The organism is Pseudomonas sp. RL_5y_Pfl2_73 (genome assembly GCF_963970515.1).
In the GTDB taxonomy this organism is placed as follows: domain Bacteria; phylum Pseudomonadota; class Gammaproteobacteria; order Pseudomonadales; family Pseudomonadaceae; genus Aquipseudomonas.
Genome location: NZ_CAXAPD010000009.1, coordinates 1 through 213,569, shown reverse-complemented (window position 1 = coordinate 213,569; position 213,569 = coordinate 1). Strand labels below are relative to the sequence as shown.

At 60.8% G+C, this 213,569-nt stretch carries 180 protein-coding genes and 8 pseudogenes; 85 read left to right on the top strand and 103 right to left on the bottom strand.

Annotation, left to right across the window (positions count from 1 at the left end):
• A partial coding sequence (locus tag AACY42_RS11715; RefSeq protein WP_339479443.1) for a transposase occupies positions 1-370 on the bottom strand: 370 nt, incomplete at its 3' end.
• A gap of 401 nt (positions 371-771) precedes the next feature.
• On the opposite strand from AACY42_RS11715, the gene AACY42_RS11710 reads away from it, so the two are divergent.
• The gene (locus AACY42_RS11710) at positions 772-1,608 is read left to right on the top strand and encodes an AraC family transcriptional regulator (RefSeq protein WP_339479442.1); all 837 of its coding nucleotides are present in this window, start codon (positions 772-774) and stop codon (positions 1,606-1,608) included.
• A gap of 54 nt (positions 1,609-1,662) precedes the next feature.
• On the top strand, positions 1,663-2,265 hold the full coding sequence (locus AACY42_RS11705; protein WP_339479440.1) for a LysE family translocator: 603 nt from the start codon (positions 1,663-1,665) through the stop codon (positions 2,263-2,265).
• 61 nt (positions 2,266-2,326) lie between these two features.
• Here the strand turns inward: AACY42_RS11705 and AACY42_RS11700 are convergent, their stop codons facing one another.
• A complete protein-coding gene (locus AACY42_RS11700) occupies positions 2,327-3,274 on the bottom strand; it encodes a class I SAM-dependent methyltransferase (RefSeq protein WP_339479438.1) in 948 nt (315 codons plus the stop codon).
• Between the two features lie 71 nt (positions 3,275-3,345).
• Positions 3,346-4,029 (bottom strand): murein L,D-transpeptidase catalytic domain family protein, encoded by a 684-nt coding sequence (locus AACY42_RS11695; RefSeq protein WP_339479456.1) that lies wholly within the window; start codon positions 4,027-4,029, stop codon positions 3,346-3,348.
• 162 nt (positions 4,030-4,191) lie between these two features.
• Here AACY42_RS11695 and AACY42_RS11690 point away from each other — a divergent pair, with 162 nt between their 5' ends.
• Positions 4,192-5,754 (top strand): L,D-transpeptidase family protein, encoded by a 1,563-nt coding sequence (locus tag AACY42_RS11690; protein WP_339479436.1) that lies wholly within the window; start codon positions 4,192-4,194, stop codon positions 5,752-5,754.
• Between the two features lie 2 nt (positions 5,755-5,756).
• On the opposite strand, the gene AACY42_RS11685 is transcribed toward AACY42_RS11690, so the two are convergent.
• Positions 5,757-6,389, bottom strand: a complete 633-nt coding sequence (locus AACY42_RS11685) for an NAD(P)H-dependent oxidoreductase (protein ID WP_339479434.1) — start codon at positions 6,387-6,389, stop codon at positions 5,757-5,759.
• Positions 6,390-6,475: 86 nt separating this feature from the next.
• On the opposite strand from AACY42_RS11685, the gene AACY42_RS11680 reads away from it, so the two are divergent.
• The 3 genes from AACY42_RS11680 to nirD all read left to right on the top strand — a co-directional run bounded on the left by AACY42_RS11680 (position 6,476) and on the right by nirD (position 10,628).
• Positions 6,476-7,099 (top strand): TetR/AcrR family transcriptional regulator, encoded by a 624-nt coding sequence (locus AACY42_RS11680; protein WP_339479432.1) that lies wholly within the window; start codon positions 6,476-6,478, stop codon positions 7,097-7,099.
• 584 nt (positions 7,100-7,683) lie between these two features.
• On the top strand, positions 7,684-10,245 hold the full coding sequence (gene nirB / locus AACY42_RS11675; RefSeq protein WP_339479431.1) for a nitrite reductase large subunit NirB: 2,562 nt from the start codon (positions 7,684-7,686) through the stop codon (positions 10,243-10,245).
• Positions 10,245-10,628: a nitrite reductase small subunit NirD gene (nirD, locus tag AACY42_RS11670; protein WP_339479430.1), complete on the top strand. Its 384-nt coding sequence runs from the start codon at positions 10,245-10,247 to the stop codon at positions 10,626-10,628. Before nirB ends, nirD begins: the two co-directional genes overlap by 1 nt.
• A gap of 244 nt (positions 10,629-10,872) precedes the next feature.
• Here the strand turns inward: nirD and AACY42_RS11665 are convergent, their stop codons facing one another.
• The 4 genes from AACY42_RS11665 to AACY42_RS11650 are packed head-to-tail and all read right to left on the bottom strand — an operon-like array spanning position 10,873 to position 15,495.
• Positions 10,873-11,340, bottom strand: a complete 468-nt coding sequence (locus AACY42_RS11665) for a response regulator (RefSeq protein WP_339479428.1) — start codon at positions 11,338-11,340, stop codon at positions 10,873-10,875.
• On the bottom strand, positions 11,337-13,649 hold the full coding sequence (locus AACY42_RS11660) for an ATP-binding protein (protein WP_339479427.1): 2,313 nt from the start codon (positions 13,647-13,649) through the stop codon (positions 11,337-11,339). The genes AACY42_RS11665 and AACY42_RS11660 overlap by 4 nt, the downstream gene beginning before the upstream one ends.
• On the bottom strand, positions 13,646-14,314 hold the full coding sequence (locus AACY42_RS11655; RefSeq protein ID WP_339479425.1) for a response regulator transcription factor: 669 nt from the start codon (positions 14,312-14,314) through the stop codon (positions 13,646-13,648). The genes AACY42_RS11660 and AACY42_RS11655 overlap by 4 nt, the downstream gene beginning before the upstream one ends.
• On the bottom strand, positions 14,311-15,495 hold the full coding sequence (locus AACY42_RS11650) for a sensor histidine kinase (protein ID WP_339479424.1): 1,185 nt from the start codon (positions 15,493-15,495) through the stop codon (positions 14,311-14,313). Before AACY42_RS11650 ends, AACY42_RS11655 begins: the two co-directional genes overlap by 4 nt.
• Before the next feature lie 173 nt (positions 15,496-15,668).
• Here AACY42_RS11650 and AACY42_RS11645 point away from each other — a divergent pair, with 173 nt between their 5' ends.
• From AACY42_RS11645 to AACY42_RS11630, 4 genes are all read left to right on the top strand, one after another.
• A complete protein-coding gene (locus AACY42_RS11645) occupies positions 15,669-16,190 on the top strand; it encodes an SgcJ/EcaC family oxidoreductase (RefSeq protein ID WP_339479423.1) in 522 nt (173 codons plus the stop codon).
• Positions 16,191-16,416: 226 nt separating this feature from the next.
• Entirely contained in the window at positions 16,417-16,926 is a 510-nt protein-coding gene (locus tag AACY42_RS11640; RefSeq protein WP_339479422.1) for a sigma-70 family RNA polymerase sigma factor, read from the top strand.
• Positions 16,926-17,870, top strand: coding sequence for a FecR domain-containing protein (locus tag AACY42_RS11635; protein ID WP_339479421.1), 945 nt, complete (start codon positions 16,926-16,928; stop codon positions 17,868-17,870). Before AACY42_RS11640 ends, AACY42_RS11635 begins: the two co-directional genes overlap by 1 nt.
• Positions 17,871-17,937: 67 nt before the next feature.
• On the top strand, positions 17,938-20,361 hold the full coding sequence (locus tag AACY42_RS11630; protein WP_339479420.1) for a TonB-dependent receptor: 2,424 nt from the start codon (positions 17,938-17,940) through the stop codon (positions 20,359-20,361).
• 36 nt (positions 20,362-20,397) lie between these two features.
• Here the strand turns inward: AACY42_RS11630 and AACY42_RS11625 are convergent, their stop codons facing one another.
• The 3 genes from AACY42_RS11625 to AACY42_RS11615 all read right to left on the bottom strand — a co-directional run bounded on the left by AACY42_RS11625 (position 20,398) and on the right by AACY42_RS11615 (position 22,101).
• Complete coding sequence (locus AACY42_RS11625; RefSeq protein ID WP_339479419.1) at positions 20,398-20,799, bottom strand: hypothetical protein; 402 nt, start codon at positions 20,797-20,799, stop codon at positions 20,398-20,400.
• Positions 20,800-21,012: 213 nt separating this feature from the next.
• Complete coding sequence (locus AACY42_RS11620; RefSeq protein WP_339479418.1) at positions 21,013-21,492, bottom strand: nuclear transport factor 2 family protein; 480 nt, start codon at positions 21,490-21,492, stop codon at positions 21,013-21,015.
• 45 nt (positions 21,493-21,537) lie between these two features.
• Positions 21,538-22,101, bottom strand: a complete 564-nt coding sequence (locus AACY42_RS11615) for a TetR/AcrR family transcriptional regulator (protein ID WP_339479417.1) — start codon at positions 22,099-22,101, stop codon at positions 21,538-21,540.
• A gap of 121 nt (positions 22,102-22,222) precedes the next feature.
• On the opposite strand from AACY42_RS11615, the gene pssA reads away from it, so the two are divergent.
• The 11 genes from pssA to AACY42_RS11560 all read left to right on the top strand — a co-directional run bounded on the left by pssA (position 22,223) and on the right by AACY42_RS11560 (position 34,235).
• A complete protein-coding gene (gene pssA, locus AACY42_RS11610) occupies positions 22,223-23,566 on the top strand; it encodes a CDP-diacylglycerol--serine O-phosphatidyltransferase (protein WP_339479416.1) in 1,344 nt (447 codons plus the stop codon).
• 11 nt (positions 23,567-23,577) lie between these two features.
• Complete coding sequence (locus tag AACY42_RS11605; protein WP_339479415.1) at positions 23,578-24,594, top strand: AraC family transcriptional regulator; 1,017 nt, start codon at positions 23,578-23,580, stop codon at positions 24,592-24,594.
• Positions 24,595-24,747: 153 nt separating this feature from the next.
• Positions 24,748-25,719, top strand: coding sequence for an NAD-dependent epimerase (locus tag AACY42_RS11600; protein WP_339479414.1), 972 nt, complete (start codon positions 24,748-24,750; stop codon positions 25,717-25,719).
• Between the two features lie 32 nt (positions 25,720-25,751).
• Positions 25,752-26,495, top strand: a complete 744-nt coding sequence (locus AACY42_RS11595) for a glycosyltransferase family 2 protein (RefSeq protein ID WP_339479413.1) — start codon at positions 25,752-25,754, stop codon at positions 26,493-26,495.
• 1 nt (position 26,496) lies between these two features.
• Positions 26,497-26,790, top strand: a complete 294-nt coding sequence (locus AACY42_RS11590) for a lipid-A-disaccharide synthase N-terminal domain-containing protein (RefSeq protein WP_339479412.1) — start codon at positions 26,497-26,499, stop codon at positions 26,788-26,790.
• Between the two features lie 67 nt (positions 26,791-26,857).
• A complete protein-coding gene (locus AACY42_RS11585; protein ID WP_339479454.1) occupies positions 26,858-28,315 on the top strand; it encodes an ArnT family glycosyltransferase in 1,458 nt (485 codons plus the stop codon).
• A 230-nt stretch (positions 28,316-28,545) separates the two neighbouring features.
• Positions 28,546-30,210, top strand: coding sequence for an AMP-binding protein (locus tag AACY42_RS11580; protein WP_339479411.1), 1,665 nt, complete (start codon positions 28,546-28,548; stop codon positions 30,208-30,210).
• A gap of 16 nt (positions 30,211-30,226) precedes the next feature.
• Complete coding sequence (locus AACY42_RS11575; protein WP_339479410.1) at positions 30,227-30,988, top strand: SDR family NAD(P)-dependent oxidoreductase; 762 nt, start codon at positions 30,227-30,229, stop codon at positions 30,986-30,988.
• Positions 30,989-31,003: 15 nt separating this feature from the next.
• Positions 31,004-32,191, top strand: coding sequence for an acetyl-CoA C-acyltransferase (locus AACY42_RS11570; RefSeq protein WP_339479409.1), 1,188 nt, complete (start codon positions 31,004-31,006; stop codon positions 32,189-32,191).
• 9 nt (positions 32,192-32,200) lie between these two features.
• Positions 32,201-33,328 carry an acyl-CoA dehydrogenase gene (locus AACY42_RS11565; RefSeq protein WP_339479408.1) on the top strand — a complete coding sequence of 376 codons (1,128 nt, stop codon included), beginning with the start codon at positions 32,201-32,203 and terminating at the stop codon, positions 33,326-33,328.
• Positions 33,329-33,461: 133 nt separating this feature from the next.
• Positions 33,462-34,235 carry an enoyl-CoA hydratase gene (locus AACY42_RS11560; RefSeq protein WP_339479407.1) on the top strand — a complete coding sequence of 258 codons (774 nt, stop codon included), beginning with the start codon at positions 33,462-33,464 and terminating at the stop codon, positions 34,233-34,235.
• 172 nt (positions 34,236-34,407) lie between these two features.
• Here the strand turns inward: AACY42_RS11560 and AACY42_RS11555 are convergent, their stop codons facing one another.
• The 8 genes and pseudogenes from AACY42_RS11555 to AACY42_RS11520 form a co-directional block, all read right to left on the bottom strand.
• The gene (locus AACY42_RS11555; RefSeq protein WP_339479406.1) at positions 34,408-35,559 is read right to left on the bottom strand and encodes an acyl-CoA dehydrogenase family protein; all 1,152 of its coding nucleotides are present in this window, start codon (positions 35,557-35,559) and stop codon (positions 34,408-34,410) included.
• A 3-nt stretch (positions 35,560-35,562) separates the two neighbouring features.
• A complete protein-coding gene (locus AACY42_RS11550; protein ID WP_339479405.1) occupies positions 35,563-36,669 on the bottom strand; it encodes an enoyl-CoA hydratase/isomerase family protein in 1,107 nt (368 codons plus the stop codon).
• 134 nt (positions 36,670-36,803) lie between these two features.
• Entirely contained in the window at positions 36,804-37,511 is a 708-nt protein-coding gene (locus AACY42_RS11545) for an HPP family protein (RefSeq protein ID WP_339479404.1), read from the bottom strand.
• Between the two features lie 176 nt (positions 37,512-37,687).
• Positions 37,688-39,067 carry a UDP-glucose dehydrogenase family protein gene (locus AACY42_RS11540; protein WP_339479403.1) on the bottom strand — a complete coding sequence of 460 codons (1,380 nt, stop codon included), beginning with the start codon at positions 39,065-39,067 and terminating at the stop codon, positions 37,688-37,690.
• 97 nt (positions 39,068-39,164) lie between these two features.
• Positions 39,165-40,100 (bottom strand): LysR family transcriptional regulator, encoded by a 936-nt coding sequence (locus AACY42_RS11535; RefSeq protein WP_339479402.1) that lies wholly within the window; start codon positions 40,098-40,100, stop codon positions 39,165-39,167.
• Positions 40,101-40,275: 175 nt separating this feature from the next.
• A complete protein-coding gene (locus AACY42_RS11530; protein ID WP_339479401.1) occupies positions 40,276-40,836 on the bottom strand; it encodes a hypothetical protein in 561 nt (186 codons plus the stop codon).
• A 64-nt stretch (positions 40,837-40,900) separates the two neighbouring features.
• Positions 40,901-41,041: pseudogene (locus AACY42_RS11525) on the bottom strand (D-glutamate cyclase family protein); the annotation flags it as partial.
• Positions 41,042-41,139: 98 nt separating this feature from the next.
• The gene (locus tag AACY42_RS11520) at positions 41,140-41,334 is read right to left on the bottom strand and encodes a hypothetical protein (protein ID WP_339479400.1); all 195 of its coding nucleotides are present in this window, start codon (positions 41,332-41,334) and stop codon (positions 41,140-41,142) included.
• 23 nt (positions 41,335-41,357) lie between these two features.
• On the opposite strand from AACY42_RS11520, the gene AACY42_RS11515 reads away from it, so the two are divergent.
• Positions 41,358-41,930, top strand: a complete 573-nt coding sequence (locus AACY42_RS11515; RefSeq protein WP_339479399.1) for a phosphoglycerate mutase family protein — start codon at positions 41,358-41,360, stop codon at positions 41,928-41,930.
• On the opposite strand, the gene AACY42_RS11510 is transcribed toward AACY42_RS11515, so the two are convergent.
• From AACY42_RS11510 to AACY42_RS28620, 3 genes and pseudogenes are all read right to left on the bottom strand, one after another.
• A complete protein-coding gene (locus AACY42_RS11510) occupies positions 41,919-42,599 on the bottom strand; it encodes a class I SAM-dependent methyltransferase (RefSeq protein ID WP_339479398.1) in 681 nt (226 codons plus the stop codon). The two genes, AACY42_RS11515 and AACY42_RS11510, sit on opposite strands and share 12 nt — an antisense overlap.
• A gap of 63 nt (positions 42,600-42,662) precedes the next feature.
• Positions 42,663-43,292, bottom strand: a complete 630-nt coding sequence (locus AACY42_RS11505; protein ID WP_339479396.1) for a LysE family translocator — start codon at positions 43,290-43,292, stop codon at positions 42,663-42,665.
• A gap of 104 nt (positions 43,293-43,396) precedes the next feature.
• Positions 43,397-43,555 (bottom strand): annotated as a pseudogene (locus AACY42_RS28620) (hypothetical protein); the annotation flags it as partial.
• Positions 43,556-43,788: 233 nt separating this feature from the next.
• Here AACY42_RS28620 and AACY42_RS11500 point away from each other — a divergent pair.
• Complete coding sequence (locus AACY42_RS11500; protein ID WP_339479395.1) at positions 43,789-44,214, top strand: MarR family winged helix-turn-helix transcriptional regulator; 426 nt, start codon at positions 43,789-43,791, stop codon at positions 44,212-44,214.
• A 156-nt stretch (positions 44,215-44,370) separates the two neighbouring features.
• On the opposite strand, the gene AACY42_RS11495 is transcribed toward AACY42_RS11500, so the two are convergent.
• Complete coding sequence (locus tag AACY42_RS11495) at positions 44,371-45,918, bottom strand: TerC family protein (RefSeq protein WP_339479393.1); 1,548 nt, start codon at positions 45,916-45,918, stop codon at positions 44,371-44,373.
• Between the two features lie 477 nt (positions 45,919-46,395).
• On the opposite strand from AACY42_RS11495, the pseudogene AACY42_RS28615 reads away from it, so the two are divergent.
• Both AACY42_RS28615 and AACY42_RS28610 read left to right on the top strand, forming a co-directional pair.
• Positions 46,396-46,535, top strand: a pseudogene (locus tag AACY42_RS28615) (transposase domain-containing protein); the annotation flags it as partial.
• A 28-nt stretch (positions 46,536-46,563) separates the two neighbouring features.
• Positions 46,564-46,770 (top strand): Rid family hydrolase, encoded by a 207-nt coding sequence (locus tag AACY42_RS28610; RefSeq protein WP_445261743.1) that lies wholly within the window; start codon positions 46,564-46,566, stop codon positions 46,768-46,770.
• A gap of 432 nt (positions 46,771-47,202) precedes the next feature.
• Here the strand turns inward: AACY42_RS28610 and AACY42_RS11485 are convergent.
• Positions 47,203-47,700: pseudogene (locus AACY42_RS11485) on the bottom strand (ATP-binding protein); the annotation flags it as partial.
• A 683-nt stretch (positions 47,701-48,383) separates the two neighbouring features.
• Between AACY42_RS11485 and AACY42_RS11480 the strand changes: the two are divergent.
• Positions 48,384-48,602 carry a hypothetical protein gene (locus AACY42_RS11480; protein ID WP_339479392.1) on the top strand — a complete coding sequence of 73 codons (219 nt, stop codon included), beginning with the start codon at positions 48,384-48,386 and terminating at the stop codon, positions 48,600-48,602.
• Between the two features lie 166 nt (positions 48,603-48,768).
• On the opposite strand, the gene AACY42_RS11475 is transcribed toward AACY42_RS11480, so the two are convergent.
• Positions 48,769-49,275, bottom strand: a complete 507-nt coding sequence (locus tag AACY42_RS11475; RefSeq protein WP_339479391.1) for an Lrp/AsnC family transcriptional regulator — start codon at positions 49,273-49,275, stop codon at positions 48,769-48,771.
• Between the two features lie 119 nt (positions 49,276-49,394).
• Between AACY42_RS11475 and AACY42_RS11470 the strand changes: the two genes are divergently transcribed.
• The 4 genes from AACY42_RS11470 (at position 49,395) to AACY42_RS11455 (ending at position 53,767) form a co-directional block, all read left to right on the top strand.
• Complete coding sequence (locus tag AACY42_RS11470) at positions 49,395-50,429, top strand: histone deacetylase family protein (protein ID WP_339479389.1); 1,035 nt, start codon at positions 49,395-49,397, stop codon at positions 50,427-50,429.
• Between the two features lie 50 nt (positions 50,430-50,479).
• The gene (locus AACY42_RS11465) at positions 50,480-51,535 is read left to right on the top strand and encodes an ornithine cyclodeaminase (RefSeq protein ID WP_339479388.1); all 1,056 of its coding nucleotides are present in this window, start codon (positions 50,480-50,482) and stop codon (positions 51,533-51,535) included.
• Between the two features lie 175 nt (positions 51,536-51,710).
• Positions 51,711-53,126, top strand: coding sequence for an amino acid permease (locus AACY42_RS11460; protein WP_339479386.1), 1,416 nt, complete (start codon positions 51,711-51,713; stop codon positions 53,124-53,126).
• Positions 53,127-53,221: 95 nt separating this feature from the next.
• Positions 53,222-53,767: a hypothetical protein gene (locus AACY42_RS11455; RefSeq protein WP_339479385.1), complete on the top strand. Its 546-nt coding sequence runs from the start codon at positions 53,222-53,224 to the stop codon at positions 53,765-53,767.
• 41 nt (positions 53,768-53,808) lie between these two features.
• On the opposite strand, the gene AACY42_RS11450 is transcribed toward AACY42_RS11455, so the two are convergent.
• Positions 53,809-54,444: a hypothetical protein gene (locus tag AACY42_RS11450; protein WP_092224511.1), complete on the bottom strand. Its 636-nt coding sequence runs from the start codon at positions 54,442-54,444 to the stop codon at positions 53,809-53,811.
• A 352-nt stretch (positions 54,445-54,796) separates the two neighbouring features.
• On the opposite strand from AACY42_RS11450, the pseudogene AACY42_RS11445 reads away from it, so the two are divergent.
• A pseudogene (locus tag AACY42_RS11445) lies at positions 54,797-55,391 on the top strand (sigma 54-interacting transcriptional regulator); the annotation flags it as partial.
• Positions 55,392-55,486: 95 nt separating this feature from the next.
• Here the strand turns inward: AACY42_RS11445 and AACY42_RS11440 are convergent.
• The gene (locus tag AACY42_RS11440) at positions 55,487-56,179 is read right to left on the bottom strand and encodes a type 1 glutamine amidotransferase domain-containing protein (RefSeq protein ID WP_339479381.1); all 693 of its coding nucleotides are present in this window, start codon (positions 56,177-56,179) and stop codon (positions 55,487-55,489) included.
• Between the two features lie 530 nt (positions 56,180-56,709).
• On the opposite strand from AACY42_RS11440, the gene AACY42_RS11435 reads away from it, so the two are divergent.
• The 8 genes from AACY42_RS11435 to AACY42_RS11400 all read left to right on the top strand — a co-directional run bounded on the left by AACY42_RS11435 (position 56,710) and on the right by AACY42_RS11400 (position 65,477).
• Positions 56,710-58,887 (top strand): type VI secretion system Vgr family protein, encoded by a 2,178-nt coding sequence (locus tag AACY42_RS11435; RefSeq protein WP_339479379.1) that lies wholly within the window; start codon positions 56,710-56,712, stop codon positions 58,885-58,887.
• Positions 58,888-58,903: 16 nt separating this feature from the next.
• The gene (locus AACY42_RS11430; protein WP_339479378.1) at positions 58,904-59,362 is read left to right on the top strand and encodes a DUF6484 domain-containing protein; all 459 of its coding nucleotides are present in this window, start codon (positions 58,904-58,906) and stop codon (positions 59,360-59,362) included.
• Between the two features lie 12 nt (positions 59,363-59,374).
• The gene (locus AACY42_RS11425; RefSeq protein ID WP_339479377.1) at positions 59,375-60,517 is read left to right on the top strand and encodes a DUF2169 family type VI secretion system accessory protein; all 1,143 of its coding nucleotides are present in this window, start codon (positions 59,375-59,377) and stop codon (positions 60,515-60,517) included.
• On the top strand, positions 60,514-61,578 hold the full coding sequence (locus AACY42_RS11420) for a 3-oxoacyl-ACP synthase (protein ID WP_339479375.1): 1,065 nt from the start codon (positions 60,514-60,516) through the stop codon (positions 61,576-61,578). Before AACY42_RS11425 ends, AACY42_RS11420 begins: the two co-directional genes overlap by 4 nt.
• Positions 61,575-62,492 carry a DUF4150 domain-containing protein gene (locus tag AACY42_RS11415; protein ID WP_003201902.1) on the top strand — a complete coding sequence of 306 codons (918 nt, stop codon included), beginning with the start codon at positions 61,575-61,577 and terminating at the stop codon, positions 62,490-62,492. The genes AACY42_RS11420 and AACY42_RS11415 overlap by 4 nt, the downstream gene beginning before the upstream one ends.
• Positions 62,492-63,361: a hypothetical protein gene (locus AACY42_RS11410; RefSeq protein ID WP_339479374.1), complete on the top strand. Its 870-nt coding sequence runs from the start codon at positions 62,492-62,494 to the stop codon at positions 63,359-63,361. Before AACY42_RS11415 ends, AACY42_RS11410 begins: the two co-directional genes overlap by 1 nt.
• Before the next feature lie 15 nt (positions 63,362-63,376).
• On the top strand, positions 63,377-64,636 hold the full coding sequence (locus tag AACY42_RS11405; protein ID WP_339479373.1) for a TIGR02270 family protein: 1,260 nt from the start codon (positions 63,377-63,379) through the stop codon (positions 64,634-64,636).
• A 61-nt stretch (positions 64,637-64,697) separates the two neighbouring features.
• Positions 64,698-65,477 (top strand): SDR family NAD(P)-dependent oxidoreductase, encoded by a 780-nt coding sequence (locus AACY42_RS11400; protein ID WP_339479372.1) that lies wholly within the window; start codon positions 64,698-64,700, stop codon positions 65,475-65,477.
• A gap of 43 nt (positions 65,478-65,520) precedes the next feature.
• Here AACY42_RS11400 and AACY42_RS11395 read toward each other — a convergent pair whose 3' ends face one another.
• A complete protein-coding gene (locus AACY42_RS11395; protein WP_339479371.1) occupies positions 65,521-65,718 on the bottom strand; it encodes a LysR substrate-binding domain-containing protein in 198 nt (65 codons plus the stop codon).
• A gap of 20 nt (positions 65,719-65,738) precedes the next feature.
• Here AACY42_RS11395 and AACY42_RS11390 point away from each other — a divergent pair.
• Positions 65,739-65,936, top strand: a pseudogene (locus AACY42_RS11390) (MFS transporter); the annotation flags it as partial.
• A 212-nt stretch (positions 65,937-66,148) separates the two neighbouring features.
• Here AACY42_RS11390 and AACY42_RS11385 read toward each other — a convergent pair.
• A complete protein-coding gene (locus AACY42_RS11385; RefSeq protein WP_339479370.1) occupies positions 66,149-66,781 on the bottom strand; it encodes a hypothetical protein in 633 nt (210 codons plus the stop codon).
• A gap of 188 nt (positions 66,782-66,969) precedes the next feature.
• Between AACY42_RS11385 and AACY42_RS11380 the strand changes: the two genes are divergently transcribed.
• Together AACY42_RS11380 and AACY42_RS11375 are read left to right on the top strand one after the other, a co-directional pair.
• Positions 66,970-67,443: a (2Fe-2S)-binding protein gene (locus AACY42_RS11380; protein WP_003201837.1), complete on the top strand. Its 474-nt coding sequence runs from the start codon at positions 66,970-66,972 to the stop codon at positions 67,441-67,443.
• A 12-nt stretch (positions 67,444-67,455) separates the two neighbouring features.
• Positions 67,456-69,696 carry a xanthine dehydrogenase family protein molybdopterin-binding subunit gene (locus AACY42_RS11375; RefSeq protein WP_339479369.1) on the top strand — a complete coding sequence of 747 codons (2,241 nt, stop codon included), beginning with the start codon at positions 67,456-67,458 and terminating at the stop codon, positions 69,694-69,696.
• Between the two features lie 33 nt (positions 69,697-69,729).
• Here AACY42_RS11375 and AACY42_RS11370 read toward each other — a convergent pair whose 3' ends face one another.
• The 3 genes from AACY42_RS11370 to AACY42_RS11360 all read right to left on the bottom strand — a co-directional run bounded on the left by AACY42_RS11370 (position 69,730) and on the right by AACY42_RS11360 (position 72,926).
• A complete protein-coding gene (locus AACY42_RS11370; protein WP_339479368.1) occupies positions 69,730-70,638 on the bottom strand; it encodes an AraC family transcriptional regulator in 909 nt (302 codons plus the stop codon).
• A gap of 246 nt (positions 70,639-70,884) precedes the next feature.
• Entirely contained in the window at positions 70,885-71,631 is a 747-nt protein-coding gene (locus tag AACY42_RS11365; protein ID WP_339479367.1) for a YkgJ family cysteine cluster protein, read from the bottom strand.
• A 227-nt stretch (positions 71,632-71,858) separates the two neighbouring features.
• Positions 71,859-72,926 (bottom strand): alpha/beta fold hydrolase, encoded by a 1,068-nt coding sequence (locus tag AACY42_RS11360; protein ID WP_339479365.1) that lies wholly within the window; start codon positions 72,924-72,926, stop codon positions 71,859-71,861.
• 509 nt (positions 72,927-73,435) lie between these two features.
• Here AACY42_RS11360 and AACY42_RS11355 point away from each other — a divergent pair.
• Complete coding sequence (locus tag AACY42_RS11355; RefSeq protein WP_339479363.1) at positions 73,436-74,584, top strand: MalY/PatB family protein; 1,149 nt, start codon at positions 73,436-73,438, stop codon at positions 74,582-74,584.
• Between the two features lie 173 nt (positions 74,585-74,757).
• Here AACY42_RS11355 and AACY42_RS11350 read toward each other — a convergent pair whose 3' ends face one another.
• On the bottom strand, positions 74,758-75,162 hold the full coding sequence (locus AACY42_RS11350; protein WP_339479361.1) for a VOC family protein: 405 nt from the start codon (positions 75,160-75,162) through the stop codon (positions 74,758-74,760).
• A 192-nt stretch (positions 75,163-75,354) separates the two neighbouring features.
• On the opposite strand from AACY42_RS11350, the gene AACY42_RS11345 reads away from it, so the two are divergent.
• On the top strand, positions 75,355-76,212 hold the full coding sequence (locus AACY42_RS11345; protein ID WP_339479359.1) for an SDR family oxidoreductase: 858 nt from the start codon (positions 75,355-75,357) through the stop codon (positions 76,210-76,212).
• Positions 76,213-76,361: 149 nt separating this feature from the next.
• Here AACY42_RS11345 and AACY42_RS11340 read toward each other — a convergent pair.
• The 5 genes and pseudogenes from AACY42_RS11340 to AACY42_RS11320 form a co-directional block, all read right to left on the bottom strand.
• Positions 76,362-76,535: pseudogene (locus tag AACY42_RS11340) on the bottom strand (YetF domain-containing protein); the annotation flags it as partial.
• Between the two features lie 500 nt (positions 76,536-77,035).
• The gene (ligD, locus tag AACY42_RS11335; RefSeq protein WP_339479357.1) at positions 77,036-79,630 is read right to left on the bottom strand and encodes a DNA ligase D; all 2,595 of its coding nucleotides are present in this window, start codon (positions 79,628-79,630) and stop codon (positions 77,036-77,038) included.
• Positions 79,627-80,790: a carboxylate-amine ligase gene (locus tag AACY42_RS11330; protein ID WP_339479355.1), complete on the bottom strand. Its 1,164-nt coding sequence runs from the start codon at positions 80,788-80,790 to the stop codon at positions 79,627-79,629. The genes ligD and AACY42_RS11330 overlap by 4 nt, the downstream gene beginning before the upstream one ends.
• Positions 80,762-81,775, bottom strand: coding sequence for a class I SAM-dependent methyltransferase (locus AACY42_RS11325; protein ID WP_339479354.1), 1,014 nt, complete (start codon positions 81,773-81,775; stop codon positions 80,762-80,764). The genes AACY42_RS11330 and AACY42_RS11325 overlap by 29 nt, the downstream gene beginning before the upstream one ends.
• A 10-nt stretch (positions 81,776-81,785) precedes the next feature.
• The gene (locus AACY42_RS11320; RefSeq protein WP_339479353.1) at positions 81,786-83,171 is read right to left on the bottom strand and encodes an iron-containing redox enzyme family protein; all 1,386 of its coding nucleotides are present in this window, start codon (positions 83,169-83,171) and stop codon (positions 81,786-81,788) included.
• A gap of 385 nt (positions 83,172-83,556) precedes the next feature.
• On the opposite strand from AACY42_RS11320, the gene AACY42_RS11315 reads away from it, so the two are divergent.
• Positions 83,557-83,820: a hypothetical protein gene (locus AACY42_RS11315; RefSeq protein WP_339479458.1), complete on the top strand. Its 264-nt coding sequence runs from the start codon at positions 83,557-83,559 to the stop codon at positions 83,818-83,820.
• A gap of 12 nt (positions 83,821-83,832) precedes the next feature.
• Here the strand turns inward: AACY42_RS11315 and AACY42_RS11310 are convergent, their stop codons facing one another.
• On the bottom strand, positions 83,833-84,369 hold the full coding sequence (locus AACY42_RS11310) for a hypothetical protein (protein ID WP_339479453.1): 537 nt from the start codon (positions 84,367-84,369) through the stop codon (positions 83,833-83,835).
• A 153-nt stretch (positions 84,370-84,522) separates the two neighbouring features.
• Here AACY42_RS11310 and AACY42_RS11305 point away from each other — a divergent pair, with 153 nt between their 5' ends.
• Complete coding sequence (locus tag AACY42_RS11305) at positions 84,523-84,753, top strand: hypothetical protein (protein ID WP_063321299.1); 231 nt, start codon at positions 84,523-84,525, stop codon at positions 84,751-84,753.
• Positions 84,754-84,926: 173 nt separating this feature from the next.
• On the opposite strand, the gene AACY42_RS11300 is transcribed toward AACY42_RS11305, so the two are convergent.
• The 3 genes from AACY42_RS11300 to AACY42_RS11290 form a co-directional block, all read right to left on the bottom strand.
• A complete protein-coding gene (locus AACY42_RS11300; RefSeq protein ID WP_339479351.1) occupies positions 84,927-86,855 on the bottom strand; it encodes a hybrid sensor histidine kinase/response regulator in 1,929 nt (642 codons plus the stop codon).
• Between the two features lie 142 nt (positions 86,856-86,997).
• Positions 86,998-89,337: an ATP-dependent DNA helicase gene (locus AACY42_RS11295; protein ID WP_339479350.1), complete on the bottom strand. Its 2,340-nt coding sequence runs from the start codon at positions 89,335-89,337 to the stop codon at positions 86,998-87,000.
• On the bottom strand, positions 89,334-90,986 hold the full coding sequence (locus tag AACY42_RS11290) for a VRR-NUC domain-containing protein (RefSeq protein WP_339479348.1): 1,653 nt from the start codon (positions 90,984-90,986) through the stop codon (positions 89,334-89,336). The genes AACY42_RS11295 and AACY42_RS11290 overlap by 4 nt, the downstream gene beginning before the upstream one ends.
• A 220-nt stretch (positions 90,987-91,206) precedes the next feature.
• On the opposite strand from AACY42_RS11290, the gene AACY42_RS11285 reads away from it, so the two are divergent.
• Positions 91,207-91,431, top strand: coding sequence for a YgdI/YgdR family lipoprotein (locus tag AACY42_RS11285; protein WP_339479347.1), 225 nt, complete (start codon positions 91,207-91,209; stop codon positions 91,429-91,431).
• Between the two features lie 112 nt (positions 91,432-91,543).
• On the opposite strand, the gene AACY42_RS11280 is transcribed toward AACY42_RS11285, so the two are convergent.
• The 8 genes from AACY42_RS11280 to AACY42_RS11245 all read right to left on the bottom strand — a co-directional run bounded on the left by AACY42_RS11280 (position 91,544) and on the right by AACY42_RS11245 (position 104,901).
• The gene (locus AACY42_RS11280) at positions 91,544-93,397 is read right to left on the bottom strand and encodes a polyurethane esterase (protein ID WP_339479346.1); all 1,854 of its coding nucleotides are present in this window, start codon (positions 93,395-93,397) and stop codon (positions 91,544-91,546) included.
• 260 nt (positions 93,398-93,657) lie between these two features.
• Positions 93,658-96,750 (bottom strand): autotransporter domain-containing protein, encoded by a 3,093-nt coding sequence (locus AACY42_RS11275; RefSeq protein ID WP_339479345.1) that lies wholly within the window; start codon positions 96,748-96,750, stop codon positions 93,658-93,660.
• A 252-nt stretch (positions 96,751-97,002) separates the two neighbouring features.
• The gene (locus AACY42_RS11270) at positions 97,003-98,352 is read right to left on the bottom strand and encodes a TolC family outer membrane protein (RefSeq protein ID WP_339479344.1); all 1,350 of its coding nucleotides are present in this window, start codon (positions 98,350-98,352) and stop codon (positions 97,003-97,005) included.
• Between the two features lie 14 nt (positions 98,353-98,366).
• A complete protein-coding gene (locus tag AACY42_RS11265) occupies positions 98,367-99,701 on the bottom strand; it encodes an HlyD family type I secretion periplasmic adaptor subunit (RefSeq protein ID WP_339479343.1) in 1,335 nt (444 codons plus the stop codon).
• Positions 99,698-101,497, bottom strand: a complete 1,800-nt coding sequence (locus AACY42_RS11260; RefSeq protein WP_339479342.1) for a type I secretion system permease/ATPase — start codon at positions 101,495-101,497, stop codon at positions 99,698-99,700. The genes AACY42_RS11265 and AACY42_RS11260 overlap by 4 nt, the downstream gene beginning before the upstream one ends.
• A gap of 139 nt (positions 101,498-101,636) precedes the next feature.
• Positions 101,637-102,059, bottom strand: a complete 423-nt coding sequence (locus tag AACY42_RS11255; RefSeq protein ID WP_339479341.1) for an AprI/Inh family metalloprotease inhibitor — start codon at positions 102,057-102,059, stop codon at positions 101,637-101,639.
• Positions 102,060-102,205: 146 nt separating this feature from the next.
• On the bottom strand, positions 102,206-103,663 hold the full coding sequence (locus AACY42_RS11250) for a serralysin family metalloprotease (RefSeq protein ID WP_339479339.1): 1,458 nt from the start codon (positions 103,661-103,663) through the stop codon (positions 102,206-102,208).
• A gap of 332 nt (positions 103,664-103,995) precedes the next feature.
• A complete protein-coding gene (locus AACY42_RS11245) occupies positions 103,996-104,901 on the bottom strand; it encodes a LysR family transcriptional regulator (RefSeq protein ID WP_339479337.1) in 906 nt (301 codons plus the stop codon).
• Positions 104,902-105,033: 132 nt separating this feature from the next.
• Between AACY42_RS11245 and AACY42_RS11240 the strand changes: the two genes are divergently transcribed.
• Together AACY42_RS11240 and AACY42_RS11235 are read left to right on the top strand one after the other, a co-directional pair.
• Positions 105,034-106,497 (top strand): MFS transporter, encoded by a 1,464-nt coding sequence (locus AACY42_RS11240; RefSeq protein ID WP_339479335.1) that lies wholly within the window; start codon positions 105,034-105,036, stop codon positions 106,495-106,497.
• Between the two features lie 191 nt (positions 106,498-106,688).
• On the top strand, positions 106,689-106,967 hold the full coding sequence (locus tag AACY42_RS11235; protein ID WP_003201764.1) for a DUF1652 domain-containing protein: 279 nt from the start codon (positions 106,689-106,691) through the stop codon (positions 106,965-106,967).
• A 431-nt stretch (positions 106,968-107,398) separates the two neighbouring features.
• On the opposite strand, the gene AACY42_RS11230 is transcribed toward AACY42_RS11235, so the two are convergent.
• Positions 107,399-108,007 (bottom strand): FMN-dependent NADH-azoreductase, encoded by a 609-nt coding sequence (locus AACY42_RS11230; protein ID WP_339479334.1) that lies wholly within the window; start codon positions 108,005-108,007, stop codon positions 107,399-107,401.
• Positions 108,008-108,136: 129 nt separating this feature from the next.
• Between AACY42_RS11230 and AACY42_RS11225 the strand changes: the two genes are divergently transcribed.
• Positions 108,137-109,045, top strand: a complete 909-nt coding sequence (locus AACY42_RS11225; protein ID WP_339479332.1) for a LysR substrate-binding domain-containing protein — start codon at positions 108,137-108,139, stop codon at positions 109,043-109,045.
• Positions 109,042-109,392, top strand: a complete 351-nt coding sequence (locus AACY42_RS11220) for an MmcQ/YjbR family DNA-binding protein (RefSeq protein WP_339479330.1) — start codon at positions 109,042-109,044, stop codon at positions 109,390-109,392. The genes AACY42_RS11225 and AACY42_RS11220 overlap by 4 nt, the downstream gene beginning before the upstream one ends.
• 4 nt (positions 109,393-109,396) lie before the next feature.
• Here the strand turns inward: AACY42_RS11220 and AACY42_RS11215 are convergent, their stop codons facing one another.
• Both AACY42_RS11215 and AACY42_RS11210 read right to left on the bottom strand, forming a co-directional pair.
• Positions 109,397-109,816 carry a DUF1294 domain-containing protein gene (locus tag AACY42_RS11215; RefSeq protein WP_339479327.1) on the bottom strand — a complete coding sequence of 140 codons (420 nt, stop codon included), beginning with the start codon at positions 109,814-109,816 and terminating at the stop codon, positions 109,397-109,399.
• Positions 109,813-110,643 (bottom strand): undecaprenyl-diphosphate phosphatase, encoded by an 831-nt coding sequence (locus AACY42_RS11210; RefSeq protein ID WP_339479325.1) that lies wholly within the window; start codon positions 110,641-110,643, stop codon positions 109,813-109,815. Before AACY42_RS11210 ends, AACY42_RS11215 begins: the two co-directional genes overlap by 4 nt.
• 273 nt (positions 110,644-110,916) lie before the next feature.
• Here AACY42_RS11210 and AACY42_RS11205 point away from each other — a divergent pair, with 273 nt between their 5' ends.
• The 9 genes from AACY42_RS11205 (at position 110,917) to AACY42_RS11165 (ending at position 119,150) form a co-directional block, all read left to right on the top strand.
• Positions 110,917-112,551 carry a methyl-accepting chemotaxis protein gene (locus tag AACY42_RS11205; protein WP_339479324.1) on the top strand — a complete coding sequence of 545 codons (1,635 nt, stop codon included), beginning with the start codon at positions 110,917-110,919 and terminating at the stop codon, positions 112,549-112,551.
• A gap of 203 nt (positions 112,552-112,754) precedes the next feature.
• Positions 112,755-113,318 carry a nicotinamide riboside transporter PnuC gene (pnuC, locus tag AACY42_RS11200; RefSeq protein WP_339479323.1) on the top strand — a complete coding sequence of 188 codons (564 nt, stop codon included), beginning with the start codon at positions 112,755-112,757 and terminating at the stop codon, positions 113,316-113,318.
• Positions 113,315-113,839, top strand: a complete 525-nt coding sequence (locus AACY42_RS11195) for an AAA family ATPase (protein WP_339479451.1) — start codon at positions 113,315-113,317, stop codon at positions 113,837-113,839. The genes pnuC and AACY42_RS11195 overlap by 4 nt, the downstream gene beginning before the upstream one ends.
• Positions 113,840-114,160: 321 nt before the next feature.
• On the top strand, positions 114,161-114,607 hold the full coding sequence (locus tag AACY42_RS11190) for a hypothetical protein (protein ID WP_339479320.1): 447 nt from the start codon (positions 114,161-114,163) through the stop codon (positions 114,605-114,607).
• A 1-nt stretch (position 114,608) separates the two neighbouring features.
• Entirely contained in the window at positions 114,609-115,187 is a 579-nt protein-coding gene (locus AACY42_RS11185; RefSeq protein WP_339479318.1) for an adhesin, read from the top strand.
• Between the two features lie 59 nt (positions 115,188-115,246).
• Positions 115,247-116,233: a heme utilization protein gene (locus AACY42_RS11180; protein WP_339479317.1), complete on the top strand. Its 987-nt coding sequence runs from the start codon at positions 115,247-115,249 to the stop codon at positions 116,231-116,233.
• A gap of 100 nt (positions 116,234-116,333) precedes the next feature.
• A complete protein-coding gene (locus tag AACY42_RS11175) occupies positions 116,334-117,014 on the top strand; it encodes a C39 family peptidase (protein ID WP_339479315.1) in 681 nt (226 codons plus the stop codon).
• A gap of 59 nt (positions 117,015-117,073) precedes the next feature.
• Positions 117,074-117,820, top strand: coding sequence for a hypothetical protein (locus tag AACY42_RS11170; RefSeq protein WP_339479313.1), 747 nt, complete (start codon positions 117,074-117,076; stop codon positions 117,818-117,820).
• 46 nt (positions 117,821-117,866) lie between these two features.
• Positions 117,867-119,150 (top strand): hypothetical protein, encoded by a 1,284-nt coding sequence (locus AACY42_RS11165; RefSeq protein ID WP_339479312.1) that lies wholly within the window; start codon positions 117,867-117,869, stop codon positions 119,148-119,150.
• Between the two features lie 159 nt (positions 119,151-119,309).
• On the opposite strand, the gene AACY42_RS11160 is transcribed toward AACY42_RS11165, so the two are convergent.
• Positions 119,310-120,635: a sigma-54 dependent transcriptional regulator gene (locus tag AACY42_RS11160; RefSeq protein ID WP_339479311.1), complete on the bottom strand. Its 1,326-nt coding sequence runs from the start codon at positions 120,633-120,635 to the stop codon at positions 119,310-119,312.
• 341 nt (positions 120,636-120,976) lie between these two features.
• On the opposite strand from AACY42_RS11160, the gene AACY42_RS11155 reads away from it, so the two are divergent.
• Both AACY42_RS11155 and nhaA read left to right on the top strand, forming a co-directional pair.
• Positions 120,977-121,243, top strand: a complete 267-nt coding sequence (locus AACY42_RS11155) for a hypothetical protein (RefSeq protein ID WP_339479310.1) — start codon at positions 120,977-120,979, stop codon at positions 121,241-121,243.
• A 367-nt stretch (positions 121,244-121,610) separates the two neighbouring features.
• Positions 121,611-122,819 carry a Na+/H+ antiporter NhaA gene (nhaA, locus tag AACY42_RS11150; protein ID WP_339479307.1) on the top strand — a complete coding sequence of 403 codons (1,209 nt, stop codon included), beginning with the start codon at positions 121,611-121,613 and terminating at the stop codon, positions 122,817-122,819.
• An 80-nt stretch (positions 122,820-122,899) separates the two neighbouring features.
• Here nhaA and AACY42_RS11145 read toward each other — a convergent pair whose 3' ends face one another.
• The 3 genes from AACY42_RS11145 to gnd are packed head-to-tail and all read right to left on the bottom strand — an operon-like array spanning position 122,900 to position 126,239.
• Positions 122,900-123,721 carry an HAD family hydrolase gene (locus tag AACY42_RS11145; RefSeq protein WP_339479306.1) on the bottom strand — a complete coding sequence of 274 codons (822 nt, stop codon included), beginning with the start codon at positions 123,719-123,721 and terminating at the stop codon, positions 122,900-122,902.
• Positions 123,718-125,238 carry a glucose-6-phosphate dehydrogenase gene (gene zwf / locus AACY42_RS11140; RefSeq protein WP_339479304.1) on the bottom strand — a complete coding sequence of 507 codons (1,521 nt, stop codon included), beginning with the start codon at positions 125,236-125,238 and terminating at the stop codon, positions 123,718-123,720. The genes AACY42_RS11145 and zwf overlap by 4 nt, the downstream gene beginning before the upstream one ends.
• Positions 125,235-126,239, bottom strand: a complete 1,005-nt coding sequence (gnd, locus tag AACY42_RS11135; protein ID WP_339479450.1) for a phosphogluconate dehydrogenase (NAD(+)-dependent, decarboxylating) — start codon at positions 126,237-126,239, stop codon at positions 125,235-125,237. The genes zwf and gnd overlap by 4 nt, the downstream gene beginning before the upstream one ends.
• 250 nt (positions 126,240-126,489) lie before the next feature.
• Here gnd and AACY42_RS11130 point away from each other — a divergent pair, with 250 nt between their 5' ends.
• Complete coding sequence (locus AACY42_RS11130; protein WP_339479303.1) at positions 126,490-126,663, top strand: DUF6026 family protein; 174 nt, start codon at positions 126,490-126,492, stop codon at positions 126,661-126,663.
• Positions 126,664-127,043: 380 nt separating this feature from the next.
• Positions 127,044-128,783, top strand: coding sequence for a phosphoethanolamine transferase CptA (locus AACY42_RS11125; protein WP_339479302.1), 1,740 nt, complete (start codon positions 127,044-127,046; stop codon positions 128,781-128,783).
• A 23-nt stretch (positions 128,784-128,806) separates the two neighbouring features.
• On the opposite strand, the gene AACY42_RS11120 is transcribed toward AACY42_RS11125, so the two are convergent.
• From AACY42_RS11120 to AACY42_RS11105, 4 genes are all read right to left on the bottom strand, one after another.
• On the bottom strand, positions 128,807-129,301 hold the full coding sequence (locus AACY42_RS11120; protein WP_339479301.1) for a GNAT family N-acetyltransferase: 495 nt from the start codon (positions 129,299-129,301) through the stop codon (positions 128,807-128,809).
• Between the two features lie 57 nt (positions 129,302-129,358).
• Positions 129,359-130,480, bottom strand: a complete 1,122-nt coding sequence (gene zapE, locus AACY42_RS11115) for a cell division protein ZapE (RefSeq protein WP_339479299.1) — start codon at positions 130,478-130,480, stop codon at positions 129,359-129,361.
• A gap of 161 nt (positions 130,481-130,641) precedes the next feature.
• Positions 130,642-130,983, bottom strand: coding sequence for a nuclear transport factor 2 family protein (locus AACY42_RS11110; protein WP_339479298.1), 342 nt, complete (start codon positions 130,981-130,983; stop codon positions 130,642-130,644).
• A 51-nt stretch (positions 130,984-131,034) separates the two neighbouring features.
• Positions 131,035-131,751, bottom strand: a complete 717-nt coding sequence (locus AACY42_RS11105) for a helix-turn-helix transcriptional regulator (protein WP_003202404.1) — start codon at positions 131,749-131,751, stop codon at positions 131,035-131,037.
• A 281-nt stretch (positions 131,752-132,032) separates the two neighbouring features.
• Between AACY42_RS11105 and AACY42_RS11100 the strand changes: the two genes are divergently transcribed.
• Complete coding sequence (locus AACY42_RS11100; RefSeq protein ID WP_339479296.1) at positions 132,033-132,503, top strand: LEA type 2 family protein; 471 nt, start codon at positions 132,033-132,035, stop codon at positions 132,501-132,503.
• On the opposite strand, the gene AACY42_RS11095 is transcribed toward AACY42_RS11100, so the two are convergent.
• Entirely contained in the window at positions 132,504-133,427 is a 924-nt protein-coding gene (locus AACY42_RS11095) for a carbon-nitrogen hydrolase family protein (protein ID WP_339479294.1), read from the bottom strand. It abuts the gene before it with no gap.
• Positions 133,428-133,513: 86 nt separating this feature from the next.
• On the opposite strand from AACY42_RS11095, the gene AACY42_RS11090 reads away from it, so the two are divergent.
• On the top strand, positions 133,514-134,422 hold the full coding sequence (locus AACY42_RS11090) for a LysR substrate-binding domain-containing protein (RefSeq protein WP_339479292.1): 909 nt from the start codon (positions 133,514-133,516) through the stop codon (positions 134,420-134,422).
• 3 nt (positions 134,423-134,425) lie between these two features.
• Here the strand turns inward: AACY42_RS11090 and AACY42_RS11085 are convergent, their stop codons facing one another.
• Positions 134,426-134,680, bottom strand: coding sequence for a hypothetical protein (locus AACY42_RS11085; RefSeq protein ID WP_339479291.1), 255 nt, complete (start codon positions 134,678-134,680; stop codon positions 134,426-134,428).
• Positions 134,681-134,840: 160 nt separating this feature from the next.
• Between AACY42_RS11085 and AACY42_RS11080 the strand changes: the two genes are divergently transcribed.
• On the top strand, positions 134,841-135,158 hold the full coding sequence (locus AACY42_RS11080) for a DUF883 family protein (protein WP_014338130.1): 318 nt from the start codon (positions 134,841-134,843) through the stop codon (positions 135,156-135,158).
• A 184-nt stretch (positions 135,159-135,342) separates the two neighbouring features.
• Here AACY42_RS11080 and AACY42_RS11075 read toward each other — a convergent pair whose 3' ends face one another.
• From AACY42_RS11075 to AACY42_RS11065, 3 genes are all read right to left on the bottom strand, one after another.
• Positions 135,343-137,220 (bottom strand): feruloyl-CoA synthase, encoded by a 1,878-nt coding sequence (locus tag AACY42_RS11075; protein WP_339479290.1) that lies wholly within the window; start codon positions 137,218-137,220, stop codon positions 135,343-135,345.
• Between the two features lie 141 nt (positions 137,221-137,361).
• Complete coding sequence (locus AACY42_RS11070; protein WP_339479289.1) at positions 137,362-138,810, bottom strand: aldehyde dehydrogenase; 1,449 nt, start codon at positions 138,808-138,810, stop codon at positions 137,362-137,364.
• A 107-nt stretch (positions 138,811-138,917) separates the two neighbouring features.
• Positions 138,918-139,748: a p-hydroxycinnamoyl CoA hydratase/lyase gene (locus AACY42_RS11065; protein WP_339479287.1), complete on the bottom strand. Its 831-nt coding sequence runs from the start codon at positions 139,746-139,748 to the stop codon at positions 138,918-138,920.
• 213 nt (positions 139,749-139,961) lie between these two features.
• On the opposite strand from AACY42_RS11065, the gene AACY42_RS11060 reads away from it, so the two are divergent.
• Positions 139,962-140,447: a MarR family winged helix-turn-helix transcriptional regulator gene (locus AACY42_RS11060; protein WP_339479286.1), complete on the top strand. Its 486-nt coding sequence runs from the start codon at positions 139,962-139,964 to the stop codon at positions 140,445-140,447.
• A gap of 175 nt (positions 140,448-140,622) precedes the next feature.
• Here AACY42_RS11060 and AACY42_RS11055 read toward each other — a convergent pair whose 3' ends face one another.
• Entirely contained in the window at positions 140,623-141,930 is a 1,308-nt protein-coding gene (locus AACY42_RS11055) for an OprD family porin (protein WP_339479285.1), read from the bottom strand.
• A gap of 310 nt (positions 141,931-142,240) precedes the next feature.
• Between AACY42_RS11055 and mhpT the strand changes: the two genes are divergently transcribed.
• Positions 142,241-143,464 (top strand): 3-(3-hydroxy-phenyl)propionate transporter MhpT, encoded by a 1,224-nt coding sequence (mhpT, locus tag AACY42_RS11050; RefSeq protein ID WP_339479283.1) that lies wholly within the window; start codon positions 142,241-142,243, stop codon positions 143,462-143,464.
• Positions 143,465-143,789: 325 nt separating this feature from the next.
• Here mhpT and AACY42_RS11045 read toward each other — a convergent pair.
• The 7 genes and pseudogenes from AACY42_RS11045 to AACY42_RS11015 form a co-directional block, all read right to left on the bottom strand.
• Positions 143,790-143,852 (bottom strand): annotated as a pseudogene (locus tag AACY42_RS11045) (nucleoid-structuring protein H-NS); the annotation flags it as partial.
• Between the two features lie 87 nt (positions 143,853-143,939).
• Positions 143,940-146,360, bottom strand: a complete 2,421-nt coding sequence (locus AACY42_RS11040; RefSeq protein ID WP_339479282.1) for an efflux RND transporter permease subunit — start codon at positions 146,358-146,360, stop codon at positions 143,940-143,942.
• Positions 146,361-146,412: 52 nt separating this feature from the next.
• The gene (locus tag AACY42_RS11035) at positions 146,413-147,516 is read right to left on the bottom strand and encodes a WD40/YVTN/BNR-like repeat-containing protein (protein WP_339479279.1); all 1,104 of its coding nucleotides are present in this window, start codon (positions 147,514-147,516) and stop codon (positions 146,413-146,415) included.
• A gap of 69 nt (positions 147,517-147,585) precedes the next feature.
• Positions 147,586-148,947 (bottom strand): DUF1329 domain-containing protein, encoded by a 1,362-nt coding sequence (locus AACY42_RS11030; RefSeq protein ID WP_339479278.1) that lies wholly within the window; start codon positions 148,945-148,947, stop codon positions 147,586-147,588.
• Between the two features lie 15 nt (positions 148,948-148,962).
• Positions 148,963-150,612, bottom strand: a complete 1,650-nt coding sequence (locus tag AACY42_RS11025; protein ID WP_339479277.1) for a DUF1302 domain-containing protein — start codon at positions 150,610-150,612, stop codon at positions 148,963-148,965.
• Positions 150,613-150,700: 88 nt separating this feature from the next.
• Positions 150,701-151,468, bottom strand: a complete 768-nt coding sequence (locus AACY42_RS11020; protein ID WP_339479274.1) for a coniferyl-alcohol dehydrogenase — start codon at positions 151,466-151,468, stop codon at positions 150,701-150,703.
• A gap of 70 nt (positions 151,469-151,538) precedes the next feature.
• Positions 151,539-153,011, bottom strand: a complete 1,473-nt coding sequence (locus AACY42_RS11015) for a benzaldehyde dehydrogenase (RefSeq protein ID WP_339479273.1) — start codon at positions 153,009-153,011, stop codon at positions 151,539-151,541.
• A gap of 284 nt (positions 153,012-153,295) precedes the next feature.
• Between AACY42_RS11015 and AACY42_RS11010 the strand changes: the two genes are divergently transcribed.
• Positions 153,296-155,071 carry a sigma 54-interacting transcriptional regulator gene (locus AACY42_RS11010; RefSeq protein ID WP_339479272.1) on the top strand — a complete coding sequence of 592 codons (1,776 nt, stop codon included), beginning with the start codon at positions 153,296-153,298 and terminating at the stop codon, positions 155,069-155,071.
• On the opposite strand, the gene AACY42_RS11005 is transcribed toward AACY42_RS11010, so the two are convergent.
• Complete coding sequence (locus AACY42_RS11005; protein WP_339479271.1) at positions 155,068-155,367, bottom strand: hypothetical protein; 300 nt, start codon at positions 155,365-155,367, stop codon at positions 155,068-155,070. The two genes, AACY42_RS11010 and AACY42_RS11005, sit on opposite strands and share 4 nt — an antisense overlap.
• Before the next feature lie 11 nt (positions 155,368-155,378).
• On the bottom strand, positions 155,379-156,281 hold the full coding sequence (locus AACY42_RS11000; RefSeq protein WP_339479269.1) for an AraC family transcriptional regulator: 903 nt from the start codon (positions 156,279-156,281) through the stop codon (positions 155,379-155,381).
• 235 nt (positions 156,282-156,516) lie between these two features.
• On the opposite strand from AACY42_RS11000, the gene AACY42_RS10995 reads away from it, so the two are divergent.
• Together AACY42_RS10995 and AACY42_RS10990 are read left to right on the top strand one after the other, a co-directional pair.
• Positions 156,517-157,290, top strand: coding sequence for an L-iditol 2-dehydrogenase (locus AACY42_RS10995; RefSeq protein WP_339479267.1), 774 nt, complete (start codon positions 156,517-156,519; stop codon positions 157,288-157,290).
• Positions 157,291-157,484: 194 nt separating this feature from the next.
• Entirely contained in the window at positions 157,485-158,336 is an 852-nt protein-coding gene (locus tag AACY42_RS10990) for a CAP domain-containing protein (protein ID WP_339479265.1), read from the top strand.
• Between the two features lie 459 nt (positions 158,337-158,795).
• On the opposite strand, the gene mqo is transcribed toward AACY42_RS10990, so the two are convergent.
• From mqo to pedF, 10 genes are all read right to left on the bottom strand, one after another.
• The gene (mqo, locus tag AACY42_RS10985) at positions 158,796-160,439 is read right to left on the bottom strand and encodes a malate dehydrogenase (quinone) (RefSeq protein ID WP_339479263.1); all 1,644 of its coding nucleotides are present in this window, start codon (positions 160,437-160,439) and stop codon (positions 158,796-158,798) included.
• Between the two features lie 401 nt (positions 160,440-160,840).
• Positions 160,841-162,211, bottom strand: a complete 1,371-nt coding sequence (locus AACY42_RS10980) for a hybrid sensor histidine kinase/response regulator (RefSeq protein ID WP_339479261.1) — start codon at positions 162,209-162,211, stop codon at positions 160,841-160,843.
• Positions 162,195-163,352 carry an alcohol dehydrogenase-like regulatory protein ErcA gene (gene ercA, locus AACY42_RS10975; protein WP_339479449.1) on the bottom strand — a complete coding sequence of 386 codons (1,158 nt, stop codon included), beginning with the start codon at positions 163,350-163,352 and terminating at the stop codon, positions 162,195-162,197. The genes AACY42_RS10980 and ercA overlap by 17 nt, the downstream gene beginning before the upstream one ends.
• Before the next feature lie 132 nt (positions 163,353-163,484).
• Positions 163,485-163,556, bottom strand: coding sequence for a pyrroloquinoline quinone precursor peptide PqqA (gene pqqA, locus AACY42_RS10970; protein WP_003243383.1), 72 nt, complete (start codon positions 163,554-163,556; stop codon positions 163,485-163,487).
• 318 nt (positions 163,557-163,874) lie between these two features.
• Positions 163,875-165,395: an acetaldehyde dehydrogenase ExaC gene (gene exaC / locus AACY42_RS10965; RefSeq protein WP_339479260.1), complete on the bottom strand. Its 1,521-nt coding sequence runs from the start codon at positions 165,393-165,395 to the stop codon at positions 163,875-163,877.
• A 283-nt stretch (positions 165,396-165,678) separates the two neighbouring features.
• Positions 165,679-167,454 (bottom strand): PQQ-dependent methanol/ethanol family dehydrogenase, encoded by a 1,776-nt coding sequence (locus AACY42_RS10960; RefSeq protein ID WP_339479259.1) that lies wholly within the window; start codon positions 167,452-167,454, stop codon positions 165,679-165,681.
• Positions 167,455-167,744: 290 nt separating this feature from the next.
• Positions 167,745-168,674, bottom strand: coding sequence for a quinoprotein relay system zinc metallohydrolase 1 (locus AACY42_RS10955; RefSeq protein WP_339479257.1), 930 nt, complete (start codon positions 168,672-168,674; stop codon positions 167,745-167,747).
• A 16-nt stretch (positions 168,675-168,690) separates the two neighbouring features.
• Positions 168,691-169,449: a quinoprotein dehydrogenase-associated SoxYZ-like carrier gene (locus AACY42_RS10950; protein ID WP_445261526.1), complete on the bottom strand. Its 759-nt coding sequence runs from the start codon at positions 169,447-169,449 to the stop codon at positions 168,691-168,693.
• 10 nt (positions 169,450-169,459) lie between these two features.
• Complete coding sequence (locus AACY42_RS10945; protein ID WP_339479256.1) at positions 169,460-170,335, bottom strand: substrate-binding periplasmic protein; 876 nt, start codon at positions 170,333-170,335, stop codon at positions 169,460-169,462.
• A 5-nt stretch (positions 170,336-170,340) separates the two neighbouring features.
• Positions 170,341-170,802 carry a cytochrome c-550 PedF gene (gene pedF / locus AACY42_RS10940; protein ID WP_339479255.1) on the bottom strand — a complete coding sequence of 154 codons (462 nt, stop codon included), beginning with the start codon at positions 170,800-170,802 and terminating at the stop codon, positions 170,341-170,343.
• Positions 170,803-171,056: 254 nt separating this feature from the next.
• On the opposite strand from pedF, the gene exaA reads away from it, so the two are divergent.
• Together exaA and AACY42_RS10930 are read left to right on the top strand one after the other, a co-directional pair.
• Positions 171,057-172,922 (top strand): quinoprotein ethanol dehydrogenase, encoded by a 1,866-nt coding sequence (exaA, locus tag AACY42_RS10935; RefSeq protein ID WP_339479253.1) that lies wholly within the window; start codon positions 171,057-171,059, stop codon positions 172,920-172,922.
• 161 nt (positions 172,923-173,083) lie between these two features.
• Positions 173,084-173,728 (top strand): pentapeptide repeat-containing protein, encoded by a 645-nt coding sequence (locus AACY42_RS10930; protein WP_339479251.1) that lies wholly within the window; start codon positions 173,084-173,086, stop codon positions 173,726-173,728.
• A 68-nt stretch (positions 173,729-173,796) separates the two neighbouring features.
• Here the strand turns inward: AACY42_RS10930 and AACY42_RS10925 are convergent, their stop codons facing one another.
• A complete protein-coding gene (locus AACY42_RS10925) occupies positions 173,797-174,435 on the bottom strand; it encodes a response regulator transcription factor (RefSeq protein WP_339479249.1) in 639 nt (212 codons plus the stop codon).
• Entirely contained in the window at positions 174,435-175,688 is a 1,254-nt protein-coding gene (locus AACY42_RS10920; RefSeq protein ID WP_339479247.1) for a HAMP domain-containing sensor histidine kinase, read from the bottom strand. The genes AACY42_RS10925 and AACY42_RS10920 overlap by 1 nt, the downstream gene beginning before the upstream one ends.
• A 314-nt stretch (positions 175,689-176,002) precedes the next feature.
• On the opposite strand from AACY42_RS10920, the gene AACY42_RS10915 reads away from it, so the two are divergent.
• From AACY42_RS10915 to AACY42_RS10890, 6 genes are all read left to right on the top strand, one after another.
• On the top strand, positions 176,003-177,169 hold the full coding sequence (locus AACY42_RS10915) for an ABC transporter substrate-binding protein (RefSeq protein ID WP_339479245.1): 1,167 nt from the start codon (positions 176,003-176,005) through the stop codon (positions 177,167-177,169).
• A gap of 27 nt (positions 177,170-177,196) precedes the next feature.
• Positions 177,197-178,189, top strand: a complete 993-nt coding sequence (locus AACY42_RS10910; RefSeq protein ID WP_339479243.1) for a YVTN family beta-propeller repeat protein — start codon at positions 177,197-177,199, stop codon at positions 178,187-178,189.
• Complete coding sequence (locus AACY42_RS10905) at positions 178,186-178,917, top strand: ABC transporter ATP-binding protein (protein WP_339479242.1); 732 nt, start codon at positions 178,186-178,188, stop codon at positions 178,915-178,917. Before AACY42_RS10910 ends, AACY42_RS10905 begins: the two co-directional genes overlap by 4 nt.
• Positions 178,914-179,705 (top strand): ABC transporter permease, encoded by a 792-nt coding sequence (locus AACY42_RS10900; protein ID WP_339479240.1) that lies wholly within the window; start codon positions 178,914-178,916, stop codon positions 179,703-179,705. Before AACY42_RS10905 ends, AACY42_RS10900 begins: the two co-directional genes overlap by 4 nt.
• Before the next feature lie 259 nt (positions 179,706-179,964).
• On the top strand, positions 179,965-180,498 hold the full coding sequence (locus AACY42_RS10895; RefSeq protein ID WP_339479238.1) for a PQQ-dependent catabolism-associated CXXCW motif protein: 534 nt from the start codon (positions 179,965-179,967) through the stop codon (positions 180,496-180,498).
• A 59-nt stretch (positions 180,499-180,557) separates the two neighbouring features.
• Complete coding sequence (locus AACY42_RS10890) at positions 180,558-181,223, top strand: response regulator transcription factor (RefSeq protein ID WP_053122521.1); 666 nt, start codon at positions 180,558-180,560, stop codon at positions 181,221-181,223.
• Positions 181,224-181,456: 233 nt separating this feature from the next.
• Here AACY42_RS10890 and nahK read toward each other — a convergent pair whose 3' ends face one another.
• The 8 genes from nahK to nosR form a co-directional block, all read right to left on the bottom strand.
• Complete coding sequence (nahK, locus tag AACY42_RS10885; RefSeq protein WP_339479232.1) at positions 181,457-184,099, bottom strand: hybrid sensor histidine kinase/response regulator NahK/ErcS'; 2,643 nt, start codon at positions 184,097-184,099, stop codon at positions 181,457-181,459.
• Positions 184,029-185,192 (bottom strand): nitric oxide-sensing protein NosP, encoded by a 1,164-nt coding sequence (gene nosP / locus AACY42_RS10880; protein ID WP_339479231.1) that lies wholly within the window; start codon positions 185,190-185,192, stop codon positions 184,029-184,031. The genes nahK and nosP overlap by 71 nt, the downstream gene beginning before the upstream one ends.
• 317 nt (positions 185,193-185,509) lie before the next feature.
• Complete coding sequence (locus AACY42_RS10875; protein ID WP_339479230.1) at positions 185,510-186,037, bottom strand: nitrous oxide reductase accessory protein NosL; 528 nt, start codon at positions 186,035-186,037, stop codon at positions 185,510-185,512.
• A 30-nt stretch (positions 186,038-186,067) separates the two neighbouring features.
• Complete coding sequence (locus AACY42_RS10870) at positions 186,068-186,895, bottom strand: ABC transporter permease (protein ID WP_339479229.1); 828 nt, start codon at positions 186,893-186,895, stop codon at positions 186,068-186,070.
• The gene (locus tag AACY42_RS10865; protein ID WP_339479228.1) at positions 186,892-187,809 is read right to left on the bottom strand and encodes an ABC transporter ATP-binding protein; all 918 of its coding nucleotides are present in this window, start codon (positions 187,807-187,809) and stop codon (positions 186,892-186,894) included. The genes AACY42_RS10870 and AACY42_RS10865 overlap by 4 nt, the downstream gene beginning before the upstream one ends.
• Positions 187,806-189,125 carry a nitrous oxide reductase family maturation protein NosD gene (locus AACY42_RS10860; protein ID WP_339479226.1) on the bottom strand — a complete coding sequence of 440 codons (1,320 nt, stop codon included), beginning with the start codon at positions 189,123-189,125 and terminating at the stop codon, positions 187,806-187,808. The genes AACY42_RS10865 and AACY42_RS10860 overlap by 4 nt, the downstream gene beginning before the upstream one ends.
• 26 nt (positions 189,126-189,151) lie before the next feature.
• Positions 189,152-191,071, bottom strand: coding sequence for a TAT-dependent nitrous-oxide reductase (gene nosZ / locus AACY42_RS10855; RefSeq protein WP_339479225.1), 1,920 nt, complete (start codon positions 191,069-191,071; stop codon positions 189,152-189,154).
• A 53-nt stretch (positions 191,072-191,124) separates the two neighbouring features.
• On the bottom strand, positions 191,125-193,293 hold the full coding sequence (nosR, locus tag AACY42_RS10850) for a transcriptional regulator NosR (protein ID WP_339479224.1): 2,169 nt from the start codon (positions 193,291-193,293) through the stop codon (positions 191,125-191,127).
• Between the two features lie 519 nt (positions 193,294-193,812).
• Here nosR and AACY42_RS10845 point away from each other — a divergent pair.
• The gene (locus AACY42_RS10845; protein ID WP_339479222.1) at positions 193,813-196,482 is read left to right on the top strand and encodes an excinuclease ABC subunit UvrA; all 2,670 of its coding nucleotides are present in this window, start codon (positions 193,813-193,815) and stop codon (positions 196,480-196,482) included.
• Positions 196,483-196,841: 359 nt separating this feature from the next.
• Positions 196,842-197,570 (top strand): helix-turn-helix transcriptional regulator, encoded by a 729-nt coding sequence (locus tag AACY42_RS10840; RefSeq protein WP_339479220.1) that lies wholly within the window; start codon positions 196,842-196,844, stop codon positions 197,568-197,570.
• Positions 197,571-197,663: 93 nt separating this feature from the next.
• Here AACY42_RS10840 and AACY42_RS10835 read toward each other — a convergent pair whose 3' ends face one another.
• A complete protein-coding gene (locus tag AACY42_RS10835) occupies positions 197,664-198,263 on the bottom strand; it encodes a LysE family translocator (protein ID WP_339479218.1) in 600 nt (199 codons plus the stop codon).
• A 645-nt stretch (positions 198,264-198,908) separates the two neighbouring features.
• On the opposite strand from AACY42_RS10835, the gene AACY42_RS10830 reads away from it, so the two are divergent.
• Both AACY42_RS10830 and AACY42_RS10825 read left to right on the top strand, forming a co-directional pair.
• Positions 198,909-199,682 (top strand): acyl-homoserine-lactone synthase, encoded by a 774-nt coding sequence (locus tag AACY42_RS10830; RefSeq protein WP_339479216.1) that lies wholly within the window; start codon positions 198,909-198,911, stop codon positions 199,680-199,682.
• A 29-nt stretch (positions 199,683-199,711) separates the two neighbouring features.
• Positions 199,712-200,578, top strand: a complete 867-nt coding sequence (locus AACY42_RS10825) for a helix-turn-helix domain-containing protein (RefSeq protein WP_339479215.1) — start codon at positions 199,712-199,714, stop codon at positions 200,576-200,578.
• Between the two features lie 22 nt (positions 200,579-200,600).
• On the opposite strand, the gene AACY42_RS10820 is transcribed toward AACY42_RS10825, so the two are convergent.
• From AACY42_RS10820 to AACY42_RS10810, 3 genes are read right to left on the bottom strand one after another with little or no spacing between them, the layout of a single operon-like run.
• Positions 200,601-203,720: an efflux RND transporter permease subunit gene (locus AACY42_RS10820; protein WP_339479214.1), complete on the bottom strand. Its 3,120-nt coding sequence runs from the start codon at positions 203,718-203,720 to the stop codon at positions 200,601-200,603.
• Entirely contained in the window at positions 203,717-204,766 is a 1,050-nt protein-coding gene (locus AACY42_RS10815) for an efflux RND transporter periplasmic adaptor subunit (RefSeq protein ID WP_445261744.1), read from the bottom strand. The genes AACY42_RS10820 and AACY42_RS10815 overlap by 4 nt, the downstream gene beginning before the upstream one ends.
• 50 nt (positions 204,767-204,816) lie before the next feature.
• Complete coding sequence (locus tag AACY42_RS10810) at positions 204,817-206,247, bottom strand: efflux transporter outer membrane subunit (protein WP_339479213.1); 1,431 nt, start codon at positions 206,245-206,247, stop codon at positions 204,817-204,819.
• A 299-nt stretch (positions 206,248-206,546) separates the two neighbouring features.
• Between AACY42_RS10810 and AACY42_RS10805 the strand changes: the two genes are divergently transcribed.
• Positions 206,547-207,887: a diaminobutyrate--2-oxoglutarate transaminase family protein gene (locus AACY42_RS10805; RefSeq protein WP_339479212.1), complete on the top strand. Its 1,341-nt coding sequence runs from the start codon at positions 206,547-206,549 to the stop codon at positions 207,885-207,887.
• A gap of 92 nt (positions 207,888-207,979) precedes the next feature.
• Here the strand turns inward: AACY42_RS10805 and AACY42_RS10800 are convergent, their stop codons facing one another.
• The 3 genes from AACY42_RS10800 to AACY42_RS10790 form a co-directional block, all read right to left on the bottom strand.
• Entirely contained in the window at positions 207,980-209,941 is a 1,962-nt protein-coding gene (locus tag AACY42_RS10800) for a MacB family efflux pump subunit (protein ID WP_339479211.1), read from the bottom strand.
• A 2-nt stretch (positions 209,942-209,943) separates the two neighbouring features.
• Positions 209,944-211,095, bottom strand: coding sequence for a macrolide transporter subunit MacA (macA, locus tag AACY42_RS10795; RefSeq protein WP_339479209.1), 1,152 nt, complete (start codon positions 211,093-211,095; stop codon positions 209,944-209,946).
• 78 nt (positions 211,096-211,173) lie between these two features.
• Positions 211,174-213,569: non-ribosomal peptide synthetase (locus tag AACY42_RS10790; protein ID WP_339479208.1), on the bottom strand; the 2,396-nt coding region annotated here is incomplete at its 5' end.

Genomic DNA, 213,569 nt, shown 5'->3' with positions numbered 1-213,569 from the left:
CCTTGCGGGCTTGCTCGCGGTCGTCTTTGGACTGAGCTTTTTCCGACTTCTGACCACTGATGAAGGCTTGTCGCCACGCCTTGATCTGCTCGGGGTAAAGGCCCTTTCGACGGCAGTACTCACCCAGTTCGATCTCGGATAAACCGCTGGCTTCAAGGACGACGGCAAACTTGGTTTCGGCGGTCCAGTTCTGGGCCGATGGGGTGTTTTCGGGCACTGCGTTTCCTTCAGAACTGACCTGTTTTCGCCAGTTGGACAAAGACATTTCGCTGACCCCTTCGCGCCGGGAAACCTCGGCCATCGATAGGTTGAGCGGGGGAAGCAGCATTTTGAGCAATGCGGCTTTGCGTTCCGGTGAATAGTACGGCACGAGCAGTCTCTTTCCGCCCCCGATTAGTGTTTTTAGGAAAATTCGGAGAGGCGACAACTATCCTGACACCGGGGGCTCTTACAGCGGCTCACTTTTGAAGAGCGCAAAAGTAAGCAAAACGCTTTATGCCCCACCACTCGGCACCTCGCTTAGGCTCGGTGTGCCTGAGATCAACGTCCACCGCGAGGCGGCCTAGTAGCCGACCTGGTTCTTGGTGGGACCGCGTTTCTTCTGTGGGAGCGAGCGTGCTCGCGATAGCGGTGGGTCAGTCACAGATGCATCTACAGACCGAACACCATCGCGAGCAGACCCGAATTCCACAAGGTCTGCACAAATCTTCCAGACACTCTCCTCATCAGCAGTTAATCTGCCAAGAGCACATTCACCAAGCAGGATAGGGCATGACGGCGCGCAACTGGATCGATCTCAAGCAGGACACCACGTCCGGTATCGAGACCGTGCGTGCGCATTTCGAGGGGCATGCCTATGACCCCCACTGGCATGACGCCTATCTGGTGGGCGTGACCGAGCAGGGCGTGCAGCAGTTTCACTGCCGGCGCCAGCAGCACAACAGCACGCCGGGTAAAGTCTTCCTGCTCGAGCCCGGCGAGCTGCATGATGGCAACGCCCCCCACGACCACGGGTTTACCTATCGCACGTTGTACCTGGAGCCTCAATGGCTGGAGCGCGAATTGCGGTCCTTGTTCGACGTGGCGCCGGACAACGCCCAACTGGGCTTTGCCGCCACCCTGACGGACGATGTGCCGCTGGCGAGTGCCACGGCCATGGCCTTCCAGAGTCTGCACGAGCAGGAGATCCGCATCGTGCGCCAGACGGCCCTCGATACCCTGTTGGCTACCCTGACCCAACACCTGCACTGGCGGGCGCGGATTAACCCGGATCCGCGGCTGCCATTGGTGGCGCAGCAGGCCCGGGATTATCTGCACAGTCACCTGAGTGAAGACATTGGGCTGGATGACTTGGCGCAAGTCACCGGCGTGGATCGTTTCCGCCTGAGCCGTGCATTCAAGGCGGCTTTCGGCCTGGCGCCCCATGCCTATCTGATCCAGTTGCGCCTGGCCCGTGCCCGGCGCCTGCTGGCGCGTGGCGAGAGTGCCGTGGCAGTGGCGGCCATGCTCGGTTTTGCCGACCAAAGTCACTTGGGCCGCTGGTTCCAGCGCGCCTATCGCCTGAGCCCCGCGGGCTACCGCAAGCGCTGCTCAATTGTTCCAGACTGACCGCGGTTTCATGGGGATGATCAAGCGATCGATCATTCACCGAGATGTCGCTCCATGGACCAGTTACTACCGTTTGCCTTGTTCGCGTTTGTCGCCTCCATCACCCCGGGCCCGACCAATATCCTGGTGCTGAGCCATAGCTCGCGCTTCGGCCTGGCAACCACTGTGCCGATCATCCTCGGTGCCTGCGCGGCGGCGACTTTGCTGGTGCTTTTGGTCGGCACCGGGTTGGGCGACGTGTTGGCGCGCCATGCCACGGTTCAGACGCTGCTCTCATGGGCGGGCATCGCTTGGTTGAGTTGGATGGCCTGGCAGATTTTCAGCGCACCGGCCCAGGCCATCGACCCGAACCGTCCTGTCGAAGGCCCCCGGCTGGGCTTGGCGGGGGCCGCCGGGTTGCAGTTGGTGAACCCGAAAACCTGGATGATGGCGTTGGCGGTGGTCAGCGTCTTTGCAGGGGCCGAAGCCGACCGTACCGTGCGGGTCCTCTGGCTGTCCCTGGCGTTTTTCGCCATTTCGATCCCGTGCATGACCGTCTGGGCCTACCTGGGCCGCGGCGCCGCACGTTTCTGCCGCTCCGCCGTGGCGATGGGACGGTTCAATCGGGTGATGGCGGTGATGCTGCTGGTGTCGGCTTGGTTGACCTTGGTGGTCTGAGTCGAAGTCGAGGCACGCCTGCACAAACTTCATTGCTGGGCCGCGGTAGCGGCGCTACCGCTCAGTGGCCAGGCGTCGTCTTGAAGACCAAGGCCTTGAGGCCACACGCCAGATCGACGTCAGGAAATTCCGGCGGATTTTCCAGGCGTTTCTCGAAGATCAGCCCCGGCGCTTGCTCGGTAACGCCGTCGATGAGGAAATCCGCGCCGGTGGCTGGGTCGTTGCTGCAGGCCAGGACTGTGCCGTGGGCTGTCAGCAGTTCCGGCAGACGACGCAATACCCGCTGATAGTCCTTGGTCAGCAGGAAGCTGCCTTTCTGAAAGGTCGGCGGATCGATGATCACCAGGTCGTATGGGCCACTGTTGATCACCTTGCCCCAGGACTTGAACAAATCGTGGCCGAGGAAACTCACCTGACTCAGGTCGTGGCCGTTGAGTCGATGGTTGTCGCGGCCTCGGCTCAGGGCCGCACGGGACATGTCCAGATTGACCACATGCTGCGCGCCGCCGGCGATGGCCGCCACCGAAAAACCGCAGGTGTAGGCGAAAAGGTTCAGTACTCGTTTGCCATCGGCGTTGGCCCGGACCCAGTCGCGGCCATAACGCATGTCGAGGAACAGGCCATTGTTTTGCTTCTTGCCCAGATCGATCCGGTAACGCAGGCCACCTTCGGTCAGGGTCCATTCGTCGATGGGCTCGCCCGTCAGCCATTGGGTGAGGCTTTGCGGCAGGTAGCGGTGCTGCACCGCCAGCGTATGAGCCTTGCTCTGCTGCCAGGCCGGCGATGGAGTGAGCGCCAGCAATGTCGCGATCAAATCGTCCAGGTGCGTGGGTTCCGGTTCCTTGAACAGCGAGACCAGCACCACCCCTTGCAGCCAGTCGACAGTGATTTGCTCCAGGCCCGGCCAGCAGCGCCCGCGGCCATGGAACAGGCGCCGGGTTTCTTCTGACGCCGACTCCAGGGCTGTCAGCAAATGGGCGTGAAGGGTTTGAAGGGCTACGCAATTCATTCAGGCAACGCCAGGGATTCGAAAGGCCGGCATTTTAACCGCAGGCTACCCCAGCGCAATCCCTCACCACCTTAACTGCCGCTGCTGCCAAGAATGCTGGCAACCTGTTGCGGCTGGCAGTTGAGGTACGCCGAACGCTTGAGCCAACTGGGATCTGGGTACCAGGAAAACATGAATTGACCGCCCTTGAGCTTGTCGATCACCTGACGCGCCACCTGGGGGCGTACGGCAGGGCAGCCCAGGCTGCGCCCGATGCGTCCCTGGCGCACGCTCCACAGCGGGTTCACATAGTCAGCGGCATGGATCACGATCGCCCGATCTCGGGCCAGGTCATTGAAGCCTGGCTCCAGGCCGTCCATGCGCAGCGAATAACCGTGGGCGCCCTGGTAGCTTTCCTGGGTGCGAAACAGGCCCAGGCTGGATTGGTAACTGCCCAGGCGATTGGAAAATTGCGTCGCGAAGTTTTCCCCGGATTTTTGCCCGTGGGCCACCAGATCACGCAATACCAGCTTCTTCTGACGCAGGTCGAAGATCCACAGGCGACGGGCCGTAGAGGGTTGCGAGTAGTCGATGACCGCCAGGTGGCGGGCCTGGCTGGCACCATTGGCGACCGCGCATTGCATGGCGCCTAAGGCACTTTTGAGCGCCAGGGGATTGAGTTCTGGCGCGGTGTGGGCGAGGCTGTTGTAGAGTGTTTGCGAATTCGTCTTTTTTTCGGCCAGTGCCGGGCTGCAAATGACGCCCAGCCCCAGTATGACCAGGCAGAGTCGGCGCAAAATGCCCTGTACAGGCGAAGCGTTTGCAGCGTGGTATTCGTTCGCGGCATCCCATCCGATTTCGTTTGTCTGCATAATGGCGGGTCATACCTGTCGCAAAATTGACCGTCAACGAGACGGTCATGGAGTGGAGTAAAGCAGTTGTTCAAAAAGTCCGCATGTTACCTGAGCCTTTTATTGCTCACTGCACCATTGGTCGCGACAGCCGAAGACAGCGATCCGGCACTTGTGCAGACCACACTGGCGCAACTGGCGGTTGCATGCCCAACAATAGCGGCGGGTGTCGGCTTTCAGACGCTGCTCGACTTGCAGGCGTTTTATCAGCAAAACGCAGGCCAGGAAGCCTGGACGGACGACGAACGACGGATGGCGTTGCAGGCCCAGTTGCATCAACTGGCCGACGACGGTCTGGATCCAACGCGCTATAGCCTGCCGTCGCAGGAGGCAGACCAAGGCGTTCATTGTGTCGACATCGCCATCAGCCAGCGCTACCTGCAAGCCTTGCATGACCTGCGTTTTGGCTATTTGCCCCAAGACCGGCTGGAACCGGTATGGAAGGCCAACCCGCCGCCACAGGACCACCAGGCCGTGGTGCTGGCCATCGCCGGGCAGGGCCTGCAGAACATCGCCAGTGCCTTTGAACAGGCCCGACCGAAGCTGGACCTCTATCGCCACCTGCGCGACCTCTACGCCCGGCTGCGGCAACAGCCTTTATCCAGCTGGCAACCCGTACCGGGCGGGCCGCTGCTGCAACCGGACAAGCAGGACGCCCGCGTCCCCGCCCTGGCCCAGCGCCTGTTCAGCGAAGGTTACTTGACTACACCACCGCTGGTGACCGACGAGCACTACAGTCCCATGTTGGTGGATGCGCTGAAGAGCTTCCAGCTCCAGCATTCGCTACAGGCCGATGGGGTGGTGGGGCCGTGGACCGTTACTGAGCTGAACATCAGCCCGGCCATGCGCCGCGAGCAGTTGCGCATCAACCTGGAACGCATGCGCTGGCTGGCCCAGGACGTGGAGGCCGATAGCCTCCTGGTCAACGTGGCGGCGGCCCAACTGACGGTTTACCAAGGTGGCGCGCCGGTCTGGCAAACCCGCACCCAGGTGGGCCGTGCGCAACGGCAGACACCGTTGCTCAAGTCCCACGTCAACCGACTGACGCTCAACCCGAGCTGGACTATTCCCCCCACCATCATGCGCGAAGACAAACTACCCGAAATCCGCCGTGATCCGGAGTTTCTCAACCGCCACAACCTGCGGATCCTCGACAGTGATGGCCTGCCGTTACTGGCAGAGAATATCGACTGGGAGCACCCGGGCAACCTCATGCTGCGCCAGGATCCAGGTCCGAAAAACCCGTTGGGCAAAATGGCGATTCGCTTTCCCAATCCGTTCTCGGTGTACCTGCATGACACACCGAGCCAGGCGCTGTTCAGCAAAGGCCCGCGGGCCGTCAGTTCAGGCTGCGTGCGAGTCGAGCAAGTGATGCACTTGCGTGACCTGCTGGTAAGCCCGGCCGAACGTGCACGCACCGAAAAGCTGTTGGCCACTAAGATGACCCATGAGTTCAGGCTGGCCCGGCCCATGCCGATCATGCTGGGGTACTGGACCGTACAAGTGGACAGCCAGGGCCAGGCGATGTACATCCCGGACATCTATGGGCGTGATGCGAAACTGTCTGCTGCCCATGGCCGTGCCCTCTGAGGTCAGACGCAAGCCCTGGCGATTGGCGCGTGCGTGATCTCGTCGAGCGCTGCGAACACCCGCTGGCCGATGACGCCAGCGGCCTGCAAATGCTGGTGCGGATCGGCGCTTTCCGATTCGAGCAAACGTTGGGCGCTCACCACGCGGGCGCCGCAGTAATCGAAAATCCCATGGTCGATCTGCGTGGTCATCGCCTCACCGTAGCCGTGGCGCTGGAAGCTGTCGGCATCGGCGCCACCGACCGCCACCAGGTGGACCCGCATGTGTTGCAGTTGTTGGACAAACGGCTTGTCGAGGCTGAAATCGAACGCCCAGCCGTTGGAAAACACCCGATCGATCCAGCCCTTGAGCAGCGCCGGCATGGACCACCAATAGATCGGATAAACCAGCACCAACGCATCGGCACGGTCGATCCTGGCTTGCTCGGCCAACACATCCGCAGGCGGCGAGGCCTCTCGGTGATGGACAGCATGGTCGGCAAAACTGAAGCGCGGGTCGAAGCCTTCGGCAGCCAGGTCGGCGATCTCGAACGTATTGGCGGGGTTGGCGCGGGTGATGCCCTCGGCGATTTTTCCGGCCAGGCTGTGGGTGAGGGAACGAGGGTCGTGGTGAGCCACAACGATCAGTGCACGCATGGCGAAACTCCTTCTGGTCACGCAGTCAGGAAGACAGGTATGCTGGGTTAAGTTACGGTTAGTAAGTTACGGTTGGTAAAGTTAGCATGTCAAGCACTGACGAACATTCGCAGTCTTCACCTCGTCGTCGTTTATCCCGGCCTGACCGGCAGCGACAATTGCTGGACGTCGCCTGGCGACTGGTGCGGGAGGAGGGCAGCGACGCCCTGACATTGGCCCGGCTGGCAGACCAGGCGGGGGTGACCAAGCCCATCGTCTACGACCACTTCATTACCCGATCCGGGTTGCTGGCGGCGCTGTACCAGGATTTCGACGCTCGCCAGACTGTGTTGATGGACGCGGCCCTGGACGCCAGCGACGCGACCCTGCTAAGCCGGGCGGCGGTGATTGCTTGTTCCTACGTCGAGTGCGTGCTACTGCAAGGCCGAGAGATCCCCGGGGTGATTGCGGCGTTGACCAGCTCGCCAGAACTGGAACGCATCAAGCGCGAATACGAAGGGATTTTCCTCGACAAGTGCCGCGCCGTGCTGGAACCGTTCGCTGGCAGCAAGGGCATCACCCAGGCCGGTTTGCGGGCGATGCTCGGGGCGGCTGAAGCCCTGTCCAATGCCGCTGCCACCGGGGAGATCAGCGCTCACGAGGCGAAGCAAGAGCTTCTTGTCAGTATCGTTGCGATGGTGGATAGGACCGCCAACATCCCTTCAAACTGAGCCACCGCTATCGCGAGCAAGCCCGCTCCCACAGGAAGTCTGTGCTGAACCCCAGCCCCGCAGCCACCACTTACCCCTGTGGGAGCGGGCTGCTCGCGATGACGGCGGCACATTCAGCATCTTTGTCAACTGACCAACTGATATCGAGCGCAAGTCTCTCCTGAGGGCTGGCTGCACTTTTATGAAGCCGCAGGTGGGGTGATCGCACCATCGCAAGGCAGTTGGCGATGCTTGCTCAGGGGAGGTGGGCGGCGGTTGGCTTGCAGTGCCTGAGCTGGCGTCTTCGCGGGCAGGCCCGCTCCCACAAGGGGATTAGCGGTGAATGCGCGACCGTGAATAGGGCTGGACGAGGTTTGGCACGCTCGCTGCAAGAGACTATCCAGGCCCACCGCGAACACCGTCGAGTGGGCAGCCCCGTCGGTCAACGAAGATCGAGTGCCAGCAAGCCGGGGGACAACGGTAGGTCAGGGCGCAGTCGCCGGACCGATACCGCACAGAACAGGCAAAGACGCCTGAAACCGCAAGGTTTCAGGCGTCTTTTTTTTGCTTTCAAAATCGTAATGGGCTTTTGTCAGGTGCTTTTTATGAATTCCAACGTTGCTTCTCTGAACAAGCTGCAAACGCTGATCGTGATCGGCAATGGCATGGTTGGCCACCACTGCGTCGAGCAACTGATCGAACGCGGTGCCCTCAATCATTACCGTGTTCATGTGTTCAGCGAAGAGCCGATGCGTGCCTACGACCGTGTGCACCTGTCCGAGTATTTCTCCGGGCGCGATGCCGAGTCCCTGGCCCTTGGCGAAGCCTCGTTGTACCAGACCCCCGGCGTCACGTTGCACCTGGGCGTACCGGTGCTGGAAATCGACCGTGACGCACATCAGGTGCTGATCGCACATGATCACCTTCACTACGACAAACTGGTGCTCGCCACCGGTTCCTACCCGTTCGTGCCATCGATTGAAGGCGCCGAAGGCGATTCGTGCCTGGTCTATCGCACCTTGGAGGACTTGGATGCGATCCGGGCCGCCGCCGGCAATGCCCGTCGTGGCGTGGTGGTCGGTGGCGGCCTGCTGGGCCTGGAAGCGGCCAACGCGCTCAAGACCCTGGGCCTGGAGGCCCACGTGGTGGAATTCGCCCCCCGGCTGATGCCGGTGCAATTGGACACCCAGGGCGGCTTGGCCCTCAAGGCACGTATCGAGAAGCTGGGCGTCGGCGTGCACCTGTCCAAGGGCACCCAGTCCATCAGCGCGGGTGAGCAGTACCGTTATCGGATGAACTTCGGCGACGACGACTTTCTGGAAACCGACCTCATCGTGTTTTCCGCCGGCATCCGTGCCCAGGATGCCTTGGCTCGCCAGAGCGACCTGCAGATCGGCCCGCGTGGTGGCGTGGTGATCGACGACCATTGCCAGAGCAGCGATCCGGACATCTACGCCATCGGTGAATGTGCGGCCTGGAACGGCAGCATTTTTGGCCTGGTCGCCCCGGGCTACCAGATGGCCCGCAACGTCGCGGCCCGGCTGTGCGGCGAAAGCTCGGAGGCCTTCACTGGCGCCGACATGTCCACCAAGCTCAAGTTGCTCGGTGTGGACGTCGGCTCCATCGGCGATGCCCATGGCAATACTCCAGGTTCGCGCAGCTTCCAATTCATCGACGAAACCAGCGCCAGCTACCGGCGACTGGTGGTCGATGCCGACGGCAAGCGTGTAATCGGTGCCGTTCTGGTGGGCGACAACAGCTACTACGACACCTTGCTGCAATACAAGCAGAACGGCATCGCCTTGCCCAAGGACGCTGCCAGCCTCATCCTGCCATCGTCCGAAGGCGCCCCAACCCTGGGCCCTGCGGCGTTGCCCGAAACCGCCACCCTCTGCTCGTGCCACAACGTCACCAAGGGCTCGATCTGCTCGGCCATCGACGGTGGCTGCACCGATCTGGGCCAGCTCAAGTGCGACACCAAGGCCGGTACCGGGTGTGGTGGTTGCGCCGCCCTGGTCAAGCAAGTGTTCGAGCATGAGTTGACTGCCCGCGGCGTCAGCGTCGACAAGAGCCTGTGCGAACATTTCGCCTACACCCGTCAGGAGCTGTACGCACTGGTACGGGTGGAAGGGATTATCAGTTTCGACGAACTGCTGGCCAAGCACGGTCGTGGCCACACCGGTTGCGACCTGTGCAAGCCGGCGGTGGGTTCGATCCTGGCGTCATGCTGGAACCAGCCGATCATGGACCCGTCCCTGGTGCCGTTGCAGGACACCAACGACACCTTCATGGCGAACATGCAGAAAAACGGCACCTACTCGGTGGTGCCACGCATCGCCGGTGGGGAAATCACTGCCGACAAACTGATCGCCATCGGCGTGGTCGCGAAGAAATACGATCTCTACACCAAGATCACCGGCGGCCAGCGCATCGACCTGTTCGGCGCCCAGTTGCACCAGTTGCCGGACATCTGGGCCGAGCTGATCGAAGCCGGATTCGAAACCGGGCATGCCTACGGCAAATCCACACGCACGGTGAAATCTTGCGTGGGCAGCACCTGGTGCCGCTACGGCGTGCAGGACAGCGTGCAGATGGCGTTGAACCTCGAGGATCGCTACAAAGGCCTGCGCTCGCCGCACAAGCTCAAGTTCGCGGTCTCCGGTTGCACCCGCGAGTGCGCCGAGGCCCAGAGCAAGGACGTCGGCGTGATCGCCACCGAGAAGGGCTGGAACCTCTACGTGGCCGGCAACGGCGGCATGCGCCCGCGGCACGCCGAGCTGTTCGCCACCGACCTGGATGACGCCACGCTGATCCGCTACATCGACCGCTTCCTGATGTTCTATATCCGTACCGCCGACAAGCTGCAACGGACTTCGGTCTGGCGCGAAAGCCTGGAAGGCGGCCTGGACTACCTCAAGGACGTGATCATCAACGACAGCCTGGGCCTGGGCGCCGAGCTCGAAGCGCAGATGCAACGAGTGGTCGATCGCTACGAATGCGAATGGGCCAATGCCCTCAAGGACCCGGACAAACTCAAGCGTTTCCGCACCTTCGTCAACGACGGGCGCGGCGATCCGGACGTTCATTTCGTCAGGGAGCGCGGCCAACGCCGGCCGGTTCACGCCCATGAACTCCACCTGATTCCCGTTACCGAGGAGGTGCTCTGATGAGCCAGTCAAACGTCGTTCGTATTCCTGTTCGCGATCTCCAACAACCGCTGCAATGGCGCGCCCTGTGCCGCCGAGACGACCTAGTGGCCAACTCTGGCGTGGTCGCCTGGCACAACGGCAGCCAAGTGGCATTGCTGTACCTGCCCGAGCATCAGGACAAGCCGCTGTACGCCATCGACAACCGCGACCCCAAGTCTGGAGCGAACGTCATCGGCCGAGGTTTGTTGGGCAGCATCAAGGGTGACCTGGTGATTGCCTCGCCGATGTACAAGCAGCATTTCCGCCTGGAAGACGGCCACTGCCTGGAATACCCGGAACAGCGCCTGCGGGTATGGCCAGTGCGACTCAATGGCGACGTGGTGGAGATTGGCGAAGACTGACAAGCACACTGGCTGTACTTATGCAGCATGGCGAGGGCGCTTGCTACCACCGAGCACTGCGCAGGAGCTGCATAGGAGCTGTCGAGTGCAACGAGGCTGCGATCTTTCCCAATACACTTGAGTCTCAAGCGAAAGATCAAAAGATCAAAAGATCGCAGCCTCGTTGCCCTCGGCAGCTCCTACAGGGCCTACCGACAGCGTGTTGTCCTTACTTGCGGTCATGACTCGGCGCCACGCCCCCGGGTCAAGCGGGGCCGACGGCGGGGCGGTGCTGGCGCAACAGTTCGATCTGCTGGGACGGAATCAACTCGCGCAACGCTTTATAGAGCGCCCGGGTTTCCAGCAGGTTCCAGATGCGCAGCATGGTCTCCAGGGCGTCCAGGGGTTTGCTGATGAAATCCCGGGCGCCGAGGGCCAGGGCCCGCAGGCGGGTGTCACGGGTCGCGTCGGCGGTCAGTACCAGGATCGGCAGGTAATCGTTGGCCGGAATGCGCCGGTTGAGTTGCTCCAGCACGGCAAAGCCGTCGAACGCCGGCATGTGCAGATCGAGGATAACCAAATCCGGTTCGAAGCTGTTGAACAGATCGAGCGTGCGCAACGGTTCGGTGCTGCTCAGCACGTTGTGCAACCCTTCGCGGGCCAGCAGTTGTTCCATCAGGTCCAGGTTGGGGCGCTGATCGTCGACGATCAGAATGCGCAAGTCGCGATTCATGCGGGCTCCGGTAGATAGTGCTCGAGGTGGCCCAGGAAGGCCTGGATATGAATAGGTTTGGTCAGGATCGCCGTGGCACCGGCGTCGTGCAGGGCGCGGTGGGTCAGGTCGCTGGCGTCGGCGGTGATCATCAGCACAGGCGTGGTCGCGGTGGTCGGGGACTGACGCAGACGCCGCAAGACCTCCAGGCCTTCGAGGTCCGGCAGGCTGACGTCCAGCAGGATCAGTTGCGGGGTGTGCTGGCGAGCGAGGTCCAGGCCCATCTGGCCTTGCATGCTCGACAACAACTGGATGCCAGGACGGCGTTGCATCAGGGTTTCGATCAGCGCCAGGCTCGACAGGTTGTCTTCGATGCACAGGACTTTGCCGTGATACTCCACAGGCGAACGTGTCACCGCCAGGGCGGCGATGGGCGGCAAATGAGCCCCCACCACCTGGGTGCCAGGCAGCTGCAGGGTGAAACAGCAGCCGTGTCCCGGCTCACTGTGGACCTGCAGGTTACCTTGCATCATTTCCAGCAGGCTCTTGCTCAAGGACAACCCCAGGCCGGTGCCTTCGACCTGGGGATCGGCACCCAGGCGTTCGAAGGGCTTGAACAGTTGGTCCAGCTGTTCCGGGGCGATGCCATGGCCGGTGTCGTTGACGGCGATGCTCACCTGATGGGCCTGGATGCTGACTTCGATGCGCACCTCACCGCCGGGGCGGTTGTACTTGATGGCGTTGGACAGCAGGTTGAGCAGCACCTGAACCAGGCGCTGGCGGTCCGCGAGCACGCCACTGTCGTCGGGCAGCGCAGGCAGTTCGGCCAAGTGGATCCCGGCGTCGGCGGCCATCGGTGAAACCAAGGTCAGGGCTTCGTGCAGCACCGTCGACAGGGCGATCGGTTCGATGTTCAGCGGCAGGCGCCCGGCCTCGATCCGGGCAATGTCCAGCACCTCGTTGATCAATGCCAGCAAGTGCTGGCCGGCCCGCAGGATATGGCTGACCTGGGGGCGTTGGCCGGCGGTGGAGTCCATGTCCAGCAATTGAGCGAAACCGAGGATCGCGTTCAATGGGGTGCGCAGTTCGTGGCTCATGCGCGAAAGAAACTCGCTCTTGGCCCGGCTGGCACTTTCGGCTTCTTCGCGGGCAGTGCGCAGGGCGATCTCGGCAGCGCGGCGGTCGGTGATGTCGCGGGTGATCTTGGAAAAGCCGCGCAGCGCACCGGTGCCATCGTATTGCGCAGTGATCACCACGCTGGCCCAGAAACGGCTGCCGTCCTTTCGGCAACGCCAGCCTTCCTCCATGTAATGACCGTCGCGGGTGGCTTCGCGCAGGGCCATGTCCGGGTGCGCCGGGCACTCCTCGGCCAGGTAGAACAGGGAAAAATGGTGGCCGAGGATTTCCTGCTCGGTGTAGCCCTTGATCCGTTCCGCGCCGGCGTTCCAGGTGGTGACGTAGCCTCGGGCATCTAGCGCGAAGATCCCGTAGTCCTTCACGCCATCGATGATCAGCCGCAGGCGCTCCTCGTTATCGCGCAGGGCCCGCTCGCGTTCGGCGAGCAACTGTCCGGCCTCCACCAGGCGTGTGCCGAGCTGGCCAATTTCGTCCTGCTCCGGCGGTTGCGGCAGCAAGGGTTGACCCAATGCCAGGCGCTGGGCGTTGCCTTGCACCTGCTGGACCCGGGCGACGATGCCCTTCGACAGGAACAGCACCGCGACAATGGCGCCCAGCAGCCCGCACACCGCCGCCAGCAAGGTGGCGAACAACAGGCGCATGCGCGTGGCTGAGGCGGCGGCGCTACGGTCGGCGAGCAGAGCATCTTCGCGTATACGCATGGCGCTGATCTGCTCGCGCAGTACGTCCAGCACCTGTTTGTTCTCGATCAGGATCGCGGTGATGGCCTCGGGGTCGTCGCCCTTGCCGTTGCGCAGCGCGAGCAAGCCGTCGAGTTTGTCGGCGATCAGCGGGGTGATGGTCTTGAGGTGCTCGCGCATCCTGGTGTCGCGAATGTTGTGGTCCAGGCGCCGCAACGCGGCCTGGATCAGCGGCGTGGCCTGTTCGTAGCTGGGCAGGAAATCTTCGCGACGGGTCAGCAGGTAACCGCGCACGCTGGCCGCCGCCTCGGCCAACAGGGTATGAACTGTCTGAATATCACCCTGGACCAGCAGCACCCGGCGCACATCCTCTTCGGCCCGCGCGGTCTGGCGTTCGGTGATATAGATCAGCACCAGCGACAGTAGGAGGACCACCAGGGGCAGGGAGATCACCACCAGAGCCTTGCCACGCAATGGCAAGTCGGCCCAGCGGCGGGCGGCGAGAAACCTCATGGCCATTGCCCGACGGGTTGCGCCACCAGGCCCAGGGCAATGCCGCGCACGGCGGCCTGGGTCCGGTCGGCGGCCCCCAGTTTGCCGATGACACGCTCCACGTGGGCCTTGGCCGTGCCGGGCGCGATGCCCAGTTTTTCGCCGATTTCACGGTTGCTGAAACCGCCCGCCACCAGCCCCAGCACCTGGCGCTCTCGGGCGGTCAGGGCCTGGACCTGGGGAGCGCCATTCGCTCCGCGCTCGGCCATGCGGCGCAGCAGGCGCGCACTGACCGAACTGTTCAGCGCCTCTTCGCCCTGGGCGACCCGTTTGAGGGCGTCGAGCATTTCATCGCGGCTGGCGTCCTTGAGCAGATAGCCGACCGCGCCCGCACCGATGGCTGCTTCGAGGTGGTCGGGGCTGTCATCCATGGTGAAGATCACGACTTTGATTCCGGGCTGGCGCTGCTGCAAGATCCGCGCCGCGCCCAAACCGTTGAGGACGGGCATGCGGATGTCGAGAATCGCGATGTCCGGTTGTAGCCGCTCACACAGGTCGAGGGCTTCCTGGCCGTCGCGGGCCTGGCCGACGACCTCGAATCCCGGGTTGCCAGCGAGCATGCTGATAAACCCGGTACGGGTGACTTCGTGGTCATCGGCCAGCAGCAGGCGCAAAGGTGGCTTCATGGGTGTTCTCCGTGGGCCAGTAGCGGCACGCTGGCCAGTAGTCGGGTGCCGTCGCCGGGCTGGCTGCAACAGCTCAAGTGGCCGTCCAGCAAGTTGGCGCGCTCCTGCATGGCGGCCAGCCCCAGATGGCGGCAGCCGTTGGTTTCTATGGGTTGTTCCAGGGCAAAGCCACGGCCATCGTCCTCCACTCGCAGGCAAGCTTGGCCGTCTTCCACCGTCAACCCCAAGTGCACGTGGCTGGCCTGGGCGTGCTTGAGAATGTTGTTGATGCCTTCCTGAGCAATGCGAAACAGGGCGGTCTCGGTATTGCCCGGCAGGCGCGCGGTGCTGTGTTCGACCCAGTTCACCGTCAGACCCGCGTCGCGCAGGCGATCGGCTTCCTTGTCGACGGCTTTGTACAGGCCGAAATCATCCAGTACGTGGGGGCGCAGGCCACCGATCAGTTGCCGACCTTCGCCGACGCAGCCTTGGGCCAGGTCGAGGATGCTTTGCAACTCGTTCGCCAGTGCAAGCGGCAGCGACGGACAGCGACCGGCGAAGCCCTGCAAGCGCTGATGCAAACCGGCGAGATTCTGCGCCAGGCCGTCGTGCAGGTCATAGGCGACGCGCTTGCGTTCGTCTTCCTGGGCGCTGAACAAGCGGTGGACCAGCTCGGACATGGTCCGCTCGCGGGCCTGGATTGCTTCGAGCAATCGGCTGTTCTCCAGGTGTGCCGCCAACAGCGTCGCGAGCAATTGCAGTGATTCGATGTCTTCGTTGTCAGGCGCGCCGAGGGTCACGCTGTTGCCCAGCAACAAAGCCCCGAATTCTACGCCGTCGGAGGCACGCAACGGCACCCGCAAGACCTGGGGCAGGGCGCTGCCGGGCGATTCCAGCCACTGTGGGCCGGGCGTTTGTGGCTGGGCCAGGTTGGCGAGCAGGTCGAGTCGTTCCGCGCTGCCGTGGCTGGCGAGGGTGCGCAACGGGTGGTCCGGCGCCCACTCCAGCAACAGGCCATGGTCCATGGCCATGAACGCGCACGCCCGTTGCAGCGCGCGCTGGCGCATGGCCGACAGGGGCAACTGCGTCAGTTCATGGCCGGTGCCCAGCAGCAGGCCCAAGCGTGCGGCACGACTTTGCGACTGGCGATATTGGCTGCGGATGGCCAGGGCACTGCCGGGGTCATGGGGTGGGCTTTGCATGGGGAACTCCAGCGTGGAAGAGGACCGGTCCGGTTCGCGGTGGCGCCATTAGAACGTGTCACCGGCACCGGGCCTATCTGCCGAACGGCATAGGCGATTGGCACCGGTTGGCCGATGGCGAAGGCAGGGAGGGCCGGCAAAGTGGGGTCATTGAAACCCAAAGGAACGCTTTGATGAAAATGAAAACCTGCGCCATTGCTGCTTTATTCCTGCTGGCCGCGCCGCTTGTCCAGGCGCTTGAGGCTACGCCCTACGTGTACCGCACGGTGGCCGAGCAGCCCAAGAATGTGAATGATCGCGAGATCGCGGCGCTGTTCGACCGCTGGAACGCCGCGCTGCAAACCGGTAGCGCCACCGCCGTGACTGGCCTCTACGCCCCGGATGCGATTTTGCAACCGACTGTTTCCAACAAGGTGCGCAACACACCGGCGCAGATCCAGGATTACTTCGAGCACTTCCTGGCCGGTCAACCAGTCGGGCAAATCAACTACCGGGAGATCCGCCATCTGGGCCCCGATGCGGCGATGGACAGTGGTGTCTATACCTTCACGCTCACCCAGGCCGACGGTTCCAAGCGCGAGGTCCAGGCGCGCTACACCTTCCTCTATGAGCGCCTCGATGGCCAGTGGAAGATCATCAACCATCACTCATCGGCCATGCCTGAGGCGGCGAAAACCTTGCACGCCAGTCACTGATAGCACTGGTCGCAAAAGACCTGCCTGTGGGAGCTTGCTCGCGATAGCGAAGTATCCGTCAGCATCCATGTTTCTGACGCACCGCCATCGCGAACAAGCTCGCTCCCACAGAGGCCTCTATCAATTCCATCCCCGTGTTTAGACACACTTTGCATAAAGAGCTTGGATTAACGCGCGAACATTAATTAGAATCAGTCTCATTTAAGACTTTGCGCAGGCTCTGGACATGTGTGATGCAGCGACACCGACGGAGCATTCCCTCCATGCGTTATACCGTGACCACGGTAGCTGGCTGGAAGGCTGGCTGCGGCGGCGCATGGGCAATGCCTGGGATGCGGCGGACCTGCGCCAGGATACCTTCCTGCGGGTGCTTTCCAGTTCCCAGACCTTGGCTGACCTGCAAGAACCCCGGGCTTATCTGCTGACCGTTGGCAAACGCCTGCTGAGCAATTTCTACACCCGGCGCAATCTGGAGCAAGCGTATCTCGACGCCCTGGCGAGCCTGCCTGAAGCCTGCGCGCCGTCGCCAGAACAACGCTGGCTGCTGCTGGAAACCTTGCAAGCCTTGGACGAATTGCTCGATGGCCTGGCGCCCCTGGTGCGGCGGGTTTTTCTCTGGAGTCAGCTTGAGGGCTTGGGTTATCGCGAGATCGCCGAGCGCTTGCACGTGTCCGAACGCACTGTAAAACGCTACATGGCCCAGGCCTATGAGCATTGCCTGTTGGTGGACTTCTGATGCGCTCGGCCCCTTCACCCGAAGCCCGCGAAGCGGCGCGGGCAGCGGCTCGCTGGTTGACCCTGATGGAGTTCGACGGGGATGCATTCGACTCGGCGGCCCTGCAACGCTGGCGCGACAGCAGCGCCCATCACGAGGCGGCCTGGCAGAAGGCCCAGCGATTGCGCCAGCGTTTTGCCGGGGTGCCCGCGGCCTTGGGCATGGCAACCCTTGACCGTCCAATGCTGGCTCGGCGCGCGGTGCTCAAGCGCGCATTGGGCGTCGCCGCATTGGTCCCGACCGCTTGGCTGCTGGGGCGAGAGCTGCCGCTGGAGGCCTGGCGCGCTGACTTGCACACCGCCACGGGCGAGCAACGGCGCTGGTCGCTGGTCGATGGCAGTGCGCTGCAACTGAACACCGACAGCGCCGTCGACCTGGACCTCAAGGCGCGGCGCCTGGTGCTGGTACGCGGCGAGATGGCTCTCAAGCTCGCCGGAAACGCGCCGCTGTCCGTTCAATCACCCTATGGGCTCATCACCATCACTCGTGGCGAGGTCTGCCTGCACCTGGGCGAGGGCGATTGCCGGGTGTCGGTGGTCAGCGGCTCGGCGCAACTGCAACCTCTGCGGGGGCCATTGCTGAGCTTGGAAGCGGGCCAGCAGGTCAATATCCAGGAATCAGGCGCGGGGCCAGTGAAGGCGTTCGACGTGGCGCAGCTGGGTTGGCGTGACGGCGTATTGGTTGCGCAGCACCAGCCGCTGGGGCATTTCCTGCGGGAACTTCGCCGCTATCGCCCTGGCGTGTTGCGCTGGGACGAAACCCTGGAACCCCTGCGAATCACCGGCAGCTTCCGCCTGGACAACACCGACCGAATTCTCACGCTGCTTGCAGCCAGCCTGCCGCTGGACGTGCACATGCGCACTCGCTATTGGGTCACGTTGACGCTTCGCAAAAATATGGCCTGAGGCCTGTCCCCTTTTTTTGTCTCGCTTGTCATTCAAGGCAACTGAACAAAAATGAGAGTGCTTTCCAATGTCCGCAGTTGCACCTTTGCGTTTGCGTCCGGCCTTTGTTGGCTGGCGTCCGCTGTTGAACCTGAGCCTCATGTTGAGCCTGAGCGCCAGCCCCTTCTTTATCTCATCGAGCCTGGCCGAAGAACCCACCCGGCGCAGCTATCAGGTGCCGGCGGGCGACCTCAGCGCGGCGTTGACCCGGTTTGCCGGGCTGGCGGGTGTCAACTTGTCGGTGGATCCGACCCTGGTGAATGGTCGCAACAGCGCCGGGCTTTCGGGTGAGTTTGGGGTCGAGGAGGGTTTTGCCCGGCTGTTGCGCGGTTCTGGCCTGCAGTTACAGCCTGTGGGTGAGCAGGCCTACATCCTGATGCCGGCGCCAGAAGGCGGCAGCCTGCAACTGGCACCCACCTCGATTGTCGGCGCCACGGCTTCGACGGACAGCCCGGCGTATGCCGGTGGCCAGGTTGCTCGTCGTGGTTCGCAAGGTTTGCTGGGCACGCGGGACTTCATGGAAACGCCGTTCAGCGTGACCACCTACACCAGCGCGGCGGTCAAGAACCAGCAGGCTCGCACCCTGGCTGACCTGATCGCCAGCGACCCCTCGGTCCGCGCCACCAACCCGGCGGGCGGACGCTTTGAGCAGTTCACCATTCGGGGTTTCAGCCTGTTCAACAGCGATGTCGCCTACAACGGCCTCTACGGCATTTTGCCGACGTACACGATCGACATGGAGATGGCCGAGCGCATCGATATCGTTAAGGGGCCGAGCCAGCTCATCAACGGTATCTCGCCGCGGGGCAGCGTAGGCGGCGGGATCAACATGGTGCCCAAGCGTGCCACCGACAAGCCCATCACCTCGTTCACCGGCAGCTATGCCTCCAACAACCAGCTTGGCGGTGCCGTGGATGTCGGGCGGCGCTTTGGTGAAGAGGACAAGTTTGGTATTCGCTTCAATGGTGTGAAGCAGGCGGGGGACACCGAATGGGATCACCAGAGCGTGGACCGCGAGATGGCGGTCCTGGGCCTGGATTTTCGCGGTGAACGCCTGCGGCTCTCGACGGACATTGGCCGTACCGAGCGTAACACCGACGCGCCCCAGGAACGCGTGCTGGTGGGCGCCAATGCACAGGTTCCTCACGCCGGTGATGTGCGTGACAACTACGCCCAGTCCTGGAGCAAGGCGCGCACCAAGGACACCTTCGGCACCGTGAACGCTGAATTCGACGTCAACGATTCCGTCATGCTGTATGGCGGTGTAGGCGCGCGCAAAAGCGACCATGACTTCCTTCGGCACAACGTTTCGGTCACCAACGACGCCGGTGACTTCACCGTCCAGCCCCGTGACTTTACCCGCGACGAAAATGTCCGGACGGCCACGGCCGGGGTGCGCAACTGGTTCCATACCGGCCCGGTGAGCCATGAGGTCAACCTGGCCGCCAGCTACTTCTACATGGACTTCGAAAATGGCGGCGCCCGTTACGCCAACGGTCGCAGCAACCTGTATGACCCGGTGCAGACCCCGACGCCGAACAACCCGACACGACAGGACAACAAGGTCTACACCGAGAACCGCTTCAGTGGCGTGGCGTTGTCCGACACCCTGGGGCTGTTCGATGATCGCTTGCTGCTGACCCTCGGCGCCCGCTGGCAGCGGGTGAAGGTTGACGACTGGACGAATAACGTCAAGGGCGACACCGCCTACGATGAGGAAAAGGTTTCGCCATCGGGCGGCATTCTGTTCAAGGCCACGGACAAGCTGTCGCTGTATGCCAACTACATGGAAGGCCTGAGCCAGGGCAAGATCGCGCCGTCGACGTCGGTGAACGAGGATGAGATTTTCCCGCCGTTCATCAGCCGGCAGGTCGAGGTGGGGGGCAAGTATGATGCTGGTCCGTTCGCCGTCACCGCTGCGCTGTTCCGGATCAAGCAGCCGGCCTATGCGACCAACGCGACGACACGTGTCTTCGGCCCGAACGGCAAGCGAGAAAACACCGGCGTGGAGTTGAGTGTGTTTGGCGAACCGCTGAAGGGAACCCGTTTGCTCGGCGGCGTGATGTACATCGACAGCGAACTGACCCAAACCACCAACGGCGCCTTTGACGGCAACCGCGCACCGGCCACGCCGAAGTACAACGTCAACCTCGGCGCCGAATGGGACGTGCCGACGGTACAGGGCCTGACCCTGACCAGCCGTGGCATCTACTCCAGCTCGCAGTACCTGGACCAGTCCAACACCAAGCAAATCGATTCCTGGGAACGTTTCGACGTGGGCGCCCGCTACGCGTTCAAGGTCGACGAAAAGCACATTACCCTGCGGGCCAACATCGAAAACGTGGCAGACAAGCGCTACTGGAGTTCGGCCGGGGCGTCGGATGACAGTGGGGCCGGATTGACGCTGTCGACCCCGCGCACCTACCTGATTTCCGCGACGGTGGATTTCTAGGCCAATGCGCCGCTCCAGGGAAGGAGCCGTCTGGGTTCAGATGTCGCGAAACAGATCGTGGGCATCGAGCAGCCGCCAGGCAATCTCGGGGCGTTTTTCCAGACCACGGCGGATGGCGGCGGGAATCGACTGGCGAATCTTGCGGCACAGGCCGGGCTGATCCTGGAATTCAATGGCGATGCCGCGCATGGTCCGCACTTCGTTGTAGCCAGGTTCGACGCTCAGGCGGATCCCCAGGTTTTCGTACAGGCGTTGCTGCAGGCGCTGGAGTTCGTCGAGGCTCTGGATGTTCTCCAGGCGTTCAAGCAGACGCTTTTCTTCCTGGCGATTCAGGCCAAGGATGCGCAGGTCGCTACCAGGCGCTTGCAGCAAGGCATCACGGCCACAATCGCAGACGCCGGGCGGGCAGGGGGGACGGATCGGGATCGACGCGGTCATGGGCTCCACAAAAATCTGCTGCACAACGAAACAGCGAGCTTATCGCCGGCCCAGGCAATGTGATGCCTGGCGGCATGTGGGTCAAGCCTGTTGGAGGGGCCGCTTGTCTGGCGCTGCTGTGGGCGCTTGCTCGCGACAGTGGTGAGTCAGCTTGCACCTTTGTCGGATTTGCCACCGCCATCGCGAGCAAGCGCCCGCCGGCCTGTTAGAGCGTTACAACCCCAACTCAGACAACCCCGGATGATCGTCCGGCCGGCGGCCCAGCGGCCAGCGGAACTTGCGCTCGCTTTCCTTGATCGGCATGTCGTTGATGCAGGCATAGCGTTTGTACATCAGGCCTTGCTCGTCGAACTCCCAGTTTTCGTTGCCGTAGGAGCGGAACCAGTTGCCCGAGTCGTCGTGCCATTCGTAGGCGTAGCGCACGGCGATGCGGTTATCGGTGAAGGCCCAGAGCTCCTTGATCAGCCGATAATCCAGCTCCTTGGCCCATTTGCGGGTCAGGAACGCCTTGGCTTCCTCACGGTTATGGGCGAATTCGGCGCGGTTACGCCATTGAGTATCCTGCGTGTAGGCCAGGGATACTTTTTGTGGGTCACGAGTGTTCCAGCCGTCTTCGGCCTGGCGAACTTTCTCGATCGCCGAGTCCCGAGTGAACGGTGGCAACGGCGGACGAACTTCGGAAGAGGCAGACATGGCAGATCTCCAGTGAGTTGACAGGTGGCACAAGGGTTCAACGGGTCAGGCGTGTAGCAGTTTTTTCAGCAGGTCCCGGGCGTGGTCAGCCGCGCTGTGGTCGCCCATGACCAGCGCCACGGTAATGGCGCCGTCAATCAGAATCAGGAGCTGGCGGGCCAGTGCGTCCGGGTTCTGGACACCTTGTTCGACGCACAGCCGGGTCAGGTAATCGAGCAGCTTCTGCTTGTGCAGCTTCGCCACCTGGCGGACCGGATCCTGTGGATCGCCGGTTTCGCCACTGGTATTGATGAACGCGCAGCCGCGGAAACCTTCGCTGTCGAACCAGTCCTTGAGCACGGTGAACAGGTTGAGCAGCCTTGCAGTCGGGGTCGGCGCCTTGTCCACTTCAGTGCTGAACCAGTGCATCCAGCGTTCGTCCCGTCGCCTGAGGGCGGCCACGATCAGGTCGTCCTTGTTGGCGAAGTAGCGATAGACACTTTTCCTGGAAACACCGGCGGTTTTCACCAGAAGGTCCATGCCGGTGGCGGCGATGCCACTTTTATAGATCAACTTTTCGGCGACATCGAGGATGATATCTCGTGTTTCATTTCCTGTAATTTCGTTCATGGAATGAAAGTAGAATGATCGTTCTCCTTGGTCAAGTCTTTTTTCTTGAGGACGGGAAGACCCAAACCCATCCATGGTGTAAGCTCATCCGTTCTTCGGAATCGACCTTTTTGCGAGCCCTATGCCGTCGCTTTTCAAACGCTCCCTGCTGCCCAAGCTGCGCAGCTTTGCACTGACCGCCGACGCGGTGACCATCCTCGATGGCGCTGCCCAATTCCGCCGTTGCCTGCTGGAGAAAATCGCCCAGGCCACCCAGCGCATCTACATCGTCGCGCTGTACCTGCAACAGGACGAGGCCGGCCAGGAAATCCTCGATGCCCTGCATGCCGCCAAGGCCGCGCGTCCGGAACTGGATGTGGTCGTGGTGGTGGACTGGCTGCGGGCCCAACGCGGGCTGATCGGCGCCAAGAAGCAGCCGGGCAACTCGGCGTGGTACCAGGAGCAGACTCGCACCCATGTCAGCGAAGTGCCGATCTACGGCGTGCCGGTGCAAACCCGCGAGCTGTTTGGCGTGCTGCACTTGAAAGGCTTCGTGATTGACGACTGTGTGCTCTACAGCGGCGCCAGCCTGAATAACGTCTACCTGCACAAGTTCGACAAATACCGCTACGACCGCTATCACCTGCTGCAGAACACGGCACTGGCCGATTCGATGCACCATCTGGTGCAGCACGGCCTGGTCACCTCCAGGGCCGTGCATCGCCTGGACCTGCCGAACCTGCCCAGCACCCGCAGTTTGCGCAAGGACATCGGCGACTTGCGCAGTCGCCTCAAGTACGCGACCTATGACACCAGCGTTGGCAGCCTCGACAAGAGCGGCCTGTCGGTAAGCCCGTTGCTGGGCGTTGGCAAGAAGAATCCGCTGAGCCGGGTGATCGGTGAACTGATCGCCAGCAGTCGCCAGCAACTGACCATTTGCACACCGTATTTCAACCTGCCCCTGACGGTGACCCGGGAGCTCAATCGCGCCCTGGCCCGCGGGGTCAAGATCGACATCATCGTCGGCGACAAAACCGCCAACGACTTCTACATTCCGCCAAGCGAGCCGTTCAAGATCATCGCGGCGCTGCCATACCTCTACGAAATCAGTCTGCGGCGCTTCGCCAAACGCCATCAGCGTGCTATCGACAGCGGCCAATTGAACCTGCACCTGTGGCGTGACGGGGAGAACACCTATCACCTCAAGGGCATGTGGGTCGACGAGCGCTACACCTTGCTGACCGGTAATAACCTCAACCCGCGGGCCTTTCGCCTGGACCTGGAAAACGCGCTGCTGCTGGACGACCCCAAGGGCGAGTTGCTGGCGCCGCGCCAGGCCGAGCTTGAACAGATCTACCGCCACACCCGCCGGATCGAACGGTACCTGGACCTGGAAACCCTGGCGGATTACCCCGAGGCGGTGGCCAGGTTCCTGAAACGGGTCAGCCGGGTGCGGATAGAACGGCTGCTTTACCGGATCCTGTGAACAACCGCGCCATGTCGAAAAAAGACACCATCTCCATTCAGTTGGTACGTGAGGCGCTGCTGCAAAGCTGCGCCCCCGGAGCGGCTACCGATGAGGTCCTGAGCAAGGTCGGCATAGACCCAGCGTTGCTCGACGACGCCCAGGCGCGGGTCCCGGCCCATGCCTATGCGCGGCTTTGGCGTTTGCTCGCCCGACGCCTGGATGACGAGTTTTTTGGCATGGACCCGCGTAAGCTCAAATCCGGCAGCTTGGCGTTTCTCTGCCAGTGCGCCATGGCCCAGCCCACGCTGGCGAGCGGCTTGACGGCGGGGCTGGGGTTTCTGTCGCTGATGCTCGAACACCTGCCGGCACAGTGGGTGCGCCAGCAAAGCTTGGCGGAGATCGTGCTGCTGGAAGACGATCAGCACCCGCGTCGGGCCTTTACCTATTTCACCTACTGGATGATCGTGCATGGCGTGGCCTGCTGGCTGGTCGGACGGCGCATTCCCATTCTTTCCGTCGACCTGCGCTGCCCGGCGCCGGATTTCTGCGACGACTATCGGGTGATGTTCTCCCAGAACCTGCGCTTTGACCGGCCGCGCACCCGAATGATTTTCGCAGCTGAATGCCTCGACCTGCCGATCAGGCGCAACGCTGATGAGCTCAAGCGCTTCCTGGCCCAGGCCCCGGCCAACATCCTGGTCAAATACCGCAATCGGCAAAGCCTGGCCAGCCGTATCCGGCACGACCTGCGACAGCTGCCTGCCGAACAGTGGCCGGAAACCGAGACCCTGGCCCAGCAGTTGTGCGTGTCCGCGTCCACCTTGCGCCGACGCCTGGCGGAGGAGGGCCAGACCTACCAAGGCCTCAAGGACAGCGTGCGCAAGGATCTGGCAATCACTTGGCTGGCCGAGCCCTCCATCAGTTTCGTCGAAATCGCCTCGCGCCTGGGCTTTGCCGATGCCAGCTCCTTCTACAAGGCGTTTCGCAAATGGTCCGGGTCCAACCCGGGGCATTATCGCAGCCTGATTCTCAACGACATCAACTGACCGGTTGCCGGGCAGCGCCGAACAGGGATTTCGCTTAGCTGACTGGCACGCTCATAAAACCGTCATTTTTCTTTGATACAAGCCTGTGCAGGCCCCGGAAAAACCGGGCCATCCATCAGGGTAATGTATGCACGTGACCGTTTTGGGCAGCGTATGAGCGTATTGGTCACCGGCGCCGCAGGGTTTATCGGTTTTCATACGGCCAGGCGGCTGTGCCGCGAGGGCCATCAGGTCATCGGCATCGACAACCTCAACAGCTACTACAGCGTCGAGCTGAAGCAGGCGCGACTGGCGTTGCTGGCCGAATACCGCAACTTCCGCTTTCTGCGGCTGGACGTGGCCGACAAGCAGGCGCTGCTGGACCTGTTTGCACAAAACCCATTCGAGCAAGTCGTCCACCTGGCGGCCCAAGCCGGCGTGCGCTATTCCATCGATAATCCCGACCTGTATGCGCAAAGCAACCTGATGGGCTTTCTCAACGTGTTGGAAGCGTGCCGTGCCCACCGGCCGGCGCACCTGGTGTTCGCCTCGAGCAGCTCGGTGTATGGCTTGAACGACCAGTTGCCATACGCCACGACCGACCCGGTGGATCAGCCGGTGTCCCTTTATGCGGCGACCAAGCGCGCCAATGAACTGATGGCCCACGCTTACTCGCATCTCTACGGTATTCCCACCACCGGCCTGCGTTTTTTTACTGTCTATGGACCTTGGGGACGGCCCGACATGGCGCCGTTCAAATTCACCGACGCCATCCTCAACGGTCGCGCCATCGACCTCTACAACGATGGTGCGATGTCGCGGGACTTCACCTATATCGACGACATCGTCGAAGGGCTGATGCGGTTATTACCACTGCCGCCTGCCAATGAGTCGGGCGTGCGCAACAAGGTCTACAACATCGGATTCGGCGCCCCGGTGAAGCTCCTGCAGTTTGTCGAATGCCTTGAAGAGTCACTGGGCATCCCCGCAATAAAGCATTTCTTGCCGTTGCAACCGGGCGACGTGGTCGACACGTGGGCGGACACGCGCGAGCTCGAAGCCCACGTAGGGTTTCGCCCGCAGGTTGCGGTGCCCGTCGGGGTGCAGTCGTTTGTCGATTGGTACCGCGACTATTACCGCGCTTAACCCCTCAGTCCTCAGCTTTTTACTGGAGCGTCATGCACGAACCCCCTTATGTGTCGGTCCTGATTCCGGCAAAGAACGAAGCAGGCAACCTCATTCCACTGCTCGAAGAGGTGCGTGCGGCACTGGTCGACGAGGCTTTTGAGGTCATCGTGGTCGACGATGGCAGCACCGATGCCACCGCCGCTGAATTACGAACGCTGCAAGTCAGCGGCTATCGTCAGTTGCGGTTGCTCAGCCACACCCGTTCCCTCGGACAGAGCACCTCGATCTACCACGCCGCTGAAGTGGCACGCGGGCATTGGTTGGCAACCCTGGATGGTGACGGTCAGAACGACCCGGCCGACCTGCCGAAAATGCTCGACCTGGTGCGTGGCTCCGAAGGCACACCCGCGGGCGTCAAGCTGGTGGCGGGGCATCGGGTCAATCGCCGGGACACGGCGAGCAAGCGTTGGGCCTCGCGATTTGCCAATAAACTGCGCGCCAGCCTGCTCAAGGACCAGACCCCCGATACCGGTTGCGGCATCAAATTGATCGAGCGTGAGGCGTTTCTGCGGCTGCCGTATTTCGATCATATGCACCGTTTTATTCCGGCACTGATCCGCCGTCAAAACGGCCGGATGCTGGTTCAGCCGGTGAATCACCGTGAGCGCGGGGCCGGGGTGTCCAACTACGGCAACTTGGACCGGGCGCTGGTGGGCATTGTCGATCTGTTTGGGGTGTGGTGGCTGATCAAACGCACCCGCCTGGACGTCAACGCACAAGAAACCGAGGCTTGAAATGGGCAGAGAATCGTTGTGGTTGGCCGTTGGCTTCGCGGGTCAATTGGCATTCACCGGGCGTTTTGCCCTGCAATGGCTGTACAGCGAATACAAGAAGCGCAGCATGATTCCCGTTGGTTTCTGGTACCTGAGCATCATCGGTAGCGCGCTGTTGTTGGCCTATGCCATTTACCGCGAGGACCCGGTGTTCATTGTCGGCCAGTCCTTCGGGCTTATCGTTTACCTGCGCAATTTGCAGTTGATCGCCAAGCATCATGAGCAGGAAAACCCCGAACTGGCCAAAAAGGGCTGAGACGGTGCGGATACGACTATCTTCCTCGCGACTCGAGCTCCTGGCGTTTGTGGTATTGGCCTTGATCATGGTGGGTGCCGGCCTGGGCTGGCGCGAACCGATGAACGTCGATGAGGAGCGCTTCCTTGGCGTTGCCCTGGAGATGCTGCAGAACGGCTCATGGTTCATTCCCCATCGTGCAGGTGAAATCTACGCCGACAAACCGCCGCTGTTCATGTGGACAGTGGCGTTGTTCGTGCAACTGACCCACCTGCCCAAAGTCGCTCTGTACTTGCCCGCGCTGCTGGCAGGCGGCGTAACCACTGCGTGCCTGTATGACCTGGGCCGGCGCTTGTGGGGACGGCGCGTGGGGGTGATCGCGGTGCTCTTGTTTCTCGCTACCTACCAGACCTACAGCATCCTGCGCACCGGGCAGATCGACGGTTTTCTTGCGCTCTGGACCATCTTGGGAATCTATGGCCTGTGCCGGCATGTGTTGCTCGGCCCGGCCTGGCGTTGGTACTACCTGGCTTGTGCGGCGATGGGATTTGGGGTCATCGGCAAAGGCGTGGGGTTTCTGCCGGTGTTGCTGCTGGTTCCCTACGCCTATGCGCTGCGCAAAGGTTGGAAAGGGGTGGTGGCCATGCCTGGCCAGGCAGGACGCTGGTGGCTGGGGCTGCTCGTAGCATTGGCCGCCATCGCGTTATGGCTGGGGCCTTTGCTGATGATTGTCTGGCAGGGCAGTGCCGACAGCCTGACGTACGCCCAGCAAATCCTGTTCAAGCAGACCGCTGGGCGTTATGCCAACGCATGGGAACACCGCGAACCCTTCTGGTATTTCTTCGTCCAGGTGATTCCGAAGTACTGGCTGCCGATAGTGTTCATGCTCCCCTGGCTGGTGCCGGCCTGGCGTAAACAACTGCTCAAGCACGACGCTCGGGTGTTGGTGCTGCTCGGTTGGGTACTGCTGGTGTTGCTGTTCTTTAGCCTGAGCAGTGGTAAGCGCAAGCTGTATGTCTTTCCTGCGTTACCCGCGTTGATTCTAGTGGTGGCGCCGCTTGTGCCGTGGATGCTGCGCCGCTGGTTTGGCGCGCGGCCGAGGGGTAGGGTGCTCTTCAATGTATTGGCTGCACTGTGGTTGTGTGCCTGGTGTGTACGCGGCTTCGTCGAGCCCCACAAGGAAGGCATCAACCCCCACGAACCCCTTATGCACGATGTCGCGAGGCTGACCTCAAATGCCGAGCTGGTGCTTGTGGGGTGGCGTGAGGGCCACTGGTTGTTTGCGCAGCAACCCATCGTGCATTTCGGCTTTTATAACGGCAACGCCCTGGAACAATCCGTCACTTGGCTGCGCAGCCATCCGCAGGCCTTCGCCCTGGTGCCCGCTCAGGACCTGGGCCGTTGTTATGACCCGCAAAAAGCGCGTCGGGTAGGCAATACCTCAAGGGCCGAGTGGTTCCTGGTGGGGGCTGATGCGGACAACCAGCGTTGCCAGTCGCCGGCACCGGAGAAGGTGTATTCGTTTGCCTGGCAGCAGCCCTTGTAGCGGCGAGCACGTTCGCGCCCACAGAGGCTTGGACGATCACCCAATCGCAGTCCACCACAAATCCCTTGCTCGCGATGAGGGCCGAAAGAACACCACATTCCTAAACCATGGCCAAACCAGTCAAGCAACTTGAAAGCTTTGACCATTGCCGCCACCGCCCTTCGGCGCGAGTATTTGCCTGCTATTCACGGTTCCCCCCAACCAATAAAAAACACCGAGGGATGCTGGTCATGCGCGATTATTCGTCCGCCACGTCGCAGTTCGATTACCTGCACACTGTCAACGCCGCACTGCATGGCTCACTCGAGGCGCTCAATGCCTGTGTCGAGTGTTGTGACCGGCATGCGTTGCCGGGGCGTATCGCCTTGTTCTGGGAGGGTCGTGACGGCAGCGAAGCTACCTGGACTTACCGTGACCTGCAGGACAACGCCGCGCGGTTCGCCAATTTTCTGCGCGCCCAAGGCATCGGCAAGGGCGACAAAGTGGCCGGCCTGCTGCCGCGCACCGCTGAACTGCTGATTGTGGTACTCGCCACCTGGCGCATCGGGGCGGTGTATCAACCGCTGTTCACCGCATTCGGGCCCAAGGCCATCGAGCACCGCCTCGGCAGCTCGGGGGCGCGCTTGGTCGTCACCGATGCGGTCAACCGTCACAAGCTCGACGAAGTCGCCGCTTGCCCCACCATCGTCACGGTCGGCGGCGAAAAGGGCCAGGGCATCGTGCGCGGCGACTACAGTTTCTGGGCCGAGGTGGCGAACCACTCCAGCCAGTGCGAACCGCTGATGCTCAGCGGCGAAGACCCGTTCCTGCTGATGTTCACCTCCGGCACCACGGGGCCTGCCAAGGCGCTGTCGGTGCCGCTCAAGGCCATTGTTGCGTTCCAGAGCTACACCCGTGACGCGGTAGACCTGCGCCCTGAAGACGCCTTCTGGAACGTCGCCGACCCGGGCTGGGCCTACGGCATCTATTTTGGCGTGACCGGGCCGCTGGCGATGGGGCATCCGATTACCTTCTACGATGGCCCGTTCACCCTGGAAAGCACCTGCCGGGTCATCAACAAATATGGCATCACCAACCTGACCGGCTCACCCACGGCCTATCGCCTGTTGATTGCCGGTGGCGAGCCCTTTGCCCGGTCGATCAAGGGCAAGCTGCGCATCGTCAGCAGCGCCGGTGAGCCGTTGAACCCGGAGGTGATCCGTTGGTTCGCCGACAACCTGAACGTGGTGATCCACGACCATTATGGCCAGACCGAACTGGGCATGGTGCTGTGCAACCACCATGGGCTGGAACATCCGGTCCACCTGGGCGCGGCCGGTTTTGCCTCGCCGGGCCATCGGATTGTGGTGCTGGATGAAAATCAGCGCGAGTTGGGCGTAGGCCAGCCGGGCATTCTCGCGCTGGACCGCAGCCAGTCGCCCATGTGTTGGTTCGCCGGTTACGAGGGCGGGCCGACCAAGGCTTTCGTCGGTGACTACTACTTGAGCGGCGACACCGTGGAACTGAACCCGGACGGCAGCATCAGTTTCGTGGGCCGTAGCGACGACGTGATCACCACCTCCGGCTACCGGGTCGGTCCGTTCGACGTGGAAAGCGCGTTGATCGAACACCCGGCCGTGGTGGAAGCGGCGGTGATCGGCAAGCCCGATCCGGAACGCACCGAGTTGGTGAAGGCCTTCGTGGTACTCAGCGCGCAGTTCCGTGCCTCGTCGCAGTTGGCCGAAGAATTGCGCCTGCACGTGCGCAAGCGCCTGGCAGCCCATGCGTATCCCCGTGAAATCGAATTTGTCAGCGACTTGCCGAAAACCCCGAGCGGCAAATTGCAGCGCTTTATCTTGCGCAACCAGGAGATCGCCAAAGCCCAAGAGGCGGCGGCGCAGAACGTTTCAGCTTGAATCCAAGGAAACCATGATGCAGATCGACAACAAGATTTTCCTCGTCAGCGGCGGCGCTTCCGGCCTCGGCGCGGCCACCGGCGAAATGCTGGTCAAGGCCGGTGCCAAGGTGATGCTGGTGGACCTCAACGCCGACGCCGTGGCCGCCCAGGCGCAAAAACTGGGCTGCCAGAGCGTGGTGGCCGACATCAGCAACGAAACAGCGGCTGAAGCGGCGGTGAGGGCCACGGTCGATGCGTTCGGTGGCCTCAATGGCCTGGTGAACTGCGCCGGTATCGTGCGCGGCGAGAAGATCCTCGGCAAGAACGGTCCCCACGCCCTGGCCAGCTTCAGTCAGGTGATCAACGTCAACCTGATCGGCAGCTTTAACCTGCTGCGCCTGGCGGCTGCTGCCATTGCCGAAACGGAGGCCAACGCCGACGGCGAGCGCGGGGTGATCATCAATACGGCGTCGGTGGCGGCCTTCGATGGACAGATCGGCCAAGCGGCTTACGCAGCCTCCAAAGGCGCCATCGCCAGCCTGACGTTGCCGGCCGCCCGTGAGCTGGCGCGTTTCGGCATCCGGGTGATGACCATTGCGCCAGGGATTTTCGAGACCCCGATGATGGCCGGCATGACCCCGCAAGTACGCGATTCCCTGGCCTCCGGCGTGCCGTTTCCGCCACGCCTTGGGAAACCTTCCGAGTACGCGGCGCTGGTCAGGCATATCATTGAGAACAGCATGCTCAACGGTGAGGTGATCCGTCTCGACGGTGCCTTGCGTATGGCAGCCAAATAATCAGGAGGATTCATGATGTCCGACGACCCGATTGTCATCGTCAGCGCCGTCCGCACCCCCATGGGTGGTTTCCAGGGTGAACTGAAAAGCCTCAGTGCCCCGCAGCTGGGTGCTGCCGCCATCAAGGCCGCCGTGGAGCGTGCCGGCATCGCACCCCGCGCGGTTGAAGAAGTGTTGTTCGGTTGCGTACTCGCCGCCGGCCTGGGCCAGGCACCGGCGCGTCAAGCCGCGCTGGGCGCCGGCCTCGACAAGTCGACCCGCTGCACCACGCTCAACAAGATGTGTGGCTCGGGCATGGAAGCGGCGATCCTCGCCCATGACATGCTCATCGCCGGCAGCGCCGACGTGGTGGTGGCCGGCGGCATGGAAAGCATGTCCAACGCACCGTACCTGCTCGATCGTGCCCGCAGCGGTTACCGAATGGGCCATGGCCGGGTGCTTGACCACATGTTCCTCGACGGCCTGGAAGACGCCTACGACAGCGGTCGGCTGATGGGCACTTTCGCCGAAGATTGCGCCGAGGCCAATGGCTTGAGTCGCGAGGCCCAGGATGCATTCGCCATTGCGTCCACCACCCGCGCCCAGCAGGCGATCAAGGATGGCAGTTTCGACGCCGAGATCGTGCCGTTGCAGGTCATGGTCGGCAAAGAGCCAGTGACGGTGTCCCACGACGAGCAGCCACCCAAGGCCCGGATCGACAAAATCGCTTCGCTCAAACCGGCGTTCCGCGCGGGCGGCACGGTAACGGCAGCCAACGCCAGCTCCATTTCCGATGGCGCCGCGGCGCTGGTGCTGATGCGCCAGAGCCAGGCTACCCAGCGTGCCCTCAAGCCTCTGGCGGTGATCCATGGTCACGCGGCGTTTGCCGATGCCCCGAACCTGTTTCCCACCGCCCCGATTGGCGCCGTGAGGAAACTGATGCAAAAAACTGGTTGGTCGCTGGATCAAGTCGACCTGTTCGAAGTCAACGAAGCCTTTGCCGTGGTGGGACTGGTGACCATGGGCAAGTTGGAAATCGCCCATGACAAGGTCAATGTCCACGGCGGGGCCTGCGCGCTGGGCCACCCGATTGGCGCATCTGGCGCGCGGATTCTGGTGACCCTGCTCTCGGCCCTGCGCCAGAAAGGCTTGAAGCGCGGCGTTGCGGCGATCTGCATCGGCGGCGGCGAAGCCACGGCCATGGCTGTCGAATGCCTGTATTAAGGAATCACCATGCTTGCGACTGAAGAACAGACCCAAATCCGCGACATGGCCCGGCAGTTCGCCGAGGAACGCTTGAAACCGTTCGCCGCCGAATGGGACCGCGAACACCGATTCCCCCGGGAAGCCATCGATGAAATGGCCGAGCTGGGCTTCTTCGGCATGCTGGTGCCGGAGCAGTGGGGCGGTTGTGAAACCGGTTACCTGGCCTATGCGATGACTCTGGAGGAAGTCGCCGCCGGTGACGGTGCGTGCTCGACCATCATGAGCGTGCACAACTCGGTGGGCTGCGTGCCGATCCTCAAGTTCGGCAGCGATGAGCAGAAGGCAAAATTCCTCACACCCCTGGCCAGTGGTGCGATGCTCGGCGCGTTCGCCCTGACCGAACCCCAGGCCGGTTCAGACGCCAGCAGCCTGAAGACGCGGGCGCGGCTGGCAGGTGATCATTACGTACTCAACGGCTGCAAGCAGTTCATCACGTCCGGGCAGAACGCCGGGGTGGTGATTGTGTTCGCGGTGACCGATCCGAGCGCCGGCAAGCGTGGCATCAGTGCGTTCATCGTGCCGACCGATTCGCCGGGCTACAGCGTGGCCCGGGTCGAAGACAAACTCGGCCAGCACGCCTCCGACACCTGCCAGATCCTCTTCGAGGATGTGAAGGTGCCGGTGGGCAATCGCCTGGGCGAGGAGGGCGAGGGCTACAAAATCGCCCTGGCGAACCTGGAAGGGGGGCGCGTGGGCATCGCGGCGCAGGCGGTGGGCATGGCCCGCGCCGCGTTCGAGGCGGCTCGGGACTATGCTCGGGAACGCTCCAGTTTCGGCAAACCGATCATCGAGCACCAGGCCGTGGCGTTCCGCCTGGCCGACATGGCGACCCAGATCGCCGTGGCCCGGCAAATGGTGCACTACGCCGCCGCCCTGCGAGACAGTGGCCAGCCGGCGCTGGTGGAGGCCTCCATGGCCAAGCTGTTTGCCTCGGAAATGGCTGAAAAAGTCTGCTCCATGGCGTTGCAAACCCTGGGCGGGTACGGTTACCTCAACGACTTCCCGCTGGAACGCATCTACCGCGACGTGCGGGTCTGCCAGATCTACGAAGGCACCAGCGACATTCAGCGCATGGTCATTTCGCGCAATCTTTGAGTAGGAGCTGCCGCAGGCTGCGATCTTTTGATTTTGCTCTTTCGTTCAAGACTCAACTGGCAGGAAAAGATCGCAGCCTTCGGCAGCTCCTACAGGGCATCGAGCCAAATACAGCGCTTAACAGGAGTTATACATGAGCTACGAAACGATTTTATTGGAGATCAAGGACCGCGTCGGCCTGATCACCCTCAACCGTCCCCAGGCATTGAACGCCTTGAATGCGCAGATCGTCAGCGAGCTGAACCAGGCGTTGGACAGCCTGGAGGCTGATCCGAAGATTGGCTGCATCGTGCTGACCGGCTCGAAAAAAGCCTTTGCCGCCGGTGCTGACATCAAGGAAATGGCCGAGCTGACCTACCCACAGATCTACCTGGACGACCTGTTCAGCGACAGCGACCGCGTGGCCAACCGCCGCAAGCCGATCATCGCGGCGGTGAACGGTTTTGCCTTGGGCGGTGGCTGCGAGCTGGCGTTGATGTGCGACTTCATTCTGGCCGGTGACAACGCCAAGTTCGGCCAGCCGGAGATTAATCTCGGCGTGCTGCCAGGCATGGGCGGTACCCAGCGCCTGACCCGGGCGGTGGGCAAGGCCAAGGCCATGGAAATGTGCCTGACCGGGCGCTTCATCGATGCGGTGGAAGCCGAGCGTTGCGGCATCGTTGCGCGGATCGTACCGGCCGATGAGCTGCTGGACGAGGCGCTGAAAACCGCCGCGCTGATCGCCGCCAAGTCGTTGCCCATCAGCATGATGGTCAAGGAAAGCGTCAACCGCGCCTTTGAGGTCAGCCTGTCTGAAGGTGTGCGTTTTGAGCGCCGGGTATTCCATGCGGCGTTTGCGACGCAGGATCAGAAAGAAGGCATGGCGGCGTTCGTGGCCAAGCGGGCGGCGGAGTTCCAGGACAAGTAAGGCAGCGTGCTCACTGGCGCCATTGCGAGCAGGCTCGCTCCCACAGGGGATTCGGGGTGTATGCAGCCTTTGAGTACGCCATCGGATCCTGTGGGAGCTGGGCTTGCCCGCGATGCATTGCTTTGACAGATGTACCGCCATCGCGAGCCTGCTCGCGATGGTTTTCCAGCCATCACACCAGGTAGTGTTTCAACTCCCGGGCAATCACCATTCGCTGTATCTCACTTGACCCTTCGTAGATCTGAGTAATCCGCGCATCGCGGTAGTAGCGCTCTACCGGATAATCCTCGAGATACCCGTATCCACCATGAATCTGTATGGCCGAGGAGCAGACTTTCTCGGCCATTTCCGAGGCGAACAGCTTGGCCTGGGAGGCTTCTGACAGGCACGGCTTGCCGGCGCTGCGCAGGCGTGCGGCGTGGAGGATAAGCAGACGGGTGGCGTTGATGCGGGTGTGCATGTCGGCCAGCAGGTTGGCGATGCTCTGGTGCTCGATGATCGGCTTGTCGAACTGAACGCGATCGCGCGCGTAAGCCAGCGCCGCGTCAAAGGCGGCACGGGCGATGCCCAAGGCTTGCGCCGCGATGCCAATGCGGCCGCCTTCCAGGTTGGAGAGGGCGATCGCCAGGCCTTTACCGCGAGCCCCCAACAGGTTGGCCTCCGGGATGGTGCAATTGCTCAAGGTGACCGCGCAGGTGTCCGAGGCGCGGATGCCCATTTTGTGTTCGGTGCGATCAACGATGAAACCCGGCGTATCGGTGGGCACCAGGAACGCCGAAATGCCTTTCTTGCCCAGTTCCGGGTCCGTTACGGCAAACACGATCGCCAGTTTCGCTCGCTTGCCATTGCTGACGAACTGCTTGGCGCCGTTGATGACCCACTGGCCACCGCGCAATTCGGCCCGGGTGCGCAGGTTGTGGGCTTCGGACCCGGCCTGAGGTTCGGTGAGGCAAAAGCAGCCAATGGCCTGGCCACTGGCGAGGTCGGCCAGCCACGTCTGCTTTTGTTCATCGGTGCCGAAATTCAGGACCGGCCCGCACCCCACCGAGTTGTGGATGCTCATCAGCGCCCCGGTGGCACCGTCGCCGGCGGAGATTTCCTCTACCGCCAGGGCATAGGCGACGTAATCGACGTAGGTGCCGCCCCATTCTTCCGGCACTACCATTCCCAACAGGCCCAGTTCGCCCATTTTTGCCACCAGGCCGTCGTCAATCCAGCCGGCTTTTTCCCAGGCTTGGGCGTGGGGGGCGATTTCACCACGGGCGAAGTCCCGGGCCATGTCGCGGATCATCACTTGTTCTTCGGTCAGTTCGAGGTCATGCATGGCTCAGTTCCCGTGGTCATCGAAGCCGTCGAAGAAACTCGCCACATGGTCGGCGTCCAGCGCCTCCAGGGTCGGAGGGTTCCAACGCGGGTTCTTGTCTTTGTCGATCAGCAAGGCGCGCACGCCTTCGATCAGGTCACCGCGTTCGAACCATTGCCGGTCCAGATGCAGTTCCAGGGCAAAACAGTCTTCCAGGCTCAAATGCCGACCGCGCCGCAACATTTCCAGGGTCACGGCCATGGCCAGGGGAGAGCGGCTGTCCAGCAGTTCGGCGGTCTTTATCGCCCATTCGTGACTGTTGGCGACGGTGACCTGGCGCAACTGCTCGACCATGCTCGGCACGTCGGGCAGGCCAAAGAAATGGTCGATGGCTGGCCGAAAGTCAGCCAGGGGCGGGGCAGGCAGCTGTTGCACACCGAGTTTGGCCAGCAGGCTTTGCAGGTCCTTGAGCGGCGTGTCATGCCATTCCAGCCGATTGAGGCGCTCGTCGAGCTGCTTGAGTTTGCGGCTGTCGATATACCAGTCGGCCAACCCGCAATACAACGCGTCGGCAGCACGGATCTGTACGCCACTGACCCCCAGGTAGATGCCCAGCTCACCGGGAATGCGTGGCAGGAAATAGCTGCCGCCCACGTCCGGAAAATAACCGATACCGACTTCCGGCATGCCCAGGCGGCTGCGTTCGGTCACGACCCGCAGGTCGGCGCCTTGTACCAGGCCCATACCGCCACCCAGCACGAAGCCATCCATCAAGGCGAGGATCGGTTTGCGGTAGTGGTGAATTGTCAGGTCGAGGGCGTATTCCTCGACGAAGAAATCTTCGTGCAGGGTGTCGCCCTGCTTGTGGCTGTCGTACAGCGAGCGGATATCACCGCCGGCGCAAAACGCCTTGTCGCCCGCGCCACGCAGTACCACGGCGCGGATCTGTGGGTCGAGGGCCCAGGTATCGAGTTGTTGCTGCAAGCTGCGCACCATGCCCAGGGTGAGGGCATTGAGGCCGGCGGGGCGGTTCAGGGTCAAGTGGCCAATCTGATTACGAACCTCGACCAGCACCTCATAGGCTGCGGTTTCGATGGTTTGCGCGGCTTGTGATGAAACCTGAGCTGTCATCGCTAACTCCCTGCTTTTATTCTTCTTTATGAATTGTGTCGCGCGTACCCATTCAAGATCGTACCAGTGCAAATTTGCATTGCACAACCGGGATACGTGCAGGTCCTTTCTGCATATTTATAGCAGCCACAGGCTCAACCGCGACCAGAGAGAACCTCCGCGATGCTGCGGCGCTTGGCATTTCGCTCGCTGGCGTGGATCAATTGCTCAAGATCTTCCGGCGTGACGTCAAAGAATGCTTCCATTTCCGCCAGGGCCAGTTTCAGGTCTTCGGCCGTGATCGCCTGCCGGTCGACGGGAGAGTGATCAGCCGGGATGACCACCCCCGGTTCGCTGGCACGCTTGGGATAGCGCACTCGCGTCAGGTTGTTGTAGGCCAGCGCAAAGACGAGCAGCCCGGAGCCGGCCAGCATGGCCGCACCGACGGCCTGCCAGCCCAAGGCACTGATCGACGGAGCGGCCAGCACCAACGTCGCCGCCAGGGCACCCGCCGGCGGGTGCAGGCAACGCAGCCAGCACATCAACACCAGCGCCATGCCCGCCGCCAGGCAGGCGCTACCCAGCGTGCGGCCCAATACATGGGCCACCAGCAACGCGACGACCGACGCACACAGGTAACCGCCGACAATCGACCAGGGCTGGGCGAGGGCACCTGATGACACCGCAAACAACAGCACCGCCGAGGCGCCGAGGGGACCGATCAGGTGTTGCGCCACTTCAAGGCCAAATACCTGCGCACAAAGCCAGACACTGAACATCGTCCCCAGCGCCATGCCGATGGCGGCGCGGCTCCATTCGGTGGGACGGGTGTTGATAGCGGCGGGGAACCAGCGAGAAAGCATTAAGCGACAATCCAAAAAACGAACAAAAAAAGGGGCTTACTGAAAAAACCCAGAAAGCCCTTTAAGTGTTCCAACAGTTGGGGGAGGAACGGCGCACAGTGTGCCGTTCACAACCCTTGCTTACAAATTCATAATAATGCTGGTTGAGTGCATTAATTTTGAGGTAACGCTACAGCTTATGCGCTTCTCGAAGCAGGGAACCACGTTTGCTGGGCAATGGGCAGGTTGCGCGACTGCCCGCGCCCCATCGGGAAATAGGTGAAACCCTTGTCCGCCATGCGCTCCGGTTCGAACAGGTTGCGGCCGTCGAAAATCACCGGGGCCTTGAGCCGTTGCCGGATCAGCTCGAAGTCCGGAGCCTTGAAGGGCTGCCATTCGGTGCAGATGACCAGCGCGTCGGCCCCCGGCAACACCGATTCCGGCGTGCCCATCAGCATCAATCGGGTTTCGTCGGGGTAGAGCAATTGCGTCTGCTGCATCGCCTCCGGGTCGAACGCGCGGACGCTGGCACCCGCGGCCCAAAGCGCTTCGAGCAAGGTGCGGCTCGGTGCGTCGCGCATGTCGTCAGTGTTGGGCTTGAAGGCCAGGCCCCACAGGGCGAAGGTCTTGCCGCGCAACTCGCCCTGGTAGAACGCATTGATCCGCTCGAACAGCTTGTGTTTCTGCCGCCCGTTGATGGCTTCCACCGCTTGCAGCAGGTCGCTGGAACAGTGGGCCTGCTCGGCGGTGTGGATCAGGGCGCGCATGTCCTTTGGAAAACATGAGCCGCCGTAGCCGCATCCCGGGTAGATGAAGTGGTAGCCGATGCGCGAGTCGGCGCCGATGCCCAGGCGTACGGACTCGATGTCGGCCCCCAGGTGTTCGGCCAGTTCGGCGATCTGATTGATAAAACTGATCTTGGTCGCCAGCATGCCGTTGGCGGCGTATTTGGTCAGCTCGGCACTGCGCAGGTCCATGAACAGGACACGGTCGTGGTTGCGGTTGAATGGGGCGTACAGGTCGCGCATGGTTTCACGTACTTCATCGCGCTCGCAGCCGATCACGATACGATCTGGACGACGGCAATCGGTAACCGCCGAGCCTTCCTTGAGGAACTCGGGGTTGGAGACAATATCGAACTGCAGCAGACGACTGGCCTTGAGCAGGCATTTGTCGATGTGCGTCCGCAGAACGTCGCCGGTGCCCACTGGCACGGTGGACTTCTCCACCACAATGAGCGGTTGCTCGCGGTAGCGGGCGACAGCCTCGCCGACGGCCAGGACCTGACTCAGATCGGCACTTCCATCGTCCCGGGAAGGCGTACCCACGGCGATAAACAGGACCTGGCCGTGTTGCACGGCAAGCTGTTCGTCACTGGTAAAGTGCAAGCGCCCGGCCTCCAGCCCTTCACGCACCAGCGTGGCCAGGCCCGGCTCGAAAATACTCACCTGGCCTTGGCGCAGGCTGTCGACCTTGCGCTCGTCTATGTCCATGCACACCACGTCATGGCCCACTTCAGCCAACACGGCGGCTTGCACCAAGCCTACGTAGCCACTTCCGAATACGCTGATTTTCATGGTGAGTTCCCTGGATCATTCCGAGCGAGCGACATGCACAACCCGCGTTCGCCGCAGTGCGCTTGGCTCAGAATAAGTCGGGGATGTTGCAGTTCACTTACAGCGCGCTGAAGTCTTGCGCCGCCAATCTATACGCTGCTGGCAGTTGTGCGACGAACTCGCCCACCACTTCCCGGGTCAGGGCGACGATATCTTCCACCCGTTCCATTCCCGCGCCGGTCCGCCAACTGGCCATGATGTCCATGACCGATGGCAGCGGCACACCGTCCACCAACGTCAATGTGCCCTGGGCCAATTCGCCGGCGACCAGCGCGGCCGGCATGGCACCAATGCCAAAACCGTCGCGAACCAGGCGGGTGATGGCCGATGCCGAGTTCACACAGTTGATGCGTGGCGAGACGATGTTGGCCGAGTGCAGCAGGTTCAGAATGTCCTGGTGGGGGCGTGAGTTGCGCGAAAACGTCACGATGCGTTCCTGGGACAAGTCCTCTAGCGAGGCATAAGACCGGTCATAGGCGGAGCCGGTGCGCACCACCCAGTGCATCGGGTACCGCGCTAGCAGTGCGTTGCGCACGCTGTCCAGGCGCAGGATGTCAGTCTGGAAAATGATGTCCTGGTAGCCTTTCTCCAACTGCGAACACAGGTTGCTCGCGGTGTCGGCCGACAGTTCGATTTCCAGGGCTGGGTAACATGCCATCAGGCGTGTCACCAAGGGGCTGAGCCAGGTGTGGATCACCGTATCCATTGCACCAATGCGGATCCGGCCGCGCACCTGGCGCGGATCCTTGATCACGGCTTTCATGCTTTGCATGGTGTCCATGATGCGCTCTGCGTACTCCAGCACGTGCTGGCCTTCGGAGGTCAGCGATACACCTTTGGAATCGCGCAGGAACAGGCGCACGCCCATCTCGTCCTCCAGGGCGGCGATCCGACTGGAAATGGACGCCTGGGTGGTGAACAGCTTTTCCGCGGTGAGGCGAAAGCTCTTCAGGCGGGCGACCCAGACGAAGGTTTCGAGAAACTTGATGTTCACGTGGGCGTCTCCTTGGCGCAGTCAAGGGGGCATAGAAACCGTGGCAAGGGGAGTATCCCCACCCTATGAGAGCAAGACTTGCCCGCGATGAGGCCAACGCGGTCTTCCCGAGAACCGAGGCGTCCGCATCGCGAGCAAGCTTTGCTCTCACAGGTAAATCCCGTCGCCACAAGGATCAGCGTTTGGCTCTATTTTGTTCACTGATCGGGTTAATCATGAACTGGATCACGTCCTGAAGCGCGCCTGAATCCGGCACGTTATCGATCGCCGCTTCAGGCCAGCACCATGGGTACTCCAGCCGTGACGCCCAGGCCATGATCATCGGTAGATCGCTCGCCGGCAGGGTTTTCATGTGTTCGATGGTGATGGTCAGTCGCTCGGCCAGGCTCGACGCTGGTTCGAACTGCCAGTCATACAGGCCACAACCGACACGTGCCTCGCCACTGTTCTTGTCGGACATCGCCACCAACCATTTGCACTGGAACGCCTCGGCATTTGCCGGTGGTGGCGCGGCCAGGCAGAACGTGTAGACGTTTTCGAAGGTCTGGCCAAAGCGACTGACCAGCACGTCGCCGATGGCGGCACGGCCTTCGACATGGTCGGGAAACGCGATGGAACCGGTGCGCACGACCATGTGCAGAATAGCCGTCGGTGTGAAGGCCTGGTCCAGCAGGTGAGGGCGGTTACCGTCCTTGGCACTGATGTACTGTTGAATCGAAAGCTGAGCGGTGTTCATCGTGTGTCCCTTCAAGTTGAAAAACTGCCTCGTACGAGGCTTACAAGTCACTGTTCCATAAGGCCGTCACCCGCATTTTGCCAGACAGGCGGGCGGTGGGGCGTGTGTCGATGTTGGCCTGGAACATCGCGCCGTTGCGGCCCAACTCAATGTGCCGCAAACGGATGCCGGTCTCCAGCAGGCGGTGTTCGAACGAAAACGAGCAACACCGGGGCTCTCCAAGCGTTCGTTCGCTACTTTGAGAACACCGTGGCTATCGCGTCCAACAAGGAATATTGCTACCCCGTGACAACTAAAAGTTATTCAAGAGGTGGTTGGCTGTTCAGGCGGGGTCGCCGCCATGCATTGCGGCCCGACATCAACGGCGTACTGGCTGACCACCTGGTGACTCATCTGGACGATGTTCTCGATCAGTGCATAGAGGCGGGCATAGATCGACTGGCTGGCGGCGATCCAGTGGTTCCGTGTATACAGGTGCGCTACGAAAGGGATTTTCAAGATAAAACAAGGGAGCTGTTGCTGTGATCTACCTGATACGCCATGCCACGCCGCTGATCGATTACACGCCTTGCAATGCACATTCAGCCAAGCTGCTTCTGGATGAATACAACCAGACCTCATCCATCGATGAGGGTGAAATTGCAGCATTCCTGGGCCAACCGGAGGTGTCTCAAGTGCTGTTGGCGAGCGAAGCTAACATCATTTCCTCGCCCGTCAACAGAGCCTACGCGACGGCGTGCCGGCTATTCGACGCAACACGTATCCAACAGGATGCTCGATTACGCGAGTATGACCTGCGGTTAAGCAGCATTCCCGTCTTGAAAATGGGCGTGAGGCATTGGTTCGCGTTGCACAGGATCTTGTGGTTGTTGGGGATTTCACTGGGGGCCGCCAGCCGAAAAGCCGAACACCAGCGGGCGCTGGGTGTCGCCGATGAGCTTTACAAAGGCTGCGGCGAACCGGGGAGGACCACGATCATTGTCTCTCACGGCATGTTTCTCAGAACTGTCAGGAAAACCCTGCAAAAGCGCGGCATGCAGGCGCGCAGGGTTTATCGCTCGGGGTGTTTTACCGTCGAGTTGCTAACGCCATGACGGGGATTGCTCGGCCAGCAGCAGTAGCGACTGCGGCAATGGGCTTTGTGGATGCTGCGGTTCCTGCAGGCCCAGCAACCGGAAACCGGCCATGTCCAAGGCATTGAGCCAACTGGACAAAGTGCGGAAGTACCACGGCATGGGTTGCCATTGGCCTTTGAACCCATCGAAGGTTTCTTCTCGCCAGCCGTCCTGATAATCGCCCGCCGCCACGGTCCATGGATGCAGCGTTTGAACTACCAGCGCGCCGCCTGGGTTGAGCAGGGCATTCATCGCAGCGAGCAATGGGATGATGTCCTGGTGTAACAGGGCGAAGTTGGCGCAGATCAGGTGGTAGCCGCTGCCAACGTCCACCTTCGCTTCCACCAGCGCTTCATAGCTGGCCAGATGCACCGACGAGGAGCCCGCCGCCCGCGCCGCATCGACCAGCGTCGCGTCGCCATCCACACCGACCGCCTCGATGCCCCGTTCAGTCAGCGCTCGCAACAACCAGCCTTCACCGCAGCCTAGATCCAGCACTCGCTCAGGCTGGCGGCTTTGCACCGCCAGCAGCATGGCCTGGTCCGTGACCGTCAACCGGCTTTCGATGGCACCCGTGCGGATAGCTTTGATCCAGGAATGGGCATTGTGGTGCCAGCTTTGGAGGAGGGTGGTTTGCGACGACGACATCGATCCAGCTCCGCAATGGATTGGCTAAGCATAGGCCAATCCATTGCGCAGGGAAGCCCGTGGTCAAAGCGGGCGGTCAAGAAACAACAGGCGTGCCGCCAGCGCTGCCATGACCCCGGCAAAACCGTACGTGCCCAGGCGCCTTGAAATCACGCCGCTTGCCAGTTTCGCCCTGAGCAGCGCGGCGCAAACACCCAGCAGCGTATGAAAGACCAGTGCAATCAGGGCCAGCAGCGCGCCCAGGAAGATCAACTGTAAGCTAACGCCTCCAGCCTTGACGTTGACGAACTGGGGCAGGAACACCATGAAGAACAGCAGCGCCTTGGGATTCAAGAGGCTGTTGAGGGCGCCTCGGCAGAAGATTTTCCACAGCGAAGCCGCCTGGAGCTGAGTCGCCTGAGTCACTGCCGGCGCTCTCAATGCTTGCCAGGCCAGCCACAGCAGGTAACCGGCCCCGGCCAGGCGTAGCAGGTCGAACGCCGGCGCCCAACTCATGACCAGTGCGCCAATGCCAGCGCTGACCATCATCGTCATCAGCACGTCGGAAAAGGAAATGCCGAGGGCGGCTGCAACGCCAGCACGCCAGCCGTGAGCTAGCGCATGGCTGGTGACAAAGGCCATGTTGGGCCCTGGGACGATCAGCAAAAGCACGACAGCAACCACGAACAGATAGAGATTGGCGGTATCCGGCATGGGGATCACTCCGAGGGATGAGCCACGACAGTAAGCGAATGAGGAGGAGGGCGTCAGTTACAGTCCGGGCCAATCTGATAGCAACAGTCGTTTCTCGCGAGCAATCACGATTGTCGCTCCGATGAGGCGTTCGTTCGTCCAGACCTGATCGAGTACCAGCGCCTAATCGAACTATGCACAACCACTAGCGACTCCGCCTGCTCCTCAGAAACCGTGCGCAGATGATGGGATTTCTGCGCATTGAAATGAAGGGCGTCGCCTTTGAAGATGGTTGGGAAAAACGTCACTCGTTAGGTCAAGGGGCAGTTGGCTGCTCCGTTTCATGTGCGGGCGGTTTTGTCCGTTCGTCGCGCAAAGGTTGCGACAGTCTTACTTCTTGATACTGTAGTGGTCAAGTATCAAGACATAATACTGATCAAGGTGACGGGGCCCATGTTTGACTTCATGGAGCCCCGATTTAAACGTCCTTCTCCACAAGAATTGGAGCAATGCTGCAATGTCTGACAACGAATCTACTGCACCTGCCGAGAACGGCTCGATACTCGATCGCTGTGTTCGCTTCTCACGCGCGTACACCGCAGCAGCGCGGCGGGTTGATGCCAAGCTCTCTGCCGTGCACGGCCTGAGCTTCAGTGATTTCATGATCCTGTATCACCTGAAACATGCGCACAATGCTCGGCTGCGGCGAGCTGATCTGGCTGACAGCATGGGGCTGACGGCATCGGCGGTGACCAAATCCTTACTGCCGCTTGAAAAAATAGGGTTGGTGTCTCGACAAAGTGATCCACGGGATGCGCGTGTAGGTTATGCCTGCCTTACGCCAGCAGGCGATCAGGTTTTTGCCGATGCAAAGGTCTCGGCGGAGTTCGCTTGCCAAGAGGTTTACGAGACGATGGTGGGGGAGTGGAGCAAGTCTGGTTAAGCAAGACAAGTCTATTGATAACCGTCGTTCAATCACCTCGCGTACGTGCTTGGCAATGGCAGGGCATGGGGCCGTCACCCACGATGCCCCATGCACCGTTTGCTGATTGATAGCGTCGAGAATAAACAAGGCCGCCGATGCGGCCTAGCCCTACGCCTATTCCTTACGCAACAGCACCCTGGTCACCCGGCGCTCTTCAACCCCCATCACGGTCATGCTCCAGCCTTGGCAACTGAGCGTGTCTCCAATGATTGGCAAGCGATCCAGCAGGCTCATCACCAAACCGGCTAGCGTCTGGTAATCCTCCGTCGCTTTCGCCTGGAAGCCGATGTGTTCGCGAACTTGGCTGAGATTCAGGGCACCACTGACGAGGAATCCCTCTTGCTGGGGAACAATGTTCGGGCCTTCGACTTCACTGGCATCCGGCAGTTCACCTGCAATGGATTCCAGAATGTCAGTCATCGTGAGAAGCCCCACGAAGTCACCGAACTCGTTTACCACGAACGCGATGTGGGTCGACTCCTTACGCATTTGCTCCAGAGCATTGAGGATCGTGAAACTGTCGAGCAGGTTGATGGCTTTGCGCGCCATGACTTCCAGATTCGGCTGATTGCCCGCCAGTATTTCCTTAAGCAGTTCTTTCTTATGGACAAAGCCTAGCGGCTCATCCACCCGTCCTCCCCGAATCAACGGCAAGCGGGAGTAGGAAGAGTGCATCAGCGCCGTACGGATTTCTTGCGCAGCATTTGCCAAGTCGAGGTGGTCGATTTGCGCACGAGGCGTCATCACACTGCGTATCGGGCGTTCGGCCAATTGCAGCACGCCACTGATCATGACCCGTTCGCGCCGATGAAAAACCTGCTCCGGTTCGTCACCTTCCAGCATGTCGGCGATTTCCTCGCCGACTTCATCGGCATCCAGCTTTTGACCGCCCAGCAGACGCAACACCGCATGGGCGGTACGCTCGCGCATCGGCCGAAGACCTTGCAGGCTTTTCTTGCGTCGCGAGCGCGCCAACTGGTTGAACAATTCAATCAGGATCGAGAAACCGATCGCGGCGTACAAGTAGCCTTTCGGAATGTGGAAGCCCAGGCCTTCAGCAGTGAGGCTGAAGCCGATCATCATCAGGAAGCCCAGGCACAGCATGATGACGGTAGGGTGGCTGTTGACGAATTTTGTCAGCGGCTTGCTCGCGATCATCATCAAGCCGATGGAGAACATCACCGCGATCATCATGACCGACAGATGCTCCACCATACCTACGGCCGTGATCACCGCATCCAGGGAAAAGACCGCGTCCAGTACCACAATCTGCGCAACGATAGGCCAGAACATCGCATAGGCGGCATTGCCGGCACGTTGCGCCACGTGACCCTCGAGTCGCTCATGCAACTCCATGGTTGCCTTGAACAACAGGAACACACCGCCAAACAACATGATCAAGTCCCGGCCCGAGAATGTCTTGCCAAAGACCTCGAACAGCGGGTTGGTCAATGTCACCATCCAGGAGATGCTGGCGAGGAGGCCAAGGCGCATCAGCAACGCCAGGGACAGGCCGATGATACGGGCACGGTCGCGCTGCTCGGGCGGAAGTTTGTCAGCCAGGATGGCGATGAATACGAGGTTATCGATGCCGAGCACCAGCTCCAGCACGATCAAGGTCAGCAGGCCGAGCCATGCCGTGGGGTCAACGATCCATTCCATGGGTTATTCGCTCCCTCGGACGATCAATGCGAGGGAAGGGGGCTGCAACGGGCATATGCAACGCGCAGGAGCGACGGAGGGAAAACGGTTCTTCGAAAGGCGACTGGGAGGTTCCTGGAGGGTGTTCATACAGACCTGGAAATAATTGGGGAAGAAATCCTACAACGGTTTCCAACACTTCATGCGAGGCGATTTATTACAGGATCTGACAAGGCCGCGATCGATGAGAAAGCTGTAACAAGACCTTGGTTCCTTGCTACCGGGTGAACACCATTGCGTTTCAATACTGCGATTCAATGACCCCATCGAACAAGGTTTACGCTATATCCCGTTGTTGTATGAAATCGAAAATGAAGTGCGTGAACTGGAACCGGACTTACGCCGCGGAATACGGCAAGAAAAAGCAGCGCCGGTGATGGATACGCTACACACCTAGATGATCGCCCAGCGCGACCTTGGTGCCCAACGGCTCGGCCATCAGCGGCGATCATGAGTTTGATCCAGTCGGCGCGGCTGAATGGGCATGATGCGCATGCCTACTTGAAGGACGTCCTCACGCGTCTGCCGACGCAGCGGGCGAGTGAGATTGAGGAATGCTGCCGCATAAATGGATACCATCCGACACTCGAAATCATCGAAGGCAATTTGAGAGAACTCGGCTCAGACAAACAGAGCATTCTCAGTGCGCGGGTCTACATAGCCAGAATGGCGGATAAGCCTGTGATGGATGAAGTATGGTGTGAGTGGCTAGGTAGTAACCCGCAAAACTGGCCTCAGCGTGCCTGTTTGGGAGTGTCTCTGGAGGGGGATGTCCTAATTGAGGTTACCGTAACTGCCGTACGAAAGCAGTGAGAAAATATCTTCGCCCCTGCGAGCTGACGTCGCTTCAAGCCAGCGCAACCACCGGTGCGGCGATGCGTGTCGATGGTGGCGTGGTTCGCTCCATCGCCTGATGCAGAGAGCCCTGTCAAACCTATGGATGGCGCGTCGACATTTATTGGCGGGCACAGGAGAGGTGCGCGTGTAATACAGCAAATGGGCGCTGCGAAGCGCCTTGCTGCGCCCGGAAGGGCTGAAAAATGAAGAAAATGGATCAAATTTCGACGCGGGTCGTTTTTTGAAAATGATTGAAAACTGACCCACCCTGCCGATTGAAAATTGACCCAGGACGGATTGCTGATTTTTGTCCCAGCAATTGTGGACAAGCTTAGCAGTAGTGTCCTGGTTGAAGACGCATCTGGCCCCACCGCATGCAGGCATGCGGCAGGGTGTTTATGGTGCAGATCAAAACGGTTCATCGTCCTCGATACCCTCTTCATCCTTGCGCTTTCGTTCACGCGACCTGATCGTTGTCTGGGCGGCCAAGGTGCTGTGTTGCAGACGGTAGGACTCGTTGCCCGTTTCGACGATGTGGCAGTGGTGTGTCAGCCGATCCAGCAACGCTGTGGTCATCTTGGCGTCGCCAAACACACTCGACCATTCCGAGAAGCTGAGGTTGGTGGTGATGACCAAGCTGGTGTGTTCGTACAGTTTTGAAAGCAGGTGAAATAACAGCGCGCCACCACTCTGACTGAAGGGCAAATAGCCAAGCTCATCGAGTATCACCAGGTCTGTCCGAAGCAGTCCCTGGGCGATTCGGCCGGCCTTACCATCGTACTTTTCACGCTCCAGCAGGTTGACGAGATCGACCGTGGAGAAGAACCGTACTCGTTTGTTATGAGTGGTGATTCCGGACACGGCCAAGGCACTGGCCAGGTGTGTTTTTCCGGTTCCAGGCCCACCAGCTGTTCGATCACGGACAATTGGGTTCGTAGTGTGGACGGCGCCAAGCTCGCACCGTCCAGTGCAGACCAGACTGTCGACCAATAGCGCGGTCGTCCACGGTCATCGGTCAACAACCAACCAACGAGTCCGGAGGGCACGGAAATGTCTTTCAAATGAACAACAGGCATAAGCGCAACAGCTGAAGCTGCTCCTTATGGTAGGAAGCGTTGCAGTTGAGCCTAGGTAATTTCCTGTGTAACGCAACACACACGAACATGCTCGTCTTGCGCATAATGTATATTATGTTAAATCAGGTGTTTAGAGTGGCTGCCGGTAGTTGTTTGTCCACTTCCACTAACCCCCCGGTCGGTTTTGCACAAATCTCCGTTCGATGCAAAATCAGTCCGTTGTATCACCATCTTCACATCCTCCCTTAGGTTGCCCTGTCACGAATCTCCGTTTCACGACCTGACGCTCTGAGAACTGGCTAGCACCAGGTACGCCTGCTAAACGTAGATGCACCACTCCATTCCCAATCTTTCCTCCCTACAGTCACTGGCGCCCTAAGTCTGCAACCAGTCCTGATCGCGCCTGTTCAGGAAGCAGCCCCCGTACCGCTTTCCTTGACCAGTGGAGGCAATGTGATAGCATGCGTCCCCCCCGGATTGGGGGCTTTTTACCTCACGCAAGGAATACACCCTGTGAAAGACTTCGTCATCAGCGTCAACAACATCGTCCTCTACGTCTCCTTGGCATTGATTTGGCTGGTCTCTATCGTCTCCCTGTTCACCAGCGGGTTCTTGCCAGCTCTGGGGGTTTTCGTGGCCGGCACCTTGGTTTGGTGCATCGTTTCCGGCTTCTGGTTCGTCCAGTCGGCTACTTACGAAGAGCTGCGCAAGCTGAACGCTAATAGAGGCTGAAGCGCCGGTGCGGGGCCAAAAGTGCTCCGCCCTCCTGCCCTGCGCGCTTAGCTCCTTACCAAGCGCGCTTCCCCGCCGTGAATGGCTCGCATAAACCCCGCCTTATCAGAAATCACTGCTGCATTCGCTGCACATATAAACTGCAATCAACCCGATTTCTGTCCAGTTATATCGGCTCCTTGGTCGATTTGGGTATCGCAATACGGCTACTGGTCTTGACCTCGCGCAACGCCAGACTCGACTGAATGGATGCAATGCCCACCTGGCGCCTGAGCACCTGCTCGATAAAGTCACTGTAGCTATCAAGATCCTCTGCCAACACTTGCAGCACGTAATCGGCATCCCCGGTGATCTTGTGACAAGACAACACTTCAGGCAATTGCGCAATCACCGCCTCGAAGGCGTCGGGAGCGTGATCGGCGTGGGTGGAAAAACGGATGTGCACGAACGCCATGATATCCAGCCCCAGCATGCGTCGATCAAGGTTGGCCTGATAGCCCTTGATCACGCCCGCTTCCTCCATTCTCTTACGTCGGCGCCAGCAAGGTGTGAGGCTTAACGACAGGCGTTCACTGAGCTCGGCGTTGGAAATGCTCGCATCCTCTTGCAGCAATGTGAGTATCGCCAAGTCCGTCTCGTCGAGGCTGATGCGTTTGGATGATTTTTTCTGCATTCCGCCATTCCTGAGTAAAAACGCCCGAAAAATCTAGCAAACCACGAATATAAAGCAAAGAAAGCGCATCCAGTCCAGAACAGAATATTTGCACTGGCTCACATTAACGGATGCGCAGAATGTTTACAGTTTTCAGTGATTCCCACCGTTTGCACCACGGCACCGAATTGAAGGACGGCGTGCTCAAGCCGTCGTTCGAACAGCCCAGCCGGGCCGATACCGTCCATGATCGAGTCAAGCAGGTAGGCCTTGGCCAGATCGTCGAACCACGGGCATTTGACCGGTCGTGTTACGTCAATGCGCACAGCGAGCGCTACGTCAGCTTTCTTGAAAGCGCATGGTCAGAATGGTGTGCGACCGGGCGTACCCATGATGCATTGCCGCTGGTATGGCCTGTGCGTGACTTGTCCAACGATCAAGTCCCGACTTTCATCGACGGAAAGCTCGGCTTCTTCGCCATGGATGCCGGTTCTCCGATGACCGCAACCACATGGCAAGCTGTAAAGACCAGCGCAGACATCGCCCTCACTGGCCTGGCGCTGATCGATGAAGGCCACGACAGCGCCTTCGCCCTGTGCCGTCCGCCCGGCCATCACGCAGCGCGTGAATACATGGGGGGTTATTGCTATCTCAACAACGCCGCCATTGCCGCACAACAGGCCATCACTCAAGGCGCGAAACGCGTCGCGGTACTGGACGTTGACTTCCATCATGGCAACGGCACCCAGAACATCTTCTACGAACGCAGTGACGTCATGTTCGTGTCGCTGCACGGCGAACCTGCGGTGTCTTATCCGTACTACTCAGGCTTCAGTCACGAAGTCGGCGCCGGCCATGGCGAAGGTTACAACCTCAACTACCCGTTGCCGAAAAACACCACCTGGGAAAGCTATCGCAATGCCCTGCTCCACGCCTGCAGGAAACTCCAGCAATTCGCCCCTGAAGTACTGGTTATTTCGCTCGGCGTCGACACGTTCAAGGACGACCCTATCAGCCACTTCCTGCTGGAAAGCGAAGATTTCATCGGCATCGGCGAGCTGATAGCGGGTGTGGGCTGCCCCACTCTGTTCGTGATGGAAGGCGGCTACATGGTCGATGAAATCGGAATCAATGCGGTCAATGTGCTGCATGGTTTCGAGAGCAAACGCAGCTGAGCCGTCCCCTGCCCCGCAACGTTGTTACTACAGAACCGGAGAATAAAAACATGACTCTTTTCATAGACGTCGATCATGCCGCACGCCTGTTCGCCACGGTGGGCGTCCGTCGCGCAATCCGCGAAATGGCGGATTACATCGAAGCTGATTATTCACGTTGGGCGCAGTTTGATAAGTCGCCTCGCACCGCCAATCATTCGGCCAAGGGTGTGATCGAGTTGATGCCGACCGACGATGGCCAGCAGTACTCGTTCAAATACGTCAATGGTCATCCGGACAACGGTCAAAGCAATTTGCTGACAGTCATGGCCTTCGGTGTCCTGGCCGATGTCCACAGCGGCTATCCAACCCTGCTCAGTGAACTGACGCTGACCACCGCCGTGCGCACTGCAGCGACCTCTGCCTTGGTCGCGAAGTCCCTGGCGCGCCCGGATGCACGCATCATGGCCATCATCGGCAATGGCGCCCAGAGCGAATTTCAGGCCCTCGCCTTCCATGAAATGCTATCGATCAAGGAACTGCGCATATTCGATATCGATCGTGACGCCTCGCTTAAGTTGAAGCGCAACCTGGCCGCGTTCCCGGATCTTGAGGTGACCCTGGCCGGCTCTGTGCAAGACGCGGTCAAGGGCGCAGACATCGTCACCACGGTCACCGCAGATAAAGCCTATGCGACGATTCTGACGCCCGAGATGATCGAGCCCGGCATGCATATCAATGCCGTAGGGGGTGACTGTCCGGGGAAAACCGAACTGCACGCCGAGATCCTGCGCAATGCTCGGGTCATCGTTGAATTTGAACCTCAGACTCGGATTGAAGGTGACATCCAGCAATTGGAAGCCGACTTTCCCGTCGTCGAGTTTTTCCGGATTGTTCGCGGCGAAATCAAGGGCCGCGAGAACGACGCGCAAGTCACCGTGTTCGATTCGGTGGGTTTTGCCCTCGAAGACTTTTCGTCACTGCGCTACGTGCTAGACCTGGCCCAGGAGCATGCAATCGGTGAGCACATTCACTTGGTGCCGACGCCTGCCAACATAAAAGACCTCTACCAAATCCTGGATCAGCATCCCGCAATCGTCCCCTCACGCCTGCGTACAGTGAGCTGAGAACCCTAGGTGATGCCCCTGCGCAAAGTGCCAAGGGGCTACGCACCACTGTGGGTACGCGGCAAATCTCGCTCTCTAAAAACAACCACCGTCAGTAGCCGTTGCATCTCTAACAAATACGCGAGACACCACTTTTCTGCCAAAACTCAAAAACATAAAATCAAGAGGTTTTGTAATGAAATCGACTCCATCAGGGCTGATTGAACAGCCCGCGCTGCAGCGCACCCTCAGCAATCGTCATATTCAGTTAATGGCCATGGGGGGCGCCATCGGTACAGGCCTGTTCATGGGTTCCGGGAAGATCATCGCCCTCTCGGGCACGTCGATCATCCTCATCTACATGATCATTGGTCTGTTCGTTTATTTCGTCATGCGTGCCATGGGCGAAATGCTGCTCTCGAACTTGAACTTCAAAACCTTCGCGGATTTTGCCGGCGCCTACCTCGGCCCGCGCGCGGCATTCTTCCTTGGCTGGTCGTATTGGCTGAGCTGGAGCGTCGCGGTGATAGGCGATGCCGTCGTGGTCGGCGGATTTTTTCAGTATTGGTTCCCCGATGTACCCGCCTGGATACCGGCCATCGGTATGCTGATGACGCTGTTCGCCTTGAATGTGCTGACGGTCAGGCTTTTTGGCGAAGTGGAGTTCTGGTTCGCGATCATCAAGATCATTGCCGTCATCACCCTGATAGGCGTCAGCATGGTGCTGATTGCCAGCTCCTTTGTCTCACCCAGCGGTGTGACTGCTTCGATGAACCACCTGCTGGATAAACAAGCGGCCTTCCCCAACGGCCTGTTCGGTTTCTTTGCCGGTTTCCAGATGGCAATCTTCTCATTCGCCGGCACCGAACTGATTGGCACCGCCGCCGCCGAAACCCGCAACCCCGAGAAGACCCTACCGAAAGCCATCAACTCGATTCCGCTGAGAATCATCCTGTTCTATGTGCTGGCACTGGCCTGCATTATTGCAGTGACTTCGTGGCAACAGGTTTCGCCCAACAAGAGCCCTTTCGTCGAGCTGTTCCTGGTTGCAGGTTTTCCCGCGGCAGCCGGTATCGTCAACTTTGTGGTGCTGACGTCTGCAGCTTCCTCGGCCAACAGTGGTGTGTTTTCGTCTAGCCGCATGCTGTTCGGACTGGCCAACCAGGACAACGCCCCGGGGATCTTCCGACGTCTGTCGAGCAATAGCGTGCCTCTGCTGAGTCTGGCCTTCACCACACTGTTAATGCTCGTGGGGGTGCTGCTGCTTTTCATCGTTCCTGAAGTGATGACGGCATTCACCATTGTTTCCACTGTATCGGCAATCCTGGTGATTTTTACTTGGTCGACCATCCTTGCATCGTATATTGCCTATCGCAAAAAGCGGCCTGAGCTGCATGCGAAATCGGCCTACAAAATGCCTGGCGGCGTGCCAATGGCCTGGTTTTCCCTGGCGTTTCTGAGCTTTGTTCTTTGTCTGCTGGCATTGAGACCTGACACCCGTATTGCGTTGATGGTCATGCCAGGGTGGTTCATCTGGTTGGCAATTGCTTACCAGTTGACCTGTTCCAGAAAGCCTAGAACCGCTGCCGGGTCTGCCAGCCAATACGGCTGAAAGGCTTGGGTGCAACGGGACCTCAACTCATCCTTGATAGCCTAAGGCCACTATCCGATAATCACGCCTTCTAAAAAAGCACATAAGGATTTGCTGTGAAGAAGCTCTACTTGGCTCTACCGTTCTGCGCGCTGCTGCTACAAGGTTGTGGCGTGACCATGACCCGCTATGAAGCCAATTTTCAGAACGTTCAACAGCTCAAGCAAAATGCACCCATGCAGCCCTTGCGCGAGACGCAGGTGAATGCGGATTCAGGTCAAGGGTCGCTGATGGTGCGCCTGAACCCGATTTCCTCACCCGCGGGCAGCGTTCCACTGCACATCCAGGCCGCGATCAACGACGAGCTCCGCCAGGCGGGTCTGTTGGACCCTCGTGCTGACCGGCAGTTGCAGGTTCAATTGGTCAAGAGCCAGCTCACCGCAGGTATGAGCAGCGGCCATGGCGAAGTGGCTGCGCGCTTTACGCTGCGTAAAGGTGATCAGGTTTTATACGAAACCACCAAGGATGTGCAGCGTGATTGGGACAGCAGTTTCTTCGGCCCGATCGCCATTCCGGCGGCCGCGAACAACTACAACCCTATGCTGCAAAACTTGCTCAAGAGCTTGTACAACGACCCGCAGTTCACTCAAGCGTTGAAGTGATCAAAAAAAAGAGCCGCGATTGCGGCTCTTTTTTATCGGCTTCAGCCCCGTGGAATGCGGGTATCGACAGCGGAGTATTTTATGCGGTTGTTGTCGACCCAGTTCTTCAACAGCGCATTGACCTGGCGGTTGAAGGTGTCGGTGATGGCCGCCTTGGGCGTATTACCTGCCAGAGGCAGGAACCAGATGCCCATCCAGGTGTTGATCGCATCATGATTGCTGGCCTTGCCCAACGGCTGGCCCTGCTCGTCCAGGGTTTCCAGGCTCATGGTGTACTGGTCGGTTGCCAGCGCAGGAATGATCGTGAACGTGAAACCACTGAGGAACGCCAGGACCATTTGCCCACCGCCCGGCGCATGGTTATAGACCTTCAATCGAAGACTGTAATCACCTGGTTGCTTCTGGAATTCGTCAAAGACCACGCGCCCAAAAAGCCCTGATTCATCGAAGGTTCGCTTCAGGTCGGGCTTGAGCATGTCGCGAGCCTGCGGCACCTCGGTGGCCTTGGCATTGTCGGGATCGCCCTGATAGAAATCGAAATCGACATAGACGTTCGGCTTGTTCGAGTAGCTGGCCATCGAAGGCAGGTTCACGGGGGCTACTTCATCTTTGGTGAAACTGGCGCATCCACTCAGGCTCAAGGCCAAGGCGAGGCCAATGGCTTTTGCAAATTGCATATCGACTTCCTTGCGTAATTTGGCTAATGCCGCTAACAGAGAGGGGGACGAATTCTAGCGGGATCCGCGTAAAAGCAAAAGGCCATCACGCCGTACTTCCGTCCATCCGCTTTCTCCAATGCGTGAAATTACTGTGGAAGCCGCTTACGGCCGAGTCTCGCTCACCGGCGCGTGATCAATCCAACCTAACGAGCACGAAGCTCAACAACAACACCCCCGTCATCACAAGATTGCGTGAGGCGTACGCCAACATCGAGGAACTGCTGGATAACAACAGCGTTCGTTCGGATGTGATTGCTCAGGCGCACCGTTGTCAGCTTGCCAGCGCCGGTAATTGCCATCGGCAACACCGCTCGACGAGCAAGCAATGCTTCTGAAAGCAATTGAGGAGAAGAGGTTCTTGCCGATGGGCTCTGATAAAGAGGTCGAGTCTGACTTCACTCTGATCGCTGGCACTAATCGTGATCTGCAAGCGCGTGTTATCGAAGGCCTGTTTCGCGAGGACTTATTAGCCAGAATCAACATTTGGACCTTTGTCCTGCCCGGACTGGCCAATCGCAGGGAGGACATCGAGCCAAACATCGATTTTGAACTACTGATGCCAATTGGCCAGGAAACTTCCGACAACTCTCTGCGTCGATCACCCGGATGGCCACATTGGCTGACAGCGGCTGGAACGACTGCGTCTGGACTGGCGGATACCGACCGCCTCCGACCCGCTGTCGGAACACTTGGCTAATGCTGGTCTTGAGATTGACCTGTTTGATCGCCTGCAACTGGAGTCGGTTCTGAAGGTATGCAGCACCGCGGCAAGCCAGGCGGATGCGGGGCGCAAGCTCTTTTCGCATACCCGATCAGTCAAGGTGCCACCTAACGACTCCGATCGAATCCGAAAATTTCTGGCTCGATTCAACATCACATGGAGCCAGGTCAGTGACCTTATATAAGCAGGAATCGACTATGGGTCTTAATCACCCGCGCCGGAACCTGCTCTCCCAGCCCCGTTATCAGGCGGCCGAGTTGACCGCCCTGCAACGTTGACTCAGCCCGCCTGTTCCTGCTTCAGTCGCTTGAGCAGGGCTGTGGCCGCAGCTTCGGATGAAGCCGGATTCTGACCCGTGATCAGGTGCCCATCCTCGACCACATAGCTTCCCCAATCAGCACCTTTGGAATATTCGCCGCCCTTGGCCTTGAGCATGTCCTCCACCAGAAACGGAACCACTTGGGTCAGCCCCACCGCCTCCTCCTCGGAATTGGTGAATCCGGTCACTTTTTTACCCTTGACCACGGGCTCACCGTCCGGCGCGTTGACGTTCTTGAACACGCCGGGCGCGTGGCAGACGGCCGCGATGGGTTTATTCGCGGCATAAAACGCTTCGATGAGGGTCTTGGAGTCGGTGTTCTCGGCAAGATCCCACAGGGGCCCATGGCCTCCGGGATAAAACACGGCATCGAAGGCATAGGGATCGACCTCACCCAGCGGCACGGTGTTGGCCAACGCCGCTTGGGCCTTGGTATCGGACGCGAAGCGACGTGTTGCTTCGGTCTGGGCCTGCTCTTCGTCACTCTTGGGGTCCAGTGGCGGTTGCCCACCCTTTGGAGACGCAAGCGTAACCGTCGCGTTGACGTCGACGAACACGTAATAGGGAGCGGCGAATTCTTCCAGCCAGAATCCAGTCTTCTTGCCGGTGTCGCCCAACTGATCGTGAGATGTAAGGACCATTAGAATCTTCATGTAAACCTATCCTCCGCGCGTGAATGAGCGAAATGCACTCGCCCTGCATGAGTGTCAGAGGCTGCGTGGGGGGAGACGTTCAAAGTGTTGTTCGGTCCAGCAGTGCCGTCAGCAGCAACGGCGCCGGATGGGCAGCCTTTGGCCGGGAGTTTTGACGTCAGCACGCCCTTTCCAGATTATTCGATTTAATAATCGTTTATATAGCCAACGAAACTAAGCAAACGACCTTTCAGTCACCTATCTTGACCTCAGCGTCTGCCAGTTTGAGCTGGATGCCGGAACGTACCCGACGGGTCAGAAACGCCATCAAATGGCTTCGGACACACCCTAATCCGCAGGATACGGATTTGCTCATACCTTCAGTTGATTGAATACCGCAAGACCGATAAGGAGATCACCCCTGTGGCGGATGTGCAGCAATTGTTGGACTCAACGCCCCCTGGCATCCCCTATGGCGACGCCCCTGCGTGCGACGCCACCTTACTGATGACGGCCAACTGACGCCCGGGCCCGAGCCAAGGAAGCCGCTCATGGCAATCACGCAAAACAACCGTTTGGTACAGGTCGACAGTCCTCTCGGCGACGATGTCCTGTTGTTGCAAAGCATGGACGGCAGCGAAGAGTTGGGGCGGTTGTTCCATTACGAATTGGACCTGACCTCCGAAGACCGGGCGATCACGTTCGACCAGTTGCTGGGCAAGCCGATGGGCCTGACCCTGGAGCTGTACGACGGTGGCAAACGCTACTTCCACGGCATTGTCTGCAGCTGCCGGCAACTGACCGGGCATGGCCAGTTCGCCGGTTATCGCGTCAGTCTACGGCCCTGGTTCTGGCTGCTCACGCGCACCTCCGATTGCCGGATTTTCCAGAACAAGACCGTGCCGGACATCATCAAGCAGGTGTTCCGCGACCTCGGCTTCTCTGATTTCGAGGACAGCCTGAGCGGCAGCTATCGCGAGTGGGAATACTGTGTGCAATACCGCGAAACCAGCTTCGATTTCGTTAGCCGGTTGATGGAGCAGGAAGGCATCTATTATTACTTTCGCCATGAAGAAGCGCGTCATGTGTTGGTGTTGGCCGACGCCTATGGCGCCCACACCACGGCACCAGACTATGCCTCGGTGCCCTTCTATCCGCCTGACCGGCAAATGCGCGAGCGCGATCATTTCTACGACTGGCAACTGGCGCGGGAAGTACAACCCGGTTCGCTGGCCCTGAACGACTATGACTTCCTGCGCCCGCGCGCCAGCCTTGAGGTGCGCTCCAGTGTGCCGCGCGACCACACCAACGCCGACTACCCGCTCTACGACTACCCAGGTGAATATGTCCAGAGCAACGATGGCGATCACTACGCCCGTACCCGCATCGAAGCCATTCACAGTCAGTTCGAGCGTGTGCAATTACGCGGCCGCGCCCGCGGCATCGGCTGCGGCCATGTGTTCACGCTGACGGGGTACGACCGTGCGGACCAGAACCGCGAGTATCTCGTGGTGGTCGCCCGTTATCAGATTCGTCAGGATGCCTATGAAAGCGGGCAGTCTGACGTCGACGAACAGTTCGTCAGCGAGCTGGACTGCATGGATGCCAACCAGGCCTTCCGCCCTCTGCCCCTCACGCCCATGCCCATCGTCCGTGGACCGCAGACTGCCGTGGTGGTAGGTCCCAGTGGCGAGGAGATCTGGACCGACCAGTATGGCCGGGTCAAAGTGCATTTCCACTGGGATCGCCATGACCAGTCCAACGAAAACAGCTCCTGCTGGATTCGTGTGTCCCAGGCCTGGGCCGGCAAGAACTGGGGCTCCGTGCAGCTCCCGCGGATCGGCCAGGAAGTGATCGTCAGTTTCCTCGAGGGTGATCCGGATCGGCCAATCATCACTGGCCGCGTCTACAACGCCGAACAGACTGTGCCCTACGCGCTGCCCGCCAATGCCACCCAGAGCGGGACGAAAAGCCGTTCAAGCAAGGGCGGCTCACCGGCCAACTTCAATGAAATCCGCATGGAGGACAACAAAGGCGCCGAGCAGCTGTTTATCCACGCCGAAAAAAACCAGGACATCGAGGTCGAGAACGACGAGACCCACTGGGTCGGCCACGACCGCAGCAAGACCATCGACAACGACGAGACCGTGCACGTCAAACACGACCGCACCGAAACGGTCGACAACAACGAAACCATCACCATCGGTGTGGATCGCAAGGAAAAGGTCGGCAATAACGAAACCATCTCCATCGGTGTGAACCGTACCGAGGATGTCGGCAGTAACGAGACCATCACCATCGGTGCCGACCGCACGGAAAAAGTCGGTGCGAACGAGAAAATCAGCATCGCCAGCAACCGCACCGAAGACGTGGGCGGCAACGAAACGATCGGCATCACCGGCAACCGTAACGAAACGGTCCAGGGCAACGAAGGCATCGAGATCAGCGGCAACCAGAGCACCCAGATCGGCCAGAACGAATCCCGCGACGTGGCCCAGAACCGCACCACCAACATCAAGCAGAACGACAGCCTGGACGTGGGCAAGCACTTCTCTCTCAACGCCGGCGACTCCATCAGCCTGACCACGGGCGCGGCGAGCATCACCATGAAGAAGGACGGCACCATCGTGATCAGCGGCAAGAACATCACCATCGACGGCTCCGGCGCCATCAACATCAAGGCGAACAAGAACGTGGTCGTCAAAGGCCAGAAAATTCTGCAGAACTAGCCACGGAGTCGGCGCCATGACCGTTGAATATCATTTACCCGTTTCCGCCACCGCCACGCCCACCCGCGTGGATGGCGTCGTGATTGGGGTGCTGCTGGATGTGCCCAGGGCAGATGCCCCGATGGTGGCCTTCCCTGGCTGCCCCGGCGAAACCGGCCTCGCCGCACGCACCACCACCCCGCTCTCTCGTGAAGACATTGGCGACCAGGTCGCGCTGATGTTCGAGGCCGGCGACCTGAGCCGACCGCTGGTGATCGGTCGCATCCAGCGCCTGCCGCAAACCACCACGCCCGCCGTCGCCGACCTGGACGGCGAGCGCTTGGAATTCACCGCAGAACGGGAAATCGTCCTGCGCTGCGGCAAGGCGAGCATTACCCTCACGCGCGAAGGCAAGGTGTTGATCCGAGGGGCCTATCTATCGAGCCGATCATCCGGTGTGAACCGCATCAAGGGCGGCTCGGTGCAGATCAACTGAGGCAATGACGCCATGGAATTGGTAAACAAGACTCGCCTCGTCGGCGGTTATACGACCTCAACCGATAAAACGGGCCGTGAATGGCTGGTCGTGGTGGCGAAAGGAACCTACGGCATTCCAGATCACCCTGGACATGCGCCTCGCCTGCTCGAACAACAGGCTCCGTTGATCTTGGCCGACGTATTCCCTGGTGAACCGAGTGACTCATCTGCGTTATACGAAAACGATTTTGCGCTGCACAAGCCCCGCTGCGATGTCCTGCTCAATGGTCACTGCCACGCCCCCAATGGAGAGCCGGCGACGGAGGTGAACGTAGCGCTGAAAGTGGGGACTCTCGTCAAAGCATTCAAAGTGATTGGGGCACGAATCTATGAGGACAGCGCCCTCTCACACTCGATAAGCAAACCTGTTCCATTCACCACAATGCCGATTACCTACGCGCAGGCTTTTGGCGGCGTGGATCGCACGCATGCAGACCCGGCCAAACACAAATGGTACCCATGGAACCCGGTTGGAGCCGGATTTTACCCCGCAGCAAACAGTGCCCAGACCAATGGCTTGCCGCTCCCAAATACCGAAGAACTGGACAGGCCGGTCACCGCCCCCCACGAGCATTACAAGCCAATGGCATTTGGCCCGATTGGTCGAGCATGGCGGCAGCGTATCCAATGGGCCGGCACCTATGATCAGGCGTGGCTTGATCATCAATTTCCATTCCTTCCCGAAGATTTTGACTTGCGCTATTTCCAATGTGCACCCGAGGACCAGCAAATCGATTATCCCCGGGGGGGCGAAGAAGTCGCGCTGCTTAATCTGAGCGATAAAGGCCGCTCGGCATTCAGGCTTCCGGCAAACCTGAAACTAGCGGTGCTTGTCGTTTTTCACGACGACAGCACACGGGAAGCAGCCGCCGTGGTCGACACCGTCATTCTTGAACCTGACGCGAATCGCCTGACGCTGACATGGCGAGCCTCTTCGCCCCTCGGGCGCAACATCAAGGAGGTGGCCAAGGTCATCGTCGGGCAAACCGCCGATCAGTTCGAACAGGCCAAGGCCAACGAAGAACGCATGCGAGGAAAACAACACTTCAAGTCATTGGCTCAACTCATCGCGTGGACTAAGGAAGCCTATCCTCCCGCGGAAGAGGAGATATGACCTCCATGCAGGGACACGCCCTCTTCATCACCAGCATGGGCATGGCGTGTCCCGTGGGCTTATGCGTCGCCAGCGCCTGTGCTGCCAAGCGCGCCGGGCTGTCAGCACTCCAGGAGCTGCCGTTTTTTGACAACGCGTGCGAACCCATCATCGGCGCGGCTGTGCCCAGCCTTGACCTGGCTCTGCCGGCAGCAGCGCGCATGTCCGGGCTCATGATGCATGCACTGGTCGAGTTGATACAGGGTGCGCCGAAGCTGGATTGGATAGAAGTGCCATTTCTCCTGTGCCTGGCTGAACCGGAGCGCCCCGGAATCAATATCAGGGAAATAGCCCAGGCCGTCATACAGGACGTATCTTCCAAGTTGGGCATACAGTTCCATCCAACGCATTCCAGGGTCATCCCCTCTGGCCATGTTGCCGGCATGCATGCCCTTCATGAAGCCAGTCGTTTAATGCAGGAAACACGGGTTCCCGCCTGTGTGGTGGCGGGTGTTGACTCGCTGCTCAGCGCCTTGACGCTGCAGTGGCTGGACGAACATCGCCGGCTGAAAACGGCGACTCACAATGACGGCTTGTTTCCTGGCGAAGGGGCCGCGGCCATCCTGATTCAGGCCTATCGGCAACCTGGTACCTGCCTGCAAATCTCAGGCCTGGGCTTTGGACAAGAAGAGGCGCCTCTTTTGTCGAGCAAACCCCTGCGGGCAGGCGGGCTGACCGACGCCGCTCGTACGGCGCTCGCGCAGGCCAAACTGGGTCTGCATGAAATTGACCTGCGCCTGTCCGATGTCACGGGAGAGCAATACGGGTTCAAGGAACTTCCGTTGATGGAGGCCCGGCTTTTTCGGACAGTCCGAAAAGAGGATCAGCCATTGTGGCATTGGGCAGAGGCCATGGGTGACACCGGGGCCATTGTTGGAATCGTCCAATTGATACTCGCCGACCAAGCGTTTCGCAAAGGCTATGCACCGGGAACCACCGCGATCTGTCTGAGCAGTGCCCTGGCCGGCGCACGCGCCGCCGCCGTCGTGCTCGACCTTAGCCAACCAGAGGGGGACCTATGAGCTGCGACGTTTACGCAAACGGCGATGAGATTGCCTGCAAAGCGGGTGGCGGCAAGGTCATCGCGGCGTTCCCGGATGTCTGCCTGACGCCACCACCGCCTCCGGGGGGGCCAATCCCGGTGCCCTATCCAGACACCTCGTTTTCCAAGGACATGAAGAAAGGCAGCAAGACCGTCAAGATCGAAAACAAGGAGATCATGTTAAAAAATCGCTCCTTCTATAAAACTTCACCGCTGGGCGATGAAGCCGCCACAAGAAGCCAGGGTGCCGGTGTCATCACTCACGTCATCACCGGCAAGACCTATTTTGTCTCATGGTCAATGGATGTTCTTTTCGAAGGCCAGAACGTAGACAGACATACCGATCTCACCACATCGAATCATGCCAGCCCCGCAGCGAATGCGGCTGTGCCCATGGTCAACACCGCCAAATACAGTCCGGTGCAACAAGACGCCAAGGTGCCGGGCAAACACAAATGTGAATGTTGCGGCGGCGCGGCGCACTCCAAGGCTCAAGCGAACGGGGAGTACATGACGGAGGAGCAATTCTACGGCACCGCACAAAATCCCAAGAATGCAGCCGTGCTCGCCAAAGTCCGGGCCAACCCCAAGTGCAGGCACCTGTTGCCACCCGCCGGAAAGCAACCGAGCGGCTGCAATAAGTACTACGTAACGAGCAAACGAGAGAAAGCCAACATTGAAAATGATTGGGCGATTAACAGACCAGGCTATATGCGTTGGAAAACAGAAGTGGGCCAGGGAGAGCCGGTGGCGCATAGAGTCCCCAAGGCGGCCGGAGGTTGTCCGGCCGGGCAAGGGAATCTCGCCCCTACTGGCAAGAAGTGTGAGAAGCTCGAAGGAGAGCTGAGTGCACTTCAAGAGACACGCATCAATAGTTTTCCAAGGCCCGAATGATGAAAGCCTCTATTTACAAGCACACCCAAAGACCTGGTTTCCTTCAAGACAGCTTCTATTGGAAGGGACGTGGATATCACTACAGTGGCCCCGCTCCGGCAGAAGTATTGTCACCTGACGGATGGATGAATGATGATCCGTGGATTGCACTTGCTGCGATTCTGGAACAGGCCAAGCATGGCGATTACAGCCACGTATCCCAACTGCGCAAATGGATAGTGGACCCCAGTTGCGATCCAACGCTGGTATCGGCCTGCCTCGGCTTAACCGCTGATGCAGGGCTCGACACTGACCTGGATTTCCTTGCGGAGCTCATACTCGAAGGCCCCACTTACCTTCGCATCGAGGCGTGCCTGGCAGCCCAGTGGTCTGGTGTGCTGTGGCTGATACCTTTCATGGTTGAGGCATGGCGTACGTTTGCACGTCGGGCCGACCGAGCCGCCGTGGAAGCCAATTTAACCAATCTGCTTGACCCCATCGAAAATGAGGAGCCCGAATTCTTTGACAGTGGCCTGAACGAAGTCGATTACAAAGCGGCTGTCGATTCACTACTTAGCGAACTGCAGAACGCTTATGGCAGCGATCGCTGCTCAATTTCCGGGGGGATGCCCGTCGACATGAACAAACAAGTCTGGGTCATGAGAAAGTCCCTGGTTCCTTCAGGCACTGACGAATGGATCGATTGGAGCAACTTTCTTATCTGGAGGCGTAAATTCGAGGTGTATTCCGGCGTCGACTGTTCCAGCTTCTACGGAAAAAACGGCGAGTTCCAACCGCTGAATGCGGCCGCTGTCCTGGACCGGTACATGGCCTCTCCCCTGCACTTCGAAGTCGGTAAACGTTACTTCTTTGCAAACCTGGTGCCGTAACAAGACAGAGACGTCATGGTCCCCATCTCATCAATGATCGAGCAACACGCCGAAGAAGCTTGCTTCCTCATCCTCCTGCACGATCACGCCGTGCGCGCGCCCCACTATGACCTTGACGACCTCAGCAAACTGGACGAACGCATCGACGCTCATCTCGATGGTCTGCGCATTGCCGGCTCAACAGGTCTGGAGACTCTGCTGACCCAGCTCGGCCCGCACACCGTCGGCGAGATGTTCGCCAGTGTGCTGCTGGCCTTCGAGGCGGCCAATGCGAAGGGGCTGTCGCTGCTCAGCACTCATTTACGCAGTGCCTTGGAAACGGAGCGTGGGTATCTGATGGCCCTCGGGTGGCTCGACTGGGAGCGGATATCGCCCTGGATCGACCGCATGTTCGCTGCCCCCGAGCCCCTGTTCCGTCGCCTCGGCCTCGCCGCCTGCGGCATGCATCGCCACGATCCAGGCCCCGCCCTGCAAACCGGACTTTCCGATGCCGACCCAAGCGTGCTGGCGCGTGCCGCCCGCACTGCCGGCGAGCTGCGCCGGCGTGACCTGCTGCCGGCGATTCGTGCCCACCGCCAGCATGAAGACTCCGCCACGCGCTTCTGGGCCAATTGGGCTACCACCCAAATGGGAGATCAGCAGGCCTTGGAGCCTCTGCGCTCATTCGCCGAGCAACCGGGCGCGTTCCAGTACCGCGCGCTCTGTATATTGCTGGCCTGGCAGGAACGCGAGCCCAGCATCGCCTGGATACGCCAGTGGGTACAGGATCCCAGGGATCGGCACATCGGCATTCAAGCCCTTGGGCTGCTGGGCGATCCGGTCTGCGTACCGTGGTTGATCGAGCAGATGAGCGACCTGCCCTATGCCCGCGTCGCCGGTGAAGCCTTCAGCCTGATCACCGGCGCCGACCTGGCGCTACTCGACCTGGAACTGCAGGCCTTGCCGGATTTCGATGCTGGCCCGAACGATGACCCTGAAGACCCCAATGTCGCGATGGACCCCGATGAAAACCTGCCCTGGCCCGACCCGCAGGCAATCGAAAGATGGTGGCAAGCCAATAGCGGACACTTCCCGGCAGGTACTCGTTATATGCTGGGATTGGCCCATAGCGAACACAGCTTTCAGCAAGCCCTTATCCACGGCCAGCAACGCCAGCGCATCGCCGCCGCCTGCGGCATCGCCCGCTATCGGCCAAACGAAGTGCTTTTCCCCACGAGCGCACCGGCTTGGCGGCAAAAGCGGTTGTTGGGGATGACGGCGGTATTCGGGCGTTGATCAGGATGTTTATATAGCGCGCCGGCGCCTGGCAATCACTTACCCCCCCTCTGGAGGCACCATGCCAAACGCAGTTGGACAGAACCCCGTGGCACTCATCAGCGGGGTTGGCAGTGAGATCGGTATCGGCATGGCGATCGCGCGCAGGCTGGGTACTGCAGGTGCCAGACTGATCATCAACGCCAGCAGTGCGCGAATCAATGATCGAGTCGCAGAACTGCGCGCCGAAGGGTTCGAAGTCGAAGGCCGGGCCCTCGATCTTACCGATGAAAACCAGGTACGTGAGTTCATGGTGTGGGCAGAGTCCCTCTGGGGGCGGATCGATATTCTGGTCAACAATGCAGGCATGGCGATGCAAGGCAGCCCGGAGTCTTTTTCCGACTTGGCAAGCATGGATCTGCACACCTGGAACCTGACACTGGCGCGAAACCTGACCACGGCTTTTCTGCTTACACGGGCAGTGCTGCCCGGCATGCGGGCACGTCGTTACGGGCGCATCGTCAACATCAGTTCCACTACCGGCACCCGCTGCAGTAATCCCGGTGAAGCGGGTTACAGCGCCGCAAAGGCCGCGATGGTTGGAATGAGCATGAGCCTGGCGCTGGAAGTCGCCCAGCAAGGGATTACGGTGAACAGCGTCGCTCCCGGCTGGATCACCACCGGGTCGACTACCACAGAGGAAGCCAAAGCGGCCGCTTATACGCCGATGGGCCGCGCCGGACGTCCCGAAGAGGTCGCTGCACTGGTGGCTTTCCTTGCGTCTTCAGAGGCGAGCTATCTCACGGGCGAAGTCATTGTGGTGGATGGCGGAAACTGTCTGGTCGAGAACAAGACCCCTTGATCTGAACAGGCTCGCGCAGGGGTTGGAACGTGTCGCCGGTGAGTCACTTGAACCATTCACTGCTCATGAAATCAATGAACACCCGCAGTTTCGGCGCCAGGTGCTTGCTTGAAGGCCAGAGCATGCGGAAGGTGTTCTGATGCCGATTTAAGTCGTCGAGGACGGTGACCAGTTCACCGGCGGCGATGGCATCGCGCACGGTGAAATCCGACACGCAGGCAATCCCCAATGCATCGCGCACGACGTACAGCAACGCCTCGGGTCACGGTCTATGCGATAGGTTCCTTACTGGCGGCTATTCCGTTGACGGCCGCGACCCAAGGCATGCGGCGCCGGTCACTCCTGCTGCTGGCCATTGCCGGTTTTGCCATTGCCAATACGGTCACGACGCTTTCGTCCGATTATGGTTTGACGATCGTTGCCCGCTTGCTGGGTGGCAGGATCGTGGGAGGTCTCCTGCTCGATCACCTGGGTGTCGTTGCGTTTGCGCCTGTGCTGGTCGCTCTCTTGCTGTTGACGTTGGCGGTGGTGTGGTCTGCCAGGTACTGCGGGTTTTCAGGGAAGACTCAATGAGGGTTGCTCGTCGTTCTTAAGACGCGTCCCCCGCCACATCAATTTCGCCGATATGGCTCGCGCCAGGGGCGGTCTGATGGACAAAAATAAAGCCACGCCTACAAACCATACCTCCGGGCCAGGGCCGTAAAGCTGCCGTGGTCATAGGTTTCCGCCTGGTCTTGCCCAGTGATGATCGTGATGGCTGGAACCGCCAGCCCAATGAGCCTCGGTGTAATAATCTGAGCGTATGGTCCAGCCCGTGTGACGGCTAATGGTTTGCCTGGCGCTTGCATCGTGGTTTTGATGTGCGGTGTTGCGTATTTTCCGGAACGTGACACTGCCACTCGCAGTGCAGGATTCTCAGGATCGTCGTTACTTGAGACGGTGTCGGTCTGGACGACGACGCCATTATCCCTGAGATAATTTCTCAGGGTGTCCCGGTGATCGATCAAATGAGTGTGCAGGTTTTTGTGATATAGGATCCCGCCGGATATGACCGACAAGCCGCCCGAATCAGTGCGCATTTTCATCAACACCGCGGCATACGAAGCTTCGAATGAACCCTGTGTGGAGTCATGAAGGTGGCCTAGCACGACCCAATTGTCGTCCCATAACAACACGCCAATGCAGGGATTCAAGCCTTGCGTGAACAATGTTTCCCTACGTTGAATACCTTTACGCCGGGAAACCATGGCAATCTCGTTCTGTCTCACCTCATAAGTACTGCTTGGGAGCATCGTCACGCTCATGACATGTTTCCTGCCTATCGTCCTTGGTGGCTGGGAGTACCGCCCTTTTGCTCTAATAAGACAGCGTAGTTCTGCCTGGGCGCATTGGTTTGCAAGATCAGGCAAGAATCAGCCCGGATCGTGCAACTTGGCCTGAATATTCCTTCCTATAGTTAACCAGAGCCAAACCATCCGGAGCTGGTCCCCCTATGAGCGCCCTGAACATAAACGGCCGTGAATACACGGTCGACGTAGACCCAAGCACCCCGATTCTCTGGACCCTGCGCGACACGCTGGGCATGACCGGCACCAAGTTCGGCTGCGGCGCGGCGTTGTGCGGCGCCTGCACCGTTCACCTGGATGGCCAGGCCATTCGTTCCTGCGTGACGCCCATTGCTGCCGCCGAAGGCAAGAAGATCACCACCATCGAAGCAGCAACCAACGGCAGCGACCCGGTCGGCAGCGCCGTGCACGAAGCATGGGTCAAGCATGACGTGGCGCAATGTGGCTACTGCCAGAGCGGCCAGATCATGAGCGCGACCGCTTTCCTCAAGGCCCAGCCCAAGGGCAAGCAGCCCACGGCCGCCGAGATCGACTCGGCCATGGCCGGCAACATCTGTCGCTGTGGCACCTACGCCCGTATCCGCGCTGCGGTGGCTGATGCCGCCAAAGCCCTTGCCTGATCGGAGCAGACCATGTTGAACGACATTTTTCCGAGCGAGCAGCCTCGCGCCTTGCAACACCTGCTTGAACGTGACGAGGCTGACGCCCCCGCTGCGCTGCCCCGCCGCAGCTTTCTCAAGATCGTCGGCATCGGCGGGCTGGCCTTGGGGGCGTTTCCACACCTGGCCCTGGCCCAGCAGGCCAATGGTGCCGCCGCAGCGCCACTCAAACCGACCCAGCAACCCTCGGCATTCGTGCAGATCGCGCCCAGCGGCGAAGTCACGGTGACCATCAACCGCCTGGAGTTCGGCCAAGGCGTGCAGACCGGCTTGCCGATGATTCTTGCCGAAGAGCTCGATGCCGACTGGAACCTGATGCGCAGTCGCAACGGCAGCAACGACGCCGCCTACATGGACCCGGCTTTTGGCATCCACCTCACCGGCGGCTCCAACTCGATCAAGAACAGCTATACCCAGTACCGCGAACTCGGCGCCCGTGCCCGCACCATGTTGCTGGGTGCCGCCGCCGCGCGCTGGAACGTGGATGTGGCCAGCCTGAGCACCCACGCCGGCATGGTCCTCGGCCCGGCAGGTCGTAAAGCCAGCTACGGCGAACTGGCCGAAGCCGCGATGGCGATGCCGGTGCCTGAGCAAATCACGCTCAAGGATCCCAAGGATTTCCGCATCATCGGCCAGGCCATCACCCGTATCGATGCCAAGGCCAAGAGCAGCGGCCAGCAGGATTTCGGCATCGACATGCATCTGCCGGGACAGCTCACGGCAGTCGTCGCCCGGCCACCGGTGTTCGGCGCCAAAATCGCCTCCCTGGATGACAGCGCGGCCCGTGCCACGAAAGGTGTAAAAGCCGTGTTACGCGTACCACTGGACGGCGGCGCCGAAGGTGTTGCGGTGGTTGCCGACAGTTACTGGCAGGCAAAGCTGGCACGCGATGCGCTGAAAGTGGAGTGGAATGCCAACGCTGTAGAAAAAGTGGACAGCGAGAAACAATTGGCTCAATACCGGGAACTGGCCAGCCAGCCCGGCCCACTGCACTTTGATGCTGACATGACGCCACTGGCCAGCGCGCCGCATCAACTGGACGCCGAGTTTGTGTTTCCCTACCTCGCCCATGCCCCAATGGAGCCCCTCAATTGCACCGTGCAGCTAGCCGGGGATGGCGCTCAATTGTGGGTCGGTACGCAGTTCCCCGGCGGTGATGGTGCCGCGGCCGCCAAGGTGCTGGACCTCAAGCCAGAGCAGATCCAGGTGAACGTGCAGACCGCCGGCGGTGGTTTTGGCCGACGCGGCGTGCCCACCAACGATTTCGTTGTGCTGGCTTGCGAAGTGGCCAAGGCCGCGCGCACCGCCGGGGTCAACGCCCCTATTCGCACCCTTTGGAGCCGGGAAGACGACATCAAGGGTGGCTACTATCGCCCCATGCACCTGCACCGCGCGCGCATCGGCTTTGATGACAGTGGCAAGGTGCTCGCCTGGGACCACACCCTGGTGGGCCAATCGATCCTCTCCGGCACCGTGTTTGGCGGGCGGGTGAAAAACGGCATCGACCCGACCGCCACGGAAGGCCTGCGCAATCCGTATCCGCTGCCCATGCGGCTGACGGTTCATCACCCCAAGCTCAACGTTCCCGTGCTGTGGTGGCGCAGCGTGGGCTCCACCCATACGGCGTTCGTGATGGAAACGCTGATCGACGAGATCGCCCGCACGACCCAGCAGGATCCAGTGGCCTACCGGATGAAACTGTTTGCTAAGCAGAACCCGCGCCATCGCGAGGCGCTGCAATTGGCCGTGGACAAGAGCGAGTATGGCAAGCGCCAGTTACCGGCGGGCCACGCCTGGGGCGTGGCGGTCCACGAGTCGTTCAGTTCGGTCGTGGCCTACGTCGTCGAAGCCTCGGTGCAGGGCGGCCGTCCGGTGCTGCACAACGTAACCGCTGGTGTGCACTGCAACCTGGCCGTCAACCCACGCAGTGTCGAGGCCCAGGTCCAAGGCGCGGCGCTGATGGGCTTGTCGATGTGCCTGCCAGGTGGCGCGATCACCCTGAAAGATGGCGTGGTGCAGCAGAGCAATTTTGCTGACTTCAGCGTGCCGCGCATCACCGACATGCCGGCGTTTGCCGTCCACATCGTGCCCAGCGCCGAACCTCCTACGGGGATGGGTGAACCCGGCCTGCCGGCACTGGCTCCCGCTTTTGCCAACGCGGTGGCGAGCCTGACGGGAAAACCGTTGCGTGAGTTGCCTTTCAAATTGGCGTGACAGCCGTGTGAGGCTGTCTGGCACGCCTCACGATCACAAGCGAATGCGCTTGATATCCCGCTGCGGTGGTGCACCGAACAGGCGGCTGTATTCACGGCTGAACTGCGACGCGCTTTCATAACCAACCAAGCCCCCTGCACTGCTTGCGTCGACGTTCTGGCTCAACATCAACTGCCGAGCGGCTTGTAGCCGCAGCTGCTTCTGGTATTGCAACGGACTCATTCCGGTCACGGTGCGAAAATGCTGGCGAAACGTGGAAGGACTCATATGGGCTTGTGCCGCCAGATCGTCCATGCGCAACGCCTGGCGAAAATTCAGTTTCAGCCAGGCAACCGTCTTGGCAATGTGCTGGCTGGGTGTCCCGGCGGCGATCACATGCAGCAACTGTGGCGCATGGGCACCGCTCAACAGGCGAGCGATGATCTCTTCCTTGATCAGCGGAGCCACTGCCTCAAGCAGCAACGGTTCCTTGAGCAGGTCTATCAAGCGTCGCAGGGCGTCCAGCAGGCCGACATCCAGCGCTTGTACGGTAATCGGTCGAAACGCGTCGTCCCTCATGCGTTGTGACAACTGCATGCGCTCGGCCACCTGCATTACCATCGTGCTATCGAATCTCAGCATCATGCCCAGGAACGGCTTGGCGACGCTGGCTTGGGAGACATGGGAAATGACCGGCAGATCCACGCAGGTCACCATGGACTGGCCGGGCACGTAGGTCAGTATCTCGTCCCCGAGCATGGCTTGCTTGCGCCCTTGCAAGGGCACACCGATGCCCAGGCCATAGATGCAGTGTGTCGGCGCAGTGATCGCGTTGCGCCGATGCAGGCTCAAGCCGGCAATGGCGGTGATCTGGTCGCCCTCGCTGGGCACAAGCTGGCTGACCGAAGCGGCCAGGCGTCTGATATCGCTGACGCCCTGGTCGCGTCTAAAGTCGGTGTGCACATCTCACTCCTGAAAACATCGGGCCCACGACCGTTCACAGATGAGAGCGAACAATGTTCGCCCTCACCGCAAGTCGTCGATCAGTATGGACGCGGTATGCTGGGTCGGCGGTTCGCGCCGCTTGCCTGATTGGCGCAATTTCTTGCTCGATTCGACGACCTGGAACGGGCTTCCGTCACGCCGACCTAGAGATGACAAGATGCTTCAGGAGCAGGGAATGCACGAAGTGATGGCTTCGTTGGGCACCTAAAGATTTTGGAAGATATAGCCATTTGACCGTTGATCATCCAACGCGACACCCGCTTGCAGCAGTCGTTGGGCCAAGGCCGGCGTTTCAACCCGCACTTTCCAGTCCCGGCCTGTCGGTGCCGCCGGCGCGCGGTCGTAGCGAATGATCGCTTCGGCCAACTGCGCCCGATCAGGCAAGTACACCGCCAACGCGTTGTCCTTCCAGGCGGCGACGGTCATGCCCATCGCTTCACACAGCGCAATCTTGGCCTGGGCATCGTCCCTGTCCGCCTGGCGGGAACGATCGATCTGATCGGCCAGGATCGGATCGACGACGCGGTCGGTAAACAAGACCTCGCCCGTCTCCCAGACCTCGGGAGGACAGATCTTGTCGGCAGGACGCAAGGCAATGAGCGGATTGATTTCCATCGGGTAGATTCGACAGACCAACGGCCGCTCTTCATAGATGCCGCAACGACCATCGTCGCCGAGATTGCGGCACTGCGTCAGCGCATTGCCAGCCAGTACCGCAACGACTCGAATCTGGGCATCGCCACTGGTGACTTCCACGGCCCGTTGGGCGCTGTGGGCGAATTGTCGAGGCTGCGAAGACCAGGTCGTCTCATCGAATGCCTCCAGCACCACCGCCACCTCATGTCCACGGTGTAGCCACTGCCTTGCCTCATCCAGCGTCAGTGGAATCAGCCGACCCTTGCAGCAAATCCCGCAGCCGTTGCAGGCAAAGCGGATCGCGTTGTTTTCCATATCAAGCACTCGCACACATGTTTTCGATGGCCTACATAAGCCCCTGCCACTCGGATACAGCCGTGGCAGGGCCTCAGGGCCGCGAGAGTATGTGGAGAGAAACGCCAATCCGCTTGCCGGATCCGCCGGCATGTTTGCCTGATCCAAGGTGATTTCAAGTATCAGCCCTTGGGAGAAAAATTCGTTGTTTCAGGCAACCCTTCACTTCAGATGCTGGGAACGCGACATCATTGAAGATGATCGGCGTCGATCACCGCCTGGGCGAACGCCTGCGGTGCCTCTTGCGGCAAGTTGTGGCCGACGCCACCATCGATCAGACGATGTTCGTATTGGCCGGTAAAGCGCTTGGCATAGGCTTCGGCAGGCGGGTGGGGAGCGCCATTGGCATCGCCTTCCAGGGTGATGGTCGGCACGCTGATCGACGGGAACATCGCCAGTTTCTTTTCCAGCCCATCGTATTTGGCCTCGCCCTTGACCAGGCCCAGGCGCCAGCGATAGTTGAAAACTGAAACGGCGACATGATCGGGATTTCGCAAGGCAGCGGCGCTTCGCTCATACGTCGCGTCATCGAAGTTCCACTTGGGTGACGCCAGCTTCCAGATCAGCTTGGCGAAGTCGTAGGTGTTTTTCTCATAGCCCAGGCGTCCACGCTCGGTCGCGAAGTAGAACTGATACCACCACTGCAGTTCGGCGGCCGGGGGCAGCGGCGTCTTGCCGGCCTCTTGGCTGCCGATCAGGTAGCCACTCACCGCCACCAGCGCCTTCACCCGCTCCGGCCAAAGGGCCGCGACAATGTCGGCGGTGCGTGCGCCCCAGTCATAACCGCCGAGCACGGCCTGCTTGATCTTCAGTGCGTCCATGAAATCAATCAGATCGCTGGCCAGCGCAGAAGGCTGGCCGTTGCGCAGGGTCTTGGCCGACAGGAAGCGCGTATCGCCATAACCGCGGGCATACGGGATCAGCACGCGATAGCCCTTCTCTGCCAGCGCTGGCGCCACATCGGCGTAACTGTGAATGTCATAGGGCCAACCATGCAGCAGGATGACCACCGGCCCATCGGCGGGACCGACCTCGGCATAGGAGACGTCCAGCAGGCCAGCCTTGAGGTGCTTCAACGGGCCGAACGACGTGTGACTGCCAGGGGTAATCATACCGATGGTGCTCGCGGGCAGATCGGCGGCGCTTGCCCGGGATGAGGTCAATCCCAAGGTGCCCAGTTGCATCATTGCGAACGCCAGAAGGGTTGGCGCGAGCAGACGGCGATGCCGGGGGGCGGATGTCGGGTTTATGTCCATGTGAAGCTCCTTGCGAACGACGTGGGATGAGCTTGTGAGACGGATTGGGCTGTCTCGGTGGGCTCATTTGACGTCAGCCAGGTATCGCGCATGTGTCAGGGACGGCTTTGAATGAAATCGTCCGTATCGACAATGGACTTGGATACACAGGGCTACATTCCCCCGTGCATTACACCGCGATGAATCGGGACATTAGCCCGGGCCATATTGGGTGTCACGGCTAATGGCATTGGTCTGAACGACTTCATGGGGGGCTGTTTTGCAGGAGCAATCCGCCGACGGGCGGGCGATCTTGCGTTGTGGACATCGGGCGCCATCATCAGCTGGTCGTCCTCCTTCCTCCTGGTCGCCACGATCGTAGCGCTCGAATCTTCCGATTACCTTCCGTTGGGCGTATTCACGGCAACGGCCTCGTATTGAGACGACGGCAACTCATATAACCCCATCCATTCTGCGCTGATCTTTGCTTTATGATGGTCGCCATCTCATGACTGACTGATGGAGCCCCCATGACTTTCGATTTCGACACGGTATTGGAGCGCCACGGCACCGGCAGTACCAAATGGAGCCGCTACCCGGCCGATGTGTTGCCGATGTGGGTTGCCGATATGGATTTCCCCGCCCCGCCCGTGATCATCGACGCGCTGCACAAGCGCCTGGAACATCCGATGCTGGGCTACAGCGTGGCCCAGGACAATCTGCGTGCCGCCGTCGTGGCCGATCTGTGGAGCAAGTACGCGTGGCGCGTCGAGCCCCAGCAGATTGTGTTCCTGCCGGGTGTCGAGCCGGGCTTCAACATGGCGCTGCATGCCTTGGTACAACCCCAGCAGAATGTCGTGGTGCAGGTGCCTAACTACCCGCCGCTGCGCAACGCCCCGGGTCACTGGCAGTTGAATAAAGTGGAATTGCCATTCGCCCCGGTCAACGGTGAATTCCACACGCCATTGGCTGCATTGCGCGACGCGTTGCAGGGCGGTGGCGCGCTGTTGCTGAGCAATCCTCACAACCCGTTGGGCAAGGTGTTTGACCGCCAGGAACTCAAGGCCGTGGCAGACATTTGCCTGGAGCAGGACGCCTGGATCATCTCCGACGAAATCCATGCCGAACTGTGCTTCGACGGCCGCGTGCACATTCCAACCGCCTCCCTCAGCCCGGAAATTGCCGAGCGCACCATCACCCTGATGTCCGCCAGCAAGGCCTTCAATATCGCTGGGTTGAAAACCTCGTTCGCCATTATCCAGAACGCCAAGCTGCGCGAACGGGTCAACAGTGCCCGGGCCGGCATGGTCGACAGCGTCAATGCCCTGGGCCTTGAAGCGACCCGAGCGGCCTATAGCGAAGCCGGCCCGTGGCTAGAGGCCTTGAAGGCGTATCTGCAAGCCAACCGCGATTACCTGGTCGAAGCGGTGAACACTCGCCTGCCGGGCATTACCATGACCGTGCCCCAAGGCACTTACCTGGCTTGGCTGGATTGCTCCGCGTTGGGGCTGGATGACCCGCAGGGCTTCTTCCTGAAAGAAGCCAAGGTGGGGCTGAGTGCCGGCCTGGATTTTGGCGACGACGCCGGTCAGTTCGTGCGCCTGAACTTCGGCTGCCCGCGGACACTGCTTGAGGAAGGGATTGCGCGGATGGAGCGCAGCCTGAAAGCCAGGGGCTGATCCCCCCTGCTCCCGCGGCGCCTGTAGGAGCTGGCGAAGCCTGCGATCTTTTGATCTTGATCTTGATCTTTCGCTTTGGACTCAATGGACAGTGGAAAGATCGCAGCCTCGTTGCACTCGTCAGCGCCTACACAGCGCCTGCACGGCGCGTGCAGGATCGAGGGGGTTGGGGTTTATTCCTGCATATCCGGCGCATGGACAAAGCACAGCTTGTTGCCCTCCGGATCGCGGCAATACGCCCCGAAATAACCTTCGCAATACTGCGGCCTCGGGCCGGGTGGGCCTTCGTCGGAGCCGCCCATGGCAATCGCCTGCTCCCAGGCAGCACGCACGGTTTGCGGGGAGTCAGCGGCGAAGCTCACTTGCATGCCATTGCCCCAGGTGGCGGGCAGGCCGTTGAAAGGCAACTGGACGAAAACCTGTGGCCAATGCTTGCCGGGCCGCCGCCAACCCTCCCCCGGCGGGCCCGAGTCGTGCTCGCCCTCGATACGCTCCAGTCCCAGGCAGCCGAGGACGACGTCATAAAAAGCGACCATTTTCGGCAGGTCGCGCGCACCGATCTGTATGTGGCTGAACATTGTCCTGCTCCCTATCGAACTCCGTACGTTCATTGAAGCGTACAGCGTCATTCAATGTCCGTCGCCGCTCTCTATTCACCGACGAAACGTCAGTCATCACGCTCATCGACAAGCAAGAAAATCCGACCGAACTCTGCCCGAAACCCCACAGTCCACCCTCCATCGCAACCCCATCAAGCCTGGAGAACGACAATGGTCGACTACCCTTTCCCACCTTTCCCGAAACAAAGTCAGTCGGTGCCCGGCAGCCAACGGAAAATGGACCCCTACCCGGATTGCGGTGAACAGCGCTACATCGGCTCCGGACGACTGGCTAACAAAATCGCCCTGATCACCGGCGCCGATAGCGGCATCGGTCGCGCCGTCGCCATTGCTTTTGCCCGTGAAGGCGCGGACGTGGCGATTGCCTATCTGGACGAGCATGAAGACGCCAAGGAAACTGCCCGCTGGGTCGAGCAGGCCGGACGCCAATGCCTGTTGCTGCCCGGTGACCTGGCAAACAAAGACCAGTGCCGCAAAATCGTCGATGAAACCGTCGCCCGCTTCGGGCATATCGACGTCCTGGTCAACAATGCCGCGTTCCAGATGACCCATGAAAGTCTTGAGGAAATATCCGACGAAGAATGGGTGCGTACGTTCGATATCAACATCACCGCGATGTTCAGGATCTGCCAGGCCGCCGTCCCGCACATGAAGCCGGGTGGCTCGATCATTAACACCAGTTCGGTCAACTCCGACATGCCCAAGCCGACGCTGCTGGCCTATGCCACCACCAAGGGCGCCATCGCCAACTTCACCGGCGGCCTGGCGCAAATGCTCGGCCCCAAGGGCATCCGTGTGAACAGCGTGGCACCGGGACCGATCTGGACGCCGCTGATCGTGGCGACCATGCCCGAGGAAGAGACACAGAATTTCGGCTCCCAGACCCCGCTTGGCCGCCCCGGCCAACCCGTCGAAGTGGCGCCGATCTATGTGCTGCTGGCCTCGGACGAAGCCAGCTACATCTCCGGCGCCCGCTATGGGATCACCGGGGGTAAGCCGATTCTGTAGGCATAGAAGTGGCGTAGGCGCTGTCGAGTACAACGAGGCTGCGATCTTTACGACTCAGCGAAAGATCAAAAGATCGCAGCCTTCGTCAGCGCCTGCACATACAACGGGTGCGAGCTCCCTCGCCACGAAATAAGTCCCCGGCGACGTGCTCAGGACGGTTCCTTGGCAATCACCGAAATCTTCCCATTGCGCTCGATAATCGCGAACTTGATCTGCTCCAGGGTCTCGACACCCTGGCTCGAGCGTGCCGCTTCCATGATGTCGGCTTCCACCCGTCGGACATGACGCATCCGGCCCTGGAGGATTCGCCCGTCCTCGACGATGAACTGATTGAAACTGACCGCGGCACCGCCGGAGGTGGCGATTCGGCTGTTCAGATCGAATGCCCAGGCAAAACACACGGTGCCGGCATTGCCGTTGTGATTCATTCCCTTTATCGCCCCGTCGTCCTGCGCCAACAAATAAATGCCCCCTGTCTTTTGCTGTACCTCAAACCATAAGGGCCTCACACGCCCCCTGATTTCGCCTGGACAGACATTCGCGAGCAAGCCCGCGGCCACAGGAGAAACACGGTCTCATCAAAAAACAGGTCGGCTGTCAGGCCGCCTCGCGGTGGACGTTGATCTCGGCGCCCCGTTAACCACGAGGGCCGAAGTGAGGGCACACCGAGCCTAGGCAAGGTGCCGAGTAGTGGGGCAAAAACGCTTTGGTTGCTTTCGCCTGGGGCGGTATTCCGGCCTTTCGAAAGTACCCCGCCGTCAGGGTGGAACCACCCGCAGCCGTGACCGCAGCAATGGATAGACACACCCAATCGCAAAACACCTTAAGCCTCCCTCATACCAATACGCCTGCGCATATCAGCCGTAATACGCTGCCGAGTTCGCTTAAGCCCAGCCCAAGGCTCATGCCCCACTTGCGCCAGACGCTCATGAACATTGTGCACATTCCACACATTCGCCCCCTTGAGCTCAGCCACTTCCTCGCGAAAGATCGGCACCGACACCGGCAACCCTTCCCGGGTCCGGGCGGCGTAAGCGCAAATAGTGGTAGCGCCCAACCCATTGCGCAGGTAATCGATGAAAATCCGCCCTACCCGATTCTTCGGCCCGGACACCGCCGAAAAACGGTCCGGCAGCAGCTTGGCCATGTGACTGACAATCGCATGGCTGAACCCCTTGACCTCGTCCCAACCCAGTTTGCGCGTCAGCGGCACCACCACATGGATGCCCTTGCCACCGCTGGTCTTGAGAAACGCCTTGAGCCCCAGCTCATCGAGCACCGACAACGTGAGCTGCGTGGCCTCGACCATGCTTTTCCAAGGCAACGCGGGGTCTGGGTCAAGGTCGAGGATGAACCGGTCAGGCTTGTCCAGGTTGACGGACGTGGCGTTCCAGGTGTGCAGTTCCACCGTGCTCATCTGCACCGCACCAATCAGCGCCTCGGCGTTGTTGATGATCATCCCCGGCTGCCCGGTCAGTTCCTTATCCAGGCGGGTGATGCCGGGAATCGCCAGGCGTTCGGCGTTCTTCTGGAAGAACAGTTCCCCGGCGATGCCATCCGGCGCCCTGACGAGGGCCACCGGGCGATCCACCAGCTCCGGCAGGATAAATTCGGCGACGCTGGCGTAGTATTCGGCCAGTTGCAGTTTGGTGGTGCCGCTGTTGGCGTCAATAACCCGCTCCGGGTGGGTGATGCGGACCTTGCCGGTCAGGCTCGATGCCTTTGTCTTGCTCTTGGCTTTGGCCGCTCCAGGTTCATTCTTGGCGTTATTTTTTTTTGCCGTAGCGTTTTTTTTCACGGGCTTGGCAAGCTCCTGGCTAATGGCCTTGGCCGGCTTGTCATTGCGCAAGCCATGGAAGACCGCATGGCGCACCGAGCCGTCCTTGGTCATTTCGGCAAAGGCCACTTCGGCCAACAGCGTCGGGTCAAGCCAATGCACGCCCTTGGCGTCGTAACCGGTGGGCGGATTCACCACGGCGGGCTTTTTCGTCTCCAGGGGCAGCAGTTGCTGGTAAATGCTGTTAAGGGTGGTTTCATTGAACCCGGTGCCGACCTTACCGGCGTAGCGCAACTGGCCACTGTCGGCATCATGCAGCCCCAGCAGCAAGGCACCGAAGGCGCTGCGAGCCCCCTTGGGATCGCTGAAGCCCACCACCACGAACTCCTGGCGATTCTTGCACTTGAGCTTGATCCAGTCGTTGCTGCGCCTGGACACATAGACACTGCCGATGCGCTTGCCTATGAGCCCTTCCATCTGCATCTGGCAGGCACTGTTGAGCAGTGCATCGGGCGTTTCCTCAAAGGCATCGGAAAACCGCAGCAAGGGGCTTTCGTTGGGCTCCAGCGCCGCAGCCAGTGCCGCCCGGCGCTCTTGCACCGGTACGTTGCGCAAATCCATGCCGTTGAGGTAAGGCATGTCGAACAGGCAAAAGGCGATCTTGCCACTGCTGCCGACCTCGAAAGCATTCTGCAAGGCCTGGAAGTCCGGCACGCCTTGGTCGTTGGCAACCACCATCTCGCCGTCAAGCCAGGCTGATTGCAAGCCCAGCGCAGCCAAGGCTTCGGCCTGTCTTGGCAATTTGCGGGTCCAATCATGGCCGTTGCGGGTGAGCAGCTTTACATCGCCGTTTTCAATGCGCGCCATGACCCGATAACCGTCGAACTTGATCTCATAGAGCCATTCGCCGTCGGGCACGCTTTCCACCAGCGTCGCCAGTTCCGGCTTGAGGGTTTCCGGCAACGGCCCGGCGACCACGCCGCTGAGGGTGGTTTTCAAGGGGCGTTTCGGCTGAACGGCATTTTCCGGTTGTTTCACCGCGGTGGCTGAAGCGGCCTTGCCGCGACGCTTGGGCACGAGGGTGCGATCACTGAGCACGCTGTCTGGCTCGGCCTGGACCACGTCGTACTCGCTCTCGGGGCGGGCCGCCTGGTCCTGGTGCTTGATCAGGAACCACTGCTCCTGCTTGCCGGGCATGTGGGTGCGTACCAGGTTCCACAGGCCGCTGAGCTTTTCGCCTTGCAGCTCGAACTTGAGCCGGCCTTTTTCATAGCCTTGATGGGGATCACCCTGGGGAATCCAGACACCCCGGTCCCAGACAATAACGTCGCCGGCGCCGTAATGGCCCGCGGGGATGTTGCCTTCGAACGTGGCGTAATCCAGCGGATGGTCTTCGACATGCACCGCCAGGCGCTTGGCTTTCGGGTCCAGGGAGGGGCCTTTGGGCACCGCCCAGCTCTTGAGCGCGCCGTCCAGCTCCAGCCGAAAGTCGTAATGCAGCCGCGAAGCGTCGTGTTTTTGAATACAGAACTGCAACGCATGGGCGGTTCTTGCCGATCTGCGCGAGCGCTTCGCCGCCGGCTCCGGGGTAGCGGCGAAGTCACGCATACGGTTGTAGTCATCCAGGGTCTTGCGGTTCATGGCCCACCTGCCACCTGTTGCAACGCCGGATCGGCGGCCGGCAGCCCGGCGGTTTCCGCCAGCAATTGATCAACTACGCGGCACAAGGCCTGTTCGACGCAATCGCCCAGTAGCAACCCCTGTTCGAAGAGGACGATTTGCCGGTCGGCGCTGTTGCCTTCCTGCACCATGCGACGCACCTGCTTGAACACGTCCTGGACACCCAGCTCTACTGCGGTCTCACCGAAGGTTTGCTCGGCCAGGGTCAGCCATTCACCGATCAACATCGGCTGTTCCTGCCCCTCGACGATAAACTCCGCGAGAGTTCCGTGACGCTTGGCCCGCCAGCGGTTTTCCTTGAGGACCCACTGGGACATCTGGCTGAAGTGGGCGCCAGGTCGGCGCTGCGCCATGGCATGGGCCACCATCAGGCGAAACAGTGAGACGAGGCACAGGACGTCGTCGACCCGAGGACAGGCATCACAAATACGCAGTTCCAGTGTGGGATAACGTGAGGAAGGCCGTATCACCCACCAGCAATCGCTGGGTTGGCGAATGGACCCGGTACGCATGAGCATGTCGACGTAGCTGGCGAACGTCGGCTCGTCTTCGAAAAACTCCGGCACACCCATGCGTGGCCATTCATCGCAGGCCACTTGTCGGTAGCTGCTAAAGCCACTGTAGCCACCGTTCCAGAACGGCGATGAAGCGCTCAAGGCCAGGAACATCGGCAACCAGGGCAAGATCTCATTCATGACCCGCACCCGATCCTGGGTGGCCGGAACTTCCACGTGGACATGCAAGCCCGACAGCACGCTGCGACGCGCCACCCGCTGGTAATCATCGAACAGTTGCTGGAAATGCAGTTCGTCGGTGGGTTGCAGCACTTGGGTTGTCATCGGGTGTGAACCGGCACTGAGCAGACCCAGGCCATACGGTGCCAACCGTTGGTTCAAGCCCATACGCACCTGGCGCAGGTAGTCGCCGGCCTCGGTCACGCTGTCAAAGATGGGCGAGGCCATCTCCACTTGGCACAGGAACATTTCATGGGCGAAATGCTTGCCCAGTTCGGCCTGGCACGCGGCGACAGCCTCAGCGGGTGGTTCACCCGGCATGCAACGCGTTTGCAGATCGGTGATGAAATACTCCTCTTCAACGCCGAATTTCATGCGTCCGTTCATCGATAGTCCCTCCGATAACCCCGCCGATACCGGCGCCAATGCGGGTTACAACCAACGCCACCACGGCGATCCTTTCCACGTCTTGATAACCCGGCGTCAGCAACTCCTCACCAAACACATCCGGGTCCAACTCCTTGTAGGTCCAGCCCAAGTCCGCCGAGTCACGCCATTGGCCCAGCGCTTCCAGGAAAGGGTCGCGCCCATCCACCATCGCCACGCCGGTGTAGAGCACCAGCGAGCCGCCCGGTGTAAGCCGGGGCAAGGCCTGTTCGACGATGCGCAACGACAGCCCGGCGCCCAGTGCGCCGCCGCCATGACGATAGGCGCGCTCGGATGGATCGGCCATGTACGGCGGGTTGGCGACGATCAGGTCGAAGTGGCCTGGCACGTCCTGCAGCACGTCGCTGCGAACGACCTCGACATTGCCCACCTCGGCCAGCGCGGCGTTCACTGCGCTCAGGCGCAAGGCTTGCGGGTTGATGTCCACCGCCAGCACTTGTGCTTCACGCCGGGCGCGGGCAATCACGATCGCACCGACGCCGGCGCCACAACCGATGTCCACGGCGCGATGCACCGCCGTGAAGTTCTGTTGTAGATGAGTATGGATCAACTGGGCGAAGCGGTAGCTGTCAGGGCCGAAAAACACCGCGTCGGTGGCTTGGGTGGGGAACTGTGAATGAGCGAACAGCAAGCCACCCAGGCTCGACCAACGCCCCCGGCTGCGCAGCAGGCCGTCGCGTTCTTCCAGCACTTGGGCCTCTTGCAGTTGCCGCTGTTCATCGGCGCTGATCAGCCCCGGCACAAACGGCCGCGACCAGCCGAACACGTCCCGCAAGGTCTTGGAGCGTTCATTACCGGGCCGTTGGTTGACCCGCTCGTGGGTCAACGGCGTCGGGGTAATGAAACGGTAGCCGTCGGCTTGCAAGCGTCGGCCCAGTTGCAGTAGCGCAAGGTCCATCTCGGGCAGTCGTTCTGCCTCATTCATGCGGGGTTTCCTAGCGAAGTGCGGATTTGAGCTCGATGAACCGACGAGTCGCCAACAGCCCGGCCGGATGGCTATGACGCCGCGCACAGAGCCAGGGCATCAGAACCTGCATCTGTTCGTTGGGCGCCCGGCCTTGCAGTGCCTGTTGCAAGCGTTGTACATCGGGATCATCCATCGGCGTCGTTGGCTGGCCAGCAGCAACCGGACCACGTCGGGCGCTGGACCTTGTGCCCTCGTCCAGCCAGTCACCGGCAATCCAATCATGCAGCAGCTGCTTTTCGTAGGGGCTGAACACCCCGAACATGGCTGCCCCAGCCCCGTTAATCAGTGTCCAGAAGCGGCTGTTCTGCGGGTCTTCATGGCGTCTGATCCAGCCTTTGTTCTGCATTGCCACCAGGAACCCTTCCAGTTGGCCAGGTGCCGAGAGCCACTGGTTGACGGTCTTGCCTTCGAACTTGCAGTAATCGGAATGCATGTGCTGGCCGAACGGGCGTTTGCGTTCAAGCATGTCCAGCACTTCGCGATCCAGGTCGAACGAACCGATGATGTCCCGACTGCCCTGCCCTAGGTCGTTGAGGCGATAGCCCAGCGTGACCCGGTGCCAGAAGGCTTCGCGGTCGGCTTCCAGCGGCATCAGCTGCAGCAGCGCTTGCACGGCCTTATGGGCGTGGCCGGTGCTGGCGTTGTCGATGGTGACATGAAGGGTGAAATAGTACGGATCGATGTCCAGTTCGCTCAGCTCATAGGCGCTGATCAACAGATGCAAGGGCAATTGCTCATAGCCCAGGTTGTAGCCGATGACCTCTGGCAGGTATTCGTCACCGGCGTAGCCCAGGGCCAGTTGCACGGCGCCTTGCAGATAAAGGTCGTCGTCGATGTCCGGGGCATCCGACAGGTCGTGTTCAGCAAGCAACTTGCGATAGAGCACCACATGGTTTTGCGCGGGATGACCGTCCCCCAGTTCTTCAAGGTAGGTGCACAGCAACCCTTCGAAACGGTGGTCGTGCCAGTGCTTGACCACGCCGTACAGCCAGGCGCCGTCGACCCGTTTGGTCGGCGCCACAGCCTGCAGGAAGTACAGGGCGTGGGCCTTGGCGCTGAAGAACTCGCGCGCGCCGCCATTTTTGCGCCGTTCCAGGTAGTCAGCGTATTGCCGGGCCACACCGGCGCTGTGCTGCTCGACCCAGGCCTGCAGCGCCATGGGGTCATCGGGCATCTTCAGGGGAAGCCCCGCGGCCTTTGCGATGCATGCCTGGAGGAACGCCTGGGCGTGTGCTTGCTTGTCTGCATTATCGGGGCCCAGGAGCAGTCGTTCATAGCATTGGCGCACCTGTCCGTTGCCGATGACAGGGTGCACGGTGCCCGGCCGGGATTGAAGGGGAGTCAGCGCAGTCATAAGGGCCTCTTGGGTTCTCGGCGGACGCTGAATCAACACGTCTCTTCTGTTGCAGAGCGCCAGAAACGGTGAAAAATTCCCTTGGATAGAAAGGCAGGCGGATAAACGGGATCGTCCGTTCACGCGGGGAACCCTCGTTTCGCTCCAGCCCTCGAATGCGCAAGGACGCCGTTGTGGCGAGGGCGCTGGCGACGCACTGTGGGAGCTGGCGAAGGCTCGGGACGCGTTCGGACGATCTGTTGATCTTTCGCTGGGGCTTAAGTGGCTGGGGAAAGATCGCAGCCTCGTTGCACTCGACAGCTCCTACACAGCTCCTGCACAGCTACACCGCTTACGCCGGGAGCAAGCGTCCTCGCCAGTACCTGATGCTATCCAAGGAGCAACGATGACTTTCACGGTATGGGGAGCGGTGCTCGGTGCGGTGTTGCTGACCCTGGCCCTGACCTCCGTCTATCTGCGCTGGATGCCGGTCACGACTTCGGGTGGATCCAGGGCTACGGCTTTCTCTCAGTGTTCGCCGCCGGCCTGGGGCTGCGCCAGGTCGGGGTCAAATCCACCGATGTCGGTGGTGGCGTTGAGCATTCTTGTCCATGGCGTCACGACCCAGCCCACCCTGGCGTGGTATGAGCGCCACAAGCATTCGGGCTGAGGCCAGTGTGTCTCACCCGCCAGGATCACCCATCTGGATATAGACCGAATACGCCCCCAACAGCACCCAGAAGGAGGCGAAGATCCACGGCGTACGCACCGAGAACAGCAGCGACTTGCGGTAGCCTTTGTGCGTCGACTCGCGCTCACTGAACAGCGGTGACTCGTCGTAGGCCAGGCCCATCAAGGGTTCGGCGCGCAATAACTCGCTCTGTTTGAAATGCCAGTGATCGATGATCTCGTAGGCCGCCTTGATGCCCGGCCAGGCATTGAGCGAACTCAAAAATCCCAGCAAGGACAGCAATGGCGGCACGATCAGCGTGAACAACTTGCCCCATTCCGGGTTCAGGTTGGCCATGCACGAAGCAAAGGCGATCACCAGGAAAGATTGGGCGGCCAGGTAAGCATCGGTTCGGTTAGCCAGGATGCTGGTTTCGTACTGGATCTCCCGGCGATAGAAATCCAGTCGCTCCTTAGGCGAGCCGAACAGCTTGGCGTTGTGTTCCGTCAGCTCTTCTTCCGGGGTGGGCACGGTGAGTATTCTGGGCATTGCGCAGGCGGCGTCTCGGTGATGATTCGAACTCATTAGAAAGACCCGGCGCGCGGCAAGTTCCAGCCAATGGACCACAGGTCCATCCAAGATCCGAGGAAACGCTCCGCAACCGCCAGGGTCTCTAGTTCGTAAGGGCAAGAGGACGCTTGTGTGGACTATCTTGGATGGGTGCAATGGCCAGCGATGCTCGTCACGGTGCTGGCCGCCTGGTTGATCGGCTCACGCCAACCGCGACGCCGGATGGCGGGATTCAGCTGTTTTATTGCCAGCAATATTCTGTGGGTGATCTGGGGGCTTCATACCCACGCGTATGCATTGATCGTGTTGCAGTTTTGCCTGTGTGCGATGAATTTGCGTGGGTTCAAGAAAAACACCGAATAGTGGCTGCTCTTGCGCTGTAGGCGCTGGCGAAGGTTCGGGCCGCGTTCGGACGATCTTTTGATCTTTCGTTTGGGACTCAAGTGTCTGGGGGAAGATCGCAGCCCCGTTTCACTCGACAGCTCCTTGTATCTACACAGCTCCCTCGCCACAGGAGGTGGACGTTACATTCCTGACTATTTCATCGTTTGCCCAATGATCTGCACCAGGTCAATCTGCTTGAACGGCTTGATCAGCCGAGGCAATTGCGCGGCAGATCCTTCCAGGCGTTCGGCATAACCGGTGGCCAGGATGATAGGCAGGGTCGGTTGGCGGTCGCGTAACAGTTTCGCCAACTGCGCACCGTCCATCTGTGGCATGGCCATGTCGGTGATCACAAGGTCGATGTCCGGGTTGCGCTCATACAACTCCAGTGCCTGGACGCCCGATGGCGCGCAAAGGACCCGGTGCCCGAGGTCTTCGATGAGCAGGCGCGTGCTGGTCAACACCAGGCTGTCATCATCGACCACCAGCACTTTCAACTCGTTGACCGGCTGTGTTGCTTGCTGGACCGACGCTTTGCCCGGTGCCGGGTTGTCAGCCACGGGTAGCCACAACTGCGCGGTGGTACCGACACCTTTCTGGCTCTTGAGCATCAGACGCCCCCCCAACTGCTCCGCCAGACCATGCACCATGGATAACCCCAGCCCCGTACCTTTTCCGACACCCTTGGTGGTGAAGAACGGGTCAACAGCCGAGGCCAGCGTCGCCTCGTCCATGCCCTCGCCTTCATCGGTAATCGCCAGGCAAATGTAGCGTCCGGGGGCCATCGGCTTATCCGGGGCCGCATCACACCCTTGCCGCTCATCGACAGCAATCATGAGCTGGCCACCATGGGGCATGGCGTCCCGGGCGTTGGTCGCCAGGTTGAGAATCGCCAGTTCCAGTTGGTTGACATCGGTCAACACCGGTGACAGTGCTTCGGCGAAACGGGTCTGGATGTGTATCGACGGGCCCAGGGAGCTTTGCAGCAGGCCGCTGATACCCTGCACCAGTGCCGATAGCTCGACCGATTCGTAGGTCAGTTTTTGCCGACGGGCAAACGCCAGCATGCGCTGAGTCAGCGAAACCCCGCGCAGTGCGCCCTGGGTCGCGTTGTCCAGCAATTGAGTCAGTTTCGGCTCGTCGGGCAGGCGCTTGCGCACGATTTCCAGGTTGCCAAGGATGACCGTCAACAGGTTGTTGAAATCATGGGCGATGCCGCCGCTGAGCTGGCCGATGGCTTGCAGTTTCTGTGATTGGAACAGCGCCTCGCGGGCCTGCTCGAGGGCCTCCTGGGCCTGAGTGGCATCGGTAATGTCGCGGGTGATCTTGGCAAACCCCAACAGCATGCCGGTGTCGCTGCGGATCGCATCGATGATCGCGTGGGCCATGAAACGCGTGCCATCCTTGCGCATGCGCCAGCCCTTTTTCTCGAAACGCCCTTCGCTGGCGGCGATGCTCAACGCGCGCTGTGGCTCGCCGTTATCGCGATCCTCGGGGGTGTAGAACATCGAGAAATGCCGGCCGATGGCTTCCGCCGGAAGATAACCCTTGATCCGCTGCGCCCCCAGGTTCCAGTTGGTGATCTGGCCTTGCGGGTCGAGCATGTAGATGGCGTAATCGGTGACGCTTTGCACCAGCAGGCGGAACTGCTGCTCGCTTTGCTTGAGGGTTTCCTCGGCCATCTTGCGGTCGGTCAGGTCACGGGTGATCTTGGCGAAACCAAGCAGGGTGCCGCTCTGGCTGTCGATGATCGGATCGATCACCACATGGGACCAGAACAGCGTGCCATCCTTGCGCACCCGCCAACCCTCGCCTTCAAAGCGCCCCTCATGCACTGCCGTGTCCAGTGCCCGTTGCGGCAGGCCGGCGGCGCGATCCTGATCAGTGTAGAAACGGGAAAAATGCTGGCCCAGTATCTCGGATTCCTCGTAGCCCTTGAAACGCCTGGCGCCGGAGTTCCAGCTGGTGATGATGCCCGAGGGGTCGATCATGTAGATGGCGTAGTCGACCACAGCGTCGATGAGCAGGCGAAAGCGCTGTTCCTCGTTCATGAGTGGGGTCTTGGAGTTGTTCTCAAGCATCTGGCCGGGGCATCCGTGTGGACTTTTTGCGGAGTATGGAACAAGTCTGGTGCCAGGAAAAACGATTGAGCGCTGGCAAGGTGTAAGCCGATGTCCAGCCTACCTCATTTATGGGAGCGGGCTTGCTCGCGAAAGCGGTGGGTCAGTCTGTGATGCAGGATGCACCGACGCCTTCGCGAGCAAGCCCACTCCCACAGGGAAAGTCGTGTGTTTCCTGGGTCACCGACCACCAACGCGGCAACAAGTGCTGCACCCGGGCCTCGCCGAACCGATCATCGATCAACATCACCACCCCGCGATCCTGCTGGGTACGGATCACGCGGCCGGCCGCCTGTACGACTTTTTGCAGGCCGGGATACAGGTAAGTGTAGTCGTAGCCATCGCCGAAGATCGCCGCCATACGCTGCTTCATCTGCTCATTGACCGGGTTGAACTGCGCCAATCCCAAGGTGGCGATGAACGCGCCGATCAGGCGTGACCCCGGCAAATCAATGCCCTCGCCGAACGCGCCGCCCAGCACCGCAAAGCCAATGCCTTGGCTGTGTTCCATGAACCGCTCGAGAAACGCCTGCCGGGGGGCTTCGCCCATGCCGCGCGATTGCGTCCAGAACGCAATTTGCGGGTACCGCTCGGCAAACAGCCCGGCCACTTGCTGCAAGTAATCGAAGCTGCTGAAAAAAGCCAGGTAGTTACCCGGGCGCTCGCGGAACTGGCGAGCCATCAACGCGGCAATGGGCTCCAGGGACGCCTGGCGATGGGCAAACCGGGTGGAAATGCGGCTCACAACCTGTACGTCCAGTTGTTCGGCCTTGAACGGCGACTCCACGTCGATCCATACCGTGTCGCCCGGCGTCCCCAACAAATCTGCGTAGTAATGCCGGGGGCTCAGGGTCGCGGAAAACAGCACCGTGCTGCGGGCCGCCGTCAGTCTGGGACGCAGGAATGCGGCCGGCACCACGTTGCGCAGGCACAGCGTAGACAAGCTGCGCTGGCGGCCGGGTTCGCGCTTGTGGATGTCGAACAGAAAGTGCTCGTCGAAGGTTTCCGCCACCCGGCCAAACTGCAAGGCGTCGAAGTAAAACGCCTGCAATCCGCTGTCCACGCCCAAGGGATGATCGTTGAGGTAATCGCCGATAGCCGTCGTGCAGGTGGCCAGGGACTGGAGCAGTTTTTCCGGCAGTTTTTCATAGGCTTGATAGGCCGCCACCTGAGGGGTATGCAAGGCGTTCCACTGACGATTGACCCTATCCAGGGATTTCTTCAGCGGTTCGGGGGCGGTTTTGCGCACGCTGGTCAGCGTGGCCTGGTCGAGGGTCGCGCTGTACATCTGTCGCCCGCGCTCCACCAGGTTATGGGCTTCATCCACCAAGGTCGCGACCGTCCAGCCGTTGGCCTGGGCCAGGCCGAAGAGCAACGCGCTGAAGTCAAAGTAATAGTTGTAGTCGGCCACCACCACGTCGGCCCAGCGGGCCATTTCCTGGCTGAGGTAATACGGGCAGACCTCATGGACCTGCGCAATCTCGCGCAACGCCGCCTGGTCGAGCAAGGTGACCTGGCTCGCCGCAGCCCGGGCGGCCGGCAAGCGGTCGTAGAAACCACGGGCCAGCGGGCAGGATTCGCCATGGCAGGCTTTGTCCGGGTGTTCACAAGCCTTGTCCCGGGCGATCATTTCCAGCACCCGCAATGGCATTGACGGCACGCCTTGGGTGATCACGCGCGCCGCATCCAGGGCCAGCTTGCGCCCTGGGGTTTTCGCCGTGAGGAAGTACACCTTGTCCAGTTGCTGTGGCGCCAGGGCCTTGAGCAGTGGGAACAGCGTACCAACGGTCTTGCCGATACCGGTGGGCGCCTGGGCCATCAGGCAGCGGCCAGTGCTGACGGCCTTGAACACCGATTCGGCCAAGTGCCGTTGCCCCGGCCTGAAACCCGCATGGGGAAATACCAGCGATTGCGCGCCGAGGTTGCGCGCCTGTTGATGGGCCATTTCCTGTTCGGCCCAGGCCAGGAACAATGTGCATTGCGCTTCGAAGAAGGCTTGCAGTTGTGTCGCCTCAAAACGTTGGGTGATGCAGGTTTCCTTTTCGCTGACGATGTCGAAGTACACCAGGGCCACGTCGATGTGCGGCAACTGCAGTTTCTGGCACATCAACCCGCCATAGATCTTCGCCTGGGCCCAATGCAGTTGGCGATGATTGGCGGGCTGCTTGGCCAGGTCGCCCCGGTAGGTCTTCACTTCTTCAAGGCAATGGCGAACGGGGTCGTAGCCGTCCGCCCGGCCTTTGACTGTCAGTGTCTGGTAAAGACCTTCGAGGGCCACTTCAGCCTGATAACCCTCGCTGCGCCGCGAGGCCACGGTGCGATGGCCAGCGATGCCTTCCAGGGCCGTGGGCGACGGCGTGAAACGTAAGTCTAGGTCACCCACCTTGGCGGTGAACTCACACAACGCTCTCACGGCGATGCTGTAGCTTGGCGCCGGGGTCATGCGCCCTGCCCCGCCCATTGCACGTAGCAAACGGCGACGGGCATCTGGTGTTCCTGACAGAACTCCAGCCAGCGCAGTTGGTTGTCTTGCAGGCGATCACCAGGACCTTTGACTTCGATCATCCGGTAGGTCTTTTGCTGCGGCCAGAACTGGATCAGGTCCGGCATGCCGGCACGGTTGGCCTTGATGTCCAACAGCAGCCGGTTAAACCACTGCTTGAGGTGTGCGGCTGGCAGGCAATCGAGGGCCTGGGCCAACAGTTCTTCGGACAGCGCGCCCCAGAACACGAAAGGCGACTGCACACCCCACTTTTCTGCGAAGCGGCGACCAATCGTGTCCCGATAGCGCCCGTCGTCCAGCTCGGCGAAGCAGGCCGCGAACAACTCAGCGCGACGGGCATGAAAGTCCTCGTTGAGCAGGTCCACCGGCCCGCGTTGGAACGGGTGGAAAAACGCGCCCGGCAACGGCGCGAAGATTGCCGGCCAGCACAGCAGGCCAAACAGCGAATTGATCAGGCTGTTCTCGACGTAATGCACCGGCGCGGTTTCGTCGTGCAGGTGGGCCTGGACGTGGTACTCCACCGACAAGGTCGGATCGACGCGCGGCAGGTGCAGCTCCAGGCGCTCCACTTCCCGGGCCATGCCCCGTGGCACCGGTGGCCCGCCCAATTTGCGCCGAAGACGGGGCACGATCCGCAGCAAGGCCTGGGTTTCGGCAGCACTTTGCGGTGCGAGGGCTGCCGCCTCGCCCAGTTCAAGGGCCAGGGCGTATTCGCCGATGCGCTCCAGCACCCGGACCATCCGCAGCCGCGCGCCGGGGTAGGTGCAATCACGATAGATGCCCAAGGCCAAGGCGAAGTCGCCGATGCGCTCGCCGTGCTGACCGATTTGGAACAACAACTTGCCCCGACGCCGCTGCAGCCATGGGTTGCCCAGGGACAGCTCATTGACCTGAGCGACGATGTCTTCCAGGGGCTCGCCGGCTTCGAAGCGTTGCTGGCAGTCGTGCAGGAACAGGCAGGCATCGACGTCTTCACGGCTGCGCAAGCCCCGTGACTCGGCGCTGAACTCGACGGTTTCGTAGGTAAAGATGCCCAGGTCCGCCAGGACGAATTCCGACCAATCCTGGTAAAGGTTGCCGAAAAACATCAACCGCAGCCGGTCACACAGATTCATGATCGTCAGGCTGTACAGCCGGTCATCCAGCTGCGGGCACCAGGCAGCGAACGACTGGGGCTGGTTAAGGCGTTCATCCAAGGTCTGGAGCCATTCGGTCTTTTTCGCCTTGGGGTGTTCGATCAGGTGGCCCAGGCACAGGAGGATTTCCGGTTTGAGCAGCACCTCGAACAGTTCGACGAGCCCTATGGGGGCCTGTTCCTCGACCCACCCCAGCGCCAGCAGTGGCGCAACGGCCGCGCCAATGTCACCGATTTCCGGGTAATGCAGCTTGCTATGACGGAACCGTACTCCCTTGCGCATCACCATCCGCACCAGCAAGCCCTGGGCGCCACGCGGCAACGCTGCAAAGTGTTCGATGAAGCGCTGCTCGTCGGCGCTGAGCACATCGGCATAACGCTGCGTCAACCAAGCGAGCACCTGCTGGAAGTTGTTCAGGTAGTAAAACGGATCGTCGAGGGAACGGACTGCCACGGAAAGAACGCCAAGGATATCGGGGTACTGGTTATGCATACAGATAACAGCTGTAAACCCGCCAGGCAACAGCAAAAGATGAACGGTCTCCTATATTTAAGGTTAAATCCTTCAACTAGCGATGAACTTTCCTACGGCAAGCGAGACCAATGGCCGTTAGCTAATGTGATGGCGCGGTCGAATCAGCTGCTCCGTGTCCTTTTGATGAGAGGTTATGGTTATGAACATCAGGTTTCTGGGCCTGCCCATGGTCGTCGCGGCATTTCTGGCTCTGGCTGGCTGCGCGTCGCCAACCGTGGTGACCTTGCAGAACGGTACCCAGTATTTGACCAAAGACACCCCCAATACCCGCACCGTCGACGGTTTCTACGAATTCGAGGATATTTCCGGCAGGAAAGTCCGGGTCCGCGCCGATGATGTAGCAACCATTCGCAAGGAAGACTGATTTCCAGTGACTCGCCTGCTGCACCGTCTTCGCGAGCAGGCTCGCTCCCACAGGGTCTGGTGGTGAACACGAGTAATCCATTGTGGGCGCGAGCCAGCTCGCGATGGCGATATCAGGCGAACACGATCCCTTCTCCACCAACCTGACCGAGACCAACGCCCACCAGGGTCACGGAACTGGCGCCGACCTTGAGCAGCGTGTCATTGCCCACTTGTGACAGGTACTGGCTGTAGTCATGACCTGCCCCGGCGCCCGGCACGCCGAGGAACACCAGCTTGTCCCCGGCGTCGTAACCGCTGACCCGGTCCTGGCCGAAGGCGCCGTTGAAGAGGAAGGTGTCACTGCCGCCGCCCGCTTGCATCCGGTCATTGCCCGCGCCGCCGACGAAGGTGTCGTTACCCGCGCTGCCCACCAACACATCATCGCCGTCCTGGCCGAACAGCCAGTCACCCTTCGCCCCCGCAACCAGGGTGTCGTTGGCTGCACTGCCCTTGATCGAAGAGGCATACGCCGTCAGGTTGGCGCCGGCCACCAGGCCATTAGCGGTGACGCTGTGGCTCACCTCATCCTTGAGCAGCCCCCAGAACAACCCCGACTCCTTACTGACCAGCGTGCCGATGTCGCGGGTGATGCTTATCGCGCCATGGGCGTCGCGCATATACAGCGTCCCGGCCCCGTCATGGGCGAAACTGAAATCCTTCACCGACTGCTGCAGTTGCAGGCTATTGCTGCCCTGCCCGCCCACGATCACGTTGTAGCCACCGCCATCGCGAAAGGTGTCGTTACCAGCACGGCCTTCCAGGTAGTCGTGACCCTGGCCGCCCTGGATCAGGTCATTGCTGTCGCTGCCGATGATGAACGTGCTGCCGGTGTGGGTTTCAGCATTTCGGTTGAGGTCCTGTACCCAGGTACTGGCGCGCGCAGGGTCCGACAGGTTGGCGACGATGATGGTGGAGTCTTTTTCGGTGAGGCCGTAGAACACCGAGTTCATGACCCGGCCCATGCCATCGCCATAGCCGGTAGGCAGGTGGGAAATCCAGGTGGGAATGTTGAGAATGGAAAACGGCAACACGTTCCATGCCGTCGAAGCGTAGTGGTCGTTGAAGCTGACGATGTTGTTGGTGGCCGATTCCTGTTGCCCATCGTGCACCCCCACCGAGGCAAGGTTGAATGTCGAGCCGTCCAGGGCACGGAACACCGGATCGTTCTCGTAACCGATGTTCAGGACCTTGTCGGTACTGCTCTGGGTTGGCGAGGCGTAGGCGATGTAGTTGGCACTGGAATAGAACCCTGCCCATTGGCTGGCACTCAAGTCCGCCAGGCTGTTGACCGCCAGTCCGCCCAGGCTGTGGCCGCTGACCAGCACGTCGTTGCCTGTCAGGCCATGGGCCTGGGCAAACTTTGCGACGTCCCCAAGCAGGTTGCCAAAGGCTTCGCCGACGTAGTTTTTCGCATAGTCCTTGGGCCCCAGCGCGGCCATCAGGTCGTTGATCACGTCGCCAATGGAATCGCTAATCAGGTTTTCCCGAGGGCCGCTGGTGCCGCGAAACGACACGCCGATTTCCTGCAAGTGGCCCTCGGCGTCGTACTTGCCGAGGATCTCTACCTGCGCGGTGGTGTACCCCGCTTTTTCACCGAAAAACGTCCCGCGGCCATCCACCTTGCCGGCGTAACCCAGTTGCGCGGCGCTGATGGGCGTCCAGCCAGCCTTCTGTACCGCCTCCAGGGCCAGTTTTTCCGAATCGGGATTCCACGGCACGCCGGGAATCACCCCTTGGGAGTCGGTGCCGCCCAGCAGCGCAGTCACCAGGGTCGCCGGCAGGCCGGCACCGAAGCCGTTGTGCTGGTAACCGGCGGCAAATCCGTGGTCGAGGTTGTGGTAGGAATACAGCATGATCGCCATTGCGTCGCTGACCAGTGCCTTGGATTCGGTGGTGCCGAGGTTCTTGTAGTCGTAGATACCCATGGTTGTTGCTCTCTTTTGTTGTTGGAATATTGGAAGCGGGCAAGCCCTGTAGGCGCTGCCGAAGGCTGCGATCTTTTGATCCTTGATCCTTGATCCTTGATCTTTGATCTTTGATCTTTGATCTTTGATGTTTCGTTTGAGATTCAAGTGTCGGGGGAGAGATCGCAGCCTCGTTGCACTCGACAGCTCCTACACAGTTCCACACAGCTCTTACACGGCGGCTATACGCCACAGAAGTGTGTGTTGATTTGCTCCCTTGGTCAGAACTGCCAATCCAGCGTCAGGCCCACGCCATGGGTTTTAGCCCGGGAGCCGAGCAGGCTGTTGTAATCGAGGTTGACCCGCACATCCTTGGCAACCGCGAGCCCGGCACGGGCACCGATCACGGCGGCGTTGCGGTCCATGGACACGCTCTGCACCGCGAAGGTGTTACTGCTGCCGGCCAATGCCAGGTTCTGCTCGGACGTGGTGCTACTCAGGTTGTGCTGCCAGCCGAGGGAGCCGGACAGTTGCAGTTGCTGTTGTTCCGACAGCGCCAGGGTGTGGCTAGCTCGCACGCCCAGGGTCGAGAGCACGGCATCGCGACGGTCGTCGCCAGCGTGAAGGGCTGCGTTGTCACCTTTCTCATGGAAGCTGTCGCTGTCCAGGTGTACATAGGCCAGGTTGGCAAACGGCTCCAGGGCTATCGGTTGCAAGTCGAGGCGATACGCCGCTTCGGTGAAGAACTGGGTGGTCCGGGCATCGCGCTTGGTTTTCTCGCGGCCGCTGACGTCACCCCATTGCAGGTCCCGCTTGACGTCGATGCGATGCCAGCTGTGGGCGCCGCCGACGGTCAGGCGCAGCGCGTCGATTTCATGCCCCAGGTAGGCCCCCAGGTGATAGCTGTCGGCCTTGGCCGAGGAATGGGTGCCGTCGCCCATGCTCAACGAACTGTCGCTGTAGCCGGTGACGAAGCCCAGTCGCGTCTGGTCGCTGATCAGGCCGTCGATACCGGCCAGCAGCCCGCCGATGGAGCTGGTCGTACCGGCATGAGCATGTCCGCCATCGCTCTTGCCCCAAGCCCCTAGCACCTTGAACCAGGCATTACTGCTGGCATCGGTCGGTGTACCGGCGTCGTACAGTGCGTCCTGACGCAGGCGATCCCCCACGGCGTCGCGCAATTGACGGCTGTCATTGATCAACAACGTGCCGATGGCCGGATGGATTTCACCCGACAGTTGCTGGAATGCCTGTTGCGCCACCGCGGCGCTGGGCGAAAGCAGCAAGGCTTCGTAGAGTCCGTTGCCCGCGCCCAGTTGTTCGGCGGCCGAGGCGACGGAGCGCTGGTTAGGCGTCAGGCCGAGGCTGGAAAAAGATGCATTGTTACGCTCGACCGCCAGTTGAATGCCACTGGCACTGTACGCCAGGTCCCCCCCCAGAAACGCATAGTTGGGCAAGACTTCAGCAAAACGCCCGTCAATACCATCGGCGGCCTGGAGGATATTGAACTGCTTGCCCAGCAGGCTTTTCACCTCGCCGGCCGTGAGCAGCGTCGGGCTGTTTTCCAGGGACAGCGACACCGTCGCCCCGTCAATGGAGGCCTTGCCGCCGGCAACGATCAGGTCGCTGGAGGTGGGCGAGACTTCCACCGCGTAGTTCGAACCGGGCTGGAACGTCACATCGCCGGCCACTTGCAGCGTGCCGATAGAGTTACCTGGAGCCACGCTACCGCCGCGGTTGGCGGTCAGGCTAGCGATGCGCCCGTGGCCACCGAGGGTGCCGCCGTCGTTGACTGTAACGGCCGACGCCAGCGAGCCATGGATTGCCAATCGTCCTTGATTGACCAGGGTTGGCCCACTGTAGGTGTTGGCGCCGGTGAGCACCAGGGTGCCGATGCCCTCCTTGGTCAACCCGCCGTGGCCGGCGATGTCGTTGCGCCAAACGTCCAGGCCACATTGGAGGCCACTGCACACCCGCTCCGTGGATTTTCCGGCATCGATGATCGCCCCCATACCCGGCAGGTCCGCCACGAACTGACCGGTGCCATAAGCGCCCTTGATGCGAAATGCCTCGGGAATGTCCTGCTCGGTCACCAGCATCGCCGGGCCGTCGATGGCCTTGCCCAGGTTGATCATGCCCCAGCCATACAACGAATCGACGCCCGGCGCGCCCATGTCCGTGGCGGTGGTGCGCAGCACGCTGGCGACCTGGGCGCCGGTCATGTACGGGAAACGCTCCATCAACACCGCCACGCTGCCGGCGACATGGGGCGCGGCCATGGAGGTGCCACTTTTGTTGGCGTAGCCGACGGTCAGGTCGTCGGCACGGGTGCCGCCGATCACGGCGCTGTAGACCCGGGTACCCGGTGCCGAAACGCAGAAGCTGGCGGTGTAGCCGCAGCGTGACGAGAAGGTGCTGATGGTGTACGGATCGGCGCTGGCGGTGTCGGGGTTGACTTGCAGCGCCGCCACGGTGAGCCAGTTCGGCGCGATGTCCGGCACAAAATACGCCAGGCCCGCGATGGCATCGGGGTTATTGAGGTTGTAGTCGTTGCCGGCGGCGAAGATCGTCACGATCCCGCTGCGAGCTGCGGCGATAGCGCCCTCGTAGGCGCCGCCGGGCTTGGTGCCCAGCAACGGCTTGATCTGGTCGAATTGCAGTTGCGCGTCCTGCACGGTGAAGTGCGGGAACGCCGGATCGCGGCCGCCCTGGTCGAAACGATCGGTGATGCCGATGCCCCAGCTGTTATTGATGATGCGTGCGTCGCTGGCGATCAACGCGTCCCAACCCGCCTTGTACACCGCGCCATCGTTGCCCAGGATGATGCCGTCCTCGGGGCCCGGGTCGCCGTTGTCGGCGCTGATGATCTGCGCATCGTACGCCACGCCGTGCATGGGGCTGCCATCGCGACTGCCGGCGGCGATCCCGCCGACATGAGTGCCATGGGAACCCAGCTTGCCATCGGAGCCCACGGTGGGTGAACCGTCGTAGCGGAACGCATCACCGGCCTTCACCGGAATGTAGGGGTCGGTGTACTCACGGAGGCCACTGGTGACCAGGGTCACGACTTTGCCGGTGCCAGAGAATTCCGGGTGAGCCGCGTAGACCGGCTGATCAAAGATCCCCAGCTTGACGCCCTTGCCGGTATACCCGGCAGCGTAGGCCTGCTGCGCATCGATTGCCCCCAGCCCCCATTCGGCGTTGAATTCACTGCTGCGCCAGCTGTCCGGGTTGCCCGCCCTGCCGCTCTCGACATAAGGCGCCGCCTGAGCCGTGCCCAAGGTTGCCAGGGCGCAGAGCACGGCGCGGTTGAGGGCCTTGAGCAGAAGCACCTGGCCGTTCTGTCCGGGCTGTTTTTTGTTATCGACTTTCATCACGAACCATCCTTAGTAACGCGTTATGGATTGCTACAACAACTCACCTGTGGCGAGGGGATTTAGCGAAGCTGTACAGTCGGGCGCGACTGTAGGAGCTGCCGAGTGCAACGAGACTGCGATCTTTCCACTGCCCATTGAGTCGAGAGCGAAGGGTCAAGATCAAAAGATCGTCCGAACACGGCCCAAGCCTTCGCCAGCGCCTACAGAGCACAGCGGGAGCAATCTCTGGCCACAAAAGCAACGCGCCGATCATTGAATTGGCGCCTGGGACACAAACGCCTCATCCACCTTCGCCAGGTCCTGCGGGCCGAGGGTGCCGGCGTAGTAATGCAGCTTGGTCCAGGCCATGAGGTAGTCGTAACGGGCCTGGGCCAGGTCACGGCGGGTGGTGTAGAGCTGTTGCTCGGCATTGAGTGCATCGAGGTTGACCCGCTCGCCGCCCAGGATGCTGTGCCGGGTCGAGACCACCAGCGCCTCGGCGGAGCTCAGGGCCTTCTGATAAGCGCGGAGTTTGTTCACCCCGGATACGCAGGCGCTGAACTGACGGCGCAGTTCGATCAGCGTCTCGCGGGTCTTGGCAGCCAGCTCGTATTCGGCCTGTTCCATGTTGCGGCTGGCCTGACGGGTCGACGCCGAGACCCCGCCACCGGCGTACAGCGGCACACTGACTTCCAGGCCGATGGTGTTGGTGTCGTAGCGCTGGTTGTAGGTGTTGCCACTTTCCGATTCGTTCTGGCGCATCGTCGCGTAGGCGCTGACCTTGGGCAGGTGCCCGGCGCGGTTGCGCTCCACCTCGAAACGCGCCACGTCGACCGCTTGGCGCTGGGATGCCAGATTGGGGTTGTTGCTTACCGCCAGCTCGTGCCAGGTGTCGAAACTGGCCGGCTGCAAGGCAAAGGTCTGGAAGGTGTCGTGCAGCGGGGCCAGGTCGCCGATGTCCAGGGCCGGAACGCCAATCAGCGAGCCCAGCTCGCGCAAGGTGGCGTCCTGCTCATCGCGCGCCTCGATCTCTTCGGCGATTGCCAACTCATAGCGGGCCTGCGCCTCGAGGATGTCGGTGCGCGTACCTTCGCCCTGGCGAAACAGATGCTCGTTCTGGTGAAATTGTTGTTCGAAGGCTTTTTTCTTGGCCTGGGCAATGTCGATCTGGTCCTGGGCGAACAGCGCCTGGGTGTAATGACTCAGCACCCGCACCAACAACTCCTGGCTCTTGCCACGAAAACTTTCGTCGGCGAACAACGCCTGGGCCACGCCTTTGCGGTAGGCCGCGTACGCCTCGTAGTCCAGCAGCGGTTGTTGCAGCGTCAGGCTGGAGCCGTAGCTGCTGTAGTTACGATCGTCATGCTGGCTGGCGCCGCGATCGTTGAGGTACGTGACCTTGGATTGGTTGCGCCCCTTGTTGTAGTTGTAGCCCAGGTGCGGCAACAGCCCGGCGCGGCCAATGATGCGGTTTTCCAGGCCCGCATCGCGCTCTTTGATCGCGCCCAGGTAGACCGGGTCATTGCGCAAGGCCTGCTCGTAGAACTCGAAGGGCCCCATGGCCCAGGCGTTGTTGCACACGGAAACGACCAGCACGGCCACCCAATAGAAACGCTTCATACCGCCGGACATCCTTATTCTTCGGTTAACGCAGAGCCGGCTCGGTCGAGCAGCGGTTTGAACAGGTAGTTGAGCAACGAGCGCTCGCCCGTGCGCACGAACATCTCGGCCGGCATGCCGGGCTTGATCACCAAGCCGTTGAGCTTGTCCATCGCCACGTCGCTGACGCTGCTGCGCAGGACGTAATACGGTGCACCGGTCTTTTCATCGAGCATCTGATCGGCAGAAATCAAGCTGACTTGCCCCGCCACCCTGGGCGTACGGTTCTGGTTGAAGGCGGTAAACAGGATGTCCACCGGCAAATGCGGGCCGACCTTGTCGATCAGGTGCACCGGCAAATGCCCTTCCACTTCCAGCCGCGTGCCCTGGGGGACGATTTCCAGCAAAGTGTCGCCCTGGCGCACCACCGCGCCCTCGGTATGCACCCCCAGGTTGACGGCGATGCCATCGGCGGTGGCGAGGATTTCGCTGTGTCGCAGCTCGAACCCGGCGGATTTCAGTTGCTGTTGCAGGGTTTCGCTCTTGAGCTGGGCGTCGGCCAACTGGCTGCGGACATCTTTCTGGTATTCCTCGTGATGCTGCTGCAGCTTCAAGCGCGACTCGACGATCCCCTGCTCCACTCGCCCGCTTTCGCCACTGTTCTGCGCCAATTCCTGCTGCACTTGCGACAGCTGGCGTTGATAGTCCAGCAGGCGGTTGCGCGGGATGTAGCCGTTGTCGGCCAAGGGTTGCAGGTTGCCAAGTTGCAGACGCAGGGATTCGGCCTGGGCGGTCAAGTCGCCGCGGGCCCGACGCATGCCCGCCAATTGCGCCGTGGCACCCTCGATGCTGGCGCGCAACGCCGCCTGCTCCCGGGCGAAGGCTTCGCGGCGGCTGCTGAACAGTTGCCGCTGGCCTTCAAGCACCAGGGCCAGGCGTGGATCGGGATCGCGACTCAGCTCAGCCGGGAAACTCACCTGCAACAGGTTGTCCCGCTCGCTTTGCCAGCGCGCCAGGCTCGCCCAGGTCATCCGGTACTGTGCCTGCAGTGATTGCACATCGGCGGCGGCCTGGGTCTGGTCCAGGCGGAACAGCGGCTGGCCCTGCTTCACCGCTTCGCCTTCGCGCACCAGGATCCGGCTGACCACGCCACTGCTCATCGATTGCACCGCCTTGCGCTTGCCTGAAACCACCACGGTGCCTTGCACGGGGATGCCCTGGTCCAGCGGTGCCAGGCTGGCCCAAGTGAAAAAACTGCCCGCGCCAACGAGCGCCAGTGCCCAGCCCATGCGCGTGAAGAAACGGGCGTCGCGCTCCGAGTGCTCAACGTCCTGAGAATGTTCAAGATTCATGTCGCGCTCCTTGCTCATACGCCACCCGGTTTGCTGGCAGCCTGATACTGGCGACTCATGCTCAGTCCGTTGGGGGTCGCCTGGGGACTGTTCGGCGGTGAGCTGCGCGACGCGTTGTCCTGTGAGCCCGAGTGGCCGGAAAGCGCCCGCAGCACTTGCTGGCTGGGGCCGAAGGCTTGTAGCCGGCCTTCGTCGAGCACCAGCAACTTATCGGCCTGGGCCAGTGCCGAGGAACGATGAGTGACCAGCACGACGCTGGTACCCTGGGCCTTCATCTGCGCGATGGCACTGGCGAGCGCCGCTTCGCCAACCATGTCGAGGTTGGAGTTGGGTTCGTCGAGCACCACCAGGCTCGGCCGGTCGTACATCGCACGGGCCAGCGCAACCCGTTGTTTCTGCCCGCCGGACAAACCGCCGCCGTCCTCCCTCAACACCGTGTCATAACCCTGGGGCAAGCGCAGGATCAACTCATGGACCCCGGCCTGCTGCGCGGCGGCGACGATTTTTTGCGGATCGGCTTGGCGAAACCGGGCGATGTTCTCGGCAATGCTGCCGCTGAACAGCTCGATGTCCTGGGGTAGATAGCCGATGTGCGGGCCGAGTTGCTCGCGATTCCAGCGATGAATGTCGGCCCCGTCGAGGCGCACCGTACCCGCGAGGGTCGGCCACACACCCACCAGGACTCGGGCCAGGGTGGACTTGCCGGAGCCGGACGCCCCCAGCACACCGAGCACTTCCCCGGCAGCCAAGCTGAAGCTGAGCTGCTGCAGCGTCGCGTGGCGTTGCCCTGGTGGCCCTGCGCTCACTTGTTCGAAGCTTACCTGGCCCTTGGGTGCTGGCAGCGTCATGCCGTCATCCTGGGGCGCAAACGCCTGCAACAGCGCGTCGAGACGACGGTAAGCCAGCTTGGCGCCGCTCCACTGCTTCCACACGGCGATCAACTGGTCGATGGGGCTCAATACCCGTCCCATCAGGATTGAGCCGGCAATCATCATCCCGGCGCTCATGTCGCCCTTGATCACCAGCAGTGCCCCCAAGCCCAGCACCAGCGATTGCAGGCACAGGCGAAGGGTCTTGCTCAGGGAACTGATTAGCGCACCGGTGTCGCTGGCCTGGTTCTGCTGGCCGAGAAACCGTGAGTGCACGGCAAACCAGCGGCTGCGCAGCGCGCCGAGCATGCCCATGGCCTGGATCGTCTCGGCGTTGTGCAAATGGCTGGTAGCCAGTTGAGTGGATTGTTGCGAGTAGACGCTGGCCTGCCCCAAGGCTTTTTTGGTCATGGCCTCGTTCAGGCAGGCCAGGCCGATCAGCAGCAGCGTGCCGACGGAGGCAAACACACCGAGCCACACGTTAAACAGGTAGATCACCAGCAGATAGATGGGAAACCACGGCGCGTCGAAGAACGCGAACAACGCCGGCCCGGTGAGGAATTGGCGAATATGCGTGAGGTCGCCCAGCGATTGCCCGGCATTGCCTTCACCCTGGCGCAGATTGCGCTCGAACGCGGCCTTGTAGACCTGGAGATTGAAACGTCTCTCCAACTGGCTGCCGATGCGGATGACCACGAAGCTGCGTACCATTTCCAGCAGCCCGATGAATACGAAGAAGCCGACGACCATCAATGACAACATCGCCAGCGTGGTCTCGTTCTGCGATGACAACCCGCGGTCATACACTTGGAGCATATAAATCGAAGGCGCGAGCATCAGGACATTAATCAGCGCGGTAAAACATCCGACACTGATCAGAATATTTTTGTAATCGCCCAGCGCTTTAAACAGCGGCGCCGCCGCAACGCTCCCTACCCTATTCATGATCTTCCTTGCTGTTGGCTTCACCCGCGAACGGACCGTTATTCAACTTACCAATCTTTGTTTTTCAATTCGGCCCACACCGAAACGCACGCCTGCTTAAACAAGCGCACTCTAATCAAGACTCAGCGGTACTCACTCGTTAATGAGCACTCTGGGATTTATTGCGCTCAAGCCTGAGTATCAAACCGGACTTCAACGTCATCTGATAATGATCTCCCTGATGCAACCCCAAGTGCGTTCGGGAGTTTTGTTTACCGATCAGGGAAAGTCCGTCGGGTTCGGTAAACCAACGCACCGGCTCATCCCCCAACCATTGACCCAGGCAATCGGTTTGCCCGCCCAGGGTCTGGTCCGCCTTGAGTTCGACGAGGCAACTGTTCGACGGTTTGTCCTGCATCGCCTGGGTTTGCGCATTGTCCTGCGGGCTCGACAAAACGGCCTGCCACTGACCGGCCAACTGCGAGGGTTCTGCTAACAACAGGCTGCGTGCCATGGCGACTTCTCCACAAAACATCATCAGCGTAGCGAGTAACCCGGCGGTTGCCTGGACGCTACTGGGCATGAATTTTCTACGCCTTTTTTTATCCTGGCCCGGGTCCTGTAGGCGCTGTCGAGCGAAGCGAGGCTGCGATCTTTTCGCTTGAGACTCAGGTGCCTGGGGAAAGATCGCAGCCTCGCTTCGCTCGACAGCGCCTACAGGGTTTGGCATCAGGCCACGATATCCGAGAACGCTGCCTGACCAACGGTGCCGACCAGGAAGTCAGCCACGCCATGCCCGGAGAAGTCCACCGACAGCAGACTGTTGCCACCCGATGTCGACAACACCGCATCGCCCGCCGCACCGGTGAACGCGCTCACGAAGTGCAGGCCCGCGCCCTGGGTGATACCGGTCAGGTCGATCTTGTCCAGGCCACTCACAAAATCGAGGATCTGGTCCATCGTCCCCGGTCGCGAATCGGAACTGGCGGCGAACACGAACGTGTCCGCCCCCGAGCCACCCCAGAGCTTGTCTGCACCGCCGCCGCCCCAAAGGATATCGTTGCCCGCGCCGCCCTTGAGTTCGTTGGCCACCGTGTTGCCGATCAGCAAATCGCTGCCCGAGCCGCCGATAGCGTTTTCGATGACGGCACCCTTGGCGATGGATACGTTGCCTACCATGCCGCCAACGTCGGAGAACGAGGCGTCATTGAGGTTGATTTTCTGGTTCTGGGTGAAACCGGAGAAATCCAGGGTATCGCGGCCGCCCGCGTCCCACACCGAAAACACCACTTTGTCCGACGACGAAGACGCGCTGAGAAAATCGCGACCGGTGTTGGAGTTGAAACCATAGGTCGAATCACCAGTACGGGTCGTGGTGTTGGCACCGTAGAGTTTCTGGATGGCCGCGATGTCATCCATCAGCGGACCGGAGGCGTAGGCTTCAACGCCGCCCTTACTGAAGTTCTGATTGGTATTGCTTTCGCTCCAGTAGCTCATGATGCTGTAGCCACGGGTGTCCTGACCATAAGTGGCGTCATCGTAGGTCGGGCTGCCTTCGCCTGCGTTGTAGTCACCGGGGTGGGCCAGGCCGAGGCTGTGACCGATTTCGTGGGTCAGGGTCTGGCGGCCGTAGTTGTTCAGCTCCGGGTTCTTGTTCTGGGTGTAGCTTCTGTTGATCAGGTACCAGGAGGTCCCGTCATAGCCGGCTCCCGTCCCCGGCAGATAAGCGAACGCCGCCGCGCCATCCTGGCCGCCGCTGTAGTTGCCGAAGGTCATGTGACCGTCGCCGCCGCTGGCTTTTTCGGTGAAGGTGAGATTGGCCACGTCCGCCCAGGATTGCATGGCCAGGACCGCCTGGCCTTTCTGCTGGGCACTGAACTGACTGAAGCCGCTGATCCCATGCTTGTACATGGTGCTGGAAGAGGCGGAAGTCAGGAAGGTGTAGGTCAGCTCGATCTTGCCGCTGCCGTCCCGGTCCTGGTAAGCCGCGCCGTCGCGCAGCAACTGAGTGGCCGCCTCGTCGACAGAGTACGACGGTTTGCCGTTGACGGTCAGGTTACCGCCTCGGTCGTATTGGTGGCTGAAACTATTGATCTGGTTGAACGCATTACTGGCCGCCGCCAATGATTGCGGCGCCCAGAGGAGTTGTTCTGCAGAATCAATAGCGCTGCTTTTGAGTTTCGACATAAACACACTTCCTTGTTTGCAAATGGAACAGTTTTAGTCAGACAGACAATCTCTGGCGAGATCGTCCTATCACTCGCCCAATGAGGACGTAAGAAACCTGACACAATTGGAAATCAAACGTCTAGCACTTTTTTTCATTCAATTTCACGCCCTGCCCTTAACGCCCACAAACAATAGGGTTCTGCCTCGTTAGTGCCAACACCCAACTTCAAGAATTGAGGATTGTCGGACAAAACTCTATTTAAATATTAAATATCGATAACTATCAATTTGCGGACGGTGTCGCACTTTCACCAACTAAGTGCCAGCGAAGTGCCATTAACCGACATCAACTAAACCTCTACGGTTTTACGTGCGCACACTTCCCGTAGGCAACCTCGGAGCCAACGATGCACAGGGTCGGCATCCATTCGCGGATGCCAGAGCATGGCGATCGTGAACCCAGGCACCGCAAACGGCAGTGCAAAACTGTACAGGCCCGTCCGCAGGCTTGCGGTGTAGCGTTCAGGCACGCTAGCGATCAGTTCACTGGAGCGGGCCAGCCCCAGCGCCGAGGAAAAACCTGGCACGGTGGTGACGATTTCCCGCGACAGATTCAACGCCGCCAGGGCCTGGTCGATGAGACCATGATCCAGGCCTCGCATCGACACACCCACATGCCCGCCTGCGGCATAACCGGCGGCACTCACCGCTGCCTGGCTCAGCGGGTGTCCCGCGCGGACCACGCCAATCAAGCGGTCGCTGAACAACGCCTGGGTTCGCAGTTCGGGGCTGGCGCCCTTGTCCACGACGGCGGTCTCCAGGTCCACGGCGCCTTCACGAAGCGCCGTGCTGTCCCGGTCAGTTTTTTCCACGAAACGCAGCCGCACGCCGGGCGCTTGCTCATGGATGCGAGTGATCAGGTCAATGGCAAAGTTCTCCACGAACCCTTCACGGGTGCGCAACGTGAACGTTCGGCTCAAGCGCCCGAGATCCGGGGTCGTCACTGGCCGCAGCACCGCCTGGGCCTGTTGCACCAGGTGGCTGACCTGTTCGCGCAACTCGAGCGCGCGGGGTGTCGGTACCAGCCCTCGCCCGGCCCGCACCAACAGGGGGTCGCCGGTGGTTTCACGCAACCGCGCCAGTGCCCGGCTCATGGCCGACGGGCTGAGCTGCAATCGCCGGGCGGCCCGGGCCACGCTACCTTCCGAGAGCAGCACATCAAGGGTGACGAGCAAATTGAGGTCAGGCGAGGACATAGCGGTATCTCGAATCGAACAGATGGCGTTTGTTGCAGCTATAACGTGCAAATGCTGCGTCTTCCGCCATGTTATGCCCAGGCGTAACGTTCTGACAGCTCCGTTTCGAGCGCCATGGATACAGGTGACACGATGAAACCCGTCAACACGCTACAAAACCGGCCGGCAACCGCGCCCGCACACCCACGCCTTTCACCTCGCTGGGCCCTGACCAGCCTTGGGCTCTCGACGCTGCTGGCCTCCCTTGGCGCCAGTGTGGCTGCGGTGGCGCTGCCGACGCTGGCCCATGCGCTGGGAGCCTCTTTCCAGCAGGTCCAATGGGTGGTGCTGGCCTATCTGCTGGCAATCACTACGCTGATTGTCAGTGTCGGCCGCTTGGGAGACCTGATGGGCCGTCGCAAGCTGCTATTGGCGGGTATCGCCCTGTTCACCTTGGCATCGGCGGTATGCGGCCTGGCGCCTTCGTTTTGGCTGCTGGTCGCAGGTCGGGCGCTGCAAGGCCTGGGGGCTGCCGTCATGATGACGCTGACCCTGGCACTGGTTGGCGAAACGGTCGTTCAGGAAAAAACCGGTAGCACCATGGGGCTGCTGGCAACGCTGTCGGCAGTGGGCACAGCCCTTGGACCGTCCTTTGGCGGCATGTTGATCAGCGGGTTCGGTTGGCCGGCCTTGTTCCTGGTCAACATCCCCCTCGGCCTGCTGACGCTAGGGCTGGCGTGGTACTCACTACCCGTGCGTGAAGTGCCGCCGAAGCCCGAAGGAGCCCACTTCGATGTAACCGGTACATTGCTGTTGGCAATGACGCTCGCCGCCTATGCCTTGGCCATGACCTCCGGTCGCGGGAGCTTTGGCGGATTGAACATTGCACTGCTGCTGATCGCGCTTGTGGGTGGCGGACTGTTCATCCGGGCCCAGTCCCGGGCTGCATCGCCGCTGATGCCCTTGACAGTGTTTCGCGACAAATCATTGGTATCAGGCCTGGCGACGAGCGCCCTGGTCGCGACGGTCATGATGGCGACGCTGCTGGTGGGGCCGTTTTACTTGTCCATCACCCTCGGACTGCCGGCGGCCTTCGTAGGGTTGGCGCTGGCCGCAGGGCCGTCGGTGGCGGCGCTGGCCGGAGTGCCTGCCGGACGCCTGACGGATCGCTTCGGTGTGCAGCCCATGCGGCTCGCCGGCCTGGCCACCATGGTCCTCGGCTGCCTGATGCTGTCACTGGTTCCCCCTGCCCTTGGCACCGTCGGCTACCTCACAGCGATCGTGGTAACGACCCTCGGCTACGCGTTCTTCCAGACGGCCAACAACACGGCAGTCATGGCCGATGTAGCGGCTCAAAGGCGAGGTGTCATCGCCGGGCTGCTCAACCTGTCGCGCAACCTGGGTTTCTTCACCGGCGCCTCCCTGCTCGGCGCGGTGTTTGCGGCGACGGTGGCGACGAATGACATCACCCGTGCCAGCCCTGCGGCCGTGACGAACGGCCTGCACATCACCTTCGCCGTCGCCTTGGCGATGGTGACCCTGGCCCTGCTCATCACCTGGAAAGGCCGCGAGCCAGAGGCATCGCCCAAGCCCCAGGACAACCCCAGTCAAGCGTGATGGCATTCTGGACATTACCGCTTAAGTCGTGATCCAGATCAAAAAAAGTGAACCAATCGCAAAACGGACTGAAAAAACCCGCATGAGTTTCATTTGCAGGTGCTATTTTTAGTTCTCACTGGTAGAGCCATGAAGGCTCTTCCTTCCTGACATGAGCAAAAGGAAGCGCTCGATTGAAGAAGGCGGGCAACATGAATAAAGGATCTTTCAGCAAGGTTACGTTCCCCAACGCTTGCCAGTTGATGCGCTGGCACTTCCATCCCATGGGATTCGAAGCGAGCATGGATGCGCCTGGCAGCATGGTTGCCCGGTTGTTTGACCGCGCCAGCGGCGAGACCATGATCGCCATTGCCGGTATCCCCTGCGCGACCGTGATGAATGCCCCGGATGTTGAACGAATAATCGAGGCGGTAGAGGCCGAACTGGAAGCCTTCGTACCACCAGTGGGGCTGCGGCGGTTTGCCTCTTAAGTCCACTTCATGTGGCTATACCGTTCACCTAGGCTCCAAAAGCGGCACCTCCTTTTTTCCAAGAGCAGGTGCCGTTTTTTTGAAAAGGCTCGGGATTGACTTGCTTTGGCGTGTATCTCCGTTGCTGCGGTAACGGCGGCTCAGGGTTGCGCCCATGCGACGGGTCACTTTGGGAAGAGCCGGGAGCCGGACCATCCAAAAGTGACCAAAAGCGCCTCTGCCCCACCACTCGACACCTCGCTCCAGATCAAATCGTCCACCTGCACCCGCGTACGGGAAGGCCCCGTCGATCGCCGTCTTGGCCGTCATGACCTGCGCCATAAAGCCCGGCGCCGAATGCAGTAAAACCCTGCATCCTAGCCCTCCAATGACGACGAGAATGCAGGGTTTCACGAAGGTTGCCCGAATCGCTCGGCGCCTTTACGCAAGCCTTACGCAGCGGCGAACTGTTCGCCGATCTGCGCCTGGGCTTCGTTCATGCCTTTGGAACGCATGTCGTCACCCTTGGCGAGCCCCTCTGCACGAACGAATTCGATATCGGTGATGCCCAGGAAACCGAACATCACGTTCAGGTAATCCTCATGGCCTGCGCCACTCGGCTGGCCGGCATGCAAGCCGCCCGCGGTGGAAACGATCACCAGTTTCTTGCCGCCGCACAGCCCTTCGAACCCGGCTTCGGTGTAGCGGAACGTCTGGCCAGCCACGGCAATGCGGTCGATCCAGGCCTTGAGTTGGGTCGGAATGCTGAAGTTGTACATGGGGGCTGCGATAACCAGCGCGTCCGCCGCTTGGAATTCTGCCATCGTCTCAGCGCTCAGGTCGGCTTCGTACTTGAGAGCGGCGTCGCGCAATTCGGCGCTGGTACCGGCGGCAACCAGCGTCTGGGCGGAAAAATGGCTGATGGCATCAGCGGCCAGATCACGGTAGGTCACCGTGATGCTTGGCTCGGCAGCTTTCCAGGCTTCAACCACTTCACGGCTCAATTGGCGGGAAGCGGAGTTGTCGCCGAGGATGCTCGAATCGATGTGCAGCAGTTTCATGTCAGTGCTCTCCAAGTGAGGACCGCAACTAGGCGATCAGTTGGCGACAATCCTACCGATGAAGCCAATGATCGATAAGTCAGCATAAATGCGATAGTTTGTCCCACTGACAGGACAATCGAGTTGAACATGCAAGACCTCAATGACTTGTACTACTTCGCCAAAGTCGTCGAAGCCGGCGGTTTTGCTGCCGCCGGGCGCTTGCTGGGCATTCCCAAGTCACGACTGTCGCGGCGTATCGCCGAGCTGGAAGAACGCCTCGGCGCCCGGTTACTCCAGCGCACCACCCGCCAGTTGAAATTGACCGCGGTCGGCGAACGTTATCTGCGCCATTGCCAGGCCATGTTGCTGGAGGCCGAGATGGCCGACGAAGCGGTGGCGAGCATGTCCAGCGAACCCCGTGGCCGATTGCGAGTATCGAGTCCGGTGGGCCTGGCCCACCAGTTCCTGCCAGCGATAATCGAAACCTTCCTGGTGAAATATCCTTTGGTGCAACTGGAGATGACCCTGCTCAACCGGCGTGTGGACTTGATCGGCGAAGGCATCGATGTGGCCTTGCGCGTTCGCGACCTGGGGGACGAAGACCCATTGCTGATGACCCGGCGCCTGCGTCAGGCGCGGCTGATGATCGTTGCCAGCCCGACCTTTGTCGAAGGACGGCAGATCGAAACCCCGGACGATCTCAAACAGCTGCCGGTGCTGGGGGCATTGGAGCCCGATCGCCAGGTGCACCTGCGCCTGGTCAGCGCCGATGGGCAGCGTGTGGAACTGAGCCTGGAAGCCCGCCTGGGCATCGACGACTTCATTGTGCGCCGCGCGTGCACCCTTGGCGGGCTGGGCTTCACTTTATTGCCGAGCATGTATTGCGAGCAGCAATTGCAGGACGGCACACTGGTGGAGCTCCTGCCTGGATGGTCGTCGCCCGATGGCTGGCTCCAGGCGGTCTATCCGCATCGGCGCGGCATGCTGCCAGCGGTGCGGGCATGGATCGATCATTTGGTGGAAGCCTTCGAGGGCAGTGGAGATAGAACGATATGAGGTTGAGCGAAGAGGATGTCGCGCAGTTTTGCCTGGGCCTGCCCGGCGCCAGGGAGGACTACAAATGGGGCGGCGTGCGAGTGTTTTCCATTGCCGGGAACAAGATGTTCGCCCTGCAGGGCCTGCGAGGCGACTCGCTGGCGTTCAAGGTCGACAAGGATCTGTTCCTGGGCCATTGCGACCGGCCGGGCGTTCATCCCGCGCCTTATCTGGCGCGGGCCCAGTGGGTCATCATGCAGGTGCCCTACCCGCTGGGTGCCGAAGAGCTGCGTGGCCTGCTGCAACGCTCACATCAATTGGTGGTCAGCAAATTGCCCAGGCGCACGCAGGTAGGCTTGTTGCTCTAGTCATTCAGAACAGATAAATGCCCAGGAACAACTGGTCGATCCAGAACACCTGGTGCAACAGCACGATGAACCAGAACACGACCTGAAACGATACTTTGCGGGTCTTGTGGCGAAACAGCTGCTGGGCCAGCAAGGCCCCGGGCCAACCGCCAGCCAGCGCCACCGCATGCAACACGTTCTCCGGGGTGCGCCAGGCGTTGGTGCGTGCCTTGCGCTTGTCGTTCCAGTACAGCAGGAACGCCACCACGCTGACAGCCCCATAGGCCACCATCGGCACCCACGACACCGCCCGCAACCCGAACAGCAGCGAACCGAACAGCGGCAAGGCGCAGACCAGCGCAAATACCGTCAGTTTGAGCCGCAGGTACTGCACGGTGCCTTCGGCATTGCGCCCGGCGCGTTTGCGGCTGCCTGAGTTGTTCATGACTTGGCAGCGGTCCAGTCCACCCAGCCGAACTGCCAGGTTGCCAGGATCAACAAGCCAAAGGCGATTCGATACCAGGCGAACACGGCGTAGCTGTGGCTGGCGATGAATCGCAACAGGCCCTTGACCGCAATCATGGCAAAAATGAACGCCGTGACGAAGCCAATGGCGAACACCGGGAAATCCGCCGGGACGAACAGCTCACGGTATTTGTAGCCCGAATAGACCGCCGCACCGACCATGGTCGGCATGGCCAGGAAGAACGAAAACTCGGTAGCGGTTTTACGCGACAGCCCGAACAGCAGGCCACCGATGATGGTCGCTCCGGAACGGGAGGTGCCTGGGATCATCGCAATGCATTGGGCCAGGCCGACCTTCAGTGCATCCTTCCAGGAGATCTCGTCCACCGTTTCGGCGTGCACCTGGTGCTGGCGTTTTTCCGCCCAGAGCATCACCAGGCCGCCCACCACCAGCGCTGCGGCCACCGTGATCGGGTTGAACAGGTAGTGGTGGATCAAGTCGGCAAACAGCACGCCCAAGACCACCGCGGGCATGAAGGCGATCAGCAGGTTGGCGGTAAAACGGCGGGCGCTGGGTTGCGTCGGCAGGCCCAGCACCACGTCGAATATCTTGCGCCGGAACTCCCAGACCACAGCCAGGATCGCGCCGAGCTGGATAATAATGTTGAACGCCATCGCACGTTCGCCACCGAACTCAAGCAGGTCGGCAACAATGATCTGGTGCCCGGTGCTGGAAACCGGTAGAAATTCCGTCAAGCCTTCTACTACGCCAAGAATCAGTGCCGAAAAGGCGGTCCACAAATCCATTCATCCCCCAAAAAAGACGCAGCTCATGCAGGTCTTATCAATATTCAAGTGTCATGCAGGTGCCCCGCGGCGGCTGCACGATAACCGCGACCTTTCAAAAAAAACCAATGAAAAATGAGAACCGGCTCAGGTTTTGCGCTGCGGGGCCGAAATCCTATCAGACAAGCCCTGATAACGCTGCCGCGTTGTGACTCAGGTCAATTACGGATAGCTGGCGGGCGCTACAGTGCCGGCCGTCGATATGACAAGAATAAAAAACCGGAGTGACAGCGTATGAATAGCTTGCGCAGTGTGTCGATCAGCCGACGCTTATGGCTCATCCTGGTCGTGTCCATCGTGATGTTGTTCACGCTCGGCGCGTTGATGCTTAAACAGATCCACACCGACCTCTACCAGGCCAAGGTGCAGAAAACCCAGCACGTGGTACAGACCGCCAGTGGCCTGCTGACCTACTATCACGGCCTGGAAACCGCTGGCACCCTGACCCGCGACGCTGCGCAAAAGCAGGCCCTCAGCGCCGTACGTGGCCTGCGCTATAACCAGAGTGACTATTTCTGGATCAACGACCTGACGCCGGTCATGGTCATGCACCCGACCAACCCGAAGCTTGAAGGCCAGAACCTCTCGGCCATCCGTGACCCGGACGGCTATGCGCTGTTCAACGAAATGGTTGCCATCGCCAAGTCCAAAGGCGCTGGCATGATCAATTACCTCTGGCCGAAGCCTGACGCCAAGGCTCCGGTGGCCAAGACTTCCTACGTCCAACTGTTCGAACCTTGGGGCTGGATCATCGGCTCAGGCGTGTACGTGGATGACGTCCAGGCCGAGTTCCAATCCCAGGTGATCAAGGCCTCGGTGGTCGGTCTGGTCATCACCCTGCTCATGGGCTTGCTGTTGACCCTGATCGTGCGCAGCATCGTCGGCCCACTCCAGGAAACGGTCAACGCCATGGCCAACATCGCCAGCGGCGAGAGCGACCTGACCCGCACCCTCGACACCCACGGCCAGGATGAAGTCACTCAACTGGCGCGGCATTTCAACGCCTTTACCGCCAAGTTGCGGCAAGTGGTGACCCAACTGCAAGCTTCGGCCAGTGCACTGGGGCAATCCTCCAGCGAATTGGGCAACGATGCAGCGCAGGCTCAGGAACGCAGCCAGCAGCAGTCGCAACAAATGGAGCTGGTGGCTACCGCGATCAATGAAGTGACCTATGGTGTGCAGGACGTGGCCAAAAACGCCGAGCACGCGGCCAGTGAGATGCGCGACGCCGAATCCCAGGCCCAGCAAGGCCAGGTCAACATCGATGGCAGCTTGCAACAGATCGACCACCTGTCCCAGACCATCGACCAGGCGGTGGAAGTGATCCGCACCCTGGCGAGTGAAAGCACCCAGATTGGCAGCGTGCTGGAGGTGATTCGCTCCATTGCCGAGCAGACCAACCTGCTGGCCCTCAACGCCGCGATTGAAGCTGCCCGTGCCGGCGAACAAGGCCGGGGCTTTGCGGTGGTCGCCGATGAAGTGCGGCTGCTGGCCCAGCGTACACAGAAGTCCACTGCAGAGATCCAAGCGATGATCGAGCGCCTGCAAACCCATTCCGAAGCCGCTGTGAAAGTCATCAGCGACAGCAGCCGTGCCTCACAACTGACCATCGAACAGGCCGGCCTGGCCGGTGCCAGCCTCAACGCCATCGGCCAGGCCCTGCGCAATCTCAACAGCCTGAACGCCTCCATCGCCAGCGCCACCCTGCAACAGGCCCACGTGGTGGAAGACATCAACCAGAACGTCACCCAGGCAGCCGGACTGTCCCACAGTACCGCCATGGCCGCCGAGCAATCCAGCCAGGCAAGCACCCGCCTCAAGGCGCTGAGTGAACAGTTGAACGGGTTGCTCACGCAGTTCCGGGTCTAAAGATCGGTAGACCACCCTGTGGGAGCGGGCTTGCTCGCTCCCACATTGGTTCTGTGTTGGTCTCTGGATTGGTGTTCACCGCAAATCCCTTGTGGGAGCGAGCCTGCTCGCGATAGCGGCGGCACATTCAATATTGGTGTTGGAGCTCTCCACACCATAGCGTTTACAATCGCTGCCCTCTTCTTTTTCCCCAAGGAACCGCCATGTCCGGGCTTGAACTGTTTGCCGCAGCCCTCGGCGTGATCGCTGTCTGGTTGACCGTCAAGCAGAACCCCTGGTGCTGGCCGATCGGCCTGGTCATGGTGTTGCTGTACAGCTGGATTTTTTTCGAGGTGAAGTTGTACTCGGACATGCTGCTGCAGGTTGTCTACGCGGTGCTGCAACTCTACGGTTGGTGGCAATGGACCCGTGCCGGGCACAATCATGATGGACGCCAGGTCAGCCGTCTCGGCGGGTCGTCAGTGCTGTTCGGCCTGGCTATCGGTGCGGCAGGCAGCCTGCTGTTGGGCGCCGCCATGGCCCACTGGACCGATGCCGCCCAGCCCTGGCTCGATGCCGCACTCACCGGTTTCAGCCTCGTGGCTCAGTGGTGGATGGCGCAAAAACGTGTGCAATGCTGGCCGCTGTGGATTGCCCTGGACGTAATCTTCGTCGGCCTGTTTATCTACAAGGGCTTGTACCTGACTGGCGCGCTCTATGCCCTGTTCACCCTGCTGGCCGTGCAAGGCTGGCGGGAATGGCGCGTCGACCCGGCCCTGCGCGCATGAAAGTGGTGGTGCTGACCGGCCCGGAATCCAGCGGCAAGAGTTGGCTGGCGGCGCAATTGCAGGAACACTTTGGTGGCGTGCGGGTGGATGAGTACGTGCGCCATTTCATGGAGCAGACCCAGCGCGATACTTGCCTGGCCGACATCACCGACATCGCCTCTGGCCAACTGGCTTGGGAAGATGAGGCGCGTACCCGCCGTCCGGCGCTGTTGATCCTCGACACGCACCTGCTGAGCAACATCCTCTGGAGCCGGACCCTGTTCGGCGATTGCCCGGATTGGCTCGAGCAGGCCCTGCTGGCCCGTCATTATGATCTGCACCTGCTGCTGAGCCCCGAGCAGGTTGAATGGACCGACGACGGTTTACGTTGCCAGCCCGAGCTGGGAGAGCGGCTGGCATTTTTTGAAGCGATCGAGGCTTGGCTGAACCGACACCAACAACCTTTCCAGATCATTGAGGGTGATTGGGTACAACGCAAACAACAGGTATTCACCGCCATTTTCCACCTGTTTGAAGCCTGACCGAAGGCTGAGCTGTTCCATTGCTGAAACAGCCCGGTCGCACCAAACCCCGATCCAAGCCGCTTTTCATAATTGCCATCAAGACTGTCAAGCTTCTGAAACACCCGACCAAAAGCCTGGATCCAGAGCCCTGGAACAGTAGGTGGCCGGATGGTCGCCATGCCCTTTGTCTCCGTGCTGAAACACTCCCCGCTCCTGGCACGCCATCAAAAAAATACAACCCATTGAATTAAAAGGCATATCAAAACTCGGCACGACATCTGCTGTGCCCCACTTCACAACGCTGACTAGGGCCAGCGTACCGAAGAAGGAGTCGATGCCATGGGGATTTTCGATAGGGGCATGACCTGTCTGCTGTTGATCGGCTGCGCCGCCAGCGCAACGCTCAGCCTGCCAGCGCAGGCCGAGGGCAACGGCGTCATTGTGCTCAGCCGTGACGTACAGCCCATCGCAATTGGTCGCAACGGTGGCAAAGACCCCTACCCGACCACCGTCAATGCCAACCCCTCCGAACGAATCAACCAGGCGACCGCCAGCACCGAACTGAGCGATGGCGAGTTCGCCAGCGTGGCCAGCGGCTCGTCGATCCGCAACACCATCAACCCGAACACGGGCGTGCAGGGCCTGAACGTCGTGACCAATCCCAACGGCATGCCGGGCATGAGTGCCGGTCACGGGGGGGGGAGCGGCGGCGCGATCTCCGGCACCATCAACCGTTCGCTGAGTTCAGGCCTGGCCCCGCTAGGTCGGCTGACGGGAGGCCAGTGAGATGAAGCGAGTCCTCTTTCTCCTCGCCCTGTTAAGCCCTTGCGTGGCACTCGCCGATTCGTCCGTGGCAGTGGTCAGTAGCGCCAACCTGCAGGATTCCGGCAGCCATTACACCGGCAACTTCAACGTCAACCAGGCCGCCGGTGACCAAACCCAGCAAACCAACGCCCGGGCCATCGCCATTGGCAGCCACGCCCAGGCCAGCACCCGCGTGCAGCAACGCGTCGACACGCCGGCCGACCCTTCCATGACCGCCACCGCCCGCATCGGCGGTCACTCCTTCACCAACGGCAACGGTGTGCTGGGCGTCAACCAGTCCGCCGGGGCCAACAACCAGATGGCCAATGTCATGCGGGTGGGCATCAGTGCTCATCCGCAGAGCATTGATGACAGCGCCCTGTCTCAACAGAACGTGGCGTTGCTACCGAACTCAGGAGCAACTGGCGCCCCAACCGGCAGTCGCCAGGTCGTTACCAGCGACCAGGCCTTCACCGGCAGCCGAGGGGTAATCCAGGTGAACCAGAGCGCCGGGGTGGGGAACCGTATGGCTAACACCCTGAGCATCCGGGTTGTTGATTGACCCGGAGGCTACATAAGAAAGTACCAACACTTAACCAACGACACGCAAGGAGAAACACCATGAAACCTACAATGGCACTCAAACCATTGGTTTTCGCTCTCGCCGCTGTCATGACAATGGCTGCACAGGCCGATGGGAACGGGCGTGGCAACGGCCACGGTAACGGTCACGGCAATCAAGGCCCAAGAGGTCCGTCGTTCGAGCAACTGCTCTCGATCACCGCCGGGGCTGGCGCAGCCGTGCTGGATGTGCAGAACAGCGACGGCAACGTCGTGACCAACCAGGCCACCCGCAACACCGCTGAGGCCACTGACTCGCTCAACGGCAGCAACGGCAATATGGGCGCCAACATCGCGGCCGGTGATGGTAACCAGCAAGACAACGCCGCAGCGCTGGCCACCGCCGACGAAAACTTCATCTTCGGTTCGGCTGTCGCTGTTTCCAGCGCCACGCAAGTCAATAACAACAACTACGTCAAGAACAACTCGACGCAAAACAACGCCTCGCTCACCAATGCGGGCAACAGTGGCTCCGGCAACATCGGCATCAACGTGACCGCCGGCAACTTCAACCAGCAGAAAAACAACCTGGCCATTGCCGTATCGGGTGGCCGCGTCGCAGAAGCCGCCGCCTCGGCAGACCAGTCCTCCACCGGCCTTGTGGTCGACAACAAAGGCGTGCGGACTTACAAGACCGACACCCTCACCGGAACCTACAGCGCCGCCGGCACGTTCAAGGCCAAAGGTACCGGTACCGCCGAAGACAACGATCACGGCGGCTGGGGCAACAAAAGTGGCGGCTACGGCGGCGGTCACGATGACGACAAGTTCAAGTTCTCCGCCGTGGGGACCTTCGAACTGGCCGGCAGCAACACCCAGCAGGTGCTGACCCGCGACGGTTGGAAAAACCCTGTGATCAACAACGCCACCATGACCAACTCCATGAACGGCTTCTCCGGTAACGGCGGCGCCAACGTGTCGGCTGGCGTGGGCAACCAGCAGAGCAACTCGCTGTCCATCGCGGCCGGCTGCAGGGCTTGCATGTAAAAAAGTTCCCTGTGGGAGTGGCTCTGCAGGAGCAGTGCCTGCTCCCATGGACCCGCTCCCACAGGGGCTTTTTCCCGGATGTCCACTAGGTGTATTGATCATGCGTGTCACTGCCGTTTCCCTGCTGCTCTGCCTGGCCTGCGTGGCCGAAGCGGCGCAGATGCCGGTCGCCGCCCTGCCTGGCGGCATGCTGGTCTACAAGCAGGTACAAAGCGTACGCGAACGTAAGTTCAGCGACATCGTCGAGCAGAAAACCGATTTCAGTTGCGGCGCCGCCGCCCTGGCCACAGTGTTGCGCCAGGCCTATTGGCTTGACGTCGATGAAGAGCACGTCATCAAAGGCATGCTGGTCAATGCCGACCAGGACCTCGTTCGTACCCAGGGGTTTTCCATGCTGGACATGAAGCGCTACGTGGAAGCTATCGGCATGCGCGCCCGAGGCTACCGGATACCGCCAGAGAAACTCGAAGCGGTGACGATTCCGGTGGTGGTCCTGATGGAAATACGTGGCTACAAGCACTTCGTGGTGTTGCAGCGGGCCGACAAGCAATGGGTCTACATCGGCGACCCGGTGCTGGGCCACAAGCGCTACGCCCATGATGATTTCGTCAAAGGCTGGAACGGCATCGTCTTCGCGATCGTCGGCCCGGGCTATGACAAGACCAATGCACTGCGCAGCCCTCCTCAACCCCTGACAGCCCGTAACAAGCTGGACGGTTTCAACCCAGTCAGGGATGCGGAACTGATGGATTTCGGCTTCATACAGAGCGACTTTTTCTAATCGCCGACCCACTGCCAACAATAAGTACAAAAAGGAGCAGGACGCTCCGGGAGCAGCACATGAAAACCTCACACTGGCTGTCGCTGGCCTGCCTGCTCGCGACCGCCTCGGGATACGCCCATGCGGGCTTCAAACCCATCGAAGTCAAGGACCAGGAGCTTGCCGAGCTGCGCGGTCGTTATGTCATGCCCGGCCGAGTCATCAGTTTTGGCATCGTCATGAGCAGTACCTGGCGCAACGCCAGCGGCGACTTGATCGGCGCCACCAGCTCCATGCAGATCCAGGCTGCCACCGTCAAACCCGAGTTTTATGTCTCCACCGTCAAGCAAACCGGCAACGGCAGCGTCCCGGAACAGGGCAGCGGCAACATTACCGGTGGCGCAGGCCTTGGCACGAGCCAGGGCGTGACCCAGAGCGTGCGTGCTGCCGGTGACGGCAACACGGCCTACAACAACGTCAACATCAATGTAAGGGAGAGCCACCAGGCACCAGCGCTTGTGCCCTCCCAGGGCCAGCTGCTGACCAAGGGCCAGACCATCAGCGGCAGCAACGCCGCCGGCAGCGTCGCGGTTACCGCTACTGGCAGCGGCGTGCAAATGGCGATCCAGGCCAGCCACAACCAGGGCGGCACCCTGCAACAAGTGGCCCAAGGCGGCTTGCTGCAAAACACCCGCCTGCTGGGCAACAGCAACCTGGTCAACAACATGACGCAACTCAACGTGGTGCTGAACAATAACGGTCCCAGTGCCGGGGCATTAGACTGCAACCTGACCCAACTGCGTGGCCTGCGTAACCTCGGTTATTGAACTACGCTGATTTCCGACCATTGGGCAAATAGGGACGGAATATTTCATGTATCGATCCGTATCGTTACGCGCCGTGATGTGTTTAAGCACGTTGTTACCAGCGGCCGTGCTGCACGCGGCCCCGGATCCGGACATCGAGGCCCTGAAACAGGAACTTCTTGAGCTCAAGCAACGATATGAGGTCCAGCAGAGGGCCCTGGCAGTGCTTGAACAGCGGGTTCGCCAGGTGGAGGATCAACCCGCCGCTCCAGCGCCCAAGCGCCTGGCCAAGTCTCCAGCAGACATGAAAGGCAACCAGACCGTGGCCGGCGGCGGTGCGGCAACGGCTGGCGGCAGCGGTTACGGGCAATCCCTGAGCGATGATTCCCAGCCGGCCCAGAGCGTTTCCAACCTCTATGACGAAGCCAGCGGCTTCTTCGGCGGCGGCAAATTCAGCTTCGAGACCGGCGTGACCTATTCGCGCTACGACACGCGACAACTGATCCTCAACGGTTTCCTGGCCCTGGACTCGATTTTCCTGGGCAACATCAACCTCGACCGGATCAAGGCCGACACGTGGACGCTGGACCTCACCAGTCGCTATAACTTCGATAACCGCTGGCAGTTCGATCTCAACGTCCCCGTGATCTACCGCGAATCCACCTATCAGTCAGGCGGCGCGAACAACGGCGCAGCCGGTGTCACCAGCGAAGAAACCGTAACCCGCGACCCGACTATCGGTGACGTCAACTTCGGCATCGCCTACAAGTTCATGGATGAGTCGATCAACTCCCCGGACGCGGTGGTTACCCTACGAGTCAAGGCCCCCACCGGCAAAGACCCGTTCGGTATCAAGCTGCGCCAATCCCAGGCCAACACCAACCTGTTCGTACCTGACGACCTGCCCACCGGCAACGGCGTATGGTCAATCACGCCAGGGCTTTCGCTGGTCAAGACCTTCGACCCGGCGGTGCTGTTCGGCACCCTCTCCTACACCCATAACTTCGAAGAATCGTTCGACGACATCAGTTCCACGGTCAACCAGAAGGTCCCGGGCAAGGTGCGCATCGGTGACAGCTTCCAGCTCGGCGCGGGCGTCGCCTTTGCCTTGAACGAGAAGATGAGCATGTCGTTCTCGGTTTCTGACCTGATCCAAAAGAAAAGCAAGCTCAAACAGGACGGCGGCGACTGGGAGTCGGTGACCTCCAGCGACGCCAACGCCGGCTACTTCAACATCGGCATGACCGTCGCCGCGACCGACAACCTGACCATCGTGCCTAACCTGTCCATCGGACTGACCGACGATGCGCCAGATTTCACCTTTAGCCTGAAGTTCCCGTATTACTTCTGATGCCCTCAGGGATATGTGATGAGCACATACTCCAAGGGCACTGCCAACCACTGTGGGAGCGGGCTTGCTCACGAAGGCGGAGTGTCAGGTTAATCAATATCATTGACACACCGCTTTCGTGAGCAAGCCCGCTCCCACATTGAATTGTTGCAGGCAGTTCTAGCGAATCTGATGCTTGTGCAACAACCGATAGAAAGTCGGTCGGGACACGCCCAGCACCCTGGCAGCCACGCTCAGGTTGTCGCTGTGACGGTTGAGCACATCGCTCAGGGCCTGGCGCTCGGCGCGGGTCTTGTACTCCTCCAGGGTGCCCATCGGTGCCGCGACGCCCGGGTGACTGGCCAGCCCGAGGTCAGGGGCTTCGATTTGTCGCCCTTCGGCCAACACCAAACCGCGGCGGACACGGTTGGCCAGTTCCCGCACATTACCCGGCCAGTCATGCATGCCCATCGCCACCAGCGCATCTTCGCTGAAGCTGCGGGGACGGCGACCGGTTTCCCGGCTATAGAAATGGGAGAAGTGGCTGGCCAACATCGCCAGGTCACCATGACGCTCGCGCAGCGGTGCCATCGCTACTTGCAACACGTTCAAGCGGTAATACAGATCCTCGCGAAAACGCTTTTGCTCAATGGCCGCCTCAAGGTCCACATGGGTGGCCGCCAAGACCCGCACATCGACCGCAACCGGCTGGCTGCCACCGACCCGCTCAACGTGTTTTTCCTGCAGGAAACGCAGCAGATTGGCCTGTAGCTCCAACGGCAGGTCGCCGATTTCATCTAGAAACAAGGTGCCACCGTGGGCCGCCTCGATCCGCCCGATCTTGCGTTGGTGAGCCCCGGTGAACGCGCCCTTCTCATGCCCGAACAACTCGGACTGGATCAGGTGCTCCGGGATGGCACCGCAGTTAATGGCGATGAACGGGTTATTACGACGGTGAGATTGACAATGCAGGGTGCGCGCCACCAGCTCCTTGCCGGTACCGCTCTCACCTCGAATCAATACTGGTGACTCGGCGGGCGCCAGCTTGCTCAACAATTTGCGCAGTTCGCGAATCGGCTTGCTGTCGCCCAGCAATTGATGTTCGGGCTGATCAATGTGGATCGATCCCTGTCCCCGCAGGCGCGCCATGCCAAACGCCCGGCCCAGTGTCACTTGGACCCTGGACACGTCGAAGGGCAAGGTATGGAAGTCGAAAAACCATTCGCAGACAAAATCACCGACATTTTGCAGGCGCAACACTTCCTGGTTGAGCACAGCGATCCATTCGGTGCCGCTACGGCTGATCAACTCCTTGACCGCTTCCGGGCGCTCCAGATGAAAAGGCTGCAATCGCAAAAGGCCGACGTCACACGTCCGATCGCTGGCGTGTTCAAGGGCACAACTGTCCACATCCCAGCCAATGGTGCGCAGACCCGGCAACAGGCGATGGCAATCATCGCAGGGATCAACCACGAGCAGACGACGTGACGTACCGGCTTCGATCATGACTGATCCTTGGCGCCAAAATAAGGAAATATGATTAGAAACAGGTGTTTGGCAAACCTGCATGTAACAGTAGCAAGAAGTTGACGCGTCCATGTATCAATTGATTATTGAGATCGCGTCAAACTGGTTATAAGCAAGCGTTTCCTTAGTTATTGCAGGCTTGTTTCTTTCAAGGTGCTTTCAAACAAAACCCAAAAAGCCTGGCCTGAAAGAAAATCGAAATTTATTTAAATAATGTGTGACCCGCCTGCCGGTTCAGGACATCAGTACAAGTAACCAGCCGCACGGTACGCCCAACCGACGGCACATCATTTGTTTGGGCACACTTAAGAGAAAACGCCATGAACGCCCCGCTCCGTATCAACGAAGCTCTTTTGATTGCCGACCGCGCATTCCGTCCTTTCCAATGCGTGGCCTGGGCTCCACAAGACGGTAACGGTGAACTCAGCCTGACCGTCATCGACCGCACCAATGCACGTATTGGCCGCACCCAGATTCCAAGCAGCGCCTATACCGACCCGATCAAACTGGCTGACCTGTTGAAACAGGCCCGCGCCGAACTGAGCCAGGAAGGCTACACATTGCAATCCTGGTCGATGCCTGAATAACTCCCGGTCAAGCCAGTTGTTGTTTGCTGGCTTGGCGTTGGAATTGAGAGGCCATTTTTCAAGCAACCGAAGAACCGGGCAGCTATGCACTGCCAGTGCTCAGGGATTGAATGCTGGCCTCTTCGTCTCATCGACGATTTTTTCAGCGCTTTGGTCTTTTCACCAGACCGTTATGGCCTCCATTCCCACCCGCACCGACACAACCGCCCCCTGAACAGTTTTGTCATATTTAGCAATGAATGTGGCAACACTGGCCCTTGCGGTATGCTGGTTGTGTAGAATAGCCGCGAGGGTGTCACCGCAACAACGCGGCAGGACAGGTTGAATCTAGCGAAGGTCGGGCCGCCAGCGCGGAGTAGTCGTGCCTATGAGTGCAGAACCGTCGCGCCCGAGCAAAACCCAGAACAATACCGAGTCAGCGTCCGCCCGAGCTTTTCTATCCAGATTTTTCGCCGCAGAATCAGCAGGTGGCCTTGTCTTGATGGGAGCCGCGCTGGCCGCACTCCTGGTTGCGAACTCTCCTTGGTCAGCCGATTATTTTGCGTTGCTGAAGATCCATGCTCTGGGGCTTTCGATCGAGCATTGGATCAACGACGGCCTTATGGCGGTGTTTTTTCTGCTGGTTGGCCTTGAGATCAAGCGTGAGATGCTGATGGGCCAACTCTCAAGCTGGAACCAGCGCTCTCTTCCTGGGTTCGCCGCGCTTGGCGGGATGCTGTTGCCTGCCTTGATCTATAGCCTGGTCAATTGGGGCAACGCCCAAACCATGGGCGGGTGGGCCATTCCAGCGGCCACGGATATCGCGTTTGCGTTAGGCGTGTTATCGCTGCTTGGCAAGCGCGCCCCTGTTGCCCTGAAGGTTTTCCTTTCCGCCCTGGCGATTCTCGATGATCTTGGGGCTGTTCTCATCATCGCGCTTTTCTACGCCAGCGATTTGTCCGTCAACATGCTATTGGCTTCGCTGGGGGCGACTGCCTTGCTGGCAGTGCTCAATCGCTGCGGCGTGAGGAGACTACTCCCCTATTTAATCGTGGGTGCACTGCTGTGGTTCTTCATGCTCAAGTCCGGCATCCACGCAACATTGGCTGGTGTCATTCTTGCGTTCTTTATTCCGCTGGGTAACCCCCTCGATGAACGCAAGTCACCGCTTCTCTACCTTGAGGAGAAAATGCATCCGTGGGTCGCTTTTGCGATTGTACCCATCTTCGGTTTCGCCAACGCAGGCGTATCGCTCGCCGGAGTTTCGCCGAGCAACCTGATCGATCCGGTTCCGCTAGGGGTTGCTCTGGGATTGCTGCTCGGCAAACAACTTGGGGTGTTCGGCCTGACAACACTGGTCATACGTTGCGGCCTGGCCAGGCTACCTGAAGGCGTCAGCTGGCTTCAGCTCTATGGGGTGGCCTTGCTCTGCGGGATCGGTTTTACCATGAGTCTGTTCATAGGTGCGCTAGCCTTTCCAGGCGCGCCGCATTTGGTAGACGAAGTTAAAATCGGAGTGCTTTTGGGTTCTACCCTGGCAGCCATCCTGGGAGTCATCGTTTTGATCAGTGCCAACTCTCGATCATCGCGAAACTGAACCATCCGCCCAAAATATCCGGGTGCGAACCACCGTGTGCGCACCCGGATGAACCTGGACTTGAGAGCAACAGCCGAATTTCAGCGGGACAGGATGTACCGCTCGATCGCCATAGCCGCACCGTCCTGGATGTTGGCCGCAGTGACAACATCAGCCTGACGCTTGATCGCCTCTTCCGCCTGCCCCATCGCAATGGACAGCCCCGCACGATGGAACATCGCAGGATCGTTACCACCATCCCCCATCGCAGCAGTCTGCTCCAATGGCACGTTCAGAAACTCAGCCAGAGTGGACAGTGCTTCGCCCTTGTTTGCCTTCATCGCCGTCACGTCCAAATAGATCGGCTGCGAACGCGACACTTGGGCCTGGCCTTTGAGCAGCGGATGCAAGCGAGCCTCCAGCTCGACCAGCAACTCAGTGTTGGCGCTGGTCGCGACGATTTTGTCGATGCGCTCCAAGTAGGGTTCGAAGCTCTGCACTTCGATGGGCGGATACCCCAGGCCTCGCGTCTCCACCGGCACCATAGGACCGTTGGCATCGCGCACCAGCCAGTCGCCATCGGCAAATACCCAGACTTCGATGCCGGGCTGATCGGCGTACAGGGCCAGTGTGGCCAGCGCTGCCTCGGGGGGCAGGTAGTGGACGGCAAGAAAGCTGCCATCGGGATGAACCAGCGTGCCACCATTGAACGCCGCCGTGGGCAGGTCGACACCTAGCGCCTCGATCTGCTGCAACATGGCCCGCGGCGGTCGCCCGGTGGCGAGGCTGAACAGCACACCGGCCTCACGCAATGAGCGAACCGCCTCAATGGTGCGCTGGTTCAGACTGTGGTCGGGCAACAGCAGTGTACCGTCCATGTCGCTGAGCAAGAAACGGATGGGGGGCTTCACCAGATCGCTCATCCAAGACCATGCCAGACGCGGCTATCGCGGGTCAGCAAGTCATTGGCGGCCGCAGGGCCATCTTCACCGGCCTTATAGGGCTGGAATGCCGCGTCCTGCTGCCAGGCATCAAGGAACGGCTGCACGGCGCGCCAGCCGTTTTCGATGTTGTCAGCGCGCTGGAACAGCGTCTGGTCACCGGTCAGGCAATCGTAGATCAGGGTTTCGTAACCCGTGGACGGCTGCATTTCGAAGAAATCCTTGTAGGCAAATCCCAATTCGATATTGGCCATGTCGAGTGCCGGCCCCGGCCGCTTGGCCAGTAGATCGAACCACATGCCTTCGTTGGGCTGGATCTTAATTCTCAAGTACGTAGGCTGCAGTTCGTCGATGTCGGTGTCGCGAAACTGCGCATAAGGTGCTGGCTTGAAGCAGATGACGATCTCCGTGTCCCGCACGCTCATGCGCTTGCCTGTGCGCAGGTAAAACGGCACACCCACCCACCGCCAGTTATCGATCATGACCTTGAGGGCGACGTAGGTCTCGGTGCTGCTGTCGGGAGCTACGTTGGCCTCCTGGCGATAACCGTTTACCGCCTTGCCGCCGACTTCACCGGCAGAGTACTGGCCGCGAACCGAATTTGCCCGGGCCTGCTCCACCGACCAGGGCCGGATCGCCCCCACGACCTTGGCCTTTTCCCCACGCACTGCGTCGGCAGCAAACGCCGCTGGCGGCTCCATGGCCACCATCGCCAGCAGTTGGAAAAGATGATTGGGTACCATGTCCCGCAGGGCACCGGTATGTTCATAAAAACTGCCACGGGTTTCCACGCCGACCGTTTCAGCGGCGGTGATTTGTACGTGGTCGATGTAGTGGTTGTTCCAGAACGCCTCGAACAGGCTGTTGGAGAAACGGCTGACCAGAATGTTCTGCACCGTTTCCTTACCCAGGTAATGGTCGATGCGATAGATCTGTTTTTCGCTCATGACCTTGAGCAGGCAGGCGTTCAGCGCTTCGGCGGTATGCAGGTCGGAACCGAACGGCTTTTCGATCACCACCCGCCGGAAGGCCCCCTCCTGCTCCTGAAGCAGCCCGGCCGCACCGAGGCGGCTGACCACTTCACTGAAAAAGCGCGGCGCGGTCGCCAGGTAGAACACCGCGTTGCCAGTGCCGCTGGCAGCGATTTTCGCCGCCAGCGCCTGGTAGGTGCTCTCATCGAGGAAATCGCCCTGGACGTAGCTGATGCCCTGGGCCAGCTTGGCCCACAGCACCGGATCGAGCGCCCGGTCGGCATCCCCGCCCTTGCTCGCCGCTTCGTTACGGATGAAGTCCTCGAGTTTCTTGGCAAAATCCACATCGCTGATGGCGTTGTGGTCAACTCCGATGATCCGCAGCCCATCGCCCAGCAAACCGTCGCGACTGAGGTGGTAAAGCGCCGGCATCAGCAGACGCTTGACCAGATCGCCATGGGCGCCAAACAAAAACAACGTGGTCGGCGGCGCGGGTTCTGCCTTGGATTTGCTGCCGATCGAGGTCATTTTTTGGGTGTCTCCACGTGGCCGCCAAAGCCGAAGCGCATGGCCGAGAGCATTTTGTCACCGTACGTGCTTTGCTGACGCGAGCGGAAACGGGCAAACAGCGAACTGGACAGGACCGGAACCGGAACCGCTTGCTCAATGGCAGCCTCGATGGTCCAGCGCCCTTCACCGCTGTCGGCGACTTCGCCGGAAAAACCGTCCAGCCTCGGATCGCTGGCCAACGCGTCAGCGGTCAAATCCAGCAACCAGGACGACACCACGCTGCCACGACGCCAGACTTCAGCGATATCGGCCACGTTCAGGTCGAAGCGTTGCTCTGGTGGCAGGCTTTCGCTGGATTTGGTCTTGAGGATGTCAAAGCCCTCGGCAAAGGCCTGCATCATTCCGTACTCAATGCCGTTGTGGATCATCTTCACGAAATGTCCCGAACCGGCCGGCCCCGCGTGGATGTAGCCACGTTCGGCGCGGTCATCGTCGGATTTGCGGTCACGGGTGCGCGGGATGTCGCCCATGCCTGGGGCCAGGCTGTCGAACAATGGGTCCAGGCGCTTCACCACGTCGACACCACCGCCAATCATCATGCAATAGCCGCGCTCCAGGCCCCAAACGCCGCCGGAGGTGCCGACATCGATGTAGCTCAGGCCTTTTTCCGACAGGGCCTGGGCGCGACGGATGTCGTCCTTGTAGTACGTGTTACCGCCGTCAATGATCACATCACCCGGCTCCAGCAGTTCGCTGAGGACGTTGATGGTGTCTTCAGTGGGTGCGCCGGCCGGCAGCATGACCCAGACCGCCCGTGGTTTCTCCAGCCCAGCGACCAGTGCCGGCAGATCGGTCACGCCCGTGGCGCCTTCCTGGCGCAGGTTTTCGACAAAAGCGGCATTGCGGTCATAGACAACGGTGGCGTGCCCTTTGAGCATCAGGCGCCGCGCAATATTGCCGCCCATGCGGCCCAGTCCAATGATCCCGAGTTGCATGTGCTGATGCTCCCTACTACAAATAAAGGTGTGTCATAGATTTAACGCTATCGACTAATGGAGGTTAGTCCAGAGCAGTGCTGCATAGTTTCCGGGTAATTCGAGCGATCACAAGGGATAAAGCTCAAGATCCGGCCGAAGACACAGCGACCATGAAAAATAAAAAAGTTCCAATCACGAGCAAAAGAAATCAGAATCGGCGCCGATAGTAGAGGTGTCGACCAAAAACTGGCGACATCTCTACAGTTGATGTACGCCATTTGCGAGGTGAGCAATGGACCCTGTCGTTACCGCACGTCCCCCCCAAACCCTTTATGTAACCATTCGTCGCGACGAATTACGCCTACTCAAGGAAGAGCGTGATCTGCTGCTCGATGAAGTGACGCAGTTGCGCATGCAGTTGCAACACGCCCAGTTGCCCCACCAGAGCCAGTCCCTGGCTCGGTAACCGCCCAGAGGTAAGTAGGAGCTGGCGAAGCCTGCGATCTTTTGATCTTGATCTTTCTCTTGAGACTCAACTGTCTGGGACAAGATCGCAGCCTCGTTGCACTCGACAGCTCCTGCACAGTTCCTACACAGCTCACAGTTCCTTGAGCTCTTGTAGAGCTCCTACAGGCGCAGGCCAGCGGGAACTCCCTCGCCACAGGATGGGAGTCTCTTCGCCTGTCTCGCTATCGGCTTGTTCCTTTCCCCGCGTTTTGTAACCGAAAAACTCACGAACTTTTCACGAATGGTTCGTGATACTCCCCGCCTTTAAGGTTGCTTGGCGTGTGCCTGCGGCCACCAATCCGGTGCCCACAGCGTCGTCGATAAAGGCTGGAGCGATTGATGAGTTTGTTCAAACGCAGCAAAACGACTGCGAAAGGTTTCGACTGGGCCGGGTTTGGCTGGCTGTTTCTGTTCTTCTGGTACTTCTCGGGCATCACCCAACTGCTCATTCTATTGAGCGACACCTCCGGCTTCACCGGCTTTCGCCAAGCGTTCGTGATGAGCGCCGTGTGGTTGGCGCCCATGCTGCTCTTCCCCGCCCGCACGCGGGTGCTGGCCGCCTTGATCGGCGTGGTGCTGTGGGCCTGTTCCATGGCCAGCCTGGGCTACTTCTTCATTTATCAGCAAGAATTTTCCCAGAGCGTCATCTTCATTATGTTCGAATCGAACGTGTCTGAAGCCAACGAGTACCTGACGCAGTATTTTGCCTGGTGGATGGTGGTGGCGTTCCTGGCCCACACCGCCGTCGGCTATTGGCTCTGGACCCGCCTGCGCCCGGTGTACCTGCCCCGGGGCCAGGCCATGGTCGCAGCAGTCGCCATTGTCTTGGCGGTGGTCGGTTATCCGCTGATCAAGCAGACCCAGCGCACCGGCAGCTTTGCCGCAGGCCTGGAAAAATTCGAAGATCGCATCGAGCCTGCGGTGCCTTGGCAGATGCTGGTGGCGTATCGTCGCTACGGTGAACAGCTGGAGAACATGCAAGGCATGCTCAACAGCGCCAGCAAGATCGCCCCCTTGCGCAATCTCAAGGATGCCACGGCCAACGAGCCGGCAACCCTGGTGCTGGTGATCGGCGAATCCACCAACCGCCAGCGCATGAGTCTCTACGGTTACCCGAGGGAAACCACGCCTGGGCTGGACAAGCTCAAGGACCAGCTGTCGGTGTTCGATAACGTCATCACCCCGCGCCCCTACACCATCGAAGCGCTCCAGCAGGTGCTGACGTTCGCCGACGAACAGAACCCGGACCGGTACTTGAGCACCCCGTCGCTGGTGAGCATGATGAAGCAGGCCGGCTACAAGACCTTCTGGATCACTAACCAGCAGACCATGACCAAACGCAACACCATGCTCACGACTTTTTCCCAACAGGCCGACGAGCAGGTGTACCTGAACAACAATCGCAACCAGAATTCCGCACAGTACGATGGCGATGTGATCGAGCCGTTCAACAAAGCCCTGGCCGACAGCGCCCCGCGCAAGCTGATCGTGGTGCATCTGCTCGGCACCCACATGAGCTACCAGTACCGGTATCCGCCGACCTTCAACAAGTTCACCGACCGCCAAGGCGTACCGGCAGGCCTGCGTGATGATCAGGTCCCGACCTACAACAGCTACGATAACGCGGTGCTGTACAACGACTTCGTCGTGTCCAGCCTGATCAAGGACTACGCCAAGACCGACCCCAACGGCTTCCTGCTGTACCTGTCGGACCATGGTGAAGACGTGTTCGACTCCTCTGGCCACGGCACCCTGGGCCGTAACGAGGGCAAGCCGACCGCGCCGATGTACACCATCCCCTTCATGGCTTGGGCATCACCCAAGTGGCGCGAAAGCCATGACTGGAACTTTGCCGGCGACCTGTCACGGCCGTACAGCAGCTCGCACTTGATTCACACCTGGGCGGACATGGCTGGCTTGAATTTTGATGAACTGGACCACAGCAAGAGCCTGGTCAGCACGGACTTCAAGGCTCGCCCGCTGTTGATTGGCGACCCCTATCAAACCCCACGCAAAGCCCTGATCGACTTCAGCCTGATGCAACCCAAGGCACCGCTGGCGGCGGTCGTCAAGAAATAACCGGAGCCACCAAGCGCACGCTTTTACAGGGGCTTGATCCAGAACTCCATAGGGCCGTGGGCCGGGTCGAACATGCCAGCGGCAAAGCCGAACTTGGCGTAGCTGGCCTGGGCCACGGCATTGCCCTCGAGCACTTCCAGGGTAATCTTGCAGCAACCACGCTGGCGGGCGATGTCTTCGACCTTCTGCAACATCCTCTGGCTCAGCCCGAGGCCGCGAAAGTCCTTCATGACCGCCACGTCGTGGATGTTCACCAGTGGCCGACAGGCAAAGGTGGAAAAACCTTCGAAACAATTGACCAGCCCCGCCGGTTCGCCGTTGACGAAAGCCAGCACGCTAAAGGCATGAGGGCGCTTGGCCAGTTCCTCGGGCACGTGCAGCAGCACCTCGGCCGGCAATGGATGTCCCCCGCCCATCGGGTCCTGGGCATAGCCATTGAGCACATGACAGATCGCTTCAGCGTGGACCGGGTTGGTGTAGCTGGCTTGCAGTACAAGGATGTCCTTTGCTTCTTCCATGACCTTCCATCTCTCTTCGTTAGTGTCGCCGGCTCGAAGCCGTCGGCGGGATACAGATCAGGCTTGCTGACCAAAACGTTGCATTTGCATTTCCTGCAGGCGGCTGAGGGTTCGGCGAAACGGGAATTGCAGATAGCCCTCGGTATACAACTCATCCATCGGCACCTGGGCCGAAAGGCATAGCGGCACCTTGCGGTCATAACATTCGTCGACCAGGGCGATGAAACGCCGTACGCCATCATCGTGGATCGACAACTGCGGCAATTCGCGATCACCGGCCTCGACCCGTTCGACACCGTCTTCGGTGCCACGGGCAATGCGCCCTTCGCGCTGTTCGGCGCTCAGGCACGGCACGTCACTGAGCAGGATGACACGGAAACGGTCGCACAACGCCATGAAATCCAACGCTGAAAACGGCTGCTCGCACAGGTCGGGGTAACGGCTCCAGAGCACGGTATCGCTGGCCTGGAGCGGTTCAAGCAGGCGATGACCAACCTTGATCGGCGCGCTGTTCGACGCTTGCCCGGCGGTCAACTCGATGAAGACATTGCCCAGCGGATCACATTGCCCAAGATCGCGCAGCCAATAACGCTGCTGTAATTGACCTGGGTGCTGGCGATGGTCTTGCCAGCCGTTCACCGGCACGACCTGCATGTATTGCTTGATCGCGGTGATGGTTGGCAGGAAACGCTCACGGTTGTGGCCGTTGGCATAGAGTTCATCCGGCGGCAGGTTGGAGGTACTGACCACCACCATGCCCAGCTCGAACATCACCTGGAACAGGCGCCCAAGGATGATTGCATCGCCAATGTCGTTGACGAACAGCTCGTCGAAACACAGCACCCGTACTTCAGCGCTCAACTCCCGGGCCAGGGCTTGCAAAGGGTCCGGTGTGCCAGTGAGCTGGAATGAACGCCGATGCACCCACGCCATGAAATGATGGAAGTGTTGTCGGCGGGCCGGCACCTTGAGGCTTTCATAAAAACGGTCCATCAACCAGGTCTTGCCACGCCCCACCGGGCCCCAGAGATAAACGCCCGTGATCGACTTGCGACCTTCGTGCAACGCCTTGTGGCATTGCTCCAGTGTCATGATGGCCAATTCCTGGGCCTCGTCCTGGACGAAACCGTGGTGTGCGATGGCATGCTGCCAGGCACTCAAGGGGGAGTCGAAGGTCATACGGCCCGGGTCCGGAAAACGAAGGTGGGGAGTATGCCATGGCAGGCGATTACAGGAACCCTGCACAGAACTGTGGCGTGGAGGTTTATCTGCGGGAGCAAGGCTTGCCCCACACATAAATCCCTCGCCACAACAACGCTCACCTTTCAGGGTGCAGAACTTTAAATCGAGATATCCAACCGGCTGATCTTCCCCTGCTCATCGAGCCGGAAGGTATAGCGCAACTCCAGTGGGCTGCCGGGAAACGTCCCGGAAATCAGGTTGTGCACCAGCACCTTGCCAGTGCGTTGCTGCACATTGAGGACTTCCACACGTGGCTGGAAGCGTCGGGCGGTGTCTTCCATCCATTGGGCGATGGCCTGGGCGCCAACACGGTGCTGGCCTTCATCGAACACGTTGGCATCCTCGGCGAAGAAACGCGTCACCGCCGAACTGTCACGGGCATTGGCGGCCGCAATGTAGCCGGCGATGGCAGGGGCCAGGGAAGAGACGGGATTGGACATGGTACGGCTCCTTGTTTTATCGATCTGGCACCATGCTAGAACAGCGCTGTGTCAGTTTTTGTCAGGAGTGAAACGCCCGGTTTCGTCCAGCTTCATCAGCGCAAACCAGTCACGCAGCAAGTCGCTGCGTCGGCCAGGATAACGCTCGCCCTGCTCGGTGGCAGAGGCAATCCGGTCAGTGCGAAACGTCCGATAGGCGCCGCGCAATTCACACCAGGCCACCACCACCCGCGCCTCATTGAAAAAGCCCAGGGCCAGTGGCCAGATCAAGCGTTGGCTCGGGGTCTTGTTCACGTCGGCGTAATCGATGTGCAGCTTGGCCTGGGCGCGAATGGCCTGACGGTACACATTCAGTTCCACCGTGTTCTGCGGATAACCATAACCCGGTGGCCCGGGCAGTACCGTGGGGTTGCGCAAGGCGTCTCGCACATCGGGGGCCAACACTGCAGCGACCTTCGCCAGGGCGTCGGCGGCGGCCTTGCCCAGCACCTCGTCGGCGCGCTGATCGACGTAGCGCAGGCCCAGCACAATGGCCTCGATTTCATCAGCGGTGAACATCAGGGGCGGCAAGAACAGGCCGCTGCGTAATACATAGCCAATGCCCGCCTCGCCCTGGATCGGCGCCCCGAGGGCGGTGAGTTCGGCGATGTCGCGGTACAAGGTGCGCTCAGAGACGTTCAGTTCGCCCGCCAATGTCGCAGCGGTGACCGGGCAACGCTTGCCCCGCAAGACTTGCAGCAAAGTGAGCAACCGAGAGGTACGCGACACGATGGACGATCCAGAAAGAAAAAGTTGACGCAGAATAGCAGAGGCTGGTGTCAGAAATTGTCAGGAGCCATGAACCTTGTTTGGACCGAGAGCAGGGTGGACTTTGCCCCGCAAGGCTGTGGGAGCAATGCTTGCTGGCGAAACAGACACCTCGGTTGCGGAAAGCTTCATCGCAGGCAAGCCTGGCCCCCACCAGGTGGTTTGCCGTTTCGATGGGGCCGATGTGGGTTATCGTACTCAACAGTCTCCCGAGCTTTCCTTCATCCTTTGAGAGTGTATCCATGCGCAGAATCCTCGGCCTTTCCGTTTTCCTGATACTGCTCAGCCTGAGCGCCTGCGCCCTCTTCCCCCACCGTGATCCGCTGAATATCAACGTGGTCGGCATCGACCCCTTGCCCAACCAGGGCCTGGAGGTGCGTTTCGCCGTGAAACTGCGCGTGCAGAACCCCAACGAAACCGCCATCGACTACAACGGTGTGGCGCTGGAGCTGGAGGTCAACGGCCGTACGCTGGCGACGGGGGTCAGTGACCAGACCGGCTCGATCCCGCGCTTTTCCGAGGCGATTCTCAGTGTCCCGGTGAGCATTTCGGCGTTTTCGGTGTTGCGTCAGACCTTGGGCCTGAGCCAGACCCAAAGCCTGGACAATCTGCCCTATGTGCTCAAGGGCAAGCTCGCTGGTGGCGTATTCGGCACCCTGCGCTTCGTTGACCGCGGAACCCTCGACTTGCCGGGCGCCGCAGCCACCTGGTGATCAGCCGGTGAAGCGCACGCCGGGCTTGGCGCGCTCGTCCACCACCAGTTCGAACACATCCGGCCTGGCGTAATGCCCGACCACGTCATAGTCGTAGCGCGCCCGCACCAGTTCATCGGTATCGATTTCAGCGGTCAGCAACCCCGCCGTGTCTTTCAGCGGCCCGGCCAGCACATCGCCCATGGGCCCGACAATCACACTGCCACCGGCGATCAACGGCCGCTCGGCCGGCCAGTGCGCGACCTCAATACCCAGAGCCTGAGGCGAGGCCTGGACCTGACAGGCACTGACCACAAAGCAGCGACCTTCGTGGGCAATGTGGCGCATGGTCACCTGCCACATCTCTCGCTCATCCACCGTTGGCGCACACCAGACTTCCACGCCTTTGGCGTACATCGCGGTACGCAGCAGCGGCATCATGTTTTCCCAACACACCGCGGCGCCGAGCCGGCCGACCTGGCTGTCGATCACCGGCAAGGTCGAACCATCGCCTTTGCCCCAGATCAACCGCTCGGTGCCGGTGGGCATCAACTTGCGGTGCCGGGCCACCAGGCCCGCATCGGGCTCGAAATACAGCGCGGTGCAATACAGGGTGCTGCCGACACGCTCGATGACGCCCAGCACCAGGCTCGCCCCCGTACGCGCCGACAGCCCGGCCAGCGCCTCGGTTTCAACGCCGGGCACATCAATGGCATTGGCAAAATAGCGGGCAAACGCCTCGCGCCCCTCCGGCAACCGGTAACCCAACTGAGTCCCGAACCCCTCGCCCTTGGGGTAGCCACCCAACAGCGCTTCAGGCATCACCACCAGCCGCGCACCAGCCTCGCGAATGGCCTGTTCGTAGGAAAGGATCTGTGCCAGGGTCTCGTCCTTGCCGCCAGGCAATGAACCGATCTGCAGGACAGCCACAATGGATTTTGGCATGGTTTTTCAACTCCTTGATCATCAGGTGTTGCTGATTCTCAGGCAGCGGCTGATCATGAATAAAGCCCAGAATGCTGCTAAATGATATGAGCCTTATGAATATCACCAACATCGACCTCAATCTGCTCAAGACCTTCGAAGCCCTGCATGATGAATCCAGTGCCAGCCGCGCTGCCGTGCGCCTGGGCGTGACCCAGTCGGCCATCAGCGCCGCGCTGCGCAGGCTTCGCGGTTTGTATGACGATCAATTATTCGTGCGCACCGGCCGGGGGCTGGCGCCGACGCTGCGGGCCAATCAACTGAAGCCTGTGATCAGCGAGGCGCTGGATAAATGCCGCCAGAGCCTGGCGATGGTCGACCCGGACGCCAGCCATTACGAAGGCCGTTCGGTCATCGTCGGCCTGTCGGACGATTTCGAGATTGCCCATGGGCGACGCCTGATCGACGACGTGGCCCGACGCGCGCCTGGTCTGCGGTTGATTTTCCGCCAGACCCACAGTCAGATCGTCGGCAGGGCCCTGATGGAGCGCGACCTTGACCTGGCGATCACGGCGGGCGGTTTCGCGCAGCGATTGCTCAGCCGCCAGGTGTTGGGCGAAGGCGATTACGCCTGCCTCCTGGACCCAGCGAGCCTGGCGCAAGGCCAGCAATCCCTCAGCCTGGAGGCGTTCGTGGCCCGTGAACATCTGTTGGTGTCTTCGGGTGGTTTCATCGGCATCACCGATGAAGGGCTGGCCGGGCTTGGCCTGACTCGGCGAGTCTGTGCCTCGACCACCCACTTTGCCGCGTTGCCGTTCCTGCTCAAGGGCAGCCAGGCCGTGGCGACCATCCCGACCCATGCCGCCCGGGCCATCGCCGACCTCAGCGACCTGGCCTTGCTGCCCTGCCCCCTGGCCTTGCCCCGCTACCCCATCGAACTGGGATGGCGAACCCACACGCAAATGGAACCGACAATGCTCAAGGTTCGCGAAGCCATTACGGCAACATTTGCCTAAGGCTTACTTGTTGGCGGCCATCAGTCGATTGACTTCACTGCGCACCATGTTGGCGTACTCCGGCGGCGACATGCCATCGAGTTCGGTACGCACCCACTCGGCCCACTTGCCCTTGCGTTTGGAGCGCTCGCCGAACAAGCGCGCAGCATCGCCTTTGGCTTTACCCAGGTTGTTTTGCCACAGTTCAAAAAGTCGGGATTTTTCGTCTTCCAGCGCGGCCCGCTCGGCCAAGGGCTTGTCAGCCAGATTGAAGCTCATGGGAATTACCTGTTGCGTAAATAGGCGCCATCTTACACCTTGCAGGGAAACGTCTTAACCACGATTTGTGATGGGCTGCGCGGACAAGGCCAAACGTTGCAACTTTTGCACATGCGCAGCACTCCATTGTTCAATGCCATCATCAGCAAGGAGTACTTCAATGGCCCGTAAAAGCACCGTGCAAGCGAATGGAGAACAAATCAAGGATCAAGCCTTCAGCGAACTGAAGGCGTTGATCGAAGAATCGGAAAAGCTGCTCAAAAGCAGTGCCTCACTGGTGGGTGAAGAAGCTGACGACCTGCGGGGCCAGATCTCCCAAAAACTGCAGCAAGCGCTTGATTCGGTCGCCAGCGCACGGGAGCGCACCCGTCCCATGGTCGACGCCACTGAGGTCTATATTGGCGGCCACCCCTGGCAGACCGTGGCGATTAGCGCTGGTTTCGGGCTGGTGGTGGGCTTGCTGCTGGGACGGCGTTAAGTAACAGCCTCCAGCCCCCAAGAGATTTTGTGAGGGGTTAAAACTGTGGGAGCGAGCCTGCTGGCGATAGCGGTGTGTCAGAAACATCACTGATGCTGAACCACCGCTATCGCCAGCAGCAGGCTCGCTCCCACAGGAGTTTGTGGATGAGCCTGGCATTTATGAACATCCACAAGATCTTGCTTTAAGCCACAGGTCCCGCCCGCAGGATCGATGCATCCTCCCCGCGATACAGCGCCTCGACCTTCCCCGCCCGCCACTGCAACACCGCCCGTTGGTTGATCGAGCCCTTGTCGGTGATTTCACCGCGGTCGATGGAGGCTGGCTCATCGAGCAAGGCAATCCACTCCACGCGACTGGCGTTGCCGCTGGCTTCGCGGTTCAGGCGCTGCAGCCAGTCGACGAACCATTGACGTACCACCGAGCTGGCAAGGACCTGGGCGTCACTGACGTCCGCGCCCAGGCCTGACAAGCGCCGGCACTCAGCAAGCCGTGGGAACACCAGCGCACCCAGGCACTCACGATCCGGTGCGGTGATCACCAGGTCCTGGACGTAGGGCGTGCCCTCCAGCACCGCCCGGTTGCGCAACGGCCCGACGCTGACGAAGACACCGGAAGACAATTTGAAATCCTCGGCGATCCGCCCATCGAACATCAGTCCCAGTTGGGGATTGCTGGCATCGGCCAGCTTGATCGCATCCCCCGAACAATAGAAACCCTCCTCATCGAATACCTCGGCAGTTTGCTGCGGCGAGCGCCAGTAGCCAGGCATGATGTGCGGCCCGCGAAAACGCCCCTCGAACTTGCCGTCCACCGGCACCAGGCGCACCTCGCAGCCAGGCGCTGGAAGGCCAATGTAGCCGGCCATGGACAACGGCCCGGTGGTAAAGGTGCAGGACGGCGCCGCCTCGGTCATGCCCAGGCCTGCCATCATGCGGATACGTTCGCCGCAATGCTGTTCGGCGACCTTGTCGAGCCGGTCCCAGGTGCTTTGGGACAAACCCGCCGCCGCAAAGAAGAACAGGCTGATGCGCTTGAAGAAGCGCTCGCGCAACTCCCCATCCCGCTCCAGGGCGTTGACCAGTTCCTCCCAGCCCTTGGGCACGGTCAGGTAGGCGGTCGGCGAAATTTCCTTGAGGTTGCGCAAGGTTTCGGCGAAGCCCTGGGCAGTGGGTTTGCCGTCGTCCAGGTAGAACGTGCCGCCGTTGTACAGCACGATGCCGACGTTGTGGCTGCCGCCGAACGTGTGGTTCCACGGCAGCCAGTCCACCAGCACCGGCGGCACCTCGCCGAACACCGGAAAGGTCTGCAACAGCATCTGCTGATTGGCGCAAAGCATGCGCTGGGTGGTGATCACCGCCTTGGGCAGCTTGGTGGAGCCTGAGGTAAACAGGAACTTGGCGATGCTGTCCGGGCCGGTGGCGGCGAACGCCTGCTCGGCCTCGACGCCGCCGGGTTGGGCCAGCAGGCTGGCGAAGCTTGTCCTCGACCGACCAGCTATCTCCCCACGCACGGTGATCAAGGGCACGTCCGCCGGCAATACGGCGGTGATCGCTCGCTCGAACGGTGCAGCTTCGCTGACAAACACCAGCCCCGGCTGCAACAGATCGCAGACGTGACGCAGCTTGGCGTAATCCTGGGACAGCAATGAATAGGCCGGTGACACCGGGCAATAGGGAATACCGGCGTACATCGCGCCGAGGGCCATTTGCAGGTGCTCGATGTCGTTGCCGGAGAGCAGCGCCAAGGGTTTTTCAGCCGACAAACCGTAACCGAGCAGGCTTTGGGCGATGGCCCGGACACTGTCGAGCATCTGCGCGTAGCTGACTCGACGCCAGTCACCCCCGGCTTCACGGGCCGCGATAAACGTCTGCTGTGGGCGCACCTCGGCCCAGTACACCAGGCGCTCGAGCAACCGCGCCGGTAGCGGGGCCAGCGGCTCCAGGGAGCGCATGTGCAAGATGCCACGCTCTTCCAGGACTTCGACGGCAGGATGACCAATCGACACCTGACGATACCGCCCGGCCTCGGGTCGGGAGGACGATCTAGACTCGGAACTCACGTACATTTCCTCCACCAAGGCACGCTCGGGTCGCAATGCGAACGGAGCGTAGCAGCACCGGGCTGCGGCCTTGTCATTGTTATTCTGGCCTGCATCGGGGCGGCGGCTTTCAAGGCTCGACCGCCCGCAATGCGACGGGTTTCAGATCGGGTAATGCCGGGGACCGTTCTGCAAGGTCACCCAACGCAACTGGGTGAAATGCTCGATGGACGCCTTGCCGCCAAAGCTGCCGTAACCGCTGGATTTGACTCCACCGAAAGGCATCTGCGCCTCATCGTGCACAGTCGGCCCGTTGATGTGGCAAATGCCCGACTCAAGCCGCTGGGCCAAGGCCAGCGCACGGGTGGTGTCGCGACTGAAGATGGCGGCCGACAGACCGAACTCGGAGTCGTTGGCCAGGTGCAGCAGCTCTTCATCGCCGTCACCGCGCAGCAGTACCGCCACCGGCCCGAAGGACTCTTCGCGGTACAGGCGCATGTGCGCTGTGACGCCGTCGAGCAAAGTCGGCTGCAGGATGCTGCCTTCCAACTGCCCACCTGTGACCAGCGTTGCACCTTTGGCCAGGGCATCGTCGATCAACCCCTTGATGCGTTGACCGGCACTGACATCGACCAACGAGCCCAGCACCGAATCAGCGGCCGCCGGATCACCGGCGCGCAGGGTGGCAATCTTGGCGGTCAAGCGGGCGATGAACTCATCCGCCACACGGGCATCGACGATCAATCGCTCGGTGGACATGCAGATCTGGCCCTGATTGAAATAGGCGCCGAAGGCCGCCGCTTGCACCGCGGCGTCCAGGTCGGCGTCGTCCAGCACCAGCAGCGGCGCCTTGCCGCCGAGTTCCAGCAAGGCCGGTTTGAGGTGGCGCGCCGACAGTTCGCCGACGATGCGCCCGACGTGGGTCGAACCGGTGAAATTGACCCGGCGCACCGCCGGGTTGGCGATCAACCGCTCGACAATGGCCGGCGCATCCGTGGGGGCGTTACAGATCACGTTGACCACACCGTCACCCAGCCCTGCGTCCTGCAACACCTGGCCGATCAGCCGATGCACCGCCGGGCTTATTTCAGAAGCCTTGAGTACCACGGTGTTGCCGCAGGCCAGGGGCATGGCGATGGCGCGGGTGGCGAGAATCACCGGGGCGTTCCAGGGGGCGATGCCCAGCACCACGCCGCAAGGCTGACGCAGGGCCATGGCGAAACTGCCAGGCACGTCCGAAGGAATGACTTCGCCGTTGATCTGGGTCGTCATGGAAGCGGCTTCGCGCAGCATGTTCGCCGCCAGGTGCACGTTGAAACCGTACCAATTGGCCATGGCCCCGGTCTCGCCGGCAGCGGCGACAAATTCGCCACTGCGGGCCTGCAACTGCTCGGCCGCACGCAACAGTCGCGTGCGACGTTCGTTGGGCGCCAGCGCGGCCCAGGCCGGAAACGCCGCTTGGGCGGCGGCCACGGCGGCGTCGGCATCTTCCAGGGTGGCGGCGGCCACACGAGATACCACCTCACCAGTCACCGGGTTGCAGCGTTCGAAGGTCCGGCCGTCACGGGCCGGGCACGACTGGCCGCCAATCAACAGGGGCACGTCCAGCATGGTGATTCCTCTTTTTGTCTTTATCGGGAATACATCGCAGCGGTTTAACAGTAGCGCCAGGGCGACGCAGCGAACAGCGGGATGCGGCCCGCCATTCGCCTTTGGTTTCAGCGCTTATAGGTTTGCAAGCCAGGCTTGATGCTCTTGTCGTCCAGAAACTGCTTCATGCCCTGCTCGCGACCACCTTCGGTGTCGAGCAGGCGCGACTGGTCGAGCTTGGCGTACAGGTAATCCTCGTTCTGCTCCCAGGTCAGTTCGCGGCAGCGTTTGAAACCATGCTTGGCGGCCCGCAGCACCACCGGGTTCTTCTCAAGCAGGTTGCGCGCCAGTTCCACCGTGACTTCACGCAGTTGCGCCAGGGGAACGCTTTCGTTGACCAGGCCCATTTCGGCGGCTTTCTGCCCGCCAAACGTCTTGCCCGTCATGATGTAGTACAGCGATTGGCGATGGCCCACGGTATCGGCCATGGCTTTGCTGACGAGGTTGCCCGGCGGGATGCCCCAGTTGATTTCCGAGAGCCCGAAGGTCGCTTCGTCGGCGCAGATCGCCAAGTCGCACGCCACCAGCGGACTGAAACCGCCACCAAAACACCAGCCGTTGACCATGGCGATGGTTGGCTTGGCGTACATGCGCAGCAGCTTCCATTGCCATTGCGAGGCTTCGCGACGGATTTTTTCCTGAAGGATTTCCGGTCCGGCATCCACTTCGCGGAAATACTCCTTGAGGTCCATGCCGGCGGTCCAGGCATCACCAGCCCCGGTCAGTACCAATACCCCAGCGGCCGGATCCTGCTCCAGCGTCTCGAGCACGTCGATCATCTCGCGGTTGAGGGTGGGGCTCATGGCGTTGCGTTTTTCCGGGCGATTGAGGATGACCCAGGCGATGCCCTCCTCGATATCGACCTTGACCGTCTTCCAGCGACCTTCGTAATTGCTCATGATGCGTGCTCTCTTGTTCTTGACTGAAGATGATCAAAAACTAAACTGGAAAATTAGTTATGTCAATTAACTATTAATCGATTTATCTGTACTTTTCTGGGCCTGGATCGAAGGTTACACATCACGAATATGCGCGTGCCCATAGCCAGGTGGCCGCAACCCCGGCAAACTGGATAGCCTTGTTAATCACTTACCTTGAGGAAGTTCACTTCGATGGCCAAGTCTTCCAAGCTTGCCGAACCCGCCGAGCCCCTGGCCGCCGGTACCGACGCGCAGGCGCCGCTGGACTCTGCGCTGGATGACCTGATCGGTTACGCCCTGCGCCGCGCCCAGTTGAAATTGTTCCAGAACCTGATTGGCCGACTCGCCGTCCACGATCTGCGCCCTGCCCAGTTCTCGGCCCTGGCAATCATCGACCAGAATCCCGGTCTGATGCAGGCCGACCTGGCCAAGGCCCTGGCGATCGAACCACCGCAAGTAGTGCCGCTGCTGAACAAGTTGGAAAGCCGGGCCCTGGCCGTGCGTGTGCGGTGCAAGCCGGATAAACGCTCCTACGGGATTTTCCTGAGCAAGACTGGCGAAACCCTGCTCAAGGAACTCAAGCAGATTGCCGCCCAGAGTGACCTTGACTCCACGGCTACCCTCTCCGGGGCCGAGCGTGAGGCGTTGCTGCGGTTGTTGAAGAAGGTTTACCAGTAGCGAAGCAAGCGTGCGCTGAATTCTGTAGGAGCTGGCGAAGCCTGCGATCTTTTGATCTTTTGATCTTTCGCTTGAGATTCAAGTGTATTGGGAAAGATCGCAGCCTCGTTGCACTCGACAGCTCCTACATGGCACCTACATGGCGCCTACAGGCTCAACGGGCGTGCCGTAGGTATCACCAGATCGGCACGCTGTACGTCACCAGGAACCGGGTCTGGTTCTCGTCGCGAAACGCCGCCGTGCCCGGGAAGTTGTTGCGATAGATCGACTTGCGCGCCAACAGCCCGACGTTTTTTAGCGGACCTTCCTGGATCACGTACCCCAACTCCATCTGGAACTCGCGCTCCTTGCGGTCCTCGGCGTTGAGGGCCACCAGCTCGATGTGATCGCCACGCACATAACGCAGTCGAGTCCGCAGGCCCGGCACGCCCACGGCGGCGAAATCATAGTCATGGATCACCTGCCAGGTGCGTTCCTTGGCATTGAGAAAATCTGAGCTCATGGTCATTTCGCTCAAACCCACCAGCTCGGAGCCAGACACATAAGGCGTGGCCGTATCGCCGCTGGAATGCATGTAGCCCAGGCTCACGCGATGGCCGCCCAGACGATAACCGACCAGCGCCGAGACATTGCGGTTGTCCACCTTTCCAGCCTTGGCCGCGCCCTCTTCGTCGCTGAAAAAGCTGCGCAGGTCGGTGGTCAGGACGCCATCGCCCAGGGGCAGGTTATGCAACAACGCCAGGGTGTTCTGTTGGTACAGGTCTGCCACTTCGGCGTGGTAAGCCCGCAGGCTGAGGTCTTTGTTGACCTGGTAGTCGCCGCCCACATAAGCCATATGGGAAGAAGTCGCCGCTCCGTTGAAACGACGGTTGGGTGAGGCGATGCTCATCGCCTGGTAGTCGGTGGAGTCGCGCCGGTTGATGCGATCGATGTAACCGGTGTTCAGCGTCAGCCCGTCGATGTCCTTGGAACTGAGGGTCGTCCCGCGAAAGGTCTGCGGCAGCAGCCGGGACGGGCTGGCAAAGGCAAACGGCAGGAAGATCGACACATCGCCGGTCTTCACCGTGGTCTGACCCAAGCGCAGCTTGCCGGTCAGTGCCAGGCGTGAATACTCGTCCGCGGCGCGCTTGTCGCTGCTGGACACTGGCAACAACTCCGTGCCGCTGCGATCCGGTGAAGAATCAAGCTTGACCCCCACCAACCCCCGAGCGTCCAGACCGAACCCAACCGTGCCGGGGGTAAACCCCGACTCCACGTTCATGATGAGGCCTTGGGCCCACTCCCTGGCCGCGGTCTTGGCACCGTCGTCCTTGTAGTCGCGGTCGATGTAGTAATTGCGCAGGGTCAGGGTGCCGTGGCTGTCGTCGATGAAGCCCTCCGCCCGCAAGGCGGGAGCCCCCAGGCTCAGCCCGAGACAGGCCAGCAGATGGACGAGCGATAAAACAGGGCGCGCCGTCACGGCGTCCCGAGTAAGGTTTGGCATGTTCGATGTCCACTTATTGTTGTTTTTGATCGGCCCAGCCTGGGTGATGGGGGCCGCGCGAACCAAGAATGGAAACCGCGCGGGCGCTTCGTCAATCCAGAATGATCGATAATCGAACATTAATATAAATAACTAATTTACCAATTGGTCTGATGCCTTCTACCAACTAACTGATTTTTCTAATGATTTTGTTAGCTACTGGCCCATCATCGACCACCTTCATTTTTTAGTTAGCTTTGTTAATCTTAAATGCACCGACCGGCTATCCTCCGAGCCGGTGTCCCTCACAAAAACAATAAGAGGATTTACCATGAACCATCCGGCGCGTCGTGCGACGCTGACCATCGCCTTGTGTTTCATCGTCGCGTTGATCGAGGGTTTCGACCTTCAGTCAGCCGGTACCGCAGCCGCAGGGCTGCGACAGACGTTTGCCCTCGACCCGAAAATGATGGGTTGGGTATTCAGTGCCGGGGTCATCGGGCTGTTGCCAGGTGCGTTCTTCGGTGGCTGGATCGCTGATCGCATCGGTCGCAAGAAAATCCTCATCACCGCTGTCTTGCTGTTCGGCGTCTTTTCCCTCAGTACCGCTTATGTCGAACACTTCTCAAGCCTGTTGCTGGTGCGTTTCATGACCGGCCTGGGCTTGGGCGCCGCCCTGCCGAACCTCATTGCCCTGTGCGCCGAAGCCGTGGGCGAGCAGCGCCGGGGCACGGCCATCAGCGTGATGTATGCGGGCGTTCCCTTGGGCGGTGCGTTGGCGGCAGTGGTTGCCATGTTGTTTGGCGAGCACTGGCAGATGACGTTTTTCATCGGAGGGCTGGCGCCCTTGCTGGTGGTTCCGCTGATGCTCCTGTGGCTCCCCGAATCCAGCGCCTTTCGCCAGGCGCAGGATGGCGACTCATCGCGCGGCTCCACCGCTCAGGCACTGTTCGGCGAGAGTCGCGGTCGTACCACCTTGGCGCTGTGGCTGAGTTATTTCTTCACCCTGACGGTGATGTACATGTTGCTCAACTGGCTGCCGTCGTTGCTGCTGGAACAAGGCTTCAGCAAACCCCAGGCCGGCCTGGTGCAGATGCTGTTCAACATCGGCGGAGCGCTTGGTTCGTTGCTCGGTGGCCTGTTGCTGGACCGTTGCAACGGCATCAAGGTGGTGCTGTTCGTCTATGCCGGTCTGATGAGCGCCCTGGCCGGGGTCGGGTTGTCCGTCGGTATCGTGCCGATGGCCATTGCCGGATTCGCCGCTGGGTTGTTTGTCATGGCTGCGCAATTGGTCCTCTATGCCTTGGCTCCGCCCTCCTACCCTACGGCTGTGCGTGCGACGGGGGTTGGTGCAGCGGTGGCCATCGGGCGCCTGGGATCGGTGGCCGGGCCTCTGGCCGCCGGACAGATTCTGGCGGCTGGGGGTGGGACCCCTGCTGTATTGCTGGCGACTTCGCCTGGGTTGGTGGTTGCGACGTTGGCTGTTGTTAGTGTGATTCGCTATTCGTCAGGGCCGCGGTTGGGTGCTTCTGAACCGGTCGCTGGGAACTCCTGACTTGGTGTGTATATCCGTTATTTAGGTAACGACGGCTTATGGTTCCGCCCTGACGACGGGTCACTTTCGAAAAGCGGGAATGCGGCCCAGGCGAAAGTAACCGAAGCGCTTTATGCCCCACCACTCGGCACCTCGCTTGGGCTCGCTCCCACACTGGATTCTCGGCAGACACATAACTCATGTGCCCCCAGTCTCCTCTGTGGGAGCGGGCTTGCTCGCGAAGAGGCCGGCACATCCAACATCTTCATCGACTGTGACACCACCTTCGCGAGCAAGCCCGCTCCCACAGGAGAAACGCGGTCCCCATCAAGAACCAGGTCGGCTGGTAGACGTTGATCTCGGGCGCCCCGTTAACCACGATGGCCGAACGCAGGCATTGTGGCGTGGGCCCACGGAGCAATGCCGGGGTGAGGGCGGAACCATAAGCCGCCGTTACCTAAATAACGGATATTCACCCACCCCAACAAAGCTCCCCTCACCCCCGAACCCACCGCTCCCGTCGACTCAACTCAGGCTTTTTTAAAAACACCCTCTGGGGCAGCAACAACCAGGCCAAGGCCGGCAGCAGAATCAAGGCCCCCAGCATATTCACCAGAAACATGAAGGCCAGCAAAATCCCCATGTCAGCCTGAAACTTGATCGGCGAAAACGCCCAGGTCGACACCGCCACCGCCAATGTCATACCCGTCAACAACACCACCTTTCCCGTGAACAGAAGCGCCTGGTAATACGCCTGGGCCAGGGTGTCGCCGGCACGCATTCGCGCCAGGATCACGCTCAACACATAGAGCGCATAATCGACCCCGATGCCCACGCCCAGTGCGATGACCGGCAGTGTCGCGACTTTCACCCCCATGCCCAGCCCCACCATCAGCGCCTCGCACAGGATCGAGGTGAGCATCAGCGGCAGCATCGCGCACAGGGTTGCGCGCCAGCTGCGGAAGGTCAGCAAGCACAGCAGACTGACCGCCCCGTAGACCCAGAACAGCATCTCGCGCATGGACTTCTTGACCACGATATTGGTCGCCGCTTCGATCCCCGCGCTACCGGCCGCCAGCATGAACTTGACCTCTGGCATCTGGTGCCCTGCGATAAAGTGTTCACTGGCCTCCACCACCCGATTCAAGGTGTCAGCCTTGTGATCGGCCAGGTACACGTACAGCGACAACATCGAACAGCCCTGATTGAACAGTTCTCGCGGGGCGCGGGTTTGCACGGCACCCAGTGCGCCATCATTGGGGATCAGTTCATACCATTTGAAGTTACCTTCGTTATAACCGACCGTGGCGATCTTGCTCAGCGCCGCCATAGAGGTGGTCGATTCCACGCCGGGCAATTGCTCCAGTTGCCAGGCCAGCGCGTCTACCGCGGACAAGCTGGCGTAACGGGTGCATTGATCCTCGGAGGTCTTGATCATGACCACGAAAATATCCGAGCTGGCCGCATAGTTCTGGGTCATGAACAACGCATCGCGGTTGTAGCGCGAGTCGGCACGCAACTCTGGAGCACCGGGGTCCAGGTCGCCGATTTTCAGGTGCAGGCTCACGGCATAACCAAACGCGGCCAACAGCAACCCAGTCAACATGGCGCCCGTGGCCCAGCGTCGCTGGGTGAACAAATCGAGTACACGCCACAGGGGATGCTTGATCTGCGCCTGCTGTTCGGTGGTTTCCGAACTCAGGCTGCGTTGCGCCGCCGCCGGGCTGACGCCGATATAGCTGAGCAGGATCGGCAGCAGAATCAGGTTGGTGAAAATCAACACCGCCACCCCGAGACTGGCGGTGATTGCCAAGTCCTGGATCACTCGAATGTTGATCAGCAGCAACACCGCGAAGCCCACCGCATCGCAGAGCAGAGCGGTGATACCGGCGGCGAACAGTCGGCGGAAGGTATAGCGCGCGGCAACCACCCGGTGGGTGCCACGGCCGATGTCCTGCATGATGCCATTCATCTTCTGCGCGCCATGGCTCATGCCAATGGCGAACACCAGGAACGGCACCAATGCCGAGTAGGGATCCAGCTCATAACCAAGCAAGGCTAGCAACCCCAGTTGCCAAAGCACCGCCGCCAGTGAACAGATCACCACCACCAAGGTGCTTCGCGCGCAACGGGTGTAACCGAACAGCACCAATACCGTCACCAGTACCGCCACCACGAAGAACAGCAGTACCTGGGTCATTCCCTCGATCAGGTCGCCGACGATCTTGGTAAAGCCGGTGACATGAATCCGCAGGTCATCGGTCTGGTACTTGTCTCGCAGCGCCTCCAATTGCCGGGAAAACTCGCCATAGTCCAGCGCCTTGCCCGTCTGCGGATTGATCTCCAGCAATGGCACGAAGATCACGCTGGACTTGAAGTTGCCGGCGACCAATTGGCCGACTTCCCCGGAGCGGGCCACATTGGTCCGCACCTGCTCGAGGCTGGTGGCCGAGCCATCGTAGTCATCGGGGATCACCGTGCCGCCGTCGAGCCCGTCTTCGGTCACGGCGGTCCAGCGCGTGGTCGGCGTCCATAATGATTTCATGTAGGGACGGTCGACGCCCGGCAGCAGATAGACCTCGTCGTTGAGCCTGGCCAGGGTGTCGAGGTAGTCCTTGGTGAAAATGCTCCCCTGCTTGACCTCCACGGCGATGCGCAGCGAGTTGCCCAGGCCGCTCAGTTCCTTGCGATTCTCCAGGAAGTTGGCGACGTAGGGATGCCCCGTGGGGATGGTCTTCTCGTAGCTGGCATTGATGCCGATGCGCGTGGCTTGCCAACCGAGCACCAACGTCACCAACAGACACAGCAAGATCACCAGCGGTCGATGGTTGAAGATCGCCCGCTCAGCGAAGTTGCCTGACGCCCGGTCAAAGTCTTCCTGGCGGCCGATCACGGTTTGGATTCTGTCGTCTTTCAAGTTTGACTCCTGTTGCACGAGCCGTGGCCCGATAGCGCTACACCGTGAAATTTCAAGGTTGACCGGAGACCCGCGGATCCTGGTCGGCGGCCACACCGGTCAAACCGACACTGGTCAGGCTGCCGTCGACCGCCTGTTGCACGGCAGCGACGGTCCCGCCACTGCGGCTGCGACGCTTGTCAAAGCTGCGCCCCTGGTCATGACTGAATAGAAGCTCACCACTTTGGCTGGCCAACAGCAGGCTGCCGTCGCGCAGTTGGAGGGCGCTCGCCAGTGTCGATTCGAGACCGGTATCAAGGCGTCGCCAACGGTTGCCACGATCACCGGACCACCAGGCGTTTCCGCGCAAGCCATAGATCACCAACGCCCCATCACGGGTGCCGAGCAGGCCGAAGAAGCTGCCCTCATACGGTGACTTCAAGGCCTGGAATGACTGCCCGGCGTCGGTCGAACGCAACAACAGACCGCGCTCCCCCACCAGCCACAGATCGTTACCCAAGGCGCGGATGCCATACAGGTTCAAGCCCTGCGGATTGTCCACATGCTGCATCCACGGCTGCCAGCTTCGCCCGCCATCGTCGGTACGGTAGATCTGGTTGTAGGCGCCAACAACGTAGCCGTGCAGGCGGTCACTGAAGTACAGGTCGAGAAACGGTTTATCCGGTCCGTCATCGAGCATGCGCCGTGCCTGCACCAACTGGCTGGCACCGCCCGGTTGATTGGCATCGCGTTCAGCGAGCTGCACCGCCAGGGCGATGGCACGCTCACCGTCGAGTTGCTTTTGCCAGGTTTCCCCGCCGTCCTGGGTGTGCAGCACCACACCCAGGTGACCGACCGCCCAGCCCTGCTCGGCATCGACGAATTGCACCGCCGTCAGGCTGACGCTGACCGGCACCCTGGCCTGGCGCCAATTGACGCCAGCGTCATCGGAGAGCAGCACGACCCCGCGCTCACCGACCGCCACCAGGCGCTCGCCGGCCCGGGCCAGCCCGAGCAACACCGAGCGCGGGGCCTTGGCGGTCAGTAATGCCGGCTGTTGTAGCACTGCCAATGTCGCGGTCTGTGCAAGCAAAGGCACGCTCGCCAACAGGCTCCCCACCAAGGCGCAAACACCCCATAACGGACTGCGACGCGCAAAGAATTTTTCAACGTTCATATCGTTATTCCGCCTGGAAAATCGTAAGCGACCGCAGCAAACCTCCTCCTCGCCACGGTCGCCACAGGTTCAACGCATGTTTTCGTTGGCCATGGCATCCGGCGTGAAATAGGACGCCGAAGGTCTCGCGATCTTCTGGTACTGAACCGCCAGGTCATTGCTCGATGCGTTGAGGAAGTAGGCCCCGGTGTCGAGGTTGTAGCTGCCCCACATGACCTGTGCAGTGAGGACCGGCATATCCGGCGCCAGCAGCGTCAGCGAATACATCTGCCGGCCGAGCTTGCCCTGAGCGTCATAACCGTCGGCCATCAGGATCTGCCAAGAGTCTTCGTCGACGTAGTAGGTCCGGCGCGGCACGACATGGCGTTTGCCGGATTTGAGCGTGGCCTCGACCACCCAGACCCGATGCTTCTCCCAGCGCACCAGCTCAGGATTGAGGAAGTTCGCCTTGACCAGGTCGTCGCTCTTGGCCAGTGCGGCGCGGTTATTGTTGTAGCCGACGATCAGCTCTTTCTTGCCCACCAGCTTGAGGTCATAGCGATCGGTAGGCCCGAACAGCATGAACGCTTCGTCGAACAGGCCGACGCCGGAGGTCACGAAGTCCGGCGTGTCATAGGCAATGTTTGGCGCTCGGCGAACCCGGCGCTGGCCGACCAGATATTGCCAGGCCGCCCGTTTGGCCGGGTCCATGTCCCAATGGGTCATCAGGCCTTCGCCGGCCTTGGATGACGGCAACTCAGTCAACAGCTTGCCCACCTGGTACTTGCCAGCATAGTTTTCCAGGCTGCCGCCATCGAAGTAGTAGGGGAACTGATAGGAGAATTGGGCCCGTGTCGCCTGGACTTTCTTGCCACCGGCGGTCATCAGCCAGGTATCGAAAGGCGCGCTAATGGTGTCGCCACCCTGCCAGGACAACCGGTAATTCCACAGCACTTGGGCACCGTTTTCCGGGATCGGGAACGGGATACCGCCATAGGCGTTGGAGACTTTCTCGCTGTCCACGTCCAGTGTGGCGCGGGTGGCGTTCTTGCTGGTGTTGTCATACACCCATTGCGGCGCGGCGGCCGAGCGATGAGTCGGGTAAACGTCCAGGCGATAGTCCGGGTATTTCTTGAGCAGTAGCTTGCTACCTTCGGCCAATTCGCTGGCGTACTGCTCCATGTTGGCGGCGTTGATCGAATACAGCGGTTTCTCGCCGGCGAATGGATCGGCACGTTTATCACCCGGTTTATAGCCGGGCGTGACCTGGGTATAACCGCCCTGCCAAGCCGGGATACTGCCATCGGCATTGCCGGCGCGCTCGCCACCCAGGGGGGTCAGATCGGTTTTCAAGCGCGCGGCCTGCTCAGGCGACACCGCCGCCTGCGCCAGCCCCATGCCAGCAAGGGCCAGGGTCAGGACGCATGTGTTCAAAAATGCTGTGTTCTGCATGGCGAATCCACCTTATTAGAATGAGGTTTTCACGTAGAGCGAGACGAAGTCGCGATCGGCCAACGACTGTCCATAACTGAAATTGCCGTCCTCGCGCAGCCCGGCTTTCGGTGCGCCGAAGAAGTTCACGTAATTGAGGCCGACATCCCAGCGTTGCAGATAGGTGGCTTTGAGCCCGACACTCCAGTCGCCGGAATGGGTGTTGCCAAAGCCGGATTTGTTAACCGCCGATGAGCGTCCATCGAGCACTACCCCCATGCCGATCGGCACGGTCAGGTCGATTCCGTCGACAATCTGGAAGTACGCCGGCTCTATCAATACCCGCAGCGCGGTGGCATCGCGGGTGGTATTGGAGTCCAGCGCGGCAGCGTTCTTGGTCACGCTCAGGGTGCGGTTCCAGGCCAGTTCGGCGAGGGCCGATCCGCCGTCCCAGAACGCGGTGGGTGATAACAGGTAGATCGCCGACAGGTTGGCGTGGGCGGTCTTGCCCCTGGCGAACAACTCATTGTCGCCGCCATCGGCCGCCATGCCGGGGGTCACTACTTGCAGATTACTCACCAGCGGTGCGTTCCAGCGCACCGACGTTTCACCGGCAAAGTTGAACGGACCGTAGGCTGTGGAGAAGCTGACGCCGGCGGTCTTGATGTCTTCGGCATAGACCTGACGATAGGAACCCAGGATGGGCAACCCGGTGGCAGCCGCCGCCGCACCGTCCAGGTACGCGTACAACCCAATCGGCGCTTTATCGTGATACTGAGCTGCGTAGAAACCCAGCTCCAACTCAGTGCCGCTCGGTTTGAAACGGATCTGCATGCCGCCCTGCCCCGAATTGCGCGGCTTCAAATCGCCGCCATTGACCGTGTCATTGCCAAACACTTCGCGCAGAGGGCCACTGCCGTAGCCGATGGCATCGACATCACTCAGGTAGCTGCCGGCGCCGGGCAGATTGGAACGTTCCCACTCAAACTGATAGTAAGCGCCCACCGACAGTTGCGGGCTGATCTGCAACTGCCCGGAGATCTGATTGACCGGGCGCAGAATCTCCTTGAACTGAGTCCCCGGCACGCTGAGCAGCTTGACGACGTCGGTCGGGCCCTGGGCATTGGCAATGCCGTTGCCACCGTAGAACAGGCTTTCCCCATAGATCAGGCTGTGTCGGCCCACGCGCACCACGCCCTGGGAGTCTTCACCGAGCTCCCCGCGCAAGAACACGAAGGCATCGAGAATTTCCGCGTCGCGACCGTGAAGCTTGCGGGTTTCACTGAGGAAGTGCGTTTGCTCGCTGCTGTCGGTGTCCTGGTTGTAGATATCGTCGTACCAGGCGGCGCCGCTCACGCGCAGCCCATAGTTTTTCCGACTCAAGTCCATTTCGGAAAACAGGTCCAGGCGGTTGGAGACCAGGCCCCGGCTGAAGTTCTTATCGCCCTGGCTTTGGATCGAGGGGTACAGGCCGTTGGCCGTTGGCGCATTGACCAAGCGGCTGTCCTGTCCCTGCAGACGCCAGGCCTGGCTGTACTTGATGGTGTTGTCCCAGCGCAGTTTCCAGTCGGAGTCACCCAGGTCTATTTGCATGGCCTGGACTCTTTCGACCATCACACCGGTGCTGCATAACGCCAGGAACAGGGCGCAATGCTTGAAACCAAAGCAATCTTTGAGGTTATCCATGGACGCTTCTCATTATTGTTATTTTTGGTATGGCTTTGCAGCCAACACGCTCGGGTAGTGGCTTTCACCGCTGTCTACGGGTGCACCTTCAGATGTAGGTGGAGGCTAATCCACCATCGACCGGCAGGTTGACGCCGTTGATCCAGCGCGACTCGTCGGCACACAGGAAAGCGATCACTGCCGCCACCTCATCGGCGTAAGCGGGACGTTTCATGCGATGGGCATCGGCCTGGGTCCGGGCCTCGCCGAGCATGCTCACGAAGTCGTCGAGGATGGGCGTGAAAACCGGGCCGGACGCGACACTGTTCATACGCACCGAATGCTCAAGAAACCACGGTTGGGCCTGCAGATAGTTCCAGACGATCAAGGCTTCCTTGAAGTACTGGTAGCAGGTCTGGTCCGGCACCGGGTGGTCGGCCAGCCAGGCTTGCGCGGCGGCAAAATCTTCGATGCGCGCCAGCGCCTTGTGCTGTTCCAGGCGCAACGGCCACTCGGCGCCAAGGATCGAGGCGATATTGACGATGCTGCCGCCCGCGTTGATGCGCGGCAGCAGCGCACGGCTCAAGTGGCGTAACCCAAGGTAGTTGACCCGCGCCAGCAGTTGCGGGTTTGCGGTGCCCGGCACCCCGGCGATATTGCACAGGCTGTCGAGCCGTGCGGGCAGCTGTGGCAGCAGCCGTTCGATGTTTTCGGCGCTACTCAAATCGCCCTGCACAAAACCGTCCAGGGTCATGTGCGGCACCTTGAGGTCGACGCCAATCACGTGGGCGCCATGAGTGCGCAGCAAGCTCGCCGTGGCAGCACCAATGCCTGACGAGACACCGGTTACCAGCACAATCTTGTTGTCGAGTTTCATGTTGAGTCCTCTTATTATTTTTGTGTACTCGCCGGGCCCTCAGCTCATCGGGCCCTGTAAAACCTGCCTGTCAGAAGGGATAGACCGGCGCCTTGTCCTTGACCGTCACCCACTGCCATTGGGTGTATTCGTCCCAATCCGCCGGGCCGCCGACACTGCCGCCATTGCCCGAGGCGCCGCGTCCGCCGAACGGGTTGACGCAGTCATCGGCGACGGTCTGGTCATTGATGTGCAACATGCCGCACTGCAATCGCTCACCGATGGCCATGGCCCGACCCACCGACGGCGAAATGATCGCCGCCGCCAAACCGTACTCGGTGCGGTTGGCCAACTCGACGGCTTCATCATCGGTGGCGAAGCTGACCACCGTCGCCACGGGCCCGAAGACCTCCTCGTCGAAGGCCCGCATGCCCGGTTTCACGCCGCTGAGCACGGTGGCCTGGTAAAACAGCCGATCGTGCTCGCCGCCTGCCTCCAGCCGGGCGCCGGCGCGCACGGAGTCGCTGACGATGTCGTGCACCCGTTTCAGCTGTCGCTGATTGATCAGCGGCCCCAACGCGGCTTCGCCCTGGGCGGCGTTGCCTACGCTCAAGGCCCGGGCCTTTTCCACCAGTTTGCGGGTCAGTTCTTCGGCGATGGATTCATGGGCGAGGATCAACCCGGTGGCCATGCAAATCTGCCCTTGGTGCAGCCAGGCGCCCCAGGCCGCGTTACGGGCGGCGAGGTCGAGGTCGGCGTCTTCAAGAATGATCAGCGGGTTCTTGCCACCCAACTCCAGCGCGACCTTCTTCAGGTTGCGCCCGGCCACCTCAGCAACCTTGCGCCCAGCGCCGGTGGAACCGGTGAAGGCGATCATGCGCACGTTAGGGTCACGGCACAGCGCCTCACCGGCATCGGCCGCACCGGGCAACACTTGCAACAAGCCCTTGGGCAGCCCCGCTACCTCGAACAACCGAGCAATGAGGAAACCACCGCTCACCGGGGTCTGCGGATCCGGCTTGAGCACCACCGCATTGCCCGCCGCCAGGGCTGGCGCGACGGAGCGCATGGACAGCACCAGGGGAAAGTTGAAGGGCGAAATCACGCCGACCACGCCATGGGGCTGGCGCCGCGCATAAGACAGGCGCCCCGCCTCGCTGGGCAGGACCACCCCATGGGCCTGGGACAGCAGGCCGGCAGCCTGATGCAACAGGACGATGGCTTCGCGCACTTCGTGTTGGCCCTTGAACAGCGCGGCGCCGGTCTCCCGGGCCACGTACAGCGCCAACTCTTCAAAGGCCTGCTCGGCCGCATCAGCGGCCTTGCGGAAGATCGCCGCGCGTTGCCGCGGGCCCAGCGCCGCCCACGCCGGCTGCGCCAGGGCGGCGTCGCGGCTGGCCTTGGCAATGTCGGCGGAGTCGGCCGTGGCGCTGCGCATCAGCCGCTCACCGGTGGCCGGCTCAATGATCGATTGCAGCGGCCCCGACGCAGGCACCCAGTCACCGTTGAAGACACATTCCGACTCGATCACCTGGGACAACAGGTGGCTTTTGGATGCAGACATTTAACACTCCCGGCTCTTTGTTGTTGTCATCGTTTGCCGCACCTGGAAGGTACCGACGCAAACGCCGTGTAAGTGCTTGAGCAAGCGCTGTGCCGGTTTTGCCCGCGCACGTTGATAAACCTGACGCAGGGCTCTGGATCAATGTTCTGCGTCGCACACGAGATTCATGGAGCCTCTGGCGACGTGGCCGTTGGCCAGCTGCCGCTTGTTCATTTGATAAAGTTATGCTTAATAACTATCTCGCCAGATGATCATTTCGATCACCCGCCATCAGGGGCATAACAATGAATAATCCCCACTGCCAGTTGCCGGATCACCAGATCGCCACCGAGCACTTCCGTCCACGGGGTGACAGCAACGAGCTGACCGACAGCAGTTCGCCCACAACGGCCGAGCTCACCGCGTGCCTGTTTTTCTCCCCTGACGACGGCCGTATCTGGCTCAACGACCAGCGCATGTTACTGCTGCACAGCTCATCCTTCGGTGCGTTGCGCCGGGAAATCATCGAGCGCCAGGGGCTGGAACAGGCCCGTGGCATGCTCACCCGCACCGGCTACTCCTCCGGTGCCCGGGACGCCCGGCTGATTCGCGAACGCTGGCCCCACGCCGATGCCGCGGCGGTATTTCGTGCTGGCACGCATTTGCACACCCTTGAAGGCATGACCAAGGTCGAGCCGCTGCATTTCAAGTTCGATGCCGACTCGGGGTTCTATGAAGGGGAATTTCTCTGGCACCACTCCTGTGAGGCCGACGAGCATGTCGCCGCCTATGGCACCGGACAGGATCCGGTGTGCTGGACCGAACTGGGCTACGCCATCGGTTTCGTCAGCGGGCTGTTCGGGCAACTGGTGATCTTCCGCGAAGTGGAATGCCGAGGCATGGGGCACGAACGCTGCCGAGTCGTCGGCAAGACCGCCGAGCAATGGGGTGATGTCGAGCAGGACCTGAATTACCTCAACGCCTCACCGCCAGCGGTCGCCACGCGTACCGACAGCCAGTGCGACAATGTTGCCGGAACCGCCCCGCTGCCGGGCAGCGAACAGCCGCTGATTGGTGCCAGCGCCGCCTTCAACGCCGCGACCCAGGCCTTGCAACGGGTGGCCTTGACCCCCGCCACCGTACTGGTCAGCGGCGAATCCGGCGTCGGCAAGGAGATGTTCGCCCGCCAGTTGCATCAACTGAGTCGCCGATGCGATGGTCCGTTTATCGCCCTCAACTGCGCGGCCATCCCCGACAACCTGATCGAGGCCGAACTGTTTGGCGTCGAACGTGGTGCCTATACCGGGGCTACCCATTCACGCCCAGGTCGTTTCGAGCGAGCCCATGGCGGCACGTTGTTCCTGGATGAGATCACCTGCCTGAGCCTGGCCGGGCAAAGCAAGTTACTGCGCGCCTTGCAGGAGCGGGAAATCGAACGGGTCGGTGGTGGTCACGGCATCAAGGTCGATGTGCGAGTCGTGGCGGCCACCAACATCGACCTGCGCAAGGCCGTGGCCGACGGTACGTTCCGTGAAGACCTGTTCTATCGGCTCAACGTCTACCCCATTGCCCTGCCGCCCTTGCGCGAGCGTCGCGATGACATACCGTTGCTGATCAATGCCTTCCTCAAGCGTTTTTGCCAGGAATACGGCCGCACCCCGATGGGCCTGACCATGCGCGCCTTGAAGGTCCTGCTGCGCTATGACTTTCCGGGTAACGTGCGCGAATTGCAGAACCTCATCGAGCGCGGCCTGATCGCCAGCGAAGAAGGCCAGGCGATTGACCTGGTCCACCTGTTTCGTAATGAGCAACTACCGCTGGATGCGTATTCCGTGGACCTCCACGGTGGTCTCTCACCGATGGGCCTGGCCGCTAACGACGCCGCGGAAAAACCGGCGCTGCTCCAGTCCCTCAGCCAACTGGAGTCGGACTTCTCCATTGACGGCCTGGAGTCACGGCTGATCAACGAGGCCCTGCAACTGAGCGGCGGTAACCTGGCTGCGGCCGCACGCTCATTGGGGCTGAGCCGGGCACAGTTCGCGTATCGGTTGAAGAAGCATCAACGGGGTGTCCCGGACTAACCCCCGAACCTGAGGTCTACCACATTAGTTCCTGGGTGACGGCAAGGTCTGCAACTCAATCCGTCGTGCTCGCCGCCAGTACGGTCCAGTGGCGTGGCGACGGTCTTGCTCAAATCCCAATCCATGGTGGGGGGCGCAGCCTCGGTATAGCGCGGGTCCACAGCCTGACGATGAAGCACCTCATCAGCCGCATCACTCGCCTCAGGCACAAGCACCAGGAAATCGAAGGCACAACCGGGCTTTTCCATCCGCTGGCGCAGGAATGCGCTGGCTTGCTGATCCACGATGCGCAACATGACAGCCTCCATCAAGCGGGGGAAAAAGCGCCCCGCCGGTACTCGCTGGGGGTCTGGTTCATCTCTATCCGAAAATGCCGGTTGAAGTTGGAGAGGTTGTTGTAGCCCACTTCAAAACAGATATCGGTTACGGGCATTTCGCTCTGCAACAGCAAGCGACAGGCGCGCTGGACCCGCAGCTTGCGCATCAGGTCGATGAAGCCGTGCCCGGTGATGCGCTTGAAAAACCGCGAGAAGCCCGGCTCGCTCATGTCCAATTGGCGGGCGATCACCGACAGGCGCAGGTCGCCAGTGAGCTCGGCTTGCAGGTATTCGAAAGCTTTATGGATGCGCTCGGAGCTGCGCGCATCGAGGGTCGGCGCGTAGCAAGGGCTTGCCAGGTTCAAGGCCTCGTCGCCAGGGGCTTGGTTGAGGGTGTGAAGCAGCTCCAGGAACAGCGCCAATCGCGCCAGGCCCTGGGCCGGGCCGATGGCTTCCAGCAGCTGCGCAGCCTGCCGTGCGGTGTCGCCGCCGAAGACCAGGCCACGGCGGGCGCGTTCGAACAGGCCCTGCAGATCCCCCAGCTCGGGCAGAGTTCGGCGCAAGGTCAGCAGCGTGGCACCATCGAATTGCAAGACCACGTCACGCCCGGGCAGGTGCTCGCCCGGTGCCAGGTCGCCCATCCAGTCGTGGGGCAAGTGCGGGCCAATCATCGCCACATGGCCAGGGCCAAACGGGCCGATGTAGTCGCCCGCCAGCAGTTTGCCGCAGCCCTGGCGGATCAGGTGGATTTCAAATTCAGGGTGATGGTTCCAGCGCGCCATCGGGTACGGGTAGTCATGCTCGTACCAGCGAAAACTGTGTTCGGGCTCAGGCAGGATGACTTCCAGTTCGGCGGGTCGCTGCTCGAACAGGGGCGTTCGGTGTTCAGGCATGTCGCGCCTCTTTTATCGTTATAGCGGGCACCTTACGCCGAGTGCGCGGCGGTTCGCCAGCCTCGGGCTGACCGGCCACTGATACTTTTTTAACCCGGATCTGTTGCACTCAAGGGCGTTAAAAAAGCATCAGCGCACGATCCTCCCTGCGTTTGTCGGCGTCCACGGGCGCTGCTGTAATCGGCTTGCCATTGGCGACGAACCGCATTGATTTCTACTCTAAAAGGAGCAAGCCATGAAACGATTGGAAGGAAAAAGTGCCCTGGTGACCGGCGCCGCCCGTGGTATCGGCAGGACGTTCGCCCTGGCCTATATCAACGAGGGTGCCACGGTGGCGATCGCCGATATCGACCTGGAGCGGGCCCAGACCACCGCCGCCGAACTGGGCGACAGCGCCTACGCGGTCAAAATGGACGTGACGGACCAGGCTTCGATCGACCAGGCCATCGAGGCCGTGGTGGCCCGGGTGGGCAAGCTGGATATCCTGATCAACAACGCCGCGCTGTTCGATCTGGCCCCCATCGTGGAAATCACCCGCCAGAGCTACGAGCGGCTGTTTTCCATCAACGTCGCCGGCACGCTGTTCACCCTACAAGCGGCGGCGCGGCAGATGATCCGCCAGGGCCATGGCGGGCGGATCATCAACATGGCCAGCCAGGCCGGTCGGCGCGGTGAAGCGCTGGTCGGCGTCTATTGCGCCACCAAGGCAGCGGTGATCAGCCTGACCCAGTCCGCCGGGCTGGATTTGATCAAGCATCGGATCAACGTCAACGCCATCGCCCCTGGCGTGGTGGATGGCGAGCATTGGGATGGCGTGGACGCGCTGTTCGCCCGCCACGAAAACCTGCCGTTGGGGGAGAAGAAGCGCCAGGTCGGGCAACAGGTGCCCTATGGCCGGATGGGGACAGCGGAGGACCTCACCGGGATGGCGATTTTCCTCGCCTCGGCGGAGGGCGAGTATGTGGTGGCACAGACCTATAACGTCGATGGCGGGAGCTGGATGAGCTGATAATCTGCGATTTTATGGCCTTGAAACGACGGAAATGGACTTATTCGCCTCAAAGTTGATCCCACTATTTGAGGATCATCCCGAACGCTACCCAGCGGTACCGTTCCAAGGGATTTCAAGAGAGCGTGAATACCGTTGCCCCAGCGGGGCAAAAATTGCGCATCATAGGCGCCGTCCGCTCAAGGGAGATTTACATGCGTGCCATTTCATCCGTCATGGGTCTTGTCGTGTTGTCGCTGGGCCTGGTGTTCGCCACCAGTGCCACGGCCACCGAAGAGACGCAACTGGTCGAGTCCATCAACCTTTACCGTAGCCAGTCCCAAAGCTGTGCCGGCCAGGCCTCGCTGGAGTTGCCACCGCTGGCGATGGATTCCCGACTGATCCTGTCGGCCAATGGCATCGGCGACCTGCAGCAGGCGCTGGCGCAGGCGGCCTATCCAATGGTCAACGTGCAGGCCATCAGCCTGTCCGGGCCACGCGATGCGCAATCGGCCATGAAAGCCGTCCAGGAAAGCTTCTGCCAGGTTGTACTCGACCCGCAGTTCATCGACATCGGCGTCAGCCGCCTGGGACGCGAATGGCGCATCGTGCTGGCGCGTCCACTGTTGTCGGCGCGCCTGGGTGACTGGCAAGCCGAGGGCCAGAAGCTGCTGAAGCTGATCAACAGCGCCCGTGCCCAGCCGCGTCGCTGTGGCACCGAAGCCTTCGCCGCCACCACGCCGCTGGCCTGGAACACCAGCCTGGCCCTGGCCGCCGTCACTCACACCCGGGCCATGGCCAACAACAATTTCTTCGACCACAAGGACCGCGACAACCGCATGCCGGGCGACCGCGCCGAACTGGCTGGCTATCTGGGCCAATTGATCGGCGAGAACATCGCCGCCGGACAAGACACCGCGCTTAAGGTGGTGGACGGCTGGCTGGCCAGCCCGGGGCACTGTGCCAACCTGATGAACCCGCGGTTCCGCGAATTGGGCGCCGGGTACGCGACCGATCCGAAAAGCGATGCCGGGATCTATTGGACGGCGATGTTTGGCACTCAATAGCGCGGTGGCCGGGCCACCGCTATCGCGAGTAGGCTCGCTCCCACAGGTCTGATGAGGTGTACGACCGGGAGAACCAGGTCGTCTGTCAGGCCGCCTCGCTTTTGATCTTGATCTGGGGCGCCCCGTTAACCCCGATGGCCGAACGCAGGTATTGTGCGGTGGGCCCACGGAGCAATGCCTTCGTTCTGGCACACCAAGCCTAAGCGAGGTGCCGAGTGGTGGGGCAAAAGCGTTTTGCCGACTTTTGACTGGGCCGGCTTCCGGGCTCTTCAAAAGTGAGCCGCCGTCAGGGCGCAACCCTAAGTCGCCGTTACCGCAGCAAAGGATATGTACCCAACCCAACACCAACACCAAAGAAAACGGCGCCTTCCCCTCCCTCGGAAAAAGCGCCGTTTCTTTAAGTGAACAGCAATACGCTCAATGCGCAGCGTTCTTGTACCTCACCAGACAGCGTCCGGTTTACAGCGCCATGTCAGCCGCTGGATTCGCTTCCGAGGCGGCGGCCGGCTTGGCCGGTACCACGGCAGCGCCTGGCTTGCCGATTGCCGGTGGCGGATTCAGTTGCAGGGCCTCGCTGGTGTACGCCCATTCCTGGGCGACACGCTCAGGGCTTTCGTTGAGCTTGGTGCCGTAGCTCGGCACGATCTGACGCAGTTTTTCCTGCCAGGCCGGGCTGGCAACCTGGTCCTTGAAGACCTTCTCAAGCACGCTCAACATGATCGGTGCCGCCGTCGAGGCGCCTGGCGAGGCCCCCAGCAGGCCAGCGATGCTACCGTCCTGGGACGCGACCACTTCGGTGCCGAGTTTCAGCACGCCGCCCTTCTCTTCGTCACGCTTGATGATCTGCACGCGCTGGCCAGCCTGCCACAGGCGCCAGTCTTCCTGCTTGGCCTCCGGGAAGTACTCTTTCAGGGCGTTGAAGCGATCTTCATCCGACAGCATCAGTTGACCAGCCAGGTACTCGACCAATGGGTACTGTTCGATACCGACCTTGGTCATTGGCCACACGTTGTGGGTGGTGGTGCTGGTCAACAGGTCGAAGTACGAACCGTTTTTCAGGAACTTGGTGGAGAAGGTTGCGAACGGGCCAAACAGGATCACGCGCTTGCCATCGAGCACGCGGGTGTCCAGGTGCGGAACCGACATCGGCGGAGCGCCCACCGAAGCCTTGCCATACGCCTTCGCCATATGCAGCTGGGCGACGGTCGGGTTTTCAGTGACCAGGAACGAACCACCCACCGGGAAACCTGCGTATTCACGCGCTTGCGAGATGTCAGACTTCTGCAGCAGGTGCAAGGCACCACCGCCGGCGCCGATGAACACGAACTTGGCGTCGGTTTCGGTTTCAGTACCGTCCTTCAGATTCTTGTACGAAACGCGCCAGGTGCCGTCTTCGTTGCGGGTGATTTCTTCCACTTCGCTGGACAGCTTGAGGGAGAAATTCGGCTTGGTTTGCAGGTAAGCCGCGAATTGGCGCGTGATTTCGCCGAAGTTCACGTCAGTGCCCAGTGGACTCCAAGTGGCCGCAACTTTCTGGCTCGGGTCACGCCCTTGCATCATCAGCGGAACCCACTTGCTGATCTGCTCGCGATCTTCGGAATACTGCATACCGGCGAACAACGGGCTGGCCTGGAGGGCTTCGTAGCGCTTCTTCAGGAACGCGATGTTGTCATCACCCCATACGAAGCTCATGTGCGGCGTGGAGTTGATGAACGAGCGCGGGTTCTTCAGCACACCGTTTTTGACCTGCCAGGCCCAGAACTGACGGGATATCTGGAAAGCTTCGTTGATCTCGATAGCCTTGCCGATCTCGACCTTGCCGTTCTTGTCTTCCGGCGTGTAGTTCAGCTCAGCCAACGCAGAGTGACCGGTACCGGCATTGTTCCAACCGTTGGAACTCTCCTCGGCAACACCGTCCAGGCGCTCGACCATTTCCATGGTCCAGCCCGGCTCCAGCTCATTGAGCCAGACGCCGAGTGTCGAGCTCATGATGCCCCCACCAATGAGCAAGACGTCCACTTTTTTTGGCTCGGCGGCGTGCGTGGTCGCAAGACCCATCGCCATCGCCAGGCCCAGTAGCGCCGTGTGTGTTTTCTTCAACATGTGTGTATCCCTAGGATGAACGCCATTCCGTCCACCTGTCCTGCTCAAGGATGGACCACATACACAGCGGCAATGCCAGCAAGATGGGGATCGAGACGGATAGGAGGACGGACCTGCAGGGCCGAGCAATACGTCGGCCTCTCGTTTATGTCTCTCCGGCGCTGACTTCTTGTAGGTCTTGGCTTCAGCTGGGGTGAGGGACGCTGCAAACGGTGTGCATCGGGCCAGACGTGGCCGTGCCCGATTGTCGCAGCGGGGGGAGTTTACATAAGGAAATAAACAGACCGAAGCGTCTTTTTACATTCCTGGCAAAAACGCCGACCCAATGAAGGCATTTTGCCGGCTCTCGCAACTGATTCGTGTGATCTGAGTAGGAGCTGCCGAGTATCTACGGCACCAACCTACCCGAGCATCTGACTCACCACCGCCCGCAACTTGCCAGGCTTAACCGGCTTGTTGAGCAGCGGTGCATCCAGCTTGCGCAAGGCGCGGCGGCATTGGTCGCTGCGGTCGGCGGTGATGATCACCGCCGGGATCGCCTGGCGGAAATGCTCGCGCAGATGCCTGACCACTTCACACCCCACAACCCCGTGATCCAGGTGAAAATCCGCCAGGATCAGCTCAGGCGCACGCCCTTGCAGCACATCAAGGGCGCCCGCTTCGTCGGTGGCGGTCAAGACTTCGCAGCCCCACTGCCCCAACAACGCCGCCATGCTTTGCAAGATGCTCAGTTCATTATCGATCACCAACAAACGCCGCCCAGGCAGCGGGTTGCCGGCGACCGCCTGTACTGGGACCTGCGACACCGGTAGGAGTTTTTCGCTGGACAGCGGCACCTCGATACTGAACACCGAGCCGCGTCCCAGCCGAGAACGCACCTGGACCCGGTAACCGAGGATATGGGCGATACGTTCGACAATCGCCAGCCCCAGGCCCACCCCCTTGCGATCCGCCGCCCGGCCGACGTCGAGCTGGTTGAATTCGAGGAAAATCGACTCCAGGCAATCGGCCGCGATGCCACGCCCCGTGTCCCAGACCTCGATGCTCAAGCGCCCTCCCCGACGCCGGGCCGCCAGGAGAATACCGCCCTGAGCGGTATAGCGGCAGGCATTGCTCAGTAGGTTGCGCAGGATACGGCTGATCAATCGCAGGTCGGTCAGCACGGTTTCGTCGCCAAACCGCACCCGCAGTTCCAACCCCGCGGCGCCAGCCACCGATTGAAACTCTGAAACCAGCGGCCCCAACAACTCATCCAGCCGATACGGCGCCAGGTCAGGCTTGACGGCGGCCTGGTCCAGCCGGGAAATGTCCAGCAGGTCGGTGAGCAGGTCTTCGGCCCCTTCGAGCGCCTGGTGGGTCCGTTCGACCAGCACATGCTCGGCGGTAGGCAGCTGGCGTTCACGCAACGTGGCGATCAGCAGGCGTGCCGCGTTGAGTGGCTGCAACAGGTCATGGCTGGCGGCAGCCAGGTATTTGTCCTTGCTGCGGTTGGCGGCCTGGGCAGCGTCCCGGGCATCGCGCAACTGTTGCTCGATCAGTTCGCGCTGGACAATCTGCTGCTGCAGGTTGTGGTTGGCCTCCAGCAACGCATCGGTGCGCTCGGCCACTCGCTGCTCCAATTGATCATTGAGCTGTTGCAGGTGCTGCCGAGCCTGCTCCAGCTCATCGAGGCGCGCGGCCAGTTCCGGATAGTGACTCTTGCGCGTTGAGTGATTGCCCAGTCCCAGCAGCCCGGCCAGGGCTTTTTGCTGCTCGTCAGAGGGCTTCGCCATAGACGACCTCGACATCCCGCTGGCTCGACTCCCGAGGATTGGTGAGGATGCACGGGTCGTGCATCGCATGCTGCGACAGGAACGGAATGTCCGAGGTGCTCACGCCGTGCAGGCCCAGGGTCTCGTGAAAACCGATGGTGTGCTTGAGGGCAATCAAGTGCTCCACCAGCCGAGTGCGGACCTGCCGGTGGTTGAGCCCCCGGCAATCGATGCCCAGCGTTTCGGCAATCACCTTGAAACGGTCCGGTGCCGAGTTGTAGTTGAACGCCACCACATGCTCCACCAGTACCGCGTTGCACAAGCCATGGGGCAAATCGAGGAAGCCGCCCAGGCTGTGGGACATCGCGTGCACGGCCCCAAGGATTGCGTTGGAGAACGCCAGCCCGGCCTGCATGCTGCCCAGCATGATTTTTTCCCGCAGGGCGACGTCCGCCGGGTTGGCGATCATTTGCACCAGGTTGCCGTTGATCAGGCGCATCGCTTCGAGCGCATGAGGGTCAGTCAACGGGCCATGACCGGTGGACACGAACGCCTCGATGGCGTGCACCAGGGCGTCGATGCCGGTACAGGCGGACAGGAACGGGTCCATGCTCAGGGTGGTTTCCGGATCGATCAACGAGACGTCCGGCACCGCCGCCTTGCTGACAATGGAGAATTTCATCCGCTCTTGCTGGTTGGAGATGATCACAAATTGCGACACGTCAGCCGACGTCCCCGCCGTGGTGGGAATCAGGATCAGCGGCGGGCTGGGTACGTGCAGGGTGTCGACGCCTTCGAACTCGAGGATGTTGCGGCCGTGGGCAACGACAATACCGATGCCTTTGCCGCAGTCCATGGGGCTGCCACCGCCCACCGCGACGATGACATCGCAATGGTTTTCCCGGTAAAGGTCGGCGCCGAGCATCACTTCTTCGACCCGAGGATTGGGCGAGACCGCGCTGTAGACACAGTACTCGATGCCTTGGGCCTGGAGACTGGCTTCGACGTCCGCCACCCAACCGGCGGCGATGACCCCGGGATCGGTGACGATCAGCACCTTGCGTGCACCGAAGGTCTTGGCGTAATTGCCGACATTGTGCCGACAACCGGCACCGAACATGATTTCAGGGGAAACGAACTTGCGCAGCGGGCTGAGGCTCATCTTTTCAGGTACGTGGCTCATCGGGAAGCCTGTTGTTATTGTCTTGGGATACCTTGAGCCTAAAGCATCCCACCGTGATTGCAATCAGACCAATGGGTAGCCCGGCCTGAACGCATCAGACCGGGCCGGCACTCATCGGTTGGCGAAGTACATCGTCACTTCAAAGCCAATACGCAGGTCGGTGTACGCGGGTTTAGTCCACATGGGTCTTTCCTCTTCTTGTACCGGGCGATTCCGGCAAGGTCATTAATGCACGCCACGCCAGGGGCTCGAATGCTACTTTCGAAGCGGTGGATGGGGTGCGTTGGTACTACTGGAGAAGCGAGCACCTATGGCGAGGAACACTTGCTCGCGCCAAGCCATGTAGGAGCCATATAGGAGCTGTGTAGGAGCTGTCGAGTGCAACGAGGCTGCGATCTTTCCCAATACACTTGAATCTCAAGCGAAAGATCAAAAGACCAAAAGATCAAAAGATCGCAGGCTTCGCCAGCTCCTACAGGGCTCTGTTTGCTCTTTTCAGGGTTAGAAGAACCCCAGCGGATTGATGTCGTAGCTCACCAGCAGGTTCTTGGTCTGCTGGTAGTGGTCGAGCATCATCTTGTGGGTTTCACGTCCCACGCCGGACTTCTTGTAGCCACCGAACGCAGCGTGCGCCGGGTACAGGTGGTAGCAGTTGGTCCACACGCGACCGGCCTTAATCGCCCGGCCCATACGGTAGGCGCGGTTGATGTCGCGGGTCCACAGGCCAGCGCCGAGGCCGAACTCGGTGTCGTTGGCGATCGCCAGGGCTTCGGCTTCGTCCTTGAAGGTGGTCACACCCACTACCGGGCCGAAGATCTCTTCCTGGAACACGCGCATTTTATTGTGGCCCTTGAGCAGGGTCGGTTGGATGTAATAACCGCTCGACAAATCCCCCTCGAGTCGTTCGGCAGCACCGCCGGTGAGCAGCTCGGCGCCCTCTTGCTGGGCAATTTCAAGGTACGAGAGGATCTTGTCAAATTGCTGCTCGGACGCCTGGGCGCCGACCATGGTGTCGGTGTCCAGCGGGTTGCCACGCTTGATCTTGGCGATCTTTTTCATCACCTCGGCCATGAACGGCACGTAGATCGACTCTTGCACCAGGGCGCGAGATGGGCAAGTGCAGACTTCGCCCTGGTTGAAGAACGCCAACACCAGGCCTTCGGCGGCTTTCTCGATGAAGGCCGGCTCGGCCTGCATGATGTCTTCGAAGAAGATGTTCGGCGACTTGCCGCCCAGTTCCACGGTGGACGGGATGATGTTCTCGGCGGCGCATTTCATGATGTGCGAGCCCACCGGGGTGGAACCGGTGAAGGCGATCTTGGCGATGCGTTTGCTGGTGGCCAGGGCTTCACCGGCTTCGCGACCGAAACCATGGACGATATTCAGCACGCCGGGCGGCAGCAGGTCGGCGACCAGCTCGATGAAGACCATGATCGACAGCGGCGTCTGTTCAGCCGGCTTGAGCACGATGCAGTTACCAGCGGCCAGGGCCGGGGCGAGTTTCCAGGCGGCCATCAGCAGCGGGAAGTTCCACGGGATGATCTGCCCGACCACGCCCAGCGGTTCGTGGAAATGATAGGCCGTGGTCAGTTCGTTGATCTCGGCCGCCCCACCCTCTTGGGCGCGGATACAGCCGGCGAAATAACGGAAATGGTCGGCCGCCAGCGGCACGTCGGCATTGAGGGTTTCACGCACGGCCTTGCCGTTGTCCCAGGTTTCGCTGACAGCGAGTATTTCCAGGTTCTGCTCGATGCGGTCGGCGATTTTCAACAGCACCAGGGAACGGTCCTGGACCGAGGTCTTGCCCCAGGCGTCGGCTGCGGCATGGGCGGCATCCAGGGCCTTGTCGATGTCGGCGGCGCTGGAACGCGGGAATTCGGCAATGACCTCGCCATTGACCGGGGAGGAATTGGTGAAGTACTCGCCGTTGACCGGCGCGACAAATTCGCCACCGATGAAATTGCCATAGCGCGGTTTGAAGGAAACGACGGCGCCTGGGGTTCCGGGTTGTGCATAGATCATGATGGGGCCTCTGCCTGGTCGATGCCTGTCACAGGACAGGCGATAGGCCGATGGTAGAGAGCCCCGCCTGCCGGACGAATGCGTCGTTGGCAGGGGGACTCTCGTTATTTGGTCGTAGATTTCAAGCATTGGGACGAGGGTATTTGGCGAAACGTCTGTGGGAGCGAGGCTTGCCCGCGATGAAGGCGATGCGGTCTTCCAGGAAACCGAGGCGACTGCATCGCGAGCAAGTCTTGCTCCCACAGAGCAGTCGCCACCAGGGCAACGCCCGGCTCATTGTTTATTAGCGCTTGGCCACCAAGTCCTTCGGCAACTTGAAGGTCCAGAGCATGCCGCCCTGGTTGAAGTCCTTCACGCGCTTGGCCACCTCCCCGCCCCACAGCGGCACCGCGCCGCCCCAGCCGGAAAGCACGGAGACGTATTGCTCGCCATCCATTTCCCAAGTGATGGGTGAACCGAGCACGCCGGAGCCGGTCTGGAATTCCCAGACCTTTTCCCCGGTCTTGGCGTTAAATGCCTGCAGGAAGCCTTCAGGCGTGCCGGTGAACACCAGGTTGCCCTTGGTGGTCAGGACCCCACCCCACAGCGGCGCGTAGTTCTTGTGGCGCCAGACTTCCTTGCCGGTCTTGGGGTCGATGGCCCGCAGCACGCCGATGTAATCCTCGTTCAGCGGCTTGATGGTGAAACCGGCCCCGAGGAACGCCGCACCTTTTTTGTAGGCGATGTCTTCGTTCCAGATGTCCATGCCCCACTCGTTGGACGGCACGTAGAACAACCCGGTGTCCTGGTTGTACGCCATCGGCATCCAGTTTTTCGCGCCGAGGAAGGCCGGTGCAACAAACACCGAACTGCCCTTGGCTTCGCTGCCCGGTGCCCCCGGACGGCTGGCGTCGTTGTAGATCGGCCGCCCATCCTTGTCCAGGCCAGTGGCCCAGGTGATCTTGTCGACAAACGGGAAGCCGCGGATGAACTTGCCGTTGGTGCGGTCGAGCACGTAGAAGAAACCGTTACGGTCCGCGGTCGCTGCCGCCTTGATGTCCTTGCCGCCTTCTTTGTAGTTGAACGAGATCAGTTCATTGACGCCGTCATAATCCCAGCCGTCGTGAGGCGTGCTCTGGAAGTGCCATTTGATGCTGCCATCGTCTGGGTTAAGGGCCAGACGCGACGACGAATAGAGGTTGTCGCCAGGGCGCAGGTGGGAGTTCCACGGGGCCGGGTTGCCGGTGCCGAACAACAGCAGGTTGGTTTCCGGGTCGTAGTAGCCGCCCAGCCAAGGCGCGGCACCGCCGGTTTTCCAGAGATCGCCCGGCCAGGTCTTGCCGGCCTCGCCGCCGGAAATACCGTTCTCGATGGCTTTGCCATCCTTGTAGACGTAGCCCATATGGCCTTCGACGGTCGGGCGGGTCCACAGCAGGTCACCGTTCTTCGGATCGTAGGCGCTGATCCGGCCGACCACGCCGAACTCGCCCCCGGCCACGCCGGTGATCAGTTTGCCGTTGATGACCAGTGGCGCGGCACTGATCGAGTAGCCTTCCTTGTGGTCGGCCACCTTCTTGCTCCACACCACTTTGCCGGTGTCCTTGTTCAGGGCCACCAGCTTGGCGTCGAGGGTGCCGAAGAACACCAGGTCGCCGTACAAAGCCACGCCACGGTTGATCACGTCGCAGCAAGGACGGATGTCATCCGGCAGGCGCGCATCGTATTGCCACAATTTCTTGCCGGTGCGCGCATCAACGGCAAACACTCGCGAATAGGAACCGGTGAGGTACATCACCCCATCCTTGATCATCGGCTGGGCTTGCTGGCCGCGCTGTTTTTCACCACCAAAGGAAAACGCCCAGACCGGTCTCAGGTCCTTGACGTTGTCGGTGTTGAGGGTGGCGAGTGGGCTGTAGCGTTGACCCTGGACCCCCAGGCCGTTAGTCACGATCTGTTGCGGGTTGTTCGGGTCTTGGAGAATTTCCTGGTCGGTCACGGCTGCAAGGGCCGAACCAGACAGCAGCATGGCACTGAGCAGCAGGCTCACGGCGAAGGGTTGGCGACGTGCGGGATGACTCATGACGGCTACCTCTGCGGTTATTGTTATACCCGGGAATTTTTCCCGGTCTGCCACAGATTCTTGGCCTCTGGGCCGCCGCCAACAATTGCCCGCAGTGTTGAGTTTTCTAGTTCCTTGGTACATACCAGAGAGAAGACTGGGTTCATTGCCGCGAGAAGATCCCCCACAGGAATGCAGGAGCCGTAGGAGCTGACGAGTGCAACGAGGCTGCGATCTTTCCCCAAACACTTGAATCTCAAGCGAAAGATCAAAAGATCAAAAGATCGCAGCCTTCGGCAGCTCCTACAGGATCAGGGGGCATCCACCCGCGTCATCCCCGCCCGCTCGTAGCGTGGATAGAGATGACTGACGCTGCGAATCAACTCATACCGAGTCAAGCTGATCCCGGCAAAGCGCTCGGGTATGGGGCTGCGGATCATTTCGACCATATCATCGCCCCGCGCCGCGCCGTTGCGCATCAGTTGATCGAGCCAGCCCAGGTAGTCGCGCATCTGCGAGAAAGGCCGGGCGTCGGTCGCGACCGGGCCATGGCCGGGCACGATCTGCTTCCAGGGCAAGGCCTGCAAGGTGTCCAGGTCCTGGAGCCAGACCTCCAGCCCCGGGCTGTTCGGGGTAGTCAAGGCCCGTTCGTAAAACACCAGGTCGCCGGCAAACAGCACGCCAGTGGTTTCGTCGAGAATCGCCAGGTCGGCCCCGGTGTGGCCGGCTAATGCCAGCAGACGTAACGAATGATTACCCACCGTCAACGTCCCGTCCGCCAGCACCTGGGTCGGCAACACCACCTCAGTACCGCGCATCCAGTCGCCCACCAGCCGGTACATGTTTTCCGCCAGCGCTTCACCCTGTTGTCGCAGCAGGTCGGTGGTACCCGCCAAGGCGCCAATGGGCACGTTGCTGAAAGCCTGGTTGCCCAAGACGTGGTCAGGGTGATGATGGGTCAGCAACACCTGGATGACGGGTTTATCGGTGGTCGCGGCAATAGCCTGGCGCAGCGCCTCGCCGTAGCGCTTCGACGGCCCGGTGTCGATCACCACCACGCCGGCATCGGTGACGATGAACGCGGTATTAACGATGTTGCCACCGTTGGCCTTGGCAAAATTCTCGGTGCTGCCTTCCAGCAGCCAGGTACCTTCGGCGATCTGTCGGGGCTTGAGTGCATAGTCCGTCCCGGCCCACGTCGGCCAGCACAAGCTCAGGAACATCAGCAACAACCAGCGCATGGCGCGCTCCTTGTGGTCAGGGGATCGCCGCCTCGAACGTATTGCCGCTGTTGTCGCGCAGCAGCAGGCGGGTCTGGCCCGGGCCTCGGATGTCGAAGCCCAGGTTGGGGTTTTCACTGACCGCCGGGAACAACTCCAGGCGCGCCAGCACCTGGCCGTCGGCGTCCAGCAGTTGCGCCTGGTTGAGGAAAAACTCCGGGATGCCGCTCACCAGACCGTTATCCATCGGATGGGCCACCTGCAGGCGCAGGCGACTTGAATCACCCCGGGGATAGCGGGCGCCCAGTACCTCGCCCAAGTGTTCCTCCCAACCCGGCTGGGTGCGCACCACGCTGGGCGCGGTGCAGCCGCCACCGGCCGCGTCGATCAGGGTCGAACCGACGTGCCACAAGCCATCGCGGGTCTGCACGGCGGCGCGCAATGGCGTGGCTTGCTCAATGCGGATGCGGATCGACAGCCAGGGCAGCACTCGCTCCCCCGGTTGGAAGTCGACGATTTTCGGCAACGGATTCAGCTCGGCCCACGCCAGCACCCGTACGACGTCGCCGGTAAAGGCCCGGGCATCTATTTCCAGTGGCACTTGGCGTGCGTTTTCGGCAAAGGGTGGCGCCAGCAGCCGCACCCGGTCGTCGAACACGAACGGCGCATCCCCCAGCAATTGCTTGTGATAAAAGGCCCACATCACCGACGGCACCGGATCTTTCCCTGGCTCGACCGCCGCCCACGTGGTCATCGACAGACCACACCACAGCAGGCACCACATGACCCATTTCATCCCGGCGCTCCTATTGATACATCTCCGGCACTTCGTAACGCAGGCCGTAATGGGCATAGACGGTCTTGACGCTGCCGTCACGGATCAAGCCTTCCAGCGCCTCCTCCACCGCATAGGCCAACTGACGGTTGCTTTCATGCACCGCCATGCCGATTTCCCAGCGTTGCTTGCCCATGTTCGGGTAGGCGTTTTCCGCCAGCGCCAGTTGCGGATCAGCCGCCTCGTGCACTTGCCAATCGACCTCACCGCGCATGGCCATGACGGCATCCACCTCCCCGGCCTGCATGGCCTTGAAGGCTTGGCTGACACCGGGGTAATGGTGGGTCCTGGCCCGGAGCATGCCGTTGAACACCGACGTCAGGTAGAACGACGGCACGCTGTCGACTTCAACGCCAATGGGGTGCTGCTGGAACACCGCGACACTGCCCACCGACTCCAACCGGCGCCGGTCGTACGCCACCTGCCAGGACTCCTGCTGATAAGGCCCGAACATCACCACCTGGGCGTTTGCCAGTTCGCCGATGTCGTTGCGCTTTTGCGCGTAGTCGTGATCGTAAGGCACGCGCATCATCAGGTCGGCCAATTGCCGCTCGTGCAACGGACTGCTGCGCCAGATGTAATCGCGCAGGTCGTCATCGAGTTTTTCACCCGGCGGTGCCCACATCAGTTGCAGGCGCACGCCAAGCGCTTTGGCCAGGGCCTGGGCCAGTTCCACGTCCACGCCCCTGGGTTGACCGTGGTCTTCGAAACTGTAGGGTGCGAAATCCTTGTAGACCGCGACCTTCAACTCACCGGCGGCGATCATCTGGTCGTAGCTGCGCACCTGCGCCTGCACCGCCTGGCCACACAGGAGCAGGCTGCACATTACCCACCCGAACAGGCGCATGGCGATCACTCCTCCACGTGCACGCTGTCGAGATAGGTGCGCACCGCCCACAAGGCTTCCTGGCTCAAGTAGTCGGCCATTTTCGGCATGTAGACCCGGCCGTCGCGCACCGCACCGTGACGTACGCGCTCGACAAACCACTCATCCCCGGCGTCGGCGGCGTCGAGCAGACGCAGGTCCGGGGCGATGCCACCAGACTTGGCTTCCAGGCCATGGCAAGCCGCGCAGTTCTGGTTGTAGGCCGATGAGCCGATCTCCAGTGCCCGGTCGTGTTCGGGTGAGGTGCGATAAGGGTTCACCGTCGCCCAGCCGTCACCGTCCAGTGCGACACCGGTGTCCTTGATTGGGGTCAGTCCCTTGGTTTCCACTGCTTGGGGCACCACGTTGCCATGGGCCCATGCGGAGCCTGCGCCGGCCAGCCCCATCAGCAGTGCGCTAGCGATGATGGCGTTGCGTTTTGTTGTCATTGTTATGCCCTCTAGATTGCACGCAAGACCTCTGTGAAGAAGCCGTGCCTTCATCTTAGGAACCCCCTGCCGCCAGCCGAATGCTGCTTTGGTGGTCGCGTTCTAGTTCCTTGGTAGCAGGCCATCCGACGCAGGTCGTAAAGACAGGCCGTTCGGGAAGTCTTCCCGGCAAGGGCGGGACTTTTTCCGTATCGGCAAGGGCGTGGTGCGACTCACCCTAGTCAGGCCAAAACCTTTCACTGGGAACTGCCACCATGAGAATAAAAACGCTACCCGCCCTCTCCTCCCTGACCGTTGCCTTGCTGCTGGCCGGCAGTCTGTCGCTGAGCCCCTTGGCCAGCGCCGCGGCACCAGGCGTCAGCTGGGAAGACATCGCCAACGACCACCTGACCACCCAGGACGTGCTGCAATACGGCATGGGCACCAACGCCCAGCGCTGGAGCCCGCTGGCCCAGGTCAACGACAAGAACGTGTTCAAGCTCACCCCGGCCTGGTCCTACTCCTTCGGCGACGAGAAGCAGCGCGGCCAGGAATCCCAGGCCATCGTCAGCGACGGCGTGGTGTATGTCACCGGCTCGTACTCGCGAGTGTTCGCCCTTGACGCCAAGACCGGCAAACGCCTGTGGACCTACAGCCACCGGTTGCCGGACAACATTCGCCCCTGCTGCGACGTGGTCAACCGCGGCGCGGCCATCTATGGCGACAAGATCTACTTCGGCACCCTGGACGCGCGCGTCGTCGCCCTGGATAAAAACACCGGCAAAGTGGTGTGGAACAAGAAGTTCGGCGACCACGCCAGCGGCTACACCATGACCGGCGCCCCGGTGCTGATCAAGGATAAGACCAGTGGCAAGGTGCTGCTGATCCACGGCAGTTCCGGCGACGAGTTCGGTGTGGTCGGGCAGTTGTTCGCCCGCGACCCGGACACCGGTGAAGAAGTCTGGATGCGGCCATTCGTCGAAGGCCACATGGGCCGCCTCAACGGCAAGGACAGCACGCCGACCGGCGACGTCAAGGCGCCCTCCTGGCCCGACGACAAGACCACCGAGACCGGCAAGGTCGAAGCCTGGAGCCACGGTGGCGGCGCACCTTGGCAGAGCGCCAGTTTCGATGCCGAGACCAACACCATCATCGTCGGCGCGGGCAACCCTGGCCCATGGAACACCTGGGCGCGCACGGCCAAGGACGGCAACCCTCACGATTACGACAGCCTCTACACTTCCGGCCAGGTTGGTGTCGACCCAAGCACGGGCGAAGTGAAGTGGTTCTACCAACACACGCCCAACGACGCCTGGGACTTCTCCGGCAACAACGAGCTGGTGCTGTTCGACTACAAGGACAAGAACGGCAAGGTGGTCAAGGCGACCGCCCACGCCGACCGCAACGGTTTCTTCTACGTGGTGGACCGCAACAACGGCAAACTGCAGAACGCCTTCCCTTTTGTCGACAACATCACCTGGGCCAGTCATATCGACCTCAAGACCGGTCGGCCGGTGGAAAACCCCGGTCAGCGCCCGGCCAAGCCATTGCCGGGTGAAACCAAAGGCAAGCCGGTGGAAGTCTCGCCACCGTTTCTCGGCGGCAAGAACTGGAACCCCATGGCCTACAGCCAGGACACCGGCCTGTTCTACGTTCCCGGCAACCACTGGAAAGAGGAATACTGGACCGAGCAAGTGAACTACAAGAAAGGTTCGGCCTACCTGGGCATGGGCTTTCGCATCAAGCGCATGTACGACGATCACGTTGGCAGCCTGCGGGCAATGAACCCCACCACCGGCAAAGTGGTGTGGGAACACCAGGAAGCGCTGCCGCTGTGGGCCGGCGTGCTGGCGACCAAGGGCAACCTGGTGTTCACCGGCACCGGCGACGGTTTCTTCAAGGCCTTCGACGCCAAGACCGGCAAGGAGCTGTGGAAATTCCAGACCGGCAGCGGGATCGTCTCCCCACCCATCACCTGGGAACAGGACGGCGAGCAGTACATCGGCGTGACCGTCGGTTACGGCGGCGCCGTGCCGTTGTGGGGCGGCGACATGGCCGAACTGACCAAGCCCGTGGCCCAGGGTGGTTCGTTCTGGGTGTTCAAGATTCCGAGTTGGGATAAGGCGACGGCGCAAAAATAACTGCTCCAACCTGGGCCCCGACTGCATCACGGGGCGGAGCCACACCACACCCCCTGTGGGAGCGAGCTTGCTCGCGATCGCGCAGTATCAGTCGATATCAATGCAGGCTGAACCACCGCGATCGCGAGCAGGCTCGCTCCCTCAGTTACCGAGTTCCAACCATGAAATATTTCCCTGCTGTACTCCTGCTGACCATTATCCATGCCAACGCTGACGACTCTGCCCCCTCTCTGACAATCAACGGCTGCACCATCGCCGAATCCAGTCAATGCCCCGGCGCCAACCTGCGAGGCGCAAAACTGGCGAACCAAGACCTGAGCAAAATGAACCTCAGCGGTGCCGACCTGCGCGACGCCGACCTGCGACACGCACGGCTGGACCTGGCCAATCTGGAGCGCGCCCAGCTTCAAGGCGCCAACCTGACCCGGGCCAGCCTGCAACAAAGCAACCTGCGCCTGGCGGATTTCACCGGCGCCACCCTCAAGGCGATCCAGGGTTGGGGCCTGTTCGCCCAGGGCGCGCAACTCCAGCGGGCCGACTTGACGGCGGCCTACCTGCAATTCGCCCGCCTGTCCGGGGCCCGCTTGCACGAGGCCAACCTGCAGGCGGCAGACCTGGAAATGGCCTGGCTGAGCAAGGCCGACCTCAAGGGCGCCGACCTGCGCGACGCCAACCTACAGGAAGCCAAGCTCGGCGAAAGCAACCTGGAACAGGCCAACCTGAGCGGTTCTCGCCAGCATTACGGGAATTTCCAGGATGCGAACATGCAGGGCTGTACCGGGTGCCCGACATCCTGGGATCAGTGAAGACTTGATCGTTCCTACGCTCCGCGTGGGAATGCCTCAACGGACGCTCCGCGTTCGGCTCTGTCATTTCACCCCGCCACCCGCACCACCCCCATATCGATCCCCAGGTGCACCAGCTCAGCATGGGAGCTGACCTGCAACTTGCTCTTGAGCAGCGTCAGGTGGTTGGACACGGTCTTGGCGCTGATGCACAGCTGTTCGGCAATGGTCCGGGCCGGGGTGCCCTTGGCGAGCATGACGAAGATCTCCAGCTCTCGTTGGGTCATGCATTGCAGGCGCGGGTCGACATCCTGGCGCGAGCTGGCGCAGGCCAGTTGCGTGGCCAGGGATTGCTCGATGTAGACATGCCCGGCCAACACTCGCCGCACCGCCTCCACAAGCACCTGGGGTGCCGAATTCTTGGTCAGGTAGCCCGCAGCGCCGGAGTCCAATGCCTGGCGCACCAAGGGCAATTCATCGTGCATGCTGAAGAACAACACCCGCAGTTGTGGCAGGCGCTGGCGTAGCCGGCGGGTGGTTTCCAAGCCACTGATACCGGGCAGGCCGAAGTCCATGATCACCAGATGCGGCACCTGCTCCTGCACCTGACTCAACGCCTCCTCGCCGGTGGCCGCCTCGCGGACCTGCAGGTCCGGCATCAACACCCGCAAAAGGCTGGCATAGCCCTGCCGAACCACCGCATGGTCGTCCACCAACAAAATGTTCATCACGCCTCCAGGGCAATATTCAAGGCCAGCGCCCAACCGGCGCCAGGCTGGCTGATGATGCGCAGCTCACCGCCCAGGCTGCGCGCCCGCTCGGACATCGAGTGCAAGCCAACACCGGCGCGCGATGGTTGTGTCGCTCCGCAACCGTTGTCGCGCACCAGCAACCGCAGGCGCCCGGCGCGGCGTTGCAGACGAATCCGCACCTGCGTGGCGCCGGCATGCCGGGCAACGTTGGTCAACGCTTCCTGCAGCAAGCGATACAAATGGGTCTTGTCCGGGCCGGACAAGGGCGGCAGTGCTTTGTCGATCCACACCTGACAGGTGATGCCCTGGCTGGCCTGCCATTGCCCGGCCAACAGCCTGATGGCCTCGCACAACGGCAGGTGTTGCAACACCACTGGGTACAAGTCATGCACCAGTGCCCGGAAACCCAATTGCAAATGCTCGCAATGCTCTTCGAGCTGGCTGACGGTCTGCTCCAGCGCCGGCGGTTGATCCATCACCAGCCGCAGCAGGCAGGCACGGGCACGAATACCGGCCACGTATTGGCCCAAGTCGTCGTGCAGGGTCTGCGCCAGCTGGGTACGCTCCTGCTCCTGCACGGCCAGCAAGGCCTGGGTAAGCCGGGCGTTATCGGCCTGGGCCTCGGCCAGGGCGGCGGTCATGCGGTTGAAATGCCCCGCCAGATGCTGCGCCTCCGCCCCCCCTTCAGTGCCCAGGCGCACCTGCAGGTTCCCGGCAGACACCTGACGCAATGCATGCAGCAACTCATCGAGCAAACGCATGGCCCGGCGTACCCCCCAGCGAATCACCAACAGGCTGAGCGACAGCGCCAAGGCGCAGACGTACAACAGTTGCACCAAGGAATCGAGAATCTCATCGATTTCATCGCGCGGATCGACGGCAATCCAGGCCCGTCGACCGTCCGGCAAATCCACCACCTGGGCCGCGGGTCCGTCATCCAATAGGCGGCGACCGAGCCAGGCCTTCATCCCGGCTTCATCCGCCGGGAACCATTCCCCAGGGGCCAGCCAACGAACCCGCACATGACGCAGGCTGCCGGTCAAGCGCGGTTGGAGACTGGCCGGATCGCGCTCGGCGGTTTCACCCAGGTAATGCACCACCGACTCGGCCGATTGCAGCTCTCGTTTCACATCGGCCATGGCCTGGTGCAACAACAGGACTGCACAGGCCAGGGTGACCAGGGCGAAAAAGGCGGAAACCCAGAGATTGATGCGCCACAGGGCTGACATGGCTAGCGGCCCATTGCCGGAATGAGCTCGCAGTGTGTATGCACGCCACAGATCCCTTGCGGGTGTTTGCAGGTTTTGTGTTTGCCAGGCAACCGATCAACCCCAATCAAACTCAGAATCAGCAGAAACGGTAGCAGCAGCGCTTTGAGAATCCGCATGGTCTGTCCCTTCCTGGTCAATGACGATGCCTTGCATGCTAAAACCCCGGCCTCCAAGGTGAGTTACTACCTTGGTACTGCACTGGCGGTACTTTCTGCATATTTCCCCATGAGCCTGGGCTTTCTATGCTGACGCTACCTGCAATGGAGGATGTCATGCGCCGGCTCGTCAGTTACGCCTTGGTTTCTCTGCTGGCCGCGGCAACCGCTCACGCGGACGATGCCATGCCGCTGCAAGTACGCATCGGCTATCTGGGCTATCGCCCCGATCCAGGCCCGTTGCTGTCCAACGTCATTACCGAACCGACCGATGCCGGGTTACGCGGCGCTGAGCTGGCAATCGTCGACAGCAACAGCACCGGACGTTTTCTCAAGCACGACTACCGCCTGGAAAGCGCCCGCGCCGACACCCCCGAAGCGCTGCTCCAAGCCGCCCGAGCCCAACACGATCAGGGCCTGCGACTGTTCGTGGTCAACGCACCGGCCGCCAGCCTGCGCCAACTCAGCGCCGCCCTGCCCGACAGCCTGCTGTTCAACGCCGGCAGCCCCGACGATAGCCTGCGCAGCACCGACTGCCTGGGCAACGTGCTGCACAGCCTGCCCGACCGCGCCATGCTCGCCGATGCCCTGGTGCAGTTCAGCGTCGTGCGTAAATGGCGGCGGGCCTTGCTGATCGTCGGCCAGACGCCCGAGGACCAGGCCTATGCCGCCGCATTGCACCGGGCCATGAAACGCTTCGGCATGAAGATCGTCGCCGAGAAGGTCTGGCAGTTCGACAACGACCAGCGCCGCAGCGCCCAGGCCGACATGCCGCTGTTCACCCAGACCGCCGAATACGACGTGGTGCTGGTGGCTGACGAGCGCGGCGACTTCGGTGAATACCTGCCCTACCAGACCTGGTACCCACGCCCGGTAGCCGGCACCCAAGGGCTGACCCCCACCGGTTGGCACAAGACCGTGGAAACCTACGGCGCGGCGCAACTGCAAAAACGCTTTGAAGCCCTGGCCGGACGCTGGATGAACGACCGCGATTTCGCCGCTTGGATTGCCGTGCGCAGCATCGCCAGCGCCGTGAGCAAGTTACGTCAGGACGATCCACTGGCCATCCGCCAACTGGCCCTCAGCGACCAGTTGCCCCTGGACGGCTTCAAGGGTCGCAAGCTCAGCTACCGGCCCTGGAACGGCCAGTTGCGCCAACCGATTCCCCTGGTCCAGCCACGGGCACTGGTCAGCACCTCGCCCCAGGACGGTTTTCTGCACCCCTCCAACGAGATGGACAGCCTGGGCTACGACCAGCCCGAAGTGAGCTGCCGTTACCCCTGATCGACAACAACAATAAGGAAAACCGCCATGCGCCGCGCCCTGACTTATCCGGCCCTGTTATGCAAATCCCTCGCCCTGGGCGCTGCGCTGCTCGCCGCCGGCCCTTGCGCCGCCGCCAGCATCGCCTGGGTCTCCAATGAGAAAGACAACAGCCTGAGCCTGATCGACATGCAGAGCCTGGAAGTCATCGAGACCTTGCCGGTGGGCCAGCGCCCCCGAGGCTTGCTGCTGTCGCACGACAATCGCCTGCTGTACATCTGCGCCAGCGACTCGGACCGGGTCCAGGTGATGGACGTCGCCACCCGCAAGATCATCAAGGAACTGCCCTCCGGCAAGGACCCGGAGCAGTTCGCCCTGCACCCCAATGACCGCTGGTTATATGTCTCCAACGAAGACGATGCCCTGGTCACAGTGATCGATACCCAGAGCTCAGAAGTGCTGGGCCAGATCAGCGTGGGCGTCGAGCCCGAAGGCATGGCCGTCAGCCCTGACGGCAAGTGGGCGGTCAACACCAGTGAAACCACGAACATGCTGCACTGGATCGACACCAGCACCCAGACCCTGGCCGACAACACCCTGGTGGACCAGCGGCCACGCTTCGTCGAATTCAATCGCGACGGCACGCAGCTCTGGGCCTCGGCGGAGATCGGCGGCACGTTGACGGTGCTCGACGTGGCGACGCGCAAAGTCCTCAAGACGCTGACGTTCCAGATCAAGGGCGTGCACCCGGACAAGGTCCAACCGGTGGGTATCAAGCTCAGTGCCGACGGCAAGCTGGCGTTCGTCGCCCTGGGCCCGGCCAACCATGTGGCGGTGATCGACGCCAAGACCTTCGAAGTGCTGGAGTACCTGCTGGTGGGTCGGCGGGTCTGGCAGCTGGCGTTCACCCCAGACCAGAAGCAACTGCTGGCGACCAATGGGGTGAGCGGCGATGTCTCGGTGATCGACGTGCAGAGCCGCAAGGTCCTGAAGTCGGTGAAAGTCGGGCGCTACCCTTGGGGCGTGGTGGTCACGCCATGAACGCCCTGGAGGTCAGCGACCTGAGCTTTGCCTATGGCGCGCGCGAAGCCCTCAAGCAGATGAATTTCAGCCTGCCCGCCGGACACTTCGCCGCGCTGCTGGGGCCCAACGGCGCCGGCAAGTCAACGCTGATTGCCCTGCTCACGCGCCTGTACGACCTGCAACGCGGCGACATCCGCGTCGGTGGTCATTCCCTGCAGAAGTCGCCGCGCCCGGCCTTGCGACAGTTGGGCGTGGTATTCCAACAGAGCACCCTGGACCTGGACCTGAGCATCGAACAGAACCTGCGTTATCACCTCGCGCTACACGGTTTTTCGCGGCGCCAGGGCAGCGCCCGCATCGACGCTGAACTGACCCGCCAGCACCTGACGGAGCGCCGTCACGAGCGGGTACGCGACCTCAACGGTGGCCATCGACGCCGGGTTGAGATCGCCCGCGCCCTGCTCCACGAACCGCGCCTGTTGCTGCTCGACGAACCCAGTGTCGGCCTTGATCCGGCCAGCCGCCTCGCCCTAGGCTTGCACATCCGACAACTGTGCAGCGAGCAAGGCATCAGCGTGCTCTGGACCACGCACTTGCTCGACGAGGTGCAGCCCAGCGACGACCTGTTGATCGTACACCAGGGCCGTCTGGTGGCCAGCGGGCAGGCCGACGCAGTGAGCCTGGAATACGGGGGCACTCTCGGCTCGGCTTTCACCCGCTTGACCGCCTCGGGAGTCCGCCCATGAATGCGTACTGGCAATGTTTCAGCGGCATCGTAACGCGCGAATGGCTGCGCTTCGTGCTGCAACGCACACGACTGCTCAGCGCCCTGGTACGACCACTGCTATGGCTGCTGGTGTTCGCCGCCGGCTTTCGCGCGGCACTGGGCATCGCCATCATCGCGCCTTACGACACCTACATACCCTACGAGGTATACATCGTGCCCGGGCTGGCCTGCATGATCCTGTTGTTCAACGGCATGCAGGGTTCGCTGTCGATGGTCTACGACCGGGAAATGGGCAGCATGCGCGTGTTGCTCACCAGTCCCCTGCCCCGGGCGTTCCTACTGGCGAGCAAATTGTTGGCGACTTCGCTGATCTCACTGTTGCAGGTCTATGCCTTTCTGGCCATCGCCTGGCTGTACGGCATCCAGCCGCCGACCATGGGCCTGCTGCTGGCCCTGCCGGCCCTGCTGCTGGTGGCCCTGATGCTCAGCGCCCTGGGATTATTGCTGTCCAATGCCATCCGGCAACTGGAGAACTTCGCCGGGGTGATGAATTTCGTGATCTTCCCGATGTTCTTCCTGTCTTCGGCGCTGTACCCGCTGTGGAAAATGCAGGAAGCCAGCCCCTGGCTGTACTGGCTCTGCGCAATCAGCCCGTTCACCCATGGCGTGGAGTTGGTGCGTTTTGCCTTGTACGAGCAGTTCAACCTGCTGGCGATGGCGGTGTGCGTGGGGTTGACCCTGGTGTTCGCGCTGTTGGCGGTGTGGACGTTCAATCCGCAGCATGCGGCGCTGCGCAAGGCCAGTTGAACTGCCTGACACAATTCCCCTGTGGGTGGACTCACCTGTGGGCGAGCTTGCTCGCGATAGCGGTGCATCAGTCAACATCATTGTCGAATGACCCGTCGCTATCGCGAGCAAGCTCGCTCCCACAAGGTTCTCCACAAGGGTTCTGTGCAGGGCCCATGGCTAAAATTACTACTTTAGTACTGGTTTTCCTGTCTATGGTCGCATTCACAAGACCTCGACCCTGGCATGTAATGGGCGCATAACAAAAAGGATAAATCCTATGCCCCGCTTGCTGGCGTTCCTCCTGCTGGGTCTGGCGCTAAATGTCGCACAGGCCGATACCGCGCTGTTTTCAGCGCAGGGCTATCGCATCGCCCAATACCGCAGCCCGACGCCCGCCACCATCGACGGCGCCCAGACCCTCGACACCCAGGCCCTGCAACACCTGCTCGGCCAAGCCTCGCCCCCCGTGCTGATCGACGTTTATCGTCGTCCGTGGCTCCAAGGGCGTTTCATCGACAACGAACCCCACGCCAACCTCCCCGGCAGCCTGTGGCTGGCCAATACCGGTGACGGCGATCTCGACCCGACCTGGCAGGGCTACTTCAGCCATCACCTGCGCACGGCCACTGGCGGGCGGCTGGATCTACCGCTGGTCTTTTATTGCCGCGCCGATTGCTGGCTGAGCTGGAACGCGGTAAAACGCGCCGCCGCCATGGGCTATAACCATGTGTACTGGTATCGCGATGGCCTCGATGCCTGGGAGGCGGCCAACCTGCCCCTGCAAGCGGCCCGACCCGAACCCTTTCCCTGATCTTGCAAGAAGTGCGTGTAACTGCCTTGCCCCACACGACAATAACGAGGTGAATGGCCATGTATAAAATCCTGATAGCCGACGATCACCCACTGTTTCGCGAAGCCATCCACAATGTCATCAGCGACGGCTTTCCTGGCAGCGAGGTCATGGAGACCGCCGACCTGGACAGTGCCCTGGCCTTGACTGCCGAGCACGACGACTTGGACCTGATCCTGCTGGACCTGAACATGCCCGGCATGCACGGGCTCAATGGCCTGATCAACCTGCGCAACGAGGCACCGACCATCCCCGTGGTCATTGTCTCTGCCGAGCAGGACAAACAGGTGGTACTGCAAGCCATCACCTATGGTGCGGTGGGTTTCATCACCAAATCCTCGCCACGCTCGCAGATGACCGATGCCATCGAGCAGATCCTAAACGGCAACGTGTACCTGCCCCCCGACATCATTCGCACGCAAAAAAGCCCAATGGGCCGGCGCCTGAACGAAACCCCGGCGTTCCCGCCGGAACTGCTCCAGGCCTTGACCCGCAAGCAACTGCTGGTGCTCGAACGCATGACCAAGGGCGAGTCGAACAAACAGATCGCCTACACCCTGGACATCGCCGAAACCACGGTCAAAGCTCACGTCTCGGCGATCCTGCGCAAACTCAATGTGCACAACCGGGTGCAAGCAATCCTCAGTGCCGGGGATATTGATTTCGGGGCTTATTTGCGGCGTTGAACAGCCGACACAACCCCCTGTGGCGAGGGCGCTTGCTCCCGCAGGGCTTTGTGTAGGCGCTGCCGAAGGCTGCGATCTTTTGGTCTTTCGCTTGGGATTGGGATTCAAGTGTCTGGGAAAGATCGCAGCCTCGTTGCACTCGACAGCTCCTACACAGCTCCTACATAGCTCCTGCACAGCTCCTGCACAGCGCCTGCAGGACCGGCGGGAGCAAGCTCCCAAGGCGGTGCGGCTTAACAACTCGTTGCCCCACCCAACAGATGACTCATCGCAATCTTGAGCTTCATCGGCCGCACCGGCTTGTGCATCAGGGTGTGCCCACGCTCGCGGATCTGCTGCTTGAGTTCGTTGCTGTAGTTGGCGGTGATCATCATGGCCGGGATCGGTGAGGCCCGGCGGGCGTTGATCCGGGCCACGGCATCGACGCCGTTCTGATCGTGGTCCAGGTGATAATCGGCGATCAGCAAATCGGCCTCGGCATGGTAGTTGTCCACCTGGCGGGCCAGGTCCTGTTCCGACAACGCGGTCACTACCTGGCAACCCCAGCCCTCCAGCAAAGTACGCATGCCGGCACAGATCGCCGCATCGTTATCCAGCACCCAGACCCGAGCCCCGCGCAGTCGTTCGAGCATCGGCTCGCTCATGTCCAGGCACGGCAACGGCTTGGGCGCCGTGGCGCTCAGCGGCACGTCGATGGCAAACATCGAGCCCTTGCCGGGCCAGGAGCGCACCTGGATCCGGTGGCCGAGGATCCCGGCGATTTTCTCGACAATCGCCAAGCCCAGGCCCAACCCACGGTCCTGGTTCGGGCGCTGCACGTCGCCGCGCTTGAACTCTTGGAATATTTCCTCCAGGCGGTTCTCGGCAATGCCAATGCCGCTGTCCCAGACCTGAATCGACACGCGCTGGCGGTGTCGCCGGCAACCCAGCACCACCCGGCCGCTGGGGGTGTAGCGAATGGCGTTACTCAGCAGATTGCGCAGGATCCGCGCCAGCAATTGCATGTCGCTGTGCACCAGCACCGAACAGCCGACAAAGTGCAACTCCAGCCCTTCGCTGCGGGCGACCTGGGCGTATTCGGCGGCCAGGTTGTCGAGCAGCTCGCTGAGGCCGAACGGCGCGACATCGGCCTTGATCACCCCCGCGTCCAGCTTGGATATGTCCACCAGGGTGCCCAACAAGTTCTCCACGTCCTGCAGCGAATTGCTGACGTTGCGCACCAGTTGCGCGTTGGCGACCGGTTCGCGGCGCTCAAGCAAGGCACTGGTGAACAGCCGGGCGGCATTGAGCGGTTGCAGCAGGTCATGGCTGACTGCTGCGAGAAACTTGGTCTTCGACAGGTTGGCCTGCTCGGCCTCGCGCTTGGCCTCCCGCAGACGCAGTTCCACCCGGCTACGCTCGTCGATTTCGCGCAGCAACTGATCGTTGAGGGTGGTCAGTTCGGCCGTGCGCTCCTGGACCCGTTGTTCCAGGTTCTGGTAGGCCTGGTGCAGCGCTTCAGCGGTGCGCCGGCGTTCGGTGATGTCGCGGATCAGCACGAAAATCCCGACCACTTCACCGTTGGCCAAGCGGTTGGGTACGTAGGAGCGCAGCATGTAGCGCTCCTGGTTATTGATGTTGGTCTCGGCGAACTCGAACGTCACGCTCTCACCCGCCAACGCCCGCGCCACGTAGGCTTCCAGGCGCTGGTAGTGCTGCTCGCTATGGGCTTCGCGCAGGTTCTGGCCGAGCATCACGCCACGGGGCCAGCAGTACCACTGCTCGTAGACCTTGTTGGTGAATTCATAGACCAGGTCGGCGTTGAGGTAGGCGATCAGCGCCGGCACATGGTCGGTGATCAGGCGAATCCAGCGTTCGCTTTCGCTCAGCGCCTCGGCGTGCTGGTAGCGTTCGGTAATGTCGGTGAAGGTGTTGACGTAACCACCCGTGGGCAATGGATGTGTACGGATCTCCAGGACCCGGCCATCGGACAGGCGCTGCTCGGATTCGTGGATCAGCCGGCCGTTGCTGTCGCGACTGGCCGGGGTCAGCAGTTGCAACTCGCTGTCGGCAATCACTTCGTTGAACGGCCGGTGAGCCGCTACCGGTGCCAGGCCGCTGAGTTCCAGGAAACGCCGGTTCCACAGCTCCAGCACGCCTTGGGCATTGACCATCGCCACGCCCTGGGACAGGTTGTCCACCGCCCGCTGCAACAGGTGGGACTTCTGCGCGATGGCCTGCTCGCGGCGCACGGTTTCACTGAGCTTGACGTCGGTGATGTCGGTAAACAGGATGACCCGGCCGCCCTCCTGGGTCGGCCGCTCGCTGACTTGCAGCCAACGCCCGTTCTGCAAGCGATACAACACGTGCTCGTCGGCTTGTCCGCGGGGTTCTTCGCTGAACAGCCCGTTGGCGGTCATCAGGCGCTTGACCTCGGAAAGCCGCATTCCGGCGATGATGCGCACCCGGCTGTTGGCCCAGAAGGCCTTGAAGCGGCTGTTGAACAGTACGATGCGTTGCTGCTCGTCGAACAGCACAAACGCATCGGAGATGCTTTCGATGGCGTCGATCAAGTGCCGGTGGGCCGTTTCTGCCCGCAGCCGCGCCTCGCCCAGCAGGTGATTGCCGGCCTTGAGCTCAGCCATGGCCTGGTTCAGCGCATCGGTGCGCTCGCGAACCTGCTCGGCCAGCACCACCGAGTGCTGGAACGCCGCATAGGGATCGTTGCCCCGGGTTACGCCGGACTCCACCCGTTCGATCAGCGCATCGTTGATGCGCCGCAACTTGCGGTTTTCATGCTGCTGGGCAGCGAGCTGGGCCTGCAGCTCAACGATGGCCGGGGACGCGATGTCGGGCAATGGCAACTCCGGTGAACGTCTGGTTGATGTGCATGCCATTGAACTGTTCTCCATAGGTGTTGAAGCCCATCACCCGTTGTTCACGCAGGAACTGGCCGATCTGCTCCAGGCCGCCACGGTCTTCCAGCTCCAGACGCCGGAGAAAGCAATCGCAGCCGATGGTCAGCAGCAAGTCACCGAGGCGCGCCTGCAAACCGTCGAACAGCGTTTGCAGGTTCTGCAGCAAGGGGCCGGGGGTCATCGCAGTGAGAACGATGCCGTTCTCCACCGCACAGTAAAAACTCAGGCTCAGGTCCGAGTGCACCTGCTGGATCGCCCGCACGTAGTACTGGTCATTGATGCGCACCGCCAGTGGATGGGCGGCGAAGACCCGGTAGTCGAGGGCGCTCACCGGCACGCCGATGTGCCGGGCGTATTCTTCGGCGGCGGGTTCGGCGTTGAGCTCGTAGACCCGTCGCGAGGCGCTGTCGGCACCGGTCACCACCAGTTTCTCCTCCCGGGGCAGGATGTGATGGGTGGTGAAGACTTCGAATTCCAGCCAGGTATTGATCAACACCACCACCGCCGCGCCGCTGTGGAACTGGCCTTCGAAGTACACGTGGGTGTGGGTCAGGTAGTTGTCATCGCCGGCCGAACCGCCGAAATGCGGGATGTCCCCCAGCGCGGCGCTCAAGGCCGCCAGCACCATTTCTTCGCGGCTGGACAGGCCATCGAGCAGGGTCAAGGCGAAACTGTGGCCCTTGATCGGTGCCAAGGCGTTACTGCGACAGCCGCTCGCCAGGCGCTCGACCATTTGCTGGGCGTCGATCAGGCTGAAGTGCTCCATTTCACCGATCAGTTCGGCGGCAATGGAAAAGTGCCGATGATCGAACCCCACCGCCGTCACACAGTTGCGACCATATCCCTGGGCGGTGATTTCACCGGCGCTGGTACAGCCCACCAGGCGAATTCCACCGAAACTCTGGGACAACGCCTGGCCCAGGGCCGGCAGGTCATATTCGGCAGAACAGAAAAACAGCACGAAGCCCAGGTGCGGGTGCAACAACTGCCGCGCCAACGCTTGGGCCACCTGCTGGACGTCCGTCGCCTGGGACATGGCGCTCACCACACCTTCGCTCTGGGCCTGCTGCATCTTCGCCTCCGGCGGGTGCGTGATAGGAGCCCTGAGTGTACGAAGCCGCGCCCGGTCGACGAATGCTACTTGGGTAGTGGGTGGACGCTTCCATGGGATGAGATTGATGCACAATGTGGCGAGAGCTTACTCCCGCCAAGGTCACCAGGAGCTGTGTAGGAGCTGTCGAGTGTAACGAGGCTGCGATCTTTCCCCAGACACTTGAATCTCAAGCGAAAGATCAAAAGATCAAAAGATCGCAGGCTTCGCCAGCTCCTACAGACCTCAGCAAGGGCACGTTCCCTCACCGCAAAGAGCGGTTCGTTGCCCAGGCTATATCAGTGGCTCATCGGCGACATGGCGGTGGCCTGCCCCAGCAGTTTCTGGTCGATGTCTTCCAGGCGCAGCACCCGGCCGCCGCTGTCGCTGGCGAGTTTTTGTGCCGCCTGGGGGTCGGAGAACGAGGCCAGGACCACACCCATGGCGCCTTTAAGCCCGCTGCCGATGACGAAGTAGGCGGTTCGGGCGTCGATCAGATGGGTGTCATCCGGTGTATCCCAATGGCTGCGGCCCATGTCGTGGACATACAGTTTGACGTCGGCTCGATGGTTTTCCGGCTGCAACCACCAGCCCAGCATCTCCGCCGGCGAGCAAAATTTCTTTACCCCCCCTGCCCCGACCGCCGCGCCCTTGGGCCCGGGGAAGTCAGTGATGACCATGCCGCACACATGGCACTCGTCACTGGGATGAAACGCCAGCGCCGCCTCGCTGGCCGCAGGTGGCTCGGCTTTGCCGCAGGCCGCCAGCGCCAAACACATCAACACCCCGGCCAAGAGGCGACCCCCCATGAGGTACATCTTGTTCATCGTTGCATGCTCCCTTATCAAGATTGAAATTCACGGGCACCGGCGATTGAACAACCGATAGGCCAGCCACAACGGAACCGTCATCCACAGGCCCAGGCACAGCCAGAGCAAAGGCGCCGACACCGGCAGGTCGCTGCCCAAGGTCAACACCGCGGCGCCGCTGGACGCCTCGAACCCGGACAGGTTGATCAGCCGATACACGTCGGTAGGGTTCAATAGCAGCAGCCATGGCAACAGTTCCGGGCTGAAGCGCCCCTCGCTCAGCACCAGCAACGCCAGCAAGGCCAGGTCGAACACCAGCACGAAGAAAAACCAGACCCCCAGCGCCAATCCGGCCGCGGTGGATTTCTCTGCCGACACGCAGCTCAGCACATACGCCAACCCGAGGAACACCCAGCCCAGCAGCGTGCTGGATGCCATGAAGCGACCGAAGGCCCAGAGCAGCTGGCTCAACTGGACATCGTCCACCAACAGGGCGATGGCAAGCATTGCGCAGCCAAAACCGATGAAGGTGGCAAGGGCCAGGATCAAGCCGTGCCCCGCAAACTTGCCCAGCAGCAATTGGCCGCGCCCCAACGGGTAGGTCAGCAACAGCAGCAAGGTGCCGCTCTCGTCCTCGCCGACAATCGCGTCATAGGCCAGCAGCAAGGCAATCAAGGGCATCAGGAAGGTCGCCAGGCTGGACAGGCTCGCCACCGTGGCAGGCACCGAGGTGAACCCCAGTTGACCGGACGCCGCCGCGCCGAGCCAGGCGATGCCAATCGCCAGCACCGCGAACAACAGGCTGATCGCCAACAACCAGCGATTGCGCAGGCCGTCGCTGAACTCCTTGCGGGCCATGTTCCAGACCGGATTCATAGGCTGGTCTCCTCGGCAGCGGCACGGACCATGTAATGACGATACAAATCCTCCAGCGACGGCGGCTTGATCTCGACATCCGACGGGTCATCCTGGGCCAGTAGCTGGCGCAGCAATTTAAGCTTGCTGCCATCCGGCGCGGACACCTGCACCCCTTCGGCCCCCCACCCTTGGGTGGCGTGCCCTTCACTGCGCCAATGCTGGCGAAGCCAGTCGGCCCGCGATAGGCCCGAGGCCCGGATCAGCGTCGGCAACCCCGCGTCCTCCCGCAGCCGGGCCAGGCTGCCCAGGGCCAATAGACGCCCTCGGGTGAGAATCGCGGCGCGGTTGATGTGAGCTTCCACGCCAGGCAAGACGTGAGAACAGAGAATGATGCTGCTGCCCTGCCAACGCAGGCGGTCGAGCAACTGATAGAGGTCCTGGGTGGCGATGGGGTCCAGGCCTACGGTCGGTTCATCCAGCAATAACAGGCGCGGCTGGCCGAGCAGTGCCTGGGCCAGACCAAGACGCTGGCGCATGCCCTTGGAATACGTCTTCACACGCCGTGTCGCGGCAGCCGCCAGCCCGACCTCCTCCAGCAAACGCTGCACCTGCTCCGGTGCGGCACCTTTGAGCCGGGCAAAATGGCGCAAGGTTTCCAGCCCGCTCAACTGCGGATAGAACATCACGTTCTCGGGCAGATAACCGAGCATCTGCCGCACGCTCGGGTCGCTGGGCGCGCGCCCGAAGACACGTACCTGCCCCTCGCTGGCCCGCAGCAAACCGAGGATCAGCTTCATCGTGGTGGTCTTGCCCGCACCGTTATGCCCGAACAGGCCGAGCACCTCGCCCTGGCCCAGGTTCAAGTCCAGCCCGCGCAGCACGGCGACATCGCCATAGTACTGGCTGACACCTTCGATCTCGACGACGTTCAAGACACATCCTCCCGGATACTGTTGCGTGGCGGGGGCTGGACAGGCGTATCCATCAGCGGATGACTGTCCATCACCCCGGGGGATTTCATCACTGGGAAGGCTCGCTGCACCCAGCGCAGCAGTTCGATCCCCGGACTGTTCATCAACAACCGCACCTGGGGATACAGCCACAGCAGGCGATCCACGTTGTCGTTGGGTTCATAGGCCACATCGCCCAAGCCGTCGCCGTTGCGATCCCAGCCCAGGTAGTCGCTCCAGTAATTGCCGCGGCCATCCACCGACCACTCCTGCAACCGCGTGGCAACGTATTTGACCTGACGCTGGTTGTGGACGAAGGCATTGCCGGCGATGCGGTTATCCTCCGAGCCGGCCGTCAGGTGGATGCCCACGGCGCTGCGCTGGAAATGATTGCCTTCGATGCGGTTGAACAACGAGTTGTAAATGAACAGGGCCTTGCCCTCGGCACCCGTGATCATGGTGTCGCCGGTGGACCCGTCGCGCACGTCGGTGACGACGTTGTCGCGCAGTGTGGAATAGGTGATGTAGTTCATCAGGATCCCGTAGTTCTGATCCTGTTCGGAGCGATTGCCGATGACCGTCAGCTGGCGGCTTTGCATCAAGGCATAGCCAGTGCGGGTGCGCCGGGTGACGTTGTCCAGCAGGCGATTATCGTTGGCGAACATGTAATGCACGCCGTAGCGCAGGTCCTCCAGGACATTGCCCTGGAGCAGATTGCCATTGGACGTGTCGATGTAGATGCCGTCGCGGGTTTCGCGCACTTGGTTGCCGATGACCCGGGCGCCGTGTACCGCATACAAATGGATGCCATTGCCACGGTCCTGGGAGCGCAGGCTGGGGTCGCCCTGGATGCGGTTGTCGATCAGGCTGACGTCCCGGGTGCCATCGACCCAGATACCGAAGCCCTGGCCCTGCATCCGGTTGCCACGCACCACGGCCCCTTGGGCGAGCGGTTGGATGAACACGGCCGCATTCATGGCCGTCAGGTCGTGGCCCCAGTCCAGGAACGTACACCCCTGAATCCGCACGTTCGGGGCACGAATGATCACGCCATTGCCCTCGCCCTGGCCCTGGAATACGGCATCCGGCGCACACGTGAGGGTCATGGGTTGATCGATGCTGAACGAGCCCCGGTACTGGCCCGCAGGCAGTCGCCATTGCTGATCGCCCTCGGCCTGCAAAGGCAAATCGGTGATCGGCTGCGGCGCACCGAGCGCGCCGCCCGATAGCAGGCACAGCACCAGCGCAATGACCGATTGGCAAGCGTGGCCTGCAGGTTGCGGCTTTTTCCCGGTCATTGCACCTGTCTCCTTGACGAGCCGTCTCAGGCCTTTTCAACCAGCATGCGCCCGACCATTTCCATGTGCAGGGCGTGACAGAACCAGCTGCAGTAGTACCAGTGCAAACCAGCCTTGTCGGCGGTGAACGTGATGGATGAGGTCTGTTGCGGGCTGATCTCCATGCTTGCGCCATGGTTGGTCATGACAAAGCCGTGGGACACGTCCTCGATCTGGTCGATGTTGGTGATGGTCACCGTCACCTCGTTGCCTTGCTTGACGGTGAACTCCGTCAGGCCATAGGTCGGCGCCATCGAGGTCATGTACACCCGCACCTTGTTGCCGTCGCGGATGACCTTGTTGTCGGTTTCCAGGTTGATGCCGTCCTTCTTCGCCCGCTCCACGGTGCCTGCGAAGAACGGATCGTTGCGGTTCCAGATTTTCTGGGGCTTGATCTGGTCGCGTCGCGCGAGAATGCAGTCATGCGGTTCGGCGAAGGCCGGGCCGTCGTGCACCAGCTTCATTTCGTCACCGGAAATATCGATCAGTTGATCGTTCTCCGGGTGCAATGGGCCGGTAGGCAGGAAGCGGTCCTTGGAAAACTTGCACAACACCACCAGCCACTTGCCGTCCGCCTCGCTGGTTTCGGTGAGGGATGCATGGTTGTGGCCGGGCTGGTACTGGACGTCGAGCTTCTGCTTGATGTAATTGACCTTTTCGCCCTTGTAGGCGCGGATGGCATCCTCCATGTTCCACTTCACCACTTGGCTGTCGATGAACAGCGTCGTGTAGGCATAGCCGCGCCCGTCGAACGTGGTGTGCAGCGGCCCGAGCCCCAGTTCCGGCTCGGCGACGATCACTTCGCGTGGATCCTTGTAACGGTCGTTGAACAGGTCATCCAGACGGTCGATGGCGATCATCGAAACCGTGGGCGACAGCTTGCCGTTGGCGATGAAGTATTTGCCGTCCGGCGAGGTATTGAGCCCGTGGGGGTTCTTCGGCACGGGAATGTAGCGAGTGAACTCGGAGTCCTTGCCATCGGTCTTGCGGCCATCGACCACCGGCACCTTGGAGCCGTCCAGGTTAATGAACTTGCCGGCCTTGATCGCCGCCTCGATACGCGCAATGTTGAACACCACCACCCAGTCGCGCTCGTTGCGCATCATGCCGCCCAGGTCGTAGGCCTTCTCGGAGTTGTAGCAGGTGCTGGCGGCGTATTTGCCGGTGTAGTCAGCGTCGGAGTTGTCCAGGTTGCCGTCGACGATCACCTGGAACGCCATTTCCATTTTCTCGGCATCAATGGCGTTGAACATCGTGAAGCTGTTTTTGTCTTGCAGGTCGAAGGTATGACCGTCGTTGGGGTGCGGGATCACGAACTCAGCGTTGGCGAACACGTACTTGGTGTACGGCACCTTTTGCAGGCGCAGGCCGTGAATGGCTTGTACGTTGGGCACGGTGAGGATCTTGTCGCACTTCATGATGTCCAGGCGAATGCGCGCGACCCGGGAGTTGGCCTTGTCGTTGATGAACAGGTATTTGCCGTCGTACTTGCCGTCAGTCATGGAGATGTGCGGGTGGTGGCAATCGCCGTTCTGGTACTTGGCGCTGTCGCCCAGGATGTCCTTGCTTTCGTTGGTCAGGCCCCAACCGGTGGCCGAATCGACGTTGAACACCGGGATGCGCATCAGTTCACGCATCGATGGCACACCCAGCACCCGCACCTCGCCCTGGTGGCCGCCGCTCCAGAAACCGTAGTATTCGTCCAGCTCCCCAGGCCCGACATGGATCTTCGACTTGGCCTCCTTGGCCGCCGCCGCCCAGGACTCACGGGTGAACGTCCCGGCCCCCAGCGCCGTCGCGCCGGCCAGTACCGCACCCGTTATCGCGCCGGTGCCGAGAAAACTGCGCCGACTGACCCCCCTGGGCTCTTCCTCCGAGCCTGGGGTTTGGTTTTTTTTGTCGCTCATGCTGTGTGCTCCATAAAGAATGAAACGGTCAAGGGACAGGCCATTGGGGTGCCTCAAGGCGCCGGGTTCACCTGCACCACGGGAATCAGTTGCGCATCGGTCGCGGTCGCCTTGCCGCGCTTCTTGCGCTTGTTGATCAGCGGCGGGCATTTGTTTTCGTTGTGCCAGGTCATCTGGCAGTCGAGGCAGTAATGGCATTCGTTGGCATTGATCCGGCCGTCGGGATGAATCGCCTGGATCTCGCATTCCTTGGCGCACAGTTGGCAGGGGTTACCACACTCCTTACGCCGCTTGAGCCAGTCGAACAGCCGCAGCCGGGTCGGCATCGCCAGGGCCGCGCCCAGCGGGCAGACGTAGCGGCAATAGACCTTGCGGGTAAACAGGTTGATCACCAGCAGGCCCACTGCGTAGGCCACGAACCACCACTGGCGGTCGAACCTGAGGGTGATGGCGGTCTTGAACGGTTCCACTTCGGCCAGCCGTTCGGCGGTGGCCATCGATTCCAGCGAAACGCCGAACAGCACCAGCAAAATGATGTATTTGATCGCCCACAGTCGCTCATGCACGGCGAACGGCAACTCGTATTGGGGCACCTTGAGCTTGCGCGCCAGTTCGTTGATCAACTCCTGCAATGCGCCGAACGGACACAGCCAGCCGCAGAACACCCCGCGCCCCCACAGCAAAATGCTGGCGGCGGTGAACACCCAGAGGATGAAGATCAGCGGATCGGTGAGGAACAGCTCCCAACGAAAGCCTTCGAACAAGGCGTGGACGAAGGTCAGCACGTTGACCACCGACAACTGCGCCAAGGCGTAGCCGCCGAGAAACACCACCGTGAAGACCAGGTAACCGCGGCGCAGCCAATGCAACAGCGTCGGCCGTCGGGCCAGTGAATCCTGGAAAAACAGGATCGCCGTCAGCACCAGCAGGGCTACGCCAAGCACGCTGATTTCGACACTTTTCTGATACCAGAGCGTCAGCCACATCGGCCGGCTGGCTTCTTCGGCGGCCGCCAGTTGTTCGGCGGTCGGCAATGGCCGCTCCAGGTAGGGCTCTGGCAACTGATAGGCCAGCTCAAAGCTGCTGAAAATACCGCTGACCGGCCCGGTCTGGCGACGGATCAGCAGCTCCAGGCTCCAGGGTGAACCGGGGTCGAAACGGTGGGACGCGCGAACAATGAAGACCGCCATTTCGTCGAACTCAGGCATGTCCTCGGCGGCCACATCATCCAGACGTTGGAAGTCCATGTCGCGGAAGCTGATGACGTCGCCGAACTGGCGCACCAGCACCCGGTCGAAAATGCCGCCGCGCACATAACCCGAGCCCTTGAAGGAATACCGCCCGCGGCCCATCACGGCAATGGCTTGCTCGCCGGGCTTGAGCTCGCTCATCAGCGAGCGGTACTGCGTATCGCCCAATAAATTGCGACCGATGGTGGGCGGGTTGAGGTGGGTGACGTACAGGTCGATGAACGTGTCGTCGGCCTGGGCGGCGCTGGCGACTTCAACCTGCTCGGCGTCGGTACCTTTGAAGGTGGCGTCTACTTGACCGCGAGTCAGGTGCAAGCGCCGTACAGCGCCGTTGCCGGTCAAGGTCTTCCAGTCGGCGGGCTCGTAGATGTCCTGACGCACACGTGCCGGCGCCACGGCCAACCCCGCATCGCCCTTGACCAGGCCCAGGGACACTGCGACATCGTGGGCGGCGCGCATGATGACTTCATTGACCACCATCGCCGTCACGGTGGCCCCGGCGATGGCATCCACGGTCACGGCATTCGGATCGCTGGAATGCCCCACCACCACCCGTTGGTTGACCTTGATGCCGCTGTAGCGCGCGCTGAACGCGTGAAGTTTTTCTTCGGCGATGCCGATCAGCAGAATCGGCTCATGGTGTTCGAGCACATAGGCATCGAGAATCACACCGGCCGGATCGAGAATGACCTGGACATTAATTGGCTTGCCTGAATAGGCGGGAATGTCCACCACGTCCAGGCTTTGGAACACATAGCCCAGGACCTTGCCGGCAGCGGACAGCTTGCGCACCTTGAACCGCCCTTCGGGCTCGGAGATCGAATCGGTCTGATTCAGGACATGGTGGATGCGCTGTTGCGGGGTGTCGCCGTAGTCCCTGGCCTGGGCCAGGCCCGTGAATAACAGCAGGAAAACGAACAGCCCACGGAGCCAGAAGCGGGATAGGTGCAGCATCACAAAAGGAGGGGTCATGGAAGCCAGGGCTTAAAGACAGGATCTTGGCGATCATGGTAGGGGTCGGCCCCTTCTTCGGCCCTTGATTGAAATCAACTTGGGAAAAACTTAAGCCCGAATCCATGTGCAGACGCGAGCCCCCGTTGCGGCGAGCGCCCCCCGCTGGAGCAGTAGGTGCTGCACAGGAGCCGTGCAGGAGCTGTCGAGTGCAACGAGGCTGCGATCTTTCCCCAAACACTTGAATCTCAAGCGAAAGATCAAGATCAAGATCAAGATCAAAAGATCGCAGGCTTCGCCAGCTCCTACAGAGCCCTGCGCGGGCAAGCGCCCTCGTCAGCTATCGGGGGGCCGTATCCTTGGGAAAAATCTGCAGATGTGTTTCTCATCTCTTGCGCCCAACGTAAATTTTTATCGCACGTGAACGGTTGAACCCGGTCGCATAATTGTCAGCGCTGTGATCCAGTCCACTCTGCCCACGCCATAATGCAGCGCCATAACGCCCTGAAGCGTTGCACCAACGTCCACAAGGAATGCCCGATGCCCCCACGCTCCGCCCCCGCTTCAACCGCTGACTTGGCACAAGCCACCGGTTTCGTCCGGGTGCGTGGCGCCCGCGAACACAACCTCAAGAATGTCGACGTTGACATCCCCCGCGATGCCCTGGTGGTGTTTACCGGTGTGTCGGGGTCTGGTAAGTCGTCGCTGGCCTTCTCTACGCTCTACGCTGAAGCCCAGCGTCGTTATTTCGAGTCCGTTGCGCCTTATGCGCGGCGCCTGATCGACCAGGTGGGCGTGCCGGACGTGGACAGCATCGAGGGCTTGCCGCCGGCAGTCGCCTTGCAGCAACAGCGCGGCACGCCCAGCGCACGCTCATCGGTGGGCAGCGTCACCACCCTGTCGAGCCTGATTCGCATGCTCTACTCCCGCGCCGGCAGCTACCCTGCCGACCAACCGATGCTCTATGCCGAGGATTTCTCGCCCAACACGCCACAGGGTGCCTGCCAGCAATGCCATGGCCTCGGCCGGGTCTATGAGGTGACCGAAGCGTCCATGGTGCCAGACCCGTCACTGACCATCCGCGAGCGCGCCGTGGCCGCCTGGCCCATGGCTTGGCAGGGCCAGAACCTGCGGGACATCCTGGTGACCCTGGGCTATGACGTCGACATCCCCTGGCGCGACCTGCCGAAGAAGCAACGGGGCTGGATTCTCTTCACCGAACAAACCCCGACTGTTCCGGTATACGCCGGGCTCACCCCAGCCCAGACCCGTGCGGCTCTCAAACGCAAGCTCGAACCGAGTTACCAGGGCACGTTCAGCGGCGCCCGACGCTACCTGCTGCACACCTTCATGCACTCCCAAAGCGCGCAGATGCGCAAACGCGTGGCGCAATACATGCGCGCCAGTCCTTGCCCGGTGTGCGATGGCAAACGCCTCAAACGCCAGGCGTTGAGCGTGACCTTTGCCGGCCTGGACATCGCCGAGCTGTCGCACCTGCCGTTGCTTGAGCTGGCCGAAGTGCTCAAGCGTGTCCTGGCGCCCGACTATCTGGAACAGGCCGATGAAACGGGAGACGTCCTCAGCCACCGACAAACCCGAGAAGCCCGCGAGCAACGCGCCGCCAGGGGCGACAACCCGCACGCGGGTGGGCCCGACGCGCGCCACACGCCCAACCTCTCCCTGGAGAAACGCCTGGCCGCCCAACGCATCGCCGCTGAACTGCTGGAGCGGATCGTCACCCTGAACGACCTGGGCCTGGGCTACCTCGCCCTGGAGCGCAGCACGCCGACGCTTTCGTCCGGCGAACTGCAACGCCTGCGCCTGGCGACCCAGCTCAATTCCCAGCTATTCGGGGTGATCTACGTGCTGGACGAACCCTCCGCCGGCCTGCACCCAGCCGACAGCGAAGCGTTGTTTGGCGCCTTGCAACGCCTCAAGGCAGCGGGCAACTCGGTGTTTGTGGTCGAACATGACCTCGATACCATGCGTCGCGCCGACTGGCTCATCGACGTAGGCCCGGACGCCGGCGAACAAGGCGGAAAAGTCCTCTACAGCGGTCCGCCGGCAGGCCTTGGACAAGTGTCTGAATCACGAACCCGCGCCTATCTTTTTGACGAAGAACACACTGCGCCGCGCAGCCCACGTGCGCCGAGGGATTGGCTGCGCCTGGAAGGCATCACCCGCAACAACCTCGACAACTTGAGCGCGGCCTTCCCCTTGGGTTGCTTCACCGCCGTGACCGGCATCTCCGGCTCAGGCAAATCCAGCCTCGTCAGTCAGGCCCTGCTGGATCTGGTCGGCGTCCACCTGGGCCAGGCCAGCCCCAACGCCGAACCCGATGAGCAAAGCCTGGAAGACGAGCCCGTGCAAACCAGCGCTGGTCGCGTCACCGCCGGACTCGACGCGGTCAAGCGGCTGGTGCAGGTAGACCAGAAGCCCATCGGGCGCACCCCGCGCTCCAACCTCGCCACCTACACCGGGCTGTTCGATCACGTGCGCAAACTGTTCGCCGCGACAGAGCAGGCGCAGGCACTGGGATTCGATGCCGGGCGATTTTCCTTCAATGTCGCCAAGGGCCGTTGCGAGACCTGCGAAGGCGAAGGCTTTGTCAGCGTTGAATTGTTGTTCATGCCCAGCGTGTACGCCCCCTGCCCCACCTGCCACGGCGCGCGCTATAACCCGCAGACCCTGGCGGTGAGCTGGCAAGGCCTGGATATTTCCCAGGTGCTGCAACTGACCGTAGACCAGGCGCTTGAGGTGTTTGTCGAGCAAGCGGCGGCCAGGCGCTCATTGCAGGTGCTGCAGGATATCGGGTTGGGCTACTTGCGCCTGGGCCAACCGGCTACGGAACTGTCCGGCGGCGAAGCCCAGCGGATCAAGCTGGCGACAGAACTGCAGCGCAAGACCCGAGGAATGACGTTGTATGTGCTGGACGAACCGACCAATGGCTTGCATCCCCAGGACGTGGATCGCTTGCTGGTGCAGTTGAATCGCTTGGTGGAAGAAGGTCATACGGTGGTTGTGGTGGAGCATGACATGCGGGTGGTGGCGCAGAGCGACTGGGTCATCGATATCGGCCCGGGGGCTGGAACCCAGGGCGGAAACGTGGTGGTTTGCGGGGCCCCTAAAACCGTGGCGAAATGCCAGACGAGTCGAACGGCAGCGTTCTTGAAAAGGCTTTTGCAGCGTGACGATCAAAAGGATTCTTAATGTTTCCCGCTGTTACGAAAAAGCTGTCTATACTGCCCTCCAGTTAATCGTTTCAGTAGTCGAAATTAACTACAACCTCAGGGTAAAGGCTGAGGTTGCCAGGCAAGGATGCAAAATGACATCACCCCAGTTGAGAGAGCAACAATTACACAGCGGGATGAAAGGTTATGATCGCGCTCTGAAGCGAACCCCGATGAAACGCAGGGCCCCACCCGAGACGCCTACGACAGCGGCCCCAAACCAATATGGGGCGGTTGATGCCAGCGCTGTAAAACTTCCCTCCTCCGCTTGGCGAATATCAAGGTGAAACCTCTGACTACATAAAGGTATTCACATTAATATTTTCGAGCGCATCCATTATGCTCAAACACATCTCCAGCCACCTGCTCAGTTTAATTCTAGAGGTGGAGAATAATATTCCAGGAAAAAGCCAACACGAGTACACCGAGATATTGGGTTGGACGTTCTCGAAGCTAGGGCTTGAAAAATTTGCTTATGTTCACCTGGAACCCATGCCCTTCGATAACTGCAAAGTATCCATCCACAGCAATTATCCCGCCGAATGGGTGGAAACCTACCGCAAGAACTCACTTCACAAATCAGACCCGGTCATGGCCAATACAGCCATTACCGCCACGCCGTTTTTCTGGAATGAAATCCCACAAAAAATAGACAATAATCCGGAAATATTTGATCAATCCGCGCCCTATGGCATCAAGCAAGGATTCACCATTCCGATTCATGAACCAGGTCGATCATTCGGCTCTATTCATTTATCTTCGGAAGAAAATGATCCCGATTTCCCGACCATTGTCCGTGAGAACATGGTGATCATTCAAACGCTCAGCATTATCGCCAATCAACACCGCCCGATTGAAACGGGCGTAGAGCACAACCTCAAACTATCGTCCAGGGAAACTGAATTCCTGCGCTGGCTGGCGCTTGGGAAAAACTATAAGGAAATCGGCCTGATCATGAACATCACTGAGCGAACAGTGAAGTTTCACGCCAAACATATGACTGAAAAAATGGAGTGTACCAATGTCAAGCAAGCCATGTTCAAAGCGGCGCAGCTGAACCTTATCTAAAAATGCCTTGCGCTGGATCGTAACTACCTGCATGGCCGCGGCGGCGATCCAATTATTCGAATCCACCCCCTCAAGCGCAACATCAGAACACAGTCAGGCAAAATTCACCTGGGATGCGATATTGAAAAGCATGCCGCAAGCGAACAACCCAATCACCAAAGAAATGGCGCGATTCAAAAATCGCCCAGACACAATTGCGTGAAATTTCCGGCTACAAAAAGCGCCCGTCGCGATCCACACAAGCCCCACCGGAAAGATAATCCCTGTAAATAGCAGAATGAATGACAGCCAGTTGTCCAGCGCCAGGAATGTGCCTGCTGGCGCAACGAAGGAAACAAAAAACAATCCTTTGGGATTGGTCAGCGTTGCAACAAACAGAAGCGGAACGGTAATCCCCGGTGCTGCACCAGACGCATTGTCTTTTACCGAAAACCAAAGCTTCAAGGAAATATAAAACAAAAAGCATACGGCAAAAATCTTGGTCGCGATCACCACCCACGAGTGATCAGTCATTAACAAGTCAATGAATACCCCCCACAGCGTCATCTGAATAACGTATGCCAACCACTCGGCTGCGACAAAACGCATTGAGAGCGTACTGAGCCCCCTACTTATACCGGCTTGCAACAAGAGTGAGTTCGTTGGCCCCGGCACCATCAATACGGTCAACAACGAGAGCGCAATATAATTCATAGCATCCATCCATAGCAGAAGCCTATACGGCTAACTTTGAGGGCCTGACCAATCCATCATCTTTCTACATGACATCAAGCATGAGTCACATGAGGCTCGTTTCGGGCCTTATTTGGAAAACTCCAAGTTATACGAGGTCATACAACACGCTTAATAGAGCAATAAGACTAGACCGACATCAATGTGCCACATACCAATCCTCACTCGTCGATAGATATCCTTTGAGCTCACAGGCAACAAGTCACCCCGTGAACGAAAGGCAGCGCGTTCGTCACTAGATGACGCGTTGATGACAATCATCGGGCCAGTCTCAGCAATCGCCATTTTTTTGACCCAATAACTATCAAACAGTTACGAACTTAGTTTTGTATCAGTCAATAAAACAACACATGAATTCTGTTTCATCACACCCGACATTACTTGAGCAACAGCAACTAGCCGCTATGCCAACCCTGCACTTTTTTGATCCACTGCGATACAAGCCCGCAACTAAATAGCACCTCCAATGACTATAAGGCCATCGCAGAAGCCGACCTACTAAATTAGGCTGCGCACTCTACAAGTCAAAGACTGTACTTTAGGACAGTTGAAATACCTTAATGCAACGTTAACAGTAGCTTCACCTGCAGCCAAAAAGTCGCACTCATGAACTACTTCCCCCACACCTATGGATTTTCCGGCGTATACACCAGCATCGTAAGCCACTCAAAAATCCCACTCAAAATCCTCGAACAAATATTATCCATTCGCAAACTTGCCTTTATCGACCGAAAGAAGTGGGACATTGAAAGCTATCAAGGCAGCAACTATGAGTGGGATGAATACGACGACCCCGACGCGATCTATATCTACACCCATCAAAATGGCCGAGTCACAGGCTGTGTTCGACTACGCCCCTCCAATAAACCCACGCTGATGAGTGGCCCCTTGAGCTTTATCCTTCCAGCCGAAGAAGCCAGACCTCGTCTGGACAAATGTTGGGAGGCCACAAGATTTGCACTTTCAGCCAACAACTTCGCCACAGGACAACTAACTCAAGCCAATGTAGACATTCGCACAGCGGCACTTTTTTTGTCAATGATTAAGTTTGCCCAACAACAAAAAATACACACTTATGAAATTGTCGTTGACACCCTGATGGAAAAAATCCTGAAGCGTGCCGGATGGACAGTTGAACGACTCAATACAGCCTTAGGTTCGAAAGGAGAGAAGATCATCTATGGCGCATTGCCTTGTACACTCAAAACTTATGAAGAGGTCCTTAACAAGAATGCAATCAACAGCACCATCGTATTTAATCAAGCCCTGATACCCCACCACTCGTCGGATACACTTCAGATATCCAGGACCATCGCCCAGACACTCCCAGACCGAAACATTCCAGCAAAGACACGCATGCACACTGAACTGCAGCTATAATCAAATACTTGGATGATTTTGGAGAAAGGATGAACCTGCAACGATTATTCCCGCACGTTGGCAAAGTTATTGCCAGTACAGGTAGCCGCAATTTCCCTCGTCTGTTGCACGACCTGATACTCACGGAAATTCCCGTGGACGCAACACACATTACCGAGCAACGGATCGGCACAAGTAACATGTCAGAACCAAGCACCTCCAGCATCGGCTGCGTCGGTATGGACAACGCCTGCATCGATGCCCTCATGGACACTCATACCGCCAAGCCTTTTTTCCTGGCGGACGACATTCTCTTTGAAGACGCAGCAGCGCAAAAAATACCCAACTTTTCCCGATGCCTGCTGACCTGCGAGCGTTCGGAAAAAGCGCCTGGTCACAACGCAACGTCGCAGTTACACCTGACCACCCGAAAGAATGGTCGTCGTTATGTGCTGTCCATATATCGATCGCCTCTTTCAAAGGGATTTTCCGCTCAGGAACATGCACTGCTAAAAGACTTTTCCTGTCTTTTATTGCCCATGGTCGAAGAACATGTAGCCGCCCTTATTTCACCGGAACCCACTCGGCAGGACCCTTTCCTGACATTGGACGCGTCGGAAAACGGTGGCATGGAAGCGCTGCGCCAAAGGTTCGCTGATCGACTGCTTTTATCGGGATTGAGTTTGTCCTCTCGTGAAACGGAAGTGTGCGTCGGTCTGCTCGCCGGGCGCACAGCTCCCGAACTTGCTGAACAACTGAACCTGAAAGTCAATACGGTCGAAAGTTATCTGAAGCGCGCCGCTATCAAGATGGGCATTGGCGGGCGTCGTTCGCTGATCCGTTGGATGCATTCGATGGATGCCACACCGGCTCACATGGAATGGAATGACAGTACCGCGATTCAACAAGCCGTATAACCTACCCCCAACGATTGCTCGTTCATTGACCGAATCGAGTACTTGTTGGGGGAATACTGTTTTGCCCCTCAGCCTCCCCTGCCGCGCCAGCTTCCACTAGCGTTCGAGTGCGACGCTTCAACCCTTCCAACGCATCGTCCACGTAAGTAAAAATCACCGGCACCACCAATAGGCTCAACAGCGTCGACGTCAGTAACCCCCCCATGACCACCACCGCCATCGGTTGTCTGAAGCTTGGATCCTCGCCCATGCCCATTGCCGTCGGCAACATCCCGGCGCCCATCGCAATGGTGGTCATCAGGATCGGACGGGCACGCTTGTGGCAAGCATCCACCAGGGCATCGTATCGACCCAGGCCATAATCGCGGCGAGCCATGATGGCGTACTCCACCAACAGAATGGAGTTCTTGGTCACGATGCCCATCAACATCAACAAGCCAATGACCGATGGCAGGGAAAAACTGAAGTTGCACACCAGCAAGGCCAGTAAAGCGCCCCCCAGCGACAGCGGCAGTGCCGACAGAATGGTGGCCGGTTGCAAGAAGTCGTGAAACAACAACACCAGGACCGAATAAATACAGAACACGCCGATGGCCATGGCCAGGCCGAAGCTGGCGAACAACTCCGTCATCAATTGCAGTTCGCCTTGCTCCACAACTTTCACTTCGGCTGGTAAGTTGCGCATCACCGGCAGTTGGCGGGCCTCGCCCATGACCTCACCCAGGTTACGACCGTTGAGTTCGATAGACAGGGTGACATTGCGCAGGCGGTCCAGTCGGCTGATTTGCGCCGGCCCGCTGCCCATGCTGATATCCCCCAACGAGGCCAGGGCGACCTGACCGTCTCGACCGGTTACCCGCAATTGGCTGATCGCCTGCAAGTCGTCGCGCAACAGCGAGTCCATGCGCACCCGCACGTCTACCTGGCGCTGGGACAAATTGATCTTGCCCAGTTGCGAGGAATATTCGCCATAAGTCGCCATGCGCAAGGTATCCGCGATGTCTTGACTGGTAATGCCCAGTTCCGCTGCCCGGGCAAAATCCGGTCGCATCTGGATTTCCGGTCGTTGCAAGGCGCTGCTGGACGAGACATTGCCGATCCCGCGCAACTCACGCAACTGAGGCTCAAGGGCACTAGCCGTACGCTCTAGCAGATCACCGTCGTCACTGGCAAGCACGATATTGAGCTTCTCTCCGCTGCCATCGCCGCCAACGTTGATGCGTACCCCCGGGAGTGTGCGCAGCACCTGGCGCATCTGCGCTTCGACCGCCACCTGCTTGCGCTCACGCTCGTCCCGGGGCGCCAGTTCCACCGTCAGGACCGCATCGCCGGCGCCGGTGATATCGGCGGGCCCGGCGCCCGAGTTGCTGGCGGTCCCCACCGAGCTGAACACATGCGTGACGTCGGGTAGCTCGCGCAGCCGTTCGCTGGCCTGCAAGGCCATCGCGGTGGTGTGTTCCAGCGTCGTTCCCGGTGGCAACTCCAATGTGATTTTGCTGCGCCCGGTGTCCTGCGCTGGCAGGAAGCTGGTGGGCAACGACGGGACCAACGCCAGAGCACCGACGAAGCACAGGCCGGCCAGGCACATCGTCGTCTTGCGCCGGGTCAGGCTGGCGTGGATCCAGCCCAGGTAGCGGGTCATCAAAGGGCTGTCTTGGTCGGTTTCATTTTTTGCCTTGAGAAAATAAGCCGCCATCATCGGCGTCAGCAGTCGCGCCACCAGCAGTGAAAACAACAGCGCAACCGACGCCGTCACACCGAACTGGCGGAACAGTTTCCCGGCGATGCCCCCCATGAACGCAGTGGGCAGGAACACCGCGACCAAGGTGACCGTCGTGGCGAGCACCGCCAGGCCGATTTCATCCGCCGCCTCGGTGGCGGCTTGAAGCGGGGTCTTGCCCCTGCGCAAATGTCGCGCGATGTTCTCGATCTCGACGATGGCATCGTCCACCAGCACGCCGATGACCAGCGCCAGGGCCAGCAGGGAAACGGCATTGAGGGTAAAACCGGCCAGGTACATCACCCCGAAGGTGGGGATGATCGACAGCGGCAGTGCCGTGGCGACGATAAGCGTGGCGCGCCAATCCCGCAGGAACCACCAGACCACCAACACCGCCAGCAGCATGCCTTCGTAAAGCAAATTCATCGAGTCGTGATAATTGGCGAGCACGGCCTTGACCGTGTCACTGGCTTCAACGATCTGCACGTTGGGATGCTGTTTCTCAAACGCGCTCATGGCCTTGCGCACGTCGTTGGCGACGCCGACATCGGAGAATCCCAGGGAGCGGGTGACCTGGAAACCGATCACCGGCCTGCCATCGTGAAACGCCCGGGTGCTGCGTTCGGCGTGGCTGTCACGAATGTCGGCCAACTGACCCAGGGCAAGCAGGCGGCCATCGCCGCTGGGAATGTCGATCGCACCGAGAGCTGCCGGATCGTCGATGGCGCCCAAGGTGCGCATGGCTTGCTGGCCGCTGCCCAAGTTGCCCTGGCCACCGGAGTTGTCTTTTTGCATGGCCCGCAACTGGTTGGCGACGTCCGTGACGCTAATGCCCAGGCCCGCCATCAGCGCTGGATCGAGATTGACTTGGACTTCCCGGTCGACACCGCCCATGCGCGCAATCATCGCCACCCCGGGCACCGCCAACAGCTGTTTGCTCAACTCATTGTCGACGAACCAGGACAAGGCTTCTTCATCCAGGTTGTCGGAGTCGATGACATAAGTGAGCAACGCCGAGGCACTGGTGGTCAACCGGGAAACCGACGGTGTGTCGAGGCTCGCCGGCAGTTGCGCCATGGCGCTGTCGACCGCGTTGCGCACCTCGTTGAGCGCCTCGTTGCCATCCTTGTCGATGTCAAAACTGACGCTGATGTTGACGGCACCGTCGGTAATGGTCGTCGTCACGTGTTTGAGCAGGCGCAGGGACGTCAACTTGTCCTCGATCTTGCGCGCCACTTCCGTTTCCAGTTGCTCCGGGGCCGCGCCTTCCAGTGAGGCGCTGATCACCACCACCGGCAGATCCATGTCCGGAAAGTCCTGGATGGCGAGCTTTTCAAAACCCGACAAACCAAAAAGTGTCAGCAGAATGAACAGCATGACAGCCGGGACCGGGTGGCGGATCGACAAGGCTGAAATGTTCATGGTTGGGCGACCTGGGATTGAACGAGGGTCACACTCGCACCATCGTTGAGGAACGCACCGCCGGCGCGCACGATGCGCGCAGGTTCATCGAGACCGCTGAGGATTTCCACGGCCTGATGCATGCGCCGACCGATCACCACCGCTCGCTGGACCACATGCATGTCGTCATTAAGCGTGAACACATAGGAACGCCCGTCCCGCAGGATGACGGCCGTATCCGGTACCGTGATGGCCTCGCGCGGCGCCAATTCGATCTGGCCGCTGGCATACATGCCGGCCTGGGCGGCGCTGTCGGTTGGCAGGGAGACGTAGATCAGCCCCCGGCTGGTCTTGGTATTCAACGTGGGCGATACCAGTCGCACGCGCCCTTCCAGGCTCTGGCCGTCGGGCAATGTCATACGGGCGACCTGGCCAGGCTGCACTTGGGCCAGCTGGCGGGCATCCAGCTCGGCCTGCCATTCGATGCGGCCGTCGCGCACCATGCGAAACAACTCGTCGCCGGCAGAGAGCACCTTGCCAAGCAACGCCGTGCGCGCCGAAATGACGCCATCGTCCACCGCGACGACACGGGTCTGTCCGAGTCTGATCCGCGTGCTCTGTAATTCAGCACGGGCGCTGGCGAGGTCAGCCTCGGCGAGCGCGACCTTGATTCGGTAGTCTTCGCGCTGTTGCTCCGATAATGCCCCGCCCTGTCCGACGACCCGGGCACGACGATCATTGGAACGGGCCTGTTCCAGGTTGGCATCAGCCTGAGCGACGAGCGCCTTCTGTTTATTTTCCTCGGCAACCACCGTTTCGCTGGCCAGCGTGGCGAGCAATTGACCTTTCTTCACCCGGCTGCCCACATCGGCCTCAATGCTGGCGATGCGCAGGTTACTGGTCTCGGCATTGATGACGGCCTCCTGCCAGGGGGCGAGCGCGCCATTGGCAAACAACAATTGCGGCCAGATCTGGCGTTGCGCCTGAACGACTTCCACGCTCAAGCTGCTGACCCGGGGGGCGGCCTCGACCGGTTCAGCGCCTCGACGAAAATAGATCAATGCCACCACGATCGCGCACACCACGATTGCCAGCGCGAATTTGCCCGGTCTCGACCTCACGCGCCGTCTCCGCCCAACGCCCGGTTCCGCGCCAGGGGCTGATCGGCTTGCCAGCCACCTCCCAGCGCCTTGTACAGGGCGATCCAGTAACGCACTTGATTTTGCTGCAAGGTGATCAATTCAATCTCGGCAGTCAGCGCCTGGCGGCGTGCGGTTTCTCGGTCGAGCAGGCTGACGTTACCGGCCTGCCAGCTGCGATCGATGGCCTCGAAAGACTCCCTGAAACCCGCAGTGGACCGCTCCACATCCGACTCCCGGCGACGTGCCGCATCGAGGCGCACCAGGGCCTGCTCCACCTCCATCACACCGGTTCGCAGCGTTTGGCGATAGACCGCCAGGGCTGCGTCATACGTGGCTTTGGCACCCTCCGCCGCCGCGCGACGCTTGCCACCGTCGAACAGCGGAATCGACAGCACCGGGCCCAGCGACCAGGAGCGGTTGCGCTGGCCCACCATGGTACCCACGGAAATCGTCCCGGAAAGACTCAGGCTCGGCAGACGATCCGCCTGGGCCACGCCGATCTCGGCATTCGCCGCTGCCAGCTCGCGTTCGCGGGAGGCGATGTCCGGGCGCTGGCGCAGCAAGTCGGCTGGAATCTGTTGCACGTTGAGTTCGGCCGGTTGCGGCAGTTGCGCCGGCGTGTGTCCGAGCACCTCCAGCAGTCGCCCCTCATCACTGCCTGTCAGCGCCACCAGGCTCTTGAGCAGCACCTGGCACTCACTCTGCTGCTGGACCAGCGTCGCGGCGCTGCTGGCTGCACTGGCATCGGCCAGCGCCGCGTCGGCGGAGGACGTGAAGCCGGCCCCGAACGACTGGCGCGTCATGCGCGCGGTGTCTTGTTGTGACTGGGCCTGGTCGCTGTAGGCCAGTACCAGCTTTTGGCAGCCCCGGTATTGCACGTAGTAATCACCGACCTGGGCCGCCAGCGAAACCCGCGCGTCATGCCAGTCGTCAACCCGTGCCTCGACGCGGGAGCTGGCTGCTTCATTGTTGCGACGCAACTTGCCGAACAGATCGAGTTCCCAGGCGGCATCCATCATTGCTGAGGAGCCTGAGCCCCCGAGACGCGTCGAACCCGTCTGCTGCCCGCCTCGGCCACCGGACACTCTGCCGTCGAACTTGGGCAAGGCATCGGCGGCGTCACTGTCGGCCGTCGCACGGGCCAGCGAGATATTCGCCCAAGCCTGATCCATGGACGGACTATCGGCTTCGGCTAGGCGCAACAGCTCGGCCAGCGCCGGGTCATCGAATTGCCGCCACCAGTCGGCCAACCCGGCGACGGACGCGCCATGGGGCACCGGCGCCTGCCACTTGGCAGCGATCGGGATGTCTGGCACCCGGTAGTCAGGGCCCAATACGCAGCCACTCAAGGCCACCGCACACAGCGTCACCAGCAATATGCTCTCTGGGGGCTTGAAGACATGCATAGCGTTCTCTAGGGGTGTCAAAGGTGAAAACAGCAAGGCACCCGGCACCGGCACCGGCACCGCTCAGGGAGGTGGCAGATTATTCACGATGGCTTGATGAGGCTCATGTGGCAGATATTTAACCCCGCGCGCGCTCCGATGTCTGGCGTGGAAATTGGGGACAGCTGCCGGCTGGAAAACTCGCGATAACGTCGAGGGCCTGTTGAAATGAGCCCGACCTGCCCAGTAATGGCTGCACTTGCTGTCGAGCATGAATGGCCCCGCTCGGTTCACTCTCCATAGCCAATGGATGATCGAATATGGAAGCACTCACTTACCTCGAAAAAATCGAATCGAACGCACGCACCTATGCGCAGACTTTCCAGCGACTGTTCGTCAGCGGCAAGGGCATGCGTATCAAGGACGCCAGCGGCCAGGAATTCCTCGATTGCCTGTCAAACGCCGGGACACTGGCCCTCGGGCACAACCCGCCCGAAGTCCGGGATGCGGTGATGCGCTTCCTCGACAGCGACCACCTGCAGCAGGCACTGGACCTGGCCACGCCGGCCAAACACGTGTTCGTGCAGGAGCTGTTCTCGATGTTGCCGGCGAAAATGCGCGACACCAGCAAGATTCTCTTCTGCGGGCCCAGCGGTTCGGATGCCGTCGAGGCCGCCATCAAGTTGGCCCGTTACTACACCAAGCGCTCGCCACTGATGGCGTTCCACGGTGGCTACCACGGAATGACGGCCGGCGCGCTGTCGGCGATGGGCAAGCTGACGCCCAAGACCGGCGATGGCTTGATTGCCCAAGGCACGCACTTTCTGCCCTTCCCCTACAGATTTCGCTGCCCGTTCGGCACCAATGGTGAGCACACCGATCAACTGTCCATCGACTACATCCGCACCGTCCTATCGGACCCGGAAGGCGGCGTCGCCAAACCGGCGGCGGTCATTGTCGAGGTGGTGCAAGGCGAAGGCGGTTGCATCCCGGCCTCGGCCAACTGGCTGCGGGCCCTGCGGGAAATCACCCTCGAACAGGACATCTTGCTGATCGTCGACGAAGTCCAGACCGGCCTGGGCCGCACCGGCAGCACATTCGCCATCGAGCACGCCGGCATCGTCCCCGACATCCTAGTGCTGTCCAAAGCCATCGGCGGTGGCTACCCACTGGCGGTGATCGTGTATGCCGAGCATCTGGATACCTGGGGGCCTGGCATGCATGCGGGCACCTTCCGCGGAAATCAGGTGGCGATGGTGGCCGGCGCGGCCACCATGCAGCAAATCAGGAAAGACCATCTCGTCGCTCATGCCGCCCGGATGGGTGAACGACTGGAGAGCGGCCTGCAGGACATCGCGCAGCGTTTTCCATTCATTGGCGACATCCGCGGTCGCGGGTTGATGATCGGCGTGGAAATCACCCAGCCTGCAGACAACCCGCGCACCGGCCAGGCTGACGGCGCCCGTGCACACGCCATCAAGCTCAACTGTTTTGACAACGGCTTGATAATGGAAACCGGCGGGCGCCATGGCGCAGTGCTCAGGTTCCTGCCACCCCTGACCATCACAGAGACCGAGGTCGGCATGGTGCTGGAGCGTTTCGAACAGGCGGTGAGGAAAGTGGCTGAAGCTCGCCCGCATGCGGCACGCGTAGCGGTATAAAGGAGCCAGGCACAACCTATGGGGTATGTGGCCAGGGAGCTTGCTCCCTGGCCACAGAGATCTATGCCAGGCTTCAAGCCTGGCGGGCCGACTCAATCCCTTGCCAATGCATTGATCGGATCGAGCCGCGCGGCATTGCGCGCGGGCACGAAGCCGAACACGATTCCGATCAGGGTCGAACAGACGACAGCAGTGACGATCGATCCCATCGAGAACACCATCTGCCATTCCTTGACGAAGATCGAAAAGACGTAGCCGATACCAAACGACAGGGCGATTCCAATCATCCCGCCCATCAGACACACCATCACCGCCTCCACCAGGAACTGCTGGCGGATGTCGGACTGGCGTGCGCCGACGGCCATGCGGATACCGATTTCGCGGGTACGCTCGGTCACCGAGACCAGCATGATGTTCATCACACCGATGCCACCGACCACCAGCGAGATGATCGCAATCAACGAGAGCAACAGCGCCAGGGACTGACTGGTTTTCTGCACCGTCTGCAGCACGCTGTCGAGGTTGTAGGTGAAAAAGTCCTTGATACCATGGCGTTGGGTCAGGAGCTTGACGACGTTGTCTTCCACGACCTTGCTCGGTTGACCATCCTTTATCCGCACCGTAACGCTGTCCAGGAAGCGCTGGCCCAGCAACCGGCCGGCCGCCGTCTCATAGGGCATCCATACGTTCAGGTTCTTGTTGGTATTGAATACGCTTTTACGATCTTCGGTCACGCCGATGACCGTGCAAGGCAGGTTGTTGATGAGAATCACCTTGCCCAGCGGATCGGTATTCGGGCCAAACAGTCGCTGGCGGGTGTTATGGTCGATCACCACCACTTGTGACTGCCGTCGGGCATCGTCCTTGCTGAACGCGACGCCTGCGCCGATCTTGATCCCGCGCACCTGGAAATAGCTCTCGCTGACACCGTTGACGGTCGCGTTGACGTCGATGTTTTCAAAGCGCAATAGCAGATTGCGGCCAACGTTGGGGGTCGCGCTGTCGATGTAATACTGATCGCTCAGGGCCGTGACGTCGGACAACACCAGGGTTTCGATCGCGGTCGAGCGACTGTCCCCCCAGTCAGCCCCCGGCATGATCTCGATCGTATTGCTGCCAATCGCCTGGATGTCCTTCAGGACATACTCCTTGACCCCTTCGCCGATGGCCACGATCGAAACCACCGAGGTGATGCCGATGATGATGCCCAACATGGTCAACAGGGTACGCATGCGATGGGAAATCAGCGCCACCCAGGCCATGTTGAACGCTTCGCTGAACAGGCCGAAGCTGGCGAGCAGGCTGTTCGCCGGCTTGACCTTGGGCGGGCGTGTGCCTTGTGGCGCCTGGTCCTCCAGCGGTTGCTGCGGATTGGGCCGATCACTGACAATCTCGCCGTCGCGGATCTCGATGATGCGCTGGGCATGGGCGGCCACTTTTTCATCGTGGGTCACGATGATAACTGTGTGCCCCGCCCGGTTGAGTTCCAGCAGGATCTTCATCACCTCCTTGCCACTGGTGGTGTCCAACGCACCCGTAGGTTCGTCTGCCAGAATGATATCGCCGCCGTTCATCAGGGCCCGGGCGATACTCACCCGTTGCTGCTGGCCACCCGAGAGCTGGCTGGGCCGATTGCTCAAGTGCCCCACCAACCCCAGGCGTTTCAACAACTCCCCGGCACGGCTGTGCCGTTGCGACTCGGCGGCACCGGCATAGATCGCCGGCATCTCGACGTTGTGCAAGGCGCTCAGGTGCGGCAACAAATGGTAGCGCTGAAAAATGAAACCAAAGTGATCACGGCGCAACACCGCCAGTTCCTGGTCGTTCATCGAACCGGTTTCGCGCCCGTCCACCTTGTAGCTTCCGGCGCTCGGATGGTCGAGGCAGCCAAGCACGTTCATCAAGGTCGACTTGCCGGAACCGGACGCCCCGGTGATCGCAACCACCTCGCCGGCATTAATCGTCAGGTTGATGTCCTTGAGGGCGATAAAAGCCTTTTCGCCGGCGAGGAAACTGCGGGTAATGCCCTTGAGTTCCAGCAATGGTTGGGTCATGGTCAGGCTCCCGCCACGGCCGGGGTCGGCTCACCAATGACAACCTTGTCACCTTCGGCCAGGCCATCCTTGATCTCGACCCTGACGTTATTGTTGATGCCCAGGCGCACGTTACGCGGCTGGGCCTTGCCTTCGGCATCCAGCACACGCACCACGTAGCTGCCATCCTGGTTTTTCCCACCCAGGGCGGCGACGGGAACCGTCAACACGTCCTTGGCCTTGTCCAGGACGATACGGACCTGGGCCGTCATCGAAATGCGCAGGCGATGATCAGGGTTCGGCACGTCGAAGAGGCCGTTGTAGAACACTGCGGTATTTTGCTTCGGTGTCCCGGCAGCTTGGGTCTCGAGGAAGTTCTGCGGCGCCGGTTCAGTGCCGCGCAGCTTGGCGTAATACCGTTTTTCCGATTCGCCCAGGATGGTGAAATACACTTCTTGGCCCGGCACGATGTGAATCACATCGGCTTCCGACACTTGCGCCTTGACCGTCATGGTGTCGAGGTCGGCGAGCTTGAGCAGGACCGGCGCCAGTTGCTCGGCGATCACGGTCTGGCCTTCCTGCGTCACGATCCCCACCACATAACCATCGATCGGCGCGACGATGTGGGTGTAGGCCAGATTGACCCGCGCGGTTTCCACCTGGATGCGGGCGTCCTTGATCTGGGCATTGAGGGACAGCAGGTTTGCCTCTTCCACCCTGTAGTTGGACTCGGCGGTCTCGTACTCCTGCTTGGAGATGGCATCGTCCGGTTGCAGTTTTTTGTAGCGATCATAGGTGGCCTTGGCGTCCTTGAGTTGCGCCGCCGTGGCCTGCCGCTTGGCCACCAGGTTCTCTTCGTTGACCAGGGCCTGGCGCAGTGAGTTCTGCGCCAGCATCGGGTCGATTTCCGCCAGCCACTGGCCCTTCTTGACCTTGTCGCCCAACTTGACCTTGAGCGATTTCAGTTGGCCCGACACCTGGGCACCGACGTCGACTTGCTTGACGCCCTCGAGCGTGCCGGACGCCAGCACCGCGTTCTCGATGTCTGTGCGTTCGACCGCAGCGGTCAGATACTCCGGCGGTTTGCCCGGCGATTGCGCGCTGTAGAAAATCAGACCAGCCACCACGACCAGTACGAGCACGATAGCGATTTTGCGAAACTTCGACTTTTCCATAAATAACCATGAGTGCGTTGATTTCAGAACCGACCAGCGTGGCGCCGGGTTCCGTGGATGCGTGTCAAGGAAGGACAGTCATACGCAATCACTGGCAGCCTCCTCGTCGAGCATGGGGAGGCCGTCCTGCCACCAGGCTGCCAGGTTGTGTACGTAAGGGGCCTTGAGGATCGTGAAGTGGTTGCCCGGACCGTACCAGATACTGAGGTCAGGGATATGCTTGCGCCATCCTTCGATCATTTGTTCCTGTTCACGCTTGTTACCAGCCGTGTCCAGGGTCGGATCATTGGCCAGCACCAACCGCACCGGCCCGGTGTAGCGATGTTGCGGCTGATAAACCGTGCGCAGGGCCGTACCGAAAGCCCGCGCCGGACCGCGCATCGAATCCACCGCCGAACGCTGCGGTAGCATGCCGGCCCGAACCATGCCGGCATGCAGCAAGCGCATCTGCACGGTATCGTCCTGGGTTCCGAAAACCGTGGTATCGATACCCAGGGACTTGCCGGAGGCCAACTGCATCGCCTCGATCAGCCGATTAAGCACCCCCGTCGCGGTATAGGGCTTGCCCACCACCCCGTTGCCGCCCGGGGACTCGCTGTCGATCAGCGTCAACGAAGCCACCTTGCGACCGCGAGCATGCAGGCGGGCCGCCATCTCGAACACGATCCAGCCGCCGAAGGAATGCCCCAGCAGATGCACCGGCCCCTCCGGCTGCACCTTATCGATCGCTTCGAGATACGCCTGGGCAGCGGTTTCCACGAGGCTGAAAGGTTCTGTGCTGCCGTCCAGTCCACGGTGTTGCAAACCATGGATAGGCCATTCCGGACCGAAGGCATCGGTCAGCCCGATGAAACCGGTCACGCTGTCGCCAGCTCCCGGAACACAGAAGATCGGTGCCCGGTCGGCGCGTCCGCCCTGAATCGTCAGCAGCGGCTGGTAACGGTTCCTCGGCGAAGGTGCCGGACGTGCGGCGGCAGTACCCAGTGCAATGGTGATGGCTTGGCCCAATGCCTCGACCCGCGGGGCCTGCATCATCGTCTGGTGGTTGCCCGGCACCTTGACGCAGTGCATCTGCGTCTTGGGCAGGACAGCGTCCCAACCCAGGTAGCCGGAATGTTCAGGCGCGTCGTCTTTGCGCTCCTCGGCAATCAGCAGGTGGACCGGCACGGAGATCGGATAGACCGAGTAATGGGCCAACGCATGACCGTGGGCGACCTCGCGATCCAGGTACTGCCAGAGCTGGGCCACGCTATACTCCGCCAGCTCAGGCGGGAGAAGGCCTTCGTCGTAACAGTGTTGCACCAGGCCTTCGAACGCGAAGTCGTTCAGTCGAGTCTGCAGGCGGGCCAGTTTTTCGAGCACCAAGGCGAGCTCCGCCTCCTTCAGGACACCGGCGTTCCAGAACACCTCGCAGCGGTCCAGCAAATGCCGTGCGTGGGCTTCACCCGGTGACCAGCGTTCCCTGCCCTGGTCCACCAGCCGTGGCAGGTAGCTGTCGATCAGGCCGAGGAACTCGACCTCTTCGTCCAGGCCAACGAGCTGGATGGCGATCTCGTAGGCCAGCACGCCGCCGAACGACCAGCCAGCCAAGCGATAAGGGCCCTGTGGCTGTACCGAGCGGATGACGCCCACCAACCGTGAGGCCAGGCACTCCATCGTCAGCAACTGCGGTTCGCCCCACGGGATGGCAGGCAGGCCATAGACTGGAATATCCGGATCGATGTGCTTGCCCAGCATCGGGAAGTAAAGATCCAGGCCGCTGAACTCATGCACCAGGAACAGCGGGTTCTGCTGGCCGGTGGTGCGCACCGGTATAAACGCCTCCTGCACCTGAATTTCGCTGGCACGGGTCTGCAGCCACAACGCCATGGACGCGACATTTTCGTGCTGGAACAACTCGGCCAGCGACACCGTCAAGTTGGCTTCGGCCAGCCGCCCCAGCAAACGAACCGCCAGCAGCGAATGCCCACCCAGTTCGAAGAAGTTGTCATGGCGACCGACCTGTTGCAGGCCCAGCACGTCTTGCCAGATCTGCGCGAGCACGGTTTCGAGCTCACCTTGCGGAGCCTCGTAGACACGGCTGAAGACAGAGGCCTGGTCCGGTGTTGGCAAGGCCTTGCGGTCGAGCTTGCCGTTGACGGTCAACGGCAAGGCATCGAGCCGCACGTAGGCCGCCGGCACCATGTAATCCGGCAATTGCCCCTGCAAATGAGTACGCAGCGTCTCGATGTGTGGCGCAACGTCCAGGTCCCGCGGCGTGAAGTACGCCACCAGGCGCTTCTCGCCCGGGGTGTCTTCGCGCACCAGCACCACGGCGTCCTTGACCGCGTCATGCTGGCCGAGCCGGGCTTCGATCTCGCCCAGTTCGATACGGAAACCGCGGATCTTCACCTGGTCGTCGTTGCGGCCCAGGTAATCCACCGTGCCGTCCGCGCGCCAGCGGGCCAGGTCGCCGGTGCGATACAGCAAGGCAC

Bases quoted from the DNA above. Each gene is read 5' to 3' on its own strand.
- AACY42_RS11420 (WP_339479375.1), top strand. From the start codon at position 60,514: ATGACCTCCATGCAGGGACACGCCCTCTTCATCACCAGCATGGGCATG.
- AACY42_RS10905 (WP_339479242.1), top strand. From the start codon at position 178,186: ATGAACGCCCTGGAGGTCAGCGACCTGAGCTTTGCCTATGGCGCGCGC.
- AACY42_RS11205 (WP_339479324.1), top strand. From the start codon at position 110,917: ATGAATAGCTTGCGCAGTGTGTCGATCAGCCGACGCTTATGGCTCATC.
- AACY42_RS11345 (WP_339479359.1), top strand. From the start codon at position 75,355: ATGGTCGACTACCCTTTCCCACCTTTCCCGAAACAAAGTCAGTCGGTG.
- AACY42_RS11710 (WP_339479442.1), top strand. From the start codon at position 772: ATGACGGCGCGCAACTGGATCGATCTCAAGCAGGACACCACGTCCGGT.
- AACY42_RS11190 (WP_339479320.1), top strand. From the start codon at position 114,161: ATGGGGATTTTCGATAGGGGCATGACCTGTCTGCTGTTGATCGGCTGC.
- AACY42_RS11110 (WP_339479298.1), bottom strand. From the start codon at position 130,983: ATGTCCAATCCCGTCTCTTCCCTGGCCCCTGCCATCGCCGGCTACATT.
- nirB (WP_339479431.1), top strand. From the start codon at position 7,684: ATGAATTCCAACGTTGCTTCTCTGAACAAGCTGCAAACGCTGATCGTG.
- AACY42_RS11510 (WP_339479398.1), bottom strand. From the start codon at position 42,599: ATGTCGTCGTCGCAAACCACCCTCCTCCAAAGCTGGCACCACAATGCC.
- AACY42_RS11400 (WP_339479372.1), top strand. From the start codon at position 64,698: ATGCCAAACGCAGTTGGACAGAACCCCGTGGCACTCATCAGCGGGGTT.
- AACY42_RS11380 (WP_003201837.1), top strand. From the start codon at position 66,970: ATGAGCGCCCTGAACATAAACGGCCGTGAATACACGGTCGACGTAGAC.
- AACY42_RS11645 (WP_339479423.1), top strand. From the start codon at position 15,669: ATGAAAATGAAAACCTGCGCCATTGCTGCTTTATTCCTGCTGGCCGCG.
- AACY42_RS11450 (WP_092224511.1), bottom strand. From the start codon at position 54,444: ATGCAATTTGCAAAAGCCATTGGCCTCGCCTTGGCCTTGAGCCTGAGT.
- AACY42_RS11540 (WP_339479403.1), bottom strand. From the start codon at position 39,067: ATGAAAATCAGCGTATTCGGAAGTGGCTACGTAGGCTTGGTGCAAGCC.
- AACY42_RS11585 (WP_339479454.1), top strand. From the start codon at position 26,858: ATGGTGGGTGCCGGCCTGGGCTGGCGCGAACCGATGAACGTCGATGAG.
- AACY42_RS11505 (WP_339479396.1), bottom strand. From the start codon at position 43,292: ATGCCGGATACCGCCAATCTCTATCTGTTCGTGGTTGCTGTCGTGCTT.
- AACY42_RS10950 (WP_445261526.1), bottom strand. From the start codon at position 169,449: ATGAAATGGGTCATGTGGTGCCTGCTGTGGTGTGGTCTGTCGATGACC.
- AACY42_RS11685 (WP_339479434.1), bottom strand. From the start codon at position 6,389: ATGCGTGCACTGATCGTTGTGGCTCACCACGACCCTCGTTCCCTCACC.
- AACY42_RS11660 (WP_339479427.1), bottom strand. From the start codon at position 13,649: ATGAGGTTTCTCGCCGCCCGCCGCTGGGCCGACTTGCCATTGCGTGGC.
- AACY42_RS11655 (WP_339479425.1), bottom strand. From the start codon at position 14,314: ATGAAGCCACCTTTGCGCCTGCTGCTGGCCGATGACCACGAAGTCACC.
- AACY42_RS10845 (WP_339479222.1), top strand. From the start codon at position 193,813: ATGCCCCCACGCTCCGCCCCCGCTTCAACCGCTGACTTGGCACAAGCC.
- AACY42_RS11055 (WP_339479285.1), bottom strand. From the start codon at position 141,930: ATGCCAAACCTTACTCGGGACGCCGTGACGGCGCGCCCTGTTTTATCG.
- exaA (WP_339479253.1), top strand. From the start codon at position 171,057: ATGAGAATAAAAACGCTACCCGCCCTCTCCTCCCTGACCGTTGCCTTG.
- AACY42_RS11615 (WP_339479417.1), bottom strand. From the start codon at position 22,101: ATGAACGAAATTACAGGAAATGAAACACGAGATATCATCCTCGATGTC.
- AACY42_RS11295 (WP_339479350.1), bottom strand. From the start codon at position 89,337: ATGACCCCGGCGCCAAGCTACAGCATCGCCGTGAGAGCGTTGTGTGAG.
- AACY42_RS11310 (WP_339479453.1), bottom strand. From the start codon at position 84,369: ATGCCCAGAATACTCACCGTGCCCACCCCGGAAGAAGAGCTGACGGAA.
- AACY42_RS11325 (WP_339479354.1), bottom strand. From the start codon at position 81,775: ATGAATGAGGCAGAACGACTGCCCGAGATGGACCTTGCGCTACTGCAA.
- nosR (WP_339479224.1), bottom strand. From the start codon at position 193,293: ATGACCCCTCCTTTTGTGATGCTGCACCTATCCCGCTTCTGGCTCCGT.
- AACY42_RS11090 (WP_339479292.1), top strand. From the start codon at position 133,514: ATGAGCCTTATGAATATCACCAACATCGACCTCAATCTGCTCAAGACC.
- AACY42_RS11225 (WP_339479332.1), top strand. From the start codon at position 108,137: ATGCAAGACCTCAATGACTTGTACTACTTCGCCAAAGTCGTCGAAGCC.
- AACY42_RS10830 (WP_339479216.1), top strand. From the start codon at position 198,909: ATGAACTACTTCCCCCACACCTATGGATTTTCCGGCGTATACACCAGC.
- AACY42_RS10995 (WP_339479267.1), top strand. From the start codon at position 156,517: ATGAAACGATTGGAAGGAAAAAGTGCCCTGGTGACCGGCGCCGCCCGT.
- AACY42_RS11300 (WP_339479351.1), bottom strand. From the start codon at position 86,855: ATGCTTGAGAACAACTCCAAGACCCCACTCATGAACGAGGAACAGCGC.
- AACY42_RS11235 (WP_003201764.1), top strand. From the start codon at position 106,689: ATGAATAAAGGATCTTTCAGCAAGGTTACGTTCCCCAACGCTTGCCAG.
- AACY42_RS11270 (WP_339479344.1), bottom strand. From the start codon at position 98,352: ATGAAGCGTTTCTATTGGGTGGCCGTGCTGGTCGTTTCCGTGTGCAAC.
- AACY42_RS11080 (WP_014338130.1), top strand. From the start codon at position 134,841: ATGGCCCGTAAAAGCACCGTGCAAGCGAATGGAGAACAAATCAAGGAT.
- AACY42_RS11160 (WP_339479311.1), bottom strand. From the start codon at position 120,635: ATGATCGAAGCCGGTACGTCACGTCGTCTGCTCGTGGTTGATCCCTGC.
- AACY42_RS11210 (WP_339479325.1), bottom strand. From the start codon at position 110,643: ATGGATTTGTGGACCGCCTTTTCGGCACTGATTCTTGGCGTAGTAGAA.
- AACY42_RS11355 (WP_339479363.1), top strand. From the start codon at position 73,436: ATGACTTTCGATTTCGACACGGTATTGGAGCGCCACGGCACCGGCAGT.
- AACY42_RS11625 (WP_339479419.1), bottom strand. From the start codon at position 20,799: ATGACCGCGTCGATCCCGATCCGTCCCCCCTGCCCGCCCGGCGTCTGC.
- AACY42_RS10840 (WP_339479220.1), top strand. From the start codon at position 196,842: ATGCTCAAACACATCTCCAGCCACCTGCTCAGTTTAATTCTAGAGGTG.
- AACY42_RS10825 (WP_339479215.1), top strand. From the start codon at position 199,712: ATGAACCTGCAACGATTATTCCCGCACGTTGGCAAAGTTATTGCCAGT.
- AACY42_RS11330 (WP_339479355.1), bottom strand. From the start codon at position 80,790: ATGAACGGACGCATGAAATTCGGCGTTGAAGAGGAGTATTTCATCACC.
- pssA (WP_339479416.1), top strand. From the start codon at position 22,223: ATGCCGTCGCTTTTCAAACGCTCCCTGCTGCCCAAGCTGCGCAGCTTT.
- nahK (WP_339479232.1), bottom strand. From the start codon at position 184,099: ATGGCATGCACATCAACCAGACGTTCACCGGAGTTGCCATTGCCCGAC.
- AACY42_RS10920 (WP_339479247.1), bottom strand. From the start codon at position 175,688: ATGTCAGCCCTGTGGCGCATCAATCTCTGGGTTTCCGCCTTTTTCGCC.
- AACY42_RS11125 (WP_339479302.1), top strand. From the start codon at position 127,044: ATGAGTTTGTTCAAACGCAGCAAAACGACTGCGAAAGGTTTCGACTGG.
- AACY42_RS10820 (WP_339479214.1), bottom strand. From the start codon at position 203,720: ATGAACATTTCAGCCTTGTCGATCCGCCACCCGGTCCCGGCTGTCATG.
- AACY42_RS10870 (WP_339479229.1), bottom strand. From the start codon at position 186,895: ATGAATCCGGTCTGGAACATGGCCCGCAAGGAGTTCAGCGACGGCCTG.
- AACY42_RS11025 (WP_339479277.1), bottom strand. From the start codon at position 150,612: ATGGATAACCTCAAAGATTGCTTTGGTTTCAAGCATTGCGCCCTGTTC.
- AACY42_RS11680 (WP_339479432.1), top strand. From the start codon at position 6,476: ATGTCAAGCACTGACGAACATTCGCAGTCTTCACCTCGTCGTCGTTTA.
- AACY42_RS10910 (WP_339479243.1), top strand. From the start codon at position 177,197: ATGCGCCGCGCCCTGACTTATCCGGCCCTGTTATGCAAATCCCTCGCC.
- AACY42_RS11070 (WP_339479289.1), bottom strand. From the start codon at position 138,810: ATGCTGGACGTGCCCCTGTTGATTGGCGGCCAGTCGTGCCCGGCCCGT.
- AACY42_RS11320 (WP_339479353.1), bottom strand. From the start codon at position 83,171: ATGACTGCGCTGACTCCCCTTCAATCCCGGCCGGGCACCGTGCACCCT.
- AACY42_RS11275 (WP_339479345.1), bottom strand. From the start codon at position 96,750: ATGAAAGTCGATAACAAAAAACAGCCCGGACAGAACGGCCAGGTGCTT.
- AACY42_RS10890 (WP_053122521.1), top strand. From the start codon at position 180,558: ATGTATAAAATCCTGATAGCCGACGATCACCCACTGTTTCGCGAAGCC.
- AACY42_RS10860 (WP_339479226.1), bottom strand. From the start codon at position 189,125: ATGACCGGGAAAAAGCCGCAACCTGCAGGCCACGCTTGCCAATCGGTC.
- AACY42_RS11385 (WP_339479370.1), bottom strand. From the start codon at position 66,781: ATGAGCGTGACGATGCTCCCAAGCAGTACTTATGAGGTGAGACAGAAC.
- AACY42_RS11590 (WP_339479412.1), top strand. From the start codon at position 26,497: ATGGGCAGAGAATCGTTGTGGTTGGCCGTTGGCTTCGCGGGTCAATTG.
- AACY42_RS11495 (WP_339479393.1), bottom strand. From the start codon at position 45,918: ATGGAATGGATCGTTGACCCCACGGCATGGCTCGGCCTGCTGACCTTG.
- AACY42_RS10945 (WP_339479256.1), bottom strand. From the start codon at position 170,335: ATGCGCCTGTTCGGGTGGGTAATGTGCAGCCTGCTCCTGTGTGGCCAG.
- AACY42_RS11220 (WP_339479330.1), top strand. From the start codon at position 109,042: ATGAGGTTGAGCGAAGAGGATGTCGCGCAGTTTTGCCTGGGCCTGCCC.
- AACY42_RS11145 (WP_339479306.1), bottom strand. From the start codon at position 123,721: ATGAGCGATCTGGTGAAGCCCCCCATCCGTTTCTTGCTCAGCGACATG.
- AACY42_RS11245 (WP_339479337.1), bottom strand. From the start codon at position 104,901: ATGTCCTCGCCTGACCTCAATTTGCTCGTCACCCTTGATGTGCTGCTC.
- AACY42_RS11415 (WP_003201902.1), top strand. From the start codon at position 61,575: ATGAGCTGCGACGTTTACGCAAACGGCGATGAGATTGCCTGCAAAGCG.
- pnuC (WP_339479323.1), top strand. From the start codon at position 112,755: ATGTCCGGGCTTGAACTGTTTGCCGCAGCCCTCGGCGTGATCGCTGTC.
- mqo (WP_339479263.1), bottom strand. From the start codon at position 160,439: ATGTTGAAGAAAACACACACGGCGCTACTGGGCCTGGCGATGGCGATG.
- AACY42_RS11545 (WP_339479404.1), bottom strand. From the start codon at position 37,511: ATGCTTTCTCGCTGGTTCCCCGCCGCTATCAACACCCGTCCCACCGAA.
- AACY42_RS11230 (WP_339479334.1), bottom strand. From the start codon at position 108,007: ATGAAACTGCTGCACATCGATTCGAGCATCCTCGGCGACAACTCCGCT.
- AACY42_RS11250 (WP_339479339.1), bottom strand. From the start codon at position 103,663: ATGTCGAAACTCAAAAGCAGCGCTATTGATTCTGCAGAACAACTCCTC.
- nhaA (WP_339479307.1), top strand. From the start codon at position 121,611: ATGAGTGCAGAACCGTCGCGCCCGAGCAAAACCCAGAACAATACCGAG.
- AACY42_RS10805 (WP_339479212.1), top strand. From the start codon at position 206,547: ATGGAAGCACTCACTTACCTCGAAAAAATCGAATCGAACGCACGCACC.
- AACY42_RS11650 (WP_339479424.1), bottom strand. From the start codon at position 15,495: ATGCAAAGCCCACCCCATGACCCCGGCAGTGCCCTGGCCATCCGCAGC.
- AACY42_RS10895 (WP_339479238.1), top strand. From the start codon at position 179,965: ATGCCCCGCTTGCTGGCGTTCCTCCTGCTGGGTCTGGCGCTAAATGTC.
- AACY42_RS11530 (WP_339479401.1), bottom strand. From the start codon at position 40,836: ATGAACACCGCTCAGCTTTCGATTCAACAGTACATCAGTGCCAAGGAC.
- AACY42_RS11470 (WP_339479389.1), top strand. From the start codon at position 49,395: ATGTTTACAGTTTTCAGTGATTCCCACCGTTTGCACCACGGCACCGAA.
- AACY42_RS11700 (WP_339479438.1), bottom strand. From the start codon at position 3,274: ATGAATTGCGTAGCCCTTCAAACCCTTCACGCCCATTTGCTGACAGCC.
- AACY42_RS10955 (WP_339479257.1), bottom strand. From the start codon at position 168,674: ATGCGCTGGTTGTTGCTGATGTTCCTGAGCTTGTGCTGGCCGACGTGG.
- AACY42_RS11120 (WP_339479301.1), bottom strand. From the start codon at position 129,301: ATGGAAGAAGCAAAGGACATCCTTGTACTGCAAGCCAGCTACACCAAC.
- ligD (WP_339479357.1), bottom strand. From the start codon at position 79,630: ATGAACCGCAAGACCCTGGATGACTACAACCGTATGCGTGACTTCGCC.
- AACY42_RS11175 (WP_339479315.1), top strand. From the start codon at position 116,334: ATGCGTGTCACTGCCGTTTCCCTGCTGCTCTGCCTGGCCTGCGTGGCC.
- macA (WP_339479209.1), bottom strand. From the start codon at position 211,095: ATGGAAAAGTCGAAGTTTCGCAAAATCGCTATCGTGCTCGTACTGGTC.
- AACY42_RS11170 (WP_339479313.1), top strand. From the start codon at position 117,074: ATGAAAACCTCACACTGGCTGTCGCTGGCCTGCCTGCTCGCGACCGCC.
- AACY42_RS10875 (WP_339479230.1), bottom strand. From the start codon at position 186,037: ATGAACAAGATGTACCTCATGGGGGGTCGCCTCTTGGCCGGGGTGTTG.
- AACY42_RS11665 (WP_339479428.1), bottom strand. From the start codon at position 11,340: ATGAATCGCGACTTGCGCATTCTGATCGTCGACGATCAGCGCCCCAAC.
- AACY42_RS11705 (WP_339479440.1), top strand. From the start codon at position 1,663: ATGGACCAGTTACTACCGTTTGCCTTGTTCGCGTTTGTCGCCTCCATC.
- AACY42_RS10930 (WP_339479251.1), top strand. From the start codon at position 173,084: ATGAAATATTTCCCTGCTGTACTCCTGCTGACCATTATCCATGCCAAC.
- AACY42_RS10800 (WP_339479211.1), bottom strand. From the start codon at position 209,941: ATGACCCAACCATTGCTGGAACTCAAGGGCATTACCCGCAGTTTCCTC.
- AACY42_RS11285 (WP_339479347.1), top strand. From the start codon at position 91,207: ATGAACATCAGGTTTCTGGGCCTGCCCATGGTCGTCGCGGCATTTCTG.
- AACY42_RS11425 (WP_339479377.1), top strand. From the start codon at position 59,375: ATGGAATTGGTAAACAAGACTCGCCTCGTCGGCGGTTATACGACCTCA.
- AACY42_RS11410 (WP_339479374.1), top strand. From the start codon at position 62,492: ATGAAAGCCTCTATTTACAAGCACACCCAAAGACCTGGTTTCCTTCAA.
- AACY42_RS11215 (WP_339479327.1), bottom strand. From the start codon at position 109,816: ATGAACAACTCAGGCAGCCGCAAACGCGCCGGGCGCAATGCCGAAGGC.
- AACY42_RS11620 (WP_339479418.1), bottom strand. From the start codon at position 21,492: ATGTCTGCCTCTTCCGAAGTTCGTCCGCCGTTGCCACCGTTCACTCGG.
- AACY42_RS11010 (WP_339479272.1), top strand. From the start codon at position 153,296: ATGAATAATCCCCACTGCCAGTTGCCGGATCACCAGATCGCCACCGAG.
- zwf (WP_339479304.1), bottom strand. From the start codon at position 125,238: ATGACCTCGATCGGCAGCAAATCCAAGGCAGAACCCGCGCCGCCGACC.
- AACY42_RS11185 (WP_339479318.1), top strand. From the start codon at position 114,609: ATGAAGCGAGTCCTCTTTCTCCTCGCCCTGTTAAGCCCTTGCGTGGCA.
- ercA (WP_339479449.1), bottom strand. From the start codon at position 163,352: ATGAGCCTCAGCCCGCTGCGCAAGTTCGTTTCCCCTGAAATCATGTTC.
- AACY42_RS11595 (WP_339479413.1), top strand. From the start codon at position 25,752: ATGCACGAACCCCCTTATGTGTCGGTCCTGATTCCGGCAAAGAACGAA.
- AACY42_RS11555 (WP_339479406.1), bottom strand. From the start codon at position 35,559: ATGCATGACCTCGAACTGACCGAAGAACAAGTGATGATCCGCGACATG.
- AACY42_RS11635 (WP_339479421.1), top strand. From the start codon at position 16,926: ATGCGCTCGGCCCCTTCACCCGAAGCCCGCGAAGCGGCGCGGGCAGCG.
- AACY42_RS11460 (WP_339479386.1), top strand. From the start codon at position 51,711: ATGAAATCGACTCCATCAGGGCTGATTGAACAGCCCGCGCTGCAGCGC.
- AACY42_RS11375 (WP_339479369.1), top strand. From the start codon at position 67,456: ATGTTGAACGACATTTTTCCGAGCGAGCAGCCTCGCGCCTTGCAACAC.
- AACY42_RS11365 (WP_339479367.1), bottom strand. From the start codon at position 71,631: ATGGAAAACAACGCGATCCGCTTTGCCTGCAACGGCTGCGGGATTTGC.
- AACY42_RS10810 (WP_339479213.1), bottom strand. From the start codon at position 206,247: ATGCATGTCTTCAAGCCCCCAGAGAGCATATTGCTGGTGACGCTGTGT.
- AACY42_RS11475 (WP_339479391.1), bottom strand. From the start codon at position 49,275: ATGCAGAAAAAATCATCCAAACGCATCAGCCTCGACGAGACGGACTTG.
- nosZ (WP_339479225.1), bottom strand. From the start codon at position 191,071: ATGAGCGACAAAAAAAACCAAACCCCAGGCTCGGAGGAAGAGCCCAGG.
- AACY42_RS11565 (WP_339479408.1), top strand. From the start codon at position 32,201: ATGCTTGCGACTGAAGAACAGACCCAAATCCGCGACATGGCCCGGCAG.
- AACY42_RS11575 (WP_339479410.1), top strand. From the start codon at position 30,227: ATGCAGATCGACAACAAGATTTTCCTCGTCAGCGGCGGCGCTTCCGGC.
- AACY42_RS11060 (WP_339479286.1), top strand. From the start codon at position 139,962: ATGGCCAAGTCTTCCAAGCTTGCCGAACCCGCCGAGCCCCTGGCCGCC.
- AACY42_RS10960 (WP_339479259.1), bottom strand. From the start codon at position 167,454: ATGAGTCATCCCGCACGTCGCCAACCCTTCGCCGTGAGCCTGCTGCTC.
- nirD (WP_339479430.1), top strand. From the start codon at position 10,245: ATGAGCCAGTCAAACGTCGTTCGTATTCCTGTTCGCGATCTCCAACAA.
- AACY42_RS11465 (WP_339479388.1), top strand. From the start codon at position 50,480: ATGACTCTTTTCATAGACGTCGATCATGCCGCACGCCTGTTCGCCACG.
- AACY42_RS11265 (WP_339479343.1), bottom strand. From the start codon at position 99,701: ATGAGCAAGGAGCGCGACATGAATCTTGAACATTCTCAGGACGTTGAG.
- AACY42_RS11100 (WP_339479296.1), top strand. From the start codon at position 132,033: ATGCGCAGAATCCTCGGCCTTTCCGTTTTCCTGATACTGCTCAGCCTG.
- AACY42_RS11440 (WP_339479381.1), bottom strand. From the start codon at position 56,179: ATGAAGATTCTAATGGTCCTTACATCTCACGATCAGTTGGGCGACACC.
- AACY42_RS11020 (WP_339479274.1), bottom strand. From the start codon at position 151,468: ATGAAACTCGACAACAAGATTGTGCTGGTAACCGGTGTCTCGTCAGGC.
- nosP (WP_339479231.1), bottom strand. From the start codon at position 185,192: ATGCAGCAGGCCCAGAGCGAAGGTGTGGTGAGCGCCATGTCCCAGGCG.
- AACY42_RS10925 (WP_339479249.1), bottom strand. From the start codon at position 174,435: ATGAACATTTTGTTGGTGGACGACCATGCGGTGGTTCGGCAGGGCTAT.
- AACY42_RS11255 (WP_339479341.1), bottom strand. From the start codon at position 102,059: ATGCCCAGTAGCGTCCAGGCAACCGCCGGGTTACTCGCTACGCTGATG.
- AACY42_RS11130 (WP_339479303.1), top strand. From the start codon at position 126,490: ATGGACCCTGTCGTTACCGCACGTCCCCCCCAAACCCTTTATGTAACC.
- AACY42_RS10915 (WP_339479245.1), top strand. From the start codon at position 176,003: ATGCGCCGGCTCGTCAGTTACGCCTTGGTTTCTCTGCTGGCCGCGGCA.
- AACY42_RS11165 (WP_339479312.1), top strand. From the start codon at position 117,867: ATGTATCGATCCGTATCGTTACGCGCCGTGATGTGTTTAAGCACGTTG.
- AACY42_RS11240 (WP_339479335.1), top strand. From the start codon at position 105,034: ATGAAACCCGTCAACACGCTACAAAACCGGCCGGCAACCGCGCCCGCA.
- AACY42_RS11095 (WP_339479294.1), bottom strand. From the start codon at position 133,427: ATGCCAAAATCCATTGTGGCTGTCCTGCAGATCGGTTCATTGCCTGGC.
- AACY42_RS11435 (WP_339479379.1), top strand. From the start codon at position 56,710: ATGGCAATCACGCAAAACAACCGTTTGGTACAGGTCGACAGTCCTCTC.
- AACY42_RS11315 (WP_339479458.1), top strand. From the start codon at position 83,557: ATGACTTTCACGGTATGGGGAGCGGTGCTCGGTGCGGTGTTGCTGACC.
- AACY42_RS10980 (WP_339479261.1), bottom strand. From the start codon at position 162,211: ATGGCGAAGCCCTCTGACGAGCAGCAAAAAGCCCTGGCCGGGCTGCTG.
- AACY42_RS10990 (WP_339479265.1), top strand. From the start codon at position 157,485: ATGCGTGCCATTTCATCCGTCATGGGTCTTGTCGTGTTGTCGCTGGGC.
- AACY42_RS11195 (WP_339479451.1), top strand. From the start codon at position 113,315: ATGAAAGTGGTGGTGCTGACCGGCCCGGAATCCAGCGGCAAGAGTTGG.
- pedF (WP_339479255.1), bottom strand. From the start codon at position 170,802: ATGACAACAAAACGCAACGCCATCATCGCTAGCGCACTGCTGATGGGG.
- AACY42_RS11560 (WP_339479407.1), top strand. From the start codon at position 33,462: ATGAGCTACGAAACGATTTTATTGGAGATCAAGGACCGCGTCGGCCTG.
- AACY42_RS11000 (WP_339479269.1), bottom strand. From the start codon at position 156,281: ATGCCTGAACACCGAACGCCCCTGTTCGAGCAGCGACCCGCCGAACTG.
- zapE (WP_339479299.1), bottom strand. From the start codon at position 130,480: ATGACCTTCGACTCCCCCTTGAGTGCCTGGCAGCATGCCATCGCACAC.
- AACY42_RS11605 (WP_339479415.1), top strand. From the start codon at position 23,578: ATGTCGAAAAAAGACACCATCTCCATTCAGTTGGTACGTGAGGCGCTG.
- AACY42_RS10835 (WP_339479218.1), bottom strand. From the start codon at position 198,263: ATGAATTATATTGCGCTCTCGTTGTTGACCGTATTGATGGTGCCGGGG.
- AACY42_RS11260 (WP_339479342.1), bottom strand. From the start codon at position 101,497: ATGAATAGGGTAGGGAGCGTTGCGGCGGCGCCGCTGTTTAAAGCGCTG.
- AACY42_RS11570 (WP_339479409.1), top strand. From the start codon at position 31,004: ATGTCCGACGACCCGATTGTCATCGTCAGCGCCGTCCGCACCCCCATG.
- AACY42_RS11640 (WP_339479422.1), top strand. From the start codon at position 16,417: ATGTGTGATGCAGCGACACCGACGGAGCATTCCCTCCATGCGTTATAC.
- AACY42_RS11430 (WP_339479378.1), top strand. From the start codon at position 58,904: ATGACCGTTGAATATCATTTACCCGTTTCCGCCACCGCCACGCCCACC.
- AACY42_RS11500 (WP_339479395.1), top strand. From the start codon at position 43,789: ATGTCTGACAACGAATCTACTGCACCTGCCGAGAACGGCTCGATACTC.
- AACY42_RS11600 (WP_339479414.1), top strand. From the start codon at position 24,748: ATGAGCGTATTGGTCACCGGCGCCGCAGGGTTTATCGGTTTTCATACG.
- AACY42_RS11550 (WP_339479405.1), bottom strand. From the start codon at position 36,669: ATGACAGCTCAGGTTTCATCACAAGCCGCGCAAACCATCGAAACCGCA.
- AACY42_RS11005 (WP_339479271.1), bottom strand. From the start codon at position 155,367: ATGTTGCGCATCGTGGATCAGCAAGCCAGCGCATTCCTGCGCCAGCGG.
- AACY42_RS11065 (WP_339479287.1), bottom strand. From the start codon at position 139,748: ATGAGCAATTACGAAGGTCGCTGGAAGACGGTCAAGGTCGATATCGAG.
- AACY42_RS11630 (WP_339479420.1), top strand. From the start codon at position 17,938: ATGTCCGCAGTTGCACCTTTGCGTTTGCGTCCGGCCTTTGTTGGCTGG.
- AACY42_RS11085 (WP_339479291.1), bottom strand. From the start codon at position 134,680: ATGAGCTTCAATCTGGCTGACAAGCCCTTGGCCGAGCGGGCCGCGCTG.
- exaC (WP_339479260.1), bottom strand. From the start codon at position 165,395: ATGATCTATGCACAACCCGGAACCCCAGGCGCCGTCGTTTCCTTCAAA.
- AACY42_RS10900 (WP_339479240.1), top strand. From the start codon at position 178,914: ATGAATGCGTACTGGCAATGTTTCAGCGGCATCGTAACGCGCGAATGG.
- AACY42_RS11360 (WP_339479365.1), bottom strand. From the start codon at position 72,926: ATGGACATAAACCCGACATCCGCCCCCCGGCATCGCCGTCTGCTCGCG.
- mhpT (WP_339479283.1), top strand. From the start codon at position 142,241: ATGAACCATCCGGCGCGTCGTGCGACGCTGACCATCGCCTTGTGTTTC.
- AACY42_RS11180 (WP_339479317.1), top strand. From the start codon at position 115,247: ATGAAACCTACAATGGCACTCAAACCATTGGTTTTCGCTCTCGCCGCT.
- AACY42_RS11280 (WP_339479346.1), bottom strand. From the start codon at position 93,397: ATGGGTATCTACGACTACAAGAACCTCGGCACCACCGAATCCAAGGCA.
- AACY42_RS11405 (WP_339479373.1), top strand. From the start codon at position 63,377: ATGGTCCCCATCTCATCAATGATCGAGCAACACGCCGAAGAAGCTTGC.
- AACY42_RS11035 (WP_339479279.1), bottom strand. From the start codon at position 147,516: ATGAACGTTGAAAAATTCTTTGCGCGTCGCAGTCCGTTATGGGGTGTT.
- AACY42_RS11015 (WP_339479273.1), bottom strand. From the start codon at position 153,011: ATGTCTGCATCCAAAAGCCACCTGTTGTCCCAGGTGATCGAGTCGGAA.
- AACY42_RS11030 (WP_339479278.1), bottom strand. From the start codon at position 148,947: ATGCAGAACACAGCATTTTTGAACACATGCGTCCTGACCCTGGCCCTT.
- AACY42_RS11580 (WP_339479411.1), top strand. From the start codon at position 28,546: ATGCGCGATTATTCGTCCGCCACGTCGCAGTTCGATTACCTGCACACT.
- AACY42_RS11350 (WP_339479361.1), bottom strand. From the start codon at position 75,162: ATGTTCAGCCACATACAGATCGGTGCGCGCGACCTGCCGAAAATGGTC.
- AACY42_RS11155 (WP_339479310.1), top strand. From the start codon at position 120,977: ATGAACGCCCCGCTCCGTATCAACGAAGCTCTTTTGATTGCCGACCGC.